The organism is Arsenicicoccus dermatophilus (genome assembly GCF_022568795.1).
GTDB classification, from domain to species: Bacteria; Actinomycetota; Actinomycetes; order Actinomycetales; family Dermatophilaceae; genus Arsenicicoccus; species Arsenicicoccus dermatophilus.
This window is the reverse complement of record NZ_JAKZHU010000001.1, coordinates 451,502-678,325: the sequence shown is the minus strand read 5'-3', so window position 1 is coordinate 678,325 and position 226,824 is coordinate 451,502. Positions and strand designations below refer to the sequence as shown.

The 226,824-nt window shown below is 72.8% G+C and carries 206 protein-coding genes, 6 tRNA genes, 6 pseudogenes and 3 riboswitches (2 of these 221 only partly in view); of the genes and pseudogenes, 105 read left to right on the top strand and 113 right to left on the bottom strand.

Translation table 11 applies throughout. The features are described 5' to 3' along the window. From MM438_RS03260 to MM438_RS03250, 3 genes are all read right to left on the bottom strand, one after another. Window positions 1–107 carry the 5' portion of a C40 family peptidase gene (locus tag MM438_RS03260; protein ID WP_241451036.1) on the bottom strand. It extends 721 nt beyond the left edge of the window, so only the first 107 of its 828 coding nucleotides appear in the window; the start codon lies at window positions 105–107; its stop codon lies beyond the left edge, outside the window. Then, window positions 108–255, bottom strand: a riboswitch (cyclic di-AMP (ydaO/yuaA leader). Between the two features lie 176 nt (window positions 256–431). Then, window positions 432–1,235, bottom strand: a complete 804-nt coding sequence (locus MM438_RS03255; protein WP_241451034.1) for a metal-dependent transcriptional regulator — start codon at window positions 1,233–1,235, stop codon at window positions 432–434. Window positions 1,236–1,350: 115 nt separating this feature from the next. Further along, complete coding sequence (locus tag MM438_RS03250) at window positions 1,351–2,055, bottom strand: pyridoxine/pyridoxamine 5'-phosphate oxidase (protein WP_241451032.1); 705 nt, start codon at window positions 2,053–2,055, stop codon at window positions 1,351–1,353. 49 nt (window positions 2,056–2,104) lie between these two features. Between MM438_RS03250 and MM438_RS03245 the strand changes: the two genes are divergently transcribed. The 3 genes from MM438_RS03245 (at window position 2,105) to serC (ending at window position 4,880) form a co-directional block, all read left to right on the top strand. Then, window positions 2,105–2,569 (top strand): hypothetical protein, encoded by a 465-nt coding sequence (locus MM438_RS03245; protein WP_241451031.1) that lies wholly within the window; start codon window positions 2,105–2,107, stop codon window positions 2,567–2,569. Next, on the top strand, window positions 2,562–3,650 hold the full coding sequence (locus tag MM438_RS03240; RefSeq protein WP_241451029.1) for a citrate synthase 2: 1,089 nt from the start codon (window positions 2,562–2,564) through the stop codon (window positions 3,648–3,650). Before MM438_RS03245 ends, MM438_RS03240 begins: the two co-directional genes overlap by 8 nt. Window positions 3,651–3,749: 99 nt before the next feature. Next, complete coding sequence (gene serC, locus MM438_RS03235) at window positions 3,750–4,880, top strand: phosphoserine transaminase (protein ID WP_241451028.1); 1,131 nt, start codon at window positions 3,750–3,752, stop codon at window positions 4,878–4,880. Window positions 4,881–5,031: 151 nt separating this feature from the next. On the opposite strand, the gene MM438_RS03230 is transcribed toward serC, so the two are convergent. The 5 genes from MM438_RS03230 to MM438_RS03210 form a co-directional block, all read right to left on the bottom strand. Next, complete coding sequence (locus MM438_RS03230) at window positions 5,032–6,321, bottom strand: MFS transporter (RefSeq protein WP_241451026.1); 1,290 nt, start codon at window positions 6,319–6,321, stop codon at window positions 5,032–5,034. Continuing rightward, window positions 6,318–6,734, bottom strand: a complete 417-nt coding sequence (locus MM438_RS03225; RefSeq protein ID WP_241451024.1) for a MarR family winged helix-turn-helix transcriptional regulator — start codon at window positions 6,732–6,734, stop codon at window positions 6,318–6,320. The genes MM438_RS03230 and MM438_RS03225 overlap by 4 nt, the downstream gene beginning before the upstream one ends. An 84-nt stretch (window positions 6,735–6,818) precedes the next feature. Next, entirely contained in the window at window positions 6,819–7,010 is a 192-nt protein-coding gene (locus MM438_RS03220; RefSeq protein ID WP_241451022.1) for a hypothetical protein, read from the bottom strand. A gap of 199 nt (window positions 7,011–7,209) precedes the next feature. Then, the gene (deoC, locus tag MM438_RS03215) at window positions 7,210–7,872 is read right to left on the bottom strand and encodes a deoxyribose-phosphate aldolase (protein WP_241451020.1); all 663 of its coding nucleotides are present in this window, start codon (window positions 7,870–7,872) and stop codon (window positions 7,210–7,212) included. A gap of 97 nt (window positions 7,873–7,969) precedes the next feature. Next, window positions 7,970–9,466, bottom strand: a complete 1,497-nt coding sequence (locus MM438_RS03210) for an NCS2 family permease (protein WP_241451018.1) — start codon at window positions 9,464–9,466, stop codon at window positions 7,970–7,972. Window positions 9,467–9,537: 71 nt separating this feature from the next. Between MM438_RS03210 and MM438_RS03205 the strand changes: the two genes are divergently transcribed. Beyond that, complete coding sequence (locus MM438_RS03205; protein WP_241451016.1) at window positions 9,538–9,777, top strand: DUF2530 domain-containing protein; 240 nt, start codon at window positions 9,538–9,540, stop codon at window positions 9,775–9,777. Between the two features lie 69 nt (window positions 9,778–9,846). Here MM438_RS03205 and MM438_RS03200 read toward each other — a convergent pair whose 3' ends face one another. Beyond that, on the bottom strand, window positions 9,847–10,854 hold the full coding sequence (locus MM438_RS03200; protein ID WP_338155496.1) for a DUF3027 domain-containing protein: 1,008 nt from the start codon (window positions 10,852–10,854) through the stop codon (window positions 9,847–9,849). Between the two features lie 3 nt (window positions 10,855–10,857). Next, window positions 10,858–11,256, bottom strand: coding sequence for a cold-shock protein (locus MM438_RS03195; protein WP_241451014.1), 399 nt, complete (start codon window positions 11,254–11,256; stop codon window positions 10,858–10,860). A 210-nt stretch (window positions 11,257–11,466) separates the two neighbouring features. Between MM438_RS03195 and MM438_RS16610 the strand changes: the two genes are divergently transcribed. After that, the gene (locus MM438_RS16610; protein ID WP_241451012.1) at window positions 11,467–13,008 is read left to right on the top strand and encodes a M1 family metallopeptidase; all 1,542 of its coding nucleotides are present in this window, start codon (window positions 11,467–11,469) and stop codon (window positions 13,006–13,008) included. On the opposite strand, the gene MM438_RS03185 is transcribed toward MM438_RS16610, so the two are convergent. After that, complete coding sequence (locus tag MM438_RS03185) at window positions 12,986–14,614, bottom strand: AMP-binding protein (protein ID WP_241451010.1); 1,629 nt, start codon at window positions 14,612–14,614, stop codon at window positions 12,986–12,988. The genes MM438_RS16610 and MM438_RS03185 overlap by 23 nt on opposite strands. A 118-nt stretch (window positions 14,615–14,732) precedes the next feature. Between MM438_RS03185 and MM438_RS03180 the strand changes: the two genes are divergently transcribed. Then, window positions 14,733–17,027 carry a helicase-associated domain-containing protein gene (locus MM438_RS03180; protein ID WP_241451008.1) on the top strand — a complete coding sequence of 765 codons (2,295 nt, stop codon included), beginning with the start codon at window positions 14,733–14,735 and terminating at the stop codon, window positions 17,025–17,027. 98 nt (window positions 17,028–17,125) lie between these two features. Continuing rightward, window positions 17,126–18,301: a hypothetical protein gene (locus tag MM438_RS03175; protein WP_241451007.1), complete on the top strand. Its 1,176-nt coding sequence runs from the start codon at window positions 17,126–17,128 to the stop codon at window positions 18,299–18,301. Between the two features lie 164 nt (window positions 18,302–18,465). Here the strand turns inward: MM438_RS03175 and MM438_RS03170 are convergent, their stop codons facing one another. Continuing rightward, entirely contained in the window at window positions 18,466–19,398 is a 933-nt protein-coding gene (locus MM438_RS03170; protein ID WP_241451005.1) for a hydroxymethylglutaryl-CoA lyase, read from the bottom strand. A 196-nt stretch (window positions 19,399–19,594) separates the two neighbouring features. On the opposite strand from MM438_RS03170, the gene MM438_RS03165 reads away from it, so the two are divergent. The 5 genes from MM438_RS03165 (at window position 19,595) to MM438_RS03145 (ending at window position 27,223) form a co-directional block, all read left to right on the top strand. Then, window positions 19,595–21,232 (top strand): DNA repair helicase XPB, encoded by a 1,638-nt coding sequence (locus MM438_RS03165; protein ID WP_241451003.1) that lies wholly within the window; start codon window positions 19,595–19,597, stop codon window positions 21,230–21,232. Between the two features lie 64 nt (window positions 21,233–21,296). Next, window positions 21,297–22,001, top strand: a complete 705-nt coding sequence (locus MM438_RS03160) for a response regulator transcription factor (protein WP_241451001.1) — start codon at window positions 21,297–21,299, stop codon at window positions 21,999–22,001. Continuing rightward, window positions 21,998–23,470, top strand: coding sequence for a sensor histidine kinase (locus tag MM438_RS03155; RefSeq protein WP_241450999.1), 1,473 nt, complete (start codon window positions 21,998–22,000; stop codon window positions 23,468–23,470). Before MM438_RS03160 ends, MM438_RS03155 begins: the two co-directional genes overlap by 4 nt. A 69-nt stretch (window positions 23,471–23,539) precedes the next feature. Further along, window positions 23,540–25,006: a S1C family serine protease gene (locus tag MM438_RS03150; protein ID WP_241450997.1), complete on the top strand. Its 1,467-nt coding sequence runs from the start codon at window positions 23,540–23,542 to the stop codon at window positions 25,004–25,006. A gap of 159 nt (window positions 25,007–25,165) precedes the next feature. Then, a complete protein-coding gene (locus MM438_RS03145) occupies window positions 25,166–27,223 on the top strand; it encodes a HelD family protein (RefSeq protein WP_241450996.1) in 2,058 nt (685 codons plus the stop codon). A gap of 67 nt (window positions 27,224–27,290) precedes the next feature. On the opposite strand, the gene MM438_RS03140 is transcribed toward MM438_RS03145, so the two are convergent. Next, the gene (locus MM438_RS03140; protein WP_241450994.1) at window positions 27,291–28,514 is read right to left on the bottom strand and encodes a glucose-1-phosphate adenylyltransferase family protein; all 1,224 of its coding nucleotides are present in this window, start codon (window positions 28,512–28,514) and stop codon (window positions 27,291–27,293) included. A gap of 76 nt (window positions 28,515–28,590) precedes the next feature. Here MM438_RS03140 and MM438_RS03135 point away from each other — a divergent pair, with 76 nt between their 5' ends. Continuing rightward, window positions 28,591–29,223, top strand: coding sequence for an HD domain-containing protein (locus MM438_RS03135; protein WP_241450992.1), 633 nt, complete (start codon window positions 28,591–28,593; stop codon window positions 29,221–29,223). Window positions 29,224–29,270: 47 nt separating this feature from the next. On the opposite strand, the gene MM438_RS03130 is transcribed toward MM438_RS03135, so the two are convergent. After that, a complete protein-coding gene (locus MM438_RS03130) occupies window positions 29,271–30,287 on the bottom strand; it encodes an alpha/beta hydrolase (protein WP_241450990.1) in 1,017 nt (338 codons plus the stop codon). A 206-nt stretch (window positions 30,288–30,493) separates the two neighbouring features. Between MM438_RS03130 and MM438_RS03125 the strand changes: the two genes are divergently transcribed. Beyond that, a complete protein-coding gene (locus MM438_RS03125; protein WP_241450989.1) occupies window positions 30,494–30,784 on the top strand; it encodes a WXG100 family type VII secretion target in 291 nt (96 codons plus the stop codon). Here MM438_RS03125 and MM438_RS03120 read toward each other — a convergent pair. From MM438_RS03120 to MM438_RS03085, 8 genes are all read right to left on the bottom strand, one after another. Then, window positions 30,711–31,730 (bottom strand): EamA family transporter, encoded by a 1,020-nt coding sequence (locus tag MM438_RS03120; RefSeq protein ID WP_241450987.1) that lies wholly within the window; start codon window positions 31,728–31,730, stop codon window positions 30,711–30,713. The two genes, MM438_RS03125 and MM438_RS03120, sit on opposite strands and share 74 nt — an antisense overlap. A 247-nt stretch (window positions 31,731–31,977) precedes the next feature. After that, entirely contained in the window at window positions 31,978–33,603 is a 1,626-nt protein-coding gene (groL, locus tag MM438_RS03115) for a chaperonin GroEL (RefSeq protein ID WP_241450985.1), read from the bottom strand. Window positions 33,604–33,754: 151 nt separating this feature from the next. After that, complete coding sequence (locus MM438_RS16605; RefSeq protein ID WP_241450983.1) at window positions 33,755–36,274, bottom strand: putative bifunctional diguanylate cyclase/phosphodiesterase; 2,520 nt, start codon at window positions 36,272–36,274, stop codon at window positions 33,755–33,757. Window positions 36,275–36,383: 109 nt separating this feature from the next. Next, on the bottom strand, window positions 36,384–36,836 hold the full coding sequence (locus tag MM438_RS03105; RefSeq protein WP_241450981.1) for a hypothetical protein: 453 nt from the start codon (window positions 36,834–36,836) through the stop codon (window positions 36,384–36,386). Between the two features lie 27 nt (window positions 36,837–36,863). Continuing rightward, entirely contained in the window at window positions 36,864–37,928 is a 1,065-nt protein-coding gene (locus tag MM438_RS03100; RefSeq protein ID WP_241450980.1) for a P1 family peptidase, read from the bottom strand. A 78-nt stretch (window positions 37,929–38,006) separates the two neighbouring features. Continuing rightward, window positions 38,007–38,300, bottom strand: a complete 294-nt coding sequence (locus tag MM438_RS03095; protein ID WP_241450978.1) for a DUF3263 domain-containing protein — start codon at window positions 38,298–38,300, stop codon at window positions 38,007–38,009. Window positions 38,301–38,447: 147 nt separating this feature from the next. Next, window positions 38,448–40,994, bottom strand: a complete 2,547-nt coding sequence (locus tag MM438_RS03090; protein ID WP_241450976.1) for an ABC transporter permease — start codon at window positions 40,992–40,994, stop codon at window positions 38,448–38,450. A 3-nt stretch (window positions 40,995–40,997) separates the two neighbouring features. Further along, window positions 40,998–41,810: an ABC transporter ATP-binding protein gene (locus tag MM438_RS03085; protein WP_241453254.1), complete on the bottom strand. Its 813-nt coding sequence runs from the start codon at window positions 41,808–41,810 to the stop codon at window positions 40,998–41,000. Window positions 41,811–42,081: 271 nt separating this feature from the next. Here MM438_RS03085 and MM438_RS03080 point away from each other — a divergent pair. Continuing rightward, window positions 42,082–42,761 (top strand): annotated as a pseudogene (locus MM438_RS03080) (uracil-DNA glycosylase). Then, window positions 42,758–43,615 carry an SGNH/GDSL hydrolase family protein gene (locus MM438_RS03075; protein ID WP_241450974.1) on the top strand — a complete coding sequence of 286 codons (858 nt, stop codon included), beginning with the start codon at window positions 42,758–42,760 and terminating at the stop codon, window positions 43,613–43,615. The pseudogene MM438_RS03080 and the gene MM438_RS03075 overlap by 4 nt, the downstream one beginning before the upstream one ends. On the opposite strand, the gene MM438_RS03070 is transcribed toward MM438_RS03075, so the two are convergent. Then, a complete protein-coding gene (locus tag MM438_RS03070) occupies window positions 43,616–44,092 on the bottom strand; it encodes a roadblock/LC7 domain-containing protein (RefSeq protein WP_241450972.1) in 477 nt (158 codons plus the stop codon). Then, on the bottom strand, window positions 44,089–44,571 hold the full coding sequence (locus tag MM438_RS03065) for a hypothetical protein (RefSeq protein ID WP_241450971.1): 483 nt from the start codon (window positions 44,569–44,571) through the stop codon (window positions 44,089–44,091). The genes MM438_RS03070 and MM438_RS03065 overlap by 4 nt, the downstream gene beginning before the upstream one ends. A 614-nt stretch (window positions 44,572–45,185) precedes the next feature. Here MM438_RS03065 and MM438_RS03060 point away from each other — a divergent pair. The 11 genes from MM438_RS03060 to MM438_RS03010 all read left to right on the top strand — a co-directional run bounded on the left by MM438_RS03060 (window position 45,186) and on the right by MM438_RS03010 (window position 58,180). Beyond that, window positions 45,186–46,208, top strand: a complete 1,023-nt coding sequence (locus MM438_RS03060; protein ID WP_241450969.1) for an LLM class F420-dependent oxidoreductase — start codon at window positions 45,186–45,188, stop codon at window positions 46,206–46,208. A 106-nt stretch (window positions 46,209–46,314) separates the two neighbouring features. Continuing rightward, complete coding sequence (locus MM438_RS03055) at window positions 46,315–47,466, top strand: acyl-CoA dehydrogenase family protein (protein ID WP_241450967.1); 1,152 nt, start codon at window positions 46,315–46,317, stop codon at window positions 47,464–47,466. 94 nt (window positions 47,467–47,560) lie between these two features. Next, entirely contained in the window at window positions 47,561–48,325 is a 765-nt protein-coding gene (locus tag MM438_RS03050; RefSeq protein WP_241450965.1) for a 3-hydroxyacyl-CoA dehydrogenase, read from the top strand. A gap of 97 nt (window positions 48,326–48,422) precedes the next feature. Further along, window positions 48,423–49,967: a hypothetical protein gene (locus MM438_RS03045; protein WP_241450963.1), complete on the top strand. Its 1,545-nt coding sequence runs from the start codon at window positions 48,423–48,425 to the stop codon at window positions 49,965–49,967. Between the two features lie 273 nt (window positions 49,968–50,240). Continuing rightward, a complete protein-coding gene (locus tag MM438_RS03040) occupies window positions 50,241–51,701 on the top strand; it encodes a trypsin-like serine protease (RefSeq protein ID WP_241450961.1) in 1,461 nt (486 codons plus the stop codon). A 242-nt stretch (window positions 51,702–51,943) separates the two neighbouring features. Then, window positions 51,944–53,293, top strand: a complete 1,350-nt coding sequence (locus MM438_RS03035; protein ID WP_241450951.1) for a serine protease — start codon at window positions 51,944–51,946, stop codon at window positions 53,291–53,293. A gap of 176 nt (window positions 53,294–53,469) precedes the next feature. Beyond that, entirely contained in the window at window positions 53,470–54,984 is a 1,515-nt protein-coding gene (locus tag MM438_RS03030; protein ID WP_241450943.1) for an acetyl-CoA hydrolase/transferase family protein, read from the top strand. Between the two features lie 174 nt (window positions 54,985–55,158). Then, window positions 55,159–56,421: a glycine oxidase ThiO gene (gene thiO / locus MM438_RS03025; RefSeq protein WP_241450934.1), complete on the top strand. Its 1,263-nt coding sequence runs from the start codon at window positions 55,159–55,161 to the stop codon at window positions 56,419–56,421. Window positions 56,422–56,435: 14 nt separating this feature from the next. After that, the gene (thiS, locus tag MM438_RS03020; RefSeq protein WP_241450922.1) at window positions 56,436–56,636 is read left to right on the top strand and encodes a sulfur carrier protein ThiS; all 201 of its coding nucleotides are present in this window, start codon (window positions 56,436–56,438) and stop codon (window positions 56,634–56,636) included. Between the two features lie 6 nt (window positions 56,637–56,642). Then, entirely contained in the window at window positions 56,643–57,440 is a 798-nt protein-coding gene (locus MM438_RS03015; protein WP_241450903.1) for a thiazole synthase, read from the top strand. Continuing rightward, window positions 57,440–58,180, top strand: coding sequence for a thiamine phosphate synthase (locus tag MM438_RS03010; protein WP_241450895.1), 741 nt, complete (start codon window positions 57,440–57,442; stop codon window positions 58,178–58,180). Before MM438_RS03015 ends, MM438_RS03010 begins: the two co-directional genes overlap by 1 nt. Before the next feature lie 146 nt (window positions 58,181–58,326). On the opposite strand, the gene fgd is transcribed toward MM438_RS03010, so the two are convergent. Further along, window positions 58,327–59,358, bottom strand: a complete 1,032-nt coding sequence (fgd, locus tag MM438_RS03005; protein ID WP_241450893.1) for a glucose-6-phosphate dehydrogenase (coenzyme-F420) — start codon at window positions 59,356–59,358, stop codon at window positions 58,327–58,329. A gap of 125 nt (window positions 59,359–59,483) precedes the next feature. Between fgd and MM438_RS03000 the strand changes: the two genes are divergently transcribed. The 3 genes from MM438_RS03000 to MM438_RS02990 all read left to right on the top strand — a co-directional run bounded on the left by MM438_RS03000 (window position 59,484) and on the right by MM438_RS02990 (window position 63,076). Beyond that, the gene (locus MM438_RS03000) at window positions 59,484–60,596 is read left to right on the top strand and encodes a PLP-dependent cysteine synthase family protein (protein WP_241450886.1); all 1,113 of its coding nucleotides are present in this window, start codon (window positions 59,484–59,486) and stop codon (window positions 60,594–60,596) included. 65 nt (window positions 60,597–60,661) lie between these two features. Beyond that, a complete protein-coding gene (locus MM438_RS02995; protein ID WP_241450884.1) occupies window positions 60,662–61,120 on the top strand; it encodes a DoxX family protein in 459 nt (152 codons plus the stop codon). Between the two features lie 90 nt (window positions 61,121–61,210). Then, on the top strand, window positions 61,211–63,076 hold the full coding sequence (locus MM438_RS02990) for an ABC transporter ATP-binding protein (protein ID WP_241450881.1): 1,866 nt from the start codon (window positions 61,211–61,213) through the stop codon (window positions 63,074–63,076). 12 nt (window positions 63,077–63,088) lie between these two features. Here MM438_RS02990 and MM438_RS02985 read toward each other — a convergent pair whose 3' ends face one another. Next, a complete protein-coding gene (locus MM438_RS02985) occupies window positions 63,089–64,714 on the bottom strand; it encodes a GGDEF domain-containing protein (RefSeq protein WP_241450880.1) in 1,626 nt (541 codons plus the stop codon). Between the two features lie 230 nt (window positions 64,715–64,944). Here MM438_RS02985 and MM438_RS02980 point away from each other — a divergent pair, with 230 nt between their 5' ends. Both MM438_RS02980 and MM438_RS02975 read left to right on the top strand, forming a co-directional pair. After that, window positions 64,945–66,402: an NAD-dependent succinate-semialdehyde dehydrogenase gene (locus tag MM438_RS02980; RefSeq protein ID WP_241450879.1), complete on the top strand. Its 1,458-nt coding sequence runs from the start codon at window positions 64,945–64,947 to the stop codon at window positions 66,400–66,402. Window positions 66,403–66,462: 60 nt separating this feature from the next. After that, window positions 66,463–67,014 carry a GNAT family N-acetyltransferase gene (locus MM438_RS02975; RefSeq protein WP_241450865.1) on the top strand — a complete coding sequence of 184 codons (552 nt, stop codon included), beginning with the start codon at window positions 66,463–66,465 and terminating at the stop codon, window positions 67,012–67,014. Here MM438_RS02975 and MM438_RS02970 read toward each other — a convergent pair. Continuing rightward, window positions 66,958–67,854 (bottom strand): nicotianamine synthase family protein, encoded by an 897-nt coding sequence (locus MM438_RS02970; RefSeq protein ID WP_241450863.1) that lies wholly within the window; start codon window positions 67,852–67,854, stop codon window positions 66,958–66,960. The two genes, MM438_RS02975 and MM438_RS02970, sit on opposite strands and share 57 nt — an antisense overlap. 416 nt (window positions 67,855–68,270) lie before the next feature. Between MM438_RS02970 and MM438_RS16900 the strand changes: the two are divergent. The 3 genes and pseudogenes from MM438_RS16900 to MM438_RS02960 form a co-directional block, all read left to right on the top strand. Continuing rightward, a pseudogene (locus tag MM438_RS16900) lies at window positions 68,271–68,606 on the top strand (nuclease-related domain-containing protein); the annotation flags it as partial. 143 nt (window positions 68,607–68,749) lie between these two features. After that, on the top strand, window positions 68,750–69,781 hold the full coding sequence (locus MM438_RS02965) for a hypothetical protein (protein WP_241450861.1): 1,032 nt from the start codon (window positions 68,750–68,752) through the stop codon (window positions 69,779–69,781). Between the two features lie 258 nt (window positions 69,782–70,039). Beyond that, window positions 70,040–72,022, top strand: coding sequence for a hypothetical protein (locus MM438_RS02960; RefSeq protein WP_241450859.1), 1,983 nt, complete (start codon window positions 70,040–70,042; stop codon window positions 72,020–72,022). A 73-nt stretch (window positions 72,023–72,095) separates the two neighbouring features. Here the strand turns inward: MM438_RS02960 and MM438_RS02955 are convergent, their stop codons facing one another. Both MM438_RS02955 and MM438_RS02950 read right to left on the bottom strand, forming a co-directional pair. Beyond that, window positions 72,096–73,145 carry a PDDEXK nuclease domain-containing protein gene (locus MM438_RS02955; protein ID WP_241450857.1) on the bottom strand — a complete coding sequence of 350 codons (1,050 nt, stop codon included), beginning with the start codon at window positions 73,143–73,145 and terminating at the stop codon, window positions 72,096–72,098. Window positions 73,146–73,343: 198 nt separating this feature from the next. Further along, window positions 73,344–73,856 (bottom strand): hypothetical protein, encoded by a 513-nt coding sequence (locus tag MM438_RS02950; RefSeq protein WP_241450848.1) that lies wholly within the window; start codon window positions 73,854–73,856, stop codon window positions 73,344–73,346. A 139-nt stretch (window positions 73,857–73,995) separates the two neighbouring features. On the opposite strand from MM438_RS02950, the gene MM438_RS02945 reads away from it, so the two are divergent. Both MM438_RS02945 and MM438_RS02940 read left to right on the top strand, forming a co-directional pair. Further along, window positions 73,996–74,214 carry a helix-turn-helix domain-containing protein gene (locus MM438_RS02945; RefSeq protein ID WP_241450846.1) on the top strand — a complete coding sequence of 73 codons (219 nt, stop codon included), beginning with the start codon at window positions 73,996–73,998 and terminating at the stop codon, window positions 74,212–74,214. A gap of 66 nt (window positions 74,215–74,280) precedes the next feature. Further along, window positions 74,281–74,580, top strand: coding sequence for a hypothetical protein (locus tag MM438_RS02940; protein ID WP_241450839.1), 300 nt, complete (start codon window positions 74,281–74,283; stop codon window positions 74,578–74,580). Here MM438_RS02940 and MM438_RS02935 read toward each other — a convergent pair. The 4 genes and pseudogenes from MM438_RS02935 to MM438_RS02920 all read right to left on the bottom strand — a co-directional run. Then, a pseudogene (locus tag MM438_RS02935) lies at window positions 74,568–74,855 on the bottom strand (integrase core domain-containing protein); the annotation flags it as partial. The gene MM438_RS02940 and the pseudogene MM438_RS02935 sit on opposite strands and share 13 nt — an antisense overlap. Before the next feature lie 4 nt (window positions 74,856–74,859). Beyond that, on the bottom strand, window positions 74,860–76,278 hold the full coding sequence (locus tag MM438_RS02930) for an IS30 family transposase (protein ID WP_241450126.1): 1,419 nt from the start codon (window positions 76,276–76,278) through the stop codon (window positions 74,860–74,862). A gap of 73 nt (window positions 76,279–76,351) precedes the next feature. Beyond that, window positions 76,352–77,241, bottom strand: a pseudogene (locus tag MM438_RS02925) (IS3 family transposase); the annotation flags it as partial. Window positions 77,242–77,381: 140 nt separating this feature from the next. Then, a complete protein-coding gene (locus MM438_RS02920) occupies window positions 77,382–77,942 on the bottom strand; it encodes a GIY-YIG nuclease family protein (protein ID WP_241450837.1) in 561 nt (186 codons plus the stop codon). Between the two features lie 434 nt (window positions 77,943–78,376). Between MM438_RS02920 and MM438_RS02915 the strand changes: the two genes are divergently transcribed. Further along, window positions 78,377–79,633, top strand: coding sequence for an IS256 family transposase (locus MM438_RS02915; RefSeq protein ID WP_241450836.1), 1,257 nt, complete (start codon window positions 78,377–78,379; stop codon window positions 79,631–79,633). Here MM438_RS02915 and MM438_RS02910 read toward each other — a convergent pair. Further along, entirely contained in the window at window positions 79,588–79,884 is a 297-nt protein-coding gene (locus MM438_RS02910) for a DUF2188 domain-containing protein (RefSeq protein WP_241450828.1), read from the bottom strand. The genes MM438_RS02915 and MM438_RS02910 overlap by 46 nt on opposite strands. A 223-nt stretch (window positions 79,885–80,107) precedes the next feature. Between MM438_RS02910 and MM438_RS02905 the strand changes: the two genes are divergently transcribed. Both MM438_RS02905 and MM438_RS16600 read left to right on the top strand, forming a co-directional pair. After that, a complete protein-coding gene (locus MM438_RS02905; RefSeq protein ID WP_241450826.1) occupies window positions 80,108–80,293 on the top strand; it encodes a helix-turn-helix domain-containing protein in 186 nt (61 codons plus the stop codon). A 57-nt stretch (window positions 80,294–80,350) separates the two neighbouring features. After that, the gene (locus MM438_RS16600) at window positions 80,351–81,517 is read left to right on the top strand and encodes a tyrosine-type recombinase/integrase (protein WP_241450817.1); all 1,167 of its coding nucleotides are present in this window, start codon (window positions 80,351–80,353) and stop codon (window positions 81,515–81,517) included. A 20-nt stretch (window positions 81,518–81,537) separates the two neighbouring features. Here MM438_RS16600 and MM438_RS02895 read toward each other — a convergent pair. The 4 genes from MM438_RS02895 to MM438_RS02875 form a co-directional block, all read right to left on the bottom strand. Next, window positions 81,538–81,610: transfer RNA gene (locus MM438_RS02895), tRNA-Thr, on the bottom strand. Between the two features lie 277 nt (window positions 81,611–81,887). Next, window positions 81,888–82,448, bottom strand: coding sequence for a transglycosylase family protein (locus MM438_RS16135; protein ID WP_277627911.1), 561 nt, complete (start codon window positions 82,446–82,448; stop codon window positions 81,888–81,890). Window positions 82,449–82,453: 5 nt separating this feature from the next. After that, window positions 82,454–82,601: riboswitch (cyclic di-AMP (ydaO/yuaA leader) on the bottom strand. A gap of 467 nt (window positions 82,602–83,068) precedes the next feature. Further along, on the bottom strand, window positions 83,069–83,839 hold the full coding sequence (locus MM438_RS16130; RefSeq protein WP_277627910.1) for a peptidoglycan-binding protein: 771 nt from the start codon (window positions 83,837–83,839) through the stop codon (window positions 83,069–83,071). A 5-nt stretch (window positions 83,840–83,844) separates the two neighbouring features. After that, a riboswitch (cyclic di-AMP (ydaO/yuaA leader) is annotated at window positions 83,845–83,990 on the bottom strand. Between the two features lie 325 nt (window positions 83,991–84,315). Next, a complete protein-coding gene (locus MM438_RS02875; RefSeq protein ID WP_241450815.1) occupies window positions 84,316–86,223 on the bottom strand; it encodes a protein kinase domain-containing protein in 1,908 nt (635 codons plus the stop codon). 199 nt (window positions 86,224–86,422) lie between these two features. On the opposite strand from MM438_RS02875, the gene MM438_RS02870 reads away from it, so the two are divergent. The 3 genes from MM438_RS02870 (at window position 86,423) to MM438_RS02860 (ending at window position 90,084) form a co-directional block, all read left to right on the top strand. Further along, on the top strand, window positions 86,423–87,967 hold the full coding sequence (locus MM438_RS02870) for an alpha,alpha-trehalose-phosphate synthase (UDP-forming) (protein ID WP_241450813.1): 1,545 nt from the start codon (window positions 86,423–86,425) through the stop codon (window positions 87,965–87,967). Further along, the gene (otsB, locus tag MM438_RS02865) at window positions 87,967–88,767 is read left to right on the top strand and encodes a trehalose-phosphatase (RefSeq protein WP_241450811.1); all 801 of its coding nucleotides are present in this window, start codon (window positions 87,967–87,969) and stop codon (window positions 88,765–88,767) included. The genes MM438_RS02870 and otsB overlap by 1 nt, the downstream gene beginning before the upstream one ends. Before the next feature lie 396 nt (window positions 88,768–89,163). Next, entirely contained in the window at window positions 89,164–90,084 is a 921-nt protein-coding gene (locus tag MM438_RS02860; RefSeq protein WP_241450800.1) for a hypothetical protein, read from the top strand. A 272-nt stretch (window positions 90,085–90,356) separates the two neighbouring features. Here the strand turns inward: MM438_RS02860 and MM438_RS02855 are convergent, their stop codons facing one another. Next, window positions 90,357–91,376 carry a LacI family DNA-binding transcriptional regulator gene (locus MM438_RS02855; protein WP_241450798.1) on the bottom strand — a complete coding sequence of 340 codons (1,020 nt, stop codon included), beginning with the start codon at window positions 91,374–91,376 and terminating at the stop codon, window positions 90,357–90,359. A 370-nt stretch (window positions 91,377–91,746) separates the two neighbouring features. Here MM438_RS02855 and MM438_RS02850 point away from each other — a divergent pair, with 370 nt between their 5' ends. Next, window positions 91,747–92,826 (top strand): ABC transporter ATP-binding protein, encoded by a 1,080-nt coding sequence (locus MM438_RS02850; RefSeq protein WP_241450796.1) that lies wholly within the window; start codon window positions 91,747–91,749, stop codon window positions 92,824–92,826. 111 nt (window positions 92,827–92,937) lie between these two features. Next, entirely contained in the window at window positions 92,938–94,182 is a 1,245-nt protein-coding gene (locus MM438_RS02845; protein ID WP_241450790.1) for a DUF4032 domain-containing protein, read from the top strand. 40 nt (window positions 94,183–94,222) lie between these two features. Here the strand turns inward: MM438_RS02845 and rlmB are convergent, their stop codons facing one another. From rlmB to MM438_RS02815, 6 genes are all read right to left on the bottom strand, one after another. After that, on the bottom strand, window positions 94,223–95,227 hold the full coding sequence (rlmB, locus tag MM438_RS02840) for a 23S rRNA (guanosine(2251)-2'-O)-methyltransferase RlmB (RefSeq protein WP_241450789.1): 1,005 nt from the start codon (window positions 95,225–95,227) through the stop codon (window positions 94,223–94,225). Between the two features lie 3 nt (window positions 95,228–95,230). Then, window positions 95,231–96,670 (bottom strand): cysteine--tRNA ligase, encoded by a 1,440-nt coding sequence (gene cysS / locus MM438_RS02835; RefSeq protein WP_241450780.1) that lies wholly within the window; start codon window positions 96,668–96,670, stop codon window positions 95,231–95,233. A gap of 31 nt (window positions 96,671–96,701) precedes the next feature. Then, entirely contained in the window at window positions 96,702–97,583 is an 882-nt protein-coding gene (locus tag MM438_RS02830) for an N-acetylmuramoyl-L-alanine amidase (RefSeq protein ID WP_241450778.1), read from the bottom strand. 182 nt (window positions 97,584–97,765) lie between these two features. Further along, complete coding sequence (gene ispF, locus MM438_RS02825) at window positions 97,766–98,260, bottom strand: 2-C-methyl-D-erythritol 2,4-cyclodiphosphate synthase (protein ID WP_241450770.1); 495 nt, start codon at window positions 98,258–98,260, stop codon at window positions 97,766–97,768. Further along, window positions 98,257–99,138 carry an IspD/TarI family cytidylyltransferase gene (locus MM438_RS02820; protein WP_241450754.1) on the bottom strand — a complete coding sequence of 294 codons (882 nt, stop codon included), beginning with the start codon at window positions 99,136–99,138 and terminating at the stop codon, window positions 98,257–98,259. The genes ispF and MM438_RS02820 overlap by 4 nt, the downstream gene beginning before the upstream one ends. Window positions 99,139–99,248: 110 nt before the next feature. Next, window positions 99,249–99,731 (bottom strand): CarD family transcriptional regulator, encoded by a 483-nt coding sequence (locus MM438_RS02815; RefSeq protein ID WP_241450752.1) that lies wholly within the window; start codon window positions 99,729–99,731, stop codon window positions 99,249–99,251. Between the two features lie 299 nt (window positions 99,732–100,030). Here MM438_RS02815 and MM438_RS02810 point away from each other — a divergent pair, with 299 nt between their 5' ends. Next, a complete protein-coding gene (locus MM438_RS02810; RefSeq protein WP_241450744.1) occupies window positions 100,031–100,621 on the top strand; it encodes a hypothetical protein in 591 nt (196 codons plus the stop codon). A 97-nt stretch (window positions 100,622–100,718) separates the two neighbouring features. Here the strand turns inward: MM438_RS02810 and MM438_RS02805 are convergent, their stop codons facing one another. Then, the gene (locus tag MM438_RS02805; RefSeq protein ID WP_241450735.1) at window positions 100,719–101,399 is read right to left on the bottom strand and encodes a response regulator transcription factor; all 681 of its coding nucleotides are present in this window, start codon (window positions 101,397–101,399) and stop codon (window positions 100,719–100,721) included. A gap of 38 nt (window positions 101,400–101,437) precedes the next feature. After that, a complete protein-coding gene (locus MM438_RS02800) occupies window positions 101,438–102,622 on the bottom strand; it encodes a sensor histidine kinase (RefSeq protein WP_241450733.1) in 1,185 nt (394 codons plus the stop codon). Window positions 102,623–102,933: 311 nt separating this feature from the next. On the opposite strand from MM438_RS02800, the gene phoU reads away from it, so the two are divergent. Then, on the top strand, window positions 102,934–103,617 hold the full coding sequence (gene phoU / locus MM438_RS02795; RefSeq protein ID WP_241450724.1) for a phosphate signaling complex protein PhoU: 684 nt from the start codon (window positions 102,934–102,936) through the stop codon (window positions 103,615–103,617). 88 nt (window positions 103,618–103,705) lie between these two features. On the opposite strand, the gene MM438_RS02790 is transcribed toward phoU, so the two are convergent. From MM438_RS02790 to mshA, 3 genes are read right to left on the bottom strand one after another with little or no spacing between them, the layout of a single operon-like run. Further along, window positions 103,706–104,449 carry a phosphoglyceromutase gene (locus MM438_RS02790; protein ID WP_241450704.1) on the bottom strand — a complete coding sequence of 248 codons (744 nt, stop codon included), beginning with the start codon at window positions 104,447–104,449 and terminating at the stop codon, window positions 103,706–103,708. A gap of 9 nt (window positions 104,450–104,458) precedes the next feature. Continuing rightward, on the bottom strand, window positions 104,459–105,028 hold the full coding sequence (locus MM438_RS02785) for a YbjN domain-containing protein (protein WP_241450702.1): 570 nt from the start codon (window positions 105,026–105,028) through the stop codon (window positions 104,459–104,461). After that, the gene (gene mshA, locus MM438_RS02780; RefSeq protein ID WP_241450700.1) at window positions 105,025–106,296 is read right to left on the bottom strand and encodes a D-inositol-3-phosphate glycosyltransferase; all 1,272 of its coding nucleotides are present in this window, start codon (window positions 106,294–106,296) and stop codon (window positions 105,025–105,027) included. The genes MM438_RS02785 and mshA overlap by 4 nt, the downstream gene beginning before the upstream one ends. A 99-nt stretch (window positions 106,297–106,395) precedes the next feature. Between mshA and MM438_RS02775 the strand changes: the two genes are divergently transcribed. Further along, complete coding sequence (locus tag MM438_RS02775; protein ID WP_241450692.1) at window positions 106,396–107,184, top strand: class I SAM-dependent methyltransferase; 789 nt, start codon at window positions 106,396–106,398, stop codon at window positions 107,182–107,184. Between the two features lie 50 nt (window positions 107,185–107,234). Here the strand turns inward: MM438_RS02775 and MM438_RS02770 are convergent, their stop codons facing one another. Then, complete coding sequence (locus MM438_RS02770) at window positions 107,235–108,005, bottom strand: CPBP family intramembrane glutamic endopeptidase (protein WP_241450690.1); 771 nt, start codon at window positions 108,003–108,005, stop codon at window positions 107,235–107,237. 155 nt (window positions 108,006–108,160) lie between these two features. Between MM438_RS02770 and MM438_RS02765 the strand changes: the two genes are divergently transcribed. Both MM438_RS02765 and MM438_RS02760 read left to right on the top strand, forming a co-directional pair. Next, a complete protein-coding gene (locus tag MM438_RS02765) occupies window positions 108,161–109,366 on the top strand; it encodes an MFS transporter (RefSeq protein ID WP_241450688.1) in 1,206 nt (401 codons plus the stop codon). A gap of 118 nt (window positions 109,367–109,484) precedes the next feature. Further along, entirely contained in the window at window positions 109,485–110,501 is a 1,017-nt protein-coding gene (locus tag MM438_RS02760; RefSeq protein WP_241450101.1) for an IS481 family transposase, read from the top strand. Here the strand turns inward: MM438_RS02760 and MM438_RS02755 are convergent. From MM438_RS02755 to MM438_RS02710, 10 genes are all read right to left on the bottom strand, one after another. Further along, window positions 110,454–111,299 carry an alpha/beta fold hydrolase gene (locus MM438_RS02755; RefSeq protein WP_241450686.1) on the bottom strand — a complete coding sequence of 282 codons (846 nt, stop codon included), beginning with the start codon at window positions 111,297–111,299 and terminating at the stop codon, window positions 110,454–110,456. The two genes, MM438_RS02760 and MM438_RS02755, sit on opposite strands and share 48 nt — an antisense overlap. Next, the gene (locus MM438_RS02750; RefSeq protein ID WP_241450684.1) at window positions 111,293–111,613 is read right to left on the bottom strand and encodes a DUF2516 family protein; all 321 of its coding nucleotides are present in this window, start codon (window positions 111,611–111,613) and stop codon (window positions 111,293–111,295) included. The genes MM438_RS02755 and MM438_RS02750 overlap by 7 nt, the downstream gene beginning before the upstream one ends. Before the next feature lie 16 nt (window positions 111,614–111,629). Next, on the bottom strand, window positions 111,630–112,055 hold the full coding sequence (gene dtd, locus MM438_RS02745) for a D-aminoacyl-tRNA deacylase (RefSeq protein WP_241450681.1): 426 nt from the start codon (window positions 112,053–112,055) through the stop codon (window positions 111,630–111,632). 63 nt (window positions 112,056–112,118) lie between these two features. Continuing rightward, a complete protein-coding gene (locus MM438_RS02740) occupies window positions 112,119–112,964 on the bottom strand; it encodes a hypothetical protein (protein WP_241450673.1) in 846 nt (281 codons plus the stop codon). Next, window positions 112,961–113,452 (bottom strand): helix-turn-helix domain-containing protein, encoded by a 492-nt coding sequence (locus MM438_RS02735; RefSeq protein WP_241450671.1) that lies wholly within the window; start codon window positions 113,450–113,452, stop codon window positions 112,961–112,963. The genes MM438_RS02740 and MM438_RS02735 overlap by 4 nt, the downstream gene beginning before the upstream one ends. Before the next feature lie 78 nt (window positions 113,453–113,530). Further along, window positions 113,531–114,370: a beta-keto acid cleavage family enzyme gene (locus MM438_RS02730; RefSeq protein ID WP_241450669.1), complete on the bottom strand. Its 840-nt coding sequence runs from the start codon at window positions 114,368–114,370 to the stop codon at window positions 113,531–113,533. A 44-nt stretch (window positions 114,371–114,414) separates the two neighbouring features. After that, window positions 114,415–115,455, bottom strand: a complete 1,041-nt coding sequence (gene ygfZ, locus MM438_RS02725) for a CAF17-like 4Fe-4S cluster assembly/insertion protein YgfZ (RefSeq protein ID WP_241450667.1) — start codon at window positions 115,453–115,455, stop codon at window positions 114,415–114,417. Continuing rightward, window positions 115,452–115,955, bottom strand: coding sequence for a heme-binding beta-barrel domain-containing protein (locus MM438_RS02720; RefSeq protein WP_241450665.1), 504 nt, complete (start codon window positions 115,953–115,955; stop codon window positions 115,452–115,454). Before MM438_RS02720 ends, ygfZ begins: the two co-directional genes overlap by 4 nt. A 20-nt stretch (window positions 115,956–115,975) precedes the next feature. Further along, entirely contained in the window at window positions 115,976–116,809 is an 834-nt protein-coding gene (locus tag MM438_RS02715) for a hypothetical protein (protein ID WP_241450657.1), read from the bottom strand. Between the two features lie 16 nt (window positions 116,810–116,825). Then, window positions 116,826–117,086: a MoaD/ThiS family protein gene (locus MM438_RS02710; protein ID WP_241450655.1), complete on the bottom strand. Its 261-nt coding sequence runs from the start codon at window positions 117,084–117,086 to the stop codon at window positions 116,826–116,828. Window positions 117,087–117,170: 84 nt separating this feature from the next. Between MM438_RS02710 and MM438_RS02705 the strand changes: the two genes are divergently transcribed. The 9 genes from MM438_RS02705 to MM438_RS02665 all read left to right on the top strand — a co-directional run bounded on the left by MM438_RS02705 (window position 117,171) and on the right by MM438_RS02665 (window position 126,985). Next, entirely contained in the window at window positions 117,171–117,929 is a 759-nt protein-coding gene (locus MM438_RS02705; RefSeq protein ID WP_241450653.1) for a winged helix-turn-helix transcriptional regulator, read from the top strand. 33 nt (window positions 117,930–117,962) lie between these two features. After that, the gene (gene mshD / locus MM438_RS02700; protein WP_241450651.1) at window positions 117,963–118,871 is read left to right on the top strand and encodes a mycothiol synthase; all 909 of its coding nucleotides are present in this window, start codon (window positions 117,963–117,965) and stop codon (window positions 118,869–118,871) included. Between the two features lie 12 nt (window positions 118,872–118,883). Beyond that, a complete protein-coding gene (locus MM438_RS02695; RefSeq protein ID WP_241450636.1) occupies window positions 118,884–121,118 on the top strand; it encodes an RNA degradosome polyphosphate kinase in 2,235 nt (744 codons plus the stop codon). A 72-nt stretch (window positions 121,119–121,190) separates the two neighbouring features. Next, window positions 121,191–122,183 (top strand): NUDIX hydrolase, encoded by a 993-nt coding sequence (locus tag MM438_RS02690; RefSeq protein WP_241450580.1) that lies wholly within the window; start codon window positions 121,191–121,193, stop codon window positions 122,181–122,183. A 168-nt stretch (window positions 122,184–122,351) separates the two neighbouring features. Beyond that, on the top strand, window positions 122,352–123,521 hold the full coding sequence (pstS, locus tag MM438_RS02685) for a phosphate ABC transporter substrate-binding protein PstS (RefSeq protein ID WP_241450571.1): 1,170 nt from the start codon (window positions 122,352–122,354) through the stop codon (window positions 123,519–123,521). A gap of 110 nt (window positions 123,522–123,631) precedes the next feature. Continuing rightward, window positions 123,632–124,675 (top strand): phosphate ABC transporter permease subunit PstC, encoded by a 1,044-nt coding sequence (gene pstC / locus MM438_RS02680; RefSeq protein ID WP_407568253.1) that lies wholly within the window; start codon window positions 123,632–123,634, stop codon window positions 124,673–124,675. After that, window positions 124,672–125,586 carry a phosphate ABC transporter permease PstA gene (gene pstA / locus MM438_RS02675; RefSeq protein ID WP_241450563.1) on the top strand — a complete coding sequence of 305 codons (915 nt, stop codon included), beginning with the start codon at window positions 124,672–124,674 and terminating at the stop codon, window positions 125,584–125,586. The genes pstC and pstA overlap by 4 nt, the downstream gene beginning before the upstream one ends. A 28-nt stretch (window positions 125,587–125,614) precedes the next feature. Further along, a complete protein-coding gene (gene pstB, locus MM438_RS02670) occupies window positions 125,615–126,391 on the top strand; it encodes a phosphate ABC transporter ATP-binding protein PstB (protein ID WP_241450561.1) in 777 nt (258 codons plus the stop codon). Window positions 126,392–126,718: 327 nt separating this feature from the next. After that, entirely contained in the window at window positions 126,719–126,985 is a 267-nt protein-coding gene (locus MM438_RS02665; RefSeq protein WP_241450547.1) for a hypothetical protein, read from the top strand. Between the two features lie 467 nt (window positions 126,986–127,452). Here MM438_RS02665 and MM438_RS02660 read toward each other — a convergent pair whose 3' ends face one another. The 4 genes and pseudogenes from MM438_RS02660 to MM438_RS02645 form a co-directional block, all read right to left on the bottom strand. Further along, the gene (locus MM438_RS02660) at window positions 127,453–128,082 is read right to left on the bottom strand and encodes a hypothetical protein (RefSeq protein WP_241450538.1); all 630 of its coding nucleotides are present in this window, start codon (window positions 128,080–128,082) and stop codon (window positions 127,453–127,455) included. After that, window positions 128,079–129,830: a malto-oligosyltrehalose trehalohydrolase gene (gene treZ / locus MM438_RS02655; protein ID WP_241450530.1), complete on the bottom strand. Its 1,752-nt coding sequence runs from the start codon at window positions 129,828–129,830 to the stop codon at window positions 128,079–128,081. Before treZ ends, MM438_RS02660 begins: the two co-directional genes overlap by 4 nt. Before the next feature lie 178 nt (window positions 129,831–130,008). Further along, window positions 130,009–132,384 (bottom strand): malto-oligosyltrehalose synthase, encoded by a 2,376-nt coding sequence (treY, locus tag MM438_RS02650; RefSeq protein ID WP_241450521.1) that lies wholly within the window; start codon window positions 132,382–132,384, stop codon window positions 130,009–130,011. A 564-nt stretch (window positions 132,385–132,948) separates the two neighbouring features. Beyond that, window positions 132,949–133,542 (bottom strand): annotated as a pseudogene (locus MM438_RS02645) (dihydrofolate reductase family protein); the annotation flags it as partial. A 148-nt stretch (window positions 133,543–133,690) separates the two neighbouring features. Here MM438_RS02645 and MM438_RS02640 point away from each other — a divergent pair. Further along, window positions 133,691–134,209, top strand: a complete 519-nt coding sequence (locus MM438_RS02640; RefSeq protein WP_277628046.1) for a TetR/AcrR family transcriptional regulator — start codon at window positions 133,691–133,693, stop codon at window positions 134,207–134,209. Window positions 134,210–134,693: 484 nt separating this feature from the next. Here MM438_RS02640 and MM438_RS02635 read toward each other — a convergent pair whose 3' ends face one another. From MM438_RS02635 to MM438_RS02610, 6 genes are all read right to left on the bottom strand, one after another. Further along, the gene (locus tag MM438_RS02635) at window positions 134,694–136,058 is read right to left on the bottom strand and encodes an MFS transporter (RefSeq protein WP_241450503.1); all 1,365 of its coding nucleotides are present in this window, start codon (window positions 136,056–136,058) and stop codon (window positions 134,694–134,696) included. A 151-nt stretch (window positions 136,059–136,209) separates the two neighbouring features. Next, a complete protein-coding gene (locus MM438_RS02630; RefSeq protein WP_241450501.1) occupies window positions 136,210–137,160 on the bottom strand; it encodes a sugar kinase in 951 nt (316 codons plus the stop codon). Further along, on the bottom strand, window positions 137,157–137,828 hold the full coding sequence (locus tag MM438_RS02625) for an L-ribulose-5-phosphate 4-epimerase (protein ID WP_241450499.1): 672 nt from the start codon (window positions 137,826–137,828) through the stop codon (window positions 137,157–137,159). The genes MM438_RS02630 and MM438_RS02625 overlap by 4 nt, the downstream gene beginning before the upstream one ends. 41 nt (window positions 137,829–137,869) lie before the next feature. Next, window positions 137,870–138,787, bottom strand: a complete 918-nt coding sequence (locus MM438_RS02620; protein ID WP_241450497.1) for an L-ribulose-5-phosphate 3-epimerase — start codon at window positions 138,785–138,787, stop codon at window positions 137,870–137,872. Continuing rightward, entirely contained in the window at window positions 138,784–139,452 is a 669-nt protein-coding gene (locus tag MM438_RS02615; protein ID WP_241450487.1) for an orotidine 5'-phosphate decarboxylase / HUMPS family protein, read from the bottom strand. The genes MM438_RS02620 and MM438_RS02615 overlap by 4 nt, the downstream gene beginning before the upstream one ends. Before the next feature lie 3 nt (window positions 139,453–139,455). Further along, a complete protein-coding gene (locus MM438_RS02610; protein WP_241450485.1) occupies window positions 139,456–140,445 on the bottom strand; it encodes a phosphotriesterase family protein in 990 nt (329 codons plus the stop codon). 221 nt (window positions 140,446–140,666) lie between these two features. Between MM438_RS02610 and MM438_RS02605 the strand changes: the two genes are divergently transcribed. Next, window positions 140,667–141,659, top strand: coding sequence for a sugar-binding transcriptional regulator (locus tag MM438_RS02605; protein WP_241450483.1), 993 nt, complete (start codon window positions 140,667–140,669; stop codon window positions 141,657–141,659). Between the two features lie 61 nt (window positions 141,660–141,720). Here the strand turns inward: MM438_RS02605 and MM438_RS02600 are convergent, their stop codons facing one another. Then, window positions 141,721–142,134, bottom strand: a complete 414-nt coding sequence (locus tag MM438_RS02600) for a hypothetical protein (RefSeq protein ID WP_241450476.1) — start codon at window positions 142,132–142,134, stop codon at window positions 141,721–141,723. Window positions 142,135–142,290: 156 nt separating this feature from the next. Next, window positions 142,291–144,897, bottom strand: a complete 2,607-nt coding sequence (locus MM438_RS02595) for a DEAD/DEAH box helicase (protein WP_241450474.1) — start codon at window positions 144,895–144,897, stop codon at window positions 142,291–142,293. 91 nt (window positions 144,898–144,988) lie between these two features. On the opposite strand from MM438_RS02595, the gene MM438_RS02590 reads away from it, so the two are divergent. From MM438_RS02590 to MM438_RS02580, 3 genes are all read left to right on the top strand, one after another. After that, window positions 144,989–146,440: a 6-pyruvoyl tetrahydrobiopterin synthase gene (locus tag MM438_RS02590; RefSeq protein WP_241450473.1), complete on the top strand. Its 1,452-nt coding sequence runs from the start codon at window positions 144,989–144,991 to the stop codon at window positions 146,438–146,440. Between the two features lie 339 nt (window positions 146,441–146,779). Continuing rightward, entirely contained in the window at window positions 146,780–147,292 is a 513-nt protein-coding gene (locus MM438_RS02585; RefSeq protein ID WP_241450471.1) for a SigE family RNA polymerase sigma factor, read from the top strand. Continuing rightward, complete coding sequence (locus tag MM438_RS02580) at window positions 147,289–148,704, top strand: hypothetical protein (protein WP_241450464.1); 1,416 nt, start codon at window positions 147,289–147,291, stop codon at window positions 148,702–148,704. Before MM438_RS02585 ends, MM438_RS02580 begins: the two co-directional genes overlap by 4 nt. 232 nt (window positions 148,705–148,936) lie before the next feature. Here MM438_RS02580 and ilvA read toward each other — a convergent pair whose 3' ends face one another. Together ilvA and MM438_RS02570 are read right to left on the bottom strand one after the other, a co-directional pair. After that, complete coding sequence (gene ilvA / locus MM438_RS02575; protein WP_241450462.1) at window positions 148,937–150,223, bottom strand: threonine ammonia-lyase IlvA; 1,287 nt, start codon at window positions 150,221–150,223, stop codon at window positions 148,937–148,939. A 343-nt stretch (window positions 150,224–150,566) separates the two neighbouring features. Next, a complete protein-coding gene (locus tag MM438_RS02570) occupies window positions 150,567–151,751 on the bottom strand; it encodes a zinc-dependent alcohol dehydrogenase (protein WP_241450448.1) in 1,185 nt (394 codons plus the stop codon). 234 nt (window positions 151,752–151,985) lie between these two features. Between MM438_RS02570 and MM438_RS02565 the strand changes: the two genes are divergently transcribed. Further along, the gene (locus MM438_RS02565) at window positions 151,986–154,169 is read left to right on the top strand and encodes a catalase (protein ID WP_241450446.1); all 2,184 of its coding nucleotides are present in this window, start codon (window positions 151,986–151,988) and stop codon (window positions 154,167–154,169) included. Between the two features lie 57 nt (window positions 154,170–154,226). On the opposite strand, the gene MM438_RS02560 is transcribed toward MM438_RS02565, so the two are convergent. Together MM438_RS02560 and MM438_RS02555 are read right to left on the bottom strand one after the other, a co-directional pair. After that, window positions 154,227–155,450: a glycosyltransferase family 2 protein gene (locus MM438_RS02560; RefSeq protein ID WP_241453244.1), complete on the bottom strand. Its 1,224-nt coding sequence runs from the start codon at window positions 155,448–155,450 to the stop codon at window positions 154,227–154,229. Next, on the bottom strand, window positions 155,447–156,466 hold the full coding sequence (locus MM438_RS02555) for a glycosyltransferase family protein (RefSeq protein WP_241450431.1): 1,020 nt from the start codon (window positions 156,464–156,466) through the stop codon (window positions 155,447–155,449). The genes MM438_RS02560 and MM438_RS02555 overlap by 4 nt, the downstream gene beginning before the upstream one ends. A gap of 177 nt (window positions 156,467–156,643) precedes the next feature. Between MM438_RS02555 and MM438_RS02550 the strand changes: the two genes are divergently transcribed. The 13 genes from MM438_RS02550 (at window position 156,644) to MM438_RS02490 (ending at window position 168,953) form a co-directional block, all read left to right on the top strand. Next, the gene (locus tag MM438_RS02550; RefSeq protein ID WP_241450429.1) at window positions 156,644–157,930 is read left to right on the top strand and encodes a glycosyltransferase family 4 protein; all 1,287 of its coding nucleotides are present in this window, start codon (window positions 156,644–156,646) and stop codon (window positions 157,928–157,930) included. After that, window positions 157,927–159,084: a glycosyltransferase family 4 protein gene (locus MM438_RS02545; RefSeq protein ID WP_241450427.1), complete on the top strand. Its 1,158-nt coding sequence runs from the start codon at window positions 157,927–157,929 to the stop codon at window positions 159,082–159,084. The genes MM438_RS02550 and MM438_RS02545 overlap by 4 nt, the downstream gene beginning before the upstream one ends. After that, window positions 159,081–160,091, top strand: a complete 1,011-nt coding sequence (locus MM438_RS02540) for a glycosyltransferase (protein ID WP_241450425.1) — start codon at window positions 159,081–159,083, stop codon at window positions 160,089–160,091. The genes MM438_RS02545 and MM438_RS02540 overlap by 4 nt, the downstream gene beginning before the upstream one ends. Then, window positions 160,088–160,915 (top strand): glycosyltransferase family 2 protein, encoded by an 828-nt coding sequence (locus MM438_RS02535; protein ID WP_241450423.1) that lies wholly within the window; start codon window positions 160,088–160,090, stop codon window positions 160,913–160,915. The genes MM438_RS02540 and MM438_RS02535 overlap by 4 nt, the downstream gene beginning before the upstream one ends. 17 nt (window positions 160,916–160,932) lie before the next feature. Then, window positions 160,933–162,294 (top strand): cryptochrome/photolyase family protein, encoded by a 1,362-nt coding sequence (locus MM438_RS02530; protein ID WP_241450421.1) that lies wholly within the window; start codon window positions 160,933–160,935, stop codon window positions 162,292–162,294. A 131-nt stretch (window positions 162,295–162,425) separates the two neighbouring features. After that, window positions 162,426–163,103 (top strand): class I SAM-dependent methyltransferase, encoded by a 678-nt coding sequence (locus MM438_RS02525; protein WP_241450419.1) that lies wholly within the window; start codon window positions 162,426–162,428, stop codon window positions 163,101–163,103. After that, window positions 163,100–164,122 carry a hypothetical protein gene (locus tag MM438_RS02520; protein ID WP_241450398.1) on the top strand — a complete coding sequence of 341 codons (1,023 nt, stop codon included), beginning with the start codon at window positions 163,100–163,102 and terminating at the stop codon, window positions 164,120–164,122. The genes MM438_RS02525 and MM438_RS02520 overlap by 4 nt, the downstream gene beginning before the upstream one ends. Then, the gene (locus MM438_RS02515) at window positions 164,106–164,873 is read left to right on the top strand and encodes a glycosyltransferase (RefSeq protein WP_241450395.1); all 768 of its coding nucleotides are present in this window, start codon (window positions 164,106–164,108) and stop codon (window positions 164,871–164,873) included. The genes MM438_RS02520 and MM438_RS02515 overlap by 17 nt, the downstream gene beginning before the upstream one ends. An 8-nt stretch (window positions 164,874–164,881) precedes the next feature. Next, window positions 164,882–165,859, top strand: a complete 978-nt coding sequence (locus MM438_RS02510) for an SDR family NAD(P)-dependent oxidoreductase (RefSeq protein WP_241450393.1) — start codon at window positions 164,882–164,884, stop codon at window positions 165,857–165,859. After that, window positions 165,859–167,400, top strand: coding sequence for an ATP-dependent DNA ligase (locus MM438_RS02505; protein ID WP_241450375.1), 1,542 nt, complete (start codon window positions 165,859–165,861; stop codon window positions 167,398–167,400). Before MM438_RS02510 ends, MM438_RS02505 begins: the two co-directional genes overlap by 1 nt. After that, window positions 167,397–168,155 (top strand): phosphodiesterase, encoded by a 759-nt coding sequence (locus MM438_RS02500; protein ID WP_241450365.1) that lies wholly within the window; start codon window positions 167,397–167,399, stop codon window positions 168,153–168,155. Before MM438_RS02505 ends, MM438_RS02500 begins: the two co-directional genes overlap by 4 nt. Continuing rightward, a complete protein-coding gene (locus tag MM438_RS02495) occupies window positions 168,152–168,631 on the top strand; it encodes a pyridoxamine 5'-phosphate oxidase family protein (protein ID WP_241450364.1) in 480 nt (159 codons plus the stop codon). The genes MM438_RS02500 and MM438_RS02495 overlap by 4 nt, the downstream gene beginning before the upstream one ends. 94 nt (window positions 168,632–168,725) lie before the next feature. Next, on the top strand, window positions 168,726–168,953 hold the full coding sequence (locus tag MM438_RS02490; RefSeq protein ID WP_241450362.1) for a hypothetical protein: 228 nt from the start codon (window positions 168,726–168,728) through the stop codon (window positions 168,951–168,953). Between the two features lie 138 nt (window positions 168,954–169,091). Here the strand turns inward: MM438_RS02490 and MM438_RS02485 are convergent, their stop codons facing one another. Then, a complete protein-coding gene (locus tag MM438_RS02485; protein WP_241450360.1) occupies window positions 169,092–169,469 on the bottom strand; it encodes a hypothetical protein in 378 nt (125 codons plus the stop codon). Window positions 169,470–169,622: 153 nt separating this feature from the next. On the opposite strand from MM438_RS02485, the gene MM438_RS02480 reads away from it, so the two are divergent. The 6 genes from MM438_RS02480 to MM438_RS16595 all read left to right on the top strand — a co-directional run bounded on the left by MM438_RS02480 (window position 169,623) and on the right by MM438_RS16595 (window position 174,625). Then, on the top strand, window positions 169,623–171,119 hold the full coding sequence (locus MM438_RS02480) for a phytoene desaturase family protein (protein WP_241450358.1): 1,497 nt from the start codon (window positions 169,623–169,625) through the stop codon (window positions 171,117–171,119). Then, on the top strand, window positions 171,116–172,000 hold the full coding sequence (locus tag MM438_RS02475; protein ID WP_241450356.1) for a phytoene/squalene synthase family protein: 885 nt from the start codon (window positions 171,116–171,118) through the stop codon (window positions 171,998–172,000). The genes MM438_RS02480 and MM438_RS02475 overlap by 4 nt, the downstream gene beginning before the upstream one ends. Further along, window positions 171,997–172,326 (top strand): lycopene cyclase domain-containing protein, encoded by a 330-nt coding sequence (locus tag MM438_RS02470; protein WP_241450355.1) that lies wholly within the window; start codon window positions 171,997–171,999, stop codon window positions 172,324–172,326. Before MM438_RS02475 ends, MM438_RS02470 begins: the two co-directional genes overlap by 4 nt. Then, window positions 172,323–172,643, top strand: coding sequence for a lycopene cyclase domain-containing protein (locus MM438_RS02465; protein WP_338155495.1), 321 nt, complete (start codon window positions 172,323–172,325; stop codon window positions 172,641–172,643). The genes MM438_RS02470 and MM438_RS02465 overlap by 4 nt, the downstream gene beginning before the upstream one ends. After that, complete coding sequence (locus MM438_RS02460; protein ID WP_241450341.1) at window positions 172,640–173,506, top strand: prenyltransferase; 867 nt, start codon at window positions 172,640–172,642, stop codon at window positions 173,504–173,506. The genes MM438_RS02465 and MM438_RS02460 overlap by 4 nt, the downstream gene beginning before the upstream one ends. A gap of 120 nt (window positions 173,507–173,626) precedes the next feature. Next, complete coding sequence (locus MM438_RS16595) at window positions 173,627–174,625, top strand: C1 family peptidase (protein ID WP_241450340.1); 999 nt, start codon at window positions 173,627–173,629, stop codon at window positions 174,623–174,625. A 160-nt stretch (window positions 174,626–174,785) separates the two neighbouring features. Here the strand turns inward: MM438_RS16595 and idi are convergent, their stop codons facing one another. Genes idi through MM438_RS02425 form a run of 4 tightly spaced genes read right to left on the bottom strand, consistent with a single transcriptional unit; the run spans window position 174,786 to window position 179,702 of the window. Further along, entirely contained in the window at window positions 174,786–176,258 is a 1,473-nt protein-coding gene (gene idi / locus MM438_RS16590; protein ID WP_338155494.1) for an isopentenyl-diphosphate Delta-isomerase, read from the bottom strand. Beyond that, window positions 176,255–177,487 (bottom strand): NAD(P)/FAD-dependent oxidoreductase, encoded by a 1,233-nt coding sequence (locus MM438_RS02440; RefSeq protein ID WP_338155493.1) that lies wholly within the window; start codon window positions 177,485–177,487, stop codon window positions 176,255–176,257. Before MM438_RS02440 ends, idi begins: the two co-directional genes overlap by 4 nt. A gap of 44 nt (window positions 177,488–177,531) precedes the next feature. Continuing rightward, window positions 177,532–178,989 (bottom strand): tryptophan-rich sensory protein, encoded by a 1,458-nt coding sequence (locus MM438_RS02430; RefSeq protein WP_241450339.1) that lies wholly within the window; start codon window positions 178,987–178,989, stop codon window positions 177,532–177,534. Continuing rightward, entirely contained in the window at window positions 178,986–179,702 is a 717-nt protein-coding gene (locus tag MM438_RS02425) for a CPBP family glutamic-type intramembrane protease (protein ID WP_241450331.1), read from the bottom strand. The genes MM438_RS02430 and MM438_RS02425 overlap by 4 nt, the downstream gene beginning before the upstream one ends. A gap of 31 nt (window positions 179,703–179,733) precedes the next feature. Between MM438_RS02425 and MM438_RS02420 the strand changes: the two genes are divergently transcribed. Next, window positions 179,734–180,117, top strand: coding sequence for a DUF3253 domain-containing protein (locus MM438_RS02420; RefSeq protein ID WP_241450323.1), 384 nt, complete (start codon window positions 179,734–179,736; stop codon window positions 180,115–180,117). A gap of 6 nt (window positions 180,118–180,123) precedes the next feature. Further along, window positions 180,124–180,615 carry a MarR family winged helix-turn-helix transcriptional regulator gene (locus MM438_RS02415; RefSeq protein WP_241450321.1) on the top strand — a complete coding sequence of 164 codons (492 nt, stop codon included), beginning with the start codon at window positions 180,124–180,126 and terminating at the stop codon, window positions 180,613–180,615. 47 nt (window positions 180,616–180,662) lie between these two features. On the opposite strand, the gene MM438_RS02410 is transcribed toward MM438_RS02415, so the two are convergent. Then, complete coding sequence (locus tag MM438_RS02410; protein ID WP_241450316.1) at window positions 180,663–181,517, bottom strand: SDR family oxidoreductase; 855 nt, start codon at window positions 181,515–181,517, stop codon at window positions 180,663–180,665. A gap of 202 nt (window positions 181,518–181,719) precedes the next feature. Between MM438_RS02410 and MM438_RS02405 the strand changes: the two genes are divergently transcribed. The 3 genes from MM438_RS02405 (at window position 181,720) to MM438_RS02395 (ending at window position 183,078) form a co-directional block, all read left to right on the top strand. Next, the gene (locus MM438_RS02405; RefSeq protein WP_241450314.1) at window positions 181,720–182,430 is read left to right on the top strand and encodes a GAF and ANTAR domain-containing protein; all 711 of its coding nucleotides are present in this window, start codon (window positions 181,720–181,722) and stop codon (window positions 182,428–182,430) included. A 99-nt stretch (window positions 182,431–182,529) separates the two neighbouring features. Then, a tRNA-Lys gene (locus MM438_RS02400) sits at window positions 182,530–182,603 on the top strand. A gap of 79 nt (window positions 182,604–182,682) precedes the next feature. Next, complete coding sequence (locus tag MM438_RS02395; RefSeq protein WP_241450312.1) at window positions 182,683–183,078, top strand: DUF952 domain-containing protein; 396 nt, start codon at window positions 182,683–182,685, stop codon at window positions 183,076–183,078. On the opposite strand, the gene MM438_RS02390 is transcribed toward MM438_RS02395, so the two are convergent. Beyond that, on the bottom strand, window positions 182,988–183,728 hold the full coding sequence (locus MM438_RS02390; RefSeq protein WP_241450310.1) for a spermidine synthase: 741 nt from the start codon (window positions 183,726–183,728) through the stop codon (window positions 182,988–182,990). The genes MM438_RS02395 and MM438_RS02390 overlap by 91 nt on opposite strands. Window positions 183,729–183,814: 86 nt before the next feature. Here MM438_RS02390 and MM438_RS02385 point away from each other — a divergent pair, with 86 nt between their 5' ends. After that, the gene (locus MM438_RS02385; protein WP_241450308.1) at window positions 183,815–184,105 is read left to right on the top strand and encodes a hypothetical protein; all 291 of its coding nucleotides are present in this window, start codon (window positions 183,815–183,817) and stop codon (window positions 184,103–184,105) included. Window positions 184,106–184,231: 126 nt separating this feature from the next. Here MM438_RS02385 and MM438_RS02380 read toward each other — a convergent pair whose 3' ends face one another. Continuing rightward, entirely contained in the window at window positions 184,232–184,414 is a 183-nt protein-coding gene (locus tag MM438_RS02380) for a hypothetical protein (protein WP_241450306.1), read from the bottom strand. A 173-nt stretch (window positions 184,415–184,587) separates the two neighbouring features. On the opposite strand from MM438_RS02380, the gene MM438_RS02375 reads away from it, so the two are divergent. Next, window positions 184,588–185,208 carry a hypothetical protein gene (locus MM438_RS02375; protein WP_241450298.1) on the top strand — a complete coding sequence of 207 codons (621 nt, stop codon included), beginning with the start codon at window positions 184,588–184,590 and terminating at the stop codon, window positions 185,206–185,208. Window positions 185,209–185,295: 87 nt separating this feature from the next. Here MM438_RS02375 and MM438_RS02370 read toward each other — a convergent pair whose 3' ends face one another. The 5 genes from MM438_RS02370 to MM438_RS02350 all read right to left on the bottom strand — a co-directional run bounded on the left by MM438_RS02370 (window position 185,296) and on the right by MM438_RS02350 (window position 190,837). Continuing rightward, window positions 185,296–186,579, bottom strand: a complete 1,284-nt coding sequence (locus MM438_RS02370) for an NAD(P)H-dependent oxidoreductase (protein ID WP_241450296.1) — start codon at window positions 186,577–186,579, stop codon at window positions 185,296–185,298. Further along, the gene (gene rfbC, locus MM438_RS02365) at window positions 186,576–187,172 is read right to left on the bottom strand and encodes a dTDP-4-dehydrorhamnose 3,5-epimerase (protein ID WP_241450288.1); all 597 of its coding nucleotides are present in this window, start codon (window positions 187,170–187,172) and stop codon (window positions 186,576–186,578) included. The genes MM438_RS02370 and rfbC overlap by 4 nt, the downstream gene beginning before the upstream one ends. Further along, on the bottom strand, window positions 187,172–188,212 hold the full coding sequence (locus MM438_RS02360; RefSeq protein WP_241450281.1) for an NAD-dependent epimerase/dehydratase family protein: 1,041 nt from the start codon (window positions 188,210–188,212) through the stop codon (window positions 187,172–187,174). Before MM438_RS02360 ends, rfbC begins: the two co-directional genes overlap by 1 nt. Window positions 188,213–188,220: 8 nt before the next feature. Continuing rightward, complete coding sequence (locus MM438_RS02355) at window positions 188,221–189,063, bottom strand: sugar phosphate nucleotidyltransferase (protein ID WP_241450279.1); 843 nt, start codon at window positions 189,061–189,063, stop codon at window positions 188,221–188,223. Between the two features lie 400 nt (window positions 189,064–189,463). Further along, on the bottom strand, window positions 189,464–190,837 hold the full coding sequence (locus tag MM438_RS02350) for an L-serine ammonia-lyase (RefSeq protein ID WP_241450277.1): 1,374 nt from the start codon (window positions 190,835–190,837) through the stop codon (window positions 189,464–189,466). Window positions 190,838–190,903: 66 nt separating this feature from the next. On the opposite strand from MM438_RS02350, the pseudogene MM438_RS02345 reads away from it, so the two are divergent. The 4 genes and pseudogenes from MM438_RS02345 (at window position 190,904) to MM438_RS02330 (ending at window position 192,462) form a co-directional block, all read left to right on the top strand. Then, window positions 190,904–191,999: pseudogene (locus MM438_RS02345) on the top strand (PHP domain-containing protein). Between the two features lie 115 nt (window positions 192,000–192,114). Continuing rightward, window positions 192,115–192,187 (top strand) — tRNA-Glu (locus tag MM438_RS02340). A 76-nt stretch (window positions 192,188–192,263) separates the two neighbouring features. Further along, window positions 192,264–192,340: transfer RNA gene (locus MM438_RS02335), tRNA-Asp, on the top strand. 45 nt (window positions 192,341–192,385) lie between these two features. Continuing rightward, window positions 192,386–192,462, top strand: a tRNA-Phe gene (locus MM438_RS02330). An 87-nt stretch (window positions 192,463–192,549) separates the two neighbouring features. Here MM438_RS02330 and MM438_RS02325 read toward each other — a convergent pair. From MM438_RS02325 to MM438_RS02300, 6 genes are all read right to left on the bottom strand, one after another. Beyond that, window positions 192,550–193,734, bottom strand: a complete 1,185-nt coding sequence (locus tag MM438_RS02325) for a tyrosine-type recombinase/integrase (protein ID WP_241450245.1) — start codon at window positions 193,732–193,734, stop codon at window positions 192,550–192,552. Beyond that, window positions 193,731–193,910, bottom strand: a complete 180-nt coding sequence (locus tag MM438_RS02320) for a helix-turn-helix domain-containing protein (protein WP_241450243.1) — start codon at window positions 193,908–193,910, stop codon at window positions 193,731–193,733. The genes MM438_RS02325 and MM438_RS02320 overlap by 4 nt, the downstream gene beginning before the upstream one ends. Before the next feature lie 12 nt (window positions 193,911–193,922). Further along, window positions 193,923–195,521 carry a replication initiator gene (locus MM438_RS02315; RefSeq protein ID WP_241450241.1) on the bottom strand — a complete coding sequence of 533 codons (1,599 nt, stop codon included), beginning with the start codon at window positions 195,519–195,521 and terminating at the stop codon, window positions 193,923–193,925. Beyond that, window positions 195,518–195,880 (bottom strand): WhiB family transcriptional regulator, encoded by a 363-nt coding sequence (locus tag MM438_RS02310; protein WP_241450239.1) that lies wholly within the window; start codon window positions 195,878–195,880, stop codon window positions 195,518–195,520. Before MM438_RS02310 ends, MM438_RS02315 begins: the two co-directional genes overlap by 4 nt. After that, window positions 195,877–197,214 (bottom strand): FtsK/SpoIIIE domain-containing protein, encoded by a 1,338-nt coding sequence (locus MM438_RS02305; protein ID WP_241450232.1) that lies wholly within the window; start codon window positions 197,212–197,214, stop codon window positions 195,877–195,879. Before MM438_RS02305 ends, MM438_RS02310 begins: the two co-directional genes overlap by 4 nt. A gap of 485 nt (window positions 197,215–197,699) precedes the next feature. Then, the gene (locus MM438_RS02300) at window positions 197,700–198,134 is read right to left on the bottom strand and encodes a plasmid replication, integration and excision activator (protein WP_241450230.1); all 435 of its coding nucleotides are present in this window, start codon (window positions 198,132–198,134) and stop codon (window positions 197,700–197,702) included. A 110-nt stretch (window positions 198,135–198,244) separates the two neighbouring features. Between MM438_RS02300 and MM438_RS02295 the strand changes: the two genes are divergently transcribed. Then, on the top strand, window positions 198,245–199,021 hold the full coding sequence (locus MM438_RS02295) for a GntR family transcriptional regulator (protein WP_241450228.1): 777 nt from the start codon (window positions 198,245–198,247) through the stop codon (window positions 199,019–199,021). 4 nt (window positions 199,022–199,025) lie between these two features. Then, window positions 199,026–199,583 (top strand): GNAT family N-acetyltransferase, encoded by a 558-nt coding sequence (locus tag MM438_RS02290; protein ID WP_241450226.1) that lies wholly within the window; start codon window positions 199,026–199,028, stop codon window positions 199,581–199,583. A 194-nt stretch (window positions 199,584–199,777) separates the two neighbouring features. Here MM438_RS02290 and MM438_RS02285 read toward each other — a convergent pair whose 3' ends face one another. Further along, window positions 199,778–200,632, bottom strand: coding sequence for a DUF2325 domain-containing protein (locus MM438_RS02285; RefSeq protein ID WP_241450224.1), 855 nt, complete (start codon window positions 200,630–200,632; stop codon window positions 199,778–199,780). Beyond that, window positions 200,629–202,242, bottom strand: a complete 1,614-nt coding sequence (locus MM438_RS02280; RefSeq protein WP_241450222.1) for a DUF3696 domain-containing protein — start codon at window positions 202,240–202,242, stop codon at window positions 200,629–200,631. Before MM438_RS02280 ends, MM438_RS02285 begins: the two co-directional genes overlap by 4 nt. Window positions 202,243–202,884: 642 nt before the next feature. Between MM438_RS02280 and MM438_RS02275 the strand changes: the two genes are divergently transcribed. After that, window positions 202,885–202,965: transfer RNA gene (locus MM438_RS02275), tRNA-Ser, on the top strand. A gap of 753 nt (window positions 202,966–203,718) precedes the next feature. Here MM438_RS02275 and MM438_RS02270 read toward each other — a convergent pair. The 5 genes from MM438_RS02270 to MM438_RS02250 all read right to left on the bottom strand — a co-directional run bounded on the left by MM438_RS02270 (window position 203,719) and on the right by MM438_RS02250 (window position 207,822). Continuing rightward, complete coding sequence (locus MM438_RS02270) at window positions 203,719–204,354, bottom strand: SGNH/GDSL hydrolase family protein (RefSeq protein ID WP_241450219.1); 636 nt, start codon at window positions 204,352–204,354, stop codon at window positions 203,719–203,721. Window positions 204,355–204,387: 33 nt separating this feature from the next. Next, window positions 204,388–206,028, bottom strand: a complete 1,641-nt coding sequence (locus MM438_RS02265) for a protein kinase domain-containing protein (RefSeq protein WP_241450204.1) — start codon at window positions 206,026–206,028, stop codon at window positions 204,388–204,390. Window positions 206,029–206,078: 50 nt separating this feature from the next. Further along, window positions 206,079–206,840, bottom strand: coding sequence for a hypothetical protein (locus tag MM438_RS02260; RefSeq protein ID WP_241450188.1), 762 nt, complete (start codon window positions 206,838–206,840; stop codon window positions 206,079–206,081). A 20-nt stretch (window positions 206,841–206,860) separates the two neighbouring features. Further along, window positions 206,861–207,541 carry a SatD family protein gene (locus tag MM438_RS02255; RefSeq protein WP_241450186.1) on the bottom strand — a complete coding sequence of 227 codons (681 nt, stop codon included), beginning with the start codon at window positions 207,539–207,541 and terminating at the stop codon, window positions 206,861–206,863. A 71-nt stretch (window positions 207,542–207,612) separates the two neighbouring features. Next, complete coding sequence (locus MM438_RS02250; protein WP_241450177.1) at window positions 207,613–207,822, bottom strand: BldC family transcriptional regulator; 210 nt, start codon at window positions 207,820–207,822, stop codon at window positions 207,613–207,615. Between the two features lie 392 nt (window positions 207,823–208,214). Here MM438_RS02250 and MM438_RS02245 point away from each other — a divergent pair, with 392 nt between their 5' ends. Then, on the top strand, window positions 208,215–208,412 hold the full coding sequence (locus MM438_RS02245) for a DUF3073 domain-containing protein (protein ID WP_241450163.1): 198 nt from the start codon (window positions 208,215–208,217) through the stop codon (window positions 208,410–208,412). Between the two features lie 159 nt (window positions 208,413–208,571). Here MM438_RS02245 and purM read toward each other — a convergent pair whose 3' ends face one another. The 5 genes from purM to MM438_RS02220 all read right to left on the bottom strand — a co-directional run bounded on the left by purM (window position 208,572) and on the right by MM438_RS02220 (window position 213,006). Further along, window positions 208,572–209,684, bottom strand: a complete 1,113-nt coding sequence (gene purM, locus MM438_RS02240) for a phosphoribosylformylglycinamidine cyclo-ligase (protein ID WP_241450161.1) — start codon at window positions 209,682–209,684, stop codon at window positions 208,572–208,574. 182 nt (window positions 209,685–209,866) lie between these two features. After that, complete coding sequence (gene purF, locus MM438_RS02235) at window positions 209,867–211,366, bottom strand: amidophosphoribosyltransferase (RefSeq protein WP_241450160.1); 1,500 nt, start codon at window positions 211,364–211,366, stop codon at window positions 209,867–209,869. Between the two features lie 28 nt (window positions 211,367–211,394). Next, window positions 211,395–211,637, bottom strand: a complete 243-nt coding sequence (locus tag MM438_RS02230; RefSeq protein ID WP_241450159.1) for a hypothetical protein — start codon at window positions 211,635–211,637, stop codon at window positions 211,395–211,397. 42 nt (window positions 211,638–211,679) lie between these two features. After that, entirely contained in the window at window positions 211,680–212,615 is a 936-nt protein-coding gene (locus tag MM438_RS02225) for an LLM class flavin-dependent oxidoreductase (RefSeq protein ID WP_277627908.1), read from the bottom strand. A gap of 1 nt (window position 212,616) precedes the next feature. Next, window positions 212,617–213,006, bottom strand: a complete 390-nt coding sequence (locus MM438_RS02220) for a sterol carrier family protein (RefSeq protein ID WP_241450158.1) — start codon at window positions 213,004–213,006, stop codon at window positions 212,617–212,619. Between the two features lie 149 nt (window positions 213,007–213,155). Here MM438_RS02220 and MM438_RS02215 point away from each other — a divergent pair, with 149 nt between their 5' ends. The 5 genes from MM438_RS02215 (at window position 213,156) to MM438_RS02195 (ending at window position 217,137) form a co-directional block, all read left to right on the top strand. Further along, entirely contained in the window at window positions 213,156–214,202 is a 1,047-nt protein-coding gene (locus tag MM438_RS02215) for a zinc-dependent alcohol dehydrogenase family protein (RefSeq protein WP_241450157.1), read from the top strand. Next, window positions 214,199–215,059 (top strand): spermidine synthase, encoded by an 861-nt coding sequence (locus MM438_RS02210; RefSeq protein WP_241450156.1) that lies wholly within the window; start codon window positions 214,199–214,201, stop codon window positions 215,057–215,059. Before MM438_RS02215 ends, MM438_RS02210 begins: the two co-directional genes overlap by 4 nt. Window positions 215,060–215,144: 85 nt before the next feature. After that, window positions 215,145–215,591 (top strand): MarR family winged helix-turn-helix transcriptional regulator, encoded by a 447-nt coding sequence (locus tag MM438_RS02205; RefSeq protein WP_241450155.1) that lies wholly within the window; start codon window positions 215,145–215,147, stop codon window positions 215,589–215,591. A 62-nt stretch (window positions 215,592–215,653) separates the two neighbouring features. Continuing rightward, complete coding sequence (locus MM438_RS02200; RefSeq protein ID WP_241450154.1) at window positions 215,654–216,181, top strand: glutathione peroxidase; 528 nt, start codon at window positions 215,654–215,656, stop codon at window positions 216,179–216,181. Next, window positions 216,178–217,137, top strand: coding sequence for an alpha/beta hydrolase (locus MM438_RS02195; RefSeq protein WP_241450153.1), 960 nt, complete (start codon window positions 216,178–216,180; stop codon window positions 217,135–217,137). Before MM438_RS02200 ends, MM438_RS02195 begins: the two co-directional genes overlap by 4 nt. Window positions 217,138–217,267: 130 nt before the next feature. On the opposite strand, the gene purL is transcribed toward MM438_RS02195, so the two are convergent. The 5 genes from purL to purD form a co-directional block, all read right to left on the bottom strand. Then, window positions 217,268–221,167: a phosphoribosylformylglycinamidine synthase gene (gene purL / locus MM438_RS02190; protein ID WP_241450152.1), complete on the bottom strand. Its 3,900-nt coding sequence runs from the start codon at window positions 221,165–221,167 to the stop codon at window positions 217,268–217,270. A gap of 52 nt (window positions 221,168–221,219) precedes the next feature. Beyond that, entirely contained in the window at window positions 221,220–221,630 is a 411-nt protein-coding gene (locus MM438_RS02185; protein WP_241450151.1) for a hypothetical protein, read from the bottom strand. 78 nt (window positions 221,631–221,708) lie between these two features. After that, complete coding sequence (locus MM438_RS02180; protein WP_241450150.1) at window positions 221,709–223,076, bottom strand: PAS domain-containing protein; 1,368 nt, start codon at window positions 223,074–223,076, stop codon at window positions 221,709–221,711. Between the two features lie 349 nt (window positions 223,077–223,425). After that, window positions 223,426–224,331, bottom strand: coding sequence for a phosphoribosylaminoimidazolesuccinocarboxamide synthase (locus tag MM438_RS02175; protein ID WP_241450149.1), 906 nt, complete (start codon window positions 224,329–224,331; stop codon window positions 223,426–223,428). Window positions 224,332–224,344: 13 nt separating this feature from the next. Beyond that, the gene (gene purD, locus MM438_RS02170; protein ID WP_241450148.1) at window positions 224,345–225,616 is read right to left on the bottom strand and encodes a phosphoribosylamine--glycine ligase; all 1,272 of its coding nucleotides are present in this window, start codon (window positions 225,614–225,616) and stop codon (window positions 224,345–224,347) included. A gap of 170 nt (window positions 225,617–225,786) precedes the next feature. Here purD and MM438_RS02165 point away from each other — a divergent pair, with 170 nt between their 5' ends. After that, window positions 225,787–226,824, top strand: the beginning of a protein-coding gene (locus tag MM438_RS02165; protein WP_241450147.1) for a HelD family protein. The gene runs 1,188 nt beyond the window's last position; 1,038 of the gene's 2,226 nt are visible here — the first part of the coding sequence; the start codon lies at window positions 225,787–225,789; its stop codon lies off the right edge, out of view.

The window sequence follows — 226,824 nt, the reverse complement described above, 5'->3', positions numbered from 1 at the left end:
GTGGCGACCTTGACCGAGGGAGCGGAGTGGTGCTTGGCGGCGTCGATCAGCAGGGTGGCAGACGAGACATCGGCCGTGCGGTGACGACCGTTGGAGCGAATGGACACGATTAACCTCTCGAACGCCTGCGAAGTTAGCTGTCGGGTTCGGGCGGAAGTTAACGACGCCCGGCCACCAAGGTGGCTTCACCCCGTGGTGCTCGCGCACCAAAGGTGGGTCCCCCGCTCCTGTCAGCGGAATAAGCAACCAGCTGGAGTGACAGGACTCGGCGTCTCCAGCTGCGGACCTTCCAGGGGGAGAAGGGCCACGACGAACGTAGCGGACCTTCCGGGCATTGTCACGCTCAGGTCACGAATGGATTAAGGCGGCGAGGGACGAGCAGCACGCGTGACAACGCTCAGCGACGTCACAGACCCCTGGGTGATGATGGGTCACACCGGTGACAACTCGTCGACGAACACATGTGAAGCCACCTCCACGGGCAGTGAAACCCCTTGCTCAGCAGGAGAATTCACACCCACGACGACGATGCGGTCGCCGTCCGCACTGACCCGGACCCGGCTTCCGGGGAGGGCTCCGGCGGCGGTGAGCAGGCCCAGCGCCTCCTGGTCAACCTGCAAGGGCTCCCCGATCCGGCGTACTCGAACTGTGGCGCAAGTCACATCGTTGCTGACCACCAGGTGGAGAGCACGTAGCCCCTTCACGCCGGTCTCGGGCTCGTCGGAGCCCCCTGCGGACGCGCTGGAGAGCGCGGTCCCCCCTCCGCCGTGGACGCCTTCGGCGCCCTCAGCCCCCTGGGGATCCCCCCGCAGCTCCTCCAGGCCCGGGATCGGGTTGCCGTACGGCGACACCTGCCCCTGCCCGTCCCCCTCTCCCAGGAGCGCCAGGATCTTGCGCTCCACCCGGTCGCTCATGACGTGCTCCCACCGGCACGCCTCGTCGTGGACGTACTCCCACTCCAGCCCGATGACGTCGACGAGGAGCCGCTCGGCGAGACGGTGCTTGCGCATCACCCGGGTCGCCTGCAGGCGGCCCTGCGGCGTGAGCTGGATCCGACGGCTCCCGGCCACGTGCAGCAGCCCGTCCCGCTCCATCCGGGCGACGGTCTGCGAGACCGTCGGACCGGCGTGCCCGAGACGCTCGGCGATCCGGGCGCGCAGCGGCAGCACGCCCTCCTCCTCCAGCTCGTAGATCGTCCGGAGGTACATCTCGGTGGTGTCGATGAGCTCAGTCACCCGTCAAGCGTGCCACGGTGGCCGCCCGTCGGTGACGCCCCCGAGCCAGGCGCGCGGGCGCAGGTATGTCGCCATACCCGCGCCCGCCCCGGCCGCAGGGGGAAGGGCAGGCCGGTCAGGGCATCACCCGGGTGCGGCGCCAGGACGCGGGGTCGTCCAGGTCGCCGTCTCCCACCCGCTCGTAGACGATCCGGTCGTGCAGCCGCGAGGGGCGCCCCGCCCACAGCTCCACCTGCTCGCAGCGGATCCGCCAACCACAGAAGGTCTCCGGCATCGGCACCTCGAGCTCCTCCCCCGCCGGCCCGGTGAACCGCGCCGCCTGGTCGGCATACCGCTGCTCCAGCTCGGGCCGCCCGGAGATCGGGGTGGACTGCAGGGAGGCCCAGGCGGAGACCTGCGAGCCCCACGGCCGGGTCTGCCAGTAGCCCTGCAGCTCCTGCGGACCCAGCTCCTGCGCGACGCCCCGGAACCGGATCACCCGGAACAGGTCGGTCCAGCGCAGGGTGGCGGCGACCCGCGGGTCGGCCGCGATCTGGCGGGCCTTGGCCGAGCCGCGGTCGGAGATGAAGCCCGGACCGCCGGGGGCGAAGAACTTCATGAGCACGGGCCGCACGTCCGGGGCACCGTCCTCGTCGACGGTCGCGACCTCCAGGCAGTCCGGCTCGGAGTGCCCACCTCGGGCCGCGTCGTGGGCCACGGCCTCGGCCATCCAGGCCGCGAGCTGCTGCCACGGGGCGGGCCCGAGACGCGCCTCGTCCAGCCCCTCGCCGGAGTAGTCGGTGCGCGGGACCCCGGTCAGGTCGGATGGCTGCTGGCTCATGCCCCGAGACTAGGCTGAGCCCGACACCGGACGCGAGGAAGGTTGCACCATGACTGCTGGACAGCCCACGGGCGCAGGCAAGAGCTCGGGCGCGGGTCCCGGCAAGGGCACGGACACCAGCGCCCTGGCGAGCGCGCTCGTCGCCCTGGGCATGAAGTACGGCCCGACCGTCTACGAGGCCGTCAAGAGGGGCAAGGAGCCGGCTCGCAAGGCGGCCGAGCGCGAGGTGGGCCGGGCCAACATGCGCCGCCGTGCCCTGGAGCACGCGCACCACCTCGTCGACGGCTCGGTGCTGACCGTCTTCGACGGCGACCAGCGACTCTTCGTGGTGTTCAACGGCGACCGACCGATCGCCTCCCACCCCTCCACCACCAAGTCGCTCGAGGTCCTCATCCAGGGCTACGACCTGGACAAGCGGGTGCGCTCGACGCCCCGCCCCCGCTTCACCCCCCGCCTCAAGGGCATGACGTCTCGCCCCCGGGGCGTGACGCCCCGCCGCCCCGCCGGTGAGTGAGCGCCCCTGGGCGGACGCCGGGGCCCTGCCCGTCCTCACCACGGCGATCGCCGAGGCGGACCGGGAGGGCAGCACGCTGCGCTATCGCGGCGTCGACGTGCGCGAGCTCGTCGGACGAGTCCCCTTCGAGCAGGTCTGGGGCCTGCTCGTCGACGACGCGCTGACCCCCGGGCTGCCGTCCGCCGAGCCCTTCCCCCTGCCGGTCCGCACCGGGGACGTGCGGGTCGACGTGCAGAGCGCCCTGGCCCAGCTGGCACCCGTCTGGGGCTTCCGGCCGCTGCTCGACATCGACCGCGACCAGGCGCGCGACGACCTGGCGCGCGCGTCGGTGCTCGCCATGAGCTTCATCGCCCAGTCCGCCCGGGGCGAGGACCTGCCCGCCGTCCCCCAGCGCGAGGTCGACCGGGGCGGCTCGCTGGCCGAGCGGTTCATGATCCGGTGGCGCGGCGAGCCGGACCCCCGGCACGTCGAGGCCGTCGACGGCTACTGGGTCGCGGTGGCCGAGCACGGCTTCAACCCCTCGGCCCTGACCGCCCGGGTCATCGCCTCCACCGGCGCCGACGCCGCCGCCTGCCTGTCCGGAGCGGTGGGCGCGATCAGCGGCCCGCTGCACGGCGGCGCACCGCGACGGGTCATGTGGCTGCTGGAGGACGTCGCGGCGGGCGCACCCGTCGAGCAGGTGGTGGCGACGGCCCTGGACCGGCGCGGCCGGCTGATGGGTTTCGGCCACAGCGTCTACCGCGACACCGACCCTCGAGCCGTGGTGCTCAAGCAGATGTGCCAGCGGCTGGGCGCCCCGCGCTACGACGCCGCGTGCGCGCTCGAGGCGGCGGCCCTCGCCGCGCTGCGGGAGCGCTGCCCGGACCGGCCGATCGCCACCAACGTGGAGTTCTGGGCCGCCGTGCTGCTGGACCTCGCCGAGGTGCCAGCCCAGATCGTGACCCCGATGTTCGTCTGCGGGCGGACGGCCGGCTGGTCCGCGCACGTCCTGGAGCAGATGGCCCAGCGACGCATGATCAGACCCCAGGCACGGTATGACGGCCCGCCACCCCGTCACCTCTCCCAGGTGTCGGGCGGCTGACCCCGCCCGCGGGTCCAGTGCAGCGCGGCTGACCCCGCCCGCGTCCGCATCGCGGCGCGCCCCGGTCGCCGACGGCATACCGCTGCGACGATGGAGCGCATGGCCGACCACGCCCCCACCCCGCCGATCGTCCTGCCCGACGAGCTGCGGCCCGCCGACGGCAGGTTCGGCTCCGGGCCGAGCCGGGTCCGCCCCGCGCAGGTGCAGCGGCTCGTGGCCGACGCGCAGGCGGTGCTGGGCACCTCGCACCGCCAGGAGCCGGTCCTGCGGGTCGTCGCCGAGCTGCGCCGGGGGCTGGCCGAGCTGTTCGCGCTGCCGGACGGCTACGAGGTGGTGCTGGGCAACGGCGGGTCGACGGCCTTCTGGGACGTGGCGGCGCTCGGGCTGGTGCGCGAGCGGGTCCAGCACGTCGTGGTGGGTGAGTTCTCGGCGAAGTTCGCCGAGGTGACGTCCGCCGCGCCGTTCCTGGCCGAGCCGGACGCGCGCCGCTCGGCCCCGGGCACCCGCACGGCGCCGGTGGCGGCCGACGACGTGGACTGCTTCGCCTGGCCGCACAACGAGACCTCGACCGGGGTCATGCTGCCCGTGTCGCGCGTCGGCTCGGCCGACCAGCTCGTCCTGGTGGACGCGACCTCCGCCGCGGGCGCGCTTCCGCTGGACGTGTCCTGCTGCGACGCCTACTACTTCGCCCCGCAGAAGGTCCTCGGCTCCGACGGCGGGCTGTGGCTGGCGCTGCTGTCCCCCGCCGCGATCGAGCGCGCCGGGCAGATCGCGGCGACGGGCCGGTGGATCCCGGCCTCCCTGTCCCTCGCCACGGCGATCGCCGCCAGCCGCCAGGACCAGACCTACAACACCCCGGCCCTGGCCACCCTGCTCATGGCGGCGGAGCAGGTGTCCTGGCTCAACGCGCAGGGCGGCCTGGACTGGGCCTGCCGGCGCGCGGCCGAGAGCTCGTCGTCGGTCTACGCCTGGGCGGAGGCGCGGGACTGGGCACGGCCCTTCGTGGCCGACCCGGCAGCCCGCTCGCCGGTGGTCTGCGCCGTCGACCTCGCCGACGAGATCGACGCCGCCACGGTGACGCGGGTGCTGCGGGCCAACGGCATCGTCGACACCGAGCCCTACCGCAGGCTCGGGCGCAACCAGCTGCGGATCGCGACCTTCCCGGCGGTGGAGCCGCGGGACGTCGAGATCCTCACGAGCGCCGTGGACTTCGTGGTCGACCGGCTCTGATCCTGGCAGGGCGGCGTCCGGGCCAGGTCAGCGCACCGGCCGCAGCCGAGCGCACCAGCCGGGTCAGGTCAGCGTACGAGCGTGCCGTAGGCGGCCAGGGCCAGGCACAGCGCCAGGACGAGCAGGGTCGCGGTGCGACGGAAACGTGGGGTCATCGGGCCAGCACCTCGGCAGGATCGGGGTCAGGGGCGGACGGGTTGACGACGACGAAGCCACCGCTGCCGGTGCGCCATCGGAAGCGCACCCCGTCGGACACCATGATGTAGCCCACGGCCGCCAGGACGGCGATCCCGGTGGCGATGGCGCCGACACCGATGGTCCACCGCGCACCGAAGGTGTCCCCGATCCATCCGACGAGCGGGGCCCCGAGCGGGGTGCCGCCGAGGAAGATCGCCATGTAGAGCGACATCACCCGGCCGCGCATCTCCGGCTCGGTCCCGAGCTGGACCGAGGCGTTGGCGGTGGTCATCACCGTGAGCGCCGTCAGCCCGCAGGGCACCAGGCAGGCGGCGAAGAACCAGTAGCTCGGCGCCAGGGCGGCCGCCGCGCTGGCGACGGTGAAACCCGCGAGGGCGGTCAGCAGCACCCGCAGCCGGGGCCGGGCCCGGCGGGCCGACAGCAGGGCGGCCGACAGCGAGCCGATCGCCATGATCGAGCCGAGCATGCCGTACTCCCCCGCGCCCCGGCCGAAGACCGTGGTGGCCATCAGCGCCATGGTGAGCTGGAAGTTCATCCCGAAGGTCCCGAGCATGAAGACCACGAACATCAGCAGCTGGATGTCGGGTCGCCCGCGGACGTAGGCGACGCCCTCCCGGATCGCCCCGCCCCCTCGGCGCAGCGGCGCGGGCCGAAGCTCGGACTCTCGCAGCAGCAGCAGGCTGGTGATGACGGCGACGAAGGACAGGGCGTTGACCAGCAGCGCCGGGCCGGTGCCCCAGGCCGCGATGGTGACCCCGGCGACGGCGGGCCCCACCAGGCGAGCGGCGTTGAAGGACGCGGAGTTCAGGCCGACGGCGTTGCCCAGCAGCTCGGGGCCGACCAGCTCGGAGGCGAAGGCCTGGCGGGTGGGGTTGTCCACGGCCGCGGCGCAGCCCTGGGCGGCGGCGAGGACGTAGATCATCCACAGCTGCGCGGTGCCGGTGACGACGAGCAGCCACGTGAGGATCGTGGTGATGCCGATGGCGGTCTGGGTGAGGAGCAGGATCCGGCGCTTGGGGAAGCGGTCGGCGATCGCCCCGGCCCAGGGCGCGAGGAGCACCACGGGGGCGAACTGCAGCCCGGTGACGACGCCGAGCGCGGCCGCCGAGTGGTCGGTCAGCTCGGTCAGGACCAGCCAGTCCTGGGCCACCCGTCCCATCCAGGTCCCGATGTTGGAGACGAGCCCGCCGAGGAAGAAGGTGCGGTAGTTGGGCACGCGCAGCGAGGCGAAGGTCGTGCTCATCGGCCGGACACCTCCAGCAGGATGTCGGTCGCGCGGCGCAGCGTCGCCAGGTCCTCGGGGGGCAGCGCCTCGATCCGGGCGAGCATCCACGAGTCGCGCTGCGCGCGGGTGCGTATGACGAGCTCCTCGCCCGCGGCCGTGCGGCTGACCAGCACCTGCCGCCCGTCGGTCGGGTGAGGCGTCCGCTCCACCAGCCCCAGGTCGACCAGGCCCCCGATGGTGCGGGTCATGCTCGGCGCGCTCACCCGCTCGGTGTCGGCGAGATCGCCTGGGGTGCGGGGCTGGTCGAGGCGGAAGAGCACGCTCGCCTGGTGCGGCGCGATCTCCTCGGTGCCCTCGAAGCGGACACGGCGGCTGATCCGCTGGCAGGCGAGTCGGAGGTCGTTGGCGAGGTGGCAGAGGTCTCGAGTCATCGATCGTTAGCCTACCTCATTACCTTGGCTAACGATCTGGGTCGACCACGCCCGGTCCGTCGACTGGCCGGCAGGTCGGCCGGGTCAGCCCCGCCCTGACCCGTCGGTGCCGCCGTCGGCCATGAGCCCCAGCACCTCCCGCCGGTGCGGCGGCAGCGATGCCACCGCCCCCGGCCGCGGCGGCCGCGCGAGGAGCGGCGCATCCTGGCGCGTCGACGACCGTCTCCCTGCGCGCTCCTGCTCCAGCACGTCGAGGAAGCCGTCGACGTCGCTCACCCGGTCCTTGGGCAGGTGGTCCACCCCGCCGGTGCCCGACGACAGCAGCTCCTGGGCGCAGGACCGCCGGTCGCGCCGTACCGGCGACCAGGACCGGCAGCCCCACCCAGATGATCGTGGTCCCGGCACGACGGCGAGCAGGACCACGACGCCAGGCAGCGCCGCATCCCCTCCCCCTGCCGGTGCCTGCGGCGTCGGGCTACCCGGCCTGCTCGGTCCACCCGTCGAGGACGGCCTCGGTTCCGGACAGCCCCAGGCGCGTCGCCCCCGCCTCGATCATCTCGCGCGCGGCCTCGGCGGTGCGGATCCCGCCGGAGGCCTTGACCCCCAGGCGATCTCCCACGGTCTCGCGCATCAGCCGGACCGCGTGGGCGGTGGCTCCGCCGCTGGGGTGGAAGCCCGTGGAGGTCTTGACGAAGTCGGCGCCCGCGGCCTCGGCGGCCTGGCAGGCCCCGACGACCTGCTCGTCGGTGAGGGCGGCGGACTCGATGATCACCTTGAGCACCGCGCCCTCGCAGGCGGCCCGGACCGCCGCGACGTCGGCCTCGATCGCGTCGACGTCGTCCGCGACGGCCGCGCCCACGTCGATGACCATGTCGATCTCGTCGGCCCCGAGGCGCACCGACTCGGCGGCCTCGGCGGCCTTGACCGCGGAGGTGTGCTTGCCGCTCGGGAAGCCGCACACGACGGCCACCTTGACCGAGGTCTCGATGGGCAGCATCGACGGTGACACGCACACCGACCAGGCGCCCAGCCGCTCGGCGTCGGCGATCAGGGCCTGCACGTCGGCGGGCGTCGCCTCCGGCTTGAGCAGGGTGTGGTCGACCATCTGCGCGACCTGGTCGCGAGTCAGCTCCGTCATACGACTCACCCTAACGAGCGGGCAGCAGCGGTCGTACGCCGAACCGCCCGGCTGCGCGCACCGGGCGCGCGCAGACGGGCGGTCGGTGCGCCGGTGGTCAGGCGACGCCGAGGGCGGTCTTGACCGGGGTGATGCAGAAGTAGACGACGAAGAGCAGCCCGACGAGCCACAGCAGCGGGTGGATCTCGCGGGCCTTGCCGCGGGCGAGCTTGACGACGACGTAGGACACGAAGCCCGCGCCGATGCCGACGCTGATGGAGTAGGTGAAGGGCATGAGGACGATGGTGAGGAAGGCCGGGATGGCGATCTCCATGTCCTCCCAGTCGATCCCGGTCACCTGCTGCATCATCAGGAAGCCCACGACGACCAGGGCCGGGGTGGCCGCCTCGTAGGGCACCACCGACACCAGCGGCGACAGGAAGGTCGCGGCCAGGAAGAGCACGCCGGTGACCACCGAGGCCAGGCCGGTGCGGGCCCCCTCGCCGACGCCGGCGGCGGACTCGATGTAGGACGTGTTGGAGCTGACCGAGCCCAGGCCGCCCGCGATGGCGGCGACCGAGTCCACGATCAGGATGCGCTGGGAGCCGGGCGGGTCGCCCTCCTCGTCGAGCAGGCCCGCCTCACCGCCGATGGCGACCATGGTGCCCATGGTGTCGAAGAAGTCGGCGAGCAGCAGGGTGAAGACCAGCAGCGCCGCGGACACGACCCCGAGCTTGGGGAACGAGCCGAGCAGGGAGAAGTCACCCAGCAGGTCGAAGTGCGGGACCGCGAAGGGATTGCTGGGCAGGCGCGGGACGTTGAGCCCCCAACCGGTGGGGTTGACGACCTTGCCGCCCGGTCCGGTCTGCGAGCCGATGTGCAGGACCGCCTCCAGGACGATCGCGAGCACGGTCGCCCCGGTGATGCCGTAGAGGATCGCGCCCTTCACGTGGTTGACCATCAGCCCGATGGTGAGGAACAGGCCGACGACGAAGACGAGCAGCGGCCACCCGTTGAGGAAGCCGCCGATGCCGAGCTCCACCGGGGTGGGGCCGGTCGGCTTGCGGACGAAGCCCGCGTCGACCAGGCCGATGATGGTGATGAACAGGCCGATCCCGACCGAGATGGCGGTCTTGAGCTGCGCGGGGATCGCGTGGAAGACGGCCCGGCGGAAGCCCGTGAGCACCAGGAGCAGGATGATGATGCCCTCCAGCACGATCAGGCCCATCGCGTCGGCCCAGGTCATCTGCGGCAGCGTGGCCACGCCGAAGGCCAGGAAGGCGTTGAGGCCCAGGCCGGTCGCCAGCGCCAGCGGGTAGTTGGCCACGACACCCATCAGGATCGTCATCAGGCCGGCGATCAGCGCGGTGCAGCTCGCGACCATCGCGAGGTTGGGGTGTCCCCCGCCGCCGATGAAGGCCCCGGTGGAGTCCTTGGCGGTGCCGATGATCAGCGGGTTGAGGACCACGATGTAGGCCATCGTGAAGAAGGTGACGATGCCGCCGCGGACCTCCTGACCGACGGTGGAGCCGCGCTCGGCGATGCGGAAGTAGCGGTCGAGGGTGGAGCGGCCGGCGGGCGTGCTGCCGGCCGGGCGTGCGGGGGCCTGCTTCATGGGAGAAATCTACCGACTTCTCGGCTGGCTCCCAGGTAGTCGTCCACCGAGCCCCCACCTAGGCTGGGCGCATGGCCCGCCGCCCGAGCATCGACGCCACGACGCTGCCCGTCGTGCGGGTGCGCACCGACCGGGTGGTGGTGCTCGGCCTGTGGCTGTGGGCGGTCGCCCTCGTCGTCATCCTGCTGGTCCCCGGCTTCCACGCCCAGGGCCGGTCCTGGTGGCCCTACGTCTGCGTGGCCGGGCTGGCGATCGGGGTCGTGGGCTACTGGTACGTCCGCAGCGGGCGCGCCCGCTCGCGCGGGGCCTGACGGCACGCGACGGACGAGCCCGCCACCACGGTGGGGTGACGGGCTCGATCCGGAGAGCGGCAGGCCGGGTCAGCGGGTGCGCGGCGGCCCCGCCGGCGCGCCGGCCGCACGCCGCGCCCCCCGGCGACCCCGCCGTGCGGGAGTCTCGACGGCGGGAGTCTCGGGCTGGGTGGCCGCAGCCTCGTCGGTCGCCTGGACCGGGGACGCCTCGGTCTCGGCCACGAGAACGACCGGCTCGCTCGCCGGAACCGCCTCGACGGCCTCGACGACCGCGACGGTCTCGGCCGCGGCCTGGGGCTCGGCGGCCTGCTCCACGACCGCCTCGGCGGTCGGCTCGACCACCTCCAGGTCGACGGCGAGGTCGTCCACGACCGGCGGATCGAGCGGGCGAGGCCGCGAGCGCTCCAGGTCGCACTCGCTGTGGGCGCCGCAGCCGTGGTCGAGCGAGACCACCCGCCCGTCCGAGGGCGACCACTCGTTGGCGCACACCCCGAAGGAGCGTCGCAGCGCACCCGCCATGGGCACGAAGTAGCCGCACGTCTCGCACCGCGCCGGCGCCTGTCGGGCGACGTCGGAGGTGGGGCCGTTGTCCCCGTCGTACCAGCGCTGGGCCGCCACCTCACGGCCCTCGGCCGAGAGCACCCGCCTGCGACCCAGGCCGAGCTCCCACTCGGCCATCTGGTCCACGTCCTCCTCGCCCGTGGCCTCGAAGCCGGGCTCGAGGTTGGGGTCCTCCTCGCGGTAGGGGCTGACGTCGCCGGGCCCGAGGTCGCCGGGGGCGATGCGCTGATCGTAGGGCAGCCACGCCGGCGCCACGATCGAGGTCTCGCCGGGCAGCAGGTGGGTCTCGGAGACGGTCACCGTGCGCGAGCGGGACACCCGGGTGACGGTGATCGACCAGAGCCAGTCGGGATAGCCCGGGGCCAGGCAGGCGAACCGGTGGGTGGCCAGACGCTCGGCGTCCATGACCACGCCGACGTGCTCGCCGACCATGCCGGGCTCGGCGATGGACTCGGCGGCCTGCCGGGCGAGGTCCACGGCGGCGAACAGGGTGGTGTCGGGCTTGAGGGTGGCCATCGGTCAGCTCCCGTCGAAGGTGTCGGCGATGACGCGCAGCGCGGCCGCCAGGCGGGCCGCCGCGGCCGGGTCGGGGTAGCGCCCCTTGCGCAGCTGGGCGGACGCGCCGTCGAGCAGGCGGATGGTGTCCTCGATGATCGGGACCATCTCCTCGGCCGGGCGTCGGGTGCGCTCGTGGAGGGTCCGGGCGACGGACGGCGCCTCGTCCAGGACCGTGACCGACAGCGCCTGGGGGCCGCGGCGGCCGTCCATGATCCCGAACTCGACCCGCGTCCCCGGCTTGAGGGTGGTCACCCCGGCGGGGAGGGCGTTGGCGTGGACGAAGACGTCGCCGCCGTCGTCGTCGCCCAGGAAGCCGAAGCCCTTGTCGGCGTCATACCACTTGACCTTGCCCGTTGGCACTGGTCCACCTCTAGTCGTCGTCGGGTGCGGGCCGGGCCCCGCGGGCGGGGTCGGCGGACGGTGCGAGCGCGTCGCACCGTCCGCCCAGGCTAACGGGTCACGTCGGGTGCCGCTCTCGGGCGCGGCGAGGCACGGCCCTCCGACCAGCCCCTCAGGGGTATGTCGGGGACCGGGTCTAGCCTGTCCGGGTCGGCAGACAAGGGGGACGACGTGCGACGAGACAGCGCAGCCGTGGGGGTGCTGGCCGTGACCGCGGCCTTCGCCCTGGCCGCCTTCCAGGGGCTGGGGGGCGCCGCACCGGGGGCCGCCCGCCCCTCGACGAGCACGGCCGCCTCACCTGCTCCCTCGCCGGTCAGCACCGAGCCGGTCCCGGCGAGCTGGACGAGCGTCGACACCCGCCCGGTCACCCCGCCGGACCTGCGTCTCGCCCGCAACGTCACGGTGGAGGACCCCAGCTATCCCGACCTGAGCCACCCCGAGGTCGACGCGCTGCGCTACGCGCTCGACCTCGACTGGGACGGCCGCACGCTCGCCGGGACCGCGACCGTGCGGCTGCGGGTGACCCGCGACACCGACCGGCTGCAGCTGGCGCTCGCCGACCCCCTGCGCGTCGTCGCGGTGACGCTGGACGGCCGGCCCGCGCAGGTGCGGCGGGAGCGGGACACGGTGACGGTGCTCGCGCCGGGGCTGCGCCGCGACGGGGAGCACCAGGTGGTCGTGCGCTACGCCGGGACCCCGACGACGGTCAAGGCCCCCACCACCCGCGGGGACGACGTCGGGGGTCTCGGGTGGGGATATGACGCGCAGGGCCAGGTGAGCACCTACCAGGAGCCCTTCGGGGCCTACACCTGGTACCCCGTCAACGAGCACCCGTCGGACAAGGCGTTCTACGACCTGACGATCCGGGCGCCGCGGGGGCAGGTGGGCGTGGCCAACGGACGGCTCGTCGGGCGCGAGGACGCCGACGGGCGGGTGCGGACCCGGTGGCACCTGGACTCCCCCGCCTCCAGCTACCTCACCACGGTCGCCGTCGGGCGCTACCGGCAGCATGAGCAGACCCTCCCGGGCGGCACGCCCGGCTCGGTGTGGACCCTCCCGGAGGACGAACCGCTCGTGCCCGCCCTGCAGGCGGCGCTGCGGGACGCCCACGACGTCCTCACCGCTCAGGTGGGCCCTTATCCCTTCTCCACGTCCGGGCTGGTCGTGACCGCGGGCCAGTCGGCGATGGAGACCCAGTCCCTGATCACGCTCGGGCGGCTGCCGGCGCGGGTGGCGGCGCGAGAGGTGACCGTCCACGAGCTGGCCCACCAGTGGTACGGCGACCTGGTCACCACCCGGGACTGGCAGCAGGCCTGGCTCAACGAGGGCTGGGCGATGTACTGGGAGCTGGCCTACCGCGCCCGGCGCGGCGCCCCGGTCCCGGTGGACCAGGTGGCGCAGGGGTGCGCCGACGCGGTGGCCGAGGCCGGGCAGGCCGGCCACCCGGACAAGGACCACTTCGCGGCCGAGAACATCTACCTCTGCCCGGCGCTGATGCTGCGCGAGCTCCGGCAGCAGGTGGGTGACGCGGCCTTCCTGCGGCTGGCCCGGGGCTGGCCGGCGCAGCACCGCTACGGCACCGCGACCCGCGCCGACCTGGAGACCTACGCCCAGCAGGTCACCGGGCACGACATACGCCCGCTGACGCGCCGATGGCTCGACCAGGTGGACCCCCAGGCCCCGCCGACGGTCAGCCCTGGTCCACCAGCCTGACCGCCTGGTCCCGCATCTCGACCTTGCGGATCTTGCCGGTCACCGTCATCGGGAAGGAGTCGGTGATGTGCACGTAGCGCGGGATCTTGTAGTGCGCGAGCCGGCCGGCGCAGAACTCCTCGACGTCCTGCACCGTGAGCGCGGGCACGCCCTCGCGCATGATGATCCAGGCCATGAGCTCCTCGCCGTACTTCCTGTCCGGCACCCCGATCACCTGGACGTCCTGGATGTCCGGGTGGGTGTAGAGGAACTCCTCGATCTCGCGCGGGTAGACGTTCTCCCCGCCGCGGATGACCATGTCCTTGATCCGGCCCACGATCGCGACGTAGCCGTCCTGGTCCATCGTCGCCAGGTCGCCGGTGTGCATCCAGCCATCCTGGTCGATGGCCTCGGTGGTCTTGTCCGGCTGGCCCCAGTAGCCCAGCATCACCGAGTAGCCGCGGGTGCAGAACTCGCCGGTCTCGCCGCGCGCCACCTGCTCCCCCGTCGCCGGGTCGACGATCTGGATCTCCACGTGTGGCATCACCCGCCCGACGGTCTCGGTGCGGTGCTCGATCGTGTCGGCCGGGCTGGTGATGGTGGACACCGGCGAGGTCTCGGTCATGCCGTAGCAGATGACGACCTCGCGCATCCCCATCCGCTCGATGACCTTCTTCATCGCCTCGACCGGGCACGGCGAGCCCGACATGATCCCGGTGCGCAGGCTGGACAGGTCGTAGGACTCGAAGTCCGGCAGGGCCAGCTCGGCCAGGAACATCGTGGGCACGCCGTACAGGCTGGTGCAGCGCTCCTGCTGCACCGCCGTGAGCGTCGCGACCGGGTCGAAGGTCGGGGCCGGGATCACCATGGCCGCGCCGTGGGTGGTGCAGGCGAGGTTGCCCATCACCATCCCGAAGCAGTGGTAGAAGGGCATCGGGATGCACACCACGTCCTGCTCGGTGTAGCTCAGCCCCTCCCCGACGGAGAAGCCGTTGTTGAGGATGTTGTGGTGGGACAGGGTCGCGCCCTTGGGGAATCCCGTGGTGCCCGAGGTGTACTGAATGTTGATCGGGTCGCTGCTCGACAGGCCGGCCATCCGCGCGTCCAGGTCGTCGTCGCCGACCGACCGGCCCGCGGCGAGCAGCTCGTCCCAGGAGTCCTCGTCGAAGTAGGCGATGAGCTCCAGGTCCGGGCAGTCGTGCCGGACCGACTCGAGCATCTGCTGGTAGGCCGAGGACTTGTAGGCCACGGCGCTGACGACCATGCGCATCCCGGACTGCTTGACGACGTACTCCAGCTCGTGGGCGCGGTAGGCCGGGTTGATGTTGACCAGGACGATGCCCGCCTTGGCCGTGGCGTACTGCACCAGGGTCCACTCGGCGCGGTTGGGGGCCCAGATGCCCAGCCGGTCGCCGGGCTGCAGGCCCTTGGCGATCAGACCCTTGGCGACCTCGTCCACCGCGGCGTCCAGCTCGCGGTAGGTCCATCGGCGGCCGGTCCACACCTCGACCATCGCCAGCCGGTCGCCGTGCTGCTGGACCGTGCGCTCGAGGTTGGCGCCGATGGTGCCGTCGAGGAGCGGCGAGTCGGAGGCGCCGTTGTCGTACGAGAGCGTCGTTGCCGTCATGCCCGGAGTCTGACCACGTGGCGTGACCGAGGCAACACCTGACGCGTCCTGGGCGCCGAGCGGTCGGCCTCGCACCACGAGCGGCAGGTGACCGGGTCCCGGCACGTACCGTGGTGCGGTGAACCCTGCCCCTGATCGCGCCACCGCCGAGTCTCGCCGTCCCCGGAGCCTGGCCGACGACCTGCGGGGCCGCTCCGAGGAGGAGCTGGTCGCGCTGCTGCTCGCCCGCCCCGACCTGGCGCGTCCGGCACCGGCGGACCTGACGGCGCTCGCGGCCCGCTCGGGCACCCGGGCCTCGACGCAGCGGGCGCTGGAGGGTCTGGACGCCGGGCACCTGCAGCTCCTGGAGGCGCTGCTCGCGAGCGGCTCCCCGGCGGACGTGACGCAGGCGGCCCGCTGGCTCGGAGCCGAGTCCGGGCCGCAGCGGCAGGCCCTGGACCGGGCCCTGACCGACCTGGAGACGGCCGCGCTGGTATGGCGCTGCGGTGCGGACCTGTCGGTGACCCGCACCGTCGGCGACCTGCTGGGTCCGCGCCCCGGGGGGCTCTGGCCCGGCCTGGCCGCCCTGCTCGTCGCCGTACCCGCCTCGCTGCGCACGGCGCAGGCCCTCGCAGCGGTGGTGGACTCGGTGCCTGCCGAGGCCCGCGCCATCCTGGAGCGGCTCGCGTGGGGGCCGGGCGCCCTGGCGGCCGACGAGCGCGCGCTGGCCAGCGCCGACGTGCGGGACCTGGTCGACCGGCGCCTGCTGGTGCCGTGGGGCGAGGACCAGCTCGTCCTGCCCCGCGAGGTGGCGCTGCACCTGCGCGGCGGACGGCTGCTCGCGGAGCCGGGGCTGCTGCCTCCCGACGTGCCGACGACCAGCCGGTCCGGGACGGTCGTGGACCTCGCCGCGGGAGGTGCCGCCTCCGAGCTGCTCGCCCAGGTCGACGAGCTCGCCCACCGGTGGGGCGCCGAGCCCCCGCGGGTGCTGCGGGCGGGCGGCCTGTCGGTGCGCGACCTGCAGGCCCTGGCGCGAGCCCTGGACGTGACACCCGACCGGGCGGCCTTCGTCGTCGAGATCGCCCACGCCGCCGGGCTGCTCGCGGACGACGGCGCCCTCGACCCCTCCTGGGTGCCCACCTCGATGCTCGACGAGTGGGCCGCCCGCCCGCCGCAGGACCGGTGGGCGGCGCTGGCCGCCGCCTGGATCGCGACCACGCGCGCCCCCCACCTGGTCGGCCAGACCCAGCCCGGTGCCCGGTCGGTCACCAACGCCCTCGGCCCGGACGTGCAGTGGCCCGTCGTGCGCACCGTCCGGGCAGACGTGCTCGCCGCGCTCGCGGACGCGGGTCCCGGCGCCGCCGTCACCCCCGACGGGCTCGTCGCCCTGCTGGCCTGGCGGCGACCGCTGCGGCGGGTCGCCGACGCGGCGCAGGTCGTCGCGGCCGTGGTGCGCGAGGCCGAGTGGCTGGGTCTCACCGGCCGCGGCGCCCTCGCGGATGCGGGCCGGACCCTGCTGGACCACCCCGAGGACCCCGCCGCTGCCGCTGCCGCCATGGCACCCCACCTGCCGGCGCCCGCCTCCGAGATCCTGCTGCAGGCCGACCTGACCGCCGTCGCCCCGGGCCGGGTCGAGGGCGACCTCGCGCACCTGCTCCGGGCCGCCGCGGACGTCGAGTCTCGTGGTGGGGCGACGGTGTTCCGGTTCGGCGAGGCTTCGCTGCGCCGAGCCCTCGACGGCGGGGTCACCCCGGACGAGCTGCTCGAGCGACTGCAGGCCGCGAGCGCCACCCCGGTCCCGCAGCCCCTCGCCTACCTGGTCCAGGACGTCGCCCGCCGGCACGGGCGCGCCCGGGTGGGGCCCGCGTCGTCATACCTGCGCTGCGACGACCCGGTGACGCTGGACGCGATGCTGGCCTCGCCCGCCCTGGCCCCGCTGCGGCTGCGGCGCCTCGCCCCGACGGTGCTGGTCAGCGCGGCGTCGGGCGACCGGGTGCTGACCGCTCTGCGCGACAACGGTTTTGCGCCTGCCGCCGAGAGCGAGGACGGGGTGGTCACCGTGCCGCAGGCGGTGGCCCGGCGTGCGCCGGCCCGCAGCAGGAGCGGCGCCCCGACCCTGACGGCCGTGGTCGACGAGGAGCACGCCCGGGGCGTCGTGGCGGCCCTGCGCTCCGGGCGGGTGGGCGCCGACGCGAGCCGCCACGGCGCGCCCGAGGAGGCGACGGATCCCACGGTCGTCCTGGCCCTGCTGCGGGACGCGGCGGAGGACCGCCGACCGGTGCAGGTGTCGTATGTCGGGGCCGACGGCGAGGCCACGCCGCTGGTCTTCACCCCCCGGCGGGTCGAGGCTGGCCGGGCCTACGGGACGGTGGGGACGAGCGAGGTGGAGCGCGTCCTGAGCATCCATCGGGTGAGCTCGGCAACCCCTCACTAGGGCCATCCACGGATGGCGCGAGTCGGCCATGGCGTCACGGATCGGACACCGGCTGTGATGGTCGGGCGCACCGATGCGCCATCACACCAGGGGGATTCATGAATACTCGTACTCGGGTGCTCGCCTGCGCCACCGCGCTCGCGGCCACCATGACCGTCGCGCCGGGCACCGCCGAGGCGGCCCACCGCGAGACGCCCGCTCCCGGCCACCACGCCGGCGGCTTCGCACCCGTCACCACCCTCGACTTCGACGCGCTGCGGATCGCCTCCCCGGCGGCCGGCCAGTCCGCGGTCGCCGGGATCCGCCGCGCCGACGCCACCTCCGAGGGGCCGCTCGTGGTCGCCACCGCCACCGGCCGCAGCTGGACCACCACCACCCTCGACGCGACCGCCAAGGACGTCCGGATCGCGGCGAGCGACGGCAGGACCTTCGTGATGGGCGTCGGCGAGAAGCCCAGCCTGTGGCAGCACGACGGCCAGCGGTGGACCAGCCTGCCCCTGCCGACGACGGTGGAGACGATGCGCTCGATGGCGCTCACGTCCGCCCACGGCACGCCCGTCGTCATCGGCACCCCGACCCAGGGGGCCGTTCCGGCGGGCCGGACCGCGTCCCAGTCGCTCGTGGTCACGCGCTATCTCGAGGGGACGTGGCAGGGCAAGGCCACCCCCTTCGAGGGCACCAACCCGGCACCGGGCGGGGTGGCGGTTCCCTACCTCGCCCTGGCGGTGCAGGGCCATGTGCTCGCGACGACCCGGCAGGTGAGCGGCTATCCCCAGGTCCAGGACCTGTCCACGTCCCCGGCCACCCCGCTCCTGGGCTTCTGGCTCCGGTATCGCACGGTCCTCGACACCCCGGGCGGGTTCACCGCCCAGGGGCCGACGGAGATCGTCGGATGGGGAAGCCGTCAGGCGAGCGACTCGAGCGGCGGCAGGACCGAGACCGGTCTGTGCCTGCGCTCGTCCGGCACCGACTGCCCCGCCCCCGTGTGGGCCGTCTCGGCAGCCACCCAGCTCGAGGATGGGCGCACCGTCCTCGGCGGACGGGACACCGCAGCCACGACGGACCGCGACGGCACGGTCCGCCAGCGCGTCCCGGGCGGTTTCGCGTATGCCGCACCCGGCACCACCCCCACTCCCGTCGCCGGAGACCCCGGCGAGACCACCCTGTCCATCGCCGCGGAGCCCACCGGCACCACCGTCTGGGCCCTGACCCGCACCGGCGACCTGCGCCAGGTCCAGAAGGCCACCCTCCCCACCGTCGGCACCCGCCGCTGACACCGGACGCCTGCGCCCGGCGCGTCTCCCGCCCGCGAGGGGACGCGCCGGGTCCGGTCAGGCGGGGTAGAGCCGGGCGAGGCCGGCCTGGCCCAGGTCGATCGCGCGCAGGGCGCGATCTCGCGGGCGAGGTGGCCGTTCGCGGGGCCGCCGGCGGTGACGGGCTACTCGCCGGAGAGGGCCTTGACCACCCGGGACGGGGAGGGACGGCCGAGCTGCTCGCTCATCCACACCGAGGTCGCCACCAGGGCCCCCAGGTCGACGCCGGTCTCGACGCCCATGCCGTGCAGCGCCCACACCAGGTCCTCGGTGGCCAGGTTGCCGGTGGCGGACTTCGCGTAGGGGCACCCGCCCAGGCCGCCGGCCGACGCGTCGATCGTCCGGACGCCGAGCCGGATCGCCTCCAGCGAGTTGGCGAGCGCCTGGCCGTAGGTGTCGTGGAAGTGCACGGCGATCCGGTCGGTGGCGATCCCACGGGCGTCCAGCGCCTCCAGCAGGCGCCCCACGTGCCCGGGGGTGGCGACGCCGATGGTGTCGCCCAGGGAGAGCTGGTCGGCGCCGAGGTCCGTCATCCGGCGGCACACGTCGGCGACCTGGTCGACGGGCACGTCCCCCTCCCAGGGGTCGCCGAAGCACATGGAGACATAGGCGCGCAGCCACAGGCCGTCGTCCTTGGCGCGCTTGGCGACCGGCTCGAACATCGTGAACTGGTCCAGCACCGTGGAGTTGAGGTTGCGGGCGGCGAAGGTCTCGGTGGCCGACCCGAAGATCGCGACCGACGAGACGCCCAGGTCGAGCGCGCGGTCCAGGCCCTTCTCGTTGGGGACGAGCACCGGGCGATGGGTGCCGAGGGCGAGCTCGCCGAGGGACGAGACGAGCTCGGCCGCGTCGGCGAGCTGCGGGACCCAGCGCGGCGACACGAAGCTGGTGATCTCGACGGTCTCCAGGCCGGCGGCGAGCATCCGGCGGACGAACTCCGCCTTGACCTCGACGGGCACGACGGACTTCTCGTTCTGCAGACCGTCGCGGGCGCCGACCTCGTAGATCGTGACCCGGTCGGGGGCGCCGGTCATGGGCTCGAGCTGGGGCTTGCGCATGTCACTCCTGAACGTCGTCGGTCGAGGATCTGCTCCCATCCTGCCGCACGGCACCCGGGTGGCCACCCGGGCGGCGTCCCCGCCACGGCACCGGCGCGACGGCCGCGGGAAGGCCGTGACGTGTGGCAGCGTTGCGCGCAGGGCGACCCCGGTCGCCTTCCGGCATACCCCCGCCAGACCACCCGAGGAGCCCCGCGTGCCCGATGGCCCCCTGATCGTCCAGAGCGACAAGACCCTCCTGCTCGAGGTGGACCACCCCGGCGCGGAGGTGGCGCGGCGAGCGATCGCGCCGTTCGCCGAGCTGGAGCGGGCGCCGGAGCACGTCCACACCTATCGCGTCACGCCCCTCGGCCTGTGGAACGCCCGGGCGGCGGGGCACGACGCCGAGCAGGTTGTGGACGCGCTCGTCACGCACAGCCGGTATGCCGTGCCCCACAGCCTGCTCGTGGACGTCGCCGAGACGATGGACCGCTACGGCCGGCTGACCCTGGACAAGCACCCCGCCCACGGCCTGGTCCTGCGCACCACCGACCGGGCCGTCCTCACGGAGGTGCTGCGGCACGAGAAGATCCGCCCGCTCGTCGGCGCCGCGGTCGACGACGGCACCGTGGTGGTGCACCCCTCCGAGCGGGGCCACCTCAAGCAGGAGCTGCTCAAGGTGGGGTGGCCCGCCGAGGACCTCGCGGGATATGTCGACGGCGAGGCCCACCCCATCGACCTGGCCGAGGACGGCTGGTCGCTGCGGCCCTACCAGCAGCAGGCGGTCGACGGCTTCTGGCACGGCGGGTCCGGGGTCGTGGTGCTGCCGTGCGGCGCCGGCAAGACCCTGGTCGGCGCCGCCGCGATGGCCAGGGTGCGGGCCACCACCCTGATCCTGGTCACCAACACCGTCTCCGCGCGGCAGTGGCGCGACGAGCTGGTCCGGCGGACCTCGCTGACCGAGGACGAGATCGGGGAGTACTCCGGCGCCCGCAAGGAGATCCGCCCGGTCACCATCGCGACCTACCAGGTGCTCACGACCAGGCGCAAGGGCGTGTTCCCGCACCTGGAGCTGCTCGACGCCCGCGACTGGGGGCTCGTGGTCTACGACGAGGTGCACCTGCTGCCGGCGCCGATCTTCCGGATGACCGCGGACCTGCAGGCCCGGCGTCGCCTGGGGCTGACCGCCACGCTGGTGCGCGAGGACGGGCGCGAGTCCGACGTGTTCTCGCTGATCGGGCCCAAGCGGTACGACGCCCCCTGGAAGGACATCGAGGCACAGGGCTGGATCGCCCCGGCCGACTGCGTCGAGGTGCGGGTGACGCTGCCCGACCCCGAGCGCATGGCCTATGCCGTCGCCGAGCCCGACGACCGCTACCGGCTCGCGTCCTGCGCCGAGGCCAAGGAGCGCGTCGTCGAGCGGCTGGTCGAGCGCCACGGCGGCGAGCCGACCCTGGTCATCGGGCAGTACCTCGACCAGCTGGAGTCCCTCGCCGCCCGCCTGGACGCGGCGCTGATCACCGGGCAGACCACGGTGCGCGAGCGCCAGCGGCTGTTCGACGCCTTCCGGGCCGGGGAGATCTGCCGGCTGGTGGTGTCCAAGGTCGCGAACTTCTCGATCGACCTGCCCGAGGCGTCCGTGGCGATCCAGGTGTCGGGGACCTTCGGGTCGCGGCAGGAGGAGGCCCAGCGGCTCGGACGGGTGCTGCGGCCCAAGGGCGACGGCCGGACCGCGCACTTCTACACCGTGGTGACCCGGGACACCGTGGACGCCGACTTCGCCGCCCACCGGCAGCGCTTCCTCGCCGAGCAGGGCTATGCCTACACCATCGTCGACGCCGACGACCTGGGCTGAGACCGACCGCTCCCATGCAGCCGATTCCCAGCAAACCTTCAGTGCAGGTCGTCATACTGGCAGCATGAGCACCGCACCCGAGGCCCGCCTGCTGGTCGTCGAGGACCAGCCCAACATCCGTGAGCTCCTCGCCACCAGCCTGCGATTCGCCGGCTTCGAGGTCTACACCGCCGGGGACGGGGGTGCCGCGCTGATCCTGGCCGAGGAGCACGAGCCGGACCTGGTCGTGCTCGACGTGATGCTGCCGGACATGAGCGGCTTCACGGTCACCACCAAGCTGCGCGAGGCCGGGCGCCACGTCCCGATCGTCTTCCTCACCGCCCGCGACGCCGTCGACGACCGCGTCAAGGGCCTCACGATCGGCGGCGACGACTACATCACCAAGCCGTTCAGCCTCGAGGAGGTCGTGGCGCGCATCCGTGCGGTGCTGCGCCGCACCCGCACCGACGAGCCGCAGGACTCCACCATCGTCTTCCACGACCTGGAGCTCAACGAGGACTCCCACGAGGTGCGCCGGGCGGGCAAGGTCATCGACTGCTCCCCCACCGAGTTCAAGCTGCTGCGCTACCTCATGCTCAACCCCAACCGGGTGCTCTCCAAGCCGCAGATCCTCGACCACGTCTGGGACTACGACTTCCGCGGTGAGGCCGGCATCGTCGAGTCCTACATCTCCTACCTGCGCCGCAAGGTCGACACCATCGACCCGCCGCTGATCCACACCAAGCGGGGTGTGGGCTACGTGCTGCGGCTGCCTCCCGAGATCTCGTGATCGCACCGCCCGCCGCATGGGGCGGGGCCGCGCGCCGGGCGCTGCAGCGGGTGCCGCTGACCCACCGGCTGGTGCTCATCACCGTGATGATGATGGCGGGCGCCCTGACCCTGACGACCGCAGCCAGCTCCTGGCTGCTCGAGCGGCAGCTCGTGGCCCGGCTGGACCAGGAGCTCGCCACCAGCGCCGTGCCCCTGCGCGACGCCGCGATCGACGCGCTCCTGCGCGACCGCGAGCTCGACAACTTCCCCACCAACTACGGCGTCTACATCTACCTGCGCGGCTCCAACCAGCAGATCGCCTTCCACCCGCCGACCGAGACCGAGCGCCCCGACATACCTCCGCTGACCCTGAACTCGCCCCAGGTCACCGGCCGGACGATCTTCGAGGTGCCGTCCAAGGACGGCGGGTCCAAGCACTGGCACGTCATCGCCGGCACGCTCACCGGAGGGTCCGGCACCTATGCCGTGGCGGCGTCCCTGCGCGGCGTGGAGCGCACCACCAGCCAGGCCGTGCTGTTCAACCTCGGCGTCGGCCTGGTAGCGCTCACCGCCCTGATCGGGCTCGGGTGGCTGGTGATCCGCCGCGCCTTCCGACCGCTGCGGCAGATCGAGGACACCGCCGCGGTGATCGCCGGTGGCGACCTCACCCGGAGAGTCCCGATCCGCGACTCCCGCGACGAGGTCGCCAGCCTGGGACTGTCCATCAACCGGATGCTCAGCCACATCGAGGAGTCCTTCCAGCACGTGGAGGCGAGCGAGGCGCGGATGCGCCAGTTCGTCGCCGACGCCAGCCACGAGCTGCGCACCCCGCTCGCGGCCGTGCGGGGGTATGCCGAGCTCTACCGCCAGGGCGCGGTCACGCAGCCCGACCACGTGCGCCAGGTCTTCACCCGCGTCGAGGACGAGGCGACCCGCATGGGCGCGCTCGTCGAGGACCTGCTGGCCCTCGCGCGCCTGGACGAGCAGCGACCGATGACGATGACCGACGTCGACCTGACCGTGCTCGCCGCCGACGCCGTGCAGGACGCCCGCGCCCTCGCCCCCGACCGGGCGATCACGCTCCAGGGCATCGGCGGGCCGCTCGGCCCGGTGCCGGTGTGCGGCGACGAGGCCAAGCTGCGCCAGCTGATCACCAACCTCGTCGGCAACGCCGTCAACCACACGCCCGCCGGCACCCCCGTCGAGATCGCGGTCGGCGCGCACGACCCCGAGCACGCCCTGCTGCAGGTGATCGACCACGGGGACGGCATCGCGCCAGAGCTCGTCGAGCGCGTCTTCGAGCGGTTCTTCCGCGACGACCCCTCCCGAGGACGCACCGAGCACGCGGGCGGCACCGGCCTCGGCCTGGCCATCGTGCGGGCCATCGTCGGCGCCCACGGCGGCCGGGTGTGGATCGACCAGACCCCGGACGGCGGTGCGACCTTCTCCGTCCGACTTCCCGCCACCAAGCCCACAGCACAGGCCTAGGAATCACCCATCGATCGCCTAGGTTGACCGAAGAACCTGCGTGACACCATCCCCCGAAGGAGCCCCGCGATGTCCGAGCCGCTCGACCCGCACTCGCCGCCGTCCGGCCGTCCGGCCACCCCCGGCCACCCCGGACCGGGCCAGCCGGCCCCCGCCGAGCACACGCAGGAGATCCCCCACCACGACACCACCCACGAGCTGTCGGTGACCCCTGGCCACCCCGCCGAGGGCGGGCCGGCTGCGGGCGGGCCGCCCGCGGGGGCGAGCACCACCCCCGGTTCCGTGCTCCCTCCCCCGCAGGGGGCGCCGTACGGCTCGGGCGGATCGACCCCCGCCGGCCCGACGGCGCGACCGGCCCGACGCGGCGGCTGGTGGCAGGTGCCGACCGCCGCCCTGGCCGCGGCGCTGCTGGCCAGCGGCGGAACCGCGGCGCTGGTCTCCCACAACGCCGACGGGCGCGCCGGCTCCGCCGTGACCACCCACTCCCCGAGCCCCGCGGCCGGCTCGGCGCGCAACACGCAGGCACCGCTGCAGCAGGCCAACGCCGACGCCCCCAACTGGAAGGCCACCGCCGCCGCGGTCTCCCCCAGCGTCGTGTCCATCTCGGTGGCGGACGCGGGCGGCAACGGCGGAGAGGGGTCCGGGGTGATCCTGGACCAGCAGGGCCACATCGTCACCAACAACCATGTCGTCGGCCGCAACGGCAGCGACCCGCAGATCGTCGTGACGCTGTCCGACCAGCGGGCGTTCCGCGCCAAGATCGTGGGCCTGGACCCCTCCACCGACCTCGCCGTGATCCAGCTGCAGGACGGCGTCAAGGACCTGCGGCCCATCGCCATCGGCGACTCCGACAAGATCGCCGTGGGCGCACCGGTCATGGCCGTGGGCAACCCGCTCGGCCTGTCCGGCACGGTCACCACCGGCATCGTCTCCGCGCTCAACCGCCCGGTGCGCACCACCCAGCAGCCTCAGCAGGACCCGATGGGCGGGCTCTTCGGCGGACGTCAGCAGTCCGCCGCCAACGAGGTGATCACCAACGCGATCCAGACGTCCGCCCCGATCAACCCCGGCAACTCCGGCGGGGCCCTCGTCAACGCCGACGGGCAGCTCGTCGGCATCAACTCCTCGATCGCCTCGATGGGCACGGCCGAGGGCGAGCAGGGCGGCTCCATCGGCATCGGGTTCGCGATCCCGGTCAACGAGGTCACCTCGATCGCCGACCAGCTGATCAAGAGCGGCAAGGCCGAGCACGCCTTCATGGGCGTGACGTCCACCACCGACATGGTCAAGGACGGCGACGGCCAACGGGTCGCGGCCGTCATCGGCACCGTGGTGCCGGGAGGCCCGGCCGACCAGGCCGGGCTGCGACCCAAGGACGCCATCATCGCCATCGAGGGCGAGCCGGTCACGGGCTCCAACTCGCTGGTGGCCCAGGTCCGCGAACGCAAGGTCGGCGACAAGGTCACGATGACCTACCTGCGCGACGGCGCCCGCAAGGACGTCGAGGTGACCTTCGCCCAGAAGTCCCAGAGCTGAGGCCGGCCGGGCCGGGAGGACCCCTGCGCGACGGCCCCTGGGCCTGGACAGCCTTGCGGCCGAACGGTTCTCGCCAGGCGGGCGGGTGCGGTCGAGGACACGCACCCGCCCGCCGGCGTATCCTGGGACGTTCCCCCGTCGCCGTGCGAGAGACCCGTGATGCCTGCTGCCCCCGACCCCTGCGACCTGGGTGCCGAACAGGACTACCTCCTGCGGGCTCGCGCCGCGCTGGCCGCCATGCGGAATCGGACCATGTCGCTGCAGGTCAACGCCGGCGACCCGATCGCCGCGGAGCGGCTGGCGGTCGCCCTGTGGCAGCGGGCCCGGTCCCTGGAGGACGACCCCACGACGGCGTTGTTCTTCGGACGGCTCGACCTGGACACCGCGGACGACACGGCCCAGGAGGGGCACGAGCGCTTGTACGTCGGGCGCCGGCACGTCTCCGACGAGTCGGGCGACCCCCTGGTCATCGACTGGCGGGCCCCGGTGTCGACGGCGTACTACCGCGCCTCCCCCGACGACCCGATGGGCGTGCGGCTGCGGCGACGCTTCGGCTACGACCGCGGCGAGATCAGCGCCATCGAGGACGAGGACCTGACGGGCGGCGAGAGGCAGCAGCAGGACTCGCAGATCCTGGCGCACGAGATCGAGCGCCCCCGCGTCGGCCCGATGCGGGACATCGTCTCCACCATCCAGCCCGAGCAGGACGCCCTGGTGCGCGTCGACGACGCCACCACCATCTGCATCCAGGGCGCCCCCGGCACCGGGAAGACCGCGGTCGGCCTGCACCGCGCGGCCTGGCTGCTCTACGCCTACCGCGAGCGGCTCAGCCGCCAGGGAGTCCTCGTCGTCGGGCCCAACGCCGCCTTTCTCGAGCACATCGCAGCCGTCCTGCCCACGCTGGGTGAGGTGCAGGTCCGGCATACCACCGTGGACGGGCTGGTCACGGAGCAGGTGCGGGTGCGCGCCACCGATTCCCCCGAGCTCGCCACCCTCAAGGGCGACGCACGCCTGGCCGAGGTGCTCGACCGGGCGGTGCGGGCCCAGGTCCGCGAGCCGCACGAGGCGCTGGTCGTCCCGCGGGGCGCCCGCAGGTGGCGGGTCCCGGCCCACGAGGTGCGCGACCTGGTCGAGGAGCTGCAGGCCCGGGACGTGCGCTACGACGCGGCGCGACAGATGCTCCCGCAGCGGCTGGCCCACGCGGTCCTCGTGCTCATGGAGGCAGCGGGCGACTCCCCGGACGACCGGGTCCAGGACGCCGTCGCCAGCTCCACCCCGGTCAAGAGGTATGCCGAGAGCGTCTGGCCGCAGCTGGACGCCCGCGCGGTCCTGCACCGGCTCTGGTCGGACCCGGACGCGCTGGCCGCGGCGGCCGACGGGGTCCTCACCGAGGAGGAGCAGCGAATGCTCCTGTGGGACAAGGCACCCCGCACGCCCGGCACGGCCCGCTGGACGGTCGCCGACGCGGTGCTGATCGACGAGGTCGGCGACCTGCTCACCCGCACCCCCAGCGTGGGGCACGTGGTGCTGGACGAGGCCCAGGACCTGTCCCCCATGCAGCTGCGGGCCGTCGGGCGACGCTGCTCCACGGGCGCGGCGACGGTGCTCGGGGACATCGCGCAGGGGACCACGCCGTGGGCGACGGGGTCCTGGGCCGAGTCGCTCACCCACCTGGGCAAGCCCGACGGGCAGGTCACCGAGCTGGTCCGGGGCTTCCGGGTGCCCGCCTCGGTCATCGCGTATGCCGCACGGCTGCTGCCCGCCATGGCGCCGGGACTGGCCGCTCCCGAGTCGGTGCGCTCCGACCCGGGCCGGCTCGCGGTGGTCGCGACGTCGCCGCGGACGCTGGTCGAGCGGGTGGCCGAGGAGACGCGCGACGTGCTCGCCGAGCCCGGCTCCCTCGGGGTGATCGTGGCGGACGACCAGGTCGCCGCCGTGGCCGACGCCCTCGCCGCGGCCGGGATCGAGCACGGGGTGCTCGGCGCCGACCACGGTGACGTGGAGCATCGCGTCGACGTGGTGCCGGCGACCATGGCCAAGGGGCTGGAGTTCGACGCCGTCGTGGTCGTCGAGCCGACCCGCATCGCCGCGGCGGAGCCGGACCGGCGGACGGGGTTGCGGCGGCTGTACGTCGTGCTCACCCGCGCGGTCTCTCGGCTCGTGGTGGTCCACGCCGAGCCGCTCCCCCCGCTGCTCGCCACCGACGCGGGCGAGTGACCTCTTCCCCTCGCACCACCGCATCCCAGGGTCAGGGAGGGTTCGCGGAGGTGAGGGGCCCCGCGAGTCAGAGGCGGGTGCCGGGCTCCAGCCGGGTGCCGGCGGGCAGGTCCACGCCCGCCCCGACGTGGCACTCGCGCCCCAGCAGCGTGACCTCGTCGTCGGTGAGGTCGTGGTGGGGGCGCAGCCGTCCGACCCGGGCCCCCTCCCCGACCACGCAGTGGGTGTCCACGATCGCCGAGGCCACACGGGCCCCGGCCTCGACGCGGGAGTGCGCGAAGACCACGCTGTCCTCCACCACCGCGTCCTTGGCGACCTGGACGCCCGGCCCCAGGACGCTGCGGCGCACCGTGCCGTGCACCTCGCAGCCCGCGCTCAGCAGGCCGTCGTCCACCTCGCCGCTCGGGCCGACCCGGGCGGGCGGCAGCTCGGGGAACCTGCTGAGGATCGGCCAGCCCGCCCGCTCCAGGACGTCCACCTGCTCGTCGAGCAGGTGCCGGTGGGCGAGCAGGTAGTCCGAGGGCGTCCCGAGATCGCGCCAGTAGCCCGACAGCGGGTGGGCCCGCACCTCGCCGTGCTCGACCAGGTGCGGGAGCAGGGTCTGCCCGAAGTCCCCCAGGCCCGATCCCTCCGCCTCCGCGCCGTCCGCGCGCAACGCCTCGAGCGCCTCCACCAGCGCGCCCGCGTCGTAGGCGAAGATCTCGGCCGCGATGGTGGTGCTCGGCGGTTCCTCGCACTTGTAGGCCACCTCGGTGATCCGGCCGTCGTCGCCCACCACGACCGCCGCCTTGGCCCGCGCCTGCTCGGGAGTCACGTCCACCGTCACCACGGTGCAGTCCGCGCCGGAGCGACGGTGCGCCTCGACCAGCTCGGCGAAGTCCAGGGCGAAGACCGAGTCCGCGCTCATGACCAGCACCACCTCGGGTGCGGCGGTCCGGATGTCGTCGACCCGGCGCAGCAGGTCGTCGGCGTTGCCCTCGGAGAAGCCGCTGTGCGCGGCCCCCTCCTCCGGCACCAGCCACTGCAGGCCACCCTCGGTGCGGTCCAGGTCCCAGGGGCGACCGCCCGCGACGTGGCGGGCGAGGGTGCTCGCCTGGTACTGCACCCCGAGCCAGACGTTCGAGATCCCCGAGTGCGCGAGCGAGGACAGGGCGAAGTCCACCAGCTGGTAGTGCCCGCCGAAGGGGAGCGCCGGCTTGGCGCGCTCGCGGGTGAGCACGTCCATACGCGAGCCCTGTCCACCCGCCTGGACGATGGCAAGAACGGGGTGTCGACGGGAGGTGCGGATCATGTGACCGAGACTAGGCCGACGGGCCGACATACCGCTTGCCGAGACCGAGCCCGGACCGTGTGGGAGGCTGACCCCTATGGACGACATCGTGGCGTCGTGCGCCGCCGACCTGCGCGTGCTCTCACCGGCGGCAGACGACCACGAGCTGGAGTCGGTGGCCACGGACCTGGTCGACCGGTGGCTCACCCCCGACCGCAGCTTTCACACGCTGCGCCACCTCGCCGAGATCCTCGCCGCGCTCGGTCGGCTGGCGGCGGTCGACGAGATCGACGACCGGGAGCTGGTGCTGTGCCGGGTGGCGGCATGGTTCCACCACGCGTGCGGCCCGATCGCGAGCCCCGACGAGGGCGCCGCCCTGGCTCTGGAGTCCCTGGACCGGCTGGGTGCCGACCTGGCGGTGATCGAACGCGTCACCGAGCTCGTGGCGGCCACCGAGGACCACTCCCCCGGCGCGGACCGGGCGCGCGCCGCGCTCATGGACGCCGACCTGTGGATCCTCGCAGCCTCCGAGCAACGCTTCGACGAGCACTGCGCCCAGCTGGCCGCCGAGCACGCCCACGACGAGGCGTATGCCGAGCAGCGCGCGGCCCGGCTGCGGGCCCTCGTCGAGCGGGAGCACCTCTACGCGACGGAGCACGCCCGCCGCTCCTGGGAGCCCGTGGCGCGTCGCCAGGTGGAGCGCCAGCTCACCCGCCTCGCCGAGGCCTGACCGGCCGCCTCCCGGCTCCTCGGGGCCGCCTCCCGCCGAAGCCGCCCTCAGAGGTTGGCGCGCAGGAAGGCCACCACCTGCTGCTGCAGGTCGGGCCGGGTGTAGAACGCCGGCTCCGCGTGACCCGCGTCGATCAGGACGACCGGGGCCTTGGCGCCTGCCCGGGTCAGCGCCTGCGAGAGGCGCTGCGACTGAGCCATCGGCACCACGCAGTCCTGGCGGCCGTGGAGCAGGAGCATGGGCGGTGCCCCCGGGTGGACGTGGTGGAGGGGGCTGGCCAGGGTGCCGCGCGCCGCCCCGGCGGGTGTGCTGGGGTCGACCCCGAGGAGCGCGGTCTCCGGGCCCAGGTCGGACGGCGGGCAACCGGCCGCCGTGCGGTCGGCGAGCAGGTGAGGCAGGTCCGCCACGCCATACATGGCGACGACGGCCTTGACGGCGCTGGACCCGCCGGGCCGTCCGAGGGATCCCTCCAGATCGGCACCACCCGTCCGCGTCCGCGTCGGCCCGAGCAGCCCGGCGAGCTGGGCGAGGTGCCCGCCCGCGGACTCGCCCATCACGGCGATCCGCTCGGGGTCGATCCGCAGCCGGGACGCCTCGCCCCGCAGGTGGCGGATCGCGGCCTTGACGTCGTGGATCTGGGCGGGGAAGGGCGCCTGGCTCGACAGCCGGTAGTTCACGGACGCGACGGCGTAGCCCTGGGCGAGCAGGACGTCCCGCAGGTGCTCGACGCCGATGGAGTGGCCCGTGCCGTCCAGGAGGGCCTTGTCGCCCATCTGCCAGGCGCCACCGTGCACGAACACCACCAGCGGGTGGACGCCCGGGGTGGACGGCAGGTGCAGGTCGAGGCGGTGCGATCGGGAGCGGTCGCCGACGTAGTCCACGTCGCGCAGGACCGCGCCGGGCACCGCGCCGTCGGACGTGGCAGATCCGCTCCCGGTGGCCGCGGTGGCACCGGAGGTGGCGGTCCCGGTGCGCGGGTCTGCGCCGCCGGACCGGGCGCAGGCGGTCACCACGAGCAGGGACGACGTGACGAGGGTCGTCGCGCGGAGCATCGGTCGGCGCATGAGGTGGGCTCCTCCGGTCGGCGGGGAGTCCAACCTATCCCGCGCGCCGGAGCTCCCGTCTCATCCGTGACTCCCGGTGATTGTCCCCACGCCGATGGCTGAACCCGCCGAGCCTGTGGACGGCCCCGCGGTCCGTCGCCCGACCTGCCGGACAGTGGTGATCGGCCGACGCCCGTCGGCGACATCCACCGGACGAGGACATGATCATGAGCGCGACCTTCACCGTCGACACCGAGCGCATCGCGGCGGCCGCCGTCGACGTCGGCCACATCTCCGGGGAGATCGAGTCCCAGGTCGCGGCCCTGATGGGCCGGCTGACGGCGCTGCAGGACGCCTGGCAGGGCTCGGCCTCGGCCGGGTTCCAGGGGGTGATGGCGCAGTGGCGCGGCACCCAGAGCCAGGTCCGCGAGTCCCTCGACGCGATCAACCGGACGCTCCAGCAGGCGGGCGTGCAGTATGCCGACACCGAGTCGGCCAACACGGCGATGTTCCGCTGATCCCGGGGATCCACCGGCGGTCACAGGCCGGCGGGCTCCGCGGGCGGGCGCGCGCCCGGTCGGGGACGTCCGGTCGCGGCGCCCGGCGCGGGCCGATGACCCCGAGCGCCATCAGGACCCCCAGGATGATCACGGCAGCCCCGACGAGCCCTGCGGTCGTCGGGGTCTCGCCGTTGTAGGCGTAGGCCGCCACCGTCCCCACCACGGGGACGAACATGGACCAGGGCGCCACCGTCGACGCCGCGTGCCGGGAGAGCAGCACGTTCCACAGTCCGTAGCCCGCCATCGAGGCGAGGTAGGTCACGAAGGCCAGGCCCACCAGCGACATCGGCGTCAGGTGGGTGAGGGCGTGCCGGTCCCGGTCCCAACCCTCGAGCCACAACGAGAGTCCGAGCAGCGGGATCGGCGCCGCCAGCGCCGACCACACGACGAGCGAGAAGCCGGTCCGCGGCGGGTAGCGCCGCGTGAGGACGTTGCCGGCGCCCCAGGAGGCGGCCGCCGCCACGGTGAGCAGGAAGGGCAGCAGCGGCGCCGAGGCCATGAACTGCCAGCCGACGAGGGCCATGCCGGCCACCCCCAGGGCGATGCCGGCGACCTGCCAGCGGGTGGGCAGCTCGCGCAGGACCAGCGCGGCCAGGCCGACCGTGAACACCGACTGGACCTGCAGCACCAGGGAGGCCAGGCCCGCCGGCATACCCAGCTGCATGGCGGTGTAGAGCAGCCCGAACTGACCCGCTCCCGTCGCCAGCCCCGCCCCCACGACCACGCGCCAGCCGGTGCCCGGCGGCCGCACGAAGAACACCGCCGGGAGCGCGACCAGCGTGAACCTCGTCGCGGCGAAGAGCAGCGGCGGGATCACCTCCATGCCGAGCTTGGCAGCCACGAAGTTCACGCCCCAGATCAGGACCACCACGCTTGCGAGCAGCATGTCCTTGCGGGGCATCATGGCGGGCTCCTCGGGCTGGGGGACGTGGTCCCCGCCAGTCTGCGCCTGCGGCGGCTCGGAGGCGCCTGCGGGCCGCAGCGCGGACAGGGGTGTGTCGTGCCCAGCCGCTCGCCGACCGGTGCCTCGTGCGGGGAGTCACACCTCTGGCGGACCGGAAGGTCTCGGCAGCGCCAGACCGGTGCTGGCAGGCCGAGAGCCCCGGACGACGAGCGTCGTCCGGGGCCCTCGAGCCGTGAGGCGGGGCGGGTCAGAAGCCCATGCCACCCATCTCGTCGCCACCGGGCATGGCCGGGGCGGCCTTCTCCGGCTTGTCGGCGATGACGGCCTCGGTGGTGAGGAAGAGCGCGGCGATGGACGCGGCGTTCTCCAGCGCGGAGCGCGTGACCTTGGCCGGGTCGATGATCCCGGACCCGATCATGTCGACGTACTCGCCCGTGGCGGCGTTCAGGCCCTGGCCCGCGGGCAGGTTGCGGACCTTCTCGGACACGACGCCGCCCTCGAGACCGGCGTTGACCGCGATCTGCTTGAGCGGGGCCTCCGCGGCGACCTTGACGATGTTGGCACCGACGGCCTCCTCGCCCTGGACGTCGAGCTTGGCGAAGGCCGCGTCGGTGGCCTGCAGCAGGGCCACGCCACCACCGGCGACGATGCCCTCCTCGACGGCGGCCTTGGCGTTGCGGACCGCGTCCTCGATGCGGTGCTTGCGCTCCTTGAGCTCGACCTCGGTGGCCGCGCCCGCCTTGATGACGGCGACGCCGCCGGCGAGCTTGGCGAGGCGCTCCTGGAGCTTCTCGCGGTCGTAGTCGGAGTCGCTGCGCTCCATCTCGGAGCGGATCTGGGCCACGCGACCGGCGATCTGGTCGGCGTCGCCGGAGCCCTCGACGATGGTGGTCTCGTCCTTGGTGACGACGACCTTGCGCGCGCGGCCGAGCATGTCGAGCTCGGTGCTGTCGAGCTTGAGGCCGACCTCCTCGGAGATGACCTGGCCACCGGTGAGGATGGCGATGTCGCCGAGCATGGCCTTGCGGCGGTCGCCGAAGCCCGGGGCCTTGACGGCGACGGACTTGAAGGTGCCGCGGATCTTGTTGACGATCAGCGTGGACAGGGCCTCGCCCTCGACGTCCTCGGCGATGATCATGAGCGGCTTGCCGGACTGCATGACCTTCTCGAGCAGCGGCAGGACGTCCTTGATCGCGGAGATCTTGGAGTTGACGATGAGCACGTAGGGGTCCTCGAGGACGGCCTCCATGCGCTCGGTGTCGGTGACGAAGTACGGCGCGATGTAGCCCTTGTCGAAGCGCATGCCCTCGGTGAGCTCGAGCTCCAGGCCGAAGGTGTTGCTCTCCTCGACGGTGATGACGCCCTCCTTGCCGACCTTGTCCATGGCCTCGGCGATGAGCTCGCCGATCTGCGGGTCGGCGGCGGAGATGGAGGCCGTGGAGGCGATCTGCTCCTTGGTCTCGATGTCCTTGGCCATGGCGTGCAGCTCGTCGGAGACGGCCTTGACGGCCTTCTCGATGCCGCGCTTGAGCGCCATCGGGTTGGAGCCGGCGGCGACGTTGCGCAGGCCCTCCTTGACCATGGCCTGAGCCAGGACGGTCGCGGTGGTGGTGCCGTCACCCGCGACGTCGTCGGTCTTCTTGGCGACCTCCTTGACGAGCTCGGCGCCGATCTTCTCGTAGGGATCCTCGAGCTCGATCTCCTTGGCGATGGACACACCGTCGTTGGTGATCGTGGGGGCGCCCCACTTCTTCTCCAGCACGACGTTGCGGCCCTTGGGGCCGAGGGTGACGCGGACCGCGTCGGCAAGGGTGTTCATGCCGCGCTCGAGGCCGCGGCGGGCCTCCTCGTCGAAAGCAATCAGCTTGGCCATTCGGGGGGTTCCTCCCACACGAGACGGACTGGTGACCGCACACCGCCCGCGACGGACGGACCGGGTCAGGAGGGTTCACATCACCCGTGACCCGGGCCTCGGCATACGGCCCAGAATTATCACTCTGACACTGAGAGTGCTAAGACCATGATTAGCACTCGGTCCTCCCGAGTGCAAATGGCGCGGCAGCCCTCGGAGCGGCCCCGCCCTCGCCCAGCGCGTCGCCCCAGCCGACCAGCTCGTCCAGCCCGCGGAGCAGGGCCGCGTCCTGGGGGCGGGCGTACCAGTAACCCTGGGCCAGGGGCACCCCGAGCTCGCGCACCCAGCGCGCCTCCGCGGCCGTCTCCACCCCCTCGGCGACGAGGGTGATGCCGAGCTCGCGGGCGAAGGTCACCACGCCGGTGACGATCGAGCGGGCGGCCGACGAGCTGGGCAGGTCCCGGACGAAGGCCCGGTCGATCTTGATGCCGTCGACGGGCAGGTGCACCAGATAGCTGAGCGAGGAGTAGCCCGTCCCGAAGTCGTCGATGTAGACCCGGAAGCCCTGCGCGCGCAGGGTCTGCAGGGTGCGGGTGACCTCGGGGCCGCGCTCGACCATGGCCTCCTCGGTGAGCTCGAGGTGCAGCTGCTCCGGCCGGACGTCGTGCGCCTGGAGGTGGCGCAGCAGCCCCCGTGCCGGCCCCGGCGAGTGCAGCAGGACCGTCGGCACGTTGACCGCGACCGGCACGGTCCGGGGCCCGAGGGTCTGCAGCGTCCGTATGGCGGCATCGACGGTCCAGCCGGTGAGCCGCGCCAGCTGCCCGGTGCGGGCGGCGTAGTCCAGGACGCGCCCCGGGCCCGTCACCGCCCCGCCGTCGGCGGCCCACCGCAGGAGCGCCTCCACCGAGCGCACCTGCAGGTCGTCCGTGGTCACGATGGGCTGCAGGTGCATCTGCACGGCGTCCTGCCGCCACTGGCGCGAGAGCTCGCTGTCCTGGTCGGCCCGGCGCTGGGCGGCCAGGGACAGGCCGGGCTCGTACAGGCGCACCACGGACGTGGACTGCTTGGCGGCATACATCGCCAGGTCGGCGCGCCGCAGCAGCTCCTCGGCGTCCACGCCTGGTGCGCCCACCGCGAGCCCGACCGACGCACCGACCTGGTGGACGCGCTCGCCCACGACGAAGGGTGGGACGATCGCGGCGTGGACCCGGTGGGCGGTGCGGGTGCCCTCCTGGACACCGCCGCGCAGGACCACCACGAACTCGTCGCCGCCGAGGCGGGCGACCAGCGGCTCGGTGCCCTGCTCCCCGCGCACTGCCTGCCCGATCCGGACGGACACCTGCTGCAGGAGGGCATCCCCCGCGTGGTGGCCGTCGGAGTCGTTGACCTGCTTGAACCGGTCGAGGTCGAGGTAGAGGACGACGGTGCGGCCGCCGGCGGCGAGCCGGGCGGTCAGCTCCTGGACGAGCTGCTGCCGGTTGGGCAGGCCGGTCAGCACGTCGTTGAAGGCGAGCGCCCGCAGCCGTTCGCGCAGGCCGTCCCGCTCGGTCACGTCGCGCACCGCGACGACGTACCCGTCCTCACGTCGGCCGACATTTCCCTCCAGCACCTGGCCGCCGTGGTGCACGTCCAGGCGCGATCGGCCCGTGCGGTCGGCCACGGCCAGCGCCTCCCGCACCAGCCGCGGGTCGGCGCCCAGCAGCTCGTGGAGGGTGCGCATGCCAGGGTCCCCCGGGCCCCGACCGGCGCCGGGCGTCCGGATGACCCTTTCGGCGGCCGGGGAGACGTAGTCCAGGCGCCCGGTGGCGTCGCAGATCAGGACCACGTCCTGCGAGTCCTGCACCAAGGTCCGGAAGTACCTCTCCCGCTCACGGGACTCCTGCATGGCCTCACGCAGGCGGGTGTTGGCGACCAGCTGCCGGGCGAGCAGGGCGATGACGAAGCCGCCGCCCACCACGAGCACCGAGGCCCGGGGCACCCGGGGGGCCGCGGCGCGGGTGACGACCGCGGTGGTGACCACGATCGCCGTGACGACGTAGGGCAGCCGGGCGGCGGCATACAGGCCGGTGTCACGCTCCGGAACCCAGCGGCGGGGCCGATCCACGAAGGGCAGGGCGAGCAGGCCGAGGTGGGCCAGGACCGTCGGGACGCCGGCCCACCGTCCCAGCGCCGGAGCGGGCACCGAGGTGGCCAGGAAGATCAGGGCCCAGGAGATCGCCCTGGCCGTGACCACGGCGCAGACCAGGAGGCGCAGCGCCCGCCGACGGGCGAAGACCTGGTGCCCCACGAGCAGGACGACGGCGGGGAGGTAGCCCACCAGCGCGAGCTGCACCAGGTCCGCCTCGGACTGGAGGGAGTCGCTGTGCCGGCCGGACAGCTGCAGGGCGAAGTTCGCGACGAGGGTGACCCCTCCGGCGAGCATCCACCCCTCGGCCAGGATCTCCGTCCAGGACCGGAAGAGCCCGTAGGCCGACAGGCACAGCCCCAGGGTCGCCACCTGCAGGAGCACGAGGGCGGCCATCGGCTCGTGCAGCCAGGTCCGCGCGACGTCCGCACCCAGCGAGCCGACGCCGAGCAGGACCAGCCCGACGGTGGCGACGGGGGCCCGGCGCACCTGCACGCGGGCACGCAGCAGCACGCCGAGCGCCAGCAGGAGGAGGCCCGACGCCAGCCAGGCCACGGTGCCGCTCACCGGCATCGCCTAGGCCGTGCCGGGGGAACGCACGCACAAGGACATACGGACAGTATGTCGCTGATTACCGTCCGGTATCGCGGTATCCGACCAGATGTCCCGGAAAGGCTCAGTGGGCGGCGAGCGCCCGCAGCCGGCCGTCGGCCTCGCTGGTCACGGGGTCAGCCAGGTCGTCCACGTAGACCACGACGAGCTCCCGTGCCGGGTTGCCGGCCACCTCGTCGAGCAGTCCGCGCCAGGCGACCAGGTTGGGATGCTCGACGCCCGGGCAGGCCTCGGCGGGCGCGAGGTCCGCGACGGCGCGGCGCAGGACCTCGGTGCTGACCGGCAGCGTCTCGGAGGTGCGGGTATGCCGGACCAGCCGCCCCAGCACCACCGCGGGCATGAAGCCGCCGTCACGGTTGACGACCGGGAACTCCCAGGTGGGCTCCGAGGTCGCCGAGCTGATGCCGACCCCCCACAGGACGGGTCGCTGCCAGCCGGGGATGGCCGCCTCGGCCGCGTCCCGGATGGCGACGAGCTTGTCGGGCGTGTCCCAGGCCTGCGTCTCGGGTGCGTTCATGGCGCCAGTGTCTCAGGCAGGCGGGGCTCAGGCGGTGGCGACGGCCGAGGGGAAGGCGTCGCGGTAGCTGCGCCAGGCCCCTCCCCCGTCCGCGGTCCGGTCGGTGCTCTCGGCGGCGAGGACCGCGTGGGCGACCGCCCGGGTGACGCAGTCGGCCCCGGCCTCCATCAGCACCGCCAGCTCGAGCAGGGTGGGCCGGTGCTCGTGGGTCCCGGAGGCCATCGCGAAGAAGGTGTCGCCGTCGAGATAGGTGTGGACGGGGCGGACGGCGCGCGCCAGCCCGTCGTGGGCGATGCCGGCCATCTTGCGGCACTGGGTCTTGCTCAGCGCGACGTCGGTGGCGACGACCCCGATGGTGGTGGCCAGGCCGGGCCGGCCGGCGACCCGGTCCGGCAGGGCCAGGGCTCGCTCCTGGGCGCGGCGGACGTCCTCGGCGCAGGGATCGCGCAGGGGGCCCAGCTCGCCGTCCACGGCCAGCGGCGCCGACCACAGCCGGCCGGTCTGCTCGTCGACGGCAGATCCGACCGCGTTGACCACCACGACCGCCGCCACGGTGATGCCGGAGTCCAGGACGACGCTCGCGGAGCCGAGCCCACCCCTGAGCTCGCCGACCTTGGCGCCCGTGCCGGCGCCGACGCAGCCCTGCGGGACCGGGCGACCTGCGCCGGCACGGGCGTCGGCATACGCCGCCCGCCCCTCGGCGGGGCCAGGGTGGTGGCGCCATACGCCCGCCCGTCCCAGGTCGAAGACCACGGCCGCGGGCACGATGGGCACGACCTGCCCGGGCTGCCCCACGGGCCAGCCGATCTCGTCGTCGAGCAGGGCCTTGGCCACGCCGTCGGCGGCGGACAGCCCGAGCGCGGAGCCCCCGGACAGGACGACGGCGTCGACCCGGTCGACCAGGTTGACGGGGTCGAGCAGGTCGGTCTCGCGGGTGCCGGGCGCGGCGCCCCGGACGTCGACGCTCGCGGGGCAACCCTGCGGGGGCAGGACCACCGTGGTGCCGGTCAGCCAGCCGGGCTCGGCGCGCGTGGCATGCCCGACGAGGAAACCGGGGACATCGGTCAGGGAGTTGGTCGGTCCGCTGCGCATGTTCGGGAACCTAACGGAGACCAGCCGATTCGCCGACCCCCTGGACCCTGACGGGTGCGGCCGGCCACGGAGCGTGGGTCAGACCTGGACGCCGAGGCGACGGGCGCTGCGGGCCCGCTGGCGCTGGGCGCGCATCCGGCGCAGACGCTTGACGAGCATCGGGTCGTGCTCGAGGGCCGCGTCGGTGTCGATCAGGGCGTTGAGCAGCTGGTAGTAGCGGGTGGCGCTCAGCCCGAAGAGCTCCTTGACGGTCTGCTCCTTGGCGCCCGGGTGCTTCCACCACTGCCGCTCGAAGGCGAGGATCTCGCGCTCCTGGTCGCTCAGCGACGCGACGGGTCGCTCGGCCGAGGTGGGCTGCAGGGCTGCGGTCATGCCGGCGAGGATATCGACCGAATCACAGGGGTGTCATTCACCTCGCCGTCGGTTGGGCCACACGTGTCGGACGGCTGGGCTTCACCTTGACGGGCGAGACCCAGCCGTCCGCGGGGGGTGGTACGCGAACCCCGCACCGCCCCAAGGTCACTCGGTCTGGATCGCCCTCAGGACGTCCATCCGCGAGGCCCGGTGCGCGGGCCACAGGGCGGCGACGACGCCCACGACCGCGGCCACCAGGAGGAAGGCGACGAGCTGGACCCACGGCACGTGCAGGCTCAGTCCGTCGTCCACGAGCGCCTGCACCACGGCCGTGCCGAAGAGCAGCCCCATCCCCAGCCCGAGCACCGAGCCGAGCAGCGCGATCCCCACCGACTCCAGCCGGATCATGCGCCGCAGCTGCCCGCGACCCAGCCCGATGGCCCGCAGCAGACCGATCTCCCGGGTCCGCTCGATGACCGACAGCGCCAGGGTGTTGACGATGCCGAGGACGGCGATGACGATCGCCAGGCCGAGCAGGCCGTAGATCATGGCCAGCAGCTGGTCGATGCTCCCCGCCTGGGCGTCGGCGAACTCCTGCTGGTCCTGCAGCGAGACCATCGGCAGGTCCCTGACGATCGCCTCCAGGCGGGCCCGGGTGGCGGCCCTGTCGGCGCCCGGCGCGAGGTCCACGTTCACCTGGGAGTCGACGGCCGGCAGCCCGGCCCGCACGAGGGTCTGCAGGGTGGTCACGACGCCGCCGCCGGTCCCCTTGGGGTGCTCGGAGAGGGCGACGATCCGGACCGGCAGGGGCGTCGCGCCCATGCGGTAGTCGAGGGTCTGCCCGACCTTCCACCCGTTCTCCTCGGCGGTCCTGCGGTCCACGATCGCCGTGCCGTCCCGGAAGTCCGAGAGCGAGCCCGCCACGACGGTGCCGGCCAGGATCGTGTCGAAGTCCCGGGGGCCGATCGCCCCCAGCATGGCCCGCTCGCCGCCGAGCTCGACGGGCACCCGGCGGAAGCGGTGGACGGCGGCGACCCCGTCGACCTTGGCGGCCTGGTCACCGATGGCGGTGGAGAACGGCTGGTACGTCGGGTTGGAGTACATGAAGTCTCCGCGCAGCCCCTCCTCGATCGCCGAACGTGTGCTCGCCTTGGCGGAGTCCCCCAGCACCGACATGGCCGTGACCAGCGTCAGGCCGATCATCAGGGCCGACGCGGTGGCGGCGGTGCGGCGGGGGTTGCGGATCGCGTTGAGCTCGGCGAGCGCTCCGACCTGGCCGAAGAGCGCGCGGTACCCCCGGCCGAGGGCCCACAGCACCGGCTTGCCGAGCACCGGGGAGCTGAAGGACACCCCGAGCAGGGTCAGCAGCGCTCCTGCGCCGATCCACCACAGCGGCTGCGGCGTGCCGTCCCAGAACAGGCCGGTGAGCAGCACGGCCAGGCCGACGGCCGTCATACCCAGACCGATGACGAGGCGCCTGCCGAGGTCCTGCGCCCCGGTCGTCGCGGCCCCGGACATCGCGGCGACCGGCGGGACCGTGGAGGCCCTGCGGGCCGGGAGGAAGGCCGCGAGCATCGTGACGAGCATGCCGACGAGGTACGACGCGACGATGGCCCGCGGGCTCAGCGTCGGCGTGACCGCGCCCATGTCCAGGCCCAGGGTGCCGAAGATCGCGGCGATGCCCTTGGCGATGGCCAGGCCGAGGAGCAGCCCGATCGTGGAGCCCACCAGCCCGACGACGAAGGCCTCGAAGAGCACCGACCCGCGCATCTGGCCGCGGCTCGCCCCCATCGCCCGCAGCAGGGCGAGCTCGCGGGACCGCTGGGCCACCAGGATCGAGAAGGTGTTGACGATCAGGAAGGACCCGACGATCAGGGAGATCGCGGCGAAGACGAGCAGGAAGGTCGAGATAAAGCCGAGCCCCCGGGCGACGGCGTCCTCGGACTTCTTGGCAAGGTCGGGGCCGGTGACGGCGAGGAAGCCCGCCGGAGCGACCTCCTCGACCCGCCGGGCGACGGCGTCGACGTCCTGGCCCTCGCGGACGGTGACCCAGGCCATCTGGTAGGCGTCCTTGCCGCCCGTCCACTGCCGCTGGGTCGTGCGCGCGTCGAACATCGCGTAGGTCGCGCCGGCCGTCGACTCCTTGCTGCCCCACAGCACGGTGCCGGCGATCCTGGCCCTGAGCGAGGGCTGGGCCCCCGAGCTCGCGACGGTGATGGTGTCGCCGATCCGGTAGCCGGACCTCGCCAGCGACACCGGGTCGATCAGGACCTCGCCGGGGCCCGGCAGCCGGCCGCTCTTGACGACCATGCCAGGCTGGTGGCCGTAGGCCGGGGCGGTGACCACGTTGCCGCCGATGGCGGGGGCGCCCTGGCCGCCGATGACCTTGCCGTTCTTGCCGATCAGGAAGGCGTCCATGACCGTGGTGACGCCCTGGGCGGACTCGACCCCGTCGACCTTGGCGATGGTGTCGATCTGCGCCTGGGCGATCTCGCCCCGCATGGCCGTGGCCATGGAGTCGGGGTCGCCGTCCGTGGCCTGGACGTTGATGTCGGCGACGGTGCCGTTCATGATGCCGTTGAAGGCCGTGCTCATCATGTCGGTGAAGATGAGCGAGCCGCTCACGAAGGACACGCCGAGCACGATGGCGAAGGCGCTCATCAGGAGCCGGAGCTTGCGCCCCAGCAAGGACTTCCACGAGGCGCGGAGCATGGCTCAGGCCTCCCGGCCGGCGCGACGGGCCTCGACCATCTCGTCGAGGTGCGTCATGGTCTCCAGGACGCTCTCGCGGGTGGGCCGGTCCAGCTCGCTGACGATCTGACCGTCCGCGAGGAAGACCACGCGGTCGCAGTACGACGCGGCGACCGAGTCGTGGGTCACCATCACGATGGTCTGGCCGAACTCGTCCACGCTGCGTCGCAGGAACCCGAGGATCTCGGCGCCCGAGCGGGAGTCGAGGTTGCCGGTCGGCTCGTCGGCGAAGATGATCTCCGGCCGGCTGGCCAGGGCCCGGGCGCAGGCGACGCGCTGCTGCTGGCCGCCGGACAGCTCGGAGGGCTTGTGCCGCAGGCGGTCCCGCAGGCCCACGGTCTCGATGACGGTGTCGTACCACTGCTGGTCGGGCTTGCGCCCGGCGATGGACAGCGAGAGCAGGATGTTCTCCTCCGCCGTCAGCGTCGGGATCAGGTTGAAGGCCTGGAAGACGAAGCCGATGCGGTCCCGCCGCAGCTCGGTCAGCGCCTTGTCCTTCAGTCCGCCGATCTCCGTGTCGCCCACGAAGACCCGCCCGCCCGTGGGCGCGTCCAGCCCGGCGGCGCAGTGCATCAGCGTGGACTTGCCGGAGCCGGAGGGGCCCATCACGGCCGTGAACCGACCCCGCTCGAAGTCGATGTCGACCCCGCCGAGGGCGACCACGCGGGCATCGCCCTCGCCATACACCTTGGTGAGCCCTCGGGTCCCGGCCGCGATCGCCCGGCCCCCAGGTCGAGCCGCTCCGCACGTCCCGGCCACCGGGGCCGTGCCGGGCATCGCCGGCGCGAGCCCCTCGTCGTTCCGGTCCGGCCGCATGTCCTGCTGCGGGCGGCCCCTGCCGAACACTGCCATGATGATGCTTCCCCTCGACTCGGTCCGCCCCGGGTCCCGGGGCGATCACGTCATCGACGCTAACGGCCTGTCGTCGAGTCAGCACCAGCCCGCGACCCTGGTCCGTCCCTGACGCGTCCCTGAGCCCGCGCGGGAGCGCGCGCCCGAGCACGACACCAAGTGCCTCCCCCGGACCACGCGGACCTAGAGTGGGCCTGTGACCTCCCCCCGCCCGCTCGCCGAGCTCGTCCATCCCACCTGGGCCACCGCGCTGGCGCCGGTCGCCGACCAGGTCCGCGCCATGGGGGACTTCCTGCGCGCGGAGGTGGCGGCCGGGCGGCCCTATCTCCCCCGGGGCAGCTGGTGCTGCGGGCCTTCGAGCGGCCGCTGCCGGACGTGCGCGTGCTCATCGTGGGGCAGGACCCCTATCCCACCCCGGGTCACGCCGTCGGGCTGTCCTTCTCGGTCGCGCCGGAGGTGCGTCCGATCCCCCGCTCGCTCGTCAACATCTTCCAGGAGCTGGGCACCGACCTCGGTGTGCCCCGGCCCAGCTCGGGCGACCTGTCGCCGTGGGCGGACCAGGGGGTGCTGCTGCTCAACCGGGTGCTCACCGTCCGGCCCGGTCAGGCCGCGAGCCACCGCGGCAAGGGCTGGGAGCAGGTCACCTCCTGCGCCATCTCCGCCCTCGCCGAGCGCGGCGGCCCGCTCGTGGCGATCCTGTGGGGACGGGACGCTCGGGGCCTGGCGCGGCACCTCCCCGGCATACCGTGCCTCGAGTCCGCCCATCCCTCACCGCTGTCCGCGCACGCCGGCTTCTTCGGCTCGCGACCGTTCAGCCGTGCCAACGCGGCCCTGCAGGAGCAGGGGGCCGACCCCGTCGACTGGAGACTCCCGTGAGCGTCGCCCACCAGCCCAGGGCCTGGAGCCGCTACGTCGCCATCGGCGACTCCTTCACCGAGGGCATGTGCGACCCCTCCGTGGAGGACCCCGAGGTGTATGCCGGCTGGGCCGACCGGCTCGCCGGGATGCTCGCGGTCGTCGCCGCCGAGGACGGCCGGGAGCTGGGCTACGCCAACCTCGCCGTCCGCGGACGGCTGCTCGCCGACGTCGTGGGTCCGCAGCTCGACGCGGCGCTCGCCCTGCAGCCCGACCTGGTCTCGATCGTGGGCGGCGGCAACGACATCCTGCGACCCCGCGCCGACATCGACGCGCTCGCCGGGCGGCTCGACGAGGCGGTCGGCCGGCTGCGCGCGGCCGGTGCCGACGTGCTGATGGTGACGCCCACCGACCCCGCGGGCGCGCCGCTCGTGGGGCTCACGCGGGGCCGGGCCGCGACGTACGTCGCGCACATCTGGTCGATCGCCCAGCGCCACGAGGCCTATGTCCTGAACCAGTGGGCGCTCACGGCGCTCCAGGACTGGCGGATGTGGGCCGAGGACCGGATCCACATGACGCCCGACGGGCACGCGCGGGTCGCGGCCGAGGCCTTCAAGACCCTGGGCTTCGAGCCCGAGACGGCTGACTGGGCCACGCCGCTCCCCCCGCTCGGACCGCCCGCCCGTGTCGACGCCATGCGCGAGCACGCCGCCTGGCTGCGCACGCACGTGGGTCCGTGGGTGCAGCGCCGGGTGACCGGCCGCTCGTCGGGCGACGGCCGGTCCGCCAAGCGACCCGAGGTCCTGCCCGTGGACCTGCGCCGCGCCTTCGCGCCGACCGCTCACCGTCCCGGGCATCCTCGGATCACAGGCTGATCACTGCGTGGGGCTCCCGTCCGGGGTGTGCCGGGCGAGGGTCTCCCGGATCTCTCGGCCTGCCGATCGGGTCGCGACGAGGAGGGCGCCCAGGCTGACGTCCCGGGCCGCCAGCACCAGCAGGATGTGACCCAGGTGGGGCACCGTCAGCCGCTGCAGCACGCACTGGAACTCGGAGTCACCGATGTTGACCGTGGTCGAGCCCACGTCCTTGGTGGGGTCGATGCCCTCCCGGTGAGCCTTGGCGACGGCGAAGACCGAGCTGCTCAGCGCGGCGAGCTTGCCCACCTGGGAGGTGTCGATGCCGGTCGCGGCGATGTTGAGGCCGTCGTCGGTGCAGGCCATGGCGCCGATCAGCGTCGGGACGGAGTCGTGCAGGCGCTCCAGGTGCGGGCAGATGGCCGTGCCGAACGGGCGCGACCAGGCGTCCCAGTCCTCACGCCACTCGGGGGTCATGTCGGGTGCCTGGGGGGTCACTTCTTCTCCATCCTGCGCAGGGCGATCCGGATGACGTCGCAGACGTCGTCGGACTCGCGGGGGTCCGCCGCGGTCAGGGCGATCTGCGGGTCGTGCTCGTCGAGCAGGGTGCGGAAGTCCGACAGCTGGAAGGCGCTGTCGTCCCGGTCGAGCCGGGTGACCGCCACCGTCAGGCGCTGGAGCACGTCGGGTACTCCCCTGCTGATGTAGTCGATCCACTCCTGGGCCTCGCCCAGCGCGTAGTCGTTGTGGCCCATGAGCCACAGCACCACGGCGCAGCGGGAGTGGAGCGCACCCTTGCGCGTCAGGTCGAACCGCTCCTGACCCGGGGTGCCGTACAGGGCGACCTTCCCGAACTCCTCGCTGTGCCACTCGCCGTAGTCGATGCCTACCGTGGTGGAACGTTTGGGCGTCGTCGGCATCGCCGGTGCCTCGTTCCAGGGGACCTCGGTGTTCGCCACGTCGATGGTGGAGCTCACACGTACCGCGGTGGTCTTGCCGACCCCCAGCGGGCCACAGAACGCCACCTCGCGCTGCACGGTCGTGCCGATGACGGACGCCGGGCGCGACGGCGACCTCCGGGCAGTCTTCTTTGCCACAAAAACCATCAATTCTTTAGCTCAGAGGAAAGTCCATGAATATTCTCCCCGACCTTGCGGATGCCCTGGGGAGACCGGGGGGAAGAGATGCTCGGTGGCGCGCTCCTGGTGCGGCGAGGGTCTCGACGATCCGGCTCCCGGTCACGACGCCTGCCGAGGTGGAAAGCCGGGGAAGGCATCGTCGAGGTGGAGAGCCGCCACCGTCGGACGGGTGGTGGAAAATAAGAGTCATGATGGGTCCATTTCCTGAGAAAAAACCGGGAAACAATGTGTCAGGATTTCCTTACCCAGCGTCAGCAGGTCGGCGTCGGAAGCCGATTGTCGATGAGTGATCATCGCTCGACCCAGCGTCCGTACCGGTGGCTCTCGTCCCTTTCCAGGGGGCGCCGTCGATCACCTTCTCCAGCGGCGCCACCCCGGCACCCGGGGACGACCGGGCAGGAGGGTGGGGCCTGCGGCATACTCGCAGGCAGTCGCACGCGAAGGAGCGGACCATGAAGCTGGGACTGGGGCTGGGCTACTGGGGGGCCGGCCGCCCCGACGGGGTCGACGAGGCCGTGCAGGCCGCCGAGCAGAGCGGCTTCGACAGCGTGTGGACCTCGGAGGCCTACGGCTCGGACGCGCTCACTCCCCTGGCCTGGCTGGGCGCCCGCACCACCCGTCTGACGCTGGGCACCGCGGTCTGCCAGCTGAGCGCCCGCGCCCCGGCGGCGACGGCGATGGCCGCGATGACCATGGACCACCTCAGCGGAGGACGCTTCGCGCTGGGCATCGGCGCCAGCGGCCCCCAGGTGGTCGAGGGGTGGTACGGCCAGCCCTACCGCCAGCCCCTCGCCCGCACCCGCGAGTACGTCTCGATCCTGCGTCAGGCCATGGCCCGCGAGGTCGTCCGGCACGAGGGCCGGCACTACCACGTGCCGCTGCCCGCCGAGAAGGGCACCGGCCTGGGCAAGCCGCTGCGCTCCACGCTGCACCCGGTGCGCGAGCGGATCCCGATCCTGATCGCCGCCGAGGGCCCCAGGAACGTCGCGCTCACCGCCGAGATCGCCGACGGCTGGCTGCCGCTGTTCTACTCCCCCTACGAGGACTCGTTCTACCGCCGCTGCCTCGACGAGGGATTCGCGGCGCGGGGCGAGCGCCCCGCGGACTTCGAGGTCGCGCTGCCGGTGCAGGTGGTCGTCGACGACGACGTGGAGCGCGCGGCCGACCGGCTCCGTCCGCACATCGCGCTGTATGTCGGAGGCATGGGCGCCAAGGGCGCGAACTTCCACCGGGACGCCGTCGCCCGCCTCGGGTTCGAGCGCGAGTGCGACGAGATCCAGGAGCACTTCCTCGCCGGCCGCAAGCAGGAGGCGACGGCCGCGGTGACCACCGAGATGGTGAGTCGGGTCGCGCTGGTCGGCCCGCCCGCCAAGATCAAGGACGAGCTGGCCGCGTGGGAGGAGTCGCTCGTCACCACGATGATCGTCCACGGAGACGCCGCGACGGTGCGCCGGATCGCCGAGATGGTGCTCTGAGGCGCGGTCCCGCGCGGCCCGCCGCGCGGCGGCATACGCCGTGACCTGCGACCCAGGGCGTGCCGCGACGTAGGCATGACGCGACGTCAAGACCTAGATTGGCGTCATGCCCGCAGAGCGCCTGATGCCCAACGAAGAGTCCCAGGACCTGATCGACCTCACCCGCGAGATCTGTCGCGACGAGCTCGCCCCCCAGGTCGATGCCATGGAGGCCGCGCACGAGTTCCCGCGCGACATCTTCCACCTGCTCGGCCGGTCCGGCCTGCTGACCCTCGCCTACCCCGAGGAGCTCGGCGGCGGTGGCCAGCCCTACGAGGTCTACCTCCAGGTGGTCGAGGAGATCGCCTATGCCTGGATGTCGGTGGCCGTCGGCGTCTCGGTGCACTCGCTGACCTGCTTCCCGGTAGCGACCTTCGGCACCGACGAGCAGAAGCAGCAGCTGCTGACCGGGATGCTCTCCGGCGAGCAGCTCGGCGCCTACTGCCTGTCCGAGCCGCAAGCCGGGTCCGACGTGGCGTCGATGACCACCCGCGCGACCCGCGTGGGCGACTCGGGCCCCTACACGTTGCGCGGCACCAAGGCGTGGATCTCCCACGCCGGCCACGCCGACTTCTACACCACCTTCGCGCGCACGAGCGACGAGGGCTCCAAGGGCATCTCGTGCTTCGTGGTGCCCTTGGACGCGCCGGGTCTGACCTTCGCCGAGCCGGAGCGCAAGATGGGCCTGCACTGCGACACCGTGCGGCAGGTCTACTTCGAGGGTGTCGAGGTGGACGAGTCCCGCCGCATCGGCCGCGAGGGTCAGGGCATGCCGATCGCGCTGGCCGCGCTGGACGCCGGTCGCCTCGGCATCGCCGCGTGCGCGACGGGCCTGGCCCAGGCGGCCCTGGACTGCGCGGTGAGGTATGCCAAGGAGCGCGTCCAGTTCGGCAGGACCATCGGCGAGTTCCAGGGCTTGGCCTTCCTGCTCGCCGACATGGAGGCCAAGGTCCACCAGGCTCGCGCGACCTACCTCATGGCCGCGCGGATGAAGGACGCGGGCCGCTCCGTCGGCAAGCAGGCCTCCGTCGCCAAGCTCACCGCCACCGACAACGCCATGCAGGTCACCACCGACGCCGTCCAGGTCCTCGGCGGCGCGGGCTACACCATGGACTTCCCCGCGGAGCGCTACATGCGCGAGGCCAAGGTCGCCCAGATCTTCGAGGGCACCAACCAGATCCAGCGCCTCGTCATCTCCCGCGCCCTGCTGCGCGGGTGACCCGTCGCGCACCGGCCGGCCCCCGCCACGGGGCCGGCCGGTGCGTGCCCCGACCCAGCCAGATCGACAAACTCCCACCAGGACAGGACAGCTCGTGAAGATCACCGACAAGACCGTCGCCCTCGTCACCGGGGGCGGCTCCGGCCTCGGCGAGGCCACCACCCGTGCCCTGCACGCCGCGGGCGCCGCGGTCGTCATCATCGACCTCGAGGGCTCGCGCGGGCCGGCCGTCGCCGAGGAGCTCGGCGACCGGGTGCGCTTCTGCGCCGCGGACGTGCGCGACGAGGACCAGGTGCAGGCCGCGATCGACGCCGCCGAGGAGCTCGGCGACCTGCGCGTCGCGGTCTCCTGCGCGGGGGTCGCCACCCCCGGCCGCATCGTGGGCCGCGACGGCCCGCTCGCCCTCCCGACGTTCCAGACCGTCGTCGACGTCAACCTGGTCGGCACCTTCAACGTCATGCGCCTGGCCGCCGCCGCGATGGTCGACAACGAGCCGGTCGACGGCGACCGGGGCGTCATCATCAACACCGCGTCGATCGCGGCCTACGACGGCCAGGTCGGCCAGGCGGCGTATGCCGCGTCCAAGGGCGGCATCGTCGGGCTGACGCTGTCGGCCGCGCGCGACCTGGCGGACAAGGCGATCCGCGTCATGACGATCGCGCCGGGCACGATGGAGACGCCGATGATGGCCGGTATGCCGGAGGAGACCAAGGCCTCTCTCGGCGCCATGGTCCCGCACCCCTCGCGACTCGGCCGCCCGGAGGAGTTCGCCTCTCTCGCACTGCACGTCGTGGACAACCCGATGCTCAACGGCGAGGTCGTCCGGCTGGACGGCGCCCTGCGGATGCCGCCTCGCTGACCCTCCCGGGTCACCGGCGTCTCGTGGCGTCCCCGGGCCCCCGTGGTCCCAGGGGGGTGCCGAGGACGCGGGCGGTCGCCATACTGGGCGCGCACCGGTGGGGGTCTCCGCGAGGAGGCCCCCACCTCGCACCCGCCCCCAGACCGTCGGGCCGCTCACCCGACGAGGAGTCCCCCATGTCGCCCTCCCCCTGCCCCGGCCCACGCTGCTGGCCACCGGTGTCGCCACGCTCGCCCTCGTGCCCGTGGTGGCCGTCGCCGCCCAGCACCACGCCGTCCCGGGCATCCCGCTCGCCGCCCCCCGCTCCAGCGCCCCCTCGTCCACGACGGCGACGCCGGTCGCCGGCCCCGCCCCCACCTCGGCCGTCCCGACCGCGAGCGGCCCGGCGGCGATCCCCGCCCTGCCCGCCGCCGGGGTGCCCGCGATGCCCGTCCCCACGGCGCACCCGGTCGTCGCGCGGGTGGCGGCACGTCAGCTCGCCGCGGCTCCCGGCACGACCCAGGTCCAGGCCGGGTCGACCCGCTCGGGGAAGGCTGCGGCTGCGCCCCGGACGACCACCACGGCCAAGACCGTGGCCCGGACCCCGGCAAAGGTCCGCGCCAAGGCCAAGGGCTTCGCGAAGGCGCCGACCAAGGCCCGCCGCCGCGCCGCCGCGGCCCCGGCTCCCGCCGCGCGTCCCCGCGCCACCCCGTTGCGCTACGGCCAGGGCGGGACCTACGGCTCGCTCGGCTATCCCTATGCCGGGACCTTCTGGACCGCCCGCGTCGACACCCTGCCCGCGGGCGTCGTGGACCCCGCCAGCGACCGGATGGCGGCCCGTCTCGCCGACCAGGTCAGCCATGCCGGCGCCCGCGTCTGGTGGCTGAACTCCGGGGACTACAACGCCCGGGTCTACGTCGGCGAGCCCGGCACCCGCCGCGGCCGGATCGCCTTCGGCGGCGACTGCGGTGGCCGCCCGATGCCGCCCGGCTGGCACTCCTGGGCGGACGACGTGCCGCTCGACCCCTCGTGGGTGGGCAGCAACGGCACCGACTCGAGCATCGTCATCGTCGACGTCGCCCGCCGTCGTGCCTACAGCCTGTGGTTGTTCCGCGGGGGTGACCGGCCGACCGCCTGCCACGGCGGATGGATGAGCCTGACCGCAGACCGCAGGGCCAACGCAGGCCAGCTGCCCGGCACCTACCCCGACCGTGGTGGCGCGACGGCGTCCAGCCTGCCCCACGACGCGGGCTCCATCAGCCGCGAGGACATCGCCTACGCACGCCGCCACGGCTACTTCCCGCACGCGTTGTACGTCGGGCTGCCGGTGGCTCGGTCGGGTCGCTGGTCCTGCCCCGCCTCGCGGACCGACGGCTCGGACGGCCACCCGGACGCGATCATGGAGGGCCAGCGGCTGCGGCTGCGCATGTCGGACCGGGAGATCGCCGCGCTGCCCACCCAGCTGCAGCAGTGGGTCGCCCGCACGGGCGTCCGTCACGGCTTCCTGCCGGGCGACCAGACGGGTGACACCGCGATCCTGTCGACCGTGCAGGACCCGGGCTTCTGGTCGTCCTTCCTGCCGTCCCAGCGCGAGGGGACGCTCGCCGACATCCCCTTCGCGAGTCGGCTGCAGGTGCTGCGTCCCGACACGGGCTGCCGCTGATCAGCGGCGGGTACGGCCGGTCTGGCACCCCCTTCCCGACCGCCTCGCCGGACCGACCACGGGGCCCGCCCCGAGCACGGAGAGAACTCTTCGGCATACCTGCCGTGATCTTCACCCGGGGTAGTGCTCCCTTCACGCAGAAGCACGGCCTCTGACGAGGCTTTACAGGCCCGGGCGCGCCTCGGAAGATGTCACCCGTACGGTCGTACCACCGACCTTCTCGCGGCGCGCCTCGCGCCGTCGTCCGCTGCCACCTCACCGAGGAGATCCTCTATGACTTCCCGCTCCGCGCGCCGCCCTGCCGTGCTCGGCGTCTCTGCCCTGCTGCTCGTCGGCCTGGCCCCCCAGGTCGCCCACGCCGACGACTACACCAGCCCGGACGGCCGGCACGCCACCATCGTCGGCGGGGACCAGGCCCAGGAGGGCGCCTGGCCCATGCAGGCCAAGGTGCGGATGAAGACCAGCGAGGGCACCTACGGCTGCGGCGGCACGCTGATCAGCCCCGACATCCTGCTCACCGCCCAGCACTGCCTGGACAAGACGCCGAGCTCCATGACCGTCACCATCAACGTGGGCAAGGTCGACTGGAAGCAGGGCACGGAGTACAAGATCAAGGACTGGCGCACCGGTGCGGGCCCCAAGCGCGGCGACTGGGCCGTGGCGAAGCTCGAGCAGCCGGTCACCGGGGTGACGAAGTTCGCCCAGCTGCCCGCCGACTCCTCCCAGGACGCGGCGCGTGAGTTCACCGCGATCGGCTGGGGCAAGCTGTCCGAGACCGGCTCCTCCTCGCAGAACCTCATGCAGGTCGACCTGCCGCTGCACACCGGCAACCAGTGCAGCCCGTACTCCTCGTCCGAGATCTGCGCCTCCGGCAACGGCACCGCCGGCAAGGACACCTGCAACGGCGACTCCGGCGGCCCGCTCTTCGTCAAGGGCACCACCACCCAGGTCGGCATCACCTCCTGGGGCGTCGGCTGCGCCCGCGCCGACCAGGCCGGTCACTACACCAAGGTCTCGGCCTTCCGCACCCAGATCCTGGACGCGATCACTGCGCTCGGCGGCACCCAGCCCGGCCCGGCCCCGGCCCCCACCTCGACGCCGGCCCCGGTCCCCACCGAGACCTCCACCCCCGCGCCGGTCCCCACCGAGACCTCCACCCCCGCGCCGGTCCCCACCGAGACCTCCACCCCCGCGCCGGTCCCCACCGAGACCTCCACCCCCGCGCCGACACCGACCGAGACGTCCACCACCACCCCGGCCCCGGTCCCCACCGAGACCACCGCCCCGGCCCCGAGCACCAACAACGCCGTCAAGAACGGTGACTTCGAGTCCGCCGGGACCGGCTGGAGCGCCACCCCCGGCGTCATCAACACCAACCCCGGACGCAAGGCCCACTCCGGCTCCGGCAAGCTCTGGCTCGCCGGCACCGGCCGCATGAACTGGCAGCGCGCCCAGCAGACCGTCAAGGTCCCCACCGGCAACCCCAAGCTCACCTACTGGGTCGCCATCGACACCGCCGAGACCAGCAAGTACGCCCGCTTCGACAACGCCCGCGTCGCCATCAACGGCACCCCCGTCGCGTCCTACTCCGCCCAGGACAAGACCAACGGCTACGTCCAGAAGACCGTCGACCTGACCAAGTACGCCGGCAAGACCATCACCCTCGGCTTCTCCGCCAGCGAGGACTACACCCGCCAGACCTCCTTCGTCTTCGACGACATCACCATCGGCTGACCCACACCCCCACCGCCTCAGGGCGTCCCAGGCCACCGGCCCGGGACGCCCTGATCGGCATCCGGGCGTGGAGCCGCTGCTCCCGACCGTCCGGCAGATCGAGCTGACGGCTGCCGCCGCGAAAGCTCAACGTAGAGAAAAGTTTCGGTAGGGTCTTTACATATTCGGGGCGCGGGCTGAGGATGGTCCCCCATACGGCCCTGTCGGTCGTCTCTGGATCGCGTCATCCCCTAGGAGTCCTCATGCCCGCTTACTCCCTGCGTCGTCCCGCCGCGCTCGGCCTCGGCGCCACCACGCTGCTGCTGGCGGGCCTGGCCCCCCAGGTCGCCCACGCCGACGACTACACCAGCCCGGACGGCCGGCACGCCACCATCGTCGGCGGGGACCAGGCCCAGGAGGGCGCCTGGCCCATGCAGGCCAAGGTGCGGATGAAGACCAGCGACGGGACCTACGGCTGCGGCGGCACGCTGATCAGCCCCGACATCCTACTCACCGCCCAGCACTGCCTGGACTCCACCCCGACGAACATGACCGTCACGATCAACGTGGGCAAGGTCGACTGGAAGCAGGGCACGGAGTACAAGGTGACCGACTGGCGCACCGGCGCGGGCCCCAAGAAGGGCGACTGGGCCGTCGGCAAGCTGGAGAAGCCGGTCACCGGGGTGACGAAGTTCGCCCAGCTGCCCGCCGACTCGTCCAAGGACACCTCCTCCTGGTTCACCGCGATCGGCTGGGGCAAGCTGTCCGAGACCGGCTCCTCCTCGCAGAACCTCATGCAGGTCGACCTGCCGCTGCACACCGGCAACCAGTGCAGCCCGTACTCCTCGTCCGAGATCTGCGCCTCCGGCAACGGCACCGCCGGCAAGGACACCTGCAACGGCGACTCCGGCGGCCCGCTCTTCGTCAAGGGCACCACCACCCAGGTCGGCATCACCTCCTGGGGCGTCGGCTGCGCCCGCGCCGACCAGGCCGGTCACTACACCAAGGTCTCGGCCTTCCGCACCCAGATCCTGGACGCGATCACCGCGCTCGGCGGCACCCAGCCCGGGTCCGACCCCGCTCCCAGCCCGAGCCCGACCAGCACGCCGACGCCGACGCCGACGGGCACCCCCACCAGCACGCCCACGGGCACCCCGACCTCGACCCCGCAGCCCGGCGGCAACGCCGTGACCAACGGCGACTTCGAGGCCGGCCAGTCCGGCTGGACCGGCTCCAACGGCCCGATCACCGACAACACCGGCCGCAAGGCCCACTCCGGCACCTGGAAGCTGTGGCTCGGCGGCAACGGCAAGACCACCAGCGAGTACGCCCAGCAGACCATCACCGTCCCCACCGGCTCCCCCAAGCTGACCTACTGGGTCGCCATCGACACCGCCGAGACCACCGCCTACAGCAAGTACGACAAGGCCACCATCACCATCGACGGCACCGCGGTCGCGTCCTACTCCAACCTGGACAAGACCAACGGCTACGTCCAGAAGACCATCGACCTGACCAAGCACGCCGGCAAGACCGTCACCCTCAAGCTCGCCGCCACCGAGGACTCCATCAACCAGACCTCCTTCGTCATCGACGACATCACGGTCCAGTGACCCGAGCCTGACGGCACCCCGCACCCGACGCGCCCCGGACCTGCCAGATCCGGGGCGCCTGGGCATACCGCCGCCGACCGGCCACGGAGGGCTTGGGCCGGGGTCGGACACCTCCGGCTCGAGGTCCCCGCCTAGGCTGGACCCACCAGCTGTCCCGTACTGAGGAGAACCTGCCGATGAGCTCCCGCGTCGCCAACGCCGCCCTCCGCTCCAAGATCATGTCCGCGGACGACGCGGCCGCCCTCATCCAGCACGGCGACAACGTCGGGATGAGCGGCTTCACGGGCGCGGGCTACCCCAAGGCCGTCCCGGCCGCCCTGGCCTCCCGGATGAGCGCCGCGCACCAGGCCGGCGACGAGTTCAAGGTCGGCGTGTGGACCGGCGCCTCCACCGCCCCCGAGCTGGACGGCGCGCTGGCCGAGGCGGACGGCGTCGAGCTGCGCCTGCCCTACCAGTCCGACCCGATCAGCCGCGCCAAGATCAACGCCGGCACGATGGAGTACATCGACGTCCACCTGTCGCACGTCGCCCAGATGACCTGGGAGGGCTTCCTCGGCAAGCTGAACTGCGCGGTCGTCGAGGTCACCGCCGTCAACGAGGACGGCACGCTGCTGCCGTCGGCCTCCGTGGGCAACAACAAGACCTGGATCGACCAGGCCGACAAGGTCATCCTCGAGGTCAACTCCTGGCAGCGCATGGAGCTGCAGGGCATGCACGACATCTACTACGGCACCGCGCTGCCGCCGCACCGCAAGCCGCTGCCGATCGTCGACGCCGCCGACCGCATCGGCGACCCCTTCTTCCGCGTGGACCCCGACAAGGTCATCGCGATCGTCGAGACCGACGCCCCCGACCGCAACACCCCCTTCAAGCCGCTGGACGAGGACTCCAAGGCCATCGCGGCGCACCTGATGGACTTCCTGGAGCTGGAGGTCCGGTCGGGCCGTATGCCCGAGGGCCTGCTGCCCTTGCAGTCCGGTGTGGGCAACATCGCCAACGCCGTGCTCGCGGGCCTGTCCGAGTCGCCGTGGAAGGGCCTGAAGGCCTACACCGAGGTGCTGCAGGACGGCATGCTCGACCTGATCGAGAACGGCACCATCGAGGTCGCCTCGGCCACCGCCTTCTCGCTGTCCCCGGAGGGCGTCCAGCGGTTCAACGACGACATCGACTTCTTCAACAAGCGGATCATCATGCGGCCGCAGGAGATCTCGAACCACCCGGAGGCCATCCGTCGGCTCGGCGTGATCGCGAGCAACGGGCTGATCGAGGCCGACATCTACGGCAACGTCAACTCCACCCACATCATGGGCTCGCGCATCCAGAACGGCATCGGCGGCTCCGGGGACTTCGCCCGCAATGCCTATCTGTCGACCTTCGTCACCCCGTCGACGGCCAAGGGCGGTGCGCTGTCCTGCATCGTGCCGATGGTCACCCACGTCGACCACACCGAGCACGACGTGCAGGTGCTGATCACCGAGCAGGGGCTCGCCGACCTGCGTGGCTGCTCGCCCCGCAAGCGGGCCCAGCGGATCATCGACAACTGCGCGCACCCGGACTTCAAGCCCATGCTGCAGGACTACTTCGACCGGGCGCAGCGTGGCGCGTGGGGCCTGCAGACCCCGCACCTGCTGGGCGAGGCCTTCTCCTGGCACGAGCGGTTCATGCAGACCGGCACGATGCGCCAGGGCTGACACCCACCGGCGCACGCCGGATCGACCGCGGCCCCCGGGGATCTCCTCGGGGGCCGCGGCGTATGATCGTGGGGTCCTCGCGGGAGTCCGGCGCACCGGGCTGAGAGGAGACCTGCCGCGGGTCTCGACCGCCATACCGGCCCGATCATGCGGGCCAGGGAGCACGGTGATCGCATGTCCCACCCCACCGACGTCGTCGTCCTCGGGGGCGGCGTGATCGGGCTGTCCTGCGCGCTCGAGATCCGCCGCCGCGGCGCCTCGGTGCAGCTGTGGGACCCGGCCCCGGGCCAGGGCGCCTCGCACGCGGCGGGCGGGATGCTGGCTCCGGTCAGCGAGGCGTCCTACGACGAGCTGGACCTGCTGGAGCTGCTGCTCGAGTCCCACTCCCGCTGGCCGGGTTTCGCGCAGCGGCTGGCCGAGTCCTCGGGCGTGGACCCGGACCTGCAGACCCAGGGCTCGCTGCACGTGGGGCTGACCCTGGACGACGCGCGCGAGGTCTGGCGCACGCAGGCGCTGCTGGAGTCCTACGACCTGTCGGTGGCCCGGCTGTCGACGCGCGAGCTGCGCCGCCTGGCACCGGCTCTCGCGCCGGGATCGCGCACCGCCCTGGTCGTCGAGAGCGACCTGGCGGTGGACAACCGGCGGGTGGTGCTGGGTCTGCTCGCGGCGTGCGAGCGGGCCGGCGTCAGCCTGGTGCGGCGGGCGGGCGAGCCGCTCGTGGCCGACGGTGCGGTCATGGGCGTCGTCGCCGAGGACGGCGCGCCGACCCGGTGCGACACGGTGGTGCTCGCGACCGGGGCTGCGGCCGGACGGTGCGCTGCGCTGAGCGGACTGCTGCCCCTGCCGGTCCGTCCGGTCAAGGGTCAGATCCTGCGTATGGCGGGAGCGTCCGGCCTGCTCGACCAGACCGTGCGCGGCACGGTCCACGGCGACCACGTCTACCTCATCCCCCGCGGCCACGGCGAGCTGGCGATCGGGGCGACCTCCGAGGAGCTCGACGACACCCGGGTCACCGGTCGGGGGTTGCTGGAGCTGCTCCGCGCCGCGACCACGCTGCTGCCCGAGGTCGGTGAGCTCACCCTCGTCGACGCGGTCGCCCGGCTGCGGCCGGGCACGCCGGACAACGGGCCGCTGCTCGGCGGCGACGTGCCTGGTCTCGTGGTCGCCGCGGGGCACTACCGGCACGGCATGCTGCTGGCCCCGGTCACGGCCGAGGTGGTCGCCGACCTCACGCTCGACCGGCGGACCGAGGTCGCCGCGGCCGAGCCGTTCACCCCCGCCCGATTCCGCACCGAGGCCCCCGCCGGTCCGCTCTCGGGGTCCTGCGGACGGGACACCGGGTCCCCGGTCGCGTCCCCGGTCGCGCCCACCGAGCCCTCCGCGGCGGCTGCGGTCCGCCGCGGCCACCGCCCCGTCCCCAGCAGGAGTCAGCGATGACCAGGAGTCCAGCCATGACCGTCACCGTCAACGGTGAGCCGCGCGAGGTCCCGGAGGGCTGCGACGTCGCCGCCCTCGTCGCCGCGCTCGGCCTGAGCCCCGACGGGATCGCCGTCGCCGTGGACCAGGCCGTCGTGCCCCGCGCCCGGTGGTCCGGGCGCACCCTCGAGGCGGGCACCCGCGTCGAGGTCGTCACCGCCATGCAGGGAGGCTGAGCAGCCGTGTCCGACACCACCACCCACGCCACCGACGGCGACGACGTCCTCGTTGTCGGGGAGCACCGGCTGTCCTCCCGGGTCTTCCTCGGGACGGGCGGGTCGCGCCGGCTCAGCGAGCTCGAGGCCGCCATCCGCGCCGCGCAGCCGAGCCTGGTCACCGTGGCGATGCGCCGGGTCTCGGCGTCGGGCGGGGACGACACCCTGGGGCTGCTGCGGCGGCTGGGGTGCACCCTGCTGCCGAACACCGCCGGCTGCTACACCGCCCGCGAGGCCGTGCTCACCGCCCAGCTCGCCCGCGAGGCCCTGCAGACGGACCTCGTCAAGGTCGAGGTCGTGGCCGACGACCGCACCCTGCTGCCCGACGCCGTCGAGCTCCTCGACGCCTGCGAGCAGCTGGTCGACGACGGGTTCACGGTCCTGCCCTACACCACCGACGACCCCGTGGTGGCCACGCGCCTGGCCGACCTCGGGTGCGCGGCCGTGATGCCCCTCGGGTCACCCATCGGCTCCGGCCTCGGCATCCGCAACCCGCACAACATCGAGCTGATCCGCGAGGCGGTCGACGTGCCCGTGGTGCTCGACGCGGGGATCGGGACCGCCTCCGAGGCCGCCCTGGCCATGGAGCTCGGCTGCGACGCGGTGCTCGTGGCCTCGGCCGTGACCCGCGCGGAGCACCCGGCCGCCATGGCCGCGGCGATCCGCCACGCGACCGTCGCCGGTCGTCTCGCGTGGTCGGCGGGGCGGATCCCGGTGCGCCGCCACGCGCTCGCGTCGTCCCCGACGGGCGGCCGGATCGACTGATGCCCGGTCCGGGAGGCACGCCCGGGAGGCCCGGCGGAGCCCCGCCCGGGGAGTCGCCGGGTCCGGGCCGGTCCGCCTGCGGCTCCGGCGTCCCCGGGCCGGCCTGTCCGCGGCTGCTGGTGCTGACCGACCGCGCCCAGCTGCCGTCGGGCCGGACGCTGCGGGACCAGGTCGCCGCCGGCGTCGAGGCCGGGCTGCGCTGGGTGTGCCTGCGCGAGCGAGATCTGCCCGCGGACGACCGGGCCGAGCTGGCCACCGAGCTCGCCGAGCTGCTGCACCCGGTCGGTGGCCTGCTCGTCGCGGCTGCCCCGGCACCCGAGTCGCTCGGGGGCGGGACGATCGACGGTGTCCACCTGCGCGCGCACGATCCTGCTCCCGACGGGCTTCGGTCGCAGCCCCGGTTGACGGGTCGGTCCTGCCACGACACGGCCGAGCTGCGCCGGGCGGCGGCGGAGCGGCTGGACTACGTCACGCTCTCCCCGTATGCCGAGACGCGGTCCAAGCCGGGCTACGGTCCCGCGCTCGGGGCCGCCGGGGTGCGGGCGGCTCTCGCCGGGGCGGGCTGGGCCGCCGACGGGGCTCCACGACCGGGAGTGCTTGCCCTGGGCGGCATCTCGCCCGACACCGCGGCCGAGGCGGTCGACGCCGGCGCGCACGGGGTCGCCGTGATGGGTGAGGTGATGCGCGCCGAGGACCCCGCGGACGTCCTGCGTCGGTTGCTCGCCGCCCTGCCGGACTAAGCCCCCCGCGTCTCGACCCCCGCGTCGCCGCCGCACGGTCCGGCTCGCCCGGCAACCGGCGACGCCCTCGCCCGGAGCCAGACGCCAGGGCGACCTCGGCGGGAGCGGCGCCAGGGAGGACGCGAGACCCCGTCCAGGGCGCCGGATCAGGACACCGCCGGCAGCGCCCCCACCTCGAGCTCGCGCACCGCCGGTGCCACCTGCTCGGCGAAGAGCCGCAGGAAGCGCTCCTGGTCGTGCCCCGGCGCGTGGAGGACCAGGTGGTCGAAGCCGAGGTCGGTGTAGGCCCGCACCTGCTCGACCACCTCCTCCGGGGTGGATGCGACGATCCAGCGGCGGGCGACCTGCTCGATCGGCAGCTCGTCGGCGGCGCGCTCCATCTCGGTCGGGTCGTGCAGCGAGTGCTTCTGCTCGGGGGCGAGGGACAGCGGCGCCCAGAAGCGGCAGTTCTCCAGCGCCGCAGCGGGATCGGTGTCGTAGGACAGCTTGATCTCGATCATCCGGTCCAGGTCCGTCGCCGACCGGCCGACCTTGCCGGCGCCCTCGACGAGCGCGGGGACGAGCTGGTCGGCATACAGCTCCCTGCCCTTGCCGGAGGTGCAGATCAGCCCGTCGCCCTTGCGCCCCGCGTAGCGCGCGACCATGGGGCCGCCCGCGGCGACGTACACCGGCACGGGCTCGTCGGGGCGGTCGTAGATCGTCGCGTCGGCGGTGCGGTAGTAGGCGCCCTCGAAGGTCACCCGCTCCCCCGACCACAGCTGCCGCATCAGGTCGACGGCCTCGCGCAGCCGGGCGAAGCGCTCCTTGAACTCCGGCCACCCGTCGACGGAGCCGACGGCGACCTCGTTGAGCGCCTCCCCGGAACCGACGCCCAGGACGATCCGGCCGGGAGCCAGGCACGCGAGGGTCGCGAAGGACTGGGCCAGGACGGCGGGGTTGTAGCGGAACGACGGCGTGAGCACCGAGGTGCCCAGGACGACGCGCTCGGTGCGGGCGGCGACGTGGGCGAGCCAGGGGATCGACGCCGGCGCGTGGCCGCCGGTGTGCCGCCAGGGCTGCACGTGGTCGGCGACGAAGACGCTGTCCAGGCCGAGCTGCTCGGCGAGCACCGCGAGGTCCGCGAGGTCGCGCGGGGCGAACTGCTCCGCCGAGGCCTTGTACCCGATCCGCAGCGCCATACCGTCTCCTGGTGATCCTCGTGGTGGTCGCCGGCCCGAGGCGACGTGCCTGGTCATCGGCCCGGTCGGGGATCCTGGTGGATCCTGCCCACGACCCACCCTAGGCAGGTGGATACCCTCGACGCATGACAGAGCACGTGCAGCCCCGCGACGTCGACCACCACGACCCGCAGGTGCGCGCCTGGGTCGCCCGCGCCATCAAGGCCGTCCAGGCCGATGGCAACCGCTCGGCCGACACCCACCTGCTGCCGGTGCGGCTCCCACCCGAGTGGGGCATCCAGCTCTACCTCAAGGACGAGTCGACGCATCCCTCCGGCTCGCTCAAGCACCGGCTGGCGCGGTCGCTGTTCCTGTACTCCCTGTGCAACGGGTGGGTCGGTCCGCACACCCCGATCATCGAGGCGTCCAGCGGGTCGACGGCCGTGTCCGAGGCCTACTTCGCGCGGCTGCTGGGGCTGGAGTTCATCGCCGTGATGCCGCGGTCGACCAGCCACGCCAAGGTCGCGCTCATCGAGTTCAACGGCGGCCGGTGCGAGTACGTCGACGACCCGGCCGAGCTCTATCCCCGCGCCATCGAGCTCGCGCAGCAGCTGGGCGGGCACTACATGGACCAGTTCACCTATGCCGAGCGGGCCACCGACTGGCGCGGCAACAACAACATCGCCGAGTCGATCTTCAGCCAGCTGGCCCTCGAGCCGCACCCGGACCCCACCTGGATCGTCACCGCCGCCGGCACCGGTGGCACCTCCGCGACGATCGGCCGGCACCTGCGCTACGGCGGCCACCTGACCCGGCTGTGCGTCACCGACCCGGAGAACTCCGCGTTCTTCGACGGCTGGTGCGAGTCCGACCCGCTGGTCACCACCTGTGTCGGCTCCCGGATCGAGGGCATCGGCCGTCCGCGCGTGGAGCCGAGCTTCGTGCCGTCCGTGGTCGACCGGATGATCGCGGTGCCCGACGCGGCCTCGATCGCGGGCATCCACGTGCTGCAGGACCGGACCGGGCTGTATGCCGGAGGCTCCACCGGCACCAACCTCTTCGGCGCCCTCAAGCTCGTGTGCGAGATGCGCGAGCGCGGCGAGGAGGGGTCGGTGGTGACGCTGCTGTGCGACGGCGGCGGGCGCTACGCCGACACGTACTACTCCCGGGAGTGGCTGGACGGCCGGGGGCTCGACGTCGACCGGTGGCGGCCGACCTTCGAGCGGGCGCTGGACGAAGGGATCTGGCGCGAGCCCTGACCTCCCCGACCTGGGCGGACGTGGCACCTACAGTGGTCGGAACCGTTCCCGACCCGGAGGCCGCCATGTCCCGCTGGACCCAGACGCCCTTCGCCGAGAACCCGACCCGCGCCGCGCTGCTGCTCGGCTGCCGCACGCTGCTCGCGCTGGTCCTCATCGCCCACGGGTGGGAGAAGTTCTCGGTGCTCGGGCTGGACGCCGTCACGGCGCAGTTCACCCGGCTCGGCGTCCCCGTGCCCGCCGTCTCGGCCTTCCTCGCCGCCGCCGTCGAGCTGGTCGGCGGGATCTGCATCCTCTTCGGGGCGTTCACCTGGGTGGCGTGCGTCGCGGTGGCGGTGGACATGCTCGGGGCCTACCTGCTCGTGCACCGCGGCCACGGGGTCCTCGTCGACCGGGGCGGCTGGGAGCTGGTGGCCGCGCTCGGGGTGGCCGCGGCGCTGCTGGCGGTGACCAGCCCGGGCGAGATCTCCGTCGACCACGCGCTCGACGGTCCGGACATCGGCCGGTCCCGCCGTCGCAGCTGACCCGGGAGCGCCCGGCGTCGTTCTCCGGCATACGGGAAGCAGACCCGGCCGCGCGACGTTGGCTCCTGCGGACCACCAGGAGGAGACCCCGTGAACCCAGCAGCTGCGCCGCGCCCGCAGGAGGCCGGCGAGCCCGGCACCGTCGCGAGCCTGACCAGGATCGTCCGCTTCACCCGCGAGCTGCGGCCGTACTACGCCGTGGTGGCGCTGTGCGCCCTGGTGACCGCGGCGGCCGGCATCGCGACGCCCTTCCTCGTGGGGCGGGCGACCGACACCATCGTCACGGCGGTGCGCGACCACCGGGGCACCGACGCCATGCCGACGCTGGTGTGGTTCGCGCTCGGCATCCTCGCCAGCGAGCTCGTCAGCACGGTGGTGTCCAACGTCGGCGGCTACCACGGTGACGTGCTGTCCAACCAGATCCGCGCGATCTTGTCGACGCGCTACCTGGACAAGCTGCTCCGGCTGCCGCAGAGCTGGTTCGACGAGGAGATGACCGGCACCATCGTCAGCCGGCTCAACCGCTCGATCACCGAGATCAGCCAGTTCGCCAAGTCGCTGTCCAACACCTTCATCACCCTGCTGGTCCAGACCACCGCGGTGCTCGTGATCAGCGCGATCTACTACTGGCCGCTCGCCGTGCTCCTGGTCGTCGTCTTCCCCACCTATGTCTGGCTGACCGGGCTCACGTCACGGCGCTGGCAGGCCCACGAGGGCGACAAGAACGCCCACATCGACACCGCCGGCGGGCGGTTCGCGGAGGTCGTCAGCCAGATCCGGGTGGTGCGGTCGTTCACCCGCGAGCGCCACGAGCTGGCGACCTTCACCGAGCACTTCGACCACACCTACGACACGACGCGGGCGCAGGCCCGGCACTGGCACGCCATGGACGTGCTGCGGCGCGCGGTGCTCAACGTGACCTTCGCGATGATGTACCTGCTGATCTTCTGGCAGACCGTGCGGGGGCGCTTCAGCGTCGGCGAGCTGGTGCTGCTGATCCAGCTGATCACCATGGCCCGGATGCCCGTCGAGATGATGAGCTGGGTCATCGACGCCGGCCAGCGGGCGGTGGCGGGGTCGCGGGACTACTTCCGCGTGATGGCGGCCGCGGAGGTCCCGGCGCGGGTGCCGGCCGCGGTCGCGCCGCCCGAGCCGGTGGCGCACCCCACGGTCCTGGTGGACCTGCCGGAGGCGCCCGCGGTGATCGAGTTCGACGACGTGCGGTTCGGGTATGGCGACGGGCCGGACGTGCTGCGGGACGTGACCTTCGACGTGCGCCGGGGCGAGCGGGTGGCTCTGGTCAGCGAGTCCGGGGGCGGCAAGACCACCCTGGTCAACCTGCTCCTCGGGCTCTATCCGCTGCGGGCCGGGCAGATCCGGGTCGACGGGGTGGACATCGCCACGCTCGACCCGGTCGAGCTGCGGCGCAAGGTGTCCATCGTCTTCCAGGACCCCTCGTTGTTCTCCGACACGGTGGGCGAGAACATCCGCTACGGCGCGGAGCACGCGACGGCCGCCGAGGTGGCGCTGGCCGCCGACCGGGCCAACGCCAGCGACTTCGTCGGGCGGCTCGACGGCGGCTACGACGCGCTGATCGGCGAGCGCGGCCTCAAGCTGTCCGGCGGCCAGAAGCAGCGCATCGCCGTGGCGCGGGCCATGCTCAAGGACGCGTCGGTGCTGGTGCTGGACGAGGCCACGTCGGCGCTCGACACCCGCTCCGAGCGGCTGGTGCAGGCCGGCCTGGAGGAGCTGATGCGCGGCCGCACCTCGCTGGTGATCGCGCACCGGCTGTCCACCATCGCCGGTGTCGACCGGATCGTGACGATCAAGGACGGTCTGGTCGACGAGATCGGCTCGCCCGCGCAGCTCGCGACGACCGACGGGGTGTATGCCGAGCTGCTGCGGCTGCAGCGTCGCGGCGAGGATTCCTACCTCAACGCCTACGCCGAGCGCTGACCGTCGACAGCCTCAGGCGGCGCGGCCGCGGACGGTGGCCTTGCCCGCCCGCTTGGCGGCATACATGCACTCGTCGGCGTGGTGGAGCAGGTCGAAGGGGTCGACCCGGGCCGTGTCGTCGGTCAGGGCGTAGCCCACGCTCGCGGACACCAGGCCAGGCGGGACGACCTCCAGCGCGGAGCGCTCGACGGCCGCGACCAGGGCTCGGCCCAGCTCGGCGACGTCGACCTCCGAGCGCGGCCCCTCCAAGCGGATGACGAACTCGTCGCCGCCCCAGCGGGCCACCGTCGCGTCCATCGGGGCGGTGAGGTGGATCGCCCGCGCCACGACGAGCAGCAGCTCGTCGCCGCGGACATGACCGAAGGCGTCGTTGACCCCCTTGAAGCCGTCCAGATCGGCGACGACCACGGCCAAGGGCCCACCTGCCTCGTCGTCGCGGTCGACCTGACGCTGCCAGTAGCCGTTGCGGTTGAGCAGCCCGGTGAGCGGGTCGTGCTCGGCCTCCCAGGCCATCTGCGAGCGCTCGCGGATACGCCCCGCGGCGGCGCGCGCCACGGCGGCGAGCGACCGCAGCGCGCTGGCCTCCGCGCCGGGCAGGTAGACCTCGGCGGGCAGCAGGTCGGCGCGGATCCACCGGTCGTCGGTGGCGGGGTCGGTGCCGTCGCCCGTGCCCCCGATGGCGAACCACGTCGAGCGTCGCCCCCGGCTCGGCGGCTCCACCGTGAGCTCGCAGGCTACGGAGGGGGCGAGCTCGGGCACCGCCTGCAGCAGGATCGCGTCGATGCCGGCGGCGTCGTCGGTGCGGGCCAGCTCGGTGAGCGCCTGCACCAGGATCCGGTCGCGGGCGAGCGCGGTGCGTCGCTGCGCGCGGGTGTGGGCGAGGGTGACCAGCAGCAGCATCGGGACGGACAGGCCGACCAGGGCGACGGCGGGCGCGTCGGAGTAGGTGCACATGGCCGCCAGCGCACCGGCGCCCGCCCCCAGCGGGAGGAGCAGCCCGGCGCGGCGGAAGCGGGTCGGCGGGTGGGAGTCGGCGACGTGGCGCACCGCGAGCTCGGTGATCCCGGCCTCGCTGAGCATGTGCACGGCCCCCACGGTGGCCCCGACGACCACCAGCCGGTTCACATCGACGCCGGTCCAGACCGGCCCCCACCCGAGGAGCCACCCCGAGACCACCGCGGCGACGGCGGAGGCGAGCAGCGAGATCCCGGTGTTGGCGAGCGCCATCGCGACGAAGTGCTTGCGGGCCAGCTCGACGGCCACCGTGATCAGCAGCCAGAGCCCCATGCCCGGCACCACGCCGTACGACGTCAGCAGGACGATCAGCACGCCGGAGTCGAGGACGGCATGGGTCCGCACCCCCGCCGTGCGCAGCGGCAGCGGGTGCGCGACGGCCCACCACACCAGCCCGAGTGCCGCGGCGGCCGCCGCCAGGTCGGACGACACGATCGTCGTGAGCCAGGGCCCCAGGAGCCAGACGGCGAGGATCAGCACGCCCAGCCCGACCAGGCCCAGCCGGCCGGCGGCACGCGAGGGCGCCCAGGCACGGCCGGGCAGGCCGAAGTGCCGCTGGATCCAGGTGGCGGCACGTCCTCGGGTCACGGTGTCTCTCGGCTCGGGGGTCGGTCGGACCTTCATGGTGCCATGGGTTTCCGGGACCCGCGCCGTCCGGGTGTGGACCGTCCGGGGGACCCGCCGGTCGCCGTCGCCGACCCCGGCGCCGGCGAAGGGCGGGTCGCCGTCGCCCCCGTCCCTGCCGACCTGCCCCGATGGCGCCGACCCTCCCCGCGCACGCGCTCCGGCCGCCTGGACGGACCCCCGCCGGCGGGGGCACCATCGAGATCCGGATCCCGGCGAAGGAGGACCAGATGGTCGACGTGCCAGCACTGCTCGCGCGCGTCCCCCGCGAGCTGCATGTCGGTGGCGAGTGGCGGGCCGCTACCGGCGGGCGCACCCTCGAGGTCACCAACCCCGCCACCGGTCAGACGCTGGCCCGGGTCGCGGACGCCTCCCCCGCCGACGGGGACGCCGCCCTCGGGGCCGCCGCCTCGGCGCAGGAGTCGTGGGCGACCACTCCCCCGCGGGAGCGGTCCGAGATCCTCCGATCGGCATACGAGCTGCTGGTGGAGCGCACCGAGGACTTCGCGGCGCTGATGACCCTGGAGATGGGCAAGCCGCTCGCGGAGGCGCGCGGCGAGGTGGCCTATGCCACGGAGTTCTTCCGGTGGTTCGCGGAGGAGGCGGTGCGGATCTCCGGGTCGTTCACGGTGGCGCCCGCGGGTGGGATGCGGCTGCTGACGATGCGGCAGCCGGTCGGGCCCTGCCTGATGATCACGCCGTGGAACTTCCCGCTGGCCATGGGGACCCGCAAGATCGGACCGGCCCTGGCCGCCGGCTGCACGATGGTCGTCAAGCCCGCCGCGCAGACCCCGCTGACCATGCACGCGCTCGTCGCCCTCCTGGAGGAGGTCGGGGTGCCGGCCGGCGTGGTCAACCTGGTGACCACCTCGCGGGCGGGCGAGGTCATGGAGCCGCTGATCCGCGACCCGCGGGCGCGCAAGCTCACCTTCACCGGATCCACGGCAGTGGGGCGCGCGCTCGTCGAGCAGTCCGCCCAGCAGCTGCTGCGGGTGTCCATGGAGCTGGGCGGCAACGCGCCGTTCGTCGTCTTCGACGACGCCGACCTGGACGCCGCGGTCGAGGGCTGCCTGGCGGCCAAGATGCGCAACATCGGCGAGGCGTGCACGGCGGCCAACCGGATCTACGTCCACCGCTCGGTGGCCGCGTCGTTCGCCCAGCGGCTGGCGGAGCGGATGCGGGCGCTGCGGGTTGGCGACGGGCTGGACGACGGCGTCGAGGTGGGGCCGCTGATCACCGCGGCGGCGGCCGACACGGTCCGCGGGCTGGTGTCCTCGGCCGTGGCGGGCGGGGCGCGGCTGCTCTGCGGCCACGAGCCGGTGCCCGAGGTGGGGAACTTCGTGGCGCCGACGGTGCTGGTGGACGTGCCCCGGGACGCGGCGCTGGTGCGCGAGGAGATCTTCGGCCCGGTGGCGGCGATCCAGTCCTTCGACGACGAGGACGAGGTCATCGGGCGCGCCAACGCCACGGAGTACGGTCTGGCCTCCTACTTCTACACCCGCGACCTGGCCCGGGCGATGCGGGTCGCCGAGCGGTTGGACTACGGCATGGTCGGCGTCAACGCGGGCGTCATCTCCAACCCCGCGGCGCCCTTCGGCGGGGTCAAGGCCTCCGGCTTCGGGCGCGAGGGCGGCGCCGAGGGCATCGAGGAGTATGTCGAGACGAAGTACGTCGCCATACCCTCGTGACGACGAAATCCCTTGAGCCAGAGCCCCTCAGGGGCACCCACTGCACTACTGTGAGGCCGCATGACCGCAGTCGCCGACACGACCACGCAGATCCGTGTCGCCACCACCCCCGCCGAGATCCACGCCGCTCGCAGCCTCGTGCACCGGGTCAACCTGCAGGACCTGGGCTACGGCTACGACCCGGTGTGGCACCGTGACCTCGACCTCGCCTACGAGACCTATGTGCTGACCCGCCGCAACCTCATGCTGGTCGCTGTCGCCGACGGTCAGGTGCTCGCCTGCGGCGGCCTCCGGGTGGGCTTCCCGCAGACCTGCCTCCCGCTCCGACAGCGCTACCCGGACCCTCGGCGCGTGCTCCAGGTCGTCCGCGTGGCCACGGACCCCCGGGCCCGCCGTCAGGGGCTTGCTCGCAGGGTCGTCGAGCAGCTGATCGACGCGGCACGACGGGACCACGAGGCGAGCGTGCTCTACCTGCACACGAACGCGCGGTACCCCGGGGCCGTCGACTTCTGGACGGCCCTCGGGGGGCGGGTGGTCCTCGACGAGCGGGACACCTCAGGCGATCCGCGCCTGTCGACGGTCCACCTCGAGATCCCGCTCCGGCGCGCCTGAGGGCTCCCCCGACGTCGCGTGCGCGGCGCGCCGGAAGACGACCACGGAGTTGACCACGTCGTCGTGGGGATGCACCTCGAGGACGGGGGTCAGGGCGGTCCCGATGGCGGGGATCCCCTCCTCGTGCAGGTCGAAGGGGCAGTAGAGCAGGGCCCGCATCCCGGCCGCCGAGCGGACGAGCAGGTGGCTGTCGGCCGCCATGGCCCGGGCGGTGGCCGTCATGATCTTGGCCTTGGCCTCGGCGTCGGCGCCGACGAGCGCCGCGAGGATCACCGCGTCGCTGCCGCCGACGGGCAGGTGGCCGGCGGTGGCGTCGCCCAGGTGCGAGGTGATCTGGCGGCCCAGGCCGAGGGCCCGGATCACGTCGTGGCCGTAGGCCAGGCTGTGCGGATCCCGGTCCACGACGGTGACGGTGATGCCGAGCTCCATGGCGAGCACCACCGCGGTCAGCGGGAGCGGGCCGGAGCCGATCATCGTCACGGAGCGGACGCGCGAGCCTGCCGCATGCAGGGCGGACAGCTCCAGACGCGTCAGCCGGCGGTAGTTGTCGAGGTAGGGGAACTCCTCGAGCGTCTCGAAGGGGTCGCGCGCCTCGAGCAGGCGCCGGGCCCAGGCTGTCTCCAGCCGGGTCTCCCCGCGGCCGCACAGCTCACGCAGGTCGTCGACGGCGGCCGGCCCGAGACCTTCGTGCACCGCGGGGAAGAGTCCGGGTGGTGCCGTGAGGACCATGTCCACCAGCTCGGAGAAGAGGGCGTCGACGGTGGGGCTGGGGCGCAGGTCCGTCCGATGCAGCTCACGTCGAATCGTGCTGATCCGGTTGATGTATCGCTGAGGGCTCATGTCTCGGGACCGTACGGAGAAGCGCCCCGGCGCTCGCGCCGAGAGGTGCGCTCTGTGATAGAGGTCATGCCTTTCGGGCCTGTCGTGCACAAGTCTGTGCGTTCGCTGAGCAGTTACCTGACGAATGCCGAAAATACTGCTGGGGCCCTACGGCAACGATACGCAAGATCTTCGGCCAGGGCCGTCTAGCACCGGAGGTCCTGCCCGACCTCCTCCCCTGGGTGAACAATGGGTGAACTCTGGGCCACGACGTCAGCGTCCCGGCCGCGGTCGGTCGCAGCCCTCGCCCCGGAGGCTCCTCGGCGTCGTCGACCGCTCGCCGCAACCCCGATCCCTGACGTCGAACACCGTTGATGCGGATGACCTTTCGGTGACCCGATGACGGCGTCACGCAGGGGACGCCCTACGGTGACCGCATGCTCGTCATACCGATCCGTCTGCCGGAGAGCGACGCCGAGCGCCGTGTCGCCGCCGCCCTCAAGGACCGCCCGGGGGCAGAGCCGATCCGGGGCCTCATGCTCGTCGGGCCGAACAAACCCGCCCACGTCGACCTCCTGGTGCTCACCCCGCACGGCTGCGTCGTGTTGGAGGTCAAGGGGATTCGGGGCGACACGGGTGGTCTCGTCGAGGCTCCGCTGCAGGGCCCCTGGACCGCGGACGGGCGCCCGATGGACCTGTTCCTGCGCGAGGGAGAGATCAACCCCATCGGCCAGGCGGAGGGCTACGCCAAGCAGCTGGGCGGGATGCTGCGCGAGCACCCGACCACGCCGCTGCCGTCCGCCTTCATCCCCGCGCTGATCGTCCTGTCCCAGCACGCGAAGGCGCCGGCCTCCACGCTGCGTCTCCCCCTCCCGGCTCCCTCGACTTCGCCGAGGACCGGCACCAGGTCACCGTCGTGGCCCATCGGCCGTACGTCCCCAGCAGCAGCAGCGACCACGGCGCGAACGTCGGCCCCCTGCGCGGCTACTTCCACGCGCTCGGCCGAGACCGGCGAAACCGGGACTGGGACCTGGAGTCGGTGGCGACCTTCTGCGACATCATCGGCCTGCCGGCCGGCGTGCGCCCGAGCGAGGAGGCACTGCGGGCCGAGGGGTTCGAGCCGCGATCCTGCGTGCGCGCCTCGGTGGCGGCCGAGCGCCCGAGCCGCACGCAGCCGCTGCCGGTGCAGCCGATCGAGCCGGTGCAGCCGGCGCCGGGGCCGAGGCAGCCGGTCGCGCCACCCCCACCCACGGCCGCAGCGCCGACGCGACCCGCCGCCGCGGTGCCCCCGACCCCGCCGGCCTCGTCCCAGCCGGCGTCGAGCGCCACCGTCCCGATCACCCTCCCTCCCGCCCCGCCGGCGCCCTCCTCCGCTCCCGTCCCGCCGGCGCCCTCCTCCGCTCCCGTCCCGCCGGCGCCGTCCTCCGCAGCCGCCCCGCGGCGCGGTGCCGTCCTCGGCCGGACCGGTCGGGGTTGCCTGCTCGCCGTCATCGCCCTGGTGCTCCTCGCGGTGGTCGCCCCCTCCGTGGCCGCGATCTGGCGGGGCGTGAGCACCCTGTCAAGCACCTCGTCGCAGACGCCGACGTCGTCGCCGTCGGCGGGTGCGGCTCCACCTGCCGCCCTCACCATGCCCTCGGGCAACATCACCTGCTGGGGCACGGGGTCCGGAGTCCGGTGCACCATCACCGAGCACGACTACCGGGCGCCGGCGGCACCTGCGGCCTGCCGGGCCGCGAAGCGCTGGGGCAGCACGGTCGAGATGATCCACAACCGTCCGGCCGCCCTCACCTGCCCGCCCGCGACTCCGGCTCCGCGGGGAGTGGTGCTGCCGTACGGCCAGTCCCGCGTCCTGGGCACGGCCACCTGCACGTCCACGACGTCGTACGTCGAGTGCAAGGACGGCCCGCACGGCCTGCGGCTGGCGAGGGCGAGCTACCGCGTCTGGTGACCCGCTGGTCAGCGGACGCCCGGCGCGCAAGCAGGTTGAGGGCGTGTGGCCGCCGGAAGACCTCGAACCCGCAACCACCTGTTATTCAGAGCCGAGCTTCGGCGAAGTTCGGCTGGCTCCCGAAAATCCCGTCTCACCTGCGCGTCTTTCTCTGATCATCTCGCCCGGCCTCGGATGCGATCCGACCACCTCGGGCTCAAAGAGGTGGGCAAAAAGATGGATGCGAGGTGAAGACACCCCGCCGATCCCGCCCGCGGCGTGACCGCGCGCGGTGCCGTCGTCGGGACGCCGTGGAGTGCTCTCGACGAGGTGCTCTTCGACGCCCGCGACTGGTTCGCGCTGGACGCGGACAACAAGCGGGTGCCCGGCGTGGTGGTCACCTCCCTCGGTGCCGGCTTGGCGTTGGCGGGCCAGGGCCGGGTGGCGTCGATCGTCGGCTGCCTGCGGGCTGAGGTCGTTGCCGTCGACGTCGACCTGCCGGGACACGCCGGCTACGCCGTCATGGATGCCGTGACCCGGTGGGCCACCGACCGGGGGCTGTGGCACCTGAGCCGTGAGTCCGGGGGCGCCGCCGGCCGTGGCCACGTCTTCGTCACGGCGGGGCGATGCCGCGACGAGCTGGAGGCCTTCCTCAGCGACTGGCGAAGGAGCCTCGGCGCCTCGAGGTCCACAATCGATGTGCGCGAGTGGGTGCGACCGCTGAGCGCGCCGCACCGCACCGGCGTCATGCACCGGCCCTTCGGCGACCCTGCTCGACTGCTCGACGAGCTCACCAACCACCCGTGGGCGCGAGCTGGAGCCCCGACGAGCCGCCATCGCCGCGGGAGCTCTCGCCACAAGGCGGGCACCGGAAAGAGAACCCGCTCACGGAGCCGGCTGACCGGCGTGCAGCGCAGCATCCTCGACACGGACGCACCTCTGGTGCCGACCGCCCGTCGACGCCGCGCCCTCGACGACCAGTGGGCGACCTACCTCGCCACCGGTCGAAAGCCGTTGTGGGACAAGATGCTTGACGAGAGCGTCGACTCGTCGAACTCCACCTACGAGCTGATGGCCACCGCTGCGATGGTCCGTGCCGGCTACACGGTCGACGACGCGCGTGAGGCCATCGCGACCGCCCACCCGGAGGCGATGTCGCACGCCCGTCGTAACCCCGCCTGGTGGGTGCGATGGCAGTGGAACAAGGCCGTCGAGACGGACACCGTCTGGCGAGCACAGGCCGACCCGATGAAGCGGACGAGGCCGCGCGACGAGCCGTCCGCCGAGGTCCGGGTGGCCGTCGAGCAGGCAAGGATGCGGCTGCAGAGCCTCGCGTGGTCCACGTCGACCCGGGAGCGGCCGGCATTGCTGACGATCGGCCACACCGTCCTCGACCGCATCGAGCGCACGGGCTCCCTTCGCGTTCCCGTGCCGCAGCGCGACATCGTCCTGGACACCGGCATCACTGACCGGAAGACCATCGCGAAGCACCTACGCACCCTCGACGGCGTCGTCGGCACGCTCCACACCGACTGCTTCGACCCGGTCGGCGCCCCCGACAGCTCGAGCTACGAGTTTTCGATCGCCTCGGTGGACCTGCGAGGGGTGACGGAAATCCCTCCACCTCGTTTCTATCTCACCCCCCTCGCCCGCAAGGTCCCCCAGGGCAGCCCGCGCATCACGTACATGGTGCTGCGGGCCCTCAGCCTCGACGCCCCGCTGGACCTCGAGGCACTGGCGCACGCCGCCCAGGTGACCCACTCCCCCGAGACCCCCCTGACCACCAGCCAGCGGCGCACCCTCGTCCACGCCTTGCGCGCACTCGCCGCCGCCGGATTCGCCCAGTGCCTCCCAGACGGCACGTGGCTGCGCCTGCTCACACCGAACGAGACCGCACGCGCCGAGAGCGAGCGAGTTCACGCCGTCAGGAGCGCAGCCGTCTCCGCCGAGCGGCTCCGCTACCGCGGGACTACGACCCGTGCAGCGTCCCGCCGGGCATCCACCCGGCCGGCCCGGCGCCCGGGCGCCCGCCTGGCCGCTCCACCGCGCGGCGAGGGGCATCGCCGACCTGCGGCATCGTCAGGCCACGGGTTGGCTGTCCGCCGCCCGGGTGAGGACTGGACGGCACATGACAAAGGGCCGGGCACGTGCGCACCCGGCCCCGATCTCGCACGACGAAACGTGCGAGCGAGTACGGCAACGGTACTGGCCCCAATCCGAGGAGGCAATCGACCGCCCGGCACCTCCTCCACGCACACGTGACCTACAGCGGTCGAGCCGCCCGCCGCTCTCCGGGCACTGCCCGCCGGCTACGGACTGCCCCCGCGGCAGAACGTCACTCGGAGGCTGCCTCGGGCGTAGCGTCGAGGGTGGCGTCGACGATGGCTTCGAGCTCCTCAGGGCTAGGCAGGCGCATCTGGGACGCAGCACTGGGTTGGGTGGTGTAGTCCGCCACCGCCATGGGGGCGCTGCTGTTGGCCAGGGCATACCGGACCACCGCGTCTGACCGAGTCGCGCACAGCAACAGCCCGATCGTGGGTGCGTGCAAGTCCGGGTTGCGAAGCTTGTCGTCGACGAGAGCGACGTAGAAACCCAGTTGGCCGGCGTGCTCGGGCCGGAAGTGGTCGATCTTGAGCTCGACCACGACGTACCGCAGCTGTTCGACGTGGAAGAAGACCAGGTCGGCGTAAAAGTCGTTGCCATCGACGTCGAAGTGGACCTGCCGGCCGACGAAGGCGAACCCGCGGCCCAGCTCGAGCAGGGTGTCCGTGATGCGGTCCATAAGGGCCTGCTCGAGGTCGCGCTCGGTGGCGCGCGTGTCCAGGGCGAGGAAGTCGAAGACGTACGGGTCCTTGATGATCTGGGTGGCGCGAGCCGAGTCACCCTCGTCAAGGCGGCGATCGAAGTTCACCAGCGCCGCGCCCAGCCGTTCGTGCAGGCGCGTGGCAATCTGGTGGTGCAGCACGGCCCGAGACCAGACGTTCAAGACAGCTTGTTCGGCGTACCAGTCCCGAACGACCGGGTCGGGCACCCGGGTGAGGAGCTCTACAACGTGCCCCCATGGGAGTTGTCCAACAGCCTGTTGGACAATCTGCTCACGAGTCCACGCCGCAGCGAACCGCCGCATGGAGTGCACGTTCGCCCGCCCAAGACCCTTCATGTCGGGGAACTCCGCGCGCAGGTCGTCGGAGAACCGGTCTACGACCTTGCTCCCCCAGCCCTCGCTCTCCTGACGCTCCAGGATGGAGTGGCCGATGACCCAGTACAGCTCCAGCAGCTGCGTGTTCACGACCCGCTGCGCACGCGTGCGGGCAGCACGGATCTCACCTTTCACCCGTGCGAGGACATCCCCGTATCCCTGCGGCTCCCGCTCCAGCGACGACATGGCGTGATCCTAGGCCTCGACACACTCGCACTCCTCAGCGGCCGTCGGCCCAGCGGTGGGCCTCCACGAGGAGCACTCGGATGGTAAGACCGCAGGTGGCGCCACCATCGGCGCGGTGGCGGCGGGGACCGCCGGGTTCTACAGCGGCGGCTCCCAAACCGCCGGGTTCTACAGCGGCGGCTCCCAAACCGCCGGGTTCTACAGCGGCGGCTCCCAATCAGCACAGAGCCCATGCCTAGGCCAGGGATCCGCCTTGAGCCCCCACTCGGCCTCGCGCTCAGGCTTACTGCCAGCACGGCGGAGCACAGCGAGCAGCGTCGCCATCTTGGCGCGTCCGAGGGCCGGGCATTGCCGGCTGATCCGCGCTTGCGCGAACGTCTCGCCCAGCACCAGTTCGTCGGTCGTCAGCAGCCCAGCGCGGTCGAAGGCATCCACGATGACGTCGACTTCGGCCATGCGTGGCGTGTAACAGGGCCCACGCACGTGCCGGTGCTCAACCTTGCGGATGACGAACTCGAGATCCACGACGCGATCCGGATCAGGGAAGCGGCATGCAACGCAGACCCACCCGCTGGCGGCGCCGGCCCTCTTCTTCGGTAGCCGGTAGATGCGCTCGCCCACCTCGATCGGCTCGCCGCACAGACTGCAGACACCCGAGAAGCGGGCCTTGATCCCGAATCGCACCGCCCCTGACGGAGGACCATCGCTCATGAATTCATGATGCACTACTAGTGGGGCAGACTTCTGAGCCCAGTTACCGTGACATCGTTGGGTGCCCGCGAGACGAAACGATGCCGACCCAGAGCGCCAGCGGCGATGGGCACAGGCGCGCATCCGGGTGGGCGCGAATGTGCGGCGTCGCCGTCAGGAGCTGGGGCTGACCCAGGAGGCCCTGGCCCTGGAGTCGGGGCTCAGCCGCAACCAGCTCATCGAGCTGGAGCACGGCCGACGCGGTGTCCTGTTCGAGCGCTTGGACGATCTCGCCGTCGTGCTCGAGACATCCGCCTCCGAACTCCTCGACGCCACCACCGACGCCCGGGGAGGCGTCATCTCGCCGAGCCTCACCTGACAGCGACCAGCCACACGTCGTCTGCGACGGCCATCGCCGCCGGCGCCCTATCCGAGTAGGTCAACGATGGCACGCAAGACCCAACCCCTCCCCGACACGGACGACGGCCACGCGCGCCGGATCGTGCTTGCCGATGAGCGCACCAGAAAGGTTCTCGGGTCCCACCTGGCACAAGCCGAGGCCGCCATATCGATGGGCATGCGAATCGCACTCCGCATGCGCAGCGACGGGACCTCAGCGTTCATCCACGAGCTGGAGGGCGTCGACGAAGAACGTCTCAAATACGTTGCCACCCTCATCCGCCCGTTCACCGGGACTGCTGTCGTTCTGGTTGACGGTGGTGGTGTGGTGTTTCAGGCCGCGTGAGCGGTCTGGTTGATGGTCTCAAACTCGATGGGGGTGAACTTGCCGAGGGCTCGCTGCCGGCGTCGGCGGTGGTAGGTCTTCTCGATCCAGGTGACGATGGCCAGGCGTAGCTGGTCACGGGTAGCCCACCGCTGCTGGTTGAGGACGTTCTTCTGCAGCAGGGCGAAGAACGACTCCATGGCGGCGTTGTCCGCGCTCGTCCCGACCCGCCCCATCGACCCGGTCAGGCCGTGCGCTGTCAGCGCGGACACGTAGGTGCGGGCACGAAACTGGGCGGGTTCAACCGGTCGATGCAACACCGGCTTGTTCCAGCGATCGTAAGTGCTCGCCGAGCACTTCTGCGGGTGTCTTCCATCCGAGGACCTTGCGGGGCCGGTTGTTCAGGGTGTACGCGATGGCCTGTAGGTCGGTCGCGGTCCAGCGGGACAGGTCGGTGCCCTTGGGGAAGTACTGGCGCAGCAGCCCGTTGGTGTTCTCGTTCGTGGGCCGCTGCCAGGGCGAGTGTGGGTCGGCGAAGAACACCCGGGTGCCGGTCGCCATCGTGAACGCGGCGTGCCCGGACAGCTCCTTGCCGCGGTCCCAGGTGATCGTCGTGCGCAGCTGCTGCGGCAGGTCGCTGATCGCGGCCGTGAGGGCCTGGTTCATCGCGACGGCGCCGTACCCGCCCAGTGAGGTGCCGTTCTTGGCCGGGGGCTGCTCGCCCCACCCTTCCAGCCGGGGTAGGTGGACCAGGATCGTGGCGCGACTGTGCCGCTCGACCAGCGTCCCGATCGCCGAGCGGCCCGTCCCGATGATCAGGTCGCCTTCCCAGTGCCCCGGCACGGCCCGGTCGGCGGCCTCAGGCGGCCGCTGGCTGAGGACGACGTCGGGGGTGACGTGTCCCTGGGCCTTGTTCCGGGACCGCTCGCGCGGGTGACGCAGCGCTCGGCCGGTACGCAGGCAGGCCACCAGCTCGCGTCTGAGCGCGCCACGACCCTCGATGTACAACGCCTGGTAGATCGCCTCGTGGCTGATGCGCATGCCTTCATCATCGGGGAAGTCGATCGACAACCGTTGGCTGATCTGCTCGGGGCTCCACGCCCTCGACCAGCGCCGGTCAGCGCGTCGGGGCTTGTTCAACCCTTTCCACTCGCCGGCGTCCGGGCCGGCCACGACCGTGCCGTCCGGGTGGCAGACCTGCCCGGCGAGCCGGTCCTGGACGTAGGCGCGCAGCCGCGGGTTCGTGACCATCTTCGCGACCTTCGGCCGCTTGGCCGCTTCCTGAGCCTTCCACTGCGCCACGACAGCCCGGTACTCCAACCGATGACCACGGGTAACGGCGTTGCGGCGCAGCTCACGACTGATCGTGCCCGGGTCGCGCTGAAGCTGTCGGGCGATCGAGCGCACCCCCGCCCCCTGGGCACGCAGGATCGCGATCTCCTCACGTTCCTCGAACGACAGATACCGCCCGGACGGGGCACCAAGACTCAGCGGTGGCATCCCCCCAGCGTGACGAAACCACCGCATCCCCACCGGCACGGACACGCCCACCACCAACGCGGCCTGCGCGGTCGTGACCCCCGTCGCGATCACCCGCCAGAACTCCCGCTGCACCGCCCGCGACGGCTGCGGACGGCCCGGGGAACGCATCGGCGGCCGCAACGCCCGATCAGCACGCCACTGCCGACGCACCCCCTCGGGCACATCGCCGGTCCTCATGCTCCAATGCCCGGTCGCCACGACCCGCACCACCCTCCTGCTCAGGGTGTTGCGACGACCAGTTGAATCCGCCCTGGCTGCCGCGGTCCGAGTGGATGGTGCAGCCGGTCACGGCACGAGTGCCGCCCCTGCGCGTGACCGCCATGGTCAGGGCGTCCACAGCGAGGCTGGTGGTCATGCGGTCGCTGATCGAGTACCCGACGATCCGGCGTGACCACACGTCCTTGACCGCGCACAGGTACAGCTTCCCCTCGCCGGTGGGGTGCTCAGTGATATCGGTGAGCCACAACCGGTTCGGGGCGTCCGCAGTGAAGTCACGCTCGACCAGGTCGTCATGGACCGGTGGTCCCGGACGAGCCGCCCGGCCTCGCTTGCGCGAGTGCGCGCTGGTGATGCGCGCCTGGCTGCACAGGCGCCACACCCGTCGCTCGGACACCTGGTGGCCGGCCGCGGCGAGCTCGTCGGCGATGAACCGGTACCCGAGCCCCGGGTCATCGGCGTGGACGTCCAGGGCCGCGTTGATCGCGTACGCGTCGACCAGGTCCCTGTCACTGACCGGGTCCGCGAGCCAGGCGTAGTAGGCCTGGCGGGAGAACTTCAGCACCCCGCAGGACACCGCGACCGGGACGCCATCGGCGGCGAGGTCGGTGACCAGCGGGAACATCATTTTGGGGACTGGCCCAGCCTCAGGTTCGCCTGTGACAGGTACGCGGCCGCGCGGCGCAGGACCTCGTTCTCCTGCTCCAGCAGGCGGATCTTGCGGCGAGCTTCCTTCAGCTCAGCGTTCTCCGCCGCGGTCGTACCGGGACGGACACCGGCCTCCACGTAGGCCTTCGCAAGCCACTGGCGTAGACATGACTCGCTGATCCCGAAGTCCTTCGCAATCTGAGCGATCGGCGCCTCGCCCCGACGCGCGACCGCGATCACGTCGTCACGGAACTCCTTGGGGTGTGGTGCAGGCATGCTGACATCCTTCCAGCAGGGCCCGAAGGCCCCACAAGTCGACTGTCAACCAAATCTTCAGCAGTCCCCTTGGAGGGTGATTGCCACGGCGCGCGCCGCAGCGCCTCCGTCGGGCAGCCACACGGTCTCGTCTGCGGTCATCAGGATCCCTTCCTTGCCCGGGCGGCCATGGCCGCTCGCGCTGACTTGAGCTCCCGCCAGGGCCGGGGTACGTGGGTGAGGTTCAGGGCCGGCTCCAGCTCGCGCAGAAGTTCCCGCTCTACCTCAGCAAGCGGTGGGCAGCCCACAGGCTTGGGCCATATGGCGAGGGTGAGGTGCTCGCGCATCCACTCCGTCAACGCGGCGTCGCCATCGGGCGCCAGCGCGTAGTTCGTCGCGGCATTCTTGCCCGCGCCCCGGGGCACCGGCACCAGCCCGAGGTCCTCCGCCAGCAACGCGGCGAGGCTGCGCCGCAGGGTCGACTGGCCGGTGCGGCCTGTCGCGAAGTGAGAGCCCACGTCGCGCGTCAGCACGCTCGACTCTGACTTGCCGAGGTAGACCAGGGGTGCGTCGGCGTCGATGCCGAGCTGGCGTCGCGCGGCAACCGTCGCATGCACGGCGTACAACCCCGGCTGCGCCGCCTGGACGACGTCGACGCACGTCAGCGACGACGCGGTCACCAGCGCCTCTCGCGCCGCCGCCGAGAACTTCCCGATCGTCATGCAGCCCCTCCTACTCGCCCCGCACTCCCCCTTGTCCGCACGACGTTAGCTAGCCTCGGCCTGCCTCAGCCAAGCGCCTGAGCGACGTCACCCGTTCGCGCATCCCCACGACCCACCGCACCACTCCAGCCCTGTCATCACCACTGCTCCCGCAATTTCCCCGACCCCAGCGCTGGCCTCACGAGAACTTCCCCGATTCCGACACACCTCTTGCATTTGGAGACGATTGTTTCGTTGGGACGAAACTTGACGGTCCGCGAGGCCGCCGGGAGGATCACCGTATGGCCCCCGACGACGCCGTCACCACAGGTGGGGAGGGTGCGTCCCATAGCGTGGTGGCATTCCCGCGCTGGTCGCCGCGATGGTGCTGCTGCTGTTCAGGGGGGTCATCGCGGGTACTTCCAGGATTCCGCCAAGAACTCCAAGGACCCGCGATGACCCGTCCCCAGTCTGCCCTGTCCGCGCTCGTCGGTGAACTCCTCGCCGATCCTGACCTGGCCCGCGACGACGTGTTCCGCCGGCTGCTGCAGGCCGGGTTGCAAGACCTCGTCGACGCCGAGGCTACCGCCAAGATCGGCGCCGGCCGCTACGAGCGGACCCCAGATCGCACGACCCGCCGCAACGGCACCCGCCCCAAGACCGTGGCGACCCCGGCCGGGGAGCTGACCCTGGCCATCCCCAAGCTGCGCGAGGGCTCGTTCTTCCCCTCCCTGCTGCACCCACGCCGACGCGTCGACAAGGCCCTGTACGCCGTGATCTGCACCGCATGGATCGACGGGGTCTCCACCCGTAAGGTCGACGACCTGGTCAAGGCCCTGGGCAACGACACCGGCATCAGCAGGTCGACCGTGTCCCGGATCTGCGCCGACATCGACGACTCCGTCCACGCCTTCCTGACCCGGTCCCTGGACCACACGTGGTTCCCGTACCTGTACCTCGACGCGACCTATCTGGACGTCCGTCACGGCGGCCGGGTCGTCTCCCAGGCCGTGGTCACCGCGATCGCGGTCTCCGCCGCCGGGCGCCGCGAGATCCTCGGCATGGCCATCGGCGACAGCGAGTCCACCGACTTCTGGACCGAGTTCCTACGATCCCTGCGCACCCGCGGCCTGACGCCCTCCACACCGGCCCACCCCCAGGGCGTGGCCCTGGTCATCAGCGACGCCCACGCCGGGCTGAAGGCCGCGGTCAAGGCCGTGCTGCCCGGCGCCGCGTGGCAACGCTGCCGGGTCCACTTCGCCCGCAACATCACCCAGGTCCTCGGGTCCGCCCGGTCCAAGCCTGTTAACGCCCTGGTCAGCACGATCTTCGCCCAGACCAGCCCCGAGGCCGTCCGGGAGACCTATCACCAGGTCACCGCGTCCCTGCAGGCCTCCTTCCCCCAGCTCGCGGCCATGCTCGCCGACGCCGAGGCCGACCTGACCGCGTTCGCCGCGTTCCCCACCGAGCACTGGAAGAAGATCTGGTCGAACAACCCCGTCGAACGCTGCAACGGCGAGATCAAACGCCGCGCCGACGTCGTCCAGGTCTTCCCCAACCGCGACAGCGTCACCCGCCTCGTCGGCGCCGTCCTCCTCGAGCAGCACGAGGAATGGCAGTACGGCGAACGCCGCTACCTGTCAGACACCAGCATGCGACGACTGCTCTACACGCTCACCACCGAGAACATCCCAACCGCCATCACCACCTGAAACAACACCACCCCACGGGACTTGACCCCCTTGCTCGATCGCGGATCCCGCGCCGGGGCGATCGTGTCCTTGGCGCGGATCCCGCCGTCTCGTCCATGGATGTTCAGCTCGCCCCCACCCTGGCTGGATGCGTACGAGCGTGCAGCGTCAATGGCCTCGGCCTGCGTTCGGTGCAATGACGAAGCCCGCTGGGCTCCTTCCTTGTGCGCAGCCCAGCCGTCGTCGCGCGGAGTGACGTGATAGTTCGTCATGGTGTCGCCTTTCTGTGTTGAGGGATACACAGGCTAGAGGCAGGTACCGACAGACCCCCTATCTCCTTGCTCATGACCCGTGACTAACCGACTCGTACATGCATCATTCGAGTGGAACTTGGGCCCAGACGGCCATCTCGTGTCCGCTTCGGCGCTCTGCGAGCGATGGGTGAGTGACGGCAACTTTTCGCCGTCACCGCTCATCGTCTCGAAAGGGCACGTCATGAACTCGCACCGCATCGACCCGCTGTGGACCGCCAAGGACCTCGCCGACTACCTCGGCGTCCCCCTGCAGACCGTCTACGACTGGCGCTGGAAGCACGCCGGCCCCCAGGGCATCAAGGTCGGCCGTCACCTGCGGTTCCGCCAGAGCGACATCATGGCCTGGCTCGAGCAGCAGGCGGCCTGACCGATGGCCCGCCAAGCACTGGAGCCCGGCGAGTGGGGCGACATCACCACCACGCGCGTGAAGCTCGCCCGCGGCACCGGATACCGCTGCCGTGTCCGCTTCCGCGACTACGACGGCCGCGTACGCCTCGTCGAGCGATCCGCTCCCACCAAGCACCAGGCCCTTACGCTGCTCACCGAGTCGCTGACCGAGCTGCAGTCGCGCCAGCACGCCGTCCTCACGCCACGCGACACACTCGACACCGCCATCACGCTGTGGCTCAGCGACCTCGAGCAGCTCGTCCGCATCGGCGAGCGGTCGCCCGGTACCACCCAGACCTACCGCTTCCAGTGGGAGTCGCACGTCTCCCCCGGCCTCGGCGCACTGCGGATCAACCAGGTCACGACGCCCGTCGTCGACCGCTTCCTGCGCGACCTGCATGAGCGGGTCGGCTACGGCACCGCCAGGACGGCGCGCGCGATCATCTCCGGCGCCATGGGTCGAGCGGTCCGCGAGGGTGCGGCGCCGAGCAACCCGACGCGCGATGTGCAGCGCCTTCGGTCCACGCCCAAGAAGCCACCCCGCGCCCTCACGGAGGAGGAGCGCGCCACATGGTTCGCCGCTCTGGAGAACGACCCGCAGGCCATCCGACGCGACATCGTCGATATGTCCGCCTTCATGCTCGCGACCGGCCTACGAATCGGCGAGACCCTAGGGCTGCTGTGGAGCGAGGTCGATCTCGACCGCGGCCTCATCGACGTCACGTCGACGATCATCCGCGTCAAGGGTCAGGGCCTCATCCGTAAGGACACGAAGTCCGACGCCAGCCAACGGCCCCTCGTGTTGCCTGAGTGGTGCACGGACATCCTCCGCCGGCGGCATGCAATCGGCGTCAGCCCACATGAACCCGTCTTTGGAACGCTCGACGGCGGCTACCGCGACCCCCGCAACGTCAGCCGCTGGATCCAGGCCGCCCGCAATAAGGCCGGCCTCGACTGGGTCACCAGTCACTCCTGGCGCAAGACCACCGCCAGCATCCTCGACGGCTCGGGCCTGTCCGCACGCGCGATTGCCGACCAGCTCGGCCACTCGCGCATCTCCATGACCCAGGACGTCTACCTCGGCCGCCGGACCGTCGACCCCCGCGTGGTCGCCGCACTCCAGGCGATCGACCCCTCCACCCCCACTCCACCGCAAAAAGATGGGCAAAACGATGGATCACGTCGTCCCGGCATCGGCCGCTGAGATGAACCCGCAGTTCACAGAGCTGGAGAAGGGACTCGAACCCTCAACCACCTGTTTACAAGACAGGTGCGCTACCGATTGCGCCACTCCAGCGGGTGACGGGGCGCCGCTCGGGCGGGGTCCCGTCATACGTGCCGTTGATCCTAGCCTCCGCCCGCTGCCCGGCACGAACCCGTGATGCACCACTCGCCAGCCGCCGAGATGCCACGAGTGGCCGCGACACGCCATGCGTTCGCCGCCACTTGCCCCTACTGGCGCGCGAGGGAGGGACGCGGGCTGGCGCGGGTGGGGACGCAGCGCGAGGGCCGGGCTCCCGGGTGGGAGTCCGGCCCTCGGTGGGCTGCTGGGTCGGGCGCCGCGGCGCCCGCGATCAGCGGCGGATGTAGACGCGCACGTAGTAGCGCTTGCCCGAGCGGGTGTAGCGCTTCTTGAGGATGTAGCGCTTCTTGTGGATGCGGTGGTGGCGCTTCTTGACGATGCGCTTCTTCTTGACGACGCGACGGTGGGACTTCTTGACGACACGCTTCTTCTTGACGACCTTGCGGGCCTTGGAGCGCGAGGCGGTGGCGCCGGCGCGGCGCGAGCAGACGGGCCAGGCGCCGGGGCCCTGGACGGCCAGGACCTTCTCGGCGATGGCGATTTGCTGGGCGCGGGTGGCGCGGTTGGCGGTGGGGGCGTAGGCGCCGCCACCGAATCCGAGCCAGGTGGAGCGGGTGAACTGCAGACCGCCGTAGAAGCCGTTGCCGGTGTTGATGGCCCAGTTGCCGCCGGACTCGCACTGGGCGATCGCGTCCCAGTTGAGGGCAGCGGAGGCGGTGGGGGCGGACGCCACGGAGCCGCCGACGGTCAGGGCGGCCGCGGTCAGACCGACGGTCGCCATGTTCTTCGGGGACCGCTTGGACACGGCGCGATGCTTGGGGCTGAAACGCATGAAGTTTCCTCTCCTGACGACGCCTGTGAAGTGAGCTGTCGGGTTCGGGCGGTCAGGTGCCCGGCCGCGAGTGCGGCTTCACCCCGAGACCGTGCCGGAGCGCGGTCGAAGTGGTTCCTCCATCGCCGTCCTGACGCCCGGTCACGATGACCGGCGAGATGCCCCCGGACGACGTTCGGCGTGGGGACATGCGCGTGTGAAAGTTCCAGGTCTATGCAGTTGTGTCCCACCAGGACCCGGTCGGCGGGGCCGACGGGCGCCCGGTGAGGCTCCGTGCCGTTTGGGGGTCGGCGCGGGGTGCTCGAACACACTAGGGGCCGTGATCGAGCCGAGACAAACGTCTGACCGCGGGAGAGTCCGGGCGACGGGTGCACGCTGTGACAGACACGCCCATCCGACTCGCGATTCGCCCTGATCTAGGGGGTAAGTCCGACTACCTTGTGTAGTTTTTGTGGCCTCGATCACAGTTGGTCGTCGTCGGATGCCCGAGCGGGCCACCCGGCAGGTCGAGGACGACCGTCGGGGGTCGGCCAGCAGGCCGACCCCCGACGAGGCGCCGAGCGTCACCAGGCGCGGTATGCCGCGAGTCCTGGTGGCGCTCGACGCATCAGCTCACTCGCTCAGCGAGCGGAGAAGAGCAGCGCCCAGGTGCGCGGGCCGGGGTAGCCGTTCGCGTCCGAGCCGGTCCAGCCCAGCGCGCGCTGGAAGTCCGCCACGGCGGCGCGGTCGGCCTCGGTGAAGACCGGGCCGGGGCCGACCTTGTAGTGGCTGCCGAAGCCGCGCTTCACGAGCTGCTTGCCGAGCAGGGTGACGGCCGGGTCGCGGTGGCCGAGCACGAAGGCGTCGCGGCCGGGGAAGGCCAGGTTCGAGGCCGTGGCCCGGCGAGCCGGAGCGGCGGGGCGGGTGGCCTTGGTGGCGCGGACCTCGACGACGTGCTTCGACGCCTTGTGCGCCTTGGTGGCGCGCGGGGCGTGCTCGACGACGCGGCGCTCGGTCGAGCGCGAGGAGCGCGAGCCGTCCGCGGTGCCGGCGGAGGCGCCACCGTTGCCGCGGGTCAGGCCGGCCTTGCGGGAGCAGACGGGCCAGGCGCCCGGGCCCTGACCGGCGAGGACGCGCTTGGCGACCGCGATCTGCTCGGCCTTGGAGGCGTTCTGGGCCGAGCCGGTGCCGCCATACGCACGCCAGGTGCTGGCGGTGAACTGCAGGCCGCCGGAGAAGCCGTTGCCGGTGTTGATGTTCCAGTTGCCGCCGGACTCGCACGCGGCGACGCGGTCCCAGACGTCCCCACCCGCGGCCTGGGCCGAGGTGGAGGTGGCGACCCCGCCGACGGCGAGGGTGGCGGTGGCCAGGCCGGTGGCCAGCCAACGGGTGGGCATGGTGGTGCTGAGCATGGAGCGTCCTTTCCTGACATCGCCTGTGAAGTGAGCTGTCGGGTTCGGGCGTGTCAGGTGCCCGGCCGCTGGGCGGCTTCACCCCGAGGCCGTGCGCGGCGGCACGGCCGAAGGTGGGTCCTCCACCAGCACCCTGCGGCCCGGACCAGGGTGGTCGCGGCGTGTGGCGACCGCGGGTGCTGCTCGGCGAACGGTCGCGCCAGGTCTAGCTGTTGGGACAGAAGTGATGTCCCCCGAGACGAGGCGGGTGCCTCGTGAGGGCGGCCGGACCAGGGGGGTCCTACCGACCGGTACGACCATAAGCACGGGCTCCGGCGGGGCCTCAAACCCGAGGCCGCCGCCGAGCACGGATCTCCGCCTGCCTGGGGCAACGCGGCCCCCCGACCCTGAGAGTCGTCTGTCGTGCCTGTAATCCGCCTGATTTCCGGCAGATCCGCGCATCAGGGACAGCCCGCGGACCCGCCCGGAGACCTCCGTCAGAACTGCCAGGGCACCGACCCCTGCACCGTCGGGTCGCTCGGCAGCGGCCACCACGCCGGCACCCCGTGACGCAGCGCCGTCCAGATCGTCAGCGCGACCGCCAGCGCCACCAGCACGCCGGTGACCACGTCGCCGGCCCGCCGCGCGGGCGTCAGGGCGCGCATCACCACCCGCGAACCCCGCCGCAGGCCCAGGCCCTTCGGCCCCCACCAGGCCGTCCAGCTGCCCGCGAGCGCACCCACCGCGAGCGGGACGGCTCCGGTGGGCACCGTGTCGCCGGCGCCCCCGAGGCGGAGCACCAGGGTGGCGGCGAACGCCGAGGCGGCGACGACCAGCAGGCCCAGCAGCCCGGTCACGAGCGTGCTGAGCGTCGCCGCGACCAGCTCGAAGGGGCTGCGCACCACCGCCACCACGAGGTCCGTGCCGCGAGCGCCACCCGCCTCGTGCCGGCGCAGCACCGTGGCGGTGACCGAGCGGTCCACGGTGCGGGCGAGCACGGACCAGGTGAGGGCGACGGCGAGGGCGACGAGGGGCCAGGCGGCGGCGAGCGCCGCGAGGGCGGCCACGAGCCCGACGAGCTGGGCGGTGCGGGCCGGAGAGAGCGGACGCTCCTCCTCGCGCCGCTCCGGGTCCGGGTCGGGCCGGGCGGCAGGGGGATTCGTCGGGCCGGCGACGGGTCGAGCGGTGCCGCCGGGGATGCCGGAGGGGGTGTATGCCGCGGAGACGGCCGGCTGCGGCGCCGTCGACCCCATCACCGAGGTCGGCGGGGTGGCCGCGGCCCGCGACGCCGCCGACTGCGCGGAGGACGGCGCAGGCTGGGCGGAGGACGGCGCAGGCTGGGCGGAGGACGGCGCAGGCTGGGCGGAGGACGGCGCAGGCGGGACGGCCGAGCGGTGTGCCGGGTCGGACGGGGGCGGGACGCGCTCGGTCGGCGGGCCCACCGGGAGGGTGCGGCCGGCCACGGAGGCGGTGGCCGCGGCGCGGTCTGCGGCATACCTGCTCCCGAGCTGCTGGGGCAGCAGCTCGGTCCGGCCGGACGTACCGATCCCGAGCAGCGGGGTGTCGCCGCGCACGACCTGCTCCAACGACGCCACGACCGTGCGGGCCGCGGGGCGCACGGCGGGCTCCGGCGCGAGGGCCGCCGCGAGCAGGGGCTGCAGGCGCACGTCCACGCTGCTGAGGTCGTGCCGCCCGTGCCGCACCCGGTCGAGGACCGCGTCGACCCGCCCGGACCCGAAGGGCGAGCGCCCCGTCGCCGCGAAGGCCAGCGTCGCCGCCCACCCCCACCAGTCGGTGGACTCGCTCACCGGCGCACCCGCGAGGATCTCCGGGGCGAGATAGCCCGGCGTCCCCATGACGAGCCCGGTCGAGGTGAGCCGCACGTCGTCGGCGACGTGGGCGATCCCGAAGTCGATGACCACCGGGGCCCCGTCCACGACGAGGACGTTGCCGGGCTTGAGGTCGCGGTGGATCACCCCCGCCGCGTGGATCGCCTCCAGCGCCTCCACCAGGTTGCCCGCGAAGCTCACCAGCTCGTCGCCCCGCAGCGGACCGTGCTTCCCGACGTAGTCGTCGAGCGGCGGCCCGGGGACGTACTTCGTGACGACATAAGGACGCTCACCGTCCGGGTCGGCGTCCAGCACCGGCGCCACCCGCGGGTGCCGCACCCGCCCCAGCGTCGCGACCTCCCGAGCCAGGCGCGCCCGCGCCCCCGGGTCGGCGGCGACGTGGTCGCGCAGCACCTTGATCGCGACCGCCCGCCCCACCCGGTCCAGCCCGAGGTGCACGACCCCCATGCCGCCCTCCCCCAGCCTGCCCACGACGCGATAGGGCCCGATCGTGTCGACCCCGACGGCGTCGTCGTCGGGCTGCGGTCCCCCGGGCTGCGTGCTCGACTCGCTCATGCGCACCACGGTAGGGGCCGGGGCCGGGCGCGGGGAGGGGCCACGCCCGTGCGGGTGGCGCCGGGGCGCCGGATCCGTGGACGGCGTCGTGGGTGGCCAGGATCACGGGAGCCCACGCCGCCCCTTCCCGACATACCGGCCGTGCCTAGGATGAACCGGACGCCACCACGGACGCCCGAGCTCACAGGAGAGGCCTCACATGGCTGACAGCACCCAGCGCTTCGACTTCGTCATCGCCGCCAACCGGCTGCCCGTGGACCGGGTGGTGGACGCGGACGGCAACGTCGAGTGGCACCGCTCCCCAGGCGGGCTCGTGACCGCGATGGAGTCGGTCATGTCCGAGCGCGACGGCGTCTGGGTCGGGTGGGCCGGCGAGGCCGGAGAGGCCCCCGCGCCCTTCGACGAGGGCGGCATGCGGCTGCACCCGGTGCCCCTGTCCGAGGAGGAGGTCGCGGGCTACTACGAAGGCTTCAGCAACGACACCCTGTGGCCCATCTACCACGACGTCATCGTGCCGGCGCAGTTTCACCGCAAGTGGTGGCAGCTCTACCGCGAGGTCAACGAGCGCTTCGCGCAGGCCCTGGCCGACGTCGCCGCCGAGGGCGCGACGGTCTGGGTCCACGACTACCAGCTCCAGCTCGTCCCGGCCCTGCTGCGCCAGCTGCGCTCCGACGTGCGGATCGGCTGGTTCGACCACATCCCCTTCCCGCCCGTCGAGCTCTTCGGCCAGCTGCCCTGGCGCGCGGCGATCCTCGAGGGTCTGCTGGGCGCGGACTTCCTGGGCTTCCAGCGCCCCGGGGACGCCGAGAACTTCCTGCGCGCCTGCCGGCGCCACCTCGGTATGACGGTGAAGGGCGACGTGGTCCACGTCGGGAAGACCACCGGCGGGCACGACGTCCGCGCCGCGTCGGTGCCGATCTCCGTGGACTTCTCGTCGATGGACGAGCTCGCCCGCCGGCCCGAGGTCCGCCGCCGGGCCAAGGAGATCCGCGCGTCGCTGGGCGACCCCAGCGTCCTGCTGCTCGGCATCGACCGCCTCGACTACACCAAGGGCATCCGGCACCGGCTCAAGGCCTACGAGGAGCTGCTGCGCGACGGCCACCTCGACGGGTCGGACACCACCTTCGTCCAGATCGCGACCCCCTCGCGCGAGCGGATCGACGCCTACATCGACCTGCGCGAGCACGTCGAGAGCGCGGTCGGGCGGATCAACGGCGAGTACTCCGACATCGGCTCCCCCGCGATGGAGTACCTCCACCAGTCCCACCCGCGCGAGGAGCTCGCGGCGCTCTACCTCGCCGCCGACATCATGCTCGTCACCCCGCTGCGCGACGGGATGAACCTCGTCGCCAAGGAGTACGTCTCCTGCCGCCACGACAACGGCGGCGCCCTGGTGCTGTCCGAGTTCACCGGTGCCGCCGAGGAGCTCAAGGAGGCCTACCTCGTCAACCCGCACGACACGGTCGGCCTGAAGCGCACCATCATGGACGCCATCGGCGCCAGCCCCGCCGAACGCTCCCGACGGATGAAGGCGCTGCGCCGCCGGGTCCGCCGCAACGACGTGCAGCACTGGGCCGCCAGCTTCCTCGAGCAGCTCGAGGCCGCGCCGGGTCGCCCCGCGCGCCACACCCGCCCGGCGACCCTGGAGCGCGAGGAGCGGGAGGGCCGCGTCGACGCCCTCGAGCACCAGCGCCAGCTGGACGCCCAGGAGGACGAAGCCCACGCGACCGACGAGGAGGCGTGATGCGGGACGACCTGCGGGCCGCCGTCGACGCCCTCGCCGCGGCCGAGAGCCTGCTCGTGGCAACGGACTTCGACGGGGTCCTCGCGCCGCTCGTCGACGACCCGATGTCCTCGCGGCCCCTGCCGGGGACCGTCGAGGCGCTGCGCGCGCTGAGCCGTATGCCGGGCACCACCGTCGCCGCCGTCTCCGGACGTGACCTCGGCACCCTCGGCCACCTCTCTGGCCTCGGCACCGTCGACGAGGGCGAAAGCATCGTGCTCGTCGGCTCGCACGGCGCCCAGGTCTCCGACCCCGAGGTGGGCGGTGGGCACGAGCTGTCCGAGCCCCAGGCGGTCGCCCTCGCCGCCCTCGACGAGGCACTCACCGCGATCGTCGCGGCCCACCCCGGCACCCGCATCGAGCGCAAGCCCGCCGCGGTCGTGCTGCACACCCGCGGGGTGGACCAGCCGGTCGCCAACGCCGCCACCGCCGCCACCGTCGCCATGGCCGCCGGGCACTCCAAGGCCCACGTCATGCCCGGCAAGTGCGTCGTCGAGCTGTCCGTCGTGGACGCCGACAAGGGCTCCGCCATCAGGGACCTCGCGAGCTGGTGCGGGGCGACGGCGGTCTACTACGCCGGCGACGACGTGACCGACGAGCGGGCCTTCGCCGCCATGGCGTCCGACGGGCGAGAGGGCGACCTGACGCTCAAGGTCGGCCCGGGCGACACAGCCGCGCGCCACCGCGTGGACTCCCCCGAGGACGCCGCCGAGGTGCTGCTCGCCCTGACCGAGGCACGTTCTCGGCATACCACCGCCTGATCCGACGACCCGCGGCCCCGAGGAGCTCGACTCCTCGGGGCCGCGCGCTGCCCGCCCTCGTGCCGGGCGCCTCCCCCCACCCCAGCGCCCCGGCACCGTGCGTCCCTCACCGCCCCCGACCCTTTCCTCACCGCCCGCCCGCCCGCGCCACCATGGGCCAGGCTGGCCCCGATCGGTACGCAAAGGCCCCTCTTTGAACGTGCCACGGGGCCAGCCTGGCCCCAAGGAGCCGCTGCAGGAACTGCCCGAGCCGTCGCGAGAACCCCCGGAGCCGTCCCCGTTCCGTGCCCCGTAAGAGCCTCCGCCCCGCCGCCGTCCTGTGGATGGTGCAAGGACTCTTGCAACGCCTGTGGATGACCACGCGGGCCGAGTCCACGGCGGGTGGACGCTCCCTCCATGAGAAACCCCGACCCCCTGCCCAGCCGGCTCGCCGAGGGCTGCTGGTTCGCCCGACGCGACCTGGACGCCCTCGGGCTCACCTCTCGCCAGCGCGCTCGGCTCGCGCGACCCCACCCGGGCGTCTACGGCCTGCGTATGCCGATCTCGGTGCTCGAGGACGCCCAGGCCGCGGAACTGATCCTCCCCGGGCACGCCGCCTTCAGCCACGAGACGGCCGCGCGGCTTCAGCACCTGCCGCTTCCCCAGCGCTGGGAGCCGAGCGTCCGTCCGCCGATCGACGTGGTGGTGCGCGGCCGAAGCCGCCCCAAGGCCGCGACCATCCGCGCCCACCGACCCGGTCGGCAGCACATCGGGGTTCGTGCCGGGGAAGGTCTCACGCACCGGGTGGTCACGCCGCCCCACGTCTTCGTGGAGCTGGCGCCCCAGCTCAGCCTGCTCGACCTGGTCGTCCTCGGCGACGCCGTGGTCGGATGGCGCAGCCCTTGGCGCAAGCACCACCTCGAGACGGCCGCGCAGGCGGGCCTGCCCGGGGTGGTGCAGGCACGTCGGGCGCTGGAGCTGGTCCGGGAGGATGCCAACTCGGTCGCCGAGACCCGCACCCGCCTCCTGCTGACCGGCGCGGGGGTGCCCGAGCCGCAGCTCAACGTGCCGGTGGTGGTCGACGGGCGATGGCTGGCCTTCGTCGACCTCTACTGGCCTCGTTATCGACTCGTCGTCGAGTACTACGGCATCCACCACTTCGCCACGGATCAGCAGCGCCGGGACGACATCCACCGGGTGCGCGGGCTGCGGGACCACGGGCAACGGGTGGAGGAGCTCACCAAGGAAGACCTCGCGCGGCCCGACGAGCTGGTGGCACGCGTGGTGCGGGCGCTGCGTGAGCAGGCGGTGCTGCTCGGGCTTCCCGCGCCGGTCTGACGGCATACGTCCGCCGGAGGCCTGCCTCGGGCCAGGCTGGCCCCGATCGGTACGCAAAGGCCCCTCTTTGAACGTGCCACGGGGCCAGCCTGGCCCCCCTGGCGTAGGCCCCACGGCGTAGGGCGTAGGGCGTAGGGCGTAGGGCGTAGGGCGTAGGGCGTAGGGCGTAGGGCGTAGGGCGTAGGGCGTAGGGCGTAGGGCGTAGGGCGTAGGGCGTAGGGCAGGAGAACCGGATGGGACGTGCGGCGCCAGGTCGGACGGGGCAGGCCGGGTCAGCGGCGGGTGGGGACCGGCGCCGTCGACGCGCGCACCACCAGCTCCGGGCGGAACACCAGCTCGTCGCGCGGCCCGGGGCGCCCGTCGATCTCGTCCAGCAGGCACCGCACCGCCGTCTCGCCGATCGAGGCCACGTCCTGGCGCACCGTCGTCAGCGGCGGATCGGTGAAGGCCATCAGCACCGAGTCGTCGTGGCCGACCACCGAGACGTCTTGCGGGACCTGCCGGCCCAGCGCCCGCGCCGCCCGGATCGCACCGAGCGCCATCAGGTCCGAGTCGCACACCACGGCCGTGCATCCGCGGGACAGCAGCCGGGTCGCGGCTGCGGCGCCGCCCTCCACGGTGAACGTCGTCGTCTCCACGAGGGCGTCGGGGTCACGCCGGTCGAGGAGCCGGGCCATGGTCTCGCGATAGGCCTGGATCCTGCGGATCACCGGGACCTGGCGCTCCGGCCCTGCGGCGAGCCCGATCTCGGTGTGCCCCAGCTGGATCAGGTGGGTGAGCGCGAGGTCCATCGAGGCGGCGTCGTCGGTGGACACCACGGGCGCGTCGATGCCCGGGTGGTAGCCGTCCAGCAGCACCAGCGGCAGCCCGCCCTCCCGCAGCCGCAGGTAGCGGTCGGGCGAGGTGGTCGTGTCGGCGTGCTGCCCGCCGATGACGATGATCCCGGCGACGCCGCGGTCCAGCAGCATCCGGGTGCAGGCGTCCTCGTGCCTGCCGCCCGGCGTCCGGGGGCACAGCACGGCGGTGTAGCCGCGCCCGGCGAGCGAGGTCACGATGACCTGGCTGAGCGCGGGGACGATCGGGGTGTCCAGCGCGGGGCAGATCAGGCCGACGAGCCCGGTGGCGGCGCGCCGCAGCCGGTGGGGCTGGTCGTACCCGAGGACGTCGAGGGCGGTCAGCACCGCCTGGCGGGTCGACTCGGCGACGTTGGGCTTGCCGTTGAGGACGCGGCTGACCGTCGCCTCGCTCACCTTGGCGTGGGCGGCGACGTCGACGAGTCGCGGAGGGCGCATCGGGCGGGTCCTCGGTCTTGCGGCAGCAGGTATGGCGGAAGGCAGTGGCGGAGGGTCCCACCGTAGGCGCCGTGGCGCGGCGTGCGGATCATCGACGCATCTCCGGTCACCCGAGCACCAGGTGAGGACGATGCGATAGCCCACGAGGTCAGCAGGTGGCAGCCCTCCGACCCGATGCGGTCGCGCCTGACCGCACCCTCCTGACATCTGTTGCATACTCGACGTAGCGACGACGATGTCGACCCAGCCGCGCACCCCCGGCAGCCCGGACCCGCCGGCCGGCGTCTGCGCCGCAGCGCCCCGCCCGGGGCGCGATCCCTTTACGACGGATCGTCCGGCACGTTCCTGCCGGTGAAGGAAAGGCATCCCCATGGCAACTGTGCGTTTCGACGACGCGACGCGGCTCTACCCGGGCAACGACAAGCCCTCGGTCGACCGGCTCAACATCGACATCGAGGACGGCGAGTTCCTCGTCCTCGTCGGCCCTTCCGGCTGCGGCAAGTCCACCTCGCTGCGCATGCTCGCCGGCCTCGAGGAGGTCAACGGCGGCAAGATCTGGATCGGCGACCGCGACGTCACCCACCTGTCCCCCAAGGACCGCGACGTGGCCATGGTCTTCCAGAACTACGCGCTCTACCCCCACATGACGGTCGCCGACAACATGGGCTTCGCGCTCAAGATCGCCGGCGTCGACAAGGGTGAGATCCGCCGCCGCGTCGAGGAGGCCGCGGCGATCCTGGACCTCGGGGAGTACCTCGAGCGCAAGCCCAAGGCCCTCTCCGGCGGCCAGCGCCAGCGCGTCGCCATGGGCCGCGCGATCGTCCGCAACCCGCAGGTCTTCCTCATGGACGAGCCGCTGTCCAACCTCGACGCCAAGCTGCGCGTGCAGACCCGCACCCAGATCGCCTCGCTGCAGCGCCGGCTCGGGGTCACCACGGTCTACGTCACCCACGACCAGGTCGAGGCCATGACCATGGGCGACCGGGTCGCCGTCCTCAAGGACGGCATCCTGCAGCAGTGCGACTCCCCGCGTCGGATGTACGACCACCCCGACAACGTCTTCGTCGCCGGCTTCATCGGCTCCCCCGCGATGAACATCATGGAGGTCCCGGTCACCGACGGCGGCGTGCGCATCGGCGACCACGTCACCCCGGTCCCCCGCGACGCGCTGCACGAGGCCGGTCGCAAGGTCATCATGGGCGTCCGCCCCGAGGACCTCGAGCTCACCCCCGACGGCCAGGGCCTGCCGGTCACCATCGACGTGGTCGAGGAGCTCGGCGCCGACGCCTATGTCTACGGCACCACCGACGGCGCCCACGGCTCCGGCCAGATCATCGCCCGCGTCGACGGCCGTCGCCCCCCGATGAAGGGCGAGCGGGTCGCCTTCAAGCCCAAGGCCGACCACATCCACGTGTTCGACGCCGACAGCGGCCTGCGGCTCAACGACTGACCCTGCAGCCTGCACGGGAGCGCCCGCCGTCGCCCGCCCACCAGGGCGGCACGGCGGGCGCTCCCGTCGTCGTGCACCCGTCTGCTCGCGCTGGTCTGGGACGATGAGCAGATGGCGCTCGAGATCACCGCAGCCCGTCCAGACCCGGCCCTGCTCGACCTGCCCTGGACCACCCCGCTGGAGGAGTGGCCCGAGTCGATCCTGGCCGCCCTCCCCCGTGGGATCTCCCGCCACACGGTGCGGTTCGTGCGGGTGCCCGCCGGCGTGGTCGCCATCAAGGAGATCAAGGACGAGATCGCCTGGCGGGAGTACCACATGCTCCGCGCCCTCAACCGGTTGCAGATCCCCGCCGTCCGGCCGTACGGCGTCGTCAGCGGCCGGGTCACCGAGGACGGCACGCCCCTGGACGCCTGCCTGCTCACCCATCACCTGCAGTTCTCGCTCCCCTTCCGCGCGCTGTTCAGCCAGTCCCTGCGCCCGGACACCGCCACCCGCCTCATCGACGCGCTCGCGGTCCTGCTCGTGCGGCTGCACCTGCAGGGCTTCTGGTGGGGCGACGTGTCCCTGTCCAACGCGCTGTTCCGCCGGGACGCAGGCGCCTTCGCGGCCTATCTCGTGGACGCCGAGACCGGTGAGCTGCGCGACGAGCTGAGCAACGGCCAGCGCGAGCACGATCTGGACATCGCCCGGATCAACATCGCCGGCGAGCTGATGGACCTGGAGGCGGGTGGTGTCCTGCCCGAGGGCAACGACCCGGTCGAGGTGTCCGACCAGATCATGCAGCGTTACCGCGCCCTCTGGCAGGAGCTCACCGGGCTGGAGACCTTCACCGTGGGCGAGCGCTGGCGGGTCGACGAGCGGATCCGGCGACTCAACGAGATCGGCTTCGACGTCGACGAGCTCGCGATCTCCACCGACATCGACGGCACGACCCTGCGGATCCAGCCCAAGGTCGTCGACGCCGGCCACCACTCCCGCCGGCTGCTGCGCCTGACCGGCCTGGACGTGGAGGAGAACCAGGCCCGGCGCCTGCTCAACGACCTGGACGCCTATCGCGCCGCGACCGACGTGCAGGGTGAGGACGAGGCGATCACGGCGACGCGCTGGCTCAACGAGATCTACCTGCCCGTCACCCGCGCCATCCCCGACGACCTGCGCGGCAAGCTGGAGCCCGCCGAGATGTTCCACGAGATCCTCGAGCACCGGTGGTACCTCAGCGAGCACAACGGTCACGACATGCCGATCGGCCAGGCGATGGCGGACTACATCATGCGGATCCTGCCGACCAAGCCGCGCGAGAGGACCATCGTCGGCGTGGACACCGTCGAGATGCCGGTCGTCGCCTGGGACGGCTGAGCCCCGCGGACCCGACTGCCCGGGGGCTGCCCGGGGCGGGTCAGGAGCGGCGGCCGGTGCCCCGCTGGCGGGCGATCTCGTAGAGCGTCACGCCCGTCGCGATCCCGGCGTTGAGCGACTCGTTGCCGCTCGCCATCGGGATCGACACGATCTGGTCGCACTGCTCACCGACGAGGCGGGACAGGCCCTTGCCCTCGGAGCCGACGACGACCACGAGGGGCTGGTCGGCCAGGTCCAGGTCGGGCAGCTCGACGTCGCCGTCCATGTCCAGCCCGATCACGAAGTAGCCGTCCTTGCGGAACTCCTGCAGCGTGCGGGTGAGGTTGGTGGCCTGGGCGACCGGGACACGGGAGGCCGCGCCGGCGCTGGTCTTCCACGCCGAGGCGGTCATGCCGGCGCTGCGCCGCTCGGGCACCACGATGCCGTGCCCGCCGAAGGCGCCGACGGAACGGATGATCGCCCCGAGGTTGCGGGGGTCGGTGATGCCGTCAAGCGCCACCACGAGCGGGATGCCCGGCGACTGCGGGTCGACCAGCTCGGCGGGGTGGGCGTAGTCGTAGGGCGGCACCTGCAGCGCCAGGCCCTGGTGGACGGCGCCGTCGGTCAGCCGGTCGAGCTCGCCGCGCGGGGTCTCGAGCAGGGCGATCCCCCGCTCGGTGGCGATCTTGAGCGCCTCGCGGACCCGGTCGTCGGAGTCGATCCGGTTGGCGACGTACAGCGTCGTGGCGGGTATGTCGGCGCGCAGCGCCTCGAGCACGGAGTTGCGGCCCGCCACCATCTCGGTGGACTGGCGGGTCCGCCGCCGGTCGCCGCCGGGCCGCGAGCCCGCGACGCGACCGCCGCCCGCACCCGGGCCGCGCCCGTCGGCGGCCTTCTCGGCGCGCTTCGCGGCCTTGTGGGCCTTGTGATAGGGCCGGTCCTCGGCCTTGGGCGTGGGCCCCCTGCCCTCGAGGCCACGCCGCCGCTGACCGCCGCTGCCGACGACCGATCCCTTGCGGGACGAGCCCTTTCGCGTGGCGCCTCGGCGCTGGGAGTTGCCGGGCATGTGTCAGTCCTCGCTGCCGGGGGTGGGATGGGCCAGGCTCCAGCGGGCGCCGGACGGAGAGTCCTCGACGGCGATGCCGGCCGCGGCCAGGTCGTCACGGATGGCGTCGGCCGTCGCGAAGTCGCGCTCCTTGCGCGCCGCCGCACGCCGCTCCAGCTGCGCCTGCACGAGCGCGTCCAACGCCTCGCGGGCAGGGTCGCTGTCGCCGCCCGCGCTCCCCCAGCGGGGGTCGAGCGGGTTGACGCCGAGCACGTCGGTCATGGCGACGACCTGGCCGGCCAGGGTGCGGGCGAGCGCGCGGTCGCCGTCGTCGAGGGCGGTGTTGCCGGCCCGCACGGTGTCGTGGATCACGGCGAGGGCGCCGGAGACGCCCAGGTCGTCGTCCATCGCCGTACGGAAGGCCTCGGGGAAGCCGTCCCCGGCCACCGCCTCGGGCTCGCCGTGCTCGACGGCGCGCCGCAGGAAGCCCTCGATCCGGTCGACCGCAGCCTCGGCCTCGCGCAGCGAGCCCTCGTGGAACTCGATGGTGGAGCGGTAGTGCGCCGACCCGAGGTAGTAGCGCAGCGCGAGCGGCCTGCTGTGGCGGGCGATCTCCGTGACGACCAGGGAGTTGCCCAGCGACTTGGACATCTTCTCGCCCTGCACGGTCACCCAGGCGTTGTGCATCCAGTAGCGCGCGAAGCCGAACCCGGCGGCGCGGGACTGGGCCTGCTCGTTCTCGTGGTGCGGGAAGCGCAGGTCGACGCCGCCGCCGTGGATGTCGAAGGTGTCGCCGAGGTACTTGCGAACCATCGCCGAGCACTCCAGGTGCCAGCCGGGACGACCGGGACCGTACGGCGAGGGCCAGTGCGCGGTGGCCGGCTCCTGCGCCTTGGCGCCCTTCCACAGGGCGAAGTCGCGGGGGTCGCGCTTGCCCCGTGGGTCGGCGTCCTCGGCGGCCTCCATGTCCTCGATGGACTGCCGGGTCAGCTCGCCGTAGGCCGGGAAGGACCGCACGTCGAAGTAGACGTCGCCGGAGCCGTCCGGCGCCGGATAGGCATGGCCACGCTCGACGAGGGTGTCCATGAGGGAGACCATCTCGGGGATGTGCCCGGTGGCGCGCGGCTCGTAGGTCGCGGGCAGCACGCCCAGCAGGTCCAGCGCCGCGGCCGTCTGCCGCTCGTGCTCGTAGGACCAGGCCCACCACTCGGCGTCGTTCTCCGCGGACTTGCGCAGGATCTTGTCGTCGATGTCGGTGACGTTGCGGATCAGGGTGACGTCGTAGCCGTGCCCGGCGGTCAGCCACCGCCGCAGGATGTCGAACGCGACGGCGAAGCGCACGTGCCCGATGTGGGGCAGGCCCTGGGTCGTGAGCCCGCAGATGTAGATGCCGACCCTCCCCTCGTGCAGGGGCTGGAACTCACGCAGCTCGCGCGTGGCGCTGTCAAAGATGTGGAGGCTCACGCGGGGGATCCTATCCGGGACGCGGTGCGGGTCAACGTCCGAGATAGCGGCGTATCCCGGTGGCCAGCGCGACCGCCTCCCGCTGCCGGAAGGCCGGGGTGCCGAGGAGCGCGGCGTCGGTGGGGTGCCGCATGTTGCCCGCCTCGACCATGATCGCGGGGACGCGGGAGAGGTTGAGGCCCCCGATGTCCGTGCGCGGGGTCAGGGCGGTGCCCCGGCCGAGGTAGGTCGAGCGCGGCATGCCGGTGCCCCGCTGGAAGGCATCGCGCACGGCCACGGCCAGTCGGGCCGAGCGCTGCTGGGCGACCGTGCCGCCCACCATCCGCGTCGAGTGGATGACGTGGAAGCCGCGGGCCCTGCGGGAGACGTTGCCGTCGTCGTGGATCGAGACCACCAGGGTGGCGCGGGCGCGGTTGCCGATGGCGGCCCGCTGGTCGATGCACGGGCCGAAGCCGCGGTCGCTCGCGCGGGTGAGGACCACCCTGGCGCCCTGGGCCCGCAGCACCGCGGCCAGCCGGGTCGCGACGTCCCACACCTGGGCGTGCTCGGGGTAGCCGCGGACGGTGCGGGTGCCGGTGGTGTTGCAGGGCTTCCAGATCCCGTTCCCGGCATACACCTTGCGGTTGAGGGCGCGCGGGTGGGCCGCGTTGCCGCCGTTGTGCCCGGGGTCGACGACGATCGTGGTGCCGGCGAGCGGGCGAGGCCTGGTGGCGGCGACCGGCGCCACGGCCAGCGGGGTCGCGGTCACCTGGTCCGGAGCCACCGGAGCAGCAGCCACCGGGGCCGCGGCGGACGTCTCCGGGCCGGTGGGGGCCTCCTCGACGGCGCACCCCGCGAGGCCGGCCCCGGTCACGGCGAGAGCCGTCGCGAGGACCAGGCGTGACACCGAGTGACGGTGCGTAGATGTCGTCATGCGTCCAGTGTGCCGGTGATCCCGGGTTCGCCTCTCCGTCGTCCACCGTTCGTCACTCTCTGGGGCACCTCTGAGAACGAGAGGCCCTCGGGAGCAGCCCCCGCGGCCCCCTCGCGCCGTCCCTGCCGGGCTCGCGGGGCGGGCTGTCGTCGGCCTCGTCCGCGCCGCCCGCCGGAGCGGTCTCAGGCCCGGTGGACCAGCGCCGTCGCGATGCCGACCAGGCCCTCCTCGCGCCCCGGGAAGCCGAGCCCGTCGCTCGTCGCCCCGCTCACCGACACGGGGGCGCCCACGACCTCGCTCAGCAGCGCCTCCGCCTCCGCGCGGCGCCGCCCGACCTTGGGGCGCGGGCCGATCACCTGGACGGCGACGTTGCCGATCTCCCAGCCTGCGTCGCGCACGATCCGGCAGGCCTCGGTCAGCAGGGTCACTCCGCTCGCCCCGGCCCAGTGCGGACGGCCGGTGCCGAAGTGCCGGCCCAGGTCTCCCATCCCCGCCGCCGAGAAGATCGCGTTGCACGCCGCGTGCGCGACGACGTCGGCGTCCGAGTGCCCCTCGAGCCCGACCTCGCCCTCCCACAGCAGTCCGGCGAGCCACATCGGGCGCCCGCTGCCCGGCTCGGCATACGCATGGATGTCGGTGCCGATCCCCACGCGCGGCACGATCGGACGCTCGCTCATCGCAGCTCCCCCTCGCTCGGTCCATCGGGTATGGCGAACCGTGCGGCCCGCTCCAGGTCGTCCGGCACCGTCACCTTGAGGGCCGCGGGGTCGCCCTCGACGACGAGCACCTGGTGCCCGAGCGCCTCGAGGAGGGCGGCGTCGTCGGTGGCGGAGGTGCCGGTCGCGTGGGCGGCCTCCAGCTCCGCCCGCAGGAAGCCCTGCGGCGTCTGCACCGCCCGCAGGCTCGCGCGGTCCGGGGTAGCGGTGACCACCCCCCGCGCGTCCACCACCTTGACGGTGTCGACCACGGGCAGGGCCGGGACCACGGCCACCCACCCGTCCCGCACCGCGCCCGCCACCCGGTCGTAGACCTCGACCGGGGTGAAGCAGCGGGCGGCGTCGTGCACCAGGACGACCTGCCCGCTCGCGCCCTCGCGGGCACGCGGTTGCGCCGGGCCCGGCGTGTCGGCCCCGGTCAGCACGTCGGCGTCGTCGAGGTCGTCCTCTCTCGGGCCGTCGCCCCGGAGACCGTCGGTGTCGTCCCTGCCGTCGGGGTCGGGCCGGCCGCTCAGGTCGCCACCGTCCACGTCCCCGCCGGGCGCGGGCTCCTCGGTCAGCGCGGCCAGCCCCGCCGCGACGCTCGCGGTCCGGTCCGCACCCCCCGCCACCACGGTCACCGCGACCGACGGCTGCACCCGCTCGACCAGCTCGCCCACCTCGGCCAGGTGGCCGGCCGGAGCGACCACGACGACCTGGGCGAGCCCGGCGGTCTGCAGCGCCGTACGCAGGCTGTGCTCGAGGATGCTGCGGCCGGCGACCTCGACGAGGGCCTTGGGCCGGTCCGCTCCCAGACGGCTGCCGCTCCCGGCGGCCACGATGATGACGGCGACGCTCACGCGGCCACCCTAGCGACCGGAGGCCGCGGCACCGGGCGGGGACGCGGCGAGGCCCGCACCAACCGGTGCGGGCCTCGATGACGGGGTGAGCCAGGCTCAGCAGGCTGGCCTCAGGAGGCGAGAACCTCGTCGAGGATGGTCTCGGCCTTGGTCTCGTCGGTCTTCTCCGCCAGGGCGAGCTCGGACACCAGGATCTGACGGGCCTTGGCGAGCATGCGCTTCTCGCCCGCGGACAGGCCCCGGTCCTTGTCGCGACGCCACAGGTCCCGGACGACCTCGGCGACCTTGATCACGTCGCCGGAGGCGAGCTTCTCGAGATTGGCCTTGTAGCGCCGGGACCAGTTGGTCGGCTCCTCGGCCTGCTGCGCGCGGAGCACCTCGAACACGCGGTCCAGGCCCTCCTGGCCCACGACGTCGCGGACACCCACGAGGTCGCAGTTCTCGGCGGGGACCTCGATGGTCAGGTCACCTTGGGACACCTTGAGCTTCAGGTAGATCTTGTCCACGCCCTTGATGGTGCGGGTGTTGATCTCCTCGATGAGCGCCGCCCCGTGATGCGGGTAGACGACGGTCTCTCCAACCTTGAACGCCATGTAGTCAAGCCCCTTTCGCGGTCTTCATCCTATCACGTCCCAGGGGTGCGGAGAAGTCGGGACGCCAGCGTTTCCGCAGGTCAGGGGCCTTGACGGGAGTGAGAAATCCCTCCTGGGAACGTTCAAGAGCTCTTGACGAAGGCTCTGGCACGCGTTAAAGGCCAGGGCCTCGGTGGACCGCGGCAGGTGGCCGACCGCCCCCGACCTGGCACGACGCCGCGCACCGACCCCCGGCGCGGCGCAGGACCGAACGCGCGCGCCCGCGAGCCGACCCTGGCGGCAGAGGATATGGTGACCCCGTGATCCGCGACGACTCGACCCCCACGGCGACCCGCCGGCCTCGCACCACCTCGGTCCCCCGCGCCGCCCTGGCCCTGGCCGCCGCCGCGCTGACCGCCGTGAGCCTGACGGCCTGCAACAAGATGTCGCCCCAGACCACCGATCATTCGTACGCCCCTGCCGACGGGATCGACATGTCCGTGGGCCAGCTCCAGGTGCGCAACCTGGCCGTGGTGGCCTCGGCGAAGGACTCGACCGGCTACGTCAACGGGCTCGTCGTCAACGAGGGGCAGCAGGCCGCTGCCGTGAGCTTCTCCTTCCCCCAGGGGCCGGCGCCGGTGTCGGTCACGGTGGACCCGGGCTCCTCCGTGACCCTGACCGAGCGCAAGGTCGCGCTGCCCAAGGTCCCGGTGGCACCCGGCGCCATGACCAACCTCGTGGTGTCCTCCCGGGGCGGCGGCGACGCCCAGCCGCTCGTCCCGGTGCTGGCCCCGATCGGCCCCTACGCCGCGATGACCGGCACCGCGACGGCCTCCGGCACCGCCTCGACCACGGCCACCGCGACCGTGACCACCGCGCCGACCACGAGCGCCACCCCGGCGACCCCCTGACGGCCGAGCGTCCTGCCGCCCGATCCGGCCGGCAGGCACGACGGGGGAGGGCCCCAGCTCCGTGGAGCTGGGGCCCTCCCCCGTCGCCGCCGGTACGTCAGACCTCGAACTTGTAGCCCAGCCCACGCACCGTGACGATGTGCACCGGCTGGCCCGGGTCCGGCTCGATCTTGGCGCGCAGCCGCTTGATGTGGACGTCGAGGGTCTTGGTGTCCCCGACGTAGTCGCTGCCCCAGACCCGGTCGATCAGCTGCATCCGGGTCAGGACCCGACCGGCATTGCGCAGCAGCATCTCCAGCAGCTCGAACTCCTTGAGCGGCAGGGCGGTCGGCTCACCCCCGACGGCCACGGTGTGCCGCTCCACGTCCATGCGCACCGGCCCCACCTCCAGGCTGGCGGGCACGAGCTCGTCGGTCTCCGTCATACGCCGCAGGACGGCCTTGATGCGGGCCAGCAGCTCCCGGCTGGAGTAGGGCTTGGTGACGTAGTCGTCGGCGCCGAGCTCGAGCCCGACGACCTTGTCGATCTCGCTGTCCTTGGCGGTCAGCATGATGATCGGCACCGCGGACTTCTGCCGGATCGTGCGGCAGACGTCCACGCCGGAGACGCCCGGGAGCATCAGGTCCAGCAGCACCAGGTCGGTGCCGACCCGGTCGAAGTGGGACAGCGCCTCGGGGCCCGTCGCGGCGACGGCCACGTCGTAGCCCTCCCTGCGCAGGAGATAGGACAAGGGGTCGGAGATCGACTCCTCGTCCTCGACGACCAGGATGCGGGTCATGGTGTGCCTTCCTCGTTCGCCTGACGGCGCTCTCGATCCTAGGGGCCGACCGGTCCGGGCGCCGGGGGCGAGGACTCGGTCAGGTCGGACAGGCCGGCGGAGGGCAGGGCAAGCGTGAACGTCGACCCCTGCCCCTCCTGGCTCCACAGCCGCACCTCGCCGCCGTGGTTGGCTGCCACGTGCTTGACGATGGACAGGCCCAGCCCGGTGCCGCCCGTGGAGCGCGAGCGGGCCGGGTCCACGCGGTAGAACCGCTCGAAGACGCGGTCCTGCTCGTCGGCCGGGATGCCGGCTCCCAGGTCGCTGACGATCACCTCGACGAGCTCGCGGTTGCGCTCGACGACGACGCGCACCGGGCTGCCCTCGGCGGAGTAGGCCACGGCGTTGTCCACGAGGTTGCGGATGGCGGTGACGATGAGCTCCCGGTCGCCGAAGACCATGGCCGGGCGCGGTGCGGTGACCTCGATGGTGATGTCCTTGGCCTCGGCGACCAGCCGGCACCGGTCCGCCGCGTCCTGGGCCGCACCGCTGACGTCGACGAGCACCGGTTCGGTGAGGGTGTCGGCCACCTGGAGCCGGGACAGGTCCACGATCTCCTTGACCAGCTGGGTGAGCCGCTCGGCCTCGACCTTCATCCGGCTGGCGAAGCGGTGCACCGCCGGCGGGTCGTCGCACGCGTCCTGCACGGCCTCGGCCAGCAGGACCAGGCCGCCGACGGGCGTCTTGAGCTCGTGAGAGACGTTCGCGACGAAGTCGCGACGCACCTCGTCCACGCGGTTGGCGTGGGTGCGGTCCTCGACCAGCAGCAGCACGTGCCCCGTCGCGAGGCGGGCGGCGCGGACCAGGACGACCATGCGGCCGCGGCCGAGCGGGCCCCGGGGCAGGTCGAGCTCGGACTCGTGGATCCGACCGCTCACCCGGACCTCGCGGGCGATCTCCAGCAGCGCGCGGTGCACCAGCTCGCCCTCGCGGACCAGGCCGTGCTGCACGGCCGCCTGCGTGGAGCGGACCACCGCGTCCGAGTCGTCCAGCACGATGCCGATGGAGCGCAGCACCGCCAGGACGTTCTCCACGCCGGGCTGCAGCTCGTCTCCGTCGGCAGCGGTGCTGCGGCGGGGGGTCATGTCCTCGGGTGCCTTCCGTGGGTCGCTGCGGAGCGCGTGCGGGACGATCCGGTGCAGCACCGCCCCCCAGGGGCTGGTGCCAGACGCGACGGGATCCACGCGGTCGAGAATACGCAGACCGGTTGCCTGGGCGAGCCGGTCCCGGACGAGCATGCCTGCCCGAGGTCACCCGCACGCACCCGGAGCGGACTTCCTCGCCGCCTGATCGCCAAGAGTTCACGTGCGGTCCTCGGCTCGTTCACGCGCCGCTGGGGGTGGCGCGCGGACGGGGATGGCACCGTCGGCCCTGGACCGCCGTGGCGGTCTGACGTGCGCGGACCCCCGCGGACTACGATCGGTCCCCCAACCCCCCCCGTCACGCAGCCGGACCTCGGCCGTGGGCACCCAACCAGCAGCATCGAGAGGAACCCATGCGCGACCAGTTCCACGAGGAGCTCGACAGGATCTCCGACCGCCTCGTCGAGATGTCCCGCCTCACCGGATCGGCCATCAGCCGCGCCACCACCGCCCTGCTCGACGGCGACCTCAAGCTCGCCGAGTCCGTCATCGAGGCCGACGAGGCCATCGACGCGATCCGCCGCGAGCTCGACGACAGCGCGGTCGACCTCCTCGCCCGCCAGCAGCCGGTGGCCACCGACCTGCGCATGGTCGTGACCGCGATGCGCATGAGCGCCGACCTCGAGCGCATGGGTGACCTCGCCCGCCACGTCGCCAAGGTCGCGCGCCTGCGCTACCCCGAGTCCGCCGTGCCGGCCGAGCTGCGCGCCACCATCACGCAGATGGGCCACGCCGCCGAGAAGATCGTCGCCCAGACCGGCTCGATCATCGCCGGGAAGGACGTCCAGTCGGCCCTCTCCCTGGAGACCGCGGACGACGAGATGGACGCCCTGCACCGTCAGGTCTTCGAGCACCTGCTCGGCGGCGACTGGACCCACGGCGTGCAGGCCGCCGTCGACATCACCCTCGTCGGCCGCTACTACGAGCGGTTCGCCGACCACGCGGTCTCGGTGTCCCGGCGCGTGGTCTACCTCGTCACCGGCGAGTGGCACTCCAGCACCGACCTGCTCGGCGTCGACGCGGGCGACGACGACTGACCCGAGCCACGGCGCGCCCCGCACCCAGCCGGGCTCACGACGAAGCCGCGCACCTCACGTCGAGGTGCGCGGCTTCGTCGTACCGGGATCACTTGCCCTGGTTGGCCACCGCCTCGGCAGCGGCCTTGGCGGCCTCCGGGTCGAGGTACTCGCCACCGGGGACGGTGGGCCTCATCGAGTCGTCGAGGCGGTAGACCAGCGGCATGCCGGTCGGGATGTTCAGCCCCGCGATGTCCTCGTCGGAGATGCCGTCGAGGTGCTTGACCAGGGCGCGCAGCGAGTTGCCGTGCGCGGCCACCAGGACGGTCTTGCCGGCCCTGAGGTCCGGGACGATGTCGGACTCCCAGTAGGGCACCATGCGGGCGACGACGTCCTTGAGGCACTCGGTCTTGGGCATCGCGTCGCCGAGCTCGGCGTAGCGCGCGTCGCCGGCCTGGGACCACTCGTTGTCGTCGGCGATCTCCGGCGGGGGGGTGTCGTAGGAACGGCGCCACAGCATGAACTGCTCCTCGCCGTACTGCTCCTTGGTCTGCTTCTTGTCCTTGCCCTGCAGGTCGCCGTAGTGACGCTCGTTGAGGCGCCAGTCGCGCTTGACCGGGATCCAGTGGCGGTCGCACGCGTTGAGCGCGGTGTGCGCGGTGTTGATCGCGCGGCGCAGCAGCGACGTGTGGACGATGTCCGGGAGCAGGTCGGCGTCGCGCATCTGCTCGCCGCCGCGGACCGCCTCGGAGCGGCCCTTGTCGGACAGCTCGACGTCGACCCAGCCGGTGAACAGGTTCTTGGCGTTCCACTCGCTCTCGCCGTGGCGGAGCAGAATCAGCGTGTAGGTCATGCCCCGACCCTATCGGGTGGGCTGCGACCTCTCCCCCTGGGCGTCCTCCCCCTGGCCTCCCGGGTCCGGCGCGTCCGCAGGCCGCAGGTGCGCGAAGGCCGCCAGGTTGTGCGTCGGCTCGCCGTGCTTGAGCCGCCACGCCCACTCCTTGCGGATGCTCGTGGCGAAGCCGATCTCCAGCAGCTCGTCGAAGGGCCGGTCGGCCGCCTCCAGCACCGCGCCGAAGAGCTGGTCCAGGTAGGTCTCGTCCACGGCGCCGAGCGGGACCTGGGAGGTGACGTAGACGTCGCCGCTCGCGTCGATCGAGTAGGCCAGACCGCGCAGCCGCAGGTTGCGCCGCAGCAGGGTGCGGTAGAACGCCTCGTGGGCCTCGTCGGGGTTGCGGATGACGAAGGCGCTGCCCGTCATCCCCCGCGAGCCCACCAGCAGCGACAGCACCGTCCGCAGCTTGCGCTCCCCCGGCAGGGTCACGACGAGCTCGCCCTCGCGGGCGCCCGCCTCGTGTTCCAGCGCCTGCTCCTCGCAGAACCGCTCGACGACGGCGAGGACGGCGGCCGGGGTGCACGGGGCGTCGGTCATGAAGCCAGGGTACGGCGCTGGTGGGACCCGACGGCGTCGGCGTAGACCTCGAGCAGCCGGTCCACGCTGCGCTCCCAGGAGAAGCCTCGGGCGTGGGCCGCGGCCCGGGCCCGCACGCCCGGCAGGTCGGGGTGGTCCAGCAGCGCGGCGACGGCGTCTGCCCAGGCGGCCGGCTCGTGGCCCGGGACCAGCAGCCCGGCGTCGCCCACGGCGGTGGGCAGACCACCGACCCGGGTCGCCGCCAGCGGCGCGCCGCACGCCAACGCCTCGATCGCCACCAGCCCGAAGGACTCGTTGTGGCTCGGCACGGTGACCACGTCGGCGGCGCGGAACCAGTCGGCCAGCTCCTGGCGCGTGGCCTGGTGGTGCCAGATCATCCGGTCGGCGACCCCCAGGTCGCCCGCGAGGCGCCGCAGGTGGTCCGGGTCGCCATACCCTCCGGCGCTGTCCCCGCCGAGGATCGCCACCCGCAGGCGCGGCCGCAGCTCGGGCCGCCGGCGCAGCAGCTCGGCCGCGGCCCGCACGAGCACGTCCGGCGCCTTCAGCGGCTGGATCCGTCCGACGAAGAGCAGCAGCACGGCGTCGTCGGGCAGGTCCTGGCCCAGGGCGCGCAGCCGGGCCCGGGCCCCGGGCTGCGGCGCCGGGTGGAAGGTCTCCAGGTCGACGCCGGGCGGGACCACCGCGACCCGGGCGGGGTCGGCGTCGTAGAGCTCGACCAGCTCGCGCCGCTCGGTCTCGGTGTTGGCCACCAGCTCGTCCGCGACGGCGACGACCTGCTCCTCGCCGATCTCACGACCCGGGGGCTCGGGCGAGTCCCCCTGCGCCAGCGAGCGGTTCTTGACCTTGGCCATGGTGTGCATGGTGTGCACCAGCGGCACCTGCCACCGCTCGGCCGCGAGCCAGCCCACCTGCCCGGACAGCCAGTAGTGCGAGTGGATCAGGTCGTAGTGCCCCTCCGGCGCCATCGCCTCGGCCCGCATCACGCCCGCCGTGAAGGCGCACAGCTGCCCCGGCAGGTCGAGCTTGCCCAACCCCTCGAAGGGGCCCGCTGTCACGTGACGCACCGTCACGCCGTCGTCGAGGGGGGCGCAGACCGGGATCCGGCCGCTGGTGGCGCGGGTGAAGATGTCGACCTCGATGCCGCGGCGCGCGATGCGGCGGGCGGTCTCGGCGACGTAGACGTTCATCCCCCCCGCGTCCCCGCTGCCAGGCGTCGCCAGCGGCGAGGTGTGGACGCTCAGCATCGCGATCCGGTGCAGCTGCGACATGGGTCCTCCGTGGGTCGGTGCACCGACGGAAACCGCCGACCTGCGCGGAGGTATTCCCGACGAGCCCGTCCGCCCGGGTCGTCCGCCTAGGCTGGCGCGGTGGTCAGGCACTCCCCCATCGGCACCGTCACCCGCGGGACGACCAACCCCAACCGCCTGCGCCGCAGCGACCGTTGGCTGGCCGGGCCGGCCGCGTGGCGACTGCGGTCCGCGCCGGCACCGGTGGCGGTCGACCTGGGGTATGGCGCCTCCCCCGTCACGGCGGTCGAGCTGCACGCGCGGCTGACCCGGGTGCGGGCGGACGTGCGCGTCGTGGGGATCGAGATCGACCCGGCGCGCGTCGCTCAGGCCCTCCCGCTGGAGCGGCCAGGCCTGAGCTTCCGGCTCGGCGGCTTCGAGGTGCCGCTGGACGGCGAGTCCGCCACCGTCATCCGGGCCTTCAACGTGCTGCGCCAGTATGACGAGTCCGATGTGCCCGCGGCCTGGGCGCGGCTGCGCGAGCGGCTCACGCCCGCAGGGGTGCTCGTGGACGGGACCTGCGACGAGATCGGGCGGCTCGCGTCCTGGGTCGCCCTGGCCCGCTCCGGCCCGCTCTCGCTCACCTGCTCCTGGCACCTGCGGGGCCTGGAGCGACCCGGTGTCGTGGCCGAGCGGCTGCCCAAGGCGCTGATCCACCGCAACGTCCCCGGCGAGCGGGTGCACCGGTGGCTCGCCGCGGTGGACACGGAGTGGGCCCGGCAGGCACCGCTCGCGTCGTACGGCGCGCGCCAGCGCTTCCTCGCGACCGCGGGCGCGCTCCGCGACCAGGGCTGGCCGGTGCTCGACGGCCCGGCGCGATGGCGGCTCGGCGAGCTGACGGTGGCGTGGGAGGCCGTCGCCCCCTCCTGAGGGCGACGGCCCGCGACGCCGGGCCGGGGCCGGCCCAGGCCGCCCGAGCGTCAGCGCCGGGCGGCCGCCAGCGCCGGCCACGAGCGCCAGGTCGCCCGGTGCCGCCAGGCCCGCAGGACGAGCATCAGCAGGGAGATGATCACGACCGCGTCGACCAGCAGCCCGATCACCCCCGGGCTGTAGAGGTCGCCCGCGTGAGCGGCGAACAGGCCGAAGTCCACGGTGGCGTGCCAGGCGACCAGGGCCCAGATGCTGCGGGTGGCGAGATAGAGCACCGCGAAGCAGGCCCCGAAGCCCATGGCTCCGACCGACTGGCCCAGGGCCGCCGACAGCGACATACCGCTGGTCACGTTGACCAGGTGGACCGCTCCGAAGCTGATCACGGACAGGACGGTGCACCCGACCAGCGAGCGCCAGGTCGGCCCGGCCGCGTCGAGGAGATACTTGCGGAACATCCCCTCCTCGGCGAAGCCGATGAGCAACGCGAGCACCGTGGAGCTCAGCAGCACCGGGGCGAACATCCCCCGGACCAGGGCCTCCACCCACACCACGACCACGGTCAGGACGGCCGTCAGCGGCAGCAGGTGCTCCAGCGTGCTGTCAGGGCCGCGGCGCAGCAGCGACCGCACCGGCGGCCACGAGTCCCGCTGCACCCACCAGACGAGCCCGGCCAGGACGAGCATCTGCGGGAGTGCCGCCCAGGTGATGCGCGGGTCGGTGTACTCGATCCCCGCTCGTGACAGGAGCGAGAAGCCGGCTGCGCTGATGGCGTAGTAGACGGCGATCACGGCGAGCAGCCGGCCGACAGGTCGTGGATTCATGCTGGTTCCCCCCTTGCACCGGGGCCCTCGCCCCGGTCGATGCTTTCCGACTTTCCGCAGAACCTAGGACGCCCCTCTGGGTGGAGGCTTCGAGCAGGCCGGGAGGCACCGGGGAGTTCGTTAGGTTGGGCTCACCACCCGTTCGAGAGGACACCGTGCCCAGCAGCCGCGCCACCACCGTCACCCCTGCCTCCGCCCGCCGCGCCGCCTGGGCGGTCGCCGCCGTCTTCGCCGTCAACGGCATGGGCTTCGCCACCTGGTCCTCGCAGATCCCCGCGATCAAGGCCGCCCTCCGCCTCGATCCCGCCACGCTGGGCGCCCTGCTCATGTGCGGCTCGGTGGGCTCGCTGGTGGGGCTGCCGCTCGCCGGCGCGGTCACGAGCCGGATCGGCGCGGCCCGGACCGTGCTCGCCGGCCTGGCGGTCTTCGTCGTCGGACTGGCCACCCTCGGCGTCGCGACCGATCTGCTGCCCCAGGCTCCCCTCGCCGGGGTGGGCTTCGCGCTCATCGGCCTGGGGATCGGCGGCTGGGACGTCGCCATGAACATCGAGGGCGCCGCCGTCGAGCAGCACCTGGGCCGCGCGATCATGCCGTGGTTCCACGCGGCCTTCTCCGCGGGCACGGTCCTGATGGCGCTGGTCACGGCAGGCCTGTCCTACCTGCACGTCCCGGTGTGGACCCACCTGCTCGCCGTGGCGGTCGCCTGGCCGGTGCTCGGGGCGCTGGCGGTGCGGGGCTTCGTGCCGGGCGCCGACGCCGAGCACCACGAGAAGCGTCCTTCCGCGGCGTCGGCCTGGCGCGAGCCGCGGACCCTGCTCATCGGCGTGGTCGTGCTCGTGGCGGCCCTCACCGAGGGCACCGCCAACGACTGGGTGGCGGTGGCCTTCGTCGACGGCTACGAGCTGCCGCGGTGGGCCGGGGTGCTGGGCTTCGCGGTCTTCCTGACCGCCATGACGGTGGGTCGGCTGCTCGGCACCGCCGCCCTGGACCGGCACGGGCGGGTGGCGGTGCTGCGGGTGCTCTTCGTCCTGGCGGCCGTGGGCTCGCTCCTGGTGGTCTTCGGCGGCCCCGTCCTGGCGTACGTCGGGGCAGCGATCTGGGGCGTGGGGGCGAGCCTCGGCTTCCCGGTGGGCATGTCCGCGGCGTCCGACGATCCGCACCGCTCGGCCGCCCGGGTCAGCGTCGTGTCCACGATCGGCTACCTCGCCTTCCTGGCCGGACCGCCCTTCCTGGGCTCCCTGGGCAACCGGGTGGGGGTGCTGCACTCCCTGCTGCTCGTGGGGGCGCTCGCGGTCCTCGCGCTCGCCCTGGTGCCCGCGACCCGCGAGGAGACCTCGGGCCAGGAGGCGTCAGCCGCCTAGGTGTTGCGGTGCAGGAGGTTGTTGACGCGGGGCCGGGGTTGAGGACGGGCAGGTCCGTCGGCGGCACCATGAGTAGCGACCAAGCAACTCGTATAGCCGATCTCGAAGGACCTGCCCTGTGCCCCACCGTAACGCGCCCCTGACACCCGAGGGTCGTCACCGGCTCGTGCTGCGTTGTCAGCACCGCCCCATCGCCCACGTCGCCGCGGAAGCAGGCGTGTCACGCCAGTGCCTGTCGAGGTGGGTGAACCGCTACCGCGAGTACGGGCAGGCCGGACTGCTCGACCGCTCCAGCGCACCCCACCGGCGCCCCACCCAGACGCCTCAGAACGTCGTGGACCGGGTCATCGAGCTGCGCAAGAAGAAGCGCTCGGCCACGCGGATCGCCGCCGACCTCGCCGCCGAGGGCGTCACGATCGCCGCGTGCACGGTCTCCCGGATCCTGCACCGAGTCGGGCTGCCTCGCCTGTCATGGCTCGACGCCGACGGCGAACCCCTCCGCGCGCCCGGCACGATCACCGCCCGCTACCCCGGACACATGATCCATCTCGACGTGAAGAAAGCCGCCCGCATCCCCGACGGTGGCGGCTGGCGGGTCCACGGACGCGGCAGCGAGCAAGACAAAGCAGCCGACCGCGCCGCCCGCGCCACCGGCAGGAAGGGCACCCGTGCCGGGTACACGTACATCCACTCCGCCGTTGACGGGTTCTCCCGCCTGGCCTACACCGAGTGCCACGACGACGAGACCGCCGCCACCGTGGTCGCGTTCCTGTCCCGCGCCCGAGTGTTCTTCCGCGCCCACGGCATCACCCGCTACACGCGGATCGTCACCGACAACGGGCCCGCCTACACGTCCAAGCACTTCGCCCGTCACGCCGCCTCGTTCGCCTCACGCCATCAACGGATCCGCCCCTACACGCCTAAGCACAACGGCAAGGTCGAGCGCTACCAAGGCCTGATGAGCAGCGAGGTCCTTTACGCCCGCCCCTGGACCAGCGAGCAGCAACGTCGCAACGGCATCGCCGGGTGGGTCAACCACTACAACTACCATCGCCCCCACACAGCCGCTGGCGGCAAGCCCCCAGCCTCACGCCCCAAAACCAGCGTCAACAACGTCCTGCCGAGTTACACCTAGGAATCCGCTCACGAGGCGGCGGACCTCGTCGCGGTGCGCCCAGAGCAGACCGCCCGGCGGGAGCACGTGCACCTGGGCCTGCGGGAGGACCTCGCCGATGCGGCGGGCCACCTGGGCGGGATGCACCTCGTCGCCCTCCTGGGCCAGCACGAGGATCGGGCAGGTCACGTCGGCCAGGTCGGCGGCGGACCCGACGGCGGCCTGGCCGGGCATCGAGGCCAGCGCGCGTGCCAGGCCGAGGCGGTTGATCCGGCCGTCGGCGACGGCGTCGCCCATGGACCGGGCCCACCGGTCGGCGGCATCCGCGGCGCCACCCGCCCCCGCCCCGGCACCCGTGTCACCGGCGAAGAGCTCGTAGGCGGCGGACACGTCGCCTTCCTCCAGCCGACGGGCCAGCCGGTGCACCTCGTGGACGGCCGTCCCGCGGCGCGGCTCGTCCAGGGTGGGCGGCAGCACGAGCGCCACCCGCTCGAACCGGTCGGGGGTCCGCGTCAGCAGCCGCAGGATCGCGGCTGCCCCCATCGACACGCCCAGGGCCCGGCCGGCGCCGACGTGGTCGGCCACCGCGCGCAGCTCGTCGGCAAGGTCGTCATAGGTCCACGGCAGGTCCGGCGTGACCGAGGACCCGTGCCCGCGGAAGTGGAAGAAGGTACGGGCCCCCCGGACTCCCGACGCGAAGGGACGGGTGGACTCGATGGCCGCCCCCACCCCGTGGGCGAACACCGTGGACGGGGCGCCGCGCCCGACGGTCAGGACCTCCAGCGGTCCGGCCGGACCCTCGACGGAGGTCGTCACCACGGGCCGTAGGGGCCGTCCGACCGGCCCGCGCCCAGCACCGCGCGCAGCGCGGGCCGCACGTCGACCCAGTAGACGATGATCGCCACGACCGCGATCAGGCCAGGCAGGCTGAGCGGGCCGAAGGCGAAGACCACGAGGGCGGAGCCGCCGAGGATGGCCCCCCACCCGGCCTTGGTGAGCTTGCCCGCGGCGCGGAAGGCGTCCTCGCGGATGCGCAGGACCTGGACCAGGCCGACGAGGGCGCCGACCACGGCGGCGAGCATCAGGGCCGAGGTGATCAGGCCCTGGAGGGTGAAGGAGAGATCGGCGAGCACCCCGGCAGCGTAGCCGTCAGACGTCCACGATCACGGTGAACGGGCCGTCGTTGACCGACGCGACATCCATCGTCGCGCCGAAACGGCCCGTCTCCACGTGGATCCCGCGCTCGCGGACCGCGGCCACGACGGCGTCGACGAGCGGCTGCGCGACCGGGCCGGGGGCGGCCGCCGACCAGGACGGACGACGGCCCTTGCGCGTGTCGCCGTACACCGTGAACTGGCTGACCACCAGCACCGGGGCGCCGATGTCGAGGACGCTGCGCTCCTCGTCGAGGATCCGCAGCTCGGTGATCTTGCGGGCCATCGCCGCGACCTGGTCCGGCCCGTCGTCGTGGGTGACGCCCAGCAGGACCAGGAGCCCGGGTGAGGTGATCTGACCGACCACCTCACCCGCCACGACCACGCTGGCAGCGGTGACTCGGGTGATGACGGCGCGCACGGCAGCTCCTGGTATGGCGAGTAGGGTCGGAGGGCGGTCAGCCCTCCGACCCTACTCGGCAGGTCACTCGGTGGCGGCCTGCGCCACCGAGGCCCCGACCTCGGCGGAGGAGGTGCCGCCGGTGGCGGGCGGGACGTCGGCCTTGGCCGTGCGGGGACGGCGCGGCGCGCGGGCGGCCTTCGTGACCGCCGGGGTGTCCGCCTGCGTGCCCTCCTCGAGGTCGGCCGCCGTGGTGGCGGACCGCATCGCGGTGGCCTTGCCCGCGACCGAGGCGCGGGAGGGCCGCTTGGTCGCCTTGGCCGGGGTGGTCTCGACGTCCTCGATCGTGGTGGCACGCTTCGCGGTGCGCTTGCGCGGCGGGCGGGGGGTCTCGGCCTTGTCGTCCTTGGCGACGGCCCGGACGTTCTTGACCGGCGCCGTCTGGGCGCCCTCGCCCTCCACGACGGCGCCCTTGACGGTGACCGCGGCGGCGTCCTCGTCGCGACCGAGCGCCTTGTCGGCCAGGCCCCGCACGGACGCGGCGGCCCTGACGGTGGCCTCGGCGCGCTCGGCGGCGGCCTTGACGCGCTTGTCCTCGCGGATCTCCTCCACGCTGCGGCCCACGACGCGCTGGCCGCGCTGGGTCATCTCGGTGTAGGCGTGGGAGGCCAGGCTGGCCACGGTCAGGCCCTGGTTGAGCACCTGCTCGGGGGCGCCGTGGGCGACCTTGCCGGCCTTGACCGCCGCGTCGTGGGCCTCCTCGTTGGCCTTCGCGATGCGCTCCTCGAGGTCCGTGCGGATGGCGTCGGCGAGGGTCTCGACCTGGGCGAGGGTCTTCTTCAGCTGCTCGATCGCCAGGTCGGCGGCTCCGACGGCGGCGTAGACCGGTGCGACCGCAGGCTGCTTGCGGGCCGTGGACTTCTTGCTCATGGCGTGCTCCTCGGGGTGGTGGTGACGGTGCTGCGAGACGTGGGGCGGCGGCGGGCGCCGGGCCGGGCCGTGGTCGAGCCGTCCGCCGAGCCCGCGGCCTGGGTGCGGGCTCGGCCGGCGGACGACCCCGACGGATCGACCATCTGGCGGTAGCGGTCCACCAGCGCCGCCCGCTGGCGCGGGGACAGGGCCGGGTCCGCCTCGATCGCGGCGACCACGTCGGAGCGCGGCGCCCGGACGGCCTCGTCGTCCAGCAGGCCGGCGCGGACGTAGAGCGACTCCGCCGAGACCTGCAGCCCGGTCGCCAGGGCGTTGAGGATCTCCGCGCTGGGGCGGCGAAGCCCCCGCTCGATCTGGGAGAGATAGGGATTGCTGACGCCCGCGAGCTCGGACAGCTGCCGCAGGCTCAGCTGGGCGGCCACCCGCTGCTCGCGCAGGTAGGCACCCAGGTCCGACCCGGGCAGCCGAGCCACTGGTAACCGTCCCATGACGGACAGTCTGCTTGCGATTGCAAGCAGAGGTCAACCGCTCGCGCCGGGACCGCGCCCGCTCGCCGCTCCGTGAGGTCAGCGGGCGCGTTTGTCCTTGACCTGCAACAGCTCCCGGGCGTCCGCCGTCGACATGGCCGGGCGCTGCAGCAGCTCGGCCAGCTGCGCCGCCCGCTCCACCAGCTGGGCGTTGTGCTCGACCTTGACCCCGCGCGCGAGCAAGAGGTTGTCCTCCATCCCCACCCGCAGGTGACCGCCTGCCGCGACCGCGGTCGCCATGATCGGCAGGTGACCCCGCCCGATGCCCGTCGCCGACCAGGAGGTGGCCTCGGCCGGCAGGGCGGCCACGCAGGCGAGCAGGGCCTGCGGCGTGGCCGGCGCGGCGCCCGGGACGCCGAGGACGAAGTCGCAGTGCACCTTCCCGCCATACGGCAGGCCGCACTCCTCGATCAGCCGGCCCAGGGCGTGCACGTGGCCGAGGTCGAAGATCTCGAACTCCGGCACGACCTCCTGCTCCTGCGCTCGGACGTAGAGATCGCGCATGAAGGGATGGGGATTGAGGAACATCCCGTCGCCGAAGTTGGTGCTGCCGCAGGTGAGCGAGCAGGAGTCGGGGTCCGCGTCCAGGACCGCCAGGCGGGCCTCGAAGGGATCGGTGATGGCGCCGCCCGTCGACAGCTGCACCACCAGGTCGGTCGCCTCGCGCAGCGCCGCCACGGTCTCGCGCAGCCGACCCACGTCGAGGGTGGGCTCGTGCCGATCGTCGCGGATGTGCACGTGGATCAGGCCGGCCCCCGCCGCCTCGCAGCGCTGCGCGGTCTCGACGAGCTCCTCGAGCGTCGTCGGAAGGGTGGGGACGTCGGCCTTGGTGGACTCCGCGCCCGTCGCGGCCACGGTGATCAGGGTGGACTGAGACATGCCGCCATCGTGGCACAGGGCGCAGATCCTGCGGATCCAGGGGGCTAGCGAGCCACGATCTCCGTCTGGGCCGCCACGATGCCGCAGATCGTCAGGTCTGCCTCCACCGGCGTGGAGCGCTTGAGCACCGCCAGCCCGATCGGGCCCTCCTCGTGGTGCCGAGCGACGGAGCCGAGCCGACCGACCACGCGCCCGTCCAGCTCGACCGGCGCGTCCCGCTCGGGCAGCACGTGGCCCGAGCCGTCCAGGTGCAGGAAGGCCAGCCGTCGCGGCGGCCGCCCGAGGTTGTGCACCCGGGCCACGGTCTCCTGCCCGCGGTAGCAGCCCTTGTGCAGGTGCACCGCCGTCCGCAGCCAGTCCACCTCGTGCACGATAGTGCGGTGGTCCGTCTCGTGACCGAGCCGGGGCCGCCAGGCGGCGATCCGCAGCGCCTCCGCGGCCCAGGTGCCCGCGAGCGAGCGGTCGGCCAGCCGGTCGGCGAGCTCGGCACGGGGCACGACCACCTCGCGCCAGCGGCGGTCGGCGCCGGGATGACCCTCGACCGGACCGTATGCCGCGGAGTCCGGACCCAGGTGCGGCCAGGGGTCGCGCCAGGTGGGCGGCTCGCCCTCCGCGCCCTCGGCGTCGACGGGCTCGCCGACCACGGCATACGCCTCGGTCACGTCGGTGACCTCGACCCGCAGCAGGAACTGCATCCGGTGCAGCCAGGCCACCAGGGCCGGCGCGGTGCCCGGCTCCACGGTGACCCAGGCGGTCTCGCCGTCGTCGACGAGGTGCAGCGCGTGCTCGACGTGCCCGGTCGGGCTGAGCACCAGGTCCTCCACCGACGTGCGGGGCGGCAGGCCGGTGAGCTGCTGGGTGGTGAGCGAGTGCAGCCAGGACAGGCGGTCCGGGCCGGTCACCGTGACGACGCCGCGGTGCGACAGGTCCACGGCGGCGAGGCCCTCGACGAGGAGGCGCTGCTCGCGCATCGGGTCGCCGTAGTGCGCGGCGACGCCCGCGTCCTCCCGCTCGCCCGAGACGGCGCCGGGGCGCTCCAGCAGCGGCGAGGCACCGCGGCCGGGCGCCCCCGCCCCAGCGGTCACGACACCCGCTTGAGCTGGGCGGACAGGTGGGTCTGCAGCGGCTGACCCTCGGCAGCCATGTCCATGGCCCAGAACAGCTCGCCGTTGACGTAGCCGTACATCCGCGAGCCGGCGGAGTAGTCCTTGGCCTCCGGGGAGCGCAGCACGCCGTCGGTCTTCATCATCAGCCGGGCCGGCTCCACGGTCCCGTAGTACATCTCCACGATGCCGGTGGGGTGCGCCAGCAGCAGCTCGCACTCCTTGCTCTCCTCGCCCGTCGGGCGCAGGAAGCCGACCTCGGTGGCCCTCGGGCGGACCTTGGTCCCCTCCTCGTCGAGCTCCCAGGTGCGCGAGTGCCACTCCAGGAACGGCCGCCCGTCGTGGGTGATCTCGAGCTCCTGGCCGAAGCGGCCCTCGCTGATCGTGGGATAGGAGAACAGGCCGACACCCTCCCACCGCCCGATCATCCAGGCGAGGGGCAGCAGCGGCGCGGGCAGGTCCGTGGGGATCTCGAAGGGCACGGCCCGATGCTAGTCGGTGGTCAGCCCAGCAGGTGGCGCGTGACCATCTCGACCGCCGGGCCGCACACCAGCACCGAGGCCACCCCGCTCACCAGCTGGGCGCGGTGGACGACCAGCGTGGGCAGCGGTGCCATCAGAGCCCGGGTGGCGAGGCCGAGCCCGGAGCAGGCGACCCCGAGCAGGCCCGCGGGCAGCAAGGGGGCACCGACGAGCACGGCCACCACGAGCGCCGTCCCGGTGCCGGCGACGACGGCTCCGGGCACGATCGTCGGCCACCGGCGCGCCCGGTGGAGCAGCCACTCGACCAGAGCGGTGACCGCCACGGCGGCGCCGGCGACCTGCGCCCCCCGCTCTCCCCCGGGCAGGCCCGGGACGGCCACCCAGGTGACCCCGGACGCGAGCAGGGCCAGGGCGAGCAGCGTGCCCGACAACGAGGTGACCACGCGCGGGCGACCGTCGCGACGCAGCAGCTGGTGCAGGAAGGCCGACACGACCCCCAGCGCCAGGGCGGCCGGGACCCAGCGCAGGCTGGCGCCGTCCCTGGGCAGCGCCACGGAGGCGAGGAGCAGCACCGCGGTGATGCCGACGGTGATGACCGTCCCCTTGCGGCTCGGCAGGCCGACGAGTCGGGTCCAGCCTGCGGTGAGCACCGCGAAGGCCACGGCGACGGCGCCCACGGTCACGGGTCCCGCGGCTCCCCGGGCGCTCCCGGCCACCGCGAGCAGGACCGCGAGGGCGACCGCGGCCAGGACGACCAGGCTGCGAGCGGGCAGCTCGCGCACGGTGGTGGGGCGGGCGATCCGCCTCGCGTGCTGCCTCAGCTCGAGGCGACGGGAGGCGTCGGGTGAGATCACGTCGCGCATCCTTCCATCACCCGCCGGCGAAGGGCGGCAGCACCTCGACGACGCCACCGGACGGCACCGGGACGTCGGCGCCGACCGCGCGGCCCCCCAGCAGGGTGCTGCAGGCCGGGAGCACCCGGGCGAGGGCGGGTCGCGCCTCGACCGCGGCGGCCAGCACGTCGGCGACGGTATGCCGGCCGGCGGCGAGGGTCAGGGTGTCGGACGGTGCCCCGGCGGCGGCCCGGGCCCCGGCCCAGTACCTCACCTCGACGGTGTGCGCGCTGACCACGGCTCTCCTCGGTCGTGCGGACGGTGATCACCCCATGGTCGCATCCCGCGCGAGCGGCGCCGGTCGCCATACGCTCCTCGGACCATGGCCCTGCTCCTCCTGCTCACCGACGCGCCCGCCGCGAGCGCCGAGGTGCTGCCTGCGCTGGCGCTGCTGCCCCACCACGTGCGCACCTCGGCGGCCGAGGCCTCGGCGCTGCTGGACGCCCCGCGGTGCGACGCCGTGCTGGTGGACGCCCGCCGGGACCTGGCCTCGGCCCGTGGGCTGTGCCGGGTGCTGCGGGCGACCGGGACCACGGCCCCGCTCGTGGCGGTGCTCACCGAGGGTGGGCTGGTCGCGGTCACCGCCGAGTGGGGCCTGGACGAGATCCTGCTGGACACGGCCGGGCCGGCGGAGGTCGAGGCCCGGCTGCGGCTGGCACGGACCCGTCGTGGCGCCGAGGAGGACCCGACCGACGAGCCGATCCGCTCCGGCTCGCTGACCATCGACGAGGCGGCCTACACCGCCCGACTGGGCGACCGGGTCCTCGACCTGACCTACAAGGAGTTCGAGCTGCTCAAGCACCTAGCCCAGCACCCCGGCCGGGTCTTCACCCGCGCCCAGCTGCTTCAGGAGGTCTGGGGCTACGACTACTTCGGGGGCACCCGCACCGTCGACGTGCACGTCCGACGGCTGCGCGCCAAGCTCGGGCCGGAGCACGACCTGGCGATCGGGACGGTCCGCAACGTCGGCTACCGCTTCGACGAGCTGGCCGGGCCGGACGAGCCGGCGGCCGACGGGACCGGCACGGCGGAGGGACCGGCGGGCGGTTCCGACCTGGCCGAGGGCGCGGGTCGCGCCTGAGCACCCCCCGGGCCTGCGTGGTGCAATGGGCGCATGCCCAGCCAGCCCCAGGTCGACCTGCTCCACCAGCTCACCCCCGCCGAGGTCGACGAGGTGCGCCACGTCGTCGCCGAGGCCACGGACGTCGACGGGGTCGGTCCCTTGTCCGAGCAGGCTCGGCTCGACCTGAGCCGGCCGGGCCGGCACCTGGTCGTGCGGTCCGGCGGGCACGTCGCGGCGTATGCCGGCGGCGACGCCGACGGCCTGGAGCTCGTGGTCGCTCCCGCCCACCGGGGGCAGGGCCTCGGCGGCGCGCTGCTGGACGCCGCCCTGGCCGGCCTCGGGGACGCGGAGGTGCACGTGTGGGCGCACGGCGACCTGCCGCCCGCCCGGCGGCTGCTGGCCTCGCGCGGCTTCCTGCCGGGGCGCGACCTGCGCAAGCTCGGCCGGCCGCTCGCACCCACGGCGTCCGAGCTCGAACCGGCCGTCGCGCCCGAGGGCCTGGCGGTCCGCCACTTCGTCCCCGGGGACGAGGAGGCGGTCCTGCGGGTCAACGCCCGGGCCTTCGCCCACCACCCGGAGCAGGGCTCGCTGGACCTGGCCGGGCTGCGGGACCGGATGGGCTCGACCTGGTTCGACCCGGAGGGCCTGATCATGGTCGAGGACGTCTCGGGCGCGGCGCCGCGGCTCGCGGCCTTCCACTGGACCAAGGCGGACCCCACGGACGACGACGAGCACACCGGCGAGGTCTACGTCGTGGCCGTCGACCCCGACCACCAGGGCCGCGGCCTGGGAGCCCTGGTCACCCGCCTCGGCCTGGACCACCTGCGCTCGCGCGGGCTGACCCGCGTCGTGCTGTACGTCGAGGCCGACAACCGAGCGGCGATGGCGACATACACCCGTCAGGGTTTCTCGACGGTGGCCACCGACGTCCGGTGGTCGCGACCAGCGCCGTCGCGATGAAAAGATAGGACCATGCAGGCAGACGACGCGCAGCAGACGCCCCCGGCCCCCGATCCCGCGCAGCCGGGGGAGGACGCGCGCCAGACCGCCCCTGCCCGCCCCCGCTCCGCCGACGGGAGATTCACCCGCAGCACGGTCCTGGACGCCGACGACGGCCTGCCCGAGGACCGCTTCCTGGACCGTGAGCTGTCCTGGCTGCAGTTCAACGAGCGCGTGCTGCAGCTGGCCGCCGACCCGGACGTCCCGCTGCTGGAGCGCACCCGCTTCCTGACGATCTTCGCGAGCAACCTGGACGAGTTCTTCATGGTGCGCGTCGCCGGCCTCAAGCGACGGATCGCCACCGGCCTGGCCGTCCGGTCGGCCTCCGGGCTGGAGCCACGCGAGCTGCAGGACGAGATCAGTCGCACCGCCCACGGCCTGATGATGCGGGCCGCGCGGATCCTGCACGAGCAGGTCGAGCCTGCCCTACGGGAGGAGGGCATCGAGATCGTCCGCTGGGACCAGCTGACGCCGCAGGAGCAGGAGCACCTGTCCGAGGTCTTCCGCAGCGAGATCTTCCCGGTGCTGACGCCGCTGGCGGTGGACCCCGCCCACCCCTTCCCGTACATCTCCGGGCTGTCGCTCAACCTGGCGGTGACGCTCCGCAACCCGCGCACCGAGGCCGAGCACTTCGCGCGGATCAAGGTCCCGGACCTGCTGCCCCGCCTGCACCAGGTGTCCACGACCGGCGAGGTCGACCTCTACCACGTGCGCTTCGTCCCGCTCGAGGACATCATCGCGGCGCACCTGGAGCTGCTCTTCCCCGGCATGCAGGTGCAGCAGAGCTACTTGTTCCGGGTCACCCGCAACGAGGACCTGGAGGTGGAGGAGGACGACGCCGAGAACCTCCTCAAGGCCCTGGAGAAGGAGCTCACCCGCCGCCGCTTCGGCCCGCCCGTGCGCCTCGAGGTCGAGGAGGCGATCGACGACCACGTGCTGCGGTTGCTGGTGCGCGAGCTCGGCGTCGAGCCGCACGAGGTCTACCGCCTGCCCAACCCCCTCGACCTGCGCAGCCTCGGCTCCGTCGCCGACCTGTCCCGCTCGTCGCTGCACTACCCGGCCTTCCGGGCGCGCACCCACGGCCACCTCGCCCCGCGCGAGCGCTCCGAGGCCAGCGACGTGTTCAGCGCGATCCGGCAGCAGGACGTCCTGCTGCACCACCCCTTCGACTCGTTCAGCACCTCGGTGCAGGCCTTCCTCGAGCAGGCCGCGGCCGACCCCCAGGTCCTGGCGATCAAGCAGACGCTCTACCGCACCTCCGGCGACTCCCCCATCGTGGACGCGCTGATCGCCGCGGCGGAGGCCGGCAAGCAGGTCGTCGCGGTCGTGGAGATCAAGGCGCGCTTCGACGAGTCCAACAACATCGCCTGGGCCCGCCGCCTCGAGCACTACGGGGTGCACGTGGTCTACGGCATCGTCGGGCTCAAGACCCACGCCAAGCTGTGCCTCGTCGTCCGGCAGGAGCAGGACGGGCTGCGCCGCTACTGCCACGTCGGCACGGGCAACTACAACCCCAAGACGGCCCGCCTCTACGAGGACATCGGCATCCTCACCTGCGACCCGCAGGTCGGCGAGGACCTCACCCGCCTGTTCAACCAGCTCTCCGGGTGGGCGCCGCGCAGCAAGTTCAAGCGGCTGCTCACCGCCCCGCGCTCGCTGCGCAACGGGCTGATCGAGCACATCGAGTCGGAGATCGACCTGGCCCAGTCCGGGCGTGGGGGCTACATCGCGATCAAGGCCAACTCCCTCGTCGACGAGGCCGTGATCGACGCGCTCTACCGCGCCTCCCGGGCGGGCGTCCAGGTCGACGTCCTGGTGCGGGGGATCTGCGCCCTGCGCCCCGGCGTGCCCAGCCTGTCCGACAACATCCGGGTCCGCTCGATCCTCGGCCGGTTCCTGGAGCACTCGCGCATCTTCGTCTTCGGCAACGACGGCGACCCGGTGGTCTACTTCGGCAGCGCCGACATGATGCACCGCAACCTCGACCGCCGCGTGGAGGCGCTGCTGCGGGTGCGGGACCCGCGCCAGGTCAAGGAGCTCGTCTCCATCGTCGAGCAGGGTATGGCGGACACCACGTCCAGCTGGCACCTCGAGGACGACCGGTGGGTGCGCCACCACCTCGGCGCCGAGGGCGAGCCCCTCCTCGACCACCAGGAGGCACTCATCGACCAGCACCACAAGAAGCAGCGACGCCGCAACCGCGTCTGACCGGGACCCCGGCTGCGCTGCCGCGGTCCTGCCGCCATACGGTCTGAACGACCACCCACGACAAGGAGTCCGATGCCCGCCCCGGTGCCCGCGCCGCCCGCCCGAACCCCGGCGGACACCCCGGTGGTCGCCGCTGCCGGGGCAGTGCCGTGGCGTCGCCGGCGAGGGACCCTCGAGGTTGCCCTGGTGCACCGGACCGCGCACGACGACTGGGCCTGGGCCAAGGGCAAGCTCGACCCGGGCGAGGACTGGCCGACGGCGGCGGTCCGCGAGGTGCACGAGGAGACCGGGCTGCGGGTGCGGCTCGGCCGGCCGCTGCCGGTGTCGGCGTACTCCTTCGTCGACCGGCACGGCGACGTGGCCCGCAAGCGGGTGCGCTACTGGGCGGCGGAGGTCACCGGCGGCGACGGTGCCCTGCACCACGAGATCGACGAGGTGGCCTGGCTGCCCGTGCCAGAGGCGATGCGGCGACTGGACTACGCCCGCGACCGCGAGCAGCTGAGGGCGGTCGTGCGGCACGCCGACCGCGGAACCCTGACGACCTGGCCGCTGGTCGTGGTGCGCCATGCCAAGGCGCTTCCCCGCGGGCGCTGGCGGCGCGACGACCGGGAGCGCCCCCTGGACGACCGGGGACGCGCCCGCGCCCAGGCGATCGTCCCGGTGCTCGACGCCTTCGGGGTGCACCGTCTCGTGACGTCCGCCTCGGTGCGCTGCGCGGACACCCTGGCGCCCTATGCCGAGGTCGCCGGCCTGGAGCTGAAGCGCAAGAACGGCCTGACCGAGGAGGCCTTCCTGGAGGACCCCGAGCGCGCCGTCCGGCACCTGCACCGCGCCGTCGTGCGGGGTGTGCCCGGCGCGCTGTGCTCCCACGGCCCGGTCCTGCCGCTGCTGCTGGAGGAGCTCTCGGGCCTCGCCGCCACGGGCGAGGAGGACGGGTGGGCCGTGGCCGAGACCCTGCTCGAGGCGGCCGATCTCGGTATGGCGAAGGGCGAGCTCCTCGTCTGCCACCTCAGTGGGAGCGGCGCCGACGCGCGCATCGTGGCGGTCGAGCGGCACCTCCCCTGAGGTTCGTCGTCCATCGTGATCGAGTCGATATCCGACTACCGAGGGTGACGCCAGCCGTTCACCTCGCGTTCATGGCGCGCGCGACATGGCGTCACCAGTGCTGCCTAGGTTGACCGGCGAGGGCGCGACTGCGCTCACCATGACACTGCTGTGGAAGGTACTCCCATCGTGAAGACTCAGCGTATTGCCGGTCTGTCGACCCTTGCCCTTGCTGGCGCCCTCGCGCTGACCGGGTGCGGTTCGGACGACAACGCCACCACGACCTCGTCGTCGACCAGCACCGCGGTCTCCGGTGGCTCGTCCTCCTCGGCCACCGGTGGAGACTCCGCCGCCGCCGCTGCCGGCAAGGCCGAGTGCTTCAAGGGCTCGCTCAAGGCCGAGGGCTCGTCGGCCCAGAAGCTCGCCTTCACGGAGTTCTCGGACAAGTTCTCCGACGCCTGCCCCGACGCGACCGTCGACTACAACCCCTCCGGCTCCGGCGCGGGCATCAAGGCCTTCATCGGCAAGCAGGCTGACTTCGCGGGCTCCGACTCCGCGCTCAAGACCGAGGCCAAGGACGGCAAGATCGAGCAGGTCGAGGCCGACAAGGCCTGCGGCTCCCCCGCCTGGAACCTGCCCATGGTCACCGGCCCGATCGCGATCGCCTACAACGTCAAGGGCGTGGACAAGCTCGTCCTCAACGCCGACGTCGCGGCCGACATCTTCAACGGCAAGATCGTCAAGTGGAACGACCCGGCCATCGCCAAGCTCAACGCCGGCAAGACCCTCCCCGCCGAGGACATCAAGGTCTTCTTCCGCTCCGACGAGTCGGGCACCACCGAGAACTTCACGAAGTACCTCAAGGCCGCGGCCCCCGCCAGGTGGACCGCCGAGCCCGGCAAGAAGTGGACCGGCAAGGGCGAGGGCAAGCCCAAGTCCGACGGTGTCGCCGGCGCGGTCAAGTCCACCGAGGGTGGCATCACGTATGCCGAGTGGGGCTACGCCAAGCAGAACTCCCTGGGCACCGCGGCCATCGACACCGGTGCGGGCCCGGTCGAGCTGACGGGCGAGTCCGCCGGCAAGGCCGTGGCCGCCGCCACGCAGGCCGGTCAGGGCAACAACCTCGCCCTCAAGCTGGACTACGCCACCAAGGCCCCCGGCGCCTACCCGATCGTCCTGGTGACCTACGAGATCGTCTGCTCCAAGAACGCCGACGCGACCAAGGGCACCAACATCAAGAACTTCCTCGGCTACATGGCGTCGGACGAGTCCCAGGCCGCCCTGGCCGACAAGGGCTACGCCCCGCTGCCGGCGGAGGTCCTCACCAAGGTCCGCACCGCCATCTCGGCCCTGAGCTGACCTCGGGTCCACGACCTACCATCGACGGCGGTCGCGTCACCACGACGCGCCCGCCGTCGATGACGTACCCGCCCTGGCAACCCCTCGATCCCTGATCTGCTGAGGTCATCGTGACTACACCCACTCCATCCCCGACCGACGTCTCGACACCCGTCCCGTCGGTGACCGGCGTGGCGGCGCCCGTCGCCACCCAGGACAGGAAGCCCCCGGTCCTCGGCGATCGTGCCTCCACCGGCCGCCTCGGCGACAAGATCTTCCTGGGGCTCTCCTCCGGCGCCGGCATCCTGGTCATCGCCCTGGTGACCCTGATCGGCGTGTTCCTCCTCGCCCAGGCGATCCCCGCCCTGGCCAAGAACCACACCAGCTTCCTGACGAGCCGCACCTGGGACGTCGACGACCCGGCCGACATGCGGTTCGGCATCGCCCAGATGCTGTGGACCACCGTGGTCAGCTCGATCATCGCGATGCTGATCGCGGTGCCGGTGGGCGTCGCGGTCTCGCTGTTCATCACCGAGTACGCCCCGCCGTGGCTGGCGCGGCCGGCGGCCACCCTCATCGACCTGCTGGCCGCCGTCCCGTCGATCGTGTACGGCCTGTGGGGGGTCGCGACGTTCACCCCGTGGGTCAACCCGATCCAGAGCTGGCTGATGAACCACCTCGGCTGGTTCCCGCTCCTGGGCAGGTCGAGCACCTCGGGCACGATCTTCGTGATCGGTCTGGTCCTGTCGATCATGATCCTGCCGATCGTGACGGCGCTGACCCGAGAGGTGTTCAGCCAGACGCCGCGGGCCCACAAGGAGGGCGCCCTGGCGCTGGGTGCGACCAAGTGGGAGATGATCCGGACCGCCGTCCTCCCCTTCGGACAGCCGGGCGTGATCTCGGCCGCCATGCTGGCCCTGGGCCGTGCCCTCGGCGAGACGGTCGCGGTCATGATGATCCTGTCCAGCCTGTCCGACGGCGCCCCGTGGAGCTGGTCGATCTTCGGCGGTGGCGAGACCTTCGCCTCCAAGATCGCCAACAGTGCCGGCGAGCTGGACACCCCGACCAAGACGGGGGCCTACATCGCGGCCGGCCTGGTCCTGTTCATCCTCACGTTCATCGTCAACGCGATCGCGCGCGTCGTGATCGAGCGTCGGAAGGCCTTCACCGAATGAGCACCTCCGTCACCGCGGCCCGGCCCGAGTCCCAGGGCACCACGGGGATCGCCAAGGCCTCCGGCTCGCGCAAGACCAAGGACCAGATCGCCCGGGTCCTGGTGTGGGCGGCCTTCCTGCTCGCCCTCACCCCTTTGGTGTGGATCCTCTGGGACGTCCTCCACAACGGCGCCAAGCTGCTGCTGGACAGCGGCTGGTGGACCCACTCCCAGCGCGGGATCCGCACCAACAAGGTGGGTGGCGGCGCCTACCACGCCATCATCGGCACCCTCGTGCAGGCGCTGGTCACGGCGCTCATCTCGGTCCCGGTCGGCATCTTCACGGCGATCTACCTGGTCGAGTACGGACGCGGCCGGCTCGCGCGCGCCGTCAGCTTCATGGTGGACATCCTCACCGGTGTCCCCTCCATCGTCGCGGCGCTGTTCGTCTACGCGGTGTGGGTCACGACCTTCGGCATCCAGAAGATGCCCTTCGCGGTCTGCCTGGCCCTCATGCTCCTGATGATCCCGACGATCGTCCGCTCCACCGAGGAGATGCTGAAGCTCGTGCCCAACGAGCTCCGCGAGGCGTCGTACGCCCTCGGCGTGCCCAAGTGGAAGACCATCGCGAGCGTCGTGCTGCCGACCGCGTTCTCGGGCATCATCACCGGCGTGCTGCTCGGCCTGGCCCGCATCATGGGCGAGACCGCGCCCCTCATCGTCCTCGCGCCCTACACCAAGTCCATCTCCACGGACCTGTTCGGCGGCAACATGGCCACGCTGCCCACGATGATCAACGACGGCCGTGGTGACATCTTCATCCCCGCCGCGCACGATCGCGTCTGGGCCGCCGCCGCCACCCTCATCGTCCTCGTCCTCCTGCTCAACCTGCTGGGCCGCCTCGTCGCGCGCTTCGGCTCGGTCAAGAGCTGACCCCACCTCGAAAGCGACAGACACTCTCATGGGCAAGCGCATCGATGTCGAGAACCTCAACATCTTCTACGGCACCTTCAAGGCGGTGCAGGACGTCACGATGACCATCGAGCCCCGCTCGTGCACGGCCTTCATCGGCTCGTCCGGCTGTGGCAAGTCCACCGTCCTGCGAACCCTCAACCGCATGCACGAGGTCATCCCCGGCGGCCGGGTCGAGGGCAAGGTCCTCCTGGACGGCCAGGACCTGTACGCCCCCGGGGTCGACCCGGTCGGCGTCCGCCGCAGCGTGGGCATGGTCTTCCAGCGCCCCAACCCCTTCCCGACGATGACGATCAAGGAGAACGTCGCGGCGGGCCTGCGCCTCAACGGCGTCAAGAACAAGAAGCAGATCGACGAGGTCGTGGAGCGGTCGCTGCGCGGTGCCAACCTGTGGAACGAGGTCAAGGACCGTCTGGACAAGCCCGGCGCCGGCCTGTCCGGTGGTCAGCAGCAGCGCCTGTGCATCGCCCGCGCCATCGCGGTGGAGCCCGAGGTGCTGCTGATGGACGAGCCCTGCTCCGCCCTGGACCCGATCTCGACCCTCGCCATCGAGGACCTGATCACCGAGCTGAAGCCGAAGTACACCATCGTCATCGTGACGCACAACATGCAGCAGGCGGCCCGCGTCGCCGACCGCACGGCGTTCTTCAACCTGGAGGCCCAGGGCAAGCCGGGCCAGCTCATCGAGATCGACGACACCACGAAGATCTTCAACAACCCGAAGGAGCGGGCGACGGAGGACTACATCTCCGGCCGCTTCGGGTGAGCGGCAGCCGCGCGAGGACCCGCTCCCGCGTCGTTCGGGCCAGGCCGGCCCCGAGGAGCACGTCATGGGCCTCCTTCGAACGTGCCCCGGGGCCAGCCTGGCCGCGGGGCATGGCGGGGGCGACGCGGGAGCTCTTCACGGACCCGTGATGAGGACCTGGGCGAGGTCCCCTCCCAGCGAGCAGGGAGGGGACCTCGCCCAGGTTCACGCTAATGGATTCACCTGTTACTGACAGTATGCAACCACGGGGTCGCCGCAGGTTAGTGCGTTGCGGCGAACACCTGACGATGCCTGGCCGGGTGCTCGGGCCTGGGCCATGCTCGATCCATGAGCATCCAGAGCCGCCGTAGCCCCGACGTGACGGCCGCCCCCCTCGTCGGAACCGAGCTCGGGCGCGCCGTCGGCGAGCCCGCCTGGCAGATCATCGAGCTCGGCAGCTTCACCCACGGCGAGTGCCTGGAGTGCTGGTGGGTCGGCCCGGGACGTCGCGCCCGCAGCAGCGCCCGCCAGGACTCCCAGCTGCACGCGCTCACCGGGTGCGGCGACGCGCAGCAGATCCTCGGGCGCTCCTCGGAGGGTGCCGTCGGCCGCTGAGGCCGGTATGCCGAGAGACTGGCGCTCCTGCGAAGCATCGGACGGGACAAGGCCGGACGCGGGAAGGCCGAACGCCTCGATCCCGGCACAGGAGGTCCCGACGTCCGACCGCAGGACACGACGAGGGCGGCCACCCGGCTGGGTGGCCGCCCTCGTCGTGTCCGCGCCGGGAAGGTGTCCACCCGCGGCAGAGCAGAGCGCCGGACCGGGAGCGCCTCTCGGCACGTGGCCGCTCGTAGCGGCTGAATTTGGGACCCGGGGCTACCGCGGCCCGGCGCCCTACCATTATAACGGGGCAGTCACGAGCGTGGGAGTCGTCGGCGTTCGGATCGACCGGGGTTCGCCGCCGGCGCGGCGTCGACGGTGCTGCGCCGCCGAAGGAAGGCAGCACAGCCCCGACGCAGCACGGTGGACGAGCGCTCGGTCGACGGGTCGGACCCCCGGCGGAGCGGATGGGCCCCGTACAGTCAGTCGAGCTGGTCCGCCCGCCACAGCCGGGCGCAGGCCTCCAGGTCCTCCCCCGTCTCCTGGATCGATCCGGCGGAGCGCAGCCAGGCCCCGGCCGAGGTCGTGACCACGGAGTCCGAGCGATGGGCCCGTCCCGAGGCGACGATGCGGCAGAAGGCGCCGGCGCGTTCCAGGGCGACGGCGAGGTCCCCCTCGTAGACGCCCGAGAGGATGGCGTCCGCCAGGGCGACGATCTGGGCGGGCCCCGGCGGCTGGGCGGCCCCGGCGACGGCGTGGTGGACGGCGGCGTGAGGCATGCCGGCCTGGTAGACCGCGGACGCGCCGTCGGCGTCCCGGCGCACCCACTCGCGCAGCGCGTACAGCCGCCACAGGGCCCCGGGCAGCGAGCGGGCAGGCAGCTGGGCCCACAGCTCGGCGAGGGTCGACAGGCCGATGTCCTCGACCAAGGACACCAGTCGCGCCGTCACGGCGGGATCGTCGCTGGCCCGGCCGGCGTGCACCAGCACCTGGGCGGTCTCGTGGGCGATCTCGGAGATGACGGCGGGGTCGGGCAGCTGTCCGCCGTACGCCTCCATCGCCTCGGGCGAGTAGAACGCGGGCCGACGCGGCGGTCGGCGCTCCGCGGTCATCGGGGACCGATCACGGCGGCGCCGGGGCCGGGGAGGAGGACGGCGTCGTCGAGCCCGTCGGCGGCCTCGGGCTCGTCCCAGGACGCGAGGACCACCCCGCCGCGCAGCCGGACCACGTGCGGCCCGTCGCCGAGCACGGCGACGGCGCGGTGCTCGCCGCGGTGCAGGACGGCGACCTGCTCGTCCGGGTCCCAGTCCAGGCGGACCAGTGCGAGGCAGGGGTCGGCGAGGTCGGGACGGGTCCGGCGCAGGGCCAGCAGGGTGCGATACCAGGCGAGCATCCGGGCGTGCGGCTCGTCGGCCAGCTCCTCCCAGCGCAGCCGGGAGGCGTCGAGCGTGCCCGCGGACTGGGGGTCGGGAACGGCCTGCGATCCCCAGCCGTGCGAGGCGAACTCGGCGGCCCGGCCGAGGCGGATCGCCTCGACGAGCACCTCGTCCTGGTGGTCGGTGAAGAACTGCCAGGGGGTCGACGCGGCCCACTCCTCCCCCATGAACAGCATCGGGGTGAAGGGCGAGGCCAGCAGCAGCGCCGCGCCCGCGGCCAACCGTCCCGGGGCGACGGTCTGGGAGAGCCGGTCCCCGGCCATCCGATTGCCGACCTGGTCGTGGGTCTGCAGCGACGCGACGAACCGGGATCCTGGCACCGTGGCACGGTCCACCGGTCGTCCGTGCGAGCGCCGACGGAAGGTCGAGTGGACCCCGTCGTGGAAGAAGGCCCCCTCGAAGACCTTGGGCAGCGCGCCCGGCGACGCGAAGTCCCCGTAGTAACCGTCGGTCTCCCCGGTCAGCGCCACGTGCAGGGCGTGGTGGATGTCGTCGGCCCACTGGCCGTGGATGCCGAGCCCGCCTGCGACCGCGCCCTCGCCGCGTGGCATCGTGGTCCGGACGTCGTTGCGGTCGTCCTCGGCGATGAGCACCAGCGGCCGACCGACCTCGGCGGACAGCTCGTCGACCAGCCGGGACATCTCCTCCAGGATCGGCAGGGCGCGGTCGTCGGCCAGCGCGTGCACCGCGTCCAGGCGCAGCGCGTCCACGTGGAAGTCCCGCAGCCACATGGTGACGTTGTCCAGCAGGTAGCGCCGGACCTCGTCGGACAGCGGCCCGTCCAAGTTGACCGCGGGCCCCCACGGCGTCTGGTGGGCCGAGGTGAAGTAGGGCCCGAACTCGGCGAGGTAGTTCCCGTCGGGTCCGAGGTGGTTGTAGACCACGTCGAGGGCGACCGCGAGGCCGCGGGCGTGCGCCGCGTTCACGAAGCGCTGGAAGCCCGCAGGGCCGCCGTACGGCTCGTGGACGGCGAAGAGCGCGACGCCGTCGTAACCCCAGTTGTGGATGCCCGGGAAGGACGCGACCGGCATGACCTGCACGGTCGTGATGCCCAGGTCGACCAGGTGGTCGAACCGACCGATCGCCGCGTCGAAGGTCCCCTCCGGCGTGAAGGTGCCGATGTGCAGCTCGTAGATCACCGAGCCTTCGAGACCGTGCCCGGCCCAGTCCTGGTCGGTCCAGGCGAAGGCCGTGGGGTCGTAGGGCGTGGTCGGGCCGTGCGGCCCCTGCTCCAGGCGCCGTCCACGCGGGTCGGGGCGCGGGCCCCCACCGTCGAGGCTGAAGGCATAGGGCGCGTCGGCAGGCACCTCGTCGGTCTCCAGGTGCCACCACATGTCCTCGCCCTCGCTGAGGGGCAGGCGTCGGCCGTCGACGAGGACCTCGACGGTCTGCTTGCCGGGGGCCCAGAGGGAGAAGGAGGTCACGGGGAACCTTTCACGGGATCGGGTGGGGACTTCGGTGAGGCGGTGCTCAGGCCGGCCGGGGCGCCGGGCGGACGCGCCGCCGGGGGCGCAGAGGGACCGGCCACCCGGCTCGCCCCTGCCGCGGCGGAGACCTGGGCACCCAGGGGCGCCCGGGGCTCGTCCGGGCCGGGATGGCGGGTCAGTCGCGCACGAGCAGGGCCACCGGCCGGTCGGCGAGCACGTCGGCGGCGAGCACCTCGCTGGTCGCGTCCACCTCGACGACGCGGCCGGTGAGCCGGTCGGTCCAGGTGCCGCGCGGCAGCACGATCCGGGTGTCGCCGAGGCCGCCCTCGCGCTGGAGCCGGTGCGGCGCACGGGTGACGACGGTGGCGACCGCGGCCGAGCGCAGGAAGCCGATGACGTGCTCGCTCGTCGTGGTGAGCGGGGCGTAGAGCCCCGCCTCGTCGAAGCTGTGCGGCTGCTCGCGGCGCAGGCGCAGGGCGGCGGCGGACACGAGGAGCTTCTCGTCGTGCAGGTCCCGCGGCGCCTCACCGGCGTCGAGGCGGTCCAGGCGGGCGACCAGGTCGGCGTAGTCCACCGGGCGGCGGTTGTCCGGGTCGACGAGCGACTGGTCGACGGTCTCGCAGCCCTGGTAGACGTCGGGCACGCCGGGCATGGTCAGCTGCAGCAGCTTGGCGCCGAGCACCAGGGCCCGGATCGCCTCGGCGTGCGTGGACCACAGCGACACCAGCGCGTCGTGGCGGTCGCCGGCCTCGAGGGCCCGGTCGGCGAACTCCAGCACCCGCGCCTCGTAGTCCGCGTCCCCGTCGACCCAGGCGGTGTGCTGCTTGGCCTCGCGAACCGCCTTGAGCAGGTAGGCGTTGAGCCGGTCCGGCTCGATCAGGCCGGCGCCCGCGATGGTCTGCCAGACCAGGTGGGCGGTGGGCTTGTCGACGCCCATCTCGCCGGCGACGGCGCGGAACCGCAGCGACAGCTCCTTCCACGCGGTCGGGTCGCCCGCGATGGCGAGCAGGAAGGCGCGGGTGTCCTCCGAGCGCTTGGTGTCGTGGGTGGACAGGGTGGTCATGCCCCGCGGCCAGTAGCGGCGCTGGTGGGTGGCCCACTCGTGCAGCGCCTGCGGGCTCGCGGTCTCCAGGGCGGCGGGGTCGCCGCCGACCTCGTTGAGGGCGATCAGGCGGTGCCAGCGGTAGAAGGTCGTGTCCTCGATCCCCTTGGCCATCACCGGTCCCCAGGTCTGCTGGAGACGCACGGCGAAGTCCACGGCGTTGCGGTCGGCGTCCTCCGCGGACGCCAGCTCGACGAGGGCGCGCAGCTCCTCGTCCAGGTCCGGGCGGGCGGCGAGCGCCCCGTCGAGGGCCTCCTCCAGCCGGCGGCGCGCCAGCGGCGACAGCCGCTGCTCGGGGCGGACGTAGGCCCGGTAGACGTCGCCGGCGACCAGCAGCTCGACGACGGCGGCCTGCAGGCGGGTCGCGTCGAGGGCCGGCAGGGCCTCCCGGGCACGACGGACGAGCCGCTCCACCTCGGGGGCCAGCAGCTCGTCGACGACCTGGCGCTTGGCGCGGGTTACCGACCGCTCCACGTCGACGTTGCCTCCGCAGGCCTCCCACTGGGCGGTCAGCTCGGGCTCGGAGGCAGGGTCGACCAGGGCGGTCTGGACGGCCAGCATGGCGTCATACCCGGTCGTGCCGTCGCAGGCCCAGTCGCGGGGCAGCCGCTCGTGGCCCTCGAGGATCTTCTCGACCCAGATGATCGTGTCCTCGCGGGCCTGCGAGCGCAGCCGGTCGAGGTAGCCGGCCGGGTCGGCGAGACCGTCGGGGTGATCGATCCGGAAGCCGTCGATCAGGCCACGGTGGTTGAGGTCGAGCAGCAGGTGGTGGGTCTCGTCGAAGACGTCGGGCTCCTCGACGCGCACCGCGATCAGCTCGTCGACGTCGAAGAACCTGCGGTAGTTGAGGATCGACTCCTTCTGTCGCCAGGAGGCCAGCTGGTAGTGCTGGCGCGCGAGGACGGCCTCGACGTCGGTGGACTCGGTGCCGACGGCGATCGGGAAGACGTGCTCGACGTAGCGGATGACCGGCTCCCCGGTCGTCTCCAGGGTGTCCACGGTGATGTCGCCGCGCTGGAGCGTGCTGACGAGGGTGTCGCCGAGGATCGGCAGGCCGATGCGGCCGCCGCCGGACTTCCAGTCGATGTCGAACCAGTGGGCGGTCTCGGCGTCGCGGCCCTCCTTGAGCACGCTCCACAGCGGGCGGTTGAGGTGCTCCGGGGCGACGAGGGCCATGTGGTTGGGGACCACGTCGACGACGATGCCCAGGCCGTGCTCGTGGGCGGCGGCCGCGAGTCGCTCGAAGCCCTCCATCCCGCCGAGGTCGTGGCTCAGCTCGGAGTGGTCCTGGACGTCGTACCCGTGCAGGCTGCCGGTCACGGCGCGCAGGATCGGCGAGAGGTAGAGGTGGGAGATCCCCAGCCGGGCGAGGTAGGGCACCTGGGCCGCCGCGTCGTCGAAGGTGAACTCGTGCTGCAGCTGCAGGCGATAGGTCGCCGTCACGCTCATGGCAGGGACGTCCTCGGGTGGCTGGGTGGGTGGGGTCCGCGCCGTTGCGGCTCCTCATCCTGCCAAACATGCCCGTCGTATGGCGAAGTGGACACCGGCCGCCAGGTCTGACGTCGGATCCCGCTGAGCGTGTCCGCGTTCCACTGTCGTGGCCGCGCGGCAGTGGAACTGGACATGTGGAGACTCGGGCTGGCGACCGACGCCGCGCGGTTCATGGATGCGGCAGGGATCGAGCACCGAGGTCTTCTCCAGGCTTGGCGGCCTGACGATGCTGCACGTCCGGGACCTGCGGTGGTGCAGGGAGGGTCGGGGCGTGGGGGATCCGGGCCGGCAGGCTCGGTCTCGACCGAGTCCCCTCGCCCACCTGCGAGGCGAACCCCGCATGCTCTCCTGTCGTGCCACCCTGCCCGTCCCCGACCGGGCCGGGTCGCCGGTCCCGAACGGACACGTCCTGCGGAAGGCACCGAGCCAGCCAGGGCAAGGGTCACGAACGAGACCGACGACCACGGCTCACCACCGATGGACTGCCCTCACCCCCTCACGGTCGGCGCGGAGCCACCATGACTAGGTGGGGGAACCTGCAGCGGAGCGACGCGCGTCGCCGCCGCGCCGGCTCTCGCTGCGGTAGGTCAGCAGCGCGATCCCACCAGGAAGCTCCTCCATGCCGGCGAGGCGGAAGGCCCGGGCAGCGCCGGGGGCGGGCAGCAGGGGTATGCCGGCGCCGAGGGTGACGGGGTTGACCTTGATCTGGACCTCGTCGATCTGGTCGACGAGCTGGGCGGCGAGGGTCGCGCCGCCGCACAGCCAGATGTCGCGTCCTGGCTGCCCCTTGAGCAGGGCGACCTGACGGGGCAGGTCACCGCTCATCGTGGTGAGGATCGTGGCCTCGGGGAGGTCCCGGTGGGTGGCGACGACCTGGCGCAGGTGCGGGTAGACGCCACCGGGCAGACCCACGGCCAGGGCCGGCTCGTAGGTGCGGTAGCCCATGATCACGGTGTCGAACCGGCGCGGAGCCCCGGTCACCCCGAGCACGTCGCGCAGGTGGGCCGGGCAGGTCTCCGGGTAGCGGTCGAAGAGCACGGCGAGGGTCGCCGGGTCCTGCGGGAAGGCGGAGAAGTCGCCGTGGGGGTCGGCGATGAAGCCGTCCATCGAGGTGGCGACGTAGTAGACGAGGTCGCGCCCGAGGGGCTCCCATCACCACAGATGTATCGGTCACTGCAACCAAAGCATATGTAGTGGTTAGCCGGGTAGGGTCTTTCCCACGGTCGCCAACCCCGCCCGCCGTGCCGCCGTCACCGATGCCGCCCTGGAGCTGCTCGGACGCGAGGGCGCGCGGGCGGTGACGCACCGCGCCGTGGACGCCGAGGCCCGGGTGCCGGCGGGCACCTGCGCGAACTACTTCCGGTCCAGGTCGGACCTGCTGGCGGGCATGGCGCAGCGCATCTTCGCGCTGCTCGCCCCGGACCCGGCCCGGCTGGACGAGCTGTCGAGGCTGCCCACCGATGACGCCGGCCCGGCCTATGCGGGGTATGTCGTCGAGCGGCTCCTGGCCCGCCCGAACCTGGCCCGGGCACTCGTCGAGCTCCGCCTGGAAGCCACCCGCTCCCCCGACGTCGCTCACCCCCTGACCGAGCTCCTGCGGGCAGGGTTCGACGCCGACGTCGACTTCCACACCACCCGGGGCCTGCCCGGAGGCAGGGAGCACGTCCTGCGCCTGCACCACCTCGTCGACGGCATCGTCCTCGACGCGCTGACCATCCCGCTCGCACCCGACATCGACCCCGTCACCCAGGCACGCAACGCAACCCGCACGCTGGACCGTTGACGGCACCGGCGCGTCATGACCGGTTCGGCGCCGTCGTCCTGGTCGCACAGCCGGGGAACTCCATCACGGTCGAAGGCATGCACCTCGCTCGCACGGGGGCGGTGCTGGTGGGGCCGGCTCTCGCCGCGACGAGGACACCTCGTGCGGCATCGGTCGGCTGACCGAGGGCAGGTCAGCTCAACGATCGACAGATCCGTGAGACCACGACTGTCGATGGTCGTGCTGATGTCGGCCGCCGAGGACTCGGGCACCACCGTGGAACTGGCCGCCGTCCGCGCGACGTGTCGTCGCACAGGTCGGCGCCAGGCACCTGTGACAGGTAGCCCGGGAACCTACGTCTGATCTCCCGGGCCGGACCCCGGCTCGGACGAGCGGCTGGTCGACCTGGCAGGTGAGGTCGCGGGCGGGGCGGATGCGGGGGCGCCCCGTCCGGACGGTCCGGACGGGGGCGCTCGGGCGCAGGCGTGCGGGGCGCAGGGTCGGCTCAGATCTCGTCGAGGGAGGCGCCCTTGGTCTCGCGGGCGAACAGATAGGTCACCGCGCCGATCAGCAGGCACGCGCCGAAGAACGAGAAGGCAGGCGTGATCACGTCGAGGGTGACGTTCTGCTTGACGACGTTGCCGCCGATCATCCAGCCCATCAGCGCGGGGCCGATGATCTTGGCGGTCGCGCCGATGCCGTAGCCGAGACCCAGGCCGGTGGACCGCACGGCGTTGGGGAACTGCTCGGCGCCGAAGGCGTTGAGGATCCCGAAGGCCCCGTCGCCGAAGGCCATGATGATCAGGATCGCGATGAAGAACACCGTTCCCGAGCTGTGCGCGAAGGCCGCGAGGAAGCAGCCGGCCGCGCCGAGCAGGCCGAAGAGGAACATCGTGCGCCGACGACCGATCACGTCGGCGAGCCAGGCCGAGGCGAGGCGGCCGAGCAGGTCGACCAGGGAGACGCCCATGAAGAGCGTCGCCACGGTGCCGACGGAGTAGCCGTAGCCGGACTTCAGCAGGGTCTGCCCCCAGGACTGGATCGCGAAGCCGCCCATGATGAAGCAGAAGGAGCCGAGGGTGACCACGGCCAGGGGCCGCAGGTGGTCGCGGAAGACCACGCCGTAGGACGCGCCCTTGGCGGCGACGGGCAGCTCGGGCAGCGCGCCGACCTGCTCGAGCGGCAGGTCCAGCGCCCAGGCCAGGGAGCGTCGGGCGTCCTCGTCGCGGCCGACGGACTGGTAGAACCGCGGCGACTCCGGCACGGTGCGCAGCCAGACGAGCAGGAGCACGGGCACGCAGCCGAGGCCGATGAGCACGCGCCAGTCGTTGCCCACGGCGCCCTGGGCGAGGGACCCGAGGAAGAGCCCGGCGGGGATGAAGACCGAGCCCAGACCGGCGAGCAGGCCGCGGTGCTTGGCCGGGACGAACTCCTGCACGTAGGGGATCGAGGTGATGTTGAGTCCGCCGACGCCGATGCCCACGCCGACGCGCAGCAGCGCCAGCATGATCCAGCCGCGCTCGGGGGTGAGCAGCGTCAGCGCCGTGAAGAGCACGAACATCACGACGCACCAGAAGAACGCCTTCTTGCGGCCGATGCGGTCGGCGAGCCGGCCCCACAGGATGGCGCCGACGACGGTGCCGAGGCCGGAGCAGGCGAGGATGGTGCCGGCCTCGAAGCCGGTGAGCTTCCAGGGCTTCGTCAGCAGCGAGACGACGAAGCCGATGAGGAACATGTCGAAGAACTCGGCGAGGTTGCCGGTGACGACCAGCCCGATGAGGGACTTCTGGTGCCCGGTGAGGGGGCGGGCGTCGATCTGGTCGTAGGCCGTGAGGGCGCCGGCGGCGCGAGATGGGGTGGAGCCGTTCATCGTTGAACCTGTTCGGGAGGGACCGCCCGCGGGCGGCACTGGTCGGCGTGGAGAGACCGAGGGGTCGTGGGGGTGGGCCGTCCGCCCCCGGCGCCCGAGGGGTGAGGCACGACGCGGGTGGCGCCGGGCGGCATACCGTCGAGCGCCGTGGTCAGCGGACGATGTCCGTGGTGACGGGGATGTCGAGCTCGCGGGCCGAGATCCGCGTGAGGTCGCCGTGGTGGGTGAGGGCGTACGACGCCGTGCGCTGCCCGTAGCCGACGCCCGCGAGGACGTCGCCGTCGAGGTAGCCGTGCAGGGTCGCGGCGACGAAGGAGTCGCCGGCGCCGGGGCGGTCGATGACCGGGACCCGCTGCACCTCGAAGACCCGCTCGCCGTGGACCGCGGAGGAGACGTAGACCCCGTCGACGGCGTCGGTGGAGACGACGTGGCGGGCACCGAAGCGCTCGCGCAGGGCCCGGCACACGTCCGGCCCGGCCCCCTCGATCCCGAAGACGGTGGCGCCGTCGCGGCGGGAGCAGAACAGGATGTCGGTCTGCTCGGCGATCGGGCCGAGCACCCGCCCGGCCTGCTCGCCCGTCCACAGCATCGAGCGGTGGTTGACGTCGAGCGCGATCGGGACGCCGCGTGCGGCGGCCAGCCGGGCGGCGTGCTGGACCACCTCGGCGGTGTGCTCGGTGAGCGCGGCGGTGATGCCGGTGAGGAAGAGCACGCGGGTGTCGAGCAGCGCGTCCCAGTCGAAGTCCTCGGGGGTGCACTCGCGGAAGGGCGTGCAGTGCCGGTCGTAGGTCACCTTGCCGGGCATCGGGAACTCGCCCGGCTCCATGAAGTACAGCGCGATCCGACCGCTCTCGGTGCGGACCATGTGGGACAGGTCGACGCCGACGCTGCGGAACTCCTGCAGGCAGCGCTCGCCGAGGTCGCCCTGCGGCAGCTTGGACGCCCAGGTGGTGCGCCGCCCGAGCTGGGCGAGCAGGCCGGCGACGTTGGCCTCGGAGCAGGCGGCGGTCATCCGCAGGCTGCGGGCGCTGACGAGCCGGTCGCCCTGGTTGACGGTGAGGCGCAGCTGACCCTCGCCGATCGTGGACAGGTCGTACGTCATGCCGTCACCCCCAAGCTCGCGTTCATGGTCCCGTACCGGTGGGAGTAGCGATCGTAGTTGGCCTCGATCTCACTCTGGGGGAGCGTCTCGACGGTGCCCAGGCTCTCCGCGACGGCGACCGTGTGGGCGACGTCCTCGACCATGACGGCGGCTTGCAGGGCCTTGTCGATGGTCGCGCCGATGGTGAAGACCCCGTGCTGACGCATCAGGATCGCGGGCGACCGGCCGATCGAGGCGAGGACCTCGGCACCGATGGCGTCCCCGCCGATGGGGGCATAGCCTCCGCACGGCACCGGCCCGCCGAACTCGTCGGCGATCGCGGTCAGGCAGCAGGGGATCTCCCGGCCCACGGCCGCGAAGGCCGTCGCGTAGCGCGAGTGGGTGTGGACGACCGAGCGGACGTCCGGCCGCCCGGCGTAGATCGCCAGGTGCGAGGCGGTGTCGGACGACGGTCCGCGCTCCCCCTCGACGACCTTGCCGTCGAGCGCCACGACGACCATGTCGTCCGGCGTCATCCGGTCGTAGGGCAGGCCCGAGGGCTTGATCACGATCACGCCCTCCTCCGGCGCGAGGGCGGACAGGTTGCCGCCCGTCCACGCGACCAGCCCGGCGCGGGCGAGGGCCAGGTTGCCCTCGCAGACCCGCTCCTTGAGCTCCTTCAGCATCATTGCCTCCGATGTATGGCGGGAGCGTCGGTGCTCCCGAGGTGTCAGTCGGTGTGCGCGACCTCGAGGCCCGCCTCGTGGAGCCACTGCTCCACCAGCCGGCGTGCCCGCGCGCAGGTGGCGGTCGAGTCGGGAGCGTCGTCGTTCCACATCTCGACCATGAGTCGGCCGGACCAGCCCTGACGGGCGAGCTCGGCGAAGGCGGCGGGGATCTCGGCGATCCCCTCCCCCAGGGGCACCCGGCGCGGCTCGCCCACGCGCACGTCCTTGACGTGCAGCGCGAGCATCCGGCCCTGCCCGGCCCGCAGCTCGGCGACGGTGTCGAGCTGCTGCTCGGCGAGGTTGCCGATGTCGGGATAGGTCTGCAGCCAGGGACTGCCGATCTCGTCGCAGATCTCGACGGCACGGGTGATCGACGTGACGTCGTCGCCGTCGACGTTCTCCAGGCCGAGCAGGACCCCGGCGCGGGCGGCGTGCGGGACGGCCGCGCGCAGCGTGGCGACGTACCGCTCCCGCTGCCCGTCGTCGGGGTACTCGTAGTAGGCGTAGTAGCCCGCCACCTGCAGCACGGGTATGCCGAGGTCGTGGCACAGCCAGATGGCGTCCCGGAAGATCTCCGCGGCCTGCGCCTGCACGGCGGGGTCGGCGCTGCCCGGGCCGACGGCGCGGTGGACCGACAGGCACAGCCCGCCGAGCCGCACCCCCTGCCGGGCGGCGGCGTCGCGGACCGTCCGCCGCTCGGCCGCGGGCCAGCGCAGTCGGGCCCGCCGCTCCGGCGACTCGTCCACGGACAGGTCGACGAAGTCGTAGCCCGCCTTGCGCACCTGCGCGAAGAGCTCGTCCCAGTCGGGCGTGGAGCACAACGCCTTCTCGTAGATCCCCAGGCTGATCGCGCCGTGACCGGCGGAGGTGCCGGGGCACTCGCAGCCGCAGCGGGTCTCGCCGTCGAGGTTGAGGGTCATCGCAGGACCTCGGCCAGGCGCTCCTTGAGCCGGCGCGCCGCCGCCTCGGGGTCGATGGCGCCGACGATCTCGCGACCGGCGATGACCACGTCGACCGGCTGACCGGCGAAGACGTCGAGCTCGGCGGCCGTGATCCCGCCGGTCACGGTGACCGTGAAGCCCAGCTCCTTCAGGACGCGGATCCGCTCCAGGTCGGTCTCCCGCCACTCCAGGGTCCCGGCGGCCTCCAGGTCTCGGGAGCGCTTGACGATGACGTGCTCCACGCCGACCCGGCGCCACTCGCGGGCCTTGTCGGGGGTGTAGTGGTCGTCGTTGAGCTCGACCTGCACCTGGCCGCCCAGCTCGCGGGCGACCCGGCAGACCTGGTCGACGGTGGTCAACGAGGCGCCCGCCACGCAGGACACCCAGTCCGCGCCTGCCTCGAAGCAGTTGCGGGCCACCAGGGCTCCGGCCTCGGCGATGCGCACGTCGGCGAGGATCGTGGCGTCGGGATAGAGCGCGCGGATCTCGCGGACGGCGCGCAGGCCCTCGTTGATGATCAGGATCGTCCCGCACTCGATGACGTCGACGTGCTCGATCGCCTGGTTGAGGGGACGCAGCGCGGCCGGCAGGTCGGTGGTGTCCAGCGCGATCTGCAGCCGGGTGCGGGCGGGTGCCGCGGCCATGGCTCAGGCGTCCTTGCGCATGGTGAAGAAGCGCTGGCCGTTGGTCATGAGCAGCTGCTCGACGTACGACCGATCGAAGCCCTCGGCCAGCATCCGCGGACCGTCGACGGAGGGGTTGTAGTCGACGCCGGTGACGGCGCCGTAGGCCTTCTGGTAGCCGCGCTTGCCGGAGTCGGTGCCGAGCAGGATGCGCTCGCCGTAGCCCTTGGCACCGAGCTCGCGCAGCTCCATGATCCGGTTGGAGTCGGGCTGGTACTTGATCCGGTAGGTGCCGTCGATCTCGAGGTAGACGCCCTCGTCGAGGATCTGCTGGAGGTAGAACACGTCGGCGTTGCGCTGGATGTGACCGATGGCGATCTGGTCGGCGGGGACGCCCATCTCCTTGAGGAGCTTGGCCTGCTCCAGGCCGCAGGTGCCGTAGGTCGTGTGGGTGTTGATCGGGGCGCCGGTCTCCACGGAGGCCTTGGCCGCCGCCTCCATGCACCTGCGCTCGAAGGCCGTGATCTTGCCGTAGGCGGTGCCGATCTTGATGCAGCCGGCCTTGAACTCGGTCCGGTCCACGATCGGGCCGGAGTAGTCGTGGCGGTCGATGCCCTCCTCGATGTCGGCGATCAGCAGGTCGGCGATCTGCTCGACGGAGTAGCGGTTGACCCAGTGGGACTGGGTCTCGAGGTAGACGTGCTCGCGGTGGAAGCCGGTGGTGGCGATGACCTGCAGACCGTCCACGCGGGACTCGACCTCGGCCAGCTTGACCAGGTCTCGGCCGCAGTTGGCGGGGCACATGTCGACGACGGTGCCGCCGGCTGGGGTCCACCGCTTGGCGGCCTCGGCGAAGTAGCCGCCCTCCTCGACCGCCTTGTCGACGTCGGCGAGCTGGTGGTCGGCGTCGATGTAGACCTCGCCGGCGCCGACGCGGATGAGGTGGTCGTGGGCGTTGACGACGCCGAGGGTGCTCGGGTCGACGTCGCCGCGGATGGTGCGTGCGAAGGCCATGGGGGACTCTCCTGTCCGTCGGGTCACGGGCAGGTCGGTGCCCGTGGGCCGGCGTGGTCCACGCCGACCGTCTGGCCTCGACGTTAGGTCTGACCACATGCGCCCTCAAGGCCGATCGCGCACATATGTTCATCATTGGCTGGGTGAGGGGTCGCAAGAGGGGCTCGTCACGCCTGAGAGAGGCTCGTACGCCGACGTCCGCAGCCGGCTAAGATGCACATATGTTCACATCCACGAGTGGCGGTCCGGCCCGCCACCACTCCGCCACCAGTGACGAGCGGGCCCACGTCGCCCTGCTCCTGGAGGTGGCCCGGCGCTACTGGGAGCAGGGGCAGAGCCAGGCGGACATCGCCGGGGCCGTGGGCTACTCGCGACCCACGGTGTCCCGGCTGCTCACCGAGGCACGGGCACGCGGCGTGGTGCAGATCCGGGTCTCCCACCCCCTGGAGCGGGTGCTGCGGATCGAGCAGGCCCTCGTCGAGCGCTTCGGGCTGACCGCCGCCCGGGTGGCCGCGCCGGGCGAGTCGGCCGCCACCCAGCAGGACGTCGCCCGGTGCGCCGCCGATCTCGTGGTCGAGCGGGCCCAGGAGGACGTGGTCCTCGCGGTGTCCAACGGCCTGGCCGTGGCCGCCACGGTCGACGCGCTGCCCGACCTGGCCTGGTCGGCGTCGCGGGTGGTGCAGATGATCGGGTCGGTCGGCCGCTCCGACGTGCTGCTCGACTCCCCCGAGACGGTGCGCTCCACCGCGGCCAAGCTCGGCGGGCGCTACCACGCGCTCCCCGTGCCCCTCGTGGTCGGCTCGGCCGACGTCGCCCGCGACCTCATGGGGAACGAGCAGGTCGGTGCCACCCTCGAGCTGGCCGCCCGTGCCGACCTGGCACTGGTGGGTGTCGGCGCCGTGGTGCGCGGGCGCTCGGGGCAGATCCTGTCGGCCTACGAGGACGTCGAGCTGGCCGCCGCGCTCGCGCGGATGGGGGCGGTGGGCCACATCTGCGGGCACCACTTCGACGCCCAGGGGCGCCACCTGCGGACCTCCCTGTGCGAGCGCACGATCGCCGTCGACCCGGACCGGATGCGCTCGATCCCGCTGGTCATCGGGGTCGCGTGGGGGCCGGACAAGCTGCCCGCGCTGCGGGCGGCGCTGGCGGGGGGCTACCTCTCGGCGCTCGTCACCGACCGGGACACGGCCGTGGCCCTGCTCGACGCCCGCTGAGCCTCCTCCTGCCGGCCCGCGGGTCTGCCCGTCACCGCGACGGGTGGGCGCGGCGACGCCATCAGGCCCGCAGGTCGGGACAGGTGGTGCGGTTGTGGCCGGGCTTGCGGCAGTGACCGCAGCGGCGGACCTTGGCGGCGCCGGTCGACGGGTCGGCCACGGCGGTGGCGGACGCCGAGGAGGCCCGCGCCGGGCTCGCGGTCCTGGCGGGCCGCTTCGCGGACGGGGACCGCCGCGCTGCGGGGGCGGCCTCGGCCCGCCGCGGTGGCCGCCGCCGCGGAGGCGTGGCGGCGGCCAGGACGTCCGGGCGGCGCCACAGCCAGTGGGCCAGGGCGGCCACCGTCGTCCCGGTCAGCAGCTCGCACGCGGGCACCCAGCCCTGGCCGGCGCGGACCCCGTCGACGCCCGACAGCAGCAGGACCACGGCGACGAAGACCGCGGCGAAGGCGCCCGCCCGGTAGCCCACGCCTCTCATCGGACTCCCCCTGGTCGCTCGTCCTGGGTCCGAACCTACCGACCGGTCACCCCCGGCGGGAGCGCCTGCCGCCGCAGCGGGGGCGGCGTGTCGCACCGCACGGAGCGCGCAGACCGGGCGGACCGGCGCCACGGCCGGACCCGGCGACGCCGTCGATCAGGTCTTGTCCAGGTTGGTGGTGATCAGCACCAGCTCGCCCGCCGCGTCGGTCGCGTCGAGGTCCACCTCGGCCTGGATCCGCCAGTCGTGGTCGCCCTCAGGATCGTCCAGCACCTGGTCGACGAACCACCGCCCCGGCGTGGCGGTGTCGACGAGCAGCAGCCCGGGGCCGCGGGCGTCGGGGCCGGTGCCGATCTCGTCGTACTCGGCATACAGCTCCTGGATCGCCTCCTGCCAGCTGTCCGCATCCATCTCGTCGACGGCGGGCGCAGGCAGCTCGGCCTCGGCACGGGCCTGCTTGGCCAGGGCAACCGCGGCGGCGTCGAGCTCGGCGAGGTCGTTCCACCGGCGCAGGGCGACCAGCTCGACCTTGCGGAACATGGCGGTGCGCACCATGACGCGCAGCGCGCGCTCGTTGGCGGTGAGCGGACGGTTGCCGCCGGGCAGCGGGGTGGACAGCGCGTCCAGGGCGTCCTGGGACAGCGGCTGGTCCTCGCCGGTGAGCGCCTCCCACTCCTCCAGCAGCGAGGAGTCGGTCTGGCGGACGACCTCGCCGAGCCACTCGACGAGGTCGCCGAGCTCCTCGGTGCGGTAGGACGTGGGCACGGTCTGGCGCAGCGCCTTGTAGGCGTCGGACAGGTAGCGCAGCACGATGCCCTCGGCGCGGCCCAGCTGGTAGAACGCCACGAACTCGCCGAAGGTCATGGCTCGTTCGTAGAGGTCGCGCACCACCGACTTCGGCGACAGGTCGTCCTCGCTGATCCACGGGTGGGACTCGCGATAGGTGTGCAGCGCCTGCTCGAGCAGGTCGGCGAGCGGCTTGGGCCAGGAGACCTCCTCGAGCAGCTCCATCCGCTCCTCGTACTCGATGCCGTCCATCTTCATCTCCTGGACGGCCTCGCCCCGCGCCTTGAACTGCTGGGCCATGAGCACGGCCCGTGGGTCGTCCAGGGTGGCCTCGATGATCGAGACGACGTCGAGGGCATAGGTCGGCGACTGCGGGTCCAGCAGCTCGAAGGCCGCGAGCGCGAAGGTCGACAGCGGCTGGTTGAGGGCGAAGCCGCGCTGCAGGGCCTCGGTGATGACGATCCGGCGGCCGTCGGCGTCGGGCTCGTCGAGCTGGGTGACCACGCCGGCGTCCCGCAGCGAGCGATAGAGCTCGATCGCCCGCAGCTGCAGCCGGGTCTGCGAGCGCGCGTCGCCGTGGTTGTCCCGCAACAGGTCTCGTATGGCGGGGAAGGCGTCGCCCTCGCGCTGGACGAGGTTGAGCAGCATGCCGTGGTTGATCGTCATCCGGCTGACGAGCGCCTCGGGCTCGGCGTGGACGATCCGGTCGAACTGCTCCTCGGTCCAGCTGACGAAACCCTCCGGCGGCTTCTTGCGCTTGACCTTGCGCTGCTTCTTGGGGTCGTCGCCCGCCTTGAGGAGCGCGTTGTGGTTGTCGATGACGTGGTCGGGGGCCTGGACGACGACGGTCCCGGCGGTGTCGTAGCCGGCGCGCCCCGCCCGCCCGGCGATCTGGTGGAACTCGCGCACCTTGAGCAGCCGCTGCCGGGTGCCGTCGTACTTCGTCAGCCCGGTGAGCAGCACCGTGCGGATGGGCACGTTGATGCCCACGCCGAGGGTGTCGGTGCCGCAGATGACCTTGAGCAGGCCCTGCTGGGCGAGGGTCTCCACGAGGCGGCGGTACTTCGGCAGCATGCCCGCGTGGTGGACGCCGATGCCGTGCCGCACCAGCCGCTGCAGCGTCGCGCCGAAGCCCTTGGCGAAGCGGAAGCCCTTGAGCTCCGCGGCGATCGCGGCCTTCTCGTCCTTGGTGGTGACGTTGAGGCTCATCAGCGCCTGGGCCCGCTCCAGGGCCGCGGCCTGGGTGAAGTGCACGACGTAGATCGGCGCCTGGCGCTCCATGAGCAGCAGATCGATGGTCTCGTGGACCGGCGTCATCGCCCACTGGTAGGTCAGCGGGATCGGGCGGGTCGCGCTGGACACGACGACGGTGTCGCGACCGGTGCGCCGGGTGAGGTCCTCGACGAAGAAGGAGGTGTCGCCGAGCGTCGCGCTCATCAGCAGGAACTGGGTGTGCGGCAGCGTCAGCAGCGGCACCTGCCAGGCCCAGCCGCGGTCGGGCTCGGAGTAGAAGTGGAACTCGTCCATGACGACCTGGCCGATGTCAGCCCGATCCCCTTGGCGCAGCGCGATGTTGGCGAGCACCTCGGCGGTGCAGCAGATGATGGGGGCACGGGAGTTGACCGCGGCGTCGCCGGTCATCATGCCGACGTTCTCCGCGCCGAAGGCCTCGCACAGGGCGAAGAACTTCTCGCTGACCAGGGCCTTGATCGGGGCGGTGTAGTAGGTGCGCCGCCCCTCCGCGAGCGCCATCAGGTGCGCGCCGAGGGCCACGAGGGACTTCCCGGAGCCGGTGGGCGTGGCGAGGATGACGTTGGCGCCGGTGGCGAGCTCGAGCAGTGCCTCGTCCTGGGCGGGATAGAGCTCGATCCCCCGCCCGGTCGTCCACCCGACGAAGGCCGAGTAGGTCGCGTCGGCGTCGTAGCCGTCGGCGGTGCGGGAGGCGGGCGGCGGGAGCAGATCGGTCAGCGTCGTCATGTCCCCACCAGTCTCCCAGACCTGGGGTGTCGCCCGGCGCCGTCATGGCCCACCCTGGTGCTCCGGTCCCTTCACCCCCTGCGAGGTCTTCGTGTCCCGTCGTCCGTCGTCCGTCGTGCGCTCCTGCGCCGCGGCGCTGCTCGTCTCCCTGGCCGGGCTCGCACCCGGCGCGTCCGCCGCCGGCGCGCCGGTCTCCTCGACCTACGACCCGATGCCGCTGCCCGGCCTCGGCCCGGACGGCACGGCCACCATGCACGGCGACGGTCGGTCGAGCGACGTCACCCCGCACCCCGGCGTGGGGCGCGGCCCGGTGACGGCCACCTGGCACGACCTGTCGGCGGCGTGCCCGACGATCCTGCAGGGCCGCGACCGGATGGTGGTGGCGTTGTGCACCCAGGTCCTGGGGCGGACGCCGGTGGTGCTGCTGCTCGACCCGGCGAGCGGCGCCCGGCTGGCCTCGCTCCCGGTCGCCAAGGGCGCCCTGCTGGGCGGGGTCTACGCGTATGTCGACGACCAGGACCGGCTCGTCCTCGTCGACGGCACCCATCACCTGCTGCGGGTGGCGCACGAGCGGACGGCCGCCGGCGGGTGGACGCTGCGGACCACGTCGTCGGTGTCCGTCGCGGACTTCGTGACCGGTGGCGACCCTGCCTCCACCGACGCGGTCGTCGGCCTGAGCCCGGACCGGCACGGGCACGTGTGGCTCGCCACCCGCGAGGGGCGCGTCGGCGTCCTGGACCCGGCCACCGGCGCGGTGCACGGCACCCGGCTGGCTGCCGGCGAACGGATCGACAACTCGATCTCGGCGGCCCGGACCGGGGTGGCGGTGGTGTCCTCGCACGCGACCTACCTGCTCGACGACGAGTCCGGGGAGCCCGCGGTGCGGTGGCGGCGTGCCTACGACCGCGGGACCGCCCGCAAGCCCGGGCAGCTGAGCTGGGGCAGCGGGGCGACGCCGACCTTCTTCGGGCCCGGCGGCGACGACTACGTCACCGTGACCGACAACGCCGACGGCCAGGAGCACCTGCTCGTCCTGCGCTCCTCCGACGGCGAGCTCGTCTGCAGCCCGGCGATCTTCACGCCAGGCGCGTCCGGCACCGAGAACTCCGCGATGGCCCACGGCCGCACCGTCGTGGTGGCGAGCACCTATGGCTATCCCTATCCCGCGCTGCCCGAGGGTGCCGGGCCGAGCGTGCCCGCGACCGCGGCCTTCGCGCGGGGCGGGATCGAGCGCTTCGAGGTCGCCGAGGACGGCTCCGGGTGCACCCGCACCTGGTCCGCGCCCGTCGCCTCGGCCGCGGTGCCGCGCTGGTCCCTCGCCGACGACACGATCTACACGGTGGAGCGGCCGCCCGTGCTGGGCGGGACCGGACCGTCGCTGCACGCCGTGGCCCTGGACGCCGCCACCGGCCGCGTCGTCTCCCGGACGTACGTCGGCGGCCCGCTGCGCGACACGCTGGAGATGGTGGGCACGATCACGCCCGACGGGGTGTGGTGGCAGGGCGGCGTCACCGGCGTGCACCGGATCACCGCGAAGCGCTGACCCGCCACGGACAGCCGTCCGCGACGGCGAGGCGCTCGCGCAGACACCCGGTTCACCCACCTGCCCCGTGGACCCTGTTCCCCAGGGGCCAGGCCGACCTGCGAGCGCTACGTCGCCCACCTGACCCGTGGACCCTGTTCTCCAGGGGCCAGGCTGGCCCCGTAGATCGATCAAAGAGGCGTCAAACCGTCCTCATCGGGGCCAGCCTGGCCCTGTCGGCGCAGCTCGGGGCCGGTCGCCGGGGGCCGCGGCGTCCCCGCACCCCCGTTCGCTCCCGCTCTCGCCCCCACCCGCCGGACCCCCGCCATACGTTGAAGGGGGTGAAGGGGAGGTGAGCCGATGAGACCGGTGCCGCCGGAGTTCGAGGAGTTCGTGCGCCATCGGCGCGCGGGTCTGGTTGCGACCGCCACGCTGCTGCTCGGGGACCAGGGACGGGCGGAGGACGCCGTCCAGGAGACCCTGGTCCGGGTCGCCGAGCGCTGGGAGCAGGCGACCCGCGACGGCACGCCGGGGGGCTATGCGCACACCGCGCTGGTGCGCCGGTGCATCGACACCCGTCGGTGGTGGCAGCGCCGGCCCGAGTGGTCGGTCGAGCACCTGCCTGAGATTCCCTGTCCGACAGGCGATGTCGATCGATCGCTGCTGCTGCGGGCCGCGCTGCTGCGCCTGACGCCGCACCAGCGTGCCGTCGTCGTGCTGCGCTACCTCGACGACCTCACCGAGGTCCGCACCGCCGAGGTGCTCGGCTGCTCCCCCTCCACCGTCAAGTCCCAGACCCGCGTCGCCCTGCAGCGGCTGCGCGAGCTGGCCCCCGAGCTGTCCGACCTCGTCCCCACGGGAGGCCCGTCATGAGCGACCTGCGAGAGCTGTTGCAGCACAGCGTCTCCCCCGCCGACGAGGGCCCGGATCCGGCCGAGCTGTGGCGGGCCGGGCGGGCCCGTCGCACCCGACGTCGGGTGGTGACGGCCGCCGCGAGCGCCCTCGTCGTGCTGCTGGTCGTGCTGGGGGCGCTGCCCCTGCTCGGACGGGACCTGGCCCTCTCCCCCGCGGCCCGGGAGGGCTCGGGCGGCGGTCACCCCCAGCGCATCTCGTCGGACCAGGCACGCCGGGAGCCGCCCGCCGCGGTGGCCGGGGTGCTCGGCTCGCAGGAGTGGCGGCCCGGCCCGGTGCTGGTCGACCAAATCGGTGGGACCTACGTCCCGGAGGGGCTGCCGCCCGTGCGCTCGGCCGCCCTGAGCCCCGACGGCAGCCGGGTCGCCTACCTGCTGCCCAGCGACGACTCGGTGCCTCGTCCCGAGACCCCGGTCGCCGGCCTGGTCATGGCGAGCACCACCAGCAGGCAGTCCCCGGACCTGGCCCGCGCCGACCTGACCGCACGCTGGCGCGGACAGCGGCCGGACGTCGACCTGGGCCCGCTGCGGTGGTCGCCCGACGGCCGCCGCGTCGCGCTGGCCGTGCACATCGGCGAGGCGCCTGCCGCCGACGCGCCGTCCGTGCTGGTCCACGACGGCACCCGGTCCTGGCTCGTGAGCCGGACCGGGGCGCACCTCGCCGGGTGGCGCGCCGACGGCGCCCTGCTCCTGTGGCGCGAGGCAGGCGGTCGCGTCACGCTCGACGCGGTCGAGGCGGGCACCGGGCGCACCCTGGGCAGCCAGGAGGTCGACGCCGACACGGGCGGGTCGCTCGCCGAGGTGCAGGCCGACCCGACGGGCCGCTTCCTCACGGCGGTCGCCGCGCGGGCGGAGCGCAACGGGGTTGCGGTGGTCGCCGGACCGATCCCGCCTGCCGGGCGGCCCGTCACCCTCACCACCCGGGGCGTGGACGCGAACGGCCAGAGCTGGCGGTGCGTCTCGTGGCGCGGCGACCGGCCGCTCCACTACACGCTGCCCCAGCGGGCGCTGTGGGACACCGCGAACGGTGATGCGGTGACCGTGGTCGATCCGGGGTACGACGCGGACTGCCTGCAGCTCACCTCGGCCGCGCTCGCCGGCCCCCGGCATACGTCCTGGCTGGGCACGAGCACCAGCTGGGCGGCGTGGCACGCCCGGCAGATCGGCGGCGGGATCCTCGGGCTGGTGATCCTGGGGCTGCTGCTGTGGTCGACGGGCCGGCTGCCGCACGGCTGGTCCTACGGCACGGCCGCCGGTGGGCCGAGTGCCCGGCAGCGACGACGCCGCGGCTCGGTGGTCACCCACGGCCGCGACGACGACCCCTGGGACCAGGTCACCCAGTCCCGCGCGGGCTTCCGCGGCCCCTTCCACTGACCACCCCGCCACCGCCACCACCACCCACCCCCACCAACCCGGCTCACCCACCCCCGCCCACCAGGGGCCAGGCTGGCCCCGTCGATCGATCAAAGAGGCGTCGAACCGTACTCATCGGGGCCAGCCTGGCCCCATCGAGGCGAGCGGGCGGGTGCGGGACGGGCCGAGCGGGGGCGGAGTGCGGTAGGCGCGCGGGCGGGGACGGCAGAGTGGGCGGGCTCGGGGGCGGGCGCTAGACGAGGAAGCGGTAGAACGGCGAGGCCGGGTCGACCCGCTCCACCCCGATCGGCGACGACTCCAGGCGGGCGAGCAGCCCCGGCAGGTCTGCCGCGCGACCCAGCTCGAGGCCGACCAGGGCGGGCCCGATCTCGCGGTTCGAGCGCTTGACGTACTCGAACAAGGTGATGTCGTCGTCGGGCCCGAGCACCTCGTCGAGGAAGCGTCGCAGCGCTCCCGGCTCCTGCGGGAAGCTCACCAGGAAGTAGTGCTTGCGGCCCTCGTAGACGAGCGACCGTTCGACGGTCTCGGAGTAGCGGGGCACGTCGTTGTTGCCGCCGCTGACGACGGCGACCACGGTCCGGCCCGGCTCGACGGTCACCAGGGACTCCCGGTCGCCGCCCCCGAGCGCGGCCGTCGCGAGGGCGCCCGCGGGCTCGGCGATGACCCCGTCGACCTGGTAGAGGTCGAGCATCTCGGTGCACACCTTGCCCTCGGGCACCTGGGCGAGGTCGACCGTCATACCCTTGGCGATCGCCGCCTGGACGACCGCCAGGGTCGTGTCGCCCACCCGCCGCACCGCGGCCCCGTCCACGAAGGTGTCGATGGCCGGCAGCGTCACGGGCTCGCCGGCCGCCAGCGCCGCGGCGAGGCAGGCCGCCCCGGCCGGCTCGACCGCCACCACGCGAGTGGCCGGATGGTGCTCGGCGAGCCACGTGAGACAGCCCGCGAGCATCCCTGCTCCGCCGACCGGCACGAGCAGCACGTCGGGGGCCCGGCCGAGCTGATCGACGACCTCGGCGGCCACGGTGCCCTGCCCGGCGATGGTCCGGGGGTGGTCGAAGGCCGGGACGACGGTGGCGCCGGTGACCGTCGCCTCGACCGCGGCCCGCCCGGCCGCCTCGTCGTAGGTGTCCCCGGTGACCACGAGCTCGACGAGGTCGCCGCCCAGCGCGCGCATCCGGTCCCGCTTCTGCCGAGGAGTGGTCGTGGGCACGAAGATCCGTGCCCTGATCCCGAGCTCGCGGCAGGCGAAGGCCACCCCCTGGCCGTGGTTGCCGGCGCTCGCGCAGACGACGCCGGCGGCCCGCTCGGAGGGGTCGAGCCGGGCGACGAGCGAGTAGGCCCCCCGCAGCTTGTAGGACCGCACGGGCTGCAGGTCCTCGCGCTTGAGCCACACCTCGCCCTGGATCCGCTCACCCAGGCGGGCGTTGGGCTGGAGCGGGGTGCGCTCGACGACGCCGGCGAGCAGGGTCGCGGCCTCGGTCACCTGGGACTCGGCGAGGGTGTCGGCGAGGGTCATGACCTCAGGATCCCGTCCCCATATCATCTGGCGGTCTGTCGTCCCACATCGCAGACGCCTGCTGAGCGCCTGCCCTGGACGCCCTGAAAGACTGTCACGAAGTTACTGAACGCCGACGTTACTAGCCCATTCAGGGGCAAATCCATCCAGGGGCTCACGAGAGGAAACCTCTGTGAAGAATGATCCGTCTTGCATGTGTGTGAGCGACCGAGGGGGAGGTTCACACACCTGAGAGCGGTGCCGACGGACTTGGGGGTCGTCGGCACCGCTCTTGGTTCGTCGGCCGGTCTGCCAGGCTCTTCGGCGTCCCCGTGGCCTCTTTCAGGCGTATGCCGATGCCCGGTCAGGGCTTGAGGACCACCTTGATGCAGCCGTCCGCCTTCTTCTGGAAGGTGTCGTACATCTCCGGCGCCCGGTCGAGCGGCACCCGGTGCGTGGCCAGGGTCTCGGTGCCGAGGACGTCGCCGTCGCGCTGCACGACCTCGAGGAGCTCGTCGGTCCACCGGCGCACGTTGGCCTGACCCATGCGGATGGTGAGGTTCTTGTCGAACATGTCCATCATCGGCATCGGGTCGGCCGCACCGCCATACACCCCGACGATCGACAGGGTGCCGCCGCGGCGCACGGCGTCGATGGCGCTGTGCAGCGCGTTCAGCTGGTCCATGCCCACGGTCTCGGTCACCGTGCGGGCGACCGGCTTGGGCAGCTTGCCCACGAGGTCGAAGGCCTTCTCGGCCACCGGGGACCCGTGGGCCTCCATGCCGACCGTCTCGAGCACCGCGTCGGCGCCGCGGCCGTCGGTGAGGTCCCGGATCGCCTCGGCGGGGTCGTCGACCTCGCGCAGGTCGACGGTCTCCACGCCGAAGGAGCGGGCCAGCTCCAGCCGCTCGGGCACCAGGTCCACCGCGACGACCCGACCCGCACCGAGCTCCTTGGCCGCGCGGGTGGCGAGCTGGCCGACCGGGCCGAGGCCGTAGACCGCGACCGTCGAGCCCTCCTCGATGTCGGCGTACTTGGCCGCCTGCCACGCGGTGGGGAGGATGTCGGACAGGTAGAGATAGCGCTCGTCGGCGCCCTCCTGCGGGATGACGACCGGGCCGTACTGCGCCTGCGGCACCCGGACGTACTCCGCCTGCCCGCCGGGGACGGCGCCGTACATGCTGGTGTAGCCGAACAGGGCCGCACCCTTGCCCTGGTCGCGCACCTGCGTGGTCTCGCACTGGGACTGCTTGCCGATGCGGCACATGAAGCAGTGGCCGCAGGAGATGGTGAAGGGCACGACGACGCGGTCGCCGACCGTGAGGTTGCCGACCTCGGACCCGACCTCCTCGACGATGCCCATGAACTCGTGACCCAGGACGTCGCCGGCCTTGAGGTAGGGCCCCAGGACGCGGTAGAGGTGCAGGTCGGAGCCGCAGATGGCGGTCGAGGTGACACGGACGACGGCGTCGGTGGGCAGCTGCACGGCGGGGTCGGGAACGGTCTCGACGGAGACCTGCTCGACTCCCTGCCAGGTCAAGGCCTTCATGGGGGCGCCTTTCGATGGGGGACGTTGACCGATCGCAACGACGTCTGCACGACCTGTGAGGGTCATACCTGCCCCGGCGACGGCTCAGACCCACGACAACTGTTCTCATCTGGTGGCGTCGGCCAGGTCTGCCCCGGACGGGATCGGGGTAGGCGAACTGAGGAGAACGGCGGCCAAGATGCGCGCCGCCGGTCCACCCCCGCCGCTCCGGCGGCCCTAGACGATGGAGGACGTATGCCGAACCGTCTGCCCGAGAACCCTTCGATCGACGAGCCCACCACCCCCCAGGCCCCGCTGCCCCCGGCCGACGACACCCGCGCCCCGCAGGTCCGCACCGCCACCGGCACCGACCTCGGCGGTGACCAGACGTCCCGCGGCCAGCAGGGCGAGTTCCTCACCACGGCCCAGGGCGTCCGCCTCCACGACACCGACCACTCGCTCAAGGCGGGCGACCGGGGCCCGACGCTGCTGCAGGACCACCACCTGCGCGAGAAGATCACGCACTTCGACCACGAGCGCATCCCGGAGCGCGCGGTCCACGCCCGCGGCACCGGCGCCCACGGCGTCTTCCAGGCCTACGGCACCGCGGAGAAGATCACCCGTGCGGCCTTCCTCAAGAAGGACGTCGAGACCCCGGTCTTCGTGCGCTTCTCCACCGTGCTCGGCTCCCGCGGCTCCGCGGACACCCCGCGCGACACCCGCGGCTTCGCCGTGAAGTTCTACACCTCCGAGGGCACCTTCGACTTCGTGGGCAACAACATGCCCGTCTTCTTCATCCAGGACGGCATCAAGTTCCCCGACATCGTCCACTCGGCCAAGCCCGAGGCCGACCGGGAGATCCCGCAGGCCGCGAGCGCCCACGACACCTTCTGGGACTTCGTGTCGCTGCACACCGAGGCCCAGCACCTGACGATGTGGAACATGTCCGACCGGGGCATCCCCCTGTCGCTGCGCACCATGGAGGGCTTCGGCGTCCACACCTTCCGCCTCGTCGACGAGGACGGCAAGACCTGCCTGGTCAAGTGGCACTGGAAGCCCAAGGCCGGCGTGCACTCCACCACCTGGGAGGAGGCGCAGCTGATCATGGGCAAGGACGCCGACTTCCAGCGCCGTGACCTCGCGGACGCCATCGAGGGCGGCCACTTCCCGCAGTGGGAGCTCGGGGTGCAGGTCTTCCCGGACACCGAGGACCAGATGTTCGAGGGGATCGACCTGCTCGACCCGACCAAGCTGGTGCCCGAGGAGCTCGCTCCCGTGCAGCCGGTCGGTCTGATGACCCTGAACGCCAACCCGACGAACTTCTTCGCCGAGGTCGAGCAGGTGGCCTTCCACCCCGGTCACCTGGTGCCCGGCATCGACATCGTCAACGACGCGCTGCTGCAGGCGCGCCTGTTCTCCTACCTGGACACCCAGATCACGCGCCTCGGCGGCCCGAACTTCTCCCAGCTGCCGATCAACCGTCCGCACGTCCCGGTCAACGACAACCTGCGCGACGGCTACGGTCAGCAGGGTGTCCACTCCGGCGTCGGCACCTACCGCCCCAACTCCCTCGGCGGCGGCAACCCCTTCCCGGCCGAGAGCACGGACGGCGCCTACATCGAGGTGCCCGCGCCGGTGGCGGCGTCCACCAAGGTCCGGGCCAACCCCGCGACCTTCGACGACCACTTCTCCCAGCCGCGGATGTTCTTCCGCTCGATGACGCCGCTGGAGCAGGACCACATCGTCTCGGCGTACACCTTCGAGCTCGCCAAGTGCGAGACGCCCGCGATCCGCGAGCGTCAGGTGCAGTGCCTGGCCAACATCGACGCCGACCTGTGCGCCCGCGTCGCCGAGGGCCTCGGCCTGCCGGCGCCCGAGCCCACCGTCCAGGTCCCGGACCGCGACCCGAGCCCGGCCCTGTCGCAGATCGGCGGCGAGTTCCCGGTGGACGGCCGCAAGGTCGGCATCGTCTGCGACGCGGCCAGCGACCTGGCGGCGGTCTCCGCGCTGGTCGAGGCCGCCAAGGGTGCCAAGCTGGTGCCCTTCGTGGTCGGCCCGCACGGCGGCGAGCTCACCGGCGCCGCGGGCGGGTCCGTGACCGTGGACAAGACCTTCGCCACGGCCGCGTCCATCGAGTTCGACGCGATCGTGCTGGCCGGGCCCATCGCCCCCGCCAAGGACGCGCTGCCGTCGGTCGACTCGCGCAACGCCGACCCGGACGCCTCGCGCAAGCCCACCGACCCGCGCATCGCCCTGATGCTCGGCGAGGCCTTCCGCCAGTGCAAGGCGATCGGCGGTCTCACCCCCGACGCCCTCGGCGACCTGCCGACGGACGCCAAGGGGGTCGTCGTGGCCGACGCGGCCTCGATGGTCGACCAGCTGGTGCCGCTGCTCGCCAAGCACCGCGCCTGGGACCGCTTCCCCACGACGGGCAGGTGATCGCGCGCTGACGTCGCCCGCCGCGGCGGGCTGACCACCTGATGGGGTGGCTGGGTCTCAGGCCCAGCCACCCCATCGGGCTTCCAGGGTGGCGTCCCCGCCGAGCGGCCGTATGCCGGCCGGCCCGGCCTCCCGGTGGGCCGGGTCCTGCTCGCCCCGCGCCAGGTCCCGGGTGCGGTGCAGGACCAGCAGGGGTCGCCCGTCGGCGGCATACCGGGCCGGTCCGTCCTCGACGAGCTCGCGCAGCGGGCGGTCGAGCAGCACCGGACCGGTCAGGTGCACCTGGTGGCGGGCGCGCCGCAGCACCTCGGTGGGCGGCGGTCCCGCGTGCAGGCGTGGGTCCGGCGGCAGACCGTCGGGCAGCGCATCGAGGTCCGGGAGCCACAGCGCGGCGTCGGCGTCGCGCAGCACGGCCGAGGCGGTCGCCGCCAGCGTCCCGGCGTCGGGCGCCCCGGCCAGCGTCACCGCGACCTGCGGGCAGGGCCAGAGCAGGCCCGCGCCGCGGGCGCAGGGGTCGGTGAGCACCCGCGCCAGCTGGAGGGTCTCGCGGTCCTTGGTGCGGCGGGCGTCGTCGTCGGCGCGCCCGGCGAAGTCCGGCCCGTCGTGCCAGGCGACGGCCTCCGGCACGTGGCGCAGGTCGGCACCGGCCAGCCAGCAGCGATGGGCGAGGTCCCAGTCCTCCCCGCCGTAGCCCACGAACGACGGGTCGAAGCCGCCGGCGGCGTCGTAGGTCTCACGGGTCAAGGCCAGCACGGCGCTGATGACGAAGCGGTAGGACCGGTCGTCGGCGTCGCGCAGGTCGCGGGAGGCGGCATAGGCCTCGCGCAGCCAGCGGGGCTCGGCGAGCTCGGCCGGAGGCTCACCGGTGCCGCCGAGCCAGGCGCGCAAGCGCTCCCGGGTCCAGCCGCCGAGGTCGGCGTGCCGCCGTCGTCCCACGGCGACGGTGCCGCAGGGGCCCTCCGTCACGACCGCGGTCAGCCGGGCGAGGTAGTCCGGCTCCGGCACGGTGTCGGCGTCCAGGAAGCACAGCACCGGCGCGGTGGTGGCCGCCGCGCCCAGGCGGCGGGCGGCGGAGGCGCGGAAGCCGAGGTCCTCCTGCCTCACCGCCCTCACGGCGTAGGGCCGCTCGCCCAGGTCGGGCGGGGTCGGGGAGCCGTCGTCGGCCACCACGACCTCCAGCCGGGCGTGGTCCACGGTCTGCAGCTCCAGCGCCGCGAGGACCAGGTCCAGGCTCGACTGCTGCGCGAAGTACGGCACCACCACGGCGATCTCGGCGGTCATGCGTGCCACCCCCGCAGGGTCTCGGCATACCGACGCCCGGTCTGCTCGGTCGAGGGCCCGAGCCGCACGTCGCCGCTCAGCCAGGTCAGGTCCGGCTCGGCCAGCGCGCGGGCGGCCGCCTCGGCGAGGTCGTCGTACACGAACAGCGCGCCAGGACAACGCCGCTCGAGCTCGTCGACATACCGCGACCGGGGCACGAGCGGCCGTCGTCCCGCCGAGAGCCAGGTGTTGATCGACCCGGAGGCGGACAGGTGCCGGTGCGGGGCGACGGGCACCGCGACCGTGCGCAGCCGCTCGGTGAGCTCGGCGTCGGGGACGAAGCCCGTGACGACCGCGCGCCGCCCGAGCTGCGTTGCGGCGCGGGCGATCTCGTCGGCCAGGTCCTCGTGGCCGGGTGACGGGCGGCCGAGCGCCAGCAGCCGCACGTCCGGCGGCAGGGCGGGCAGGACGGCGAGTGCCTCCTCGTGGCCCTTGCCGGGATACAGATAGCCCAGGACGGCGAGATCCCTGTGGTCCGAGGGCTTCTCGGGGCGCGGCGCGGGGAGCTGCGCCGGGGGGTCGATCGGCAGCGGTATGACGGCCCGCGCCCGTCCGGTCAGGTCGGATCGGCCCGCGAGCGCCAGCGCGTCGTCCAGCAGCAGGGCCTCGTGCTCGCTGCTGACGACGACGCCGCGGGCGGCGTCGACGATCCGGGCATAGGCGTCCGCCCGCCGGGGATGGGCCCCCTCGCCGTCGGAGGGCTGGGGGACGTCGTGCAGCGTCACCGTCGTCGGGTGGGCGCGCAGGAGGGGCTCGAGGCGGTCGGCGGCCTCCGGCGCGGACCGCCCGAAGAGCCGGTCCGTGACGTGGACGTGGACGGAGACCCGTCCGGGGAGCGAGATCCCGGCCAGGTCACCGCTGGTGCCGTCGAGCACCCGGACCAGCGGCTCGTCGCGCAGCGCAGCGGTGTCGTGCAGGTCCAGCGCGCACCGGGTGACCCCGTGGCCCTCGGGACCGACCACGAGGTGGGCGATCACCAGCTCTCACCACTGTGCGTAAGAGTTGGACGCGATGCGTCAGCCCCCAGGTTACTCAGGGTAACGAAATGGTTCACGAGGCGAAACATGGGGTAACACTAGGCAGCGATCACCATCGCAGGCGCCTTGAGCCCAAGGGCACCGCGGCCGACCCCCGGCCCGTCCAGGAGGAGACTCGTGCTGCGCATCGCCAGCATCCCCAGCGCCCATCCGTACGTCATCCGCATCCTGCCCGGCGTCGTCGACGTGACCTATCCCCACGTGACCCCGCCGGCAGGATCGAGCACGGACGTGGGCCCCGACGAGGCCGCCCGGCTGCCCGACCCGCTGCCCCCGGGGCAGGAGCCGGACGACGGCGTGTGGTGGCCCCCCGTCATGCTCACCGACGAGTGGGTGGTCGAGCACGCCGACGACCTGGACCTGGTGCACGTGCACTTCGGCTTCGAGGGCTGCACCTCCTACCAGCTCACCTCCTGGATCGGGACCCTGCGGGCCTACGACCGCCCGCTGGTCGTCACGGTCCACGACCTGGCCAACCCGCACCTGCCCGCCGACGAGCAGGACCAGCACCTGGCCGCGCTCGGCACCCTGGTGCGCGGGGCGGACGAGGTGCTCACCCTGACGCCCGGCGCGGCCGCCCAGGTCGAGGAGGGCTGGGGCGTGACGGCCACGGTGGTCCCGCACCCGCAGGTGGTGCCGGCCGAGGAGGTGCGGGCGGCCGCGGCGCTGCGCGCGTCCGAGCCGTCTCCCGAGACCGCCGACGACGGTCGGCGGACCCCCGGCGAGGGATCGGCGCCGCAGGAGTCCGGGCCGAGGGTGGGCGTCCACCTCGGCGCCCTGCGCGCCAACGCCGACCCGACCGACTGGCTGGCCGAGCTGGCGCAGGCGACCACCGAGCTCGGCGGGACCCTCGACGTGGTCGTCAACGACGAGGTGCTGACCGATCCCGAGCCGCGCCTCGACCGGATCCGCGCGCTGATCCCCGAGCACCCGGGGGTGGGCCTGCGCTTGGTCCCACGGATGGGCGACGCGGAGCTGCACCAGTGGGCGGGCGGCCTGGACGTCCTGGCACTGCCCTACCGCCACGGCACCCACTCCGGCTGGCTCGAGCTGTGCTGGGACCTCGGGACCTCGGTGCTGGCGCCGTCCGTGGGCCACTACGCCGAGCAGCACGACGACGCGGGCTTCCTCGCCGCCCTCGAGGCCGGCTCGGTGGCGGCGGCGCTGGGCAGCCTGCACCAGGCGCGCCGGGAGGGCTGCCCCTGGGGCGACGCCGAGGCTCGCCTCGCCGCGCGGGCCGAGCGGGACCAGCAGGTCCGGGCGGCGCACCTGGCGGCCTACCGCCGCGCGGCGGACCGTCGGGCCTCCGCCACCACGGGCGACACCGCTCCCACCCCGATGCCGGACGACGCTCCCGCAGCGGCGGGCTCGGCCTCGGCAGCCACCTCGTCGGACGGCCGATGAGCAGCCGGCGACGCCCGCTGCGGGTCGCCCTGATCGCCCCGCACCGGCACCGGGTCCGCGAGCCCTTCGCGGGCGGCCTGGAGGCGCACGTCTGGCACCTGGCCCGACGGCTGCGCCAGCTCGGCCACCAGGTGCTGCTGATGGCGCCGGAGGGCTCGGACGGCGCCGACCCCCGCTATGCCTTCCCCCGGGAGGGGTGGCGGGCCAGCGCGCTCGCCGAGGCCGACGTCTCCATGCCGCCGCGCGAGTTCCTGGCCGCGCACCATGCCTACCTGCGGGTGATGCTGGCGCTGTCGCGCGAGCTGGCCGGGGAGGTCGACGTGGTGCACAACCACGCGCTGCACCACCTGCCCGTGGCCATGGCGCCCTCCCTGCCCATGCCGATGCTCACGACGCTGCACACCCCACCCACGCCGTGGATGGAGTCCGCGGTCGACCTCGGGCCCCGCGCCGCCTCGACCGACCGGTCCCGCCCAACGATCCGGTTCGCCGCCGTGAGCGACTACACCGCCGACGCCTGGCAGGCCCTGCCCGAGCGACCCGTGGTGGTGCGCAACGGCGTCGACCTGCGCGACTGGCCCTTCGGCGCCGGCGGCGACTGGCTGGTCTGGTCCGGTCGGCTGGTCCCCGAGAAGGCCCCGCACCTGGCGGTGGACGCCGCCCGTCTCGCCGGGCTGCGGCTGCGCCTCGCCGGGCCGATCAGCGACCCGGACTACTTCGCCCAGGAGATCGCCCCCCGCCTGGGCCAGGACGTGCGCTACGTCGGGCACCTGGCCCACGCCGAGCTCGCCGAGCTGGTGGGCCGCTCCGCCGCGTCCCTGGTCACCCCCCGCTGGGACGAGCCCTTCGGGCTGGTCGTGGCCGAGTCGCTCGCGTGCGGCACCCCGGTCGCGGCCTTCCGGCGCGGCGGGATCCCGGAGGTCGTCGGCGGGCCCGAGCACGGTGCCCTGGTGGCCCCGGACGACGTGACCGCCCTCGCGGCCGCGCTGCCCGCCGTCCTGGGGCTGGACCGACGCCGGGTGCGGCGGTATGCCGAGGCCGAGCTGTCCGTGGGCCACATGGCCGACTCCTACGTGCGGCTCTACGACGACCTCCTCGCCGGACGGTGGCACTCCCCCGACGACGTGGTGCGACCGCTGCGGGTGGGCGCATGATCGGCTGGTACGTCCACCACCAGGGCCGCGGCCACCTGCACCGCGCCAAGGCGATCGCCGCGCACCTGGACGAGGAGCTGACGATCCTGTCCAGCCTGCCGTCCGAGGAGTGGGCGACCTGGGTGGCCCTGCCGCGCGACGACCTGGAGGGATCGACCGACGCGACGCCCGGCGGACGGCTGCACTGGGCCCCCGTCGACAGCCGCGGGCACCAGGAGCGGTTCGCCACCATCGCGGCGTGGGTGGCCGTCACCCGACCGCGGCTGATGGTCGTCGACGTGTCGGTCGAGGTCACCACCCTGGTGCGGATGATGGGGGTGCCGGTCGTGGTCATGGGCATGCCGGGCGAGCGCGACGACGCGCCCCACGACCTGGGCCACGACCTCGCCGACCTGGTGATCGCCCCCTGGCCGGGCGAGCTCTACGAGCCGGGCTACCTGCGCCGCCGGCCCGGCCTGGCCCGCTACGTCGGCGGGATCACCCGGTATGCCGACCGCCTGGCCCCACCCGTCGCTCCGCCCACCCCCGCACCCGATGCCCCGGGGACGGACGCCCCGGGCACCGGTGCCCCCGCGCGCCGGGTGCTGCTGCTCGGTGGCGCCGGCGGCAGCGCGCTGACCCCCGGGCACCTGGCGGCCGCCCGCGCGGCCACCCCCGGCTGGCAGTGGTCCGTCGCCGGACCCCTCGGCGCGTGGTACTCCGACGTCTGGGAGCTCCTGCACGACACCGACGTGGTGGTCGTCGCAGCCGGCCAGAACTCCGTCGCCGACGTGGCCGCCGCGGGCACCCGCGCCGTCGTCGTCCCCGAGGACCGGCCCTTCGACGAGCAGCGGGCGACCGCCGACGCGCTGCGCCGGGCGGGCCTGGCCGTCGTGCGGGACGCGTGGCCGGACGACTGGGCCGCGACCCTGGAGGAGGCCTACGCCCTGGAGCCGTCCTGGGAGCGCTGGCGCACCGCAGGTGCCCCCGCGCGCGCCGCCGCGATCCTGGAGGGGTGGCGCCGATGAGCGGCCCGGTGCTCGTGACCGTCGCGGCGGGGAGGCACGACCACCTGCTCGCCCAGCGCCGCCACGTCGCCGCGCTGCCCGAGCCACCCCGGCACGTCGTGGTGTCGATGGGCGACCCGGCGATCGGGGGGCTGCTCGCCGACGCCCCGCCCGAGGCGCCGGTGGAGGTTCTCGACATACCCCTGGCCGGGTCCGGGCGGCTGCCCCTCGCCGAGGCGCGCAACGCCGGGACCGACCGCGCCCTCGCGCTCGGGGCCGACCTGGTCGTGCTGCTCGACGTGGACTGCCTGCCCGGCCCGCAGCTGGTCCGGCGGTATGCCGCCGCTGCGCGGGAGCTCGGTGCGGATCCCGCCCTGCTGTGCGGCCAGGTGACCTATCTGCCGGCGCAGGCCGGTGCCCCCGAGCCCGAGGACCTGGCCCGGTGGCGCTCGCCCCACGCGGCCCGCCCGGCCCCCGCCGACGGCGAGCTGGTCCGCGGCGGCGAGCACCGGCTGTTCTGGTCGCTGTCGTTCGCGGTGACGCCGGCGACCTGGCGGCGGGTCGGCGGCTTCTGCACCGACTACGACGGCTACGGCGGGGAGGACACCGACCTGGGTCTGACCGCCCGCGAGGCCGCGGTCGAGCTGGTGTGGGTGGGCGGCGCCGACGCCTACCACCAGCACCACCCGGTGTCCTCGCCGCCGGTGGAGCACCTGGACGACATCCTGCGCAACGCCGCGACCTTCCACCGCCGCTGGGGCGTCTGGCCGATGGAGGGCTGGTTGCGGGCCTTCGCCGAGCGGGGACTCGCCGTGCACGACGAGTTCGGCTGGCACCGGGCCTGATCCGGCACGATCGACCCATGACGAGCCTGCTGTGGCTGCGCCGCGACCTGCGCCTGGCCGACCATCCCGCCCTGCTGACCGCCGCCGACGACGGCGACGTGGTGCCGCTGGTCGTCCTCGACCCGGCGCTGGACCGGGCGGGCGGGCCGCGCCGCGAGGCCTATCTCGCGGCCATCGCCGCCCTTGCCGACAGGTGCGAGGGGGCCCTGGTCGTGCGCCGTGGCCGCCCGGTCGACGTGGTGCCCGCCGTCGCCGCGGAGGCCGGGGCCCGGCGGGTGCACGTCTCCGCCGACAGCACCCCCTACGCCCGGCGCCGGGACGCGCGGGTGGGGGCCCGGCTGGCGGAGGCGGGTCGCGAGCTCGTGCCGACCGGGTCCCCCTACGCCGTGGGCCCCGGCGTCCTGACCACGGCGGCGGGCGGTCCCTACCGCGTCTTCACGCCGTACAGCCGTGCCTGGCGCGACCACGGCTGGCCCGCCCCCGCGCCGATCCCCGCCGGGCTGCGGTGGCGCCGCGGGATCGCGAGCGAGCCCGTCCCGCAGCACGACTCGCTGCACCCGGCGGGCGAGGAGGCCGCGCGCAGCGCCTGGGCGGAGTTCCTCGACGGACCGATCGAGACCTACGCCGAGGACCGGGACCGACCCGACCTCGCGGGCACCTCGATGATGTCCATGCACCTCAAGCAGGGCACGATCCACCCGCGCACCCTGCTGCACGACCTAGCCCGGCTGGACGCGCGCGGCCCGGTCGCCGAGTCCGTCGAGCGCTACGTCACCGAGCTGGCCTGGCGCGAGTTCTACGCCGACGTGCTGTGGCACCGCCCGGACTCGGCCTGGGGCGACCTCAGGGCGGCCTTCGCGGCCATGGAGCACGACGACCCCGCCACCGACCCGCAGGTGGCCGCGCTGCTGGAGCGCTGGCGCGAGGGCCGCACCGGTTTCCCGCTCGTCGACGCCGGGATGCGCCAGCTGCGCGAGACCGGGTGGATGCACAACCGGGTGCGGATGGTCACCGCGTCGTTCCTGGTCAAGGACCTGCACGTGTGGTGGCCGCATGGCGCACGGCACTTCCTGGACCACCTGGTCGACGGCGACCTCGCCTCCAACAACCACGGCTGGCAGTGGGCGGCGGGCACGGGCACCGACGCGGCGCCGTACTTCCGGGTCTTCAACCCGGTCGAGCAGGGCAAGCGGTGGGACCCGAGCGGGGACTACGTGCGGCGCTGGGTCCCCGAGCTGGCGCACCTGCCCGGGAGGTCGGTGCACGAGCCGTGGAAGGCCACGGACGGCCTGGCCCACGGCTATCCGCCACCCTGCGTGGACCACGCCGAGGAGCGACGGGAGGCCTTGCGTCGCTACGACGCCGTCCGGGCCGTGTGAGATGCCCGGCCCCGGCGCAGGGTTTCCCGGGTGACCGCCGGGGGTAGGTGCTGGAGCAGAACGATCACGGAGCCTCGAGCCTGGTGGGCCCCTGAGCGGGACGTCGTCGTCCCGACAGACCAGGAGGCACCATGGGCAGCACCGACTGGGAGGCGCGCTATGCCGCCGATCCCGACCCCTTCGACGTGCGCACGAGCTGGTACGAGCGGCGCAAGATCCAGGTCGTCCTCGCCTCGCTGACCCGCGAGCGGTATGCCGTCGCGTGGGACGCCGCCTGCGGCACCGGGGATCTCGCGGTCGAGCTGGCGCAGCGCTGCGGGTCGGTCCTCGCGTCCGACGCGTCGACCACGGCCGCGCAGCTCGCCGCCGAGCTGGCCTGGCAGCAGGGGATCTCGGCCGTGACGACCGCGACCCACGCGCTGCCGGACCCGCCGCCCGCCGACGACCTCGACCGTCCGGTCGACCTGGTCGTGCTCTCCGAGGTCCTGTACTACCTGCCCGAGCAGGACCGCGCCGCCACGGCCCGCACGGTCCTGGACCTGCTCGCGCCCGGCGGCGAGGTGGTGAGCGTCCACTGGCGCCACCACCCCCACGACGCGCACCTGTCCGGCGCCGACGCCACCGCCGAGCTGCACGAGGCGCTCGACGCCGGCGGCCTGACCCGGGCCGTCCACCACGACGACGCGGACTTCGTGTCGGCCCACTGGACCCGGCCCGGCGACGCGGCCGAGCCGGGCACCGAGCCGGGCACCGAGCCGCCGCACGCTCCGACACCCGAGGACGCCACCACCGAGGAGGACCCCCGATGACCGCCGCCACCTGGACGACCCTGGCCCCCGTCCCTGCCCCGCTGCTGCCCGCCCAGGGGCTCGGCGCCGACGCCGCCCGACGCACCCCGCTGCTCCACGAGCTCGTCGCCGCGCGCCCCTGGGCCGACCTGACCTGGCCGCAGCTGCTCGACGCGCTCGTGGCGCTGGGCCGCACGGACATCCCGCTCGCCCGGCTCACCGAGGGGCACGTGGACGCGCTGCGGATCCTGCGCCAGGCCGGACGTGCGCCGATTCCTGGTGCGGTGTACGGCGTCTGGGCCTCCCGCTCCCACGCCACCGGGGTGCAGGCCACCCCCGCGGGCGACGGCTGGCGGCTGGACGGGACGCTGCGCTTCGCCTCCGGGGTGGGGGTCCTGGACCGGGCGCTGCTGCCGGTGTGGCTGGACGACGAGCGCTCGGTGCTGCTCGACGTGGACGTCTCCTCGTGGACCGGCGACGCGGCGTCCTGGCACACCCCGGCGATGCTGGCCTCGCAGTCCTGGACCGTCCGGGTCGCGGACGTCCAGGTGCCCGCCGACGCGCAGGTGGGCGAGGAGGGGTGGTACCTCGGGCGGCCCGGCTTCTTCCCCGGCGGCGTCGGGGTGGCGGCCGTGTGGGCCGGGGGCGCGGTGCGCGTCGCCGACCTCACCGCCCGCGCCACCGAGGGCGCTCCCCCAGCCCCGGCGCGGGTGGTCCGCTGGGGTCGCGTGCGCACCGAGATCGGCTCGGCCGCAGCGCTGCTCGCGACCGCCGGGGTCGCCCTGGAGGTGTCCGAGCAGGACCCGGCCGGCAGCCCGGCCCGCGGCGCCGGCGGGCGCGGCCAGGAGCTGTCGACCGAGGTGCGGGCCGGCGTCGCCCGCGCCGCCCGCGCGATCCTCGCCGAGTGCCACGCGCTCGCCGGCCCGGCCGGGCTGGCCTACGACCCCGACCTCGCGCAGGCGGTCGCCGACCTGGACCTCTACGTCGCCCAGCAGTCGCGCGACGGCGACGAGGGCTATCTCGGTGGGCTCCCTCGCTGACCGGCTGCTCGTCGTCGTGCCCGCCCACGACGAGGAGCGCCGTCTCCCCACCGCCCTCGCGGCCCTGGACCACGCGCTGGCGCAGGCGCTCGCGGCGCGCGAGGTGGACCAGGTCGAGGTGGTGGTCGTCGCCCACCGCTGCGCCGACGCCACCGCGCAGGTCGCCCGCGGGCACCGCTGGTCGGCCGGCGTGACCACCCGGGTGGTGGTCGACCCGGGCTCGGAGACGGTGGGCGAGGTCCGCGACCACGGGGTGCGGTCCGCGCTCGGGCGCGGTCGTGCTCCCGGCATACCGGCCGACACCTGGCTGCTCTCCACCGACGCCGACTCCGAGGTCCCGGCCGACTGGGTCCGGGGGCTCCTCGCCGTCGCCCGGGACCGTCAGGCCCAGGCGGTCGCGGGCCTGGTCGAGCTCGTCGACTGGCAGGCCACCCCCGCCGCCCGCCGGGCCTACCAGCGCATCGTCGAGGCCGGGGTCACCGGACCGGACACCCACACCCATGCCTACGCCGCCAACCTCGCGGTGCGGCTGGACGCCTATCTCGCCGTCGGCGGCTTCCCGGCCGTCGCGCACGGCGAGGAGGCCTCCCTGCTGGCGGCGCTCGTGGCCGCCGGGCGCCCGATCACCAGCACCCGCGCCTGCGTGGTGCGGACCTCGGGTCGGATGCCGGGACGGGCGGTCGCCGGCCTCGGTCACCTGCTGCAGACCCTCGGTGACCCTGCGGAATGCCTGGCGGCAGAGGGGGTATGACGACCACCATGAGCCTTCGCACGCAGCCCCCCACCGCCCCCGTCAGCGGCCGCACCCCGGTCGCCCTCGTCGCGGGCGCCTCCCGCGGTCTGGGCCTGCTCGTGGCCCGTGACCTCGGTCGCCGCGGCTTCCGCGTCGTCCTGCTCGCCCGCGACGGCGCCGAGCTGGAGGACGCCCGCGTCCGGCTGGCCGCCGAGGGCCTGGACGTCCACGCCCGCCCCGGCGACGTCACCGACCACGAGGGCATCGAGGCGGTCGTCGCCGAGGTCGAGCGCGAGGTCGGCCCGATCACCGTGGCCATGCACGTCGCCGGGATCATCCAGGTCGGCCCGCTGGACGCCACCGAGCGCGGGCACTTCGAGCAGGCCGTCGACGTCATGCTGTGGGGCCCGATCAACGTGGCGCTGGCCGTCCTGCCCGCCATGCGCGAGCGCCGCCGCGGCCGGATCGGGGTGGTCACCTCGATCGGCGGCAAGGTCAGCGTTCCGCACCTGCTGCCCTACTCCACCGCGAAGTTCGGGGCCGTCGGCTTCACCGAGGGGCTGTACGCCGAGCTCGCCGGCACCGGGGTCACCGCGACCACGATCGTGCCCGGCCTGATGCGCACCGGGTCGCACCTGCAGGCACGGTTCATCGGCACGGGCGCGGCCAAGGAGTACGCCTGGTTCGCCCCCGGCGCGTCCCTGCCGCTGCTGTCGATCAGCGCCGAGAGCGCCGCCCGGCAGATGGTGGACGCGACCCTGGCCGGCGACGCCGTCGCCCTCGTCTCGCCGATGAGCAAGGTGGCCGCCCGCGTGGCGGGTCTCGCCCCGGGCACGACGACCCGGCTGCTCGGCGTGGTGAGCCGGTTGCTGCCCTCCGGGGAGGCCGACGGTCGCACGATCACCGGGCACCAGGCCCGCGCCGAGCTCGACAACCCGATCGTGGACCGGCTGACCACCCTCGGCGACCGCGCGGCCCGCCGCAACAACGAGCACCACCGCTGATGGCGCTGGCTTACGTCGACCTGGTCGCCACGTCCGCGGCCGTCGCCGCCACCCGCTCGCGCACCGCCAAGACCACCCTGCTCGCCGAGCTCCTGCGCCGCGCCGAGACCGGTGAGGTCGGGGTCGTGGCCGCGCACCTGGCGGGGGTCCTGCCGCAGGGCCGGGTCGGCGTGGGCTATCGCACCATCTCCGCTCCCCCGCCGCCGGCGGCCGCACCGAGCCTCACCGTGGCCGGGGTGGACGAGGCCGTCACGGCGCTCGCCGGGGTGAGCGGCTCCGGTTCGGCGGCCGCCCGGGCCGAGGCGCTCGCCGCGCTGCTCGGCGCCGCGACGCCGGCCGAGCAGGACTTCCTGCGCGCCCTGCTCGTCGGCGAGCTGCGCCACGGCGCCCAGGAGGGCTCGCTGGTGGCCGCCGTCGCCACGGCATACGACCTGCCGGAGGCAGCCGTGCGCCGGGCCGCGATGATGGCGGGCCACCTCGGACCCGTCGCCGAGGCCGCCACCACCGGCGGGCTCGCTGCGGTCGAGGTGATCGGGCTCGAGGTCGGGCGGCCGGTGCGGCCCATGCTCGCCAAGGCGGCCCCCGACGTCGCCGAGGTGTATGCCGACGGCGACCGCGAGCGCCTGGTCCAGGGCAAGCTCGACGGGATCCGGATCCAGGTGCACCGCGACGGCGACACGGTCCGGGTCTTCACCCGCAGCCTGGACGACATCACCGACCGGGTCCCCGAGGTCGTCGAGGTCGCCCGCGCGCTGGACGTGCGTCAGGTGGTCCTCGACGGCGAGGCGATCGCGCTGCGGGCCGACGGGCGGCCGCAGCCCTTCCAGGTGACCGGGGCACGCACCGCCTCCAGCGCCGACCCGCAGCGGCTGCGCGAGCGGACCCCGCTCACCACCTACCTGTTCGACGTGCTGCACCTGGACGGCGCGGACCTCGTGGACCTGCCCCAGGCCGAGCGCGACGCCGTGCTCGCGCGGATCGCCCCGGACCACCTGGTGCCCAGCCTGGTGACCGCCGACCCGGACGAGGCCGCGGCGTTCTTCGCCGACCTGGTGACAGCTGGGCACGAGGGCGTCGTGATCAAGGATCTGCAGACCCGCTACGCCGCCGGTCGCCGCGGCACCGGGTGGACCAAGGTCAAGCCCCGACACACCGTCGACCTGGTCGTGCTCGCCGTCGAGTGGGGCAGCGGGCGGCGGGCCGGGCTGCTGTCCACCATCCACCTCGGGGCGCGGCTGCCCGACGGCGAGGGCTTCGCCATGCTGGGCAAGACCTTCAAGGGGATGACCGACGAGATGCTCGCGTGGCAGACCCGGCGCTTCCTGGAGCTGGAGACCCACCGGGAGGGCGGCGTCGTGCACCTGCGACCCGAGCAGGTCGTGGAGGTCGCCGTCGACGGCATCCAGACCAGCCGCCGCTATCCGGCGGGGATGGCGCTGCGGTTCGCCCGGGTGCTGCGCTACCGCGACGACAAGACCGCCGCCGAGGCCGACACCGTGGACGTGGTGCGCGCCCTGCACGCCGGGCAGGAGTCCTCATGAGTCGCGCCGTGATCCGTCGCGCGCCCGGGCTTGACGCCTCGCCCTCCGGGCCGGGCCGTCGACCCGCGGGGCCGGGCCCTCGGCCGGCCGGCGTCGTCCTCGCCGCCGGCGGGGGCGCGCTCCTCGCCGCGACCTTCGGGCTCGCAGCGCTCGTGCGCCGGGACAAGCCGCTGCACGCCTACGGCCGGGTGACGTCGGGCAGCCTGGTGCTGACCGGCGCCCCGATCCCGTGCGGGGTCCCGCTGCTCGACCGCGCCGGGTCCTGGCCGTGCACGGTGCGCGCCTCGCGGACCGCCTCGCTGACGCACCAGGGCCCCGACGTCATGGGGCTCGCCCTGCGGGTGGACGCCGCCGGCCACGACGGCGACCACGCCGACCTGCTGCTGGCGAGCACCGGCACCGGGACGGTCACGCGCCACCTGCTCGCCGTGCGCCGCCGGGTCGAGGACGGTCCCCTGACCACGCTCCTGCCCCAGCGAGGGGCGAGCGGTGACGTGCTGCTGCGGCTGGACCCCGCGGGCTCCTCGGCATACGACCTGTCCTGGAGCCGCGCCCGCGGGGCCTGGCACCGCCTCGGCCGGCTCGAGCTCCACCTGCCCTGGGGCCCGGACGAGCCGCTGCGCTTCGCCCCGGTCGACCACCCCCTCGCGGGCCTCACCCAACCCGGCTGGGTCCGGGCCCTGCGCCACCCCGCCTATGCCGCCGCCCGGCGGCTCACCGACCCCGCACCACCACGACAAGGAGCAGCGACATGACCGACGAGCAGCAGCAGAAGGTCGCCGAGATCATCAGGAGCACCCGGATCGCCATGATGACCCACGTGGACGGGACGGGCCGCCTGGTCTCCCACCCGATGGCGACGCAGGACGTGGACTTCGCGGGCACCGTGCTGTTCGTCGCCGAGCGGCACAGCCAGAAGTGCCTCGACCTGCAGGCCAACCCGCAGGTCAACCTGGCGTATGCCGGGAACGGCGCCTGGGTGTCCCTGTCCGGCACCGCCCGGATCGTCGACGACACCGAGCGACTGAAGGAGCTGTGGGGCACCTTCACCGACGCCTGGATGGAGGGCGGCCCGGACAACCCGGAGAACGTCCTCGTCGAGGTCACCGGCGACACCGCGGAGTACTGGGACGCCCCTGGCGGCAGCAAGGTCGTCCAGCTCGCCAACCTGGTCAAGGCCGCCGTCACGGGCAAGCGGGTCGAGGGCGACAACGAGGTCGTCGACCTCTGACCGGCAGCCGACCACGACTGCCCCACCCCGACCCGTCCCACCAGCACCGAATCCCCAGCACCAGCCCCGTTCCCAGCCAGCAGGAGGAAGCACCATGACCGACGACCACGAGACCCAGGTCGCCAAGGACGAGGCCGTCGACGCCGTCGTCGAACGCGTCGGGTCCTGGCAGGACGGCGCCGAGAAGGACACCGTCGCCGAGGAGCTCCGCAAGGGCTTCGACGAGGCCGAGGTGGCCGTGCCCGAGACCGACGTGGACCGGCTGGCCGAGCAGATCCACGCCGACGGCACGGCGGACACCGAGGGCGTCCAGGCCGACTGACGTCCCACGCCCACGACGACGCCCTCTCCCGGTCGATCCGGGGGAGGGCGTCGCGAGGTCGAGCACCGAACCGGCCCGGCGCAGACGCCGGGACGGGCGCCGGGACGGGCGCCGCGTCGGCGTCGGCGTCGGCGTCGATCAGGAGTAGGCCGGGCGGTCGTGGTGCTCCGGGTCCTCCGAGCCCTGGACGTCGGTCGCGTGCGTCGCCGGGGTCCAGCTCGGGTCGCCGAGCAGCACCCGGCCGGTGTCGGTGACCACGGTGACCTCGTCGGCGTTGCGGAGGTTCTCGGCCATCCGGGCCACGACCACCTCGGGCTGGGGAAGCCCGGCCTGCTCGAAGGCGCGCGCGAGGTGGGGCTGCAGGTCCACGTCGTCGGCCTCGTGCTGGACGACCTGGGCGATGGTGGCGACGAGCCGGTCGAGCTCGGTCCGGTCGAGGCGGCCGACGAGCGCGTCGTCCAGGCTGATGATGGCGTCGCGGCCGTGGTGCTCGTGGCCGTGCTGGATCTGGGGCATGGCGTCTCCTCCTGGCGGGTGACCCGGCGAGGCGCCGCCCTGCGGTCGGACTCGCACGACGGGTCTTTTCATTATCTAATCATTCCATGATCGAAACAGGATGCGTCGTCCCTGCCAGCACGCGCGGATCGCGCCGGACCGGGGTGCTGGAGCATGGCTGACGTCCTGGTGATCGGGGCCGGGCTGGCCGGGCTCTCGGCCGCCTGCCACCTGCGCGGGCGCGGCCACCAGGTGACCGTCGTCGAGCGCGGCAGCGGGCCGGGCGGCCGCGCCGGACGCTCCACCCACGGCGGCTTCACCTTCGACACCGGGCCCACGGTGATGACCATGCCGGGCCTGCTCGACGACGCGCTGCAGGCGGTGGGCACCTCGGTCGCCGACCTGGTGCCGATGCGGGTCCTGGACCCGGCCTACCGCGCGCGCTTCCACGACGGCAGCGAGATCCGGGTGCGGCACGGGCACGAGGCGATGCGCGAGGAGATCCGCCGCACCTGCGGCGACCGAGACGCCGTGGCCTTCGACCGCTTCGTCGCCTGGCTGCGCGAGCTCTACGCCGTGGAGATGCCGCACTACATCGACCGCAACTTCAACTCGCCGCTGGACCTGGCCCGCCCCCTGGGCGCCTCGACGACCCTGCTGCGGCTCGGGGGGCTGCGGCGGCTCGGGCCCACGATCCGCGGCTTCTTCCACGACCGGCGGCTGCACCGGCTGTTCACCTTCCAGGCGATGTATGCCGGGCTGCCCCCGGAGACGGCCCTGGCGATCTACGCCGTGATCACCTACATGGACTCCATCGAGGGGGTCTACTTCCCCGACGGCGGGATGGGTGCGATCCCGGCCGCCCTCGACACCGCGGCGCGGCGGGCCGGGGTGGACCTGCGCTACGACAGCACCGTCACGCGCCTGCTGCGCACGGGCAGGCCGGGCGAGGGACACCCGGTCACCGGCGTCGAGCTGACCTCGGGCGAGACCCTGCCCGCCGATGCCGTGGTGTGCACGCTGGACCTGCCGGTGGCCTACGAGCTGCTCCTGCCCGACCTGACCCCGCCGTGGGCGGTCACCCACGGCACCTACTCCCCCTCGGCGGTGGTGTGGCACGTGGGCACCTCCTCACCCGCGCCGGAGCACGTCGGCCACCACAACATCCACTTCGGCCGGGAGTGGGACGAGGCCTTCGAGGCGCTGCTGCGCCGCCGCACCCTGATGCCGGACCCCTCGCGCCTGGTCACCGTCCCGTCGATCACCGACCCCACGCTCGCGGCCCCCGGCGGCACGACGATGTACGTCCTGGAGCCGGTCCCCCACCTCGACGGCGGGATCGACTGGGACCGCGAGGCCGGGCCGATGCGCGAGCGGCTGGGCGAGTTCCTGCACGCCGAGGGCTATCCCACCGACGTGGTCGCCGAGGAGCTCTTCACCCCGCTGGACTGGCAGCGGCTCGGGATGGCCCGCGGCACCCCCTTCGCGCTGGCGCAGACCCTCGCCCAGACCGGGCCCTTCCGCCCCGGCAACCTGGAGCGCCGCGCGCCCGGCCTGGTCCTCGCCGGGTCCGGCACCGTCCCCGGGGTCGGGGTGCCCATGGTCCTGGTCAGCGGCAAGCTCGCCGCCGACCGGGTGGACGCCCTCACGGCAGGCGGACCCGGGCGGTGACCGCGCCCCTGGATCCCCAGCTGCGCGAGGGCTACGCGCGCTGCGCGACGATCACCCGCCGCCACGGCACGACCTACTTCTGGGGCGTCACCCTGCTCCCGGCCGAGCGCCGCCGGCACGTCCACGCGGTCTATGCCCTGTGCCGGGCCGCCGACGACATCGTCGACGCTCCCGAGGCCTCCGCACCGCACCGGGTGCCCGAGACCGAGCAGCGCCTGGAGGCCTTCCGGCGGCGGGTGACCCACGCCGTGCGCTCCGGGCAGGCCCCGGACCCGGTGCTGGCGGCCGTGGCCCGCTCCCTGCGGGACCTCGGGATCGGCGAGGAGCCCCTCGACCGCTTCTTCGGCGCGATGGCCCAGGACCTCACCACCACCACCTACCCGACCTGGGCCGACCTGCGGGACTACATGGACGGGTCGGCCGCCGTCGTCGGCGAGATGATGCTGCCCGTGCTGCGGCCCACCTCCCCCGAGGCGCTCGGCCCGGCCCGCGCGCTCGGCGAGGCCTTCCAGCTGACGAACTTCCTGCGCGACGTCGTCGAGGACCTCGACCGCGGCCGGGTCTACCTCCCCCAGGAGGACCTGCGCGCCTTCGGGGCCGACCCGCACCGCCGGCAGGTGACCCCGCAGTGGCGGGCCATGCTGCGCCACCAGGTCGAGCGCAACCGCGCGCTGTATGCGGAGGCCGACCGCGGCATCCCCCTGCTCCCACCGGCGAGCGCCCGCTGCGTGGCGACCGCGCGCCGCCTCTACGCCCAGATCCTCGACCTGATCGAGGAGGCGGACTACGACGTCTTCTCCCAGCGCCTGGTCGTGCCCACCCGGGTCAAGGCGACCACGGCGGCCCGGGCGCTGCTCTCCCGGCATACGGTGGCTGCGTGAGCGGGATCGCCTATCTCGTCTGCCTGCTCGCATCCCTGGCCGGCGTGGCCACGATCGACCGGCGGTGGCGGTTGTTCGTGTGGCGCAGCCCTCGCGCCGCGCTCACCGTCCTCGCCGTCGGGATGACCTATCTCGTGGTGTGGGACCTGGCGGGGATCGCGCTGGGGATCTTCTTCCGCGGGCAGACCCGCTGGATGACCGGCCTGCAGGTGGCGCCCGAGCTGCCCGTGGAGGAGCTGTTCTTCCTGCTGCTGCTCTCCTGGACCACGATGTGCCTGTGGTGCGGCGGCGAGCGCCTGGCCCACGCCCGGCGGGGGGCCCGGTGACCTTCCTGCTGCTCGACCTGGTCATGCTGGGGCTGGCCGTCGCCGGGGCCTCGTGGGCGGTCCGCGGCCGGCCTGGGCGGGCTCCGGCCCTGGCCCCGCTCGTCGCGGCGGGCGGGCTGCTGGTCCTCACCGTGGTCTTCGACAACCTGATGATCGCCGCAGGCCTGTTCGACTACGCCCCGGAGCGCCGGTCGGGTCTGCTGCTCGGGCGGGCCCCGGTCGAGGACCTGGCCTATCCTCTCGGCGTGCTGGTGCTGCTGCCCGCGCTGTGGCGGCGCCGGCGGACGAGCTCCCCGACCGCCGAGGAGGACTCGTGATCCGCACGATCGGGCGCCTGGTCGCGTCCTCCCGCCCGCTCAGCTGGATCAACACCGCCTATCCCTTCGGCGCGGCCTACCTGCTGGTTGCCGGACGCCTGGACCTGCGGGCGGTGGTCGGCATCGCGTTCTTCCTCGTGCCCTACAACCTGCTCATGTATGGCATCAACGACGTTTTCGACCACGAGTCCGACCTGCGCAACCCGCGCAAGGGCGGCGTCGAGGGCGTGGTCCTGGACCGGTCGCTGCACCGCGCCACCGTGTGGACCGCGTCGCTGCTGCCGGTGCCCTTCGTGCTGTGGCTGCTGGCCCACGGATCGCCGCTCGCCGGGCTGGTGCTGCTCGTCACCGTGGCCGCCGTGGTGGCCTACTCGGCGCCCGGGCTGCGGTTCAAGGAGCGGGCCTTCGTGGACTCGGCGACGTCCAGCACCCACTTCGTCGGGCCGGCGGTCTACGGTGTCGTGCTCACCGGCGCCCACCTGCCCTGGCAGGGCTGGGTCGCCCTGGTCGCGTACTTCCTGTGGGGCGTGGCCAGCCACGCCTTCGGCGCGGTGCAGGACATCGGGCCGGACCGGGAGGCCGGGATCGGCTCGGTGGCGACCGCCGTCGGGGCTCGGGCGACGGTCCGGCTCAGCGCCGCGGCCTACGGGCTGGCCGGTCTGCTGCTCGCCACCACCGGACGGTGGGGGGTGCTCGCCGGGCTGCTCGTGCTGCCCTACCTGTGGATGGTCCGGCCCTACCTGGACCTGACCGACGAGGACGCCCCCCGCGCCAACGCCGGGTGGCGACGCTTCCTGTGGGTCAACTACCTGGTGGGCTTCCTGCTCACCCAGCTGCTGATCGCCCGCTGGCTGCTCGGCTGACGTCCGGGCGCGGCCCGCCGGATCGCGCCGACCTGAGCACGCGATGCCACCGGCGAATACCGTCTTCGGACAACGTCGTTCAGAGTCGAGCCCGCTCGACGGCCGATCCCAGGAGGAACTGTGCACCACCGCCGCGTCGTGACCCTCACCGCCCTCGTCCTGAGCCTCGGCCTGGCTGGCGCCGGCCCGGTCGCGGCAGCTTCCGCCTCGCCCGGGCCGATACCCCCGGCGCCGACCGCGACCGACTCCTTCGCCCCGCCGATGACCCGCTCGGGACCCATGTCGACGCCTCGGCAGCACGCCGGCCTGGACCTCGCCGAGATCGCCTCCCGCCCGCCGGTCACCCGGATCACGACCGTGGGGAAGGTGCCGATGGGCCGCACCATCGCCGCCGAGATCGGCGACCTGCGGGCCTACGTGCTGCCGCCCGGAAACCAGGGCAACGTGCAGTCCTGCGTCGCCTGGGCGCTCGGCTACAGCGCCTACGGGATCCTGATGAACAAGGCCGGTCGAGCGGGAGCCCCCATGGCCCCGATGTACGTCTACTCCCAGGTCAACAACGGCGTGGACCAGGGCTCCTCGGCCCGCCGGTCGTTCTCGGTGCTGATGGACCAGGGCATCGACACCCGGGCGCACTACAGCCACGGTGACTACGACTGGAGCAGCAAGCCGACCCAGGAGGACCGGATCAACGCGGCGAACTACAAGCTCTCCGGCTACCGGCAGATCCCGCTGCGGCCCAGCACGGCGATCCCCGCGATCAAGGCGGCCATCAACAACGGCTATCCCGCCCTGATCGGGATGCGCCTGCGCCAGAACTTCGTCGACATGGACACCGAGACCGCGCGCAGCTACTCGTACACCGCCTCCGGCAAGGTGATCGGCGGCCACGAGCTCGCGGTCGTGGCCTACGACGAGAAGGGCATCACCCTGCAGAACAACTGGGGCACCGCCTGGGGCGACGGCGGCTACTTCACCCTCCCCTGGAGCTTCCTCGGTGCGGGCGACGTGCTCGAGATCTACTCCATGGGCCCGCTCAAGCCGGCCAAGGACCTCGTCCCCGCGCCGACCGGCGCGCCCTCGTCCACGCCGGCAGTGTCCGCCCGGACCGCCCGCTGAGACTGAGGCGTCGAGCCTCGAAAGCCCGCTCGTCGTACGGGGATCGCCCCGCCCGCCTCACGGCCGGCGGGGCGATCCCCTGCGTCCCCCGGCTCGCGCCGACCAGCACGCCACGCCACCGGTCCTGCCCGTCGAGCCAGGCCCAGCTCGTGCGTGGTTGTCAGAACGCGGCGCCCACCGACGCCGCGGGCGGCTGCGCGGCCGGGAACGCCGCCGCAGGTGGCAGCGCCGCCAGGTCGGCGGCCGGCCAGCGACGCGGGTCGTCGGGCAGGTCGGCGAGCAGCACCACCTGCTCGGCGCACCACGGCGAGACCTCCCGGTCGCCCGCGAGGACCCCGTCGCGCAGCGCGGGCCAGGGCTCCCACCAGGTCTCGGCCACCTCGGTGGGGTCGGGCTGCGGGGCGACGGAGCCCGACACCGGGGCGACGTGCACCGGGCACAGCTCGTGCTCGACGACGCCGTCCATCTCTGCGCGATAGGCGAAGTCGGGCAGCACCACCCGCACCTCGTCGAGGGTCAGGCCCAGCTCGGTGCGGGCGCGCCGCCGCACGGCCTCGGCCAGCGGCTCGCCGGGCGCGGGGTGCCCGCACACCGAGTTGGTCACCAGCCCGGGGAAGGTCGCCTTGTCCCAGGCGCGGCGGGACATCAGCACCCGCCCGGCGTCGTCGACGACGTAGCAGGAGAACGCCAGGTGCAGCGGGGTGTCCTCGTGGTGGACCGCGGCCTTGGGGGCGGTGCCGAGGGCCCCTCCCCGGGCGTCGAGCAGGACCACCTCTTCCCGCGACGGCGCGGCCGGACGGACGGGCAGGTCGGCCCACCGGGTCGCCCCGCCTCGGGCGAGCCAGCGCCGCCCCGGGGAGCCACCCTGGGCCCAGCCGCGGCGCAGCGTGCGCATCGCCATGTCGACGCGACGGCGGGCCTGCGCGCGGGACGCGAAGATCCGCCCGGCGACCCCCACCTGCAGACGCGGGTCCAGCCGCACCCGGGCGCCCGGCCCGAGCGCCATCGACAGGTCGAGGTCGTCGTGCAGGTCCGGGTCGGTGCGGCTGACCAGGTGCCGCACCGACTCCCAGGTCGCGCGGCGCAGGGCCATGTTGGATCCCCACAGCGGTATGCCGGCGAGCGCCGAGCCCGTCGCGCCGAAAGCCCCCACGGCATACAGCACGGCGGCGGGGCCGGCCCAGGGAGGAGGCAGGTCGTAGAACCGACCCGGGCCGGTGATCGCGTCGAGCCGGGGGTCCCGCTCGAAGCGGTCGTGGATCCGGGCGAGCCAGTCGGTGGGCACCACCGAGTCGGCGTCGCAGCGGGCGATGACCTCGCCGGTGACGCTGTCGTACCCACGGGCCGCGGCCGCCGGGACACCGCGGACCGGCTCGGTCACGACGCGGGCGCCGTGCCGACGGGCGACGGCGGCCGAGTCGTCGGAGCTGGCGTTGTCGACCACGACGACCTCCCAGGGCGGTCGGGTCTGCGCCTGCAGGGAGCGCAGGCAGCGCTCGAGCAGGGCGGCGTCGTCGCGCACCGGGACCACCACGGAGATCCGCAGGCCCCGGCCTGCGCCACGGCCGGCGTCGGGGCCGACGTCCGTGCGCCTCACCTGGACCGGGCTCGCGTGCTGCCCGGTGGCGGTCATCGGCCGCACCGGGCGGCGACCAGCGCGGCGGCCCGCACCCCGGACACCAGCGCTCCCTGCAGCGACGCGGTGTCCCGGTGATCCCCGCAGACCACCGTGGCCTCGTCCAGCACCAGGGGCTGCCGCAGCTGCACCGGAGGTGGCTGGACGGGCAGGGCGTCGGCCACGTCGTGCCGCACGACCAGCTCCCAGCCGCCGGTGTCGCACGCGTAGAGCTCGGCGAGCTGGGCGCGCACGTCCGCCTCCGTCGCCCGGCAGCCCTCCTCCACCGCGGTGGCCTGCACCAGGTGGCGTCCGGGCGGGGCATAGCTCGGCGCGGCGTTGGTCAGCACGGCGGTGTCGACGAGCGGACCGCGTCGGCTGCGCGCGTCCAGCAGCAGCAGGTCCGTGGCGGTCGGGCGCTCGCCGGTGGCGAACCACCAGGTCACCAGCGGCTTGGTCGCCACGGCGGGCAGCGGGGTGAGCCGACCGACCTCGCGGGGGTCCACGGCCACCACGACCTGCCGGGCCTGCAGACTCTCCCCATCCGTGTGCACCACCGCGCGGGCGCCGTCGCGGCCCACCCGGTCGACGCGCACCCCGGTCCGGACCGGTCGGGAGAGGCGGGACGCGAGCTGGCGCGGGAGCGCCGCCATACCCTCGGCCGGGACCCCGGGCGTCGCCCGGACGAAGGACCGCACGAGCAGCCGCACGTAGGCCGCCGAGGACGAGCCCTCGCTCTCCAGGATCGTGCCGGCCAGGAAGCGCTCGATCACCTCGCGGCGCAGCGGCCCCTGCGCGCCGGAGCGGTCGAGCGAGGAGGCCCAGCCCTCGTCGCCGTCGGCGAGCGCGGCCACGGAGCCGAGGGCGGGCAGCACCCACCGGGCCGCGCCGAGGAGCTGGCGCGGCGTCAGGTAGCCCGAGCGCAGGGTGTCGAGCAGCCGCTCGGGGTGCCGCAGCGGGTCCGCCACGACGGCGCGGCCCTGGTCGCGCAGCACGCCCACCCCGCGTCCGAAGGTCCGCAGGTCCAGAGCCTCGACGTCCACGTCCGAGCGGATCCGCGGATAGGCGGGGTTGAGGACCTGGAAGCCCCGGTCGCAGCGGTATCCGTCGATCACGTCCGTGCGCACCCGGCCGCCCACGTCGTCCCCGGCCTCCAGCACGAGCACGTCCAGCCCGCGCGCGGCGAGCCGTCCCGCGCAGTGCAGCCCGGCGATCCCGGCTCCCACCACGATCACGTCAGCGTCCACGAGTCCTCCTCGGATCGAGCGGTATGCCGGGGAAGCCGGCGGGGTCAGCGGTTGCGGCGGGCGATGGCGGCCGTGAGGACGGTCGCGAAGGCCGTCCAGGCGGCGTAGGGCGCCAGCACCACGGCCTTCTCGGTGCTGACCCGACCCGACCGCCGCACCAGGTCGGCGCTGGACAGGGCGAGCAGGGCGGCCTCGGCGGTGGCCAGGGGCAGCCGGTGCCCGCGGAAGAACACCGCGCTCCACCCGGCGTTGAGCACCAGGTTGGTCCCGAGCGCGGCGAGGTAGGCGCGGCGCTCGTCCGCGCGCCCGGTCTCGGCGAGGTCGGCGAGGCTGAGGGCGCCGATCGCGGCGACGTCGGCGTAGAGCAGCGTCCACACGACCGGGAAGACCCAGCCCGGCGGCTGGATGGCGGGCTGGTCCAGGCGGCGGTACCACCGGCTGGAGGTGTCGGTGGCCAGGCTGCCGAGCGCTGCGGTGAGCGCCACGGCTGCGGACGTGCCGACGAGGGTGCGCTGCCAGCGGCGGGTGTCCTGGCCCTGGGCGGCCGCACGCACGGCGTCCTCGAATCCCGTGGGCCCGCCCGCGGGCTCGCCGACCAGGTCGGCCAGGTCGTGCTCGTCGGCGACGGTGTCGTGCAGCAGGCTGCCGATCAGCGGCTCGGCGAGGGCGTGCGGCACGGGGGTGACCAGGCCGATCCACCGGGCGGCCGCCCGCGGGGTGGTGACCGGCGCGGTCAGGACCAGGCGGGGGCCCAGCCCCACGGCCTCGGCATACCGGCTCATCATCTGGGCGTAGCTGACGACGTCCGGCCCGGCGACGTCGAACTCGCGGTTGTGCTCGGGGCCCAGGTCGGCCGCGGCGACGAGGTAGTGCAGCACGTCGGCGACCGCGATCGGCTGGATCTCGTTGTGCAGCCAGCGGGGACCGACCGCGCCGGGGAGCCGCTCGGCGAGGTGGCGCAGCATCACGAAGGACTGGGAGCCGTCGCCGAGGACCACGCCCGCCTGCAGGACGGCCGTGGGCACGCCCGAGGCCATGAGGATCTGGCCGACCTCGACCCGGGAGGCGAGGTGCTCGGACAGCTCGTCGCCCCGGGGGTGCAGGCCCCCGAGATAGACGATGCGGGTCACCTCGCAGGCGCGCGCCGTCTCGGCGAAGGCTCGGGCCATCTCCCGCTCGGCCTGCTGGAAGTCGTCGGCGTCGCCCATCGAGTGCAGGAGGTACCACGCCACGTCGACACCCTCCAGGGCACGGCGCAGGTCGGCTGCCTCGGTGGCGTCGCCCTCGACGACCTCGACCTGGCCGGCGGCGGCCGGGCCGTCGACGACGCGGTCGCCCCAGTCGGCGTCCTTGACCTTGTCGGCGCTGCGGCTGAGCACCCGGACCCGCCAGCCGTGCTCGAGCAGGGCGCCGACGAGCTCGCCGCCGACGTAGCCGGTGGCTCCGGTGACGAGCCCCAGGCGGGTCTCGTGCGGGTGGGTGGGGGTGGCGGTGGCGGTCATCGGGGCTCCAGGAGGGCCAGGGTCGGTCCGAGGAGCAGCAGCATCCCGACCGACCAGGTGAGGTGGGCGACGATCGGGGCGAGGACGCCCCGGGTGAGGCGGCGCAGGACCGCGACAGCCAGGCCGAGCAGCAGGGCGGCCAGCGCGAGCAGGGGTATGCCGGACAGCGCGGTGACCACGGTGTAGAGGACCGTGGTCACCAGGACGGCCCGGCGACCGCCGAGCGCGTCGTAGAGCGTCCCGCGGAAGAACAGCTCCTCGACGATCCCGTTGACCACGGTGATGGCGAGGACAACCGGCAGCGATCCCCACTCGGCGTGGGCGAGCAGCTGCTGGACGGGCACCCGCAGCGGCGGGACCTGCGCGACGACGGCCGCGCCCAGCAGGAAGACCCCGAGCAGGACGAGCCCGACCCCCAGGCCGAGGAGGGCGAGCCGGGCGCGGTGGTGCGAGTCGTGCTCGCCGGTGGCTCGCAGCGGCCGGCCGGCGAGGCGGGCGCCCAGACCCCACACGACGGCCAGCGCCAGCGTCGCGGGATAGAACAGCGCATCGCCCGGAGCGATCCGCAGGGCCCACGCCAGGGTCGCGGCACCCGCCAGGGTCACCACGGCGGCGACGACCCGTCGTCGGTCCCGCACCCGGGGGTCCTCCCGCTCGGCGACGGCCATCTCGCCGGCGCGGCGCGCGGCCAGCAGGGACAGCCAACGATCCATGTGGCTCACCCTAGCCCGATATCCTTCGACGGTGGAATCATCACCCGCCCGGATCGCCGCACCCGGGGGCGCCCGGCCCGCGCACCGGCCACCGGACCCCTGCCCGGACGCGTCCCCGCGCACCTCGCCCGGGGAGAGGGCCACGGTGGCCGAGACGATCCTGCGACAGCTCGCCGCCCGCTCGCCCGACGCCTCGATCTGCCCCTCCGAGGTGGCTCGCGCGCTGTGGCCGGACGACTGGCGTCCCCGCATGGCCGAGGTCCGCGCCGTCGCGGCCGTCCTCGTCGAGCAGGGTCAGGTGGTGGCCACCCGCGGCCCGGACGCGGTGGACGTGCTCGCCCCCGGCGGACCGGTGCGCCTGCGCCGGGGACCTGGCTGGATCGGGCCTGCCGCACCGGCGCCGTCCGTAGACTGACGGGTAATGACCGACCATTCCCAGGCCTCACGCCCCGACCACCGCCGGCTGCGCCACGCGGTGCGGGAGCTCACCCTGCAGACCCAGGCCTACGTCGCGAAGGCTGCCCACCTGCACGGGATGCACGACGCGGACGTCCACGCCGTGGGCCTGATCCGCGCCGCGACGGACGACCGGGTGCCCACCAGCCCCGGCGACCTGGGCCGGGCCCTCGCCCTCTCCCCCGCCGCCGTCACCGCGATGCTCGACCGGATGGAGCGCAGCGGCCACGTCCGCCGGTCCCGGTCCGACCGCGACGCCCGGCGTGTCGAGGCCGTCCTCACCGACCACGCCCATCGCACCAGCGACGAGCTGTTCTCCCCGCTCGTCCTGGCCTACGACGAGATCCTGCGGCGCTACACCGACGACGAGGTCGCGCTCGTGGCTCGGGTGCTGGAGGAGCTGCGGGCGGCCACCGCGGCGGTCTCCCCCGGCGCCGAGCGGCCCGGCCCGCAGTGAGCAGGACGCCCCCGGCCGGTGCGCCGCAGGCGCCGCCCTACGGCGGGTCAGAAGACCGGCTTGCCACCCGTCACGCCGAGCACGGTGCCGGAGACATAGCTCGCCTCGTCGGACGCCAGGAAGACATAGGCCGCCGCGACCTCGACCGGGTGACCGGCACGACCCAGCGGGGTGTCGGAGCCGAAGCCCTCGACCTTGTCCTCGGCCATCGTCGCCGGGATGAGCGGGGTCCAGATCGGGCCCGGCGCGACCGCGTTGACGCGGATGCCGCGGTCGCCGAGCTCGGCCGCCAGGTTGACCACCATGTTGTTGAGCGCGGCCTTGGTGCCGGCGTAGTCGAGCAGGTGCTCCGACGGCGAGTAGGCCTGCACGCTCGTGGTCACGACGACCGACCCGCCCTCCAGCTCCTGGGCGAGCTCCTGGATCAGCCAGAAGGGGCCGAACACGTTGGTGGCGAAGGTCCGCTCGATCTGCTCGCCGGGGAACTCCTCCAGCGAGCCGTGGGTCATCTGGTAGGCCGCGTTGCAGATCAGCACGTCCAGCCCGCCGAGGCCCTGGACCGCCTCGCGGGCCGCTGCGACGTTGGCCTGCTGGGTCCGCAGGTCCGCCTGGACCAGGATGCAGGTGCCACCGGCGGACTCGACCGCGGCCTGCGTGGCCCGCGCGTCCTCGGCCTCCTCGGGCAGGTGGGTGATGGCGATCGACGCGCCCTCCTTGGCGCAGACGATCGCGGTGGCCCGTCCGATGCCGGAGTCGCCGCCGGTGATCATGATCCGCTTGCCGGGCAGGCGGTCGCGACCGGTCCAACTCTGCTCGCCGTGGTCGGGTGCAGGGGTCAGCTCGGCGACAGTGCCCGGCCAGGTCTGGCTCTGGGGCGGGATCGCGGACAGGTCTGCGCTCATGGCGTGTCTCCAGGGGTATGACGGGCAGGGCGGACCGTGCCCCGCACAGGTGAGGTGCGGGGCCGCGGCCGCTCTGCTGGACCACGGAAGCACCGCTCGGTAGCTCATCGAGTGAACGGCTCTCCCCGCACGTCCGGGGCCATACCCCGGGAAAGCCCCTACGATTCTCCTGACGCCCGCATTCGTAGAGAGGGGACCCACGGTGGCCGAGCCCACCCCGGAGGCGGAGGTCTTCACGACGCTCAACGCCCTGGTGCACGAGACCGACGAGCCCGCGGAGATCTATGCCTCGATCGTGGCCGCCGCGGTCCATCTCGTGGACGGCTGCGACCACGCGGCGATCATGCTCCACCACCACGACCACTACCTGTGCGCCGCGGTCAGCGACGAGGTCGCCCAGCAGGTCGACGACCTGCAGATCGCCGTCGACGACGGCCCCTGCATCGACGCGATCGAGCACCAGGACGACGCCATCCACCACGACCCCGACCTGAGGCACGACCCCACCTGGCCCACCCTCGCCGAGCGGGTGCTCGCCGAGACGCCGGTGCGCGGGATGATCGGGTGCCGGCTGCGGATCGACGACCGCCGAGTCGGTGCCCTCGACTTCTTCGGCGACACCCCTGGCGGGCTCACCGAGCGCTCGGTCGACCAGGCCTCGGTGCTGGCCGCCATGGCTTCCGCCTCGATCGCGACGGTGGTCGCCCGCGAGGAGGCCCGTCACCTCACCCGGGCGCTGGAGAGCTCGCGGGAGATCGGCAAGGCCATCGGCCTGATCATGGCGGCGCGCAAGATCGACGACAAGCAGGCCTTCGAGGTTCTGCGGGCGACCAGCCAGCACCTGAACATGAAGCTCGCCACCGTGGCCGAGGAGATCGTGCGGGGTCAGCGCGCCCAGAGCCGCGCCCGATGACGGCTGCGGTGCTTATGCCGAGCGGCGGTCGTCCCTCCTCTGGCTAGGATGACTGCCTGCAGCGAGCGCCCGGCTCCCATCGGATCCCGCCCGCCGCACGGGCCTCTAGCTCAGTTGGTCAGAGCTGTGGACTTTTAATCCATAGGTCGTGGGTTCGAGCCCCACGGGGCCCACCCTTCCGCGGACGTCGCACCGGCGCCGCGCCGATCGCTCCCGCTCCGACCCACCGGACGGGTGTGGTGCCATGGAGTCATGACCCGTCGCCCCCGCCGCAACGCCGGCAAGCCGCAGAGCGCCGACATCGTCGGCCACCTGACCACGCAGGCCGCGTGGGAGGAGGGCCTCGCCGCGGGCGCCTACACCACCTCGACGTACGGCCGCACGCTGGAGGAGGAGGGCTTCATCCACTGCTCCACCCCCGAGCAGCTCCCGGCCACCGCGCGCCGGTTCTACCGCGACGTGCCCGGACCCTTGGTCGTGCTGATCGTCGAACCGGCCCTGCTCGGCCGCGCCCATCTCAGGATGGCGCAGGTGGGAGAGGAGACCTTCCCGTACGTCTACGGCGCGCTGCCCCCGGAAGCGGTGATCTCCGCGGTGCCCGCGTGGTTCGAGGACGGTGAGCTGAGGATCGGGCGCTCGCAGGCATAGAGCACGTCGGGAGGCACGTCACCGCGCGGCACGTCGTGGCGCACGACGTCGGCATACACCTGGCGCAGCCGCTCCTCGAAGGCCGCGGACGGGGAGGCGGACCAGTAGACGCACCGCCCGCCGGGCGCCAGCAGCCGGGCCACCCGGCGCAGCGCAGGCAGCGCGTAGATCGGGGCGTTGCCGGACGTGACCAGCCACTCGGGGCCGTTGTCGGTGTCCAGCACGATCGCGTCGTAGGTGCGCTCGCAGGTCCGGACGTAGTCCTGCAGCGCCGCCGGCACGATCCGCACCCGGCGGCACTGGCTGGTCGAGAGTCCCCAGTACGCGCGGAACCACCGCTCCCACCAGGTGATGACGAGGGGCTCGATCTCCACGACGTCGATCTCGCCGGCGCCGCTCACGAGCGCCTCGTGCACCGAGGACCCCACCCCCAGCCCGCCGACGAGAAGCCGGGCCCCGGCACCGACGTGGGCCAGGGTGTCGCGCACCATCGCCCGCTCGGACACGGTGACCCGGGTGTCCATGAGGAAGACGCCGTTGGCGACGACCTCCAGGTCGGCTCCGTCCGAGCGCAGCACGAGCTCGCCGTTGACGCCCTCGCCCCGGTCCACCACCATCGACGGACCGCCGTGCTGCTCACCGAGATTCATGCACACAGATGATCCACCACGCATGCCCGGACGGTCGGGAGGGTAGGGGCACGAGTCTCACGAGTCCGCGAACACCTGGAGGAACGATGCCCAGCCCGCTCACCCACCGCGCCGCCGCCCTGGTCCTGGCGCTCGGGGCGGCCACCGCCCCGGCAGTCGCGGGAGCCTCCGGTGCCGTGGCCGCGCCGCAGCCGGCCGCCGTGGTCGCCCTGCCGGCCGACACCTCCACCCCCACCTCGGCACCCTCCAGCACCGCACCCGCGAGCAAGGGCACCGGAGGTGACCTGACCACGGGCTACGTCCTGGGCGGGGTCATCCTCGCCACGCTGGTCGGGCTCGGGGCCTACTTCCTGCGCGGGCGCAAGAGCAAGGGCTGACCCGCCGCCAGGGGCCTGCCGGGCCGCGCGGTGGCCTGGGGCGAGCCGTCCCGCTGCGATCTGCCCCGACGCGACCGGACCGTCGCCTCTCCTGCGGGGAGCGGTGACGGCCCGGTCGGTCCGCGCTCAGGCGCTGCGCTGCTGCGCGCCGCCCTTGAGCTCGATCACGAGATGATCCAGCGCATCGGCCAGGGTGGGCATGGCCTCGCGCACGGTGTCGTGCTGCTGGGCGAGGTAGGCAGGGTCGCTGCCCGTCTCGAGCCAGGCGCGCACCACCTTGTCGAGTGCGGCGAGTCGACGGTCTTCCATGGTGACCTCCTTGTCACGTGTCGCGCTCATCCTGCCATCGCTCGACGGGCGTCGCGGCCCGGGAGGGCCTTCCGCGTCAGGATGTGGTGTGACCTTACCCACCGTGGTTGCGCTGAGTTCCGGCATACGGTCCCGGCTTGGGGAGAGCATCACCGACCGTTACCGTCGCCGCCATGGACATCTCCTTGGAGAGCTTCCACGTCGGAGGTCGCAAGCAGGGCGCGCTGGTGCGTCGCCGCACCGCCACCGAGCTGGACTCGCTCACCGTCTTCCGTGACGACGCCGACCTGCACCTCGCGCGGCTCACCCTCGTCCACCCTGGCGACGTGCGGGCCTGGACGAGCGGCACGTTCACCTCGGCGGCCGGCACCGTCACGCTCACCCGGCCGACCCCGACGACCCTGGAGGTCGGCGGGCGCTCCTGGGCCGTCCCCGCCGACGTCGTCCCGCGCCACGCCGGGCCGGTGCTGCTGGCCGACATGCTCGCCGGCTGCCACACCGAGGTCGAGCTGCACGAGCTCGTGGAGTCCGACCCGAGCGCCCCGCCCGTCGCCGCGCACTTCAGCGTCGGCAACCCCGAGGAGGTCGAGCTGCCCGGCATCGGGCCGCGGTCGCTCGGCACCGTCACCCTCTATCGCGACGAGGTGCCCACCCACCGGTACTGGTTCGACGACCACGAGGTGCTCGCCTGCGACTGGCAGGGCGCCTGGTCCTACCACGTCGACTCCCTCACGGAGCTCCTCGACGGCCTGGACGACGCGGTCGTGGCCGCCGTCCGGGACTTCCTCGCCTGAGCAGACCTCCTGGCCGTATGACGGAGCCCGGCGCCCCCACCTGCTGGTGGGAGCACCGGGCTCGGCCGTCGTGCAGGGGCGCCGACCTCAGGACAGGCGGGCCTGCTCCTCGCGCAGCGCGTCGACGAGCCGGCCCTGGGGCAGCTCGACGTCGGCGTAGGTGAGGTACTCGTCCCGCTTGACGTCGCGCTTGAGCACGCAGCCCTCGGCCACACCCATCGGCAGCAGGTCCTCGGAGGCCGTGACGGCGGCGGCCTCGCACTGGCCGTAGCTGTCGTAGCCCCCGAGACCGTCGAGCGTGTGCCCGGCGGGCAGGTCACGCTTGGCGACGGTAATGACCTCGACGGTCGGCTTCCCCGACGGCGTGATGGCGTAGTCCCCGAAGAGCACCGCGCGAGCCACGGTCAGCGGCACCTCGAAGTGGCACAGGTGGTAGGGCGTGTAGAAGGAGTACAGCGGCCCCTCGCCGAGCTTGTAGAGCTTGAGGTAGTGCTGCTGCTTCGGGTCGTCGTGGGTGGCGAAGCAGTAGACGCCGGGCCCGGGCTGGGCGCCCACGACGTAGTCCACGACGCCGCCGAGGCGCTTGAGCTCCTCGACGTCGTAGTGCTTGGTGGCGGTGTCGATGTGGTCGCGGTGGTCGGCGCCCTTGAGGCCGCGCTTCTCCACCGTCATACCGGTCGCGTTGGCCACGAGGGCCTGCTCGAAGGACACCTTGGTGCCGTCCGCGAAGGACGTCACCATGTAGGGGTCCTGGCCCCACTGCTTGGCGAAACCCTCCTGCGTGGTGGGGTTGCGGTACTCGTCCTGCAGGCCCTTGATGTTGCCCATGACCAGCGGCGTGAGCCCGATCGACTTCACGAAGCGGTAGAGGTTCATCTGCACGCCGGGCTGGTCGCCGTCGCAGCCGGTGAGGATGACGCCCTTGGCGAGCGCCCGCTGCTTGAGCGCGTAGCCGACGGTGCCGTCGACCTCGGCGTTGAGCAGGACGACGTGCTTGCCGCCCTCGATGGCGTCGCTGACCACGTGCGCGCCGTACTCCACGGCGCCGGTGGCCTCGACGATGGCGTCGACGCTGGAGGACCCGGTGACGGCGGTGTGGTCGCTGGTGATGACGGCCTTGCCGGCCCGGACCGCCTCGTCGAGCGCGGTCGCGGAGTCCACGACCTCCCACTCGGTGATGCCGGCCTCGGTGTAGGCCCGCTCGGCGTTGGCCTGGGTGCGGTTGACGATGGCGACGACCTGCATGCCGGGCACCGAGCTGGTCACCTGGTTGACGAAGCCGCGGCCCATGAAGCCGGCGCCCACGAGGGCGACCCGGATGGGGTTGCCCTCCTGCTCGCGCCGGGCGAGGGCGGTGTCGACGAGGATCATGCCTGCTCCTTCAGCTGTGCCTGGCGCGGGGCCGGCATCGTCTCGGGTCGGTGGACGTCGGCGCGCTCGGCGAAGAGCGGCCACTGGGCGTCCTTGTCGGAGATGACCTCGACCTCACGGCCCCAGTCGATCCCGAAGGCCGGGTCGTCCCACCGGAACCCGCGCTCGGTGTTGGGCGTGTAGGCGTGGGAGACCTGGTAGGTCACCTCGCAGTCGTCCTCGAGGGTGAGGTAGCCGTGCGCGAAGTGCTCGGGGACGTACAGCGCCTGCCGGTTGTCCGCGGTGAGCTCGACCTTGACGTGCTGGAGGTAGGTCGGCGACTCCGGGCGCAGGTCCACGATCACGTCGACGATGCGGCCGCGGATGCAGCGCACCAGCTTGGCCTCGGGGGCCGGGTCGATCTGCTGGTGCAGGCCGCGGATGGTGCCGGCCTTGTAGTTGTAGGACATGTTGCACTGGATGACGGCGGGGTTGAGCCCGGCGTCCTGGAACTCCTGGGTGCAGAAGGTCCGCGCGAAGAAGCCGCGGTCGTCCTCGAGGAGCGTGAGGTCGACCAGGGCCGGTCCGTCGATGTCGAAGGTGCGCAGCCGCATCAGAGGATGCTCCCGGCCGGCTTGGTCCAGAACATCTGGTCGTCGAGCTGCTTGGTGCGCATCAGGTGCTCCAGCTGCTTGAGGCGGGTGTGGCCGCGGCCGGTGAAGGTCGCCTCGTCCAGGTCGATGGTCGCGAAGACCTCGGCGAGCTGCTTGGCGCCGCGCTCGGCGTCCCACTCGCTCGCGTAGCCCGGGAGCTGCGTGGCGATCTTGTCGAAGTTGACCTTGTAGGACCGGTTGTCGCCACCGTTGTCGCCGAAGGTCACCTCGCAGCCGGGGAACGCCGCGGCGACGATCTCGGCGATCTCCCGGACCCGCCAGTTGTGCTCGGTCTTGCCGACGTTGAAGATCTGGCCGTGCACGGCCTCGCGCGGCGCGGTGATCGCGCAGCGGATCGACCTGGCGATGTCGAGCGCGTGGACCAGCGGGCGCCAGGGGGTGCCGTCGGAGGTCATCGCGATCTTCTTGGTGGTCCAGGCCAGGCCGGACAGGTTGTTGAGCACGATGTCGAAGCGCATGCGCGGGGACGCGCCGTAGGCCGTCGCGTTGCGCATGAAGGTGGGCGAGAAGGTGTCGTCTCCCATCGGCATGACGTCGCGCTCGACCATGGCCTTGCACTCCGCGTAGGCCGTCTGCGGGTTGACCTGCGAGCTCTCGTCGACGACGCCGTCGGCGACGCCGTAGACCGAGCAGGAGGACATGTAGACGAAGCGTTCCACACCGGCCTGCTTGGCCAGCTCGGCGAGCTTCACCGAGCCCTTGTGGTTGACGTCGTAGGTGACGTTCGGGATGAGCGCGCCCAGCGGGTCGTTGGACAGCTCGGCCATGTGCACGATGGCGTCGTGACCACGGACGTCGTCCGCCGTCAGGCGCCGGATGTCCTTGCGCAGGGTCTTGGCGGCGAGGTCGACGCCGTTGTAGAGCCAGCCCTGGGCGTAGAAGCCCGTGTCGACGCCGGTGACGTCGTGACCGTCGCGGATCAGCTCCGCCGCGACGAGACAGCCGAGATAACCCTCGGTGCCGGTGACCAGAACCTTCATCGTCTCCCTCACTCCCAGATCTTCCAGGGCGCCTTGCCCTCGTCCCAGCGCTCGTTGAGCTCCTTCCAGTCGCGGAAGGTGTCCATGCCCATCCAGAAGCCCTCGTGCTCGTAGACCGCGAGCTCGCCGTCGCGCGAGACGTGGCGCAGGGGCTTCTTCTCCAGCATGTCCTCGACCTCGATGTCGGCGAGGTAGCGGTCGACGAACTCCCGCTTCATCATGAAGAACCCGCCCGAGACCCAGCCGGTCGCGAGGGTGGGCTTCTCGTTGAACTCGGTGACCATCTCACCGGCGTCGTCCACGTGCATCTCGCCATACCGCGAGGCCGGGTGGACCCCGGTGACGCAGGCCACCGTGTCCATGCGCAGCGCGTGGCGGACCTGGGCGGTGATGTCGACGTCACCGATGCCGTCGCCGTAGGTCAGCATGAAGTAGGGCGCGTCGAGGTACTGCGCGGCGAGCTTGACCCGGCCGCCGGTGCCGGCGTCCAGACCGGTCTCGACGAGGGTGATCTCCCACTCCTCCTCGGTGCGGTCCCCGCCGCGGAACTCCGGCTCCTGGCCGGGGCGCAGGATGACGTCGGCGGACAGCCGCTGACGGTCCAGGAAGTAACTCTTGATGACGTCGGACTTGTAGCCGAGGCAGAGCACGAAGCGGCGGAAGCCGTGCTCGTAGTAGGTCTTCATGATGTGCCAGACGATGGGCTTGCCACCGATCTCGATCATCGGCTTGGGGAGCTTCTCGCTGGCCTCGCGGATGCGGGTCCCCTGCCCTCCGCAGAGGATGACGACGGGGATCTGCGAGACGTCCACGCCTCGGCCCCCCGCCGCGTCGTGCTGGTCGACGGTCACTGTGCTACCTCTCGTGTGGCGGCTGCGCCGGTCGGCGCCGAACGGCCGTGTCCCCTGGCGCGCAGTTCCCCCCGCGCCTCTCCAGGTCGTGACCCCCGACGGCTCGCCCCCACGGGCCCCTCCGGATCTCAGGTCGATCACAGCCGTTGTTCACTCTAGGTGCCGTGGCCGTGACCCGTCAGGTCCCGGGAGAGTTATCACGAGGATGCGGCAAGTCGTGCGCGGAGAGTGATTCATCGACACATGGGGTGATGTCTGACTCGTGCTTCTTGGCTGCTCATGGCGCGTGTGTGCCGGACGGGACGATGACGGCTCCCCGCCGGGTCGACACCCACCATCAGCCCCGGATGGCAGCCGCCCACCCTCCCCGCACGACACGGAGAGTGATCACGGCGCGGGGTCAGCACTCGATGACGTTGACCGCCAGCCCCCCGCGCGCCGTCTCCTTGTACTTCACCTTCATGTCGGCGCCGGTCTCGCGCATGGTCTTGACCACCTTGTCCAGGGAGACGATGTGCCGCCCGTCGCCGTGGATCGCCGTGCGGGCGGCGGTGACCGCCTTGACCGCGGCGACGGCGTTGCGCTCGATGCACGGGATCTGCACCAGGCCGCCCACGGGGTCGCAGGTGAGCCCCAGGTTGTGCTCCATGCCGATCTCGGCGGCGTTCTCCACCTGGCGAGGGGTGCCGCCGAGCACGGCCGCCATACCGGCCGCAGCCATCGCGCACGCCGACCCGACCTCGCCCTGGCAGCCCACCTCGGCCCCCGAGATGGAGGCCGTCTCCTTGATGATCACCCCGACCGCGGCGGCGGTGAGCAGGAAGCGCACCACGCCCAGCTCGGTGGCCCCGGGCACGAACCGCGTGTAGTAGTGCAGGACGGCAGGGATGATCCCGGCGGCGCCGTTGGTCGGGGCCGTCACGACCCGCCCGCCCGCGGCGTTCTCCTCGTTGACGGCCAGGGCGTAGAGCGTGATCCAGTCCAGGCCCCGCAGCGGATCGGCCTGCCCGTCCTCGATGGCGAGACGCACCGCGAGCTCGGGGGCGCGGCGGCGCACCCGCAGCCCACCGGGGAGGATCCCCTCGGTCGAGACGCCGTTGTCGACGCACTCCTGCATGACCCGCCAGATCCCCAGCAGCCCCTGGACGACCTCTTCGCGGGACCGCCAGCACAGCTCGTTCTCCAGCATCACCTGCGCGATCGACAGCCCCGTCTCCTCGCAGATGGCGAGCAGCTCGTCGCCGGTACGGAAGGCGTGCGGCACCGGGGTGGTGTCCTCGACGATGCGGCGCACGCCGGAGCCGTCCTCGGTGACGACGAAGCCGCCGCCGACGGAGTAGTACGTCCGCTCGACCGGCTCGTCCAGACCGTCCACGACCGCGGAGCAGGTCATCCCGTTGGAGTGCGCGGGCAGGGCCTGGGTGCGGTGCATGACCAGGTCGACGTCCTCGTCGAAGCCGATCTCGTGACGACCGAGCAACCGGATCCGCTTGTCCTGCCGGATCTGTCGCAGGTCCCCCTCGCAGCCGCGCGGGTCGATGGTCTCGGGGGCGTTGCCGGCCAGACCGAGCAGGACGGCCTTGTCGGACCCGTGCCCGTGACCGGTCGCGCCCAGCGAGCCGTAGAGCTCGACGTGGACCTGGCGAACCCGCTCCAGAAGGCCCTCGCCGTCGAGCAGCTGGACGAACATCAGCGCCGCCCGCATCGGCCCCACGGTGTGAGAGCTGGAGGGACCGATACCGATCGAGAACAGGTCGAAGACGCTGAGGGCCATGCCACGAACGGTATGTGACCTGCGCGACAAGCTCCAAGCCACCCCCTCGGCTGCCACCATGGCCGTATGACGACCCAGGACGCCCGTCCCACCCGCCACGGCTCGGCTTCCCTCGATCCCCTGGGCCCGGCCACGCCGGACGTCGCCGGGGTCGTGCTGATCCTGCGACGGATCGCGTTCCTGCTGGAGCGGGCGCTGGGGTCGAGCTACCGGATCAAGGCCTTCCGCGGCGCCGCCGCCACGATCGGGGCCCTGACCGACGAGGAGCTGGCCGACCAGGCCCGCGCCGGCAGCCTGCAGCAGCTGCCCGGCGTCGGCAGGGGCAGCGAGGCCATCACGCTGGCAGTCCTGCGGGGCGAGGTCCCGGCATACCTCACCGACCTGGAGGCGCGGGAGTCGGCCCCGCTCGCCCGGGACGGCGCCGAGCTGGTCGCGCAGCTGCGGGGCGACCTGCACAGCCACAGCGACTGGTCCGACGGCGGCTCTCCCATCGACGAGATGGTCATGACCGCCGTCGAGCTGGGCCGGGAGTACCAGGTGCTCACCGACCACTCGCCCCGCCTCAAGGTCGCGAACGGACTGTCGCCCGAGCGGCTGCGACGACAGCTGGGCGTGGTCGCCGCCGTCAACGAGATCGTCCCCGACGGCTTCCGGCTGCTCTCCGGGATCGAGGTGGACATCCTCGACGACGGCTCGCTGGACCAGGAGCCGGACCTGCTCGCCGAGCTCGACGTCGTGGTCGCCTCGGTCCACTCCATGCTGCGGATGGACGCTGCCGCCATGACCCGTCGGATGGTCGCAGCCGTCAGCAACCCGCACACCGACGTCCTCGGCCACTGCACCGGCCGGCTGGTCATGGGAGGGCGTGGCACCCGGCCCCAGTCGCAGTTCGACGCCCGTGCGGTCTTCGAGGCCTGCGCGGCCCACGACGTGGCCGTGGAGATCAACTCCCGTCCGGAGCGCCAGGACCCGCCGGACGACCTGATCGCCCTGGCGCTGGACCGGCTGCCTGTTCGCCATCGACACCGACGCGCACGCCCCGGGCCAGCTCGACCTCCAGCAGCTGGGGGCCGAGCGTGCCTGGCACCTGGGGGTCCCGGCGGAGCGAATCGTCACGACCTGGCCGCGAGATCGCCTGCTGGAGTGGGCCGCTCGGGGCTGATCGAGCCCCCTGACGGGGTCGATTAGGAGTTCCCGCGGAATGTCCCCTATGCTTTCCAAGTCCTCGACGGGCACGAGCTACTGGAGCGCTGGCAGTCGGGCCCGACGAGAACTCGGTCCCCATCGTCTAGCGGCCTAGGACCCCGCCCTTTCACGGCGGTAGCACGGGTTCGAATCCCGTTGGGGATGCTGGAGCATGTAGGATCTGGAGAGTTGGTCACGGCCAACCACTCGGATTCGAGTGCTGAGGTGAGACCCCTCTTTTGGCCCCGTAGCGCAGTTGGTTAGCGCGCCGCCCTGTCACGGCGGAGGTCGCCGGTTCGAGCCCGGTCGGGGTCGCCAGTCTCTCCTTCGGGAGAGACTTCGCGATATCTGAGGATGTTGCGAGGCCAGGTAGCTCAGTTGGTACGAGCGTCCGACTGAAAATCGGAAGGTCGGCGGTTCGACCCCGCCCCTGGCCACCACCCAGAACCCCAGGTCAGCCCCCATGCTGACGCTGGGGTTTCGTCGTCCCCGGGACCGGACTGCTAACGGCTGTGCTAACACGGCTCTCACTCCCCCATCGCCTGCGCGAAGGCATCCGCGGCACCGGCGGCCTGGTCCGCGAGGACGTGCGCGTAGACCCGCAGGGTGATCGAGGGATCGGCGTGACCCAGACGGGCGGACACGACGTGCACCGGCTGGCCCGCACGCAGCAGCAAGGTCGCGTGCAGATGACGCAGGTCGTGCAGCCGCAGCGGAGGCAACGGCGCGTCCGGGTGAGCGTCGTTGTGCCTGCGAATCAGCTTGGCGAACAACGCCGTCGGCGTGTCCGGGAACAGGGGCGCGCCGATATCCATCCGGAACACCAGGTCACCAGCGATCCACGAGTCACCGGCCAGAGCGCGGTCAGCCTCCTGGCGACGCCGGTGCTCGCGCAGAACCGCCACCGTCCCCTCGTCGATGCTCACCGTGCGCTCCCGCCCGCCCTTGGTCGACCCCTCGACCCGCCTGCCGTCGACCACGCCGACCGTGCCTCGGATGCGGATGGACGGTGCCGGGCCGAGGTCCACGTCCCGCCAGCGCAGGTGCAGCAACTCCCCGCGCCGCGCGCCCGTGTACGCCGCGAGCCGGTAGAAGGCGTGCAGCCGGTGCTCGGACGCGGTCACGAGGAAGGCCGCGAGGTCATTGGCGTTCCACATGTCGTCGTTCGGAGGCGCCGACACCTTGCGAGGCCGCTTGGCCCGCTCTGCCGGGTTGGTCGGGATGACCTGATCAGTGACCACCGCGTCACGAAAGGCCTTGCGCAGCACCGCGTGCGTGTACTCCACCGTGCGCGGCGACAGAGGCCGACCACCCTTGCCGCCCTCGTCCAGCAGCGTGCGGTACAGCCCGCTGAGGGTCGCCGGGCGCACGTCCTGCAGGCGCAGGTGACCGATGCGAGGCACCACGTACGAGTTGATGATCTGCGCATAACCTGCGCGGGTGCGCGGCTTGACCTCCAAGGCATGACCGTCGAGCCACGCCCGCAGGTACTCCCCCACCGTGACACCGTTACGGAGCACGAACTCACCCCGCGCGTTGGCGACACGAGCCTGATCCCGGGCAGCCTTGGCCGCCGCCTCCGTGGGAAAACCTCCCGTCCACCGAGGCTTGCTCACCCCGTTGGCGTCAGTGACGCGCAGCACGTACGACCAGGTGTTGCCGCGCCGGATCACCCCGTCGCGCAAGCGCGGCGCCGGCTTCTCGGCCGTCACGCCGCCACCACGTGGCGCTCGATGAACGCCATCACGTCGGCGCCGCGCACGCGGCGAACACCATCGATCTTCACCGAGGGCAGACGCCCCGAGCGCACGAGCTCATAGACCTTGGAACGGCTGACGCCCAGGTAGGCAGCGACCTCAGCCACGCGGTAGATGCGGTTGTCGTCCATTCTTCGTCCTCTTCATCGAGCAGGGGTAGGGAGTGATCGGCGCTGTTGGGCGCGCCATTGGTGGTATTCGCGGGCGCGGGTGGCTGCGGCGGTGGCGAGGGCGGCGTCGCCGGGGCGTGGCCAGCCGGTGCCCGCGTAGGTCCAGGACCCGATCACCAACGTCGTCTCGTCCTCGTCATCGGCCAGCAATCGCGCTTCGAGGTCGCGGGTGTCCAGGGGCCGGCCTTCACGGGCTGCTTGGGCTGCGAGGCGTTGGAATCGCTGGCGTGCTCGGCGGAGCTTGCCGAGGGTGACGGAGTAGGTGCGGCTCTTGGTGGCGAAGTGGCCGCGGAAGCCGAGCATGTGGGCCCACTTCCCCAGGAGCGCGTACACGTCGCGGCCCGTCTTGGGGTCCACGCCCCCGGCGGTGGGGGTCTTGCCGCGGGCGCGGCGGCCGTCCCGGACGGCGGCCAGCAGGCCCAGGTGACGTGCGTGGGCGGCCAACTTCGCGAGGTGGGGTCGGTGGGCGTCGGTGCGGAGGTCGGTGGCGTCCTTAGTGGCGTACTTGGCGAGGTACCCGGCGACCTGCTCGGGGGACAGGTCGTCCGACGTGCGCAGGTGATGTGGGCCGGTGGTGATGGTCTTGACGTCGATCTGGCGTCCCCAGGCGAGGGTGCGGGGTGTGTCCCAGTCGGCGGCGGCCGGGGCTGGGCAGGTGACTGCTCTTGCGGCGGTGGTGATGAGGGTGGCGAGAGTGTCGCCGTCGATGGGTGCTGGTGTGCCGGGGCCTTCTGGTCCGTCGAGGCGGATGAGGGCGTGGAAGTGGATGGCGCCGCGGGTCTGGTACTCGGCGACCTTGGCGAACTGCAGGGATGCCACCTCCCGCAATCGTGACGGGGTGGTGCCGAGGTGGGCGGCGAGGTGGCGGCGGATGGTGATGGTGGTGCGGCGCCAGAGTTCGGGGGCCCACCATTGCCAGACGAGGGCTGTGGTCCAGTCGTAGCAGTCCCAGCACAACGGGGACCCCACCACCGGGTCGTCGTCGTGGTGGACCCGGTTGCAGGCGAGGCGAACGCCGTGGGGGCAGCGCTCCACCCGATCACCGGAGCGGGGTCGGCACTTGGCGTTGTCGGGTCGGGTGCCGTGAACAAGTCCGAAGGAGGGCGCGGTGAACGTCACGAACAGCAGGGGCGCGGTGGCGACAGCGGCGGGGATGGTCTTGCCGCCGGTGATGCCGGCGCGGATGAGCTCGAAGGTGTCGCGGGCGTAGACGCGGCTGCAGGCGGGGCAGATGTGGGCGCGGCGGTTCCCGCACGGGATCAGCACCTCACCCAGAGGCGCCTGCGCGGAGGAGAAGGTGGACAGGACCTCACCCGTCTTGGCATCCACGGTGGTGGAGTGGCCGGTGAGGCGGATGGGGTGGGTGCAGTTGCCGACGGAGGCGATGGCGTCGGCGAGGGCGTCGTGGGTGCCGTCGGCGAACCGGGAGACGAGGGATGAGACAACGGCGGGGGTGGTGGGCAGGTCCAGCGGTGCACCCTCCCCGAACCCCGGAAACGACCCGAACGACGACGCGCCGGTCTTTCCTGGGGTGCGGGTGGGTGCGCCACTGTGGCTGTCCACCACGCTCACGCCGCCCTCCCGAGCAGGGGCATGGCGCCCTGAGCGCCGACCACGCGACCGCGGCGGGTGGTGATGGGCTCCCACGCCGTCCCGGCCACGGGCTGGTCGGGGGTGTGGGTGGCCCAGGCGGGGGCGGTGTCGGCGGTATGCGCGTGGGGGTCGCGGTCGGCACCGGCCCACCAGCCGCCGGTGATGTCGAGGGCGTGAACGGCAGCGAGGCAGTCGAGCACGACCGGGCAGGCCGCGCACACGCCCCGCATGGCCTCCGCGTCCCAGGGAGTGGTGTCGGCGTGGTCGCTCAGCCAGGGCAGGTCCAGGCGAGTAGCACACGCAGCAGAAGCGGCCCAGGGCGTGTCGTGGGTGGTCATGCGGCTTCTCCCTCCTCCTTCGGGACCGTGCTGCTGCTGGAGGTCATGTCGATGGTTCCCGCGTCGGTCACGGGACTCGTGCTGGTGTCGGTGGTAGTGGTCTTGGTGGTGCGGGTGCGTCGGTTCTTGGGGGTGGGGGTGCCTTCGACGAGTGACGCGCCGGGTTCGTGGACGTGTGCGGACACGCGGGTGACGTCGTGGGTGGCGGCGAGGGCGGGGGCTTGCCAGGCGCTGGGGGTGGTGTTGGTGGCGTGGGTGCCGTCCTCGACGCGGCGCAGGTACGTCGCGTAGGTGGTGGCGTCGAGGCGTGCCCGGGTGAGGGGGTGGCCGGGGGTCTCTACCAGGGCGACGCCGGGTGGGAAGGCGCGGACGTCGGCGGGGTCGACGTCGGTGCCGTCGTGGAGCATGCGGATGCTGTCGGTGGAGTCACAGCGCAGGGTGATGCGGGTGGGTAGGTTGGCGCGGTCGTCGGTGTCCAGGGTCTTCGCGCTCATCCGCTGCGCGAGCACCACCACCCGCACCCCGACCTTCGCGCCCTCCCGGACAAGGCGTCCGACCTGCCGTTCGATGACGGGTGTGATGCGGTCGCCGGCCTTGCGGCCGGTGGTGTCGTCGTCGCTGCGGGCCGCGGCGAGCAGGCCGGGGTATTCCTCCAGGACGACGACCAGGACCGGCGTCGCGGCCGTGAACCGGGTGAGCTTGTCCACCCCCGCCTGGGTGAGGGTGGCGATGCGGTGGTCCATCTCGGTGACGAGGGCGGTCAGGACCGCGGCATGCTGAGTCATGTCGCGGGTGCCGGTGGCGATCCACGCCCCACCCCGACCGTTGGTCCAGGGGCCCAGGAGGATGCCGGAGGGGTCGCAGCCGGTGACCACGACGTCGGTGCGCATGGACACCCCGGCGAGGAGGGTTTGGACGCCGTGGGACTTCCCGCCGCGGGTCTGGCCCTGCAACCCGATGTGCGCATCGGTCCAGGGGTCCCATGTCAGATCCGTCCCGTCCTCACGCCGCCCGAGGACGACGGGGCCGCGTGCGCTGGTCGGGGGCGTCGAGGGGCGGGGGGTGTCCAGGACGCGGACCATGCACAGGTGCCACACCGCGACGCTCGGGGAGGCCTTCTCGGCGCGGACGGAGGAGGCGCCTGCCATGGCCGCGACCGCCTCCGCCTGAGCGAGCACGTGAGCGGCGGTCTTTCCTGCGGGGACCCGCACCCGGACGTGCAGGGTCGTGGAGGTGGTCTTCACCCGGGCGCGGGCGGGGCGCCACACCGTGACGGGGTCGCCGTCCTTGGCCGTGGTGGTGTGTTCCCGGCCGAGGTCGAGGACCTGGCTCATGCCCGGCCAGGACCGGCGCCACCACCACGACAAGCAGACCCGTCGCCAGGGGCCCGCACACCACCGCTCATAGGCGACGGGGTCTGTCTCCCGCCACCACACCCCCACCCCAGCCGGGACCACGACGGCGAGGAGGACGAGGGCCAGGAGGCGGGTGCCGCCTGCTACCCACGCCACCACCCCCGCGACAGCGAGGGCCGCGGTGGGGCGCTTGTGCCGCCAACACCACCGCAGCACCCACCACGCACCGACGAGCACGGCACGGACCGTCGTGGCCAGGGCCGGGCCCACCTCCCGCGCGAGACCTGCGATCCGGCCCCTCGACTGGCCCGCAGACGAGACGACGACCGTGGTCGTGGACGTGACCGGAGACAGGACCGGAGACAGGACCGGCGTGGCAGCCGAGGCTGTCGACGCGACCGTCGCGGGGGCCGGGGTGGTCGGGGGTGGGGTGGTGTCTGAGGTAGAAGCCGTGGTGGTCATGGTCAGGCCGCCTCAGACTTCCGCGGCGCCTGCACCTTGTTGCTCTGGCCGGGGGCGACCATCCCCTCAGCCCGATACGACCACGCGATCCGCGCCCGGCCATTCCCCGTCTCCTCCACATAGGGCAGCGCGGTCAGGCCCACGAACTCCACCGGCGTGAACGGGAACGGCGTCTCGTTCACCGGCGGCACCGGCTGATGCGCGGCGACGATCTTCACCGTCACCGTCTTGTCCTTCTTCCCCGCCTCCGGATCCGCATCCAGCACCTGCACCGACCACACCGGCAGGCCCGAGTCCCGATCCGTCTGCTGGGGCTTGCTGCCGTCCGCCCGTGCCGGGGCGTTGAAGTCCACCACCGCCACCACCTCACCCACCAGAAACGCCGAGTGCGGGAACACCGCGTGGTGCGCGAACGGAATCCGCTTCTGCATAGCCATCGTGACTGTCCTCTCGTCAGAACTGGCTTGAGCCAGTTGGTGAGGACAGTCAAGTGGCTTAAGCCAGTGATTGTCAAGTGCTGGCGCAAGCCAGTTCGTAGGATGGGGACATGACCTCTCCGACCCCCGCTGAGCCTGCAAGCCGTCGCCTAGCCCGCGCCCTGCGCGAGGACATCGCCCACGGAGATCTTGCCCCGGGTGACAAGCTGCCGTCCGAGCGCACGCTCGCCGAGACGCACGGGGTCGCGCGGAACACCGCGAGGGAGGCCGTGCGCATCCTGGCGGACGAGGGACTGGTTACCGCCGAGCACGGCCGCGGGGTCTTCGTGCGCCCCAAGCCACCACTGATGCGGTTCGGGCAGCGCCGCTACGCCCGCACCCTGCGCGAGTCCACGGGCAAGTCACCCTTCCGGGCCGAGGTCGAGGCCCAGGGCCGCATACCCCGGGTCGACTGCACCAGCATCACCCGCATCACACCCATCCCCGAGGTCGCCGAACGCCTCGACATCAACCCCGAAACCGAGACCGTCGTGCGCCGCGAGAACTGGTACTACGCCGACGACGAACCGATCCAGGTCGGTGTCACCTACTCCCCGTGGAGCATCGTGGAAGGCACCCCCATCGCGGACTCAGCCCAGATGGGCAAGGGGTCCCTCTACGCCCGTTTCGAAGAGAAAGGCCACCCCATCACCACCATCCGCGAAGAGATCTCCTCCCGCATGCCCACCCCCGACGAGGTCGCCGGCCTGCGCATCCCCGACGGCGTGCCCGTCATCGACCTCACCCACACCGGCTACGACGACCAAGATCGCCCGTTCGAAGTCACCACCTTCGTCATGCGCGCCGACCGCAGCGCCCTCGACTACCGCATGCCCGTAGAGGACTGAGCCCATGACCCCCGAACCCGAAGTCACCATCCGGCCCCGACGCGACGACGACCTAGACGAGCTCGCACGCATCCTCGTCCAGGTCCACGCCCAAAACGGCTACCCCGTCGAAGGCGTCGCCGACCCCTACGCCTGGCTCCACCTCGAACAGCCCCTCGGCGCCTGGGTCGCCGAACTCGACGGCAAGGTGGTCGGCCACGTCGCCCTCACCGAACCAGGCCCCCACGACCATGCACCCCGCATATGGGCCGAACTGGCTGGTGAGCCCGTCGAACGGACTGCGGTCTTAGGTCGCCTCTTCGTCTCCCCAGACGCCCGGGGTCACCAGCTAGGTCGCCGCCTATGCCACACCGCAACCGCAGCCGCCTCCGCTCATGACCGCACCGCCGTATTAGATGTCATGCTCAAAGACGAGGCTGCTATCGCCACCTATACCAGTCTTGGTTGGCGGGCGATCGGAGACTTCACTCATCACCACAGCATGAACGCCCTTGAGCCCGCACGTGCATTCATGCACGCAAACCCCCGACGCCAACTAACCCGGCTAGACGGTATGCAGTGACATGAGCCCGAGGCTGGAATCAGCGCATACCGTCTGGGTCCGCGATCAGGAAGCGCACCTCCACTGCAGCCCATAGAAAGATCACTAAAAGGCTCGCAATCGAGCGTCGAATAAATCGGCCCACATAGGGAAGTTCAAATTTCTTGCAGGCACCACCTCAAGATCCACCGCAGCCATTAAGCGTCTATATACTTTTAAGTCTGGCCGCAGTCAAATGGTGCTTGAATTGACTCCCGAACCACGTGAAGAATCTTCCCGGGATACCTAGTTTGACGAAGTGGGATCTCGTTAGATCTGCAGGCTCTCTCCACTTCCTCAGACTCTGCGTGACTAATGAATCCAGTCACTAGAACTACAATAGTGTTCGAACCTCTACGCCCAGAGATCTTTTTGTCGATATCCCTAATATGCTTCTCCGGTTCGGACTCGAACCATCGAATGTCTTTGAAGTCGCAGATTCGCTTAATCTTGTCAAGCTTCGATGAGTCTATTTTTGCCCCAAAAATGAGGAGAGTCTTTCCTTTTGTCTCAGACTTAAGATGCTCACCCTCTTCGGAAGGTAACGATTCATTGGGCGCACGCAGGAGTTCGATCGTCACCGTAGGACTACCCAGGTCTGTGCACTGCACGGCCACAGAGGGGAGGGTCGTCCAAGTTCTCTCTGCGCAGGCTATCGCTAAGACGGTTTCTTTCCCCACCGCGCCTATATCCAGCTCTAGCGCCTCGCCGAATTCACGCTGGTCATCGTAGGGAGGGTCCAGGTGGACAATTTCCTGAGTACTACAGGGAGGTATCACCCTCTGCAGCAAAGAGGAAACCGCACGTTGACATTCATTTTTAACCTCGCGTGGGAAAATCGACCATGCGTGTGGGTACCCATGTTCGTTATAGAAGTTCGTGGCTAGGTCGAAAACGTTTTCTGAAACCCTGAGTCGATTGTCTACAGCCCACCCGGCGAGGCTGACCCAGAAATCCATTTGGTTATTCGCCTCTTGGCCATCGTCTGAGTCTTTGGGTATTAAGAGCGCAGGATCGGTCAAGATATTCATGAGCGTTTTCCATCTCGCTTGATGGCCTTAGAGATTGCATCGAGAATCAACGCGCCATCCTGCTCTTGGCTGTCAAAAAATCCTTCTGGCCACTCGGATAGGCTCCCTATACTGTTGAAATCGAGATGCTTTATCACAGAACTATCCGCCCTCTTCTCGACGAACAGCAAAGCTATCTGATCGGTAGCAATCCTCTTCTGTGCGACCCTAAGACGAACTCGAGTAACCATGTATTCACTATGTGTTTCCACAACGATTCTAAGGTCAGGTCGAGCAACAAGTAAAAAATCTGCGAGCCTGCTCTGAACAGCAGGATGCAGGTGGAGCTCAGGTTGCTCAATGAGGACCAGGGATCCTGGTTCGGCCGCAATAACCAGCAATAACACGGGAAGAATTTGACTGGCGCCCACTCCAATTGTCGTCAAATCACGCTCAGAGTCGCCAACTTTGAGTACAAACCCCTTTCCTAACTTACCCTGATCAAGGACTCGTACCTCATCTCCTAACTCCAAATACCTTATCCATTCAGCAAGAGCCCCACCAATCGTCATATCGGATATGATCCCGCGAGCATTAGCTACCGAAATGGTTCGATCTTTTACTGATGACAGATAGTCTGCGGCGTACTCGCCCCGTACGCCCACGGGAGTTGCCGGAGAAAGACTACCAGACGGAGAAATAACTCGCGGCTCGTCACGAAGCGGCCCTAAATATTTCACTTTGCTTGCAAAGTCCGACATTGATTCGGACAGAAAGATCAAGAATATGAGGACGTTGTCAAGACGGCCCAAGCGACCATCGCTCAGCGGCTTGAATGAAGTCTGAGATACGTTTATCGGCTCCCAACCCTGCTCGGCTATTCGATTAGCAATTTTCTCCAAAGTCTCATCATATTCGACATCGTCAAGAGACTCAAGGTCGCCCAGGATCCCCCATGGCCGTAGATGCATCGGCCTCTCTCTTAAGCCAAGATTCTTAAAAATCTCGGGATAGGCGGCCAGGTAATCCCTAAGATCATTTGCCCGATCTCGACGCGCGACTGACCGAGAAAGACGCTGGAGAAATTCGTCACGATTGAAGGGTGTAACTATCCATGAGGGTAACATTCCTCGGAAAATGATGTAACTTCGCGCCGGCGCACGGCTGCCGGCGATGGTCTTAATACGCAACACGCCGTCGCCGTGGAACTTGTCAATCAACTCCGCGCGAGTGGCTTGAGAAAGATAAGAATCGGTTGCCTCAAAAACTTTTTCATCTGGCAGGGAAGCCGTGAGATTGGACAGAAGTAGTTCGTCTCCGCCGCTCTTCAGTGACCATTGAAACTTCGCGGGCATCTTCTCGTCGGAACCAACAGGGACTGACACTCCAAACTCCATAGAGCTAGCCCCATCACGAATCGCATCGTCGGCGCTCCCAAAGCGTACCAATGGGCCGTTCAAAAGAAATACACCGCGGGCAATGCTTTGCGTCGCGAACAGAATCGATTGAATGAAACTGCTTTTTCCTGAGCTATTGGGACCGGTTATGAGATCTAATCGTCGCAGAGGGATTTTGGACTCTCCTAGAGACTTCAGATCTTTAACAAACCACTGGGCAACTCTGGCCACCATCTCGTCTCCCCCTAATTCCGTCGAGCAAACTTTGCTCGCACAGTTGCCTACATCGTAACTCTATACAGAGGGCTGAGTGAGGAGTTTCTGTACTGGTTCAAGGCGCGCCTTCGGCGCGCGGGCCCGTCCGCCTGCGGCGGCCGGCGCTGCGCTGCGGCCTGGCGGCCGTTCTCGCGCTCGGCCACCGCAGGCTCCCCGGGCCCACACATGACGAAGCGGCCCCCGGAACCGGTCAGGTCCGAAGGGCCGCTCAACGTCCAGAAGTCTCCACCACTCAGGGGCTCCGCCCCCGAACCCCCGGCCTCCCCTCTGAGATAGAGGACAGACTCACCAGGGGCACCCCATCGGTTCGGCCCCTACGGGCTATCGCGCCCACCACGGGGCAGCAAGCCCCCACTCCACCCAGGGCCGGGGTACGTGCTCCCGCACATGCGAACACCACCCCATCGACACCAGGGGCTTGCCACCCCGCCGCGGACACGATCACGGCTGACGCGCCGACCCGACGAGATGCCCCACAGGGAGAGCCATGCGGGGCCGACGCCCCGACCAGGACGACCATTGCTGCTAACAGACTGCTAACCAGAGGGTCAGAGAGGCCCGACAGCGCTGCACAGGCCCACGCGCTCGACCTGCACAAACGTCCAGGATGGACGTTCTGGACAGCCTGATTTGCAACTGAAAATCGGAAGGTCGGCGGTTCGACCCCGCCCCTGGCCACCACCCAGAACCCCAGGTCAGTCCCCATGCTGACGCTGGGGTTTCGTCGTCTCCGGGACAGGACTGCACAAGCCTGTGCTGACACGAGCCCGGCTCCCCCCATCGCCTGCGCGAAGGCATCCGCGGCACCGGCGGCCTGGTCCGCGAGGACGTGCGCGTAGACCCGCAGGGTGATCGAGGGATCGGCGTGACCCAGACGGGCGGACACGACGTGCACCGGCCAGAGCACGGTCAGCCTCCTGCCGGCGCTTGTGCTCACGCAGCACCGCCACCGTCCCCTCGTCGATGCTCACCGTGCGCTCCCGCCCGCCCTGGGTCGACCCCTCGACCCGCCTGCCGTCGACCACACCGACCGTTCCACGGTCACCACGTTCGTCTGCAGCCACCCGCTCGCCACCTCGTGGCGAGCCGGTCCGGTCCCTCAGGTCGCCCCGGGCCGGGACGTAGCCTTCCACGCACGGTCCTTCGCGCTCCGGCTCTCCTGCTCGCCCTCGGCATCGCCGTCATCGCGACCACGACGGTGCTGCTGGCGAGCAGGGTCGTTCCAGAGGTCCGCCGCGCGGTCGTGCTGGTCCGGGCCGGTCTGGTCGCCGTGCCGATGGGTGCCTTGGTGTGGCACGTCATGGGGTCTCGGTCGTCGTACGAGGGCGAGCGGCAGGGGCCGCGAGCCAGCTGACCGCGGGCCGTCGACCCAGCTCCTGGCCCGGCACCCACGTCCTGCGCGGGGGGAGGGACGAGAGGCGAGGGATCGGCGACTCAGGCTCCGGCCGCCATGGGGTCGACGTCCAGGTCGAGAGCCCGCAGGGTGGGCAGGATGCAGTCGGCGAGCGCACGATGCCCGGCGTCGTTGGGGTGTATGCCGTCCCAGCTCAGCAGGCGGGGGTCACCGTCGACCACGCGCCGGAACTCATCCACGTAGATCGCGCCGTACTCGGCACAGGCCCGCTCCACGTTGGCGATGATCCGCAGGCCGCGCCAGCCGAGGGCCGTTCCGCGGAAGTAGGTCACCGCCACGACGGGCACTCCTGGCAGTCCGATCGTCAGCTCCCGGAAGTCACGTCGGACGCACTCCTCGACCTGGTCGGCGTCGGCCTCGACGTACTCCAGGTCGTTGGCGCTCAGGCACACCACGACCGCGTCCGGGCCGAGCCGGACAGCAGCGTCCAGCAGGGTGGTGTCGGTGGTGGAGGCGGTCAGCTGGCCGGCGGCGTCCCGTGGTCCTCGACGTCGGCAGAAGCCCATCCCGTCCAAGGCGAGGTTGACCTCGCGCCAGCCGAGCTCGGCGCACACGAGACTGCTCCACCGACGCTGGGGGGCCGAGATGCCGCGCCAGCCGGTGACGATGGAGTCGCCGTAGAAGACCACCGTGGGAAACCCTCGAGCCGGAGGCATGGGCGCAGGTTAGCAGCGGCCCGCCGGCGTCGGTCAGGCAGGTGGCAGCAGCTGGTTCACGGCGTTGAGCGCACCTGTCACCAGCGTCTCGGTGCCGTCGTCGACGACGCCCTGCTCAGCAGCCTCGCGGAGGGTCGAGTCCAGCTCGCCGATCGCGTCCCGTGCCGCCGCCGCATCTGCCTTGTCCACCGCGCCGGACAACCGGTCGAGGGTGCTGTTGACGTCGCGCTCCAAGGGCTTGGGCAGGGTGGCCGCGTCCACGGCCTGGCGGAGGGCGCCGACCGATGCGGTGGCCGCGGTGGTCCAGGTGGGATCCGGGGTCGGGCTCACGTCTGTGGGGGTGTCCGTGGGAGTCCTCGGCGTCTCCGTCACGGTCACGGTGGGCCGCGTGGTGGCGGTCCTCGTGTGCGCGGGGCTGGTGCGGCGGGGCCTGCGGGTGGTGGTCGTGGCCGTCGGCGTGGGTTCCTCGGTCGTGGTGGTGGCAGTGGTGACCGCCGGGACCGGGGTCGTGGTGGGGGCAGGCGTCGCGGGGGTGCCGGTGCCCGACAGGATCCCCAGCTTCCACAGCAGCCCGACCGTCGCCGCCAGGAGCAGGAGGACGAACAGGAGCGCTGCCAGCCCACCGCGACGTCGCCGCGGCTCCGGCACGACCCCCGCGGTCCCGGTCATGGGCTGCGGCGTGGCGCCGGTCGTGGGGTGCGTGGCGGGAACCGTCACCGGCCCCGCAACCTGCGCCGCGCCGGTCGTGGGAGGGCGGACCGGGGCGCCTCCGGCACCGGCCGAGGGGGGCAGCACGGTCGTGGCCGCGGCTGCGCCGGCCTGCGGCAGCACCGTGGTCCGGGGGGCCACACCTCGGCGGATGGCCGCGATCCGGGCAGCCACGTCACCGGCGCTGGCGGGGCGCTCCTCGGGGCGCTTGGCGAGCAGCTGGGCGACCAGGTCGTCGACGGCGGCCGGGACGCCGGGGCGCAGGTCGGAGGGACGCGGCGGGGTCGCACTGAGGTGCTGGTGCAGGATCGCCAGGGCATGCTCGCCCTCGAACGGCGGCTCTCCCGTCAGCAGCGCCATGAGCACGCACCCGAGGGAGTACAGGTCGCTCTGCGGGCTCGCGATCCCGCCCGTCGCCTGCTCGGGCGACAGGTAGGGGGCACTGCCGATGACCATGGCCGTGGCGGTGAGTCGGCTGGTGCGCGCCTGGTCCAGGCGGGCGATGCCGAAGTCCACGATCTTGAGCGCCCCGCGGGCGTCGAGCATGAGGTTGCTCGGCTTGATGTCGCGGTGCACGATCCCGGCCCGATGGGCGGCCCCGAGCGCCGAGGCGGTGTCCTGGGCATGCTCCAGCGCCTGGTCCACCGGCAGAGGGCCCTCGTCCTGGACCAGCTCCTCCAGGCTCGGTCCGGCGAGCAGCTCCATCACGAGGAAGGCCGTGGTGCCGTCCATCCCGTTGTCGAAGATCGTGACGATGTTGGGGTGGGACAGGGCGGCGGTCGCCTGGGCCTCCTGCTGGAAGCGGGCCGCCGCTACGTCGTCGCCGGCCGCGGCCAGGTCGACGGTCTTGACCGCGACCTGCCGCTGCAGTCGCAGGTCGTGCGCCGACCACACCTGTCCCATGCCGCCGCGACCGATGGAGCGGTCCAGTCGATAGCGTCCCGCCAGCACCGTGTCTGCACTCATGGGGTCATTGTCACAAACCTCGCTGGTGATTCTGCGCCACACCCGCCCTGTCATCGGAGGGTGAGCAGCACCGATCCCAGAGCGACGAGCCAGGAGGTGAAGGTGCCCAGGAGGAAGTACTCGGTCACCGTGTCGATCCGCTGTCCGGCACCTCGCTGGTCCTGCAGCTCGGGGAACCGCAGCAGGCCCTTGGCCGCGACCACCACTGCGGCCGCCGTCGGCTGGCCGGCCAGGGCCAGGACGACGAGGAAGAGCCGCTCCATCGGGCCGAGCCAGCGCCCGCCGCGCAGGACACCGGGCTCCCGATGGGCTCCGGCGGCGTCGAGGACGAGCCGCACGACGACGTTGCCGGTACCCACCTGCGCCACGACGACGGCCAGGACCATGAGCGCCCGCGTCGGCGGCACCGTGGCGAGCGACGCCAGCCCCAGCCCGCGCCACCACCGGGCGAGAGGGCCGGCCACGGCCGGGTCCAGGCCGGCCACGGCGAAGCCGACGACGACGGTCACGAGGAGCACCGCGAGGGCCGCGGGCCGGTGCGGGTCGGCCGGGTGGGCGGACGACTCCTCCCCCGCCCCCGCCGCGACGGCCGCGGTGGAGGTGTGCGCCCAGCCGACGAGCAGGGCGGCCATCAGGGGCAGGGCCACCAGGCGCAGCCCACCGTCGATCCCCGCGAGCAGCCAGACCACGAGGAGCACCGGCACGCCCAGGGCGGCGGGCCACCACCAGCGCCGGTGGGGGTCCAGCTCCGCCCCCGGGCGCAGGAGGTCACCGAGACCGGCCGCGAGCAGCCACATGGCGAGGAAGGTCACGAGCGCTCCCCACGGTCGGGTCAGGCAGGCCGGTCGGCCTCCCGCAGCAGGCGATGGGCCTCGATCACCGCAGCCAGCCCGCCCCGGGAGACGATCTGGGACACGGCGGACTGGGTGATGCCCTCCTGCTTCGCGATCATTGTCTGGGTCAGGTCCGACAGACCCCCCAGGAGCACCCTCCTGGCGCGATCGTCGAGCGCGGCCACGACCTCGTCCCGCAGCACGAGCACGGCCCGTATGCCGGCTTCGCCGTCCGCGGACGCTCCCGGCCCGTGGGCATACCAGCTGCGGCAGGACCGGGTCGCCGGCCGCGCGCCCCGCCGCTCGGCCTCCTCGATCGCCTGGCGCGCGGCCCACCACGCCGGGCCGTCCTGCAGCGGTGGGGTGCGTGTGCCGTCCAGGACCTGCACCCGCCCGCGCCCGAGGCCGCACCGCGCGTCCACGTCGGGGAGCAGCAGCAGCCGCACGACCAGGGACGCCAGGACCGCATCGCCCGCCGTCGCGTAGACCCCCTGGAACTCGTCCCCCACCGTCACCGTCGGCGCCATCACGGCCGGCACCAGGGCCTCGGTCCGCGCCAGCGCCCGCACCACCGTCTCGTGCAGGGCCATCCGGTCGCCGGCCGCGCGGGACCGCACGAGGTCGCCGAGCATGACGTACGCGTCGTCGAGGAGCGCGGCCCCGGACTGCTGCCCTGACATGTCCGCAAGTGTAGCCAAGAGCGCCTCGGCTATCAGTTGATCACTGATAACCGAGGCGCCATAAGGTGGGGTCAGTGGGCGAGTCGGGTGCCCTCCCCGACCCCCTCGAGGAGCGCGCGGATCTCCGTCTCCCGGTACCTGCGGTGCCCGCCCAGGGTGCGGATCGAGTTGAGCTTGCCGGCCTTGGCCCACCGGGTGACCGTCTTGGGGTCCACCCGGAAGAGCTCGGCCACCTCGGCCGGCGTCAGCAGCTTCTCGCCGTCCTGATCGCGCTGCGGCATGTGTACTCCCCGTGCTCTGGGGGACGTGCGTCCCCGTCGTGTGGACTCTCCGGCCACTCCGTTACCAAGTCACTCTCAGTAGTCGAAGACAGGTACGAAGCGTCCCTTTGACTCGAAACGCTACTACTGAATGTAACGTATGAGCGATGTTTGTGTAATCTTACCCCCATATGGGGGTAACTAGTGCGCTCGGCATCACTGCCAGATAGCCGCCACTTGTCACTCAGAGTATTCAAGCGCCACTCCATCCCTCGGCGCGGCTGCGCACCAGACCTTCGCAGCATGTACCGTGTCCCTCACGAAGACACGAGATTCCCGGGGTCGCTCCGCTCGCCACGACGTCAGTCGCGGCCGGCGATGCTGCTCCGGCAGACGCGCGAGGGGGTCACGCCATGGGGCGCGGCCGGGCCAAGGCCAAGCAGACAAAGGTCGCCCGGGAGCTGAAGTACTTCACTCCCGACACCGATCTGAGTGCTCTTGAGCGAGAACTGCACGCATCGTCGCAGCGTGAGTCGGGCGAGACCCGCACCACGCAGGACGACGAGGACGACTACGACGACTACGACGGCTGGGCAGCCAGCGGGCGCTGACGCCCGTCCCGATGCCTGACCGATCGCGGCCTCGGGCCAGCGATCTCCGGCCTCGGAGGTCGCGATCCCTTCGCCTCGACGACAGTGGGGAGGGCGTCACCCGCGGGTGACGCCCTCCCCACTGTCGTGCCTGGCGAGCGTCGCGACCGTCGGCGCTCGTCAGCCGGCATACGCCCCGAGGAGCTGGACGGCGCCGCCGTCCACCCCCTTGGCACCGTGCACGACCTCGTGGCCCTCGGCAGGCGTGACGCTCCCCCGGTCCGCGACCCGGCCCATCACCCACGCCGGCAGGTCACGCTCGGCGCACACCGCCAGCGCGCGGTCGACCGACTCCTCGGGCAGCACCGCGACGAAGCCCACGCCCATGTTGAGGGTGCGCTCCAGGTCGGCCTGCGGCACCTGCCCGAGGCGCTGCACGAGCTCGAAGATCGGCGCCGGCGTCCAGGTCGAGCGGTCCAGGGTCGCCAGGACGCCCTGCGGCAGGACCCGGGCGAGGTTGGCGGCCAGCCCGCCACCGGTGACGTGGGAGAGGGCGTGGATGTCGACGCCCTCGGCGCGGATCAGCGCCAGCAGGTCGCGGGAGTAGACCCGGGTGGGCGTCAGCAGCGACTCCCCCAGCGTCGCGCCGAGCTCGGCCACGGGCCGCTCGTAGTCCCACCCGGCGGCCGAGAAGACCCGGCGCACCAGGGAGTAGCCGTTGGAGTGCAGGCCGGAGCTCGCCATCCCGAGGACGACGTCGCCCGCGCGGACCCGCTGGGGTCCGAGCACCTCGTCGTGCTCCACCACCCCGGTGGCCGCCCCGGCGCAGTCGTACTCGTCCGGGTCGAGCAGGCCCGGATGCTCGGCGGTCTCCCCGCCGACGAGGGCCACCCCCGCCTGCTCGCAGGCCGCCGCGATGCCGGACACGATGGCGGCGATGCGCTCGGGCACGACCTTGCCGGTGGCGATGTAGTCGGTCATGAACAGCGGCTCGGCCCCGCACACCACGATGTCGTCGACGACCATGCCGACCAGGTCGAAGCCGATGGTGTCGTGGCGGTCCATCGCCTGGGCGATCGCGACCTTGGTGCCGACCCCGTCCGTGGAGGTCGCCAGCACCGGGCGCCGCATCCCGGCCAGCGCGGACGCGTCGAACATCCCGGCGAAGCCGCCGAGCCCGCCCAGCACCTCCGGGCGGGTGGCGCGGCGCACCGAGTCCTTCATCAGCTCGACGGCGCGGTCACCGGCCTCGACGTCGACGCCCGCGGACGCATAGGTGATGGGCTCGCTCATGGGTGGGGCCTTTCTGCGGAGGGGCAGTCATCGGTATGTCGGGAAGCACGGGCTCGGGGTCGCCCACCGGTCGACCGACCGGCGAGGACGGTTCGTCCGCCGGACCGTCCGGCGGCAGGCCGTCCGAGGCCGGTCCGTGCACGCCGGCCTGGGCGACGAGAGACCTCTCGGACGACGATCGCTCAGACGGTGGCACCGCGCGGGGTGTCGGCCTCGTGCGGGGTGCCCAGGACCTTCTCCTGGTCGCGGGGAACGCCGAGGGGATACTCCCCCGAGAAGCACGCGGTGCACAGCCGGTCGCGGGGCTGCTCGGTCGCGCCCACCATGCCCTCCTCGCTGATGTATCCGAGACTGTCGGCACCGATCGCCTGGCGCACCGCCTCCACGTCCAGACCGGTCGCGATCAGCTCGGCGCGGCTCGCGAAGTCGATGCCGTAGAAGCACGGCCAGCGCACCGGCGGCGAGGAGATGCGGACGTGCACCTCCGCGGCGCCGGCCTCGCGCAGCATCCGGACCAGCGCCCGCTGGGTGTTGCCGCGGACGATGGAGTCGTCCACGACCACCAGGCGCTGGCCCTTGATGACCTCGCGCAGGGGATTGAGCTTGAGCCGGATGCCCAGCTGCCGGATCGTCTGCGAGGGAGCGATGAAGGTGCGGCCGACATAGGCGTTCTTGACCAGCCCCTGGCCGTAGGCGATGCCGGACTGCTCGGCATACCCGATCGCCGCAGGCGTCCCCGACTCGGGCGAGGGCATCACCATGTCGGCCTCGACCGGGTGCTCCTGGGCCAGGCGGCGACCCATCTCGACGCGGGCGGCGTGGACCCCGCGCCCCGCGATGGTGGTGTCCGGGCGGGCGAGGTAGACGTACTCGAACACGCAGCCCTTGCGGACCGGCTCGGCGAAGGACTGCGCCCGCAGCCCCGACTCGTCGATGACGACCAGCTCGCCGGGCTCCACCTCGCGCACGAAGCTCGCACCCACGATGTCCAGCGCCGCCGTCTCCGAGGCCACGACCCAGCCGCGCTCCAGGCGGCCGATGACGAGCGGGCGGACCCCCTGCGGGTCTCGCGCGGCATACAGGGTCTGCTCGTCCATGAAGACGAAGCAGTAGGCGCCCTTGATCAGGGGCAGGTCCGCGAGGGCGGCCTCCTCGAGGGAGACGTCCTCGCCGCGGCTGCCGAGCAGCGAGGTGACGATGGCGGTGTCGGTGGTGTTGCCACGGCGCATCTCCCCGCCCGCGTCGCCGAAGCCGTCGACGTGGCGGGAGGCCAGGACCTCGCGCAGCTCCTCGGTGTTGATGAGGTTGCCGTTGTGGGCGAGCGCGATGGTGTGGTGCTCGGTGCCGCCGAGCGTGGGCTGGGCGTTCTCCCAGCGGCTGGCGCCGGTCGTGGAGTAGCGCGTGTGCCCGATCGCCAGGTGCCCGGTCAGCGAGCCGAGGGAGGTCTCGTCGAAGACCTGCGAGACCAGGCCCATGTCCTTGTAGACGAGCATCCGCGAGCCGTCGGAGGTGGCGATCCCCGCCGACTCCTGGCCGCGGTGCTGCAGCGCGTAGAGCCCGTAGTAGGCGAGCTTGCCGACCTCCTCGCCGGGCGCCCAGACCCCGAAGACGCCGCAGGCGTCCTGAGGGCCGGACTCTCCGGGAAGGATGTCGTGATTGAGTCGACCGTCACCTCGTGCCACGGCGCCAGTGTCCCACAGCGTCGAGGGGTCACCCCTGCCGGTCGAGCAGCAGCGCGGTGATCGCCCCCAGCAGACCACCCAGGCCGCCGCCGACGACGGCGAAGTACATGAGCACGCGTCCGAGCCCGTAGGTCGCGTGCGAGGGGTCCATCCGGGCCTCGGAGATCATCGCCAGACCAGTGGCGAGGATCACCCCCAGCACGGCCCCGGTGATGATGAAGCGGGAGAAGCTGGGCTGGCCCCGACGGGGGCGAGGCGCGGGGTCGGTCACGGCAGGCAGTCTACCGAGGGACGGCCGGCTGGGCGGGCTCGCTCAGCGGCCGAGCAGCCGGGAGGCCACCTGCGCGAGGACCCGCTCGTCCCCCGCACAGGGTCCTTCGGGCCGCGGCCAGTGGGTGATGACGTCGGTGAAGCCCAGCGCGCCGAGCCGGCCCACGACGTCCTCGAAGCGGTCGGCCGACTCCAGCGCGAAGCGGTGCGCCGGGTCGGCGTGGACGTAGCGACGGAAGCCCGCGGGCGGGGCGAGCTCGTCCAGGCGGCCCGAGAGCTCGCGCAGGCTGCGCCACCAGGCATCCTCGTCGTCCCCGTGCAGCCCCGTCGTCACCCAGGCGTCCCCGAGCTCCACGGCCAGGCGCTGGGCGCGTGGCCCGTTGCCCGCCATGACGAAGGGTGGCCGGCAAGCAGGCACCGGGAGGGTGCGCACGTCCACGCACGTGAAGTACGTGCCCCGGTGGTCGACGTGATCCTCCCGCAGCAGCCGGTCGAGCAGCCGCGCGAACTCCTCGAAGCGGTCGACCCGCTGCCGCACGGTGAGCTCGGGCCCACCGAGCTTGCGGGAGTCCAGCTCGCCGCCCGTGCCCAGGCCGAGCAGCAGCCGGCCCTCGGACACGTCGTCGAGAGACAGCACGTCGCGCACGAAGGCGCCCGGGTGGCGGAAGTTCGGGCTCGCCACGAAAGTCCCCAGCCGAGCCCGCGAGGTCACCAGCGCCGCGGCGGTCAGCGTGGACACGGTGGAGAACCACGGCGCGTCCGGCAGGCCCGACCAGGTGAGGTGGTCGTAGGTCCACAGGTGGTCCCAGCCCATGTCGTCGGCTGCCCGCCACCGCGGCTCGGCGTCGCGCCAGCGGTGCTCGGGCAGGATCGTCAGACCCAGGCGTATGCCGGGGCGGGGCGGCGCCTCGCCGGCGTGCGTCGCCGGGTGCGTCCCGGCAGCAGCGGTCTCGGCGGCGTCCGTGCCGACGGTGGTCATCTCAACCCTCCCGGGGGATCGACGGGGGGGGGACCAGGGGCAGCAGCGAGCCGATCGCCGAGCGCTGGCCGCTCGCCCGCACCAGCCCCCCGGCCACCGCGTCGTCCCAGGCCAGGGCGCCGGTCGCCACCCGTAGCCAGGTCGCCGCGTCGGTCTCCACCACGCTCGGCGGGGTGCCGCGCGTGTGCACCGGACCCTCGACGCACTGCACCGCCCCGAAGGGCGGCACCCGCACCTCCAGGCTGCGGCCGGGGTGCCGCTGCTCCAGCTCCTCCAGCAGGTGGCGCACCGCGGTGGCGGTGGTGGAGCGGTCGGCGGCATCGGGCCCGGCGAGCCACCGGACCAGCGCCTCGCGGCCCTGGGCGACGGGGATGCGGCGGCGGGGAGGCATGGGTCCGATCCTGTCAGACGAGCGGGCGTGCCGGGACTCTGGCCGCAGGCCGCGGCATACGGCCGCTGCTGTCCCCTGCCGTGGCGGGCCGAGGGGTTCGCCCGTGGTCAGGACGGGCACCGGCAGACCCTGCGTGGAACCATGAGGGCATGCGCGCCACGATGATCCACGCCCCGCGAGACATCCGCCTCGAGCAGGCACCCGACCCCGCCGTGCTCGCCCCCACCGACGCGGTCGTGCGCGTGGTGCGGTCCTGCATCTGCGGCTCCGACCTGTGGCCCTATCGTGGGGTCAACCCCACCGACGAGCCCCACCCGATCGGGCACGAGTACGTCGGGGTGGTCGAGAAGGTCGGGTCCGACGTGGCCACCGTGTCCGTCGGCCAGTTCGTCGTGGGCGGGTTCACCTACTCCGACAACACCTGCGAGATCTGCCGCGAGGGCATGCACAGTGCCTGCGAGCAGGTGGGCTACTACGGATCCCCCGACCGCCAGGGCCGGCCCGTCGGTGGCTGCCAGGCCGAGCTGCTGCGCGTCCCCCTGGCCGACGGCACCCTCGTGGCCACCCCCGAGCGGCCCTCCGAGGAGCTGCTGCCGTCCCTGCTCACCCTGTCCGACGTGATGGCCACCGGCTGGCACGCGGCCGTGTCCGCCGGGGTGCGCGACGGCGGCACGGTGGCCGTCGTGGGTGACGGCGCCGTCGGCCTGTGCGCGGTGCTCGCCGCCCGCGAGCTGGGCGCCTCCCGGATCATCGCCATGTCCCGGCACGCCTCGCGCCAGGAGGTGGCGCGGGCCTTCGGCGCGACCGACGTGGTCGAGGAGCGCGGCGACGAGGGAGCCGAGCGGGTGCGTGAGCTCACCGGAGGCCACGGGGCGCACCACGTGCTCGAGTGCGTCGGCACCAAGGACTCGATGGCCCAGGCCTTCGCCTCGGCGCGGCCCGGCGGGCAGGTCGGCTTCGTCGGGGTGCCGCACGGCGGGGAGGCGCCGATGGAGCGGATGTTCCGCAAGAACGTCTCCCTCGCCGGCGGCATGGCCCCGGTCCGGCGCTACCTGCCCGACCTGCTCGGGCGGGTGCTCTCCGGCGCCATCGACCCGGGCCGCGTCTTCGACCTCACCCTGCCGCTGGACCAGGTGGCCGAGGGCTATCGCGCGATGGACGAGCGGCGGGCGATCAAGGTCCTGCTGGAGCCGTGAGCGACGAGGAGGGCGTTCTCGGCATCCGGCTGGACTGGCTGGACGGACGGGTCGGACGCGCCGCCACCGTGATGCGCGACGGGCACCCCCAGTCCTTCGTCGACCTGGACGACCCGACGGTGCTGGCCTTCGAGTACGTGCAGCACTTCGCGTGCGTCCTGGACGCGCTGCCGCCCGGGCCGCTCGGCGTCACCCACGTCGGTGGGGCCGGGCTGTCCCTGGCGCGCTACGTCGAGGCCACCCGGCCGGGATCGCCGCAGATCGTCCTCGAGCCGGACGCCGAGCTCACCGAGGTGGTGCGCCGCGAGCTGCCCCTCCCCCGACGGCACCGGATCCGGGTGCGCCCGGTCGACGGGCGGTCCGGGGTGGCGGCGCTGCGCGACGGGTCGGCCGACGTCGTCGTGGTCGATGCGTATGCCGACGGGCGGGTGCCCGCCGACCTGGGGACCGTGGAGTTCCTGTCCGACGTGGCCCGGGTGCTCTCCTCCTCGGGCGTGGTCCTGCTCAACCTCGCCGACGAGCCCGCGGGCCGCTACGTCGCGGCGGTGGCTGCGGGAGCGTCGGCCGCCGGGCTCGGGCAGCAGTGCGTGCTCGCGACCCACGACGTGCTCAAGGGGCGCAGGTTCGGCAACGCGGTGCTGGTGGCCTCCGCATCACCGCTGGACCTGGACGAGGTCCGGCGACGGGTGGCGCGGTCCCCCTTCCCCACCGGCGTCCGCTCCGGCGCCGAGCTGGCCCGCCGGGTGCGGTCGGTGCGGTTGCTGCGCGACGCCGACGTGGACCCGGCGCTCGGCGGTGACCCCGCGGTGGGCCGCTCCCCGGCGCCCCCGTCGCTCGGGAGCTGGCGGCTGCGTTGACGGGCGGCGGCCCGGTCGGCCTCCGGCCGGGCGGCAGGTCGCCATATAGGTTGCACACAACTCAATCGCGTGCAATCTTTATCCCGTGACCCCCGACCTGACCCTGGACCACCAGCTCTGCTTCGCGCTGTACGCCGCGGCGCGCGCCACCCAGGCCGCCTACCGCCCCGTGCTGGCCGACCTCGACCTGACCTACCCGCAGTGGCTGGTCCTGCTGGCACTGTGGGAGCAGGACGACGTGACCGTCCGCGACCTCGGTGATCGGCTCCGGCTCGACAGCGGCACCCTCTCCCCGCTGCTGCGGCGGCTGGAGACCCGCGGCGCCATCACCCGTCGGCGCCAGGGTCACGACGGGCGCCAGGTCCACATCCGCCTCACCGACGAGGGCCGGGGCCTGCGCGCGCGAGCCGGCGAGGTGCAGGAGTGCCTGGCCGGGTCCGTCGACCTGACCCTGGCGGAGCTGACGACCCTGCGCGACCTCGCCCACCGGCTCGTCGAGTCCGCCTCCCGACCCCGCGGGGCGACCGCCTGACGAGCCCGACCCACCAACCCACCAACCACCGCACCACAGCCACCACCCCGGGAGGACCCGAGATGACCACGCTGCACGACTTCCACGCCACCACCCTGACCGGTGAGGACCGCGACCTCGGCGACTACGCCGGCCAGGCCGTCCTGGTCGTCAACACGGCCAGCAGGTGCGGGCTCACCCCGCAGTACCAGGGCCTGCAGGAGCTCTACGACGCCTACGCCGACCGCGGCCTGGTCGTCCTCGGCTTCCCGTGCGACCAGTTCGCCCACCAGGAGCCCGGCGACGCCGACGAGATCGGTGAGTTCTGCACCCGCAACTACGGGGTGACCTTCCCGATGTTCGCCAAGGTCGACGTCAACGGCAAGGACGCCCACCCGCTGTGGCGCTGGCTGCGCTCCGAGCGCGGCGGCCTGCTCGGCGACGCCGTGAAGTGGAACTTCACCAAGTTCCTCGTGGACCCGCAGGGCCGCGTCGTCGAGCGCTACGCCCCCACCACGGCGCCCGGGGAGCTGCGCACCGACATCGAGCGGGTGCTCCCCGCCGCGGCCGACGCCACGGGCACCGCCGACGCGCCGACGCCCACCGAATGACCCGGCTGGACCTGCGGGTCCGGTTGCTCGGGGCGGCGCTGCGGACCGTGTCGGTCAGCCGGTCCACGCCTGAGCAGGTCATCGCCCGACAGGGGCTCGGCCCGGGTCACCACCCGCTGACGGACCGCCTCTTCGGCGGCCTGCTGCCCGCGGTGACGGTGACCGACATCGCCATACCGGCCGGTGACCATCAGGTGCCTGTGCGGGTCTACCGCCCTGACCGCGACGGCACCCTGCCCCTGGTGCTGCTCGTCCACGGCGGCGGGTGGGTGGCCGGCGACCTGGACGGCTACGACTGGATCGGCAGCTCGGTCGCCACCGGTGTCGGCGCGGTCGTGATATCGGTCGACTACCGCCTCGCCCCCACGCACCGCTGGCCCGTCGCCGCCGAGGACTGCTACGCCGCGCTGCTCGCCGCGGTCACCCGCGCCGCCGAGTGGGGCGCCGACCCGACCCGGCTCGCCGTGATCGGCGACAGCGCCGGGGGCAACCTTGCCGCCGTGCTCACCCTCATGGCCCGTGACCGCTCCGGGCCGGCGATCGCCGCGCAGGTGCTGGTCTACCCCTCGACCGACCTGGACTCCGAGACCCGGTCCATGGTCGACGACGCCCACGCCCCGATCCTCGACCAGCGCGAGGCACTGGTCTACCGCGACCTCTACGTCCCGCGCGAGCAGGACCGCACCCATCCCTACGCCTCGCCAGCCCGCGCCGCCGACCACCGGGGCCTGCCCCCGGCGCTGGTGCAGGTGGCCGAGCACGACCCGCTGCGCGACGACGGCCTGCGCTACGCCGCGCTGCTGCGCCAGGCTGGTGTCCCCGTGCGGGAGACGACCTACGTCGGGATGCCGCACGGCTACCTGTCCTTCCCCGGGGTCTGCCGCGGCGCACCCCAGGCCATGGCCGAGATCACCGGTTTCCTCCAGGACCGGCTGGGCACGCGTCCGCGCCTCTAGGTGGCCGGCGAGGGCACCGACGGCTGGACCATCACCGCCCACGAGCCGCGGCCCACCGAGGAGGGCGGGCCCCGACTCGTGGCACGCCGACCGACGTCGTCGGCCGCCGGCGTCCGGACCAGCTCGCCGCTCAGCCGACGACGGCGCGGGCGTTGCGGAACATCCGCAGCCAGGGGCTCTCCTGCTCGACCGGACCGTCGGTCCACGACAGCTGCACGTTGCGCTGCACCCGCTCGGGGTGCGGCATCATCGCGGTGAACCGACCGTCCGCCGTGGTGACCGCGGTCAGTCCGTCGGGGGACCCGTTGGGATTGGCCGGGTAGCCCATCGCCGGCGCCCCCGCGTGGTCGACGAACCGCATGGCCCGGGTCACGTCGGCGAGCGAGCCCTGCCGCGAGAAGTCGGCGCGACCCTCCCCGTGGGCGACGGCGATGGGCAGGCGCGAGCCCGCCATACCGCCGAAGAAGATCGACGGCGACTCCACCACCTCGACCTGGGACAGCCGCGCCTCGAACTGCTCGGAGCGGTTGCGCGTCCACCGCGGCCAGGCCTCGGCGCCCGGGATCATCGGCGCGAGCTCGCCGAACATCTGGCAGCCGTTGCAGATCCCGAGCCCGAAGGTATCTGCCCGCTCGAAGAACTCGCGGAACTGCGTCTCCAGTCGCGGGTCGAAGATCACCGACCGGGCCCACCCGGCACCGGCGCCGAGGGTGTCGCCGTACGAGAAGCCTCCGCAGGCCACGAAGCCCGCGAAGTCACCCAGGTGCGCCCGCCCGCTCTGCAGGTCGGTCATGTGCACGTCGTGCGCCTCGAAGCCCGCCCGGTCGAAGGCGAAGGCCGTCTCCACGTGGGAGTTGACGCCCTGCTCGCGCAGGACGGCGACCTTGGGCCGTGCCCCTCGCGAGAGGTATGGCGCCGCGACGTCCTGCGCCGGGTCGAAGGTCAGCGTCACCGACAGCGGGGACGGGGCGGCTCCCACCGTGGCGTGCTCCTCGTCCGCGCAGTCGGGGTTGTCCCGCAGCCGGCAGATGCGCCAGGACACCTCGTCCCAGGCCTGGGCCAGGTCGCGCAGCGGCTCGTCGAGCAGGGGGCGGCGGTCCGGGGTCTGCAGGACGCGGACCTGGGCGTCGTCGGTCGTGCGACCGGCGACGCGGGACAGCTCGCCGAGCCCGTGGGCGTGCAGGATCTCCAGGACGCGCCCGGCGTCGTCGACGGCGCAGCCGAGCACGACACCCAGCTCCTCGGCGAACAGCGCCGGCACGGAGGGCACCTCGAGCTCCAGGCCGACGGCCCCGGCGAAGGCCATCTCGCAGGCCGTGGCCCACAGCCCGCCGTCGGAGCGGTCGTGATAGCTGGTGACCAGACCCGCGGCCCGCAGCTCGTCGAGGGCGGCGGCCAGCGCGACGAGCCGCGCCGGGTCGTCGAGGTCCGGCACGGTCTCGCCGAAGGCGCCGCTGACCTGGGCCAGCATGGAGCCGCCGAGCCGGTCGCGGCCGGCGCCGAGGTCGACGAGCACCAGGGCCGAGTCGGGTCGCAGCTGCGGGGTGAGGGTGCCGCGCACGTCCTCCGTCGAGGCGAAGGCGGTGACGACGAGGGACACCGGCGAGGTGACCTGCCGGGCCTCGCCGGCCGGACCGGTCCACCGGGTGCGCATCGACAGCGAGTCCTTGCCGACGGGCACGCCGATCCCGAGGGCCGGGCACAGCTCCAGGGCGACGGCCGCGACGGTGTCGTAGAGCGCGGCGTCCTCGCCCTCCTCGCCGCAGGCGGCCATCCAGTTGCAGGAGAGCTTGACCCCGGGCAGGGAGACGGGGGCGGCCAGCAGGTTGGTGATCGCCTCCGCCACCGCCATCCGCCCGGACGCGGGGGCGTCGACGGCGGCCAGCGGCATCCGCTCGCCGGAGGCCATCGCCTCGCCGGCGAGACCCACGAGGTCGCCCAGGGTCACGGCCACGTCGGCCACCGGCACCTGCCAGGGCCCCACCATCTGGTCGCGGTGGGTGAGACCGCCGACGGTGCGGTCGCCGATGGTGACGAGGAAGCGCTTGGACGCGACCGTGGGGTGGCGCAGCACGGCATACGCCGCCTCTCGCACGTCCAGCGCCTCGACGTCGAGCGGGTCGCCCTGACGGGCCACGCGCGTCACGTCGCGGGTCATCCGCGGCGGCTTGCCGAGCAGCACCTCCATCGGCAGGTCGATCGGCCGGTCGGCCGGGTCCTGCGCGAGCGGCTCGCCCACCCGGTCGTCCGAGAGCACCAGGCGGCCCTCGTCGGTGGCGACGCCGACCACGGCGCAGGGGCACCGCTCCCGGTCCGCGAGCGCGGTGAGCAGGGGCAGCGACTCCGGCGCGATCGCGAGCACGTAGCGCTCCTGCGACTCGTTGCACCAGATCTCCTTGGGCGCCAGGCCGCTCTCCTCCAGCGGCACCGCCGCGAGGTCGAAGCGCGCGCCCAGGCCGGCGTCGTCCACCAGCTCGGGGAAGGCGTTGGACAGACCGCCCGCCCCCACGTCGTGGATCGCCAGGATCGGGTTGCCCTCGCCGAGCGCCCAGCAGTGGGTGATGACCTCCTGCGCGCGACGCTCGATCTCGGGGTTGCCGCGCTGCACCGAGTCGAAGTCCAGCTCGGCGGCGTTGGCCCCGGCGGCCAGCGAGGATGCCGCGCCGCCGCCCATGCCGATCCGCATGCCCGGACCGCCCAGCTGGACGAGCAGGGTGCCGGCCGGGAACCGCACCTTCTCGGTCTGCGAGGCCGAGATCGTGCCCAGGCCCCCGGCGCTCATGATCGGCTTGTGGTAGCCGCGCCGCACCCCGTCGACGGTCTGCTCGTAGACCCGGAAGAAGCCGCCCAGCGCCGGCCGCCCGAACTCGTTGTTGAACGCCGCCGCCCCGATCGGTCCCTCGACCATGATCTGCAGCGGGCTGGCCAGGTGCTCCGGCGCCCCGAGATCCTCGCGCTCCCAGGGCTCCTGGGTGCCGGGCAGCCGCAAGTTGCTCACCGCAAAGCCGCTCAGCCCGGCCTTGGGCGCCGACCCGCGACCGGTCGCCCCCTCGTCGCGGATCTCGCCGCCCGCGCCCGTCGCCGCCCCGGGGAACGGCGAGATCGCCGTCGGGTGGTTGTGGGTCTCGACCTTCATCAGGACGTGCACGTCCTCCTCGACCGGGCCGTAGGCCGAGGGGAGGTCGTGCTCGCCCGGCAGCCAGCGGGTGCGCCGCCCGCCCGCCATGATCGAGGCGTTGTCCTTGTAGGCCACGATCGTGCCCTGGCCGTTGACCTCCTCGGTGCGTCGGATCATCGCGAACATCGACCGGGTCTGCGGCTCGCCGTCGATGACGAAGTCGGCGTTGAAGATCTTGTGGCGGCAGTGCTCGGAGTTGGCCTGCGCGAACATCATCAGCTCGACGTCGGTGGGATTGCGCCGCAGCCCGGTGAACGCGTCGACGAGGTAGTCGATCTCGTCGTCGGACAGGGCCAGCCCGAAGCGTGCGTCGGCCTCGCGCAGCGCCTCGGCGCCGCGGGCGAGCACGTCGACGTGCTCCATCGGCTCGGCCTCGCGCTCGGCGAACAGCCCGGTCACCTCGTCGCGGGAGGCCATCACCGTCTCGGTCATCCGGTCGTGCAGCACCGCCGCGGCACGCACCCAGTCCTGGGCCGACAGCTCCTCGGGGGCCCGCAGCCGCACCTCGAGGACCCGCTCCACGCGGTGCACGTCCAACCCGCAGGAGTGGGCGATGTCGGTGGCCTTGGAGGCCCAGGGCGACACCGTGCCCAGCCGAGGTGCGACGACCACCAGGGTGCCGTCGCCGGGGCCCGGGACCACCGGGTCGCCATACGTCAGCAGCTGCTCCAGGGTCTGCCGCTGCGCCGCGGTCAGCTCGCTCTCGCTCGCCACCCAGTGCACGAAGCGGGTCTCCAGCCCCGACACCTGGGGAACGGCGGCCTGCACCCGGGTGAGCAGGGCGGCGGCACGGAAGTCGGAGAGGGCCCGACCACCCTCGACGACGGTGAGCACGAGGTCGTGCGAGGTCATGGCTTCTCCTGAGAAAGGCGCGTGGGAGCGCTCTCAGGCTACCGGAGCCCGGTCAGTCGTCCTCGCCCGTGTAGACGCCGGTGCCGAAGCCCTCGACCCGCTGGTCCAGGGCGACGTCCGCGTGGCCGTGCCGGCGCCCGACGTGCTCGCCGGCGCCGGTCGGGATGGGTGCGATGGCGCCGATGCCCTCGGCGTAGACCTCGTCCCACTCGTCCATCGACCCGACCACGACGGTGGAGCCCTCGCCGTGGACCCCGGTGACCTCGTAGCCCTCCCCCACGAGCCGGGCGCCGAGCTCACGGGCCCGGGCCAGGTGCGCCTCGGTGACCGGGCCCTCCACGCTCAGCAGCAGGCGCTTGCCCTCCCGCACCCGGGTGAACTCCGCGAAGCCCTGGTCAACGGCGCGGGCGCGCCCCTCGGGGCTCTCGGCGGTGGGCATGGCGTTGACGACGATGCGACCCATGCCCCGAGGATATCCGGGGCGGGTCGCATCGTCCTGGCGGGGTGAGCCCCCGCGTGCCGGCGGTATGCCGAGAAGCCGTCAGCCCTGGGCCAGGTCCGCGCGGATCGCGTCGATGTCTCCGCGGATCGCCTGCTCGTCGAAGGGGATGTCCAGCAGCCGCAGGCGCGCCGCGAGCGACGAGAGCTGCTCGAGCTCGCTGAAGCCCTGCTGGGTCTGGGCCTCCATGGACGCGGTGGCCTCGGCCATCTGGTCGGTGACACCGCTCTCGGCGCACATGTCCTGCCACTTGTAGAGCGGGCGACGGAAGCGGTCGACCTCGCGCACGGCAGCCCGGATCTGGTCCGGCACCACGCCCATCTGCTCGCGCACCTCCCGCACGTCGGTCGCCACGGCCTGGGCGCCCTCCCCGAGCGCCTCGCACAGCAGCCGCATCGACTCGCGGGTGTCCCTGATGTCCTCGGTGGGCCGGTTGCCGTCGATCAGCTCGGCGGCGAAGGTGCCCACCATGATGTTGTGCAGCCGCAGCAGGGCGATGCGCAGCCGCATCCGCCCGACCTGGTCCTCCAGGGAGCTGAGCCGCGGGGAGAGCTCGGTGAGCTCGCCGGAGGCCGAGCCGGCCCGCTCACCCATCTCCTCGGCGAGGGTGACCAGCTCCGGTGCCTGCTCGCTGACGGAGGCGGCACCCTCCCGGGCCGAGCGCATCACGGAGGCAAGGCGCTCGATGGTGGGGGTGGCGGTGGCCGCGGTGGCCCGGAGCTCACCGGCCACGGCGGCGTACTCGTCGAGCTGGTCGACCAGCAGGGCGGTCTCGTCGTCGAGGGCGTGCATGCACTCGAGGATGTCCGCCAGGGGCCCGGTGGCCTCCGGACGCTGGGGCAGGCCCTCGCTGTAGAGCGCGTGCTGCGCCATCTCCGCGGGCAGGGTGGTCCGGGTGAAGGCCTCGAAGGAGGGGATCCCGAGGGAGGACAGCCCGTGGGCCAGCGTCTCGGCGCCCTTGACGGCGGCGTCGTGGCGGGAGGCACCCTCCTCGCGGGCCCGCCGCTCGGCCGGGTTGGCGAAGTGGTAGAGGTTGCGCGAGGCGTCCCAGAAGTCCTTGGCCAGCGGACGCATCCGGACCGACAGGAAGCCCTCGCCGAGCGGCAGCAGGGTCGCGAAGACCCAGTAGCTGCCGCCGTCCTTGGCGAGGTTGTTCACGTAGGCGCAGGCCGGTCGTCCGGCCAGGAGCTCGTCCCAGACGAGCTTGAAGGCGCCGCCGGGCATGTCGGGGTGCCGGACGATGTTGTGGGGAGACCCGACCAGCTCCTCGTGCGTGTAGTGCGACAACCGCACGAAGGTCGAGTTGGCCTGCTCGATGACACCCTTGCGGTCGGTCGTCGAGAAGAACAGCTCGTCGACGCCGAAGTGATGCTCGGCACCCGTGGGCTGGACGGCGGACTGCACCGACATGTTGGGACTCCCGTGATCTGGTGTGACGCTCCCGGCAACGCGCGTTGACCGCCATCTGCAGGGACGGCCCGGGCCGGGCGCGTGCCTGAGCCTACTCAGCAGTCAGCACAGAGTGTTATCCGAGCGCGAGTCGTACACCCGCACGGACGACGCATCACCATTCTGGTAACGGCCAGGGGCACAGCGTGGCATCGGAGATGGATTCAGGTGACAGATTGCGTCCAACTCCCAGAACCGCGCCCACCTTCCGCCCCCGCCTTCCCCCAGGCCGGAGCACGAGCAGCGACCATGGCCACGGTGCGGTGCGGCGGGTCCCGTCGGCGGGACCCGCCGCACCGCACCGAGTCGTTCAGGCGGAGAAGGTCCGGCCCGTGAGCGCCTCGTAGGCCTCGACGTACTTGGCGCGGGTGCGCTCGATGACCTCCGCGGGCAGCGCCGGCGGCTGCTCCCCCGAGCGGCGGTCCCAGCCGGACCGGTCCGAGGTCAGCCAGTCGCGGACGTACTGCTTGTCGTACGACTCCTGCGCGCTGCCCGGGCGCCAGGACGCCGCAGGCCAGAAGCGGCTCGAGTCCGGCGTCAGCACCTCGTCGGCCAGGACGACCTCGGGCTCGCCGCCCTCGACCGGCCGCAGGCCGTACTCCACCTTGGTGTCGGCGAGCAGGATGCCGCGCTCGCGGGCGATGTCGTTGCCCCGGGCCAGGATCCGCGTGGTCAGGTCCCGCAGGCGCGCCGCGAGGGGAGCCCCCACCTGCGCCTCGACCTCGGCATAGGTCATGGGCTGGTCGTGCTCGCCCACCGGGGCCTTGGTGGTGGGGGTGAAGATCGGCGACGGCAGCTCGGAGCCGTCGGTGAGCCCCTCGGGGAGCGCGACGCCGCACACCGATCCGGCGGCGCGATACTCCTCCAGCCCGCCCCCGGTGAGGTAGGCCCGGCCGATGCACTCCACCGGCACCATGTCGAGCCGCTCCACGAGCACGGCCCGCCCGGCGACCTCACCCGGCACGTCCGTGGAGACGACGTGGTTGGGCACCAGGTCCTGGAGCTGCTCGAACCACCACAGGCTGAGCTGGGTGAGCACCGCGCCCTTGTCGGGGATCGGCGTCTCGAGCACGAAGTCGTACGCCGAGATGCGGTCGCTGGCCACGAGCAGCAGCCGGTCCTCGCGGGGCGCGCCGTCGTCCCCGAGCGGCGCGTAGAGATCACGGACCTTGCCGGAGTAGACGTGGGCGTAGCCGGGCAGCAGGGGCGCGGTCATCGAGGGGCCTTTCTCAGCAGGTGATCTCGCCGCGCTGGGCGGCCAGGGCGATGTCGGTGCGGTGGTGGGAGCCCGGGAGCCCGACGCGGTCCACCGCGGCATAGGCGCGCTCGCGGGCCTGGGCGAGGTCGGCGCCCAGCGCGACCACGGACAGCACCCGGCCGCCCGCGGACACCAGCCGGCCGTCGGTGTCCCGGGCGGTCCCGGCGTGCAGGACGTAGGCGCGGTCGAGGTCCTCCAGCCAGGTGATCGGGCCCCCGGTGACCGGGCTCGCGGGGTAGCCCTGCGAGGCGACGACCACGGTGACCGCGTGCTCCGGGCGCCAGGTCAGGGGCGGCAGCTCGCCGAGGCGTCCGGTCGCGGCCGCGAGGAGCAGGGTCCCCAGCGGGTCGGTGAGGCGGGCGAGCACGACCTGGGTCTCCGGGTCGCCGAAGCGAGCGTTGAACTCCACGACCCGCGGACCGCGGGAGGTGAGTGCCAGCCCGACGTACAGCACACCGACGAAGGGGGTGCCGCGCCGGGCCATCTCGTCGACCGTCGGCCGGGCGACCCGCGCCACGACGTCCTCGACCAGCCCCTCCGGGGCCCAGGTCAGCGGCGAGTAGGCCCCCATGCCACCGGTGTTCGGACCGGTGTCTCCGTCGCTGACGCGCTTGAAGTCCTGCGCCAGGGCCAGCGGCACGACCGTCCGGCCGTCGCAGACGCAGAACAACGACGCCTCCGGGCCGTCGAGGAAGTCCTCGACGACGACCCGACCCTCGTCCTTGGCCAGGCACTCGCGCGCGTGCGCCAGGGCGGCGTCACGGTCCTCGGTGACGACGACCCCCTTGCCCGCGGCGAGCCCGTCGTCCTTCACCACGTAGGGCGCACCGAAGGCGTCCAACGCCTCGGCCACCTCGGCCTCGGTGGCGCAGGTGCGGGCCTGCGCGGTGGGGACGCCCGCCGCCGCCATGACCTCCTTGGCGAAGGCCTTGGAGCCCTCGAGCCGCGCCGCCCGGGCGCTCGGGCCGAAGACCGCGATCCCCCGCTCCCGCAGCACGTCGGCGACGCCCGCGACGAGCGGCGCCTCGGGACCGATCACGACCAGGTCGACGGCGAGCCGCTCGGCCAGGTCGGCCACGGCCGCCCCGTCCGTGACGGCGCCGGGCAGATCCGCGCAGGTGGCGATCTCGGCGATCCCGGGGTTGCCGGGCGCCGCCGTGACGGACTCCACCCCGGGGTCCTGGACGAGGGCGTGGACGATGGCGTGCTCACGGGCACCGGTGCCGACGACGAGTACCTTCACAGGGCCCACCCTAAGCGCCCCGGCGGGGCCGGTGCCCGGTCGTCGGGCCGTCGGGCCGTCGGGCCGCAGCGCCGGGGACGACCCGCTTGGCTAGAGTGGGTCGCTCCCTGCCCGGGGCCCCACCCTCCCGCAGGCCACCCACCCTCGACCGCCAGCAGGTGACAGCGCACGTGACGGACCTCCACCAGCCCACCGCACCGTCCGCCGACGAGGCCCTCCGGGGCGAGCTCGCCGTCGAGCAGGGGCACGTGGACCGCGTCTACTCCGAGCTGGACCGCGCCTCCCAGCGGGCCCGGCTCCTGGAGACCGAGGGCCTGTCCCGCGGGCGCACCGATCGGGTGGGCGACGTCCGGGACGAGGAGGCGTCGGCGCTGTTCGAGCGAGATGCCTTGATGTTCAACGCGGCCCGACGTCGCGCCTCGCTGGAGAACCAGTACGAGGGGCTCGTCTTCGGCCGGCTGGACATCGAGCACCCGCCCGGTCCCGGGCAGGGCCGCGAGGTGCGCTACGTCGGCCGTCTGGGTGTGCGCGACGCGGAGTACGAGCCCCTGGTCATCGACTGGCGGGCCCCCGCGGCGGCGCCCTTCTATCGCGCCACCCCCGCCGCCCCCATGGACGTCGTGCGCCGCCGGGTGCTGCGCTGCCGCGGCGACCGGGTGCTCGGCGTCGAGGACGACCTGATGGTGCCGGTGGCCCCCGACGACATCGTCGTGGTCGGGGACGGCGCCCTGATGGCCGCGCTCACCCGCTCGCGCGGGGCCCAGATGCGCGACATCGTCGCGACCATCCAGCAGCACCAGGACGAGGCGATCCGCGCCGAGGCGCGCGGGGTCACCGAGATCACCGGCGGGCCCGGCACGGGCAAGACCGTGGTGGCCCTGCACCGTGCGGCCTACCTGCTGTACTCCGACCGACGACGGTTCGAGTCCGGCGGCGTGCTCGTCGTGGGTCCCTCGGCCGCCTACACGGCCTACATCGAGCGGGTCCTGCCGTCCCTCGGCGAGGACTCGGTGTCGCTGCGGGCGCTCGGGGACCTGGTCGACGGCATCTCCACGGACCGGGTCGACGAGCAGGGGGCCGCCGCGGTCAAGGGTTCGCTGCGGATGCGCACCGTCCTCGCCCGCGCCAGCCGCGGCCGGGACCCACAGGCCCCCACCGAGCTGCGCGTCATGGTGGCCGGTCACCCGCTGCGGCTCGACGCCAAGGCC

Coding starts and splice junctions, on each gene's coding strand:
- MM438_RS03200 (WP_338155496.1), bottom strand. CDS start 10,854: ATGGCCACCCTCAAGCCCGACACCACCCTGTTCGCCGCCGTGGACCTC.
- MM438_RS02530 (WP_241450421.1), top strand. CDS start 160,933: ATGACGAGCCTGCTGTGGCTGCGCCGCGACCTGCGCCTGGCCGACCAT.
- MM438_RS02245 (WP_241450163.1), top strand. CDS start 208,215: ATGGGGCGCGGCCGGGCCAAGGCCAAGCAGACAAAGGTCGCCCGGGAG.
- MM438_RS02610 (WP_241450485.1), bottom strand. CDS start 140,445: ATGGCCTTCGCACGCACCATCCGCGGCGACGTCGACCCGAGCACCCTC.
- MM438_RS02360 (WP_241450281.1), bottom strand. CDS start 188,212: ATGAAGGTTCTGGTCACCGGCACCGAGGGTTATCTCGGCTGTCTCGTC.
- MM438_RS03140 (WP_241450994.1), bottom strand. CDS start 28,514: ATGATCCGCACCTCCCGTCGACACCCCGTTCTTGCCATCGTCCAGGCG.
- MM438_RS02875 (WP_241450815.1), bottom strand. CDS start 86,223: ATGAGCGAGTCGAGCACGCAGCCCGGGGGACCGCAGCCCGACGACGAC.
- MM438_RS02695 (WP_241450636.1), top strand. CDS start 118,884: ATGCAGGCAGACGACGCGCAGCAGACGCCCCCGGCCCCCGATCCCGCG.
- MM438_RS03040 (WP_241450961.1), top strand. CDS start 50,241: ATGACTTCCCGCTCCGCGCGCCGCCCTGCCGTGCTCGGCGTCTCTGCC.
- MM438_RS02505 (WP_241450375.1), top strand. CDS start 165,859: ATGGCGCTGGCTTACGTCGACCTGGTCGCCACGTCCGCGGCCGTCGCC.
- idi (WP_338155494.1), bottom strand. CDS start 176,258: ATGACCGCCACCGGGCAGCACGCGAGCCCGGTCCAGGTGAGGCGCACG.
- MM438_RS02540 (WP_241450425.1), top strand. CDS start 159,081: ATGATCGGCTGGTACGTCCACCACCAGGGCCGCGGCCACCTGCACCGC.
- MM438_RS02390 (WP_241450310.1), bottom strand. CDS start 183,728: ATGAATCTCGGTGAGCAGCACGGCGGTCCGTCGATGGTGGTGGACCGG.
- MM438_RS03090 (WP_241450976.1), bottom strand. CDS start 40,994: ATGCTCCGCGCCTCGTGGAAGTCCTTGCTGGGGCGCAAGCTCCGGCTC.
- mshA (WP_241450700.1), bottom strand. CDS start 106,296: ATGTCGCAGCTGCACCGGATCGCGATGCTGAGCGTCCACACCTCGCCG.
- MM438_RS03000 (WP_241450886.1), top strand. CDS start 59,484: ATGACAGAGCACGTGCAGCCCCGCGACGTCGACCACCACGACCCGCAG.
- rfbC (WP_241450288.1), bottom strand. CDS start 187,172: ATGCGGCTGCGCACCTTCGACATCGACGGACCGGCCCTGGTCGACCTC.
- MM438_RS02850 (WP_241450796.1), top strand. CDS start 91,747: ATGGCAACTGTGCGTTTCGACGACGCGACGCGGCTCTACCCGGGCAAC.
- pstB (WP_241450561.1), top strand. CDS start 125,615: ATGGGCAAGCGCATCGATGTCGAGAACCTCAACATCTTCTACGGCACC.
- phoU (WP_241450724.1), top strand. CDS start 102,934: ATGCGCGACCAGTTCCACGAGGAGCTCGACAGGATCTCCGACCGCCTC.
- MM438_RS02280 (WP_241450222.1), bottom strand. CDS start 202,242: ATGGTGGCCAGAGTTGCCCAGTGGTTTGTTAAAGATCTGAAGTCTCTA.
- MM438_RS02310 (WP_241450239.1), bottom strand. CDS start 195,880: ATGACCACCCACGACACGCCCTGGGCCGCTTCTGCTGCGTGTGCTACT.
- MM438_RS02545 (WP_241450427.1), top strand. CDS start 157,927: ATGAGCAGCCGGCGACGCCCGCTGCGGGTCGCCCTGATCGCCCCGCAC.
- MM438_RS02430 (WP_241450339.1), bottom strand. CDS start 178,989: ATGACCGCCACCGCCACCCCCACCCACCCGCACGAGACCCGCCTGGGG.
- MM438_RS03100 (WP_241450980.1), bottom strand. CDS start 37,928: ATGCGCAGCGGACCGACCAACTCCCTGACCGATGTCCCCGGTTTCCTC.
- MM438_RS02255 (WP_241450186.1), bottom strand. CDS start 207,541: ATGTCAGGGCAGCAGTCCGGGGCCGCGCTCCTCGACGACGCGTACGTC.
- MM438_RS02635 (WP_241450503.1), bottom strand. CDS start 136,058: ATGAACGGCTCCACCCCATCTCGCGCCGCCGGCGCCCTCACGGCCTAC.
- MM438_RS02375 (WP_241450298.1), top strand. CDS start 184,588: ATGGACATCTCCTTGGAGAGCTTCCACGTCGGAGGTCGCAAGCAGGGC.
- MM438_RS02250 (WP_241450177.1), bottom strand. CDS start 207,822: ATGCCGCAGCGCGATCAGGACGGCGAGAAGCTGCTGACGCCGGCCGAG.
- MM438_RS02200 (WP_241450154.1), top strand. CDS start 215,654: ATGACCACGCTGCACGACTTCCACGCCACCACCCTGACCGGTGAGGAC.
- MM438_RS02585 (WP_241450471.1), top strand. CDS start 146,780: ATGAGACCGGTGCCGCCGGAGTTCGAGGAGTTCGTGCGCCATCGGCGC.
- mshD (WP_241450651.1), top strand. CDS start 117,963: ATGCCCAGCCAGCCCCAGGTCGACCTGCTCCACCAGCTCACCCCCGCC.
- fgd (WP_241450893.1), bottom strand. CDS start 59,358: ATGGCGCTGCGGATCGGGTACAAGGCCTCGGCGGAGCAGTTCGCCCCG.
- MM438_RS02195 (WP_241450153.1), top strand. CDS start 216,178: ATGACCCGGCTGGACCTGCGGGTCCGGTTGCTCGGGGCGGCGCTGCGG.
- MM438_RS03055 (WP_241450967.1), top strand. CDS start 46,315: ATGCCCGCAGAGCGCCTGATGCCCAACGAAGAGTCCCAGGACCTGATC.
- MM438_RS02410 (WP_241450316.1), bottom strand. CDS start 181,517: ATGAGCGCAGACCTGTCCGCGATCCCGCCCCAGAGCCAGACCTGGCCG.
- MM438_RS02385 (WP_241450308.1), top strand. CDS start 183,815: ATGCCCAGCCCGCTCACCCACCGCGCCGCCGCCCTGGTCCTGGCGCTC.
- MM438_RS03245 (WP_241451031.1), top strand. CDS start 2,105: ATGACTGCTGGACAGCCCACGGGCGCAGGCAAGAGCTCGGGCGCGGGT.
- MM438_RS03230 (WP_241451026.1), bottom strand. CDS start 6,321: ATGAGCACGACCTTCGCCTCGCTGCGCGTGCCCAACTACCGCACCTTC.
- MM438_RS02805 (WP_241450735.1), bottom strand. CDS start 101,399: ATGACCCGCATCCTGGTCGTCGAGGACGAGGAGTCGATCTCCGACCCC.
- MM438_RS02495 (WP_241450364.1), top strand. CDS start 168,152: ATGACCGACGAGCAGCAGCAGAAGGTCGCCGAGATCATCAGGAGCACC.
- MM438_RS02600 (WP_241450476.1), bottom strand. CDS start 142,134: ATGAGAGGCGTGGGCTACCGGGCGGGCGCCTTCGCCGCGGTCTTCGTC.
- MM438_RS02910 (WP_241450828.1), bottom strand. CDS start 79,884: ATGACGAACTATCACGTCACTCCGCGCGACGACGGCTGGGCTGCGCAC.
- MM438_RS02265 (WP_241450204.1), bottom strand. CDS start 206,028: ATGAGTGCAGACACGGTGCTGGCGGGACGCTATCGACTGGACCGCTCC.
- MM438_RS02220 (WP_241450158.1), bottom strand. CDS start 213,006: ATGCCTCCCCGCCGCCGCATCCCCGTCGCCCAGGGCCGCGAGGCGCTG.
- MM438_RS02975 (WP_241450865.1), top strand. CDS start 66,463: ATGACCGCAGTCGCCGACACGACCACGCAGATCCGTGTCGCCACCACC.
- ispF (WP_241450770.1), bottom strand. CDS start 98,260: ATGAGCGAGCGTCCGATCGTGCCGCGCGTGGGGATCGGCACCGACATC.
- MM438_RS02500 (WP_241450365.1), top strand. CDS start 167,397: ATGAGTCGCGCCGTGATCCGTCGCGCGCCCGGGCTTGACGCCTCGCCC.
- MM438_RS02665 (WP_241450547.1), top strand. CDS start 126,719: ATGAGCATCCAGAGCCGCCGTAGCCCCGACGTGACGGCCGCCCCCCTC.
- MM438_RS02595 (WP_241450474.1), bottom strand. CDS start 144,897: ATGACGACGCTGACCGATCTGCTCCCGCCGCCCGCCTCCCGCACCGCC.
- MM438_RS02290 (WP_241450226.1), top strand. CDS start 199,026: ATGACCCCCGAACCCGAAGTCACCATCCGGCCCCGACGCGACGACGAC.
- MM438_RS02930 (WP_241450126.1), bottom strand. CDS start 76,278: ATGAGGACCGGCGATGTGCCCGAGGGGGTGCGTCGGCAGTGGCGTGCT.
- otsB (WP_241450811.1), top strand. CDS start 87,967: ATGCGGGACGACCTGCGGGCCGCCGTCGACGCCCTCGCCGCGGCCGAG.
- MM438_RS02915 (WP_241450836.1), top strand. CDS start 78,377: ATGACCCGTCCCCAGTCTGCCCTGTCCGCGCTCGTCGGTGAACTCCTC.
- MM438_RS02560 (WP_241453244.1), bottom strand. CDS start 155,450: ATGACCGCCGAGATCGCCGTGGTGGTGCCGTACTTCGCGCAGCAGTCG.
- MM438_RS02490 (WP_241450362.1), top strand. CDS start 168,726: ATGACCGACGACCACGAGACCCAGGTCGCCAAGGACGAGGCCGTCGAC.
- MM438_RS03205 (WP_241451016.1), top strand. CDS start 9,538: ATGGCCCGCCGCCCGAGCATCGACGCCACGACGCTGCCCGTCGTGCGG.
- MM438_RS03105 (WP_241450981.1), bottom strand. CDS start 36,836: ATGAACGCACCCGAGACGCAGGCCTGGGACACGCCCGACAAGCTCGTC.
- MM438_RS02570 (WP_241450448.1), bottom strand. CDS start 151,751: ATGAAGGCCTTGACCTGGCAGGGAGTCGAGCAGGTCTCCGTCGAGACC.
- deoC (WP_241451020.1), bottom strand. CDS start 7,872: ATGACGGAGCTGACTCGCGACCAGGTCGCGCAGATGGTCGACCACACC.
- MM438_RS02185 (WP_241450151.1), bottom strand. CDS start 221,630: ATGGGTCGCATCGTCGTCAACGCCATGCCCACCGCCGAGAGCCCCGAG.
- MM438_RS03250 (WP_241451032.1), bottom strand. CDS start 2,055: ATGAGCCAGCAGCCATCCGACCTGACCGGGGTCCCGCGCACCGACTAC.
- MM438_RS02520 (WP_241450398.1), top strand. CDS start 163,100: ATGACCGCCGCCACCTGGACGACCCTGGCCCCCGTCCCTGCCCCGCTG.
- thiS (WP_241450922.1), top strand. CDS start 56,436: ATGACCGTCACCGTCAACGGTGAGCCGCGCGAGGTCCCGGAGGGCTGC.
- MM438_RS16135 (WP_277627911.1), bottom strand. CDS start 82,448: ATGCGTTTCAGCCCCAAGCATCGCGCCGTGTCCAAGCGGTCCCCGAAG.
- MM438_RS02705 (WP_241450653.1), top strand. CDS start 117,171: ATGGCCCTGCTCCTCCTGCTCACCGACGCGCCCGCCGCGAGCGCCGAG.
- MM438_RS03035 (WP_241450951.1), top strand. CDS start 51,944: ATGCCCGCTTACTCCCTGCGTCGTCCCGCCGCGCTCGGCCTCGGCGCC.
- treY (WP_241450521.1), bottom strand. CDS start 132,384: ATGAGCGTGACGGCGACCTATCGCCTGCAGCTGCAGCACGAGTTCACC.
- MM438_RS02855 (WP_241450798.1), bottom strand. CDS start 91,376: ATGCGCCCTCCGCGACTCGTCGACGTCGCCGCCCACGCCAAGGTGAGC.
- MM438_RS02790 (WP_241450704.1), bottom strand. CDS start 104,449: ATGACCTACACGCTGATTCTGCTCCGCCACGGCGAGAGCGAGTGGAAC.
- purL (WP_241450152.1), bottom strand. CDS start 221,167: ATGACCTCGCACGACCTCGTGCTCACCGTCGTCGAGGGTGGTCGGGCC.
- MM438_RS03060 (WP_241450969.1), top strand. CDS start 45,186: ATGAAGCTGGGACTGGGGCTGGGCTACTGGGGGGCCGGCCGCCCCGAC.
- purM (WP_241450161.1), bottom strand. CDS start 209,684: ATGAGCGAGCCCATCACCTATGCGTCCGCGGGCGTCGACGTCGAGGCC.
- MM438_RS03135 (WP_241450992.1), top strand. CDS start 28,591: ATGGACGACATCGTGGCGTCGTGCGCCGCCGACCTGCGCGTGCTCTCA.
- MM438_RS02305 (WP_241450232.1), bottom strand. CDS start 197,214: ATGAGCCAGGTCCTCGACCTCGGCCGGGAACACACCACCACGGCCAAG.
- MM438_RS03130 (WP_241450990.1), bottom strand. CDS start 30,287: ATGCGCCGACCGATGCTCCGCGCGACGACCCTCGTCACGTCGTCCCTG.
- MM438_RS03120 (WP_241450987.1), bottom strand. CDS start 31,730: ATGATGCCCCGCAAGGACATGCTGCTCGCAAGCGTGGTGGTCCTGATC.
- MM438_RS03185 (WP_241451010.1), bottom strand. CDS start 14,614: ATGACGGCAACGACGCTCTCGTACGACAACGGCGCCTCCGACTCGCCG.
- MM438_RS03175 (WP_241451007.1), top strand. CDS start 17,126: ATGAATACTCGTACTCGGGTGCTCGCCTGCGCCACCGCGCTCGCGGCC.
- MM438_RS02870 (WP_241450813.1), top strand. CDS start 86,423: ATGGCTGACAGCACCCAGCGCTTCGACTTCGTCATCGCCGCCAACCGG.
- MM438_RS02225 (WP_277627908.1), bottom strand. CDS start 212,615: ATGACCACCGTCGGCACGGACGCCGCCGAGACCGCTGCTGCCGGGACG.
- MM438_RS02815 (WP_241450752.1), bottom strand. CDS start 99,731: ATGGCGTTCAAGGTTGGAGAGACCGTCGTCTACCCGCATCACGGGGCG.
- MM438_RS03010 (WP_241450895.1), top strand. CDS start 57,440: ATGCCCGGTCCGGGAGGCACGCCCGGGAGGCCCGGCGGAGCCCCGCCC.
- MM438_RS02175 (WP_241450149.1), bottom strand. CDS start 224,331: ATGACCGCGCCCCTGCTGCCCGGCTACGCCCACGTCTACTCCGGCAAG.
- MM438_RS02735 (WP_241450671.1), bottom strand. CDS start 113,452: ATGGGACGGTTACCAGTGGCTCGGCTGCCCGGGTCGGACCTGGGTGCC.
- MM438_RS02980 (WP_241450879.1), top strand. CDS start 64,945: ATGGTCGACGTGCCAGCACTGCTCGCGCGCGTCCCCCGCGAGCTGCAT.
- MM438_RS02300 (WP_241450230.1), bottom strand. CDS start 198,134: ATGGCTATGCAGAAGCGGATTCCGTTCGCGCACCACGCGGTGTTCCCG.
- MM438_RS02525 (WP_241450419.1), top strand. CDS start 162,426: ATGGGCAGCACCGACTGGGAGGCGCGCTATGCCGCCGATCCCGACCCC.
- MM438_RS02860 (WP_241450800.1), top strand. CDS start 89,164: ATGAGAAACCCCGACCCCCTGCCCAGCCGGCTCGCCGAGGGCTGCTGG.
- MM438_RS02970 (WP_241450863.1), bottom strand. CDS start 67,854: ATGAGCCCTCAGCGATACATCAACCGGATCAGCACGATTCGACGTGAG.
- MM438_RS02480 (WP_241450358.1), top strand. CDS start 169,623: ATGGCTGACGTCCTGGTGATCGGGGCCGGGCTGGCCGGGCTCTCGGCC.
- MM438_RS02180 (WP_241450150.1), bottom strand. CDS start 223,076: ATGTCGGTGCAGTCCGCCGTCCAGCCCACGGGTGCCGAGCATCACTTC.
- MM438_RS16130 (WP_277627910.1), bottom strand. CDS start 83,839: ATGCTCAGCACCACCATGCCCACCCGTTGGCTGGCCACCGGCCTGGCC.
- MM438_RS02950 (WP_241450848.1), bottom strand. CDS start 73,856: ATGAGCGATGGTCCTCCGTCAGGGGCGGTGCGATTCGGGATCAAGGCC.
- MM438_RS02370 (WP_241450296.1), bottom strand. CDS start 186,579: ATGATCCTCGTCGACACCGCCCTCGCCCGGCGCGAGCAGGAGGGCAAC.
- MM438_RS02985 (WP_241450880.1), bottom strand. CDS start 64,714: ATGAAGGTCCGACCGACCCCCGAGCCGAGAGACACCGTGACCCGAGGA.
- MM438_RS02995 (WP_241450884.1), top strand. CDS start 60,662: ATGTCCCGCTGGACCCAGACGCCCTTCGCCGAGAACCCGACCCGCGCC.
- serC (WP_241451028.1), top strand. CDS start 3,750: ATGGCCGACCACGCCCCCACCCCGCCGATCGTCCTGCCCGACGAGCTG.
- MM438_RS02920 (WP_241450837.1), bottom strand. CDS start 77,942: ATGACGATCGGGAAGTTCTCGGCGGCGGCGCGAGAGGCGCTGGTGACC.
- MM438_RS02605 (WP_241450483.1), top strand. CDS start 140,667: ATGTTCACATCCACGAGTGGCGGTCCGGCCCGCCACCACTCCGCCACC.
- MM438_RS02320 (WP_241450243.1), bottom strand. CDS start 193,910: ATGGACGACAACCGCATCTACCGCGTGGCTGAGGTCGCTGCCTACCTG.
- MM438_RS03225 (WP_241451024.1), bottom strand. CDS start 6,734: ATGACTCGAGACCTCTGCCACCTCGCCAACGACCTCCGACTCGCCTGC.
- MM438_RS02270 (WP_241450219.1), bottom strand. CDS start 204,354: ATGCCTCCGGCTCGAGGGTTTCCCACGGTGGTCTTCTACGGCGACTCC.
- pstA (WP_241450563.1), top strand. CDS start 124,672: ATGAGCACCTCCGTCACCGCGGCCCGGCCCGAGTCCCAGGGCACCACG.
- MM438_RS02785 (WP_241450702.1), bottom strand. CDS start 105,028: ATGACCGACGCCCCGTGCACCCCGGCCGCCGTCCTCGCCGTCGTCGAG.
- MM438_RS02660 (WP_241450538.1), bottom strand. CDS start 128,082: ATGACCGCGGAGCGCCGACCGCCGCGTCGGCCCGCGTTCTACTCGCCC.
- MM438_RS03150 (WP_241450997.1), top strand. CDS start 23,540: ATGTCCGAGCCGCTCGACCCGCACTCGCCGCCGTCCGGCCGTCCGGCC.
- MM438_RS03095 (WP_241450978.1), bottom strand. CDS start 38,300: ATGACCGCAGCCCTGCAGCCCACCTCGGCCGAGCGACCCGTCGCGTCG.
- MM438_RS02690 (WP_241450580.1), top strand. CDS start 121,191: ATGCCCGCCCCGGTGCCCGCGCCGCCCGCCCGAACCCCGGCGGACACC.
- MM438_RS02425 (WP_241450331.1), bottom strand. CDS start 179,702: ATGGATCGTTGGCTGTCCCTGCTGGCCGCGCGCCGCGCCGGCGAGATG.
- MM438_RS02905 (WP_241450826.1), top strand. CDS start 80,108: ATGAACTCGCACCGCATCGACCCGCTGTGGACCGCCAAGGACCTCGCC.
- ilvA (WP_241450462.1), bottom strand. CDS start 150,223: ATGACCCTCGCCGACACCCTCGCCGAGTCCCAGGTGACCGAGGCCGCG.
- MM438_RS02625 (WP_241450499.1), bottom strand. CDS start 137,828: ATGATGCTGAAGGAGCTCAAGGAGCGGGTCTGCGAGGGCAACCTGGCC.
- MM438_RS03145 (WP_241450996.1), top strand. CDS start 25,166: ATGCCTGCTGCCCCCGACCCCTGCGACCTGGGTGCCGAACAGGACTAC.
- MM438_RS02620 (WP_241450497.1), bottom strand. CDS start 138,787: ATGACCCTCAACCTCGACGGCGAGACCCGCTGCGGCTGCGAGTGCCCC.
- groL (WP_241450985.1), bottom strand. CDS start 33,603: ATGGCCAAGCTGATTGCTTTCGACGAGGAGGCCCGCCGCGGCCTCGAG.
- MM438_RS02380 (WP_241450306.1), bottom strand. CDS start 184,414: ATGGAAGACCGTCGACTCGCCGCACTCGACAAGGTGGTGCGCGCCTGG.
- MM438_RS03170 (WP_241451005.1), bottom strand. CDS start 19,398: ATGCGCAAGCCCCAGCTCGAGCCCATGACCGGCGCCCCCGACCGGGTC.
- MM438_RS03030 (WP_241450943.1), top strand. CDS start 53,470: ATGAGCTCCCGCGTCGCCAACGCCGCCCTCCGCTCCAAGATCATGTCC.
- MM438_RS02580 (WP_241450464.1), top strand. CDS start 147,289: ATGAGCGACCTGCGAGAGCTGTTGCAGCACAGCGTCTCCCCCGCCGAC.
- rlmB (WP_241450789.1), bottom strand. CDS start 95,227: ATGCCCGGCAACTCCCAGCGCCGAGGCGCCACGCGAAAGGGCTCGTCC.
- MM438_RS02510 (WP_241450393.1), top strand. CDS start 164,882: ATGAGCCTTCGCACGCAGCCCCCCACCGCCCCCGTCAGCGGCCGCACC.
- MM438_RS02215 (WP_241450157.1), top strand. CDS start 213,156: ATGCGCGCCACGATGATCCACGCCCCGCGAGACATCCGCCTCGAGCAG.
- MM438_RS03210 (WP_241451018.1), bottom strand. CDS start 9,466: ATGAAGCAGGCCCCCGCACGCCCGGCCGGCAGCACGCCCGCCGGCCGC.
- MM438_RS02415 (WP_241450321.1), top strand. CDS start 180,124: ATGACCGACCATTCCCAGGCCTCACGCCCCGACCACCGCCGGCTGCGC.
- MM438_RS02285 (WP_241450224.1), bottom strand. CDS start 200,632: ATGAATATCTTGACCGATCCTGCGCTCTTAATACCCAAAGACTCAGAC.
- MM438_RS02740 (WP_241450673.1), bottom strand. CDS start 112,964: ATGAGCAAGAAGTCCACGGCCCGCAAGCAGCCTGCGGTCGCACCGGTC.
- MM438_RS02615 (WP_241450487.1), bottom strand. CDS start 139,452: ATGGCCGCGGCACCCGCCCGCACCCGGCTGCAGATCGCGCTGGACACC.
- thiO (WP_241450934.1), top strand. CDS start 55,159: ATGTCCCACCCCACCGACGTCGTCGTCCTCGGGGGCGGCGTGATCGGG.
- MM438_RS02830 (WP_241450778.1), bottom strand. CDS start 97,583: ATGACGACATCTACGCACCGTCACTCGGTGTCACGCCTGGTCCTCGCG.
- MM438_RS02535 (WP_241450423.1), top strand. CDS start 160,088: ATGAGCGGCCCGGTGCTCGTGACCGTCGCGGCGGGGAGGCACGACCAC.
- MM438_RS02295 (WP_241450228.1), top strand. CDS start 198,245: ATGACCTCTCCGACCCCCGCTGAGCCTGCAAGCCGTCGCCTAGCCCGC.
- MM438_RS03125 (WP_241450989.1), top strand. CDS start 30,494: ATGAGCGCGACCTTCACCGTCGACACCGAGCGCATCGCGGCGGCCGCC.
- MM438_RS03160 (WP_241451001.1), top strand. CDS start 21,297: ATGAGCACCGCACCCGAGGCCCGCCTGCTGGTCGTCGAGGACCAGCCC.
- MM438_RS02955 (WP_241450857.1), bottom strand. CDS start 73,145: ATGTCGTCGCTGGAGCGGGAGCCGCAGGGATACGGGGATGTCCTCGCA.
- MM438_RS02770 (WP_241450690.1), bottom strand. CDS start 108,005: ATGAATCCACGACCTGTCGGCCGGCTGCTCGCCGTGATCGCCGTCTAC.
- MM438_RS02395 (WP_241450312.1), top strand. CDS start 182,683: ATGACCCGTCGCCCCCGCCGCAACGCCGGCAAGCCGCAGAGCGCCGAC.
- MM438_RS02565 (WP_241450446.1), top strand. CDS start 151,986: ATGCCGAACCGTCTGCCCGAGAACCCTTCGATCGACGAGCCCACCACC.
- MM438_RS02350 (WP_241450277.1), bottom strand. CDS start 190,837: ATGGCCCTCAGCGTCTTCGACCTGTTCTCGATCGGTATCGGTCCCTCC.
- MM438_RS02730 (WP_241450669.1), bottom strand. CDS start 114,370: ATGTCTCAGTCCACCCTGATCACCGTGGCCGCGACGGGCGCGGAGTCC.
- MM438_RS02845 (WP_241450790.1), top strand. CDS start 92,938: ATGGCGCTCGAGATCACCGCAGCCCGTCCAGACCCGGCCCTGCTCGAC.
- MM438_RS02940 (WP_241450839.1), top strand. CDS start 74,281: ATGGCACGCAAGACCCAACCCCTCCCCGACACGGACGACGGCCACGCG.
- MM438_RS02485 (WP_241450360.1), bottom strand. CDS start 169,469: ATGCCCCAGATCCAGCACGGCCACGAGCACCACGGCCGCGACGCCATC.
- MM438_RS03085 (WP_241453254.1), bottom strand. CDS start 41,810: ATGCCCGGCACGGCCCCGGTGGCCGGGACGTGCGGAGCGGCTCGACCT.
- MM438_RS02630 (WP_241450501.1), bottom strand. CDS start 137,160: ATGACGTACGACCTGTCCACGATCGGCGAGGGTCAGCTGCGCCTCACC.